The sequence below is a fragment of the Pseudomonas putida genome, from assembly GCF_050989985.1.
Lineage (GTDB): Bacteria > Pseudomonadota > Gammaproteobacteria > Pseudomonadales > Pseudomonadaceae > Aquipseudomonas > Aquipseudomonas putida_AI.
Window position 1 is genome coordinate 2,447,258 of record NZ_CP158815.1, and the last position, 226,270, is coordinate 2,673,527.

Genomic DNA, 226,270 nt, shown 5'->3' on the forward strand with positions numbered 1-226,270 from the left:
ATAATCGAAGCGCTTGGGATTGGCCGGGTCGTTGATCGAACCAAGTTCCACCGTGCCCGCCACGCGCAGGCGACCCGCCATTGGCGTCATGTAGAACGCGCGTTCCACCGGGCAGCACGGGCGGTTGAGCGGGGTGTCCGGCATGTCGAATTCGATGTGATAACCGCGCTCGGTATCCAGCGGGATCCGGTCACCGACCTGATTCGCCAGCGCCGCCGACCACGCGCCGCCACACAGCACCACGCGGTCGGCGCGCCAGCTTTTGCCTTCGGCACTGCTGAGATAAAGGCCGTCACTTTTGCGCTGCACACCGGTGATGGTCGCCTGATGCAAGGCGCCCTCGGCGATCAGTGGTGCCGCCAGTGCTTCGATGAAGGCGCGCGGGTCGTCCATGTGCGACGACTCGGGAAACAGGATGCCCGCCACCGCTTTGCCTGCCAGCGCCGGCTCCAGCTGTTCGATCTCCGAGGCTTTCAATACTTGCTGGGCAATACCCAGCGAACGACGCAATTCAATGGCCGCCTGGGCGCCAGCGAAACCCTGCTCGGTGCCGTAGGCGTAGAGGCAGCCGTTGTGGCGCAGGTGTCGGTCGGCCTGCGGACAATCGGCCAGCAGCGGTGCATAACCGCTGTAGGTGTGCTGGAGGATCTGGCTCAGGGCCTGGGTGTTGACGGCACAGCGCGCAGCACGACATTCATTGAGAAACCGCACCAGCCACGGCATCAACTTCGGCAAACGCGCCCAGTTGATGACGAAGGGCGATTCCCTGGAAAACAGCAGGGACGGAATCGCCTTCAGCAACGATGGCTGTGCAATCGGCATCACGCCATAGGGCGCAAGGGTCCCGGCGTTGCCATAGGACGCGCCACTGGCAATCGCCTCGCGCTCCAGCAGCGCCACCTGATAACCCTGGCGGCGTAGCCAGAGCGCGGTGGCAACCCCGACCACGCCGGCACCGATAACGGCGATTTCACAATGAACTGGCTGTGTCATGTCTCTCTCAGATCCGGTTGTGCATGTAGAGATGGCCCTGGCGCGCCAGCTGGCTGATGACCTTCAGGGCCTTGATCAGTTGCTCGCGGGACAAGGCCGCCGAAATATTGATGCGCACCGCTTGCGGCGAGAGTTCCGGACGCAGGGTGAAGGCGCCGCCGGCGAGCAGCACCACACCGCGGTCGTGGCACAGGCGGGCGAAACGCGAGCCGGTCCAGGGTTCCGGCAGGATGAGCCAGGCGTGGGTGCCGGTGGTGCTGTGCTCGAATTCCAGGCCTTCGAGGTGGCTGGCGAGCAGCGTTTGCCGGGCGCGCAGTTCTTCGCGCTGCTCGGCCACCAGTTGCTCGGCATGGCCGTCCTCGATCAGCCGGGTGGCGATCAGCGCGGTCAGCGGCGAGGTGCTCCAGCAGTCGATGCGCTGCATGGCGGCGATGTCCTGGGCCAAGGCCGGCGGAGCCATGACAAAGCCCATGCGCAGGCCCGGCGCGATGCATTTCGACAGGGCCGAAATGTAGATCGTGCGTTCGGGCAGCAACGCGGCGAAGGCGGGCGGCGACTGGTCCAGCAGCGGTCGATAGACATCGTCTTCGATCACCAGCAAATCGGTTTCGCGAATGACCGCCGCCAGGGCTTCACGACGCTCGGCGTCGAGGGTGATGGCGGTGGGGTTGTGGATCGACGGCACCAGGAACAGCAGCCGTGGCTGATGTTCGGCGCACGCCTGGCGCAGCGCTTCGGGGGACATCCCGCGCTCGTCGGCATCGACCCCCACCAGAATCAGCCCCAGCGAGCGACACAGGGCATTGATGCCTTGATAGGTGACGCTGTCGGCCAGCACGGTATCGCCGCTGCTGGTCAGGCTGCGCAAGGTGCTGGCGATGCCATGCTGGGCACCCTCGGCGATCAGCATCTGCGAGGCATGGGCCTCGACGCCGGTATGGCGCAGCCATTGCGCGGCGGCTTCGCGGGCCCACAGCGGACCTTCGGAGGGGTGATAGTCCTTCATGTCGCCAAAACGCGGGTCACTGGCCAGGCGCGGCAGCAGTTGCGCCAGCACCCGATTGAAACCGTCGGTGGCCGGGCGATTGACGCTCAGGTCGACGGTGCCGGGGTCATTGCTCGGTGCCGACTGGAATTGCGTCGCCGGATGCCGCGGTTGCGCCACCTGAGTGCCGCGACCGGGACGGCTTTCCACCAGGCCTTTTTGCTGCAGCACCGCCATGGCCTTGGTCACGGTGGTGATGTTCACCCCCAGTGCGCTGGCGAAGTCACGGTGGGGCGGCAACCGCTCGCCCGGCTTGAGCTTGCCGGTGCCGATGGCTTCGGCCAGCGAGTCGGCCAATTGCGCGTAAAGGGTTTCCGCCTTGTCACGCTGCAATGCCGCACTGGCCTTGAGTTCTTCCAGCAGTTGTTCGAATTGACTCATGGTGCCTTATCCCTGCTTGTCATGCTCGTAGCAAGACAATAAGCAAATTTGTATTGCTTTTTATCCGATACAACGCCCATTGACAAGCTAAAAAACCGTGATTAGTGTGTGAGTTGTAATGCTTGTCATGCAACACAATAAGAAAATGGCTGCCATGCGCAGTTCAACGGGTACGCACATGACTTACAAATCGTTCCATCCGGGTTCGGCCCGGCCTTGCGGACACCACCGACACTTCAGCCTGCCAGCGGGCGGCACAGAGTATCCGGTGAGTTGTCCCCCTCGCGCAAAGTCTTCGATGAATTTATCCGGTCGATCGACCCCATCCCACGTCGCGGAGGACATCCGATGAGCAAGGCTCAGCCAACCCAGGCACAAAACCCGCCAAAAAACGGCCAGCAACGCCTCAGCGGTGCATTGCGCCAGCGTCACATCACCATGATTTCCCTGGGCGGGATCATCGGTGCCGGCCTCTTTGTCGGCAGCAGCGCAACCATCCAGGCGATCGGGCCTGCGGCCTTCCTCAGTTATCTCGCTGCCGGCATCGTGGTGATGCTGGTCATGCGCATGTTGGGCGAGATGGCAGTGGCGTTGCCCGGTGTCGGTTCCTTTACCGAATACGCGCGCATTGGCCTGGGCAATTGGGTCGGTTTCACCAGCGGCTGGTTGTACTGGTACTTCTGGGTGATCGTTGTTGCGGTGGAAGCGGTGGTCGGCGCCAACATTCTCGAGCAGTGGATACCGCTGCCGGCATGGGTGATCGGGCTGAGCCTGCTGGCAATCATGACCGCCATCAACTGCCTGTCGGTGAAGTCCTATGGCGAGTTCGAGTACTGGTTCGCGTCGCTGAAGGTCTTCGCGATCATCGTCTTCATCTTTGTCACCGGCGCCTACCTGTTCGGTTTCGCCCCGAGCACCAGCGACCTGCTGGGCAACCTGGTCAATGACCGTGGCTTCATGCCATACGGCGTCAGCGCCATCCTCGCCGGGGTGCCGACAGTGATTTTTGCCGTGGGCGGTGCCGAGATCGCGACCATTGCCGCCGCCGAATCCGACGACCCGTCGAAGAACGTGGCGAACATGACCCGCTCGGTGATCTTCCGGGTCATCACCTTCTATGTCGGCTCGATCTTCCTGATCGTCTGTGTGGTGCCCTGGGGCCAGATCGTCGCCGGGCATTCGCCCTTCGTGGCGGCGCTGGATGTCATGCGCATTCCCGGCGCGGCCATGATTATGCAGGCGGTTGTACTGGTGGCAGTGCTGTCGGCGCTGAACTCCGGGTTGTACGTGTCTTCGCGGATCCTGTTCGGCCTGGGCCAGCGCGGCGATGCCCCGGCGCAACTGGCGCAACTGACCGAACGCAAAGTGCCACGGGCGGCGGTGCTGCTCAGCAGTGTGATCGGCTACATCGCGATCATGGCGGCGATCATTTCTCCGCAAGGCGTGTTCCTGTTTTTGGTCAATGCCTCAGGTGCCGTGATGCTGTTCGTGTACCTGGCGGTGGCGCTGGCGCAGATCAGGGTGCGCCGCCAGGTCGAGGCCACGGCGCCGGCCCGGCTGACCCTGAAAATGTGGCTGTTTCCCTGGCTGTCCTATGCTGTGGTGGCAGTGATTGCGGGTGTTTTGGTCGCCATGGCGTTCCAGGAATCCTTGCGTACTCAGTTCCTCGCCAGCCTGGTCAGTCTCTTGGTGGTGTCCGCCGCTTACCTGATCCTCAGGCGCCAGCGGCAGCCCATCGCCAAACCCCACATCAGTGCCATCGACATCCTCGCGGGCCTGTCGGCACGGTCATGAATCCCGGGAAACATCAGTAAGCAGAGGAAAGCACCACGCCAGGGACGGCGCTGGAGCAACAAGGCTTGTACCGGTCAAAAACAATAAATTTGCCAATAGGTGATCTATGTCCGACTTCAAGTTCGATACCCGTGGTTTCTCCCGTCGCGGCCTGCTCAAGGCTGCCGGCTACGGCTCATTGGCCGCAATGGCCGCCAGTGCAGCCGGGCCGATGTCCTTTGCGTTCGCGGCCGACAAGCCGATCAAGACCATACGTCCCGGCTACCTGACCGCCGCGTGCCTGGGCGACATGCCCCTGGGCGCCCTGCGCGAAGGCGTGCCCATCGGCACCGACCTTGAGCTGCTCAAGCTCATCGCCGACCGCCTGGAACTCAAGCTCGATGTGCTGACCATGGGCTTCCCGGCGGTGGTCGAAGCCGTGCGGTCCGGGCGTGCCGACTGGTTCGGCGGCAACTTCGCCTGGAACCCGATGCGCTCCAAGATCCTGCTGCTGACCGATCCGGTGTTCTACACCGGCGCCTACGTGATCATGCGTGACAGCGAACCGTTCGACTCCTCGATCACGGTCAACGATGTGAAGGGCCGCACCATCGGCGCCATCACCGGCTACTTCACGATTCCGGACATGAAGAAAATCGAAGGGGTGAAGGAGGTCAAACTCTACGACAACACCGATTCGTGCCTGCGGGACGTGCGCGCCGGGCGCCTGGATTTTGCCGTACTGGATGCTCCGACCATCGACTACATGATCCTCCAGGACCCCAGCCTCAAGCTCAAACAGATCCCCATGGCCTACGACGAAAAATTCCCCAGCCTGACCGCCAAGTTCGAAGCGATCTGGGGTGTGCATCCGCAGAACCAGGACCTGTTCGACGGCGTCAACCAGGGCCTGCGCTGGCTGAAGGCGACCGACCAGATCAAGCCGGTCCTGGCCAAGTACGGCATCAAGAACCCTGACTACCTGGTGCCGCCGGCGAAGAACCCGCGCATCGGCGTCGACCGTGACGACAAGGGCAATGTGATCGGTCCGTTCGAACACCCTGCCCGTGATTTCAGCCAGGCCTTTGCCTGAATAGAGGAGCGGGCGCATGGCTGATTCAACTCCACTGGTGCGCATCGAAGGGCTGCACAAGTCCTTCGGCAGCCTGGATGTGCTCAAGGGCATCGACCTCAACGTGCAGCAGGGCCAGAAGATCTCGCTGATCGGCCCCAGCGGCTCGGGCAAGACCACCTTGCTGCGTTGCGTGAATTACCTGGAGGAACCGACCCGGGGCGATATCTACATCGATAACGAACTGATCGGGCAACGGCTGGTGGGCACCCGCAAAGTGCCCATGAGCGATAAGGAACTGGCGCGCATGCGCGCCGAAATCGGCATGGTGTTCCAGCGCTTCAACCTGTTCCCCCACCTTTCGGTACTGGAAAACATCATCCTCGGCCCGCTCAAGGTGCAGGGTCGCGAGCGGGCCGAAGCGGTGGCGCAGGCCGAGGATCTGCTGAACAAGGTCGGCATGTTTGCCAAGCGCGACGCCTTTCCGGAACAGCTGTCGGGCGGGCAGCAGCAGCGCATCGCCATTGCCCGGGCACTGGCGATGCGACCCAAGCTGATGCTGTTCGATGAGGCCACCTCGGCGCTTGACCCGGAGCTGGTGGGAGAGGTGCTGGGGGTCATGCGCAAGCTGGCGGAGGAGGGCATGACGATGATCATCGTGACCCACGAAATGAGCTTCGCCGAAAGCGTGTCCGACCAGGTGATCTTCATGGCCGACGGCAACATCGTCGAACAGGGGCCGCCCCGGCAGATCTTCCGCGAGAGTCAGGTGGAACGTACCCGTTCCTTTATCCGTGCCGTGCAGGAGCATTGATTGATGTTCGATACCACTGCACTGCACAAGGCCATCGAGCTGCTGCCGTACTTCCTCAACGTGCTGGGCATGGGCGCATTGACCACGGTGGGCCTGACCCTTGCTGCGTTCGTCGTGGCGGCGCTGCTGGGGTTTGGCCTGGCGCTGATGCGCCTGTCGCGCAGTCGCCTGCTGAGCCTGATTGCCAGTGTGTACCTGGAGATCTTTCGCAACGTACCGATCCTGACCCAGCTGTTCATCCTGTACTTCGGGCTGACCTACATCGGCATCACCTTGCCGGCGGTCGGTGCGGCGATCATCGGTTTCGGCCTCAACGGTGCGGCGATTCTGTCGGAGGTGTTCCGTGCGAGCATCCGCACCATCGACCGGGGGCAAAGCGAGGCGGCATTTTCCATCGGCATGACCCGTGCCATGGCGCTGCGCATGATCGTGTTGCCCCAGGCCTTCAAGGTGGCGATTCCGGGGATGGCCAACTTCGCCATCGGCCTGCTCAAGGACACTTCGCTGGCCTCGGCCGCGGCGGTGCCGGAGCTGACGTTCAAGGCGAAGATGCTGGTCAGCGAGACCTACCAGACCAATCTCATCTACTTTTTGCTGGCGATGATTTACCTGGTGTTGAGCCTGGTGCTTTCCCATTGGGCAGCGCGCACCGAGCGGCGCCTCAAAGTGGTCAAGGAGAACTGAAATGGGCTATGGCGAACTGTGGGAAGCCACCCATGTCGAGTTCCTGACGGCGGCGTGGGCGACATTGCAATTGGCATTCGGGGCGTTGGTCATCGGCCTGATCGTCGGCCTGCTGGTGGCGCTGGCGCGACTGTCCGGCAGCCGGCCCCTGCGTCGGGTGGCGCTGGGGTACATCGAACTGTTCCGGGGCACGCCGGCGCTGGTGCAGTTGTTCATCGTCTATTTCAGCCTGACTGAAATCGGCGTGCAGTTCAGCTCGTTCCAGGCGGCGATGATCGGCCTGGGGCTAAACGCGGCGGCGTACCTGGCGGAGATTTATCGCGCGGGGCTCGAAGCGGTGCCCAAGGGCCAAGTGGAGGCGGCGAAGGCCATCGGCATGCCCAAGCTCAAGGTGTTGCGTTGGGTGGTGCTGCCCCAGGCCATCCGCATCGTCCTGGCGCCGATCGGCAACGTCGCCATTTCACTGCTCAAGGACACCTCCGTGGCGTCGCTGATCGCCGCGCCGGACCTGATGCTGCGGGCGCAGGATTTGAGCTCGGTGTACTTCATGCCGCTGGAGATCTACATCCTGGTGGGCGCGATCTACTTCGCACTGTGCTACCCGCTGTCGCTGGGGGTGCGATTGCTGGAGCGCAAGACAAGGCGGTCGTGAAGCACACCCAAACCCCCTGTAGGAGCGAGCCTGCTCGCGATGACGGTACGACAGGCGAAGAAGATGTCGACTGAACCATCGCCATCGCGAGCAGGCTCGCTCCTACAGGATTGATGTGTTGAATCCGGAATCCAGGTCCACCGCAAACCCCTGTGGGAGCGGGCTTGCCCGCGATGACGGTACAACAGGCGAAGCAGATGTTGACTGAACCACCGCCATCGCGAGCAAGCTCGCTCCCACAGGATTGATGTGTTGAATCCGGAACCCAGGTCCACCACAAACCTCTGTAGGAGTGAGCCTGCTCGCGATGACGGTATGACAGGCAAAGAAGATGTCGACTGAACCACCGCGATCGCGAGCAGGCTCGCTCCTACAGTTGGATTTCCCACAGTTGGATCGAGGTGTAATTGAGGTGTCTGGATCTTCAGCTCACCGCGAAAACCGGCTGCGATAGTCCCGTGGCGACACGCCCAGGTTGCGCTGGAAGGTCAGGCGCATGCGTTCTTCATCGCCAAAGCCGCACAGCCGGGAGATCTGGTCGATGTTGCGCTCGGAGTCTTCCAGCAAGCGCCGGGCGGCCTCCACGCGCAGTACTTCCACGGCCTTGGCCGGGGTGCGGCCGGTCTTGAGTTTGTAGACCCGGGCAAAGTTGCGCGGGCTCATTTGTACCTGCTGGGCGAGGGCCTCGACAGTGAGGTTTTCGGTGGCCAGGTTGTGCGAGATCCACAGGTGCAGGTCATCGAAGGCGGCCCCTTCGCTGGTTTGCGATTGCAGCAATTGACTGTACTGGGCCTGGCCGCCGGGACGCTTGAGAAACACCACCATTTCCCGCGCCACCTGCAACGCCACTTCTCGCCCGCAATCTTCCTCGACCAGCGCCAGGGCCAGGTCGATACCGGCACTGACACCGGCGGACGTCCAGACCGGACCCTGCTTGACGAAGATCGCATCGCTGTCGACTTCAATCGAGGGGTAGTGCTCCTTGAGCATGTCGCACATCTTCCAGTGGGTGGCGGCGCGTCGGCTTTCCAACAAGCCGGCCTCGGCCAGCAGGAAGGTCCCGCTGCACACCGATGCGGTGCGCTTGACCTTGCTCGATGCCTCGGCCAGCCAGGCCACCAGATCCATGGAAAAGTGCATCGCCTCGAGAATCTTCGGTGCGCCGGGGACGATCAGCGTGTCGATTGAATGAACGTCGAAGTCGCTCAAGGGCACCGAATGAACGGCCAGGCCTTCAGCGGTGTGCATCAAGCCGCCGGCCAGGCTGGCGGTGTGCAGCGTATACCCCGGCAGGTTGAGGGCGTTTCTGTATCGGGAGGCTGCCCAGAACACGGTTTGCGCGCCGGTCAGGTCCAAAAGGCCCATTTCGGGGTAGGCGAGGAACACGATCAAGCGCGGTTGGTCAGGCTCAAGCTCGGGCTGCGGAGTGGGGGAGACGGCGAGGCTGGCGATTTCGTTCATGGGCTTCTGTTTTAACGAGTTGGAATAATGATAATTCGCAATCGGTATAAACGTGATGGCTGTTGATCGGCTGTCAGGAATCAAGGGTTTTATGTCAGTCGCCCGTCGAAGTTTAGTCCCGTCACGGGGCGTGGTTGTAGGATAATTTCCCGCTGTCTTCTTCGATTACTTGAACGAAGGTAGAGATCATGTCCAGGAACATTGTGATTGTGGGCGCCGGGTTCGCCGGCGTCTGGGGCGCACTGGGTGCGGCCCGTGTGCTCGATACTCAGGGCAGGGCCGCCGATGTCGAGGTGACGCTGGTTTCCCCGCGACCGGAATTGGTCATTCGACCGCGCCTGTATGAACCCTCCCCCCAGGAAATGGCAGCGCCCCTGATGCCGCTGCTGGATGCCATTGGCGTCAAATTCGTCGGTGCCGAAGTCCAGCGGATCGACACCTCGGGCCGTCAGTTATACGCCCGCACTGCCGACGGGCGCGATATCAACCAGGCCTATGACCGCCTGCTGTTGACCAGCGGCAGCAAACTCAATCGACCGCCCGTACCCGGGCTTGCCGAATACGCCTTCGCCTCGGACCAGATCGCCGATGCAGTCGAGTTGGAAGAGCATCTGATCGGACTGAACCAGCTGCCAGACTCACCGGAACGCAACACGGTGGTGGTCGTTGGCGGTGGTTTCACCGGCCTGGAAGTGGCCACCGAGTTGCCGGGGAAACTGCGCAAGATCCTCGGACCGGACGTCCCGTTCCGGGTCGTGGTGGTCGAGCGCGCCGATGACATTGGCCCGGACCTCGGGGCGAACCCGCGGCCGTTGATCATCGAGGCGTTGAAGCAGATGGGCATCGAGTTTCAGGTCGGCTCCGGGGTGGTCGCCATCGATGCCGACGGCGTGCAGACCGCCAATGGCCAGCGCATCGATGCCTTGACCGTGATCTGGACCGGCGGGCTGGTGGCCAGCGGACTGACGTCCCAGGTGTCGTCGCAACTCGACCGCCTGGGCCGCGCCGAAGTGACTGAAGACTTGCGCGTGCTCGGCAACGATCAGGTGTTTGCCGCCGGTGACGTGGCCAGGGCGTTGACCGACGATCAAGGTCATTACGCGCTGATGTCCTGCCAGCACGCGATCATCATGGGGCGCTTCGGCGGGCACAACGTGGCCGCCGATCTGCTGGGCGTGCCGACCCTGCCATACCGTCAACCCTTCTATGCCACCTGCCTGGACCTGGGCGAGTGGGGCGCGGTGTACACCGAAGGCTGGGATCGCCAGATCGTGCTGACCCACGACGAGGGCAAGGAGCGCAAGCGCATGATCAACACCCAGTGGATCTACCCGCCAGCGGCGATCCGTGCCGACGCGCTGGCGGCGGGTGATCCTTTAGCATCGTTCTGATGCAATCCACTGTAGGAGCGAGCTTGCTCGCGATGGTCTAAAGGTCCGGCGCGTTTATTCAGACAGCACGCGTTATCGTTGACGACCATCGCGAGCAAGCTCGCTCCTACAGTGGGGGAGTACTCGTGAAAATCCGGAACAATTGTATTGCCGACCCCTGTCTGTTTCCGCACAAAAGGCCTGCGTACCTTGGGCCCATCGAAACCAGACAAGGACCTCCCCATGCTCAACCGAGTGCTTTTGCCCCTTACACTAATGCTTAGCCTCAACGCCGCCCACGCCGCCGATGTCGAAAAATGGTACCCGTCGAAGTACGGCGCCAATGATGAAATCGGTGCGGCGAACCTGCTCAGCGCCGACACGGTGCTCAACGCCGCCAAACTGATCAAGACCGGCAAGACCTACCCGCTGGCGGTGCCCATCGACAAGAACCTGCCGGCCTTCCGTCATCGCAGCTTTCACCTGACCAACGTTCAGCCGGGCGAAGCGGGCGGCACCAGCATGGGGCCGAACAAATTCACCTTCAACGATGAACTGGTGGTCGGCTGGACCGGCGTCGGTACCCAGCTCAACGGCATCGGCCACATCGGCATCGACAACGTCTACTACAACGGCAATCGCGCGGCCGACTTCGTCAGTGTCGAAGGGGTGCGCAAACTGGGCATCGAAAAGGTCCCGCCGATCGTCACCCGTGGCGTGGTCCTGGACATGACGGCGGTGTACGGCAGCGCCATCGTGCCGGAGAAAACCGAGTTCACCGTCGCTGACATCCAGAAGGCGTTGGACCTGCAAGGCATCAGCATCGAGAAAGGCGACGTGGTGCTGTTCAACACCGGCTGGCTTGAGCTGTTGGGCAAGGACAACGAGAAGTTCCTCGCCGTGGAGCCGGGCATCGGCATGGCGGCGGCCAAGTGGCTGGCGGACAAACAGATCGTCGCGTTCGGCGGCGACACCTGGGCATCGGAAATCTACCCCGGCACCGACGGCCAGGAGTTCCCGGTCAACCAGTTCATGCTCGCCAAAAACGGCATCTACAACCTGGAGCTGATCGATAGCCGGGCGCTGGTGCGGGACAAGGCCTGGACCTTCATGTTCGTGCTCGGGCAGCCGCTGTACAAAGGTTCGACCCAGGTCAACATCAACCCGGTGGCGATTCGCTGACAGACTTCACTACCCATTAACTGTGGGAGCGAGCCTGCTCGCGATGGAGTGTCAGTCGACATCGATGTGGCTGATACACCATCGCGAGCAGGCTCGCTCCCACAGGGGACTAGTGACAGGCCGGGGGATGACGAACACTCATCCCCCGGCCCGTTGTTGTCATTTGTTTGCCAGTTATCCCGCCCCCTAGAGTGATGCGTGCGCCTTGGGCGTATTCCTTTCATTCATGTCATCGCCTGCCGAGCGCAGGCGAGGGAGTTTTTGATGTCCGATATTCTGGGCCAGCAGTTCATCGACGGGCAGCGCAGTGCCCTGGGCGGCGAGATCTTGCACAGCCTTGACGCCAGCACCGGGCAGGCGCTGCCTTATGCGTTCCATCAGGCCACCGAGAAAGAAGTCGAGCTCGCGGTCGCCGCGGCTACCCGTGCCTTTGCGCCTTTCCGTCAATTGTCACCGCAGCGTCGTGCCGAGTTTCTTGAGGCCATCGCCGAGGAAATGGATGACCTTGGCGACGATTTCATCCGCCTGGGTTGCCAGGAAACCGCATTGCCCGAAGGGCGGATTCGCGGTGAGCGTGGCCGCACCACCGGGCAGTTGCGCCTGTTTGCCCAAGTGCTGCGCCGGGGTGATTTTCTCGGTGCACGGATCGACCGCGCATTGCCTGAGCGCATGCCGCTGCCACGCCCGGACCTGCGCCAATACCGCATCGGTGTCGGCCCGGTCGCGGTGTTCGGCGCGAGCAATTTCCCCCTCGCGTTTTCCACCGCCGGCGGCGACACCGCCTCGGCGCTGGCGGCCGGTTGTCCGGTGGTGTTCAAGGCCCACAGCGGGCACATGGCGACCGCCGACCGGGTGGCCAGCGCCATTGTGCGCGCGGCGCAACGCACGGGCATGCCGAGCGGCGTGTTCAACATGATCTACGGCGCCGGTGTCGGTCAGGCACTGGTCAAGGCCGAGGGGATCAAGGCGGTGGGTTTCACCGGTTCGCTCAAGGGCGGTCGTGCGCTGTCCGACCTGGCTGCCGCACGAGCGCAGCCGATTCCGGTGTTCGCCGAGATGTCGAGCATCAACCCGGTGATCCTGTTGCCCGAAGCCTTGCGCAGTCGCGGTGGCAAAATCGCCGAGGAACTGACCGCCTCGGTCAACCTCGGTTGCGGCCAGTTCTGCACCAGCCCCGGCCTGATCATCGGCCTGCGTTCGCCTGAGTTCACGCAGTTCCTCCAAGCCTTCGCGCACAACATGGGCAGCCAGCCGCCGCAGACCATGCTCAATGCCGGCGCGCTGAGCAGCTATCGCAAGGGCCTGCAGCACATCGCAACGCACGAGCGTGTCGATCACCTGGCCGGACGCCCTCAAGGCGAGGCCCAGGCGCAACCGCAGTTGTTCAAGGCCGATGTGCAGTTGTTGCTCGATGGCGATCCGCTGTTGCAGGAAGAGATCTTCGGCCCGGCCACCGTGGTCGTGGAAGTGGCCGATCAGGCGCAACTGCGCGAGGCCCTGGGCAGCTTGCACGGTCAACTGACGGCCACGCTGATTGCCGAGCCCGCGGACCTGGATCACTTCGGTGAACTGCTGCCGCTTTTGGAAGACAAGGTCGGGCGACTGCTGCTCAACGGCTATCCCACAGGCGTGGAAGTCAGTGATGCGATGGTCCACGGCGGGCCATACCCGGCGACTTCCGATGCCCGTGGCACCTCGGTCGGTACCCTGGCCATCGATCGCTTTCTGCGACCGGTCTGCTACCAGAACTATCCTGATGAATGCCTGCCGCCCGCGCTGCAAAACAGCAACCCGCTGGGCCTCGACCGACTGGTCGACGGCCAGTGGAGCCAGTTGCCGCTGAGCTGATACGCCGGCCCGCGCCGCTGCCATGTGCACACCGCACCAGGCCGGCGTGGGCCTTGATGGATTTGCAACTTGAATAGAGCACCCGACGATATGGTTCCTTCACTTGGCAGCATTGCTTCGCGTCTGCGCCTCAAACAACTCAGGCTGCTGATCGCCCTCGACGATCGTGGTTCGCTGCACAAGGCCGCCGAGCAGATTTCGATTTCCCAGTCCGGCGCCACCAAGGCGCTGCACGAGGTCGAGTCGCTGCTCGGCATGCCGCTGTTCGAGCGTCAGCCCAAAGGCCTGGTGGCCAATGAAATGGGGCGTTGCATGATCCGCTATGCGCGCTTGATCTACAGCGACGTGGAGCATCTGCGCGAGGAAATGCTCAGCATCATGCGTGGCCAGGGCGGGCGATTGTCGGTGGGGGTGATCATGGGTGCGGTGCCTTTGCTGACCCGGGCCTTGACTGCACTGCGCCTCAAGCAGCCGGAGCTGTCGGTGGAGCTGGTGGAAAACACCAGTGCCAACTTGCTGGCCCTGCTGGATCAGGGACGCCTGGACCTGGCGATCTGTCGCACCAGCGTCGGCCAGCGCTCGGACGCCTACGACTGCATCGAACTGAGTGAAGAACCCCTGGCCGTGGTCGCGAGCAAGGACCATCCGCTGGCCTGCGCCGAGTCCTTGCAGCTGGCGCAATTGAGCGATTACCGCTGGGTGGTCTATCCCAAGGACATGCCGATGCGCCAGGCGCTGGAGCGGGAACTGAATGAGGCCGGGCTGGAGATTCCGCGCTATCCGCTGGAAACCTCCTCGACCTTCGCCACCATGATGCTGGTGCAGCAGGACCCGACCCTGCTGGCGGTGATCCCGGTGGAAGTGGCCGAGTTCTGCGAGCAGCACGATTTGCTGGTGAAGCTGCCGGTGTCGCTGCGCGCCCTGATCGAACCCTACGGCGTGATCAGCCGGGTCGGCGCCGATCTGTCTCCGGCGGCGACCCTGCTGATCAACGAGCTGCAGCGCGACCTGACTACTTGATCACGATCGGGTTTACCGGCGCGCCGGTGCCGCCGACGATCTTCAGGGGCGCTGCGGTATAGAGAAACTGCCACTGGCCGTCTTCGGCGCAGTCGCTGGCCAGCTCATCGAGCATCGCCACTTCGGTGAAGGTCACGCCGAGGTTGCGCATCAGGGCGTTGTGCAAGGGGATCAGCACGCCTGACACCGGGTCGACCGCGACTTCGTTGGCCATGGTGTCGGTGACCAGGTTGGGGATTTCCATCTGGTGGAACCACTCCACCAGTTCGCGGCTGAAGGTCAGGCCCGGCTCGGCGAAATCCTTGTAGAACTCCTCGGGTTCGCGCTCATAGAACGAACCGATCCAGCCGGTGCGGATGATCAGGATGTCGCGCTTGTGGATCTCGATGCCCTGGGCCTTGGCGGCGGCCAGCAGGTCGTGGTGATTGAAGGTCTCGCCCTTGTCCAGCACCGCCTTGCCGCGATGACGGGCCATGTCGATCAGTACCGCGCGACCGACGATGCCGCGCTCGGCTATCGGCAGGATGCTGGCCTTGTCCATGCCGCCGATGGTGCTCATGGCGTCGTAGCCGTTCCACAGTTTGTTGTCGTGCCAGACATGCCCCAGTGCGTCGTACTGGGTCGAGCCTTGCAGGTGCATGAAGATCACGTCGTCGGCGTATTCGACGTGCCCGTCGAAGTGGGTCTTGCCCGCCAGGAAGTGCCCTTTGTCCAGCACGTTGACCCGCATCGACGGGCGCCGGCCGGGCCACAGCGGCTCGCCCTTGGGATGGCCGATCTGCACTTGCAGGGTGAACGTCTTGCCCTGGCGCACGGCGCTGATACCGCGCAGCACTTCGGCGTTTTGCAGGTAGTTCAGGGCACCGACTTCATCGTCCGGGCCCCACTTGCCCCAGTTGGTCGGCAGGCCTTCGAGCAGGGCCTTGGCATCGGGAGAACGGTTGGCGGCGGTATTGTTGTTGTGGTCGCACATGGGGTTTTCCTTGTTTGAGCAAAGTCATCAGACCTGCACGGTCCCCTGTGGGAGCGGGCTTGCCCGCGATAGCGGTGTGTCAGAAACAACAGTTATGACTGACACACCCTCATCGCGGGCAAGCCCGCTCCCACAGGTTTTTTCGCTGTCTGTTGGTCCTGAGAAGGGCTTACTTGATCGGCGAAAACGCCGCCGGCATCAGCAGCTTCGATTCCATTTTCTCCAGCATCGGGAAGGCGATCGGCACGAAGCCTTCGAGCCAGTCCGGGTCCTGGTACAGGGCGGCGCGCTTCTTGATGCGCTCGTCCAGGCTCTCGTAGGCCCAGATGTGGACCACCTGGTTCAGCTCGCCGATTTCGGTGTACCACCAGCCAACCAGCGTGGTGTAGCGGGAGATCACGTGCAGGCCGTTCTCTTCGAAGTGCTTGAGGTAGGTCTGCATTTTTCCGATCTGGATCGTGTAGGTGCGCATTTCGTAGAACATGGTTTTGCTCGCTTCAGGAATGAATGCCGTGGAAGGCGTTGGTGATGATCCGCTCGACGTCGGCGGCAGTGGTCAGGCGCGGGTTGACCAGCACGTTGCCGCTGCGCATCGAGTCGCTGACCATCTGCGGCATGTATTCCAGGTCCACGCCCAGGTCCTTGATGTTGTCGGGAATGCCGATGGCCTTGTTCAGCGCCTGCACGTGTTCCACCACTTTGTGCCCGGCCAGCGCCGGGCTCAGGCCGTCGATGTTCTCGCCCATGGCGATGGCGATTTCGCGGAACAGTTCAGGGCAGGCCGGCAGGTTGAATTCGATGACGTAGGGCAGCAGCGTCGCGTTGGCGATGCCATGGGGAATATTGAACACGCCGCCGAAGGTGTGGGAGATCGCATGCACGTTGCCCAGTTTCGATTGGGCAAAGGCGACCCCGGCCAGGAACGAACCGAGCAGCATCTGTTCCCGGGCATGCAGGTCGGAGCCTGTGAAAAAGGCTTTCGGCAGGTGCGTGCAGATCATCTTGATCGCTTGCAGCGCCAGGGCCTGGCTGACCGGGTTGGCCTGTTTGGACACGTAGGATTCGATGGCGTGGGTCAGGGCGTCCATGCCGGTGGCGGCGGTGATCGACGGCGGCAGCTTGAGGGTCAGTTCGGCGTCGAGAATCGCCAGTTTCGGAAACAGCGCCGGGCTGATGATCACTGTCTTGAACAGGGTTTTGGTGTTGGTGAACACCGTGGACGCGGTGCATTCGCTGCCGGTGCCCGAGGTGGTCGGGATGGCGAAGATCGGCAGCGGCGGTTGCTTGAGTTTGTCGTAACCCTCGTAGTCGAGGATGTTGCCGGGGTTGGTGGCCATGGCCGCCACACCCTTGGCGGTGTCGATGCTGCTGCCGCCGCCGACGCCGATCACCGAATCGCACCCGTGGTTTTTCAGGAACGCCACGGCGCGTTCCAGCACATCGGTGGTGGGGTTGGGCTCGACCCCGGCAAACACTTCATAGGCAATCTCGCTCTCGGTCAGCGAGGCGAAAAAGGCTTGCATCACACCCGACGCCATCAAGCCTTCGTCGGTGACCACCAGCAGTTTTTTCTGCACATGGGGCTTGAGCAAGGCACCGGCCTGGCGCACCAGGCCATTGCCGCTTTTCAAGGTGGTGGGGAAGTAAAACTGGAACGGGTTCATGTGTGCCTCCGGCGTCGTTTCTTGTTCGTCGGCAAACAGTAATCAGCGTCACAGAGCACCGATAATGAAAAGGTCTGATCCGCCGATCACCCTTTGTCATCCCCGGGTACAGGGGTGTGCGGTGTTAACGTGGGCGCTTTCTAACTTCGGGCAACCTTCGGGAGCATGGTCATGGATTTGGGTATTTCGGGACGCTGGGCGATTGTCTGCGCAGCCAGCAAGGGCTTGGGCCTGGCCTGTGCGCGGGCCCTGGCGAAGGAGGGCGTGAACCTGGTGATCAATGCCCGTGGCGACGAGGCGTTGCAGGCTGCCGCCGTGGAATTGCGCAACCTGGGCGTAGAAGTGCGCACGGTAGCCGGGGACATCAGCGAGGCGGCTGTTCGCGCACAGGTTCTGGCGGCGTGCCCGCAGGTCGACATTCTGGTCAACAACGCCGGCGGACCACCGCCCGGCGACTTCCGCGACTGGCAGCGCGAAGACTGGCTCAAGGCGCTGGACGCCAACATGCTCACGCCGATCGAGCTGATCAAGGCCTGCGTCGATGGCATGGCCGAGCGCGGCTTCGGGCGCATCGTCAACATCACCTCCGGCGCGGTGAAGGCGCCGATCGATGTGCTCGGCCTGTCCAACGGTGCCCGCAGCGGCCTGACCGGGTTCATCGCGGGGCTGGCGCGCCAGGCGCGATTGGCGGGCAACAATGTCACGGTCAACAACCTGTTGCCGGGGCCATTCGAGACCGAGCGCCTGCATAAAACCTTGAGCGCCGCCGCCCAGGCCAATGGCACCAGCATCGAGAGCATTGCCGAGCAACGGCGCAAGCATGTCCCGGCACAGCGCTTTGGCCAGCCGGATGAGTTTGGTGCGTATTGCGCGTTTATCTGTGGTGCCCGGTCCGGGTTTCTTACCGGGCAGAATCTGTTGCTCGATGGTGGCAGCTATCCGGGGACTTTCTGATCCTGGCGGGGGATGACATTCGGTGATCCCCCAATCAGATCCCATCATTATTCAGCGTCGGGGGGCGTGATTAGAGTGGGGCCGCATGCCTCATACCTGTCGGTCAAAACACTGAACCTGTAGGAGCGAGCCTGCTCGCGATAGCGGACTGTCAGCCAATGCCCATGTTGAATGACCCACCGCTATCGCGAGCAGGCTCGCTCCCACAAGGGATCGCAGTCTTCGCAACCTTGACCGACAGGTATTTGGCCGCTTGTTTCCACAACAATAAGAGCGCCCCCCACATGAACAATCCGAGTGCCGAAAGCCTGGCCATGCCAGCCGCGACCGCAACCGAACGTGCCACCAGCGTGCGCTGGCGGATCTTCCTCATCATGCTGATGCTGACCGCGATCAACTACATCGACCGGGCTTCGCTGTCGGTGGCCTTGCCAATGATCTCCAGCGAATTCCAGATTCCGCCGGCCCTTGAAGGGCTGATGCTCAGCGCGTTTTTCTGGTCCTACGCGCTGATGCAAATCCCCGGCGGCATGTTGCTGGACCGCTTCCACACCCGCCGCGTGATTGTCGTCGCAACGGTCGCCTGGGGCGCGTTCCAGGCCCTGGCCGCCGGCGCGCACAACTGGATCACCCTGTTGATCACCCGCATGGGCCTGGGCGTTGCCGAGTCGCCGATCATGCCGGCCGGGGCCAAGCTCAACGGCGCCTGGCTGACCCCCAACGAACGCGGTCGCGGCGCGGTGCTGGTTGACGGCGGCGCACCGCTGGGCAGTGCCTTCGGCGCGATCATCATTGCCGGGCTGATCGCCTGGTTCGATTCCTGGCGCATCGCCTTCGTGATCGCCGGCGTCGGCACCATGCTCGCCGGTGTGCTGGCCTGGAAGTACATCCGCAACCATCCCAGCGAGCACCCGGGCGTCAACGCTGCCGAGCTGGCACACATCACCGCCGGCAACGCCACGGTCAGCAAGGCCGGTGCGGTCACCAGCATCCCGTTCAGGGAGCTGCTCAAGGACCGTTCGGTACTGGCGATGTTCGCCGGGTACTGCTGCATCCTCAGTGTGTTCTACGGTTTGCTGACCTGGATGCCGAGCTACCTGCACCAGGCCCACGGCCTGAACATTTCCGGCATGGGCGGCGCGACCTTCCTGATCTTCATGTGCGGCTTCGTCGGTGAGCTGGTTGGCGGCTACCTGGGCGATAAATGGAAATCCAGCGGTGCCTCGCCGAACCTGGTGATGCGCAGCATGTTCAGCGGCTCGGCGCTGGTGGCGGCATTGTGCATGCTCGGCACCGCCTATACCGCGCAGGCGAGCCAGGCGATCGGCCTGCTGTGCGTGGCGATGTTCTTCATTCGCTGGTGCGGCATGTACTGGTGCATCCCGTCGATCCTCGGCGGCACCTCGAAAACCGGCGTGCTGGCCGGCACCATGAACTTCTGCGGCAACATGGCCGGGGTGATCGTGCCGATCCTCATCGGCTTGATCGTGCAGTTCACCGGCTCGTATTTCCTGGTGCTGATCTTCTTCGTGGTCATGGCCCTGCTGCTGGCGATATTCTCCAGCCTGATCGATTACCGGGAGCGAGGACTGGTTTGATGCAAGCAAGGCAGGCAGGCGTTGACATCGACAGCGTGGTGGTCGGCGCCGGAGTGGTTGGGCTGGCGGTGGCCAGGGCGTTGGCCATGAGCGGACGCGAAGTGATCCTGGTCGAGGCCGGCGAAGGCATCGGCGTCGGGATCAGTTCGCGCAACTCCGAGGTGATCCACGCCGGCATCTACTACCCCGGCGGCAGCCTCAAGGCGCAGTTGTGCGTGGAGGGCAGGCAACGCCTCTACGCCTACTGCGACGAGCGCGGCGTGAGTTATCAGCGCCTGGGCAAGCTGATCGTCGCCAGCGATGAAACGCAGCAGGTTGCCCTGCAAGGTTTGCTGGAGCAGGGCCGGCGCAATGGGGTTGATGACCTGCAATGGCTGGATGCCGATCAGGCGCGGGCGCTTGAGCCGGCGTTGTCCTGCGTCGCCGCGCTGTGGTCGCCGTCCACCGGCATCGTCGATTCCCATGGGTTGATGCTGGCGCTGCAAGGCGATGCCGAAGCCCATGGTGCGTCGCTGGTGCTCCATACGCCATTGCTGGCGGCGCGGCGTATCGAACAGGGGTTCGAGTTGCAGATGGGCGGCGCCGAGCCCATGACCTTGAGTTGTCGCGAGCTGATCAACTGTGCCGGGTTGTTCGCACCCGAGGTGGCCGGCCGCATCCAAGGCCTGCCCGCGCAGCACGTTCCTGTCCCGCGCTTGTGCAAAGGCAGCTATTTCAGCTTCAGTGGCCGCGCGCCGTTTCGCCACCTGGTGTACCCGGCGCCGGAAAGCGCCGGGCTCGGCGTGCACATGACCCTCGACCTCGGCGGCCAGGCACGGTTCGGGCCGGACGTGGAATGGGTGGATCAGATCGATTACCGGGTGGACCCGGCACGGGCCGACGGTTTTTATGCAGCGATCCGCCGTTACTGGCCGGGCCTGCCGGATAACAGCTTGCAACCGGCCTACAGTGGCATTCGCCCGAAAATCAGCGGCCCGGGCGAGCCGGCCGCGGATTTTCGCATCAATGGCCCGGCCGAGCATGGCGTGCCGGGGCTGGTGAATCTGTTCGGCATCGAGTCGCCAGGCCTGACCAGCTGCCTGGCGTTGGCCGAGCGTGTAGTTCAGCAGCTTGCATAACCCCCCTGTGGGAGCGAGCCTGCTCGCGATGAACCAGAGAACGGCGCGGGGTGTCAGGTACCCAGCGTCATCGTTGACGACCATCGCGAGCAGGCTCGCTCCCACAGGTATGAGTACAGGGGGGGGACGACCGGTAATCAGTGCCGGCGCCGTCCGTCGCGGTTAGCGCTATCCTTGGTAGATGCGCTCTTCGCCATCGGAGACATCTGATGATCAATGTACGCACTGCCCGCATGCTCGCCGATTACCGACAATGGGCCAATCGGCGCCTCTTCGACAATCTGTCGCAACTGCCACCCGGCGAAATCGAAAAAGAACGTGCCGGGATTTTCAAGAACATGATCGGCACGCTCAATCATATCTATGTGGTGGACTGTCTCTGGCAGGCTCACCTGGAAGGTCGCGGGCACTGTTTCACCACGTCCCATGATCTGGTCCATCCCGCATTGCACGAGCTGCGCCTGGCGCAGCAGGACGTCGATCACTGGTACTGCGACTGGGCGGCCCGGCAAAGCGATGCCTCGCTGGACCGGCCCGTGCGCTTCACTTTCCTTTCCGGGGAAAGCGGCACCATGAGCGCCGGTGCGATGCTGATGCACGTGGTCAACCACGCCAGCTATCACCGTGGCTGGATCATCCAGATGTACTTCGAAATTCCGGCCATGCCGCCCATGACCGACCTGCCGATCTACATGCGCGAGACCGACCCGCATTTCAACTCGCTCAATGCCCCGGCAGTGGAGCCGACATGTGCTCCGCAATTCGCGAGCGCAACCAACGTTCTGCCGGATCGTTATCGTTGACGCCGTTCCAGACCATGGACAGCTCGGACAGGTTGATCTCGAACGGTGCGTCATCAGCACGCAGCTGAGGGCTGCCCCTGACCAGCGCACAGGCCGCGTAATCCGGCACCGTGGCGAGCATGTCGGTGCCGGCGAGCAAGTCGCGCAGGCCGGCAAATTGCGGCACCGCCAGCACCACCCGACGCGAACGGCCGATGCGTGCCAGATCGGTGTCGATCGCCCCGGTCAAATCCCCGGAAAACGACACCAGCGCATGGGGACGCTCGCAATACTCGTCCAGGGTCAACGTGCCTGGCCGGTTATCGCCGCGCAGTATCTTCACGCTCAAGTCCCGCAGCTTCTTGCGCTTGGCATTGGCCGGCAGTTCCGTGGTGTAGCTGATCCCCACGGAAATCTCCCCGGAGGCGAGCATCGGCGACATCAGCAGAAAATTCACCCGCCGCACCACGATCACCACATTCTGGGCCTCTTCGCGCAGCTGCTTGAGCAAGGGTGGAAACAGGCCGAATTCGGCGTCATCGGACAGGCCGATGCGAAACACATCGCGGCTGGTGGACGGGTCGAAATCCTTGGCCCGGCTGACCGCACCTGAAATGGTGTCCATGGCCGGCTGCAACTCCTTGAGAATCGCCAGCGCCCGCTGGGTCGGCTCCAGCACCCGGCCGTTGCGCACCAGCAGCGGGTCATCGAACAAATCCCGCAACCGAGCCAGCGCCGCACTCACGGCCGGCTGGCCAAGGAACAACTTCTCCCCGGCCCGGGTCAGGTTCTTCTCGAACATCAGGGTTTCGAAAATCACCAACAGGTTCATGTCCACGCGGCGCAGGTCGTTGCGGTTCATGTGGGGGGGCTCGCTGGGGGAGGGTGGATATTTTCAGTAAAGCAGCAAACTGTGGGGGGCGGGCGGGTTGGGACTTTGATAGGTTTGTGTCGATTTGGTGGTTTTGATTAGTTATCAATGGAAGGATTTAAATTGACGGAGTTCGAATTTACATCTGAATAGCAACAATGCTCGGTAAGGTCTGTTCACTATTTAAAGTGTTGTCTTTTAGTTATTTTTGTTGTCCGATTTATGGGAAGCGCGAATTTATATTATCAATCCATGATATCCCCTTGATTGAGGCGCCTAGACGATTAAGTTCAATAATGCGGAGGGTGAGTGTGTATACGTTTTTGTTGGACCTTACATTCTTTTCGTAAGGGCTCATTAGAAACTCCCAGTCACCACGTTTGAAATTTATTATCTTTCCTGATTCATCTCTAATGGCAACTCTTTCGAGCATTTGTATGTCTTTCGGTTCTACGCTGAGAGGAGGGGGTGCGCCTTTGTATTGATGGGGTACAGCGATGTTTGATTTTTCCATTTCTCTTAACTGTGGTAAGGATTTTTTTAGCGCTAGTGTTTCAAGTGTGGGGTAGTTATGGGCGAAGGCGACAGTCTTTTTGAAAACATCGACTTGAAGTTTTTCTCTGCGTGCCAGGAGGCGGGTATTGAGTTTTTTTATTATGATTAAATCTTTTACTTTTTGTATAGCTCCGGCCCAAGAAATTCTGGGTGCCATCCCCGTCGGATCATCCAGATTTACCGGATCTCCCACACAGTACGCATACGCATTCCATATCTTCGCCCCAAATGGACTAAGCCTGTCCGGACTGTTGAATCGCATCAACACCGGATTAAACGCTCGATGCCCGTTCCCCAATAGATAGTGTCCGGTAACGGGATCCGGCCGTTCACCGGTAAAACCCAGCAGGCTGAACAACCCATTGACGGGGTGGCGATGCCCATAGGGCGAATAGGCGAAGGGTTGTGGCTGTTGATCGGCCTTGACGGCGTTATTCACCGAACGTTGTTTGTCACTGGCCAGTAGCGTGGTATCGATTACATCTCCCTCGCTCCGTTGTTGCGCCAACAATTGGTCGCCGTACTGGACGACTGAATACCGAATGGCTCCCTTGGTCTCGGTGGCCAGGCGGTTTTTGTTGTAAAAACACTGTAGCTCGGACTCACCTGGCAACGCGCGGGCGACCAGTTGGTCGAGGGCGTTGTAGTGGTAACGACAGAGCAGGGTTTCGCGGGGGAATGGCATGGGCGAGTGCTCCGACAGCCCGTTGTTTTGTCACTCAGTGTTATCCATCACGCGAGGGATGGGAACTATCAGAACTGCTAGGTTTGCGGTGTGTAGGTCTTGTGTCCGGGATCTGATTCCGGCGCAAAACCTGTGGGAGCGAGCCTGCTCGCGATAGCGGTGGATCAGTCGACATCTGCGTTGCCTGTTACTCCGCCATCGCGAGCAGGCTCGCTCCCACAAGGGGGACATTCGTCAGATAAATGCGACCTCCGGACAACGCATGGCGTTGGAGGCCAGCAGGGCTTCGATTTCTTCTTCGGAAAAAGCGAAATCCCGTAATACCTCCCGTGAATGCTCACCCTTGTCCGGCGCCGGTGCGTAAGGGGTTTGCGCCGCTTCCAGGCTGTTGATCGGAAACCCCGGCACCCGTACCACGCCATGTTGCGGGTGATGCAGGTCCACCAGCATGCCGTTGCTGGCGATCTGCGGGTGGGCCAGCACATCGCTGTAATCGCTGACCCTGGAGCAGAGGATGTCGGCCTCGCGAAGCACCTGCAGCCAATGGGCAACACGGCGGGTGCGGAACACGTCGGTCAGCGCTTCGACCATCGCCTGACGGTGCTCCACACGCTGCGCGGAGCTGGCGAAGCGCGGATCGTCGATCCACTCCGGATGCCCGAGTACACCGCACAACGCCGGCCAGCGATTACCGTTGTACGCGGCGACCATCAGCCAGCCGTCCGCGGCTTCGAAGGCTTCGTTGGGCGCGGAGTAGGGCGCGGCGCTGCCGATGCGGGTCGGCAGTTTGCCGTCGCAGAGGAAGCTGGCCAGCGACGCCTGTTGCAGCGCCAGTGCGGAGTTCATCAGGCTGACGTCGAGGTGGCCGCCGAGGCCATCCCGGTTGCGGGCCTGCAACTTGGCCAGCACCGCCATGCAGGCCATGTAGCCGGTGACCACATCCACCACTGGCGCCTGCACCTTGGAGGGAGCCGAGCCCGGCGTGCCGATCAGGCTCATCAGCCCGGAATCGGCTTGCAAAATGCCGTCGACCCCGGCCCGATCCGCGTAGGGACCTTGCTGGCCGTAGGCGGAAATCGAGCAGTAGATCAGGTTCGGTTTCAGCTCGGCCAACGCCTCGTAGCCCAGGCCGAGTCGGGCCATGACTCCGGGGCGCATGCTTTCGATCAGCACGTCGGCCTGCAACACCAGGCGCTTGATCACCGCCACGCTGTCCGGGTGCTTGAGGTCCAGGCTCAGGCCCAGTTTGCCGCGATTGAATCCGTGGTACAGCGCGCTGTCCTCACCGACCCAGGCAGGCCCCAGCGTGCGGCCCAGCTCGCCTTCGTGGGGTTCGACCTTGATCACTTTGGCGCCCATGTCGGCCATCAGCATGGTGGCCGTGGGGCCGGCGGCGATCTGGGTGAAGTCGAGGACGGTCAGGCCGTCCAGTGCGTTGCGTAACATCTTCGCCTCCTCGGGCCGCTCAGCGGCCCTTGTACTGTGGAGCGCGTTTTTCGGCGAAAGCCTGGCGGCCTTCGATGCGGTCTTCGGTGTCGCGCAGCACGCCCCAGTAGAGTTCGGTCAGGCGCTGGGCCTCGCGGTCGCTCAGGTGCGCGGTGCCGCGCGCCAGGGTTTGCAGGGCCTGGATCGCCAGCGGCGCTTGCCGGGCAATCAATTGCGCCAGTTCCAGCGCGCGTTGCAGCAGGGCTTCACGACTGTCCAGGCGCTCGGAAATCAGTCCTATGGACTCGGCGCGCGTGGCGTCGATGCGCACCCCGGTCAGGGCCATTTGCAGGGCGTGGGCCGGGGGGACGGCGCGCATCAGGCGATGCAGGCCGCTGACGGCCGGAATCGAGCCGACCACCGCTTCCGGCAGGCCGAAGGTGGCGCTGGAGCTTGCGATGCGCAGGTCGCATTGCAGCGCCAGTTCCAGCCCGCCGCCGAGGCAGTGGCCGTTGATCGCCGCGATCAGGGGCTTGTGCAGGTCCAGATCGGTGAGGTCCATCAGGCGGATATAGAGCCCCGCGTCCGCCGCCGATTCGTTGGCGAGAAACAGCGCCTCGGCGTAGGAGGCCTTCGAGTCGCGGGTGCTCTTCAGATCGGCACCGACGCAGAACGCCCGCTCGCCGCTGCCGGTGATCACCGCCGCGCGCAGGTCACGACGGTCGCGCACCTCCAGCAAATGGCCGCGCAGGGCGTGGAGCGAGTCCAGATCCAGGGCGTTGAGCGCCTGCGGCCGGTCGAGGGTGATCAGCGCGACGGCACCGAAGGTTTCGAAAGTGACGGTCATGGCATGGCCCTCACACACTGGCCGAGGACAGGCTGCGCCCGCCGCACACGTAGAGGGTTTGCCCGGTGACGTAGCTGCTGGCCGGGGCTAGGAAAAATTCCACGGCGTTGGCGATGTCGTCCGGCGTGCTGATACGTTTGACCGGCACGGTGTCCTTGAGCCTGGCCTGCACTTCAGGGGCGAAACTCTGGAACAGCGGCGTGTCGACGATACCCGGCGCGATGGCGTTGACGGTGATGCCCTTGGCGGCGAACTCGATGGCCAGGCTGCGGGTCAGGCTGACCACGCCGCCCTTGGCCGCCGAATAGTTGGCCTGGCCGAAACCGCCGAGCCAGGCCCGGGACGACATGTTGACGATGCGCCCGAAGGCGTTGTCGAGCATCAATGGCAAGGCGGCCTTGCAGCACAGGAATTGCGCCCGCAGGTTGGTGTCCACCACCAGGTCCCAGTCCTGCTCGGTCATGGTGAGGAAGCGTTTGTCGCGCACCACGCCGGCGTTGTTCACCAGAAAATCCAGGCGATTGTGCGCCTCGCGAATTTGCGTGAAGGCTGTATTCACCGCTTCACCTTCGGCGAGGTCGAGGGCGATGCCGGCGACTTTCAGGTCCGCCGATTGCAGCGCGTCGATGCTGTTGTTCAGTGCCTGTTCGTCGCGGTCCAGCAGGTAAACGAACACGCCTTGATGCGCCAGGCGTTGCGCGATGGCCAGGCCAATACCACGGGCTGCGCCGGTGACGACGGCGACCTGGCCGATAGAAAAGTTGTTCATGGCTTCAGACTCCGAGGATGTGCACGGCGGACGCCGCATGGTCGACCCCGGCAATGCCGCCGCCGGTGCATTGCGCCAGGCCCAGGCGCGGGGTGCCCGCTTGGCGGTCGCCGGCGCGGCCTTGCAGTTGCCAGAACAGCTCGACCATCTGCGCAACGCCCGTGGCGCCCAGTGGATGACCCTTGGCCAGCAGGCCACCGCTCGGGTTGACCGGCACCCGGCCGCCGATGGCAGTGGCGCCGGAATGCAGCAAGGCCACGGCTTCGCCGGGTGCTGCCAGACCCAGGGCTTCGTAATACAACAGCTCGGCAATGGTGAAGGCGTCGTGCAGCTCGACCACACCGATATCGCTCGGTGCAACGCCGGCCTGCTCGTAGGCCTGGCGTGCGGCGCGGGCGGTGATTTCCGCGTCGAGGATGTCCTCGTCACCGCTTTCGCGCAGGCCGGAGACGATGATCGAGCCCAGCACTTTCACGTCCTTGCTGTGCGGGCCGGGCTTGTTGCCCAACACCAGCGCGGCGGCGCCGTCCACTTGCGAAGGGCAGCACTGCAACAGGGTCAGCGGGTCGGCGATCATCCGCGAGGCCAGCACTTCTTCCAGCGTCACTTCGCTGCGTTGCTGGGCGTAGGGGTTGAGCGAACCGTGACGACGGTTCTTCACCGCCACGGCGGCGAGGTCGGCGGGCTTGGCATCGCGCTCGTGGAGGAAGCGGGTGCCGCGCATGGCGTAGACCGCAGGCAAGACCATGCCGGCGGTGGCGTACAGATCGGTCATACGGTCGTTGCGCTGCATCGGAATCATGCCGCCACCGAGGGCGGTGAGTTGCTCGATGCCGAACACCAGCACCCGTTCGTACTGCCCGGCGAGCAAGGCGTGGCGGGCCAGGTGCACGGCGGTGGCGCCGCTGGCGCAGGCGTTTTCGATGTTGTAGACCGGGATGCCTTTGAGGCCCAGATCGCGCAGGATCACCTGGCCGAGAATCATCCCGCCCAGCACGTTGGCGCAGTACACCGCCTGGATGTCCGCCAGTTGCAGGCCGGCGTCGGCCACCGCATCGAGGATCGCCCGTTGCGCCAGCTCAGGCGCCATGACACCGGGGTGACGGCCGAAGACGGTCATCGCGCCGCCCATTACATGCATCTGGCTCATGGACGTGCCTCCAGGGACTGGAAAATGTAGCCGTAGGTCTCGTGGGCAATCACCCGGCATTGTTCGCCGATGGCGGCGCGGCCGGTGAGGCGCCCGAACAGGCGTACCGGGCCGGGCAGGTCGACATAGGCCAGCACGAACGGCGGCAGTCCGCTTTTCGGGCTGGGGTGCATGATGGTGAAGCTGTAGACCCGGCCTTCGGTGTCGAGCACGGTGTCGTCGAATTCAGCGCTCAAGGGCGACTCGGCAGTGACCGCAGGAAAGAAGATTTCGCCGCTGCGACGATGGCGCGAAGCGAGCAGCTTCGGCGGCGTGGTGGCAGCCCAGACGGGCGTGGAAGAACTCATGATGACCTCCTGTTGTTATGGGCTCGCGAGCGAGTTCTGGAGGTCATGGTCGGGCAGGGGCAGGGGGGCCGACAAACGAGATAAAAACCGGGGTGGGTTGAGAAAAAATCAAATGATGGGCGGCCAGACTATCGAAGAACTGCCAGCTGAAATGCATTCACTGTAGGAGCGAGCCTGCTCGCGATGGCGGCGTGTCAGTCGATACAGGTGTTGGATGTGCTGGCCTCATCGCGAGCAGGCTCGCTCCTACATTTGATTTGAAGTGCACACAAATCCAATGCACGACACAGACCCTTTGTGGGAGCGAGCCTGCTCGCGATGGCGGTGTGTCAGTCGATACAGGTGTTGGATGTGCTGGCCTCATCGCGAGCAGGCTCGCTCCTACATTTGATTTGAAGTGCACACAAATCCAATGCACGACACAGACCCTTTGTGGGAGCGAGCCTGCTCGCGATGGCGGTGTGTCAGTCGATACAGATGTTGGATGTGCTGGCCCCATCGCGGGCAAGCCCGCTCCCACAGGTTCTATGTGTTATCCAGTCAGCCTTGCAGCTTCACGCCTGCCAACCGCTCCAGCACCTCCACCACATGGGTCATGTCCCGCGCCGGGTCGCCCTCGCTCAGCGCCTGATCAAAAAACTGCTTCACCACCGAACCGGTAAACGCCGGCGCCCCGGCAGTTTCCGCTTCGGCCAAAAACAGCCGTACATCCTTGCGCATCAGATCCAGGCGAAAGCCGAAATCGAACTCGCGGCGCATCACCGTCCCGGCCAGGATCTGTTCGCTGGTGAAGCTGCGCGCCGTGCTGGCGTTGAGCATCTCGACCATCTGCCGAGCATCCAGCCCGGCCTTGACCCCGAACAGCATCGCTTCACTGGTAGCGACCAGCGTGGTGGCGACGATCATGTTGTTGACCAGCTTCAAGGTCTGGCCCAACCCCGGTTCAGTACCGATGTGCTCGACCTTTTTGCCGAACGCCCCGAACACCGGCACGCAACGCTCATAGGCGCTGCGATCACCAGCCACCATCACCGACAAGGTGCCGTTCTGCGCACCGGCCACACCACCGGCCAGCGGCGCATCGAGGGCGTTGATGCCGCGCTCGGCAAGCGTGGCGTGCAGCCGTCGGGCCAGGCTCGGGCCGGTGGTGGAGTGGTCGATGAGGATGTTGATCTGCTGGCCGTGGATCACCCCGTCAGCGCCCAGTACCACCCGCTCGACGATGTCCGGGGTGGGCACGCAAACCAGCACGATTTGCGCATGGTCGGCCACTTCCCGCGGTGTGGCGAAGCTGCGCGCGCCACGGGCCAGCAGCGGCGCAAGGGCCAGGGGATTGGGATCGGACAGGCACAGGTCGAAGCCGTTTTCGAGCAGGTGCCGGGCCATTTTCTGGCCCATGGCACCGAGGCCGATAAAGCCGATTGAAGTGGTCATGGCAGGTCTCCTTTTTGTTGTTGGAGAGCCATGCTAGGGACATCGGCCAAACGTCGACAAAGCAGTTTTATGCAGCCTGGCGTTGAGTAAATCTCAAGCCTGATCCCCGGTGATGCGCGCCTGCTCCAGAATCCATTCGCGGAAAATCCGCAGGTCATCGCTTTCCTCGCGATGCCTTGGCGTGAGCAGGTAGTAGGTGTACACGCCCATGTCCACCACCTGCTCGAACGGACGAATCAGGCTGCCGTCCTGCAACTCTTTGCTGACCAGAAACAGCTGCGCCATGGCGATACCCTGGCCGCCGACCGCAGCGGCATAGACCATCGACGAGCTCTGGTAGGACATGCCGGCCTGGGCATCGACTTCACGGCTCACCCCGGCGGCTTCCAGCCAATAACGCCAGTCTTCGGGGCGGGCGATGGAGTGCAGCATGGTGTAGCCGGCGATGTCGGCGGGAGTTTGCAGGCCGGGCCCGTGTTGCAGCAACGACGGGCTGCACACCGGGGCCAACACGTTGTTGCTGAGCACGTAGCAATTGCAGTTGGGCCACTCGCCGGAACCCAGGCGGATCGCGGCGTCGATGTCTTCCTTGTAGAAATCCACCGGCTCCAGCGAGGCCGTCAGCAGCACTTCGATCTTCGGGTTCTGCGCGTGGAAACTCGCCAGCCGCGGGATCAGCCACTGCATGGCGAAGGTGGTGTAGGCGCGCACCTTGAGCTGGCGACGGCGGGGCGGCGACATGAGTTTTTTCGTCGCCCCGCGCAAGTCTTCGACGATTTTCGCCACTGCGCGAAAGTACTGCTCGCCGGCAGCGGTGAGGGTGATCTGGCGGTGGCCACGAACGAACAGGTCGAGCTTGAGAAATTCTTCCAGCGTGCGGATCTGCCGACTGACCGCGCCGGGGGTGACGTTCAATTCATCGGCGGCCAGGGTGATGCTCAGATGCCGGGCAACGGACTCGAATGCGCGAATGGCATTCAGCGGTGGCAGACGATCCATGGTGGGCAGGCTCTTGTTCTTATGGGAGGTGCGGCGCGCAGTGTACGTAAAGCAGAGCCTAAACCCACTTGATTAAAACTCAAGGTAGAGGGGTGTTTTTTTCGGTTGTCCGGTGTTGGCATTTAGTGACGGACTTTCAGCAGCCTAACTGTATATTTCAACTGCTTCTGATCAAGTTTACTTTCTCGATTGCGGCGTCAATCTCCAATAACAGCTGTTTAGGGCGTCTTAGGTTTTCATGTTCAAAGATCGCTTTACGGTGATCTCTGCGAAGCCTCATAACTGAGTAATTCGTTACGGAACCGCTGGCGTCTCTATGGGCAGCTTTGTTTAGTGAATTCAAATTTTCTTGTAGCTGGGCGGTAGTTGGTTTGGGTTGTCCAGATTCGATTATTCTTGGCAGATTTTTATATTTCGGGGGAACGGGGGCGCTGATTCTATGCGATGACTTCTGGAATTGCTCTAACGCTAAAGCTTCCAGTTTCTGTGGGTGAAAGCGTTGTAAATATGATTTATTGGTATCGGAGTGAAGTTGAACAAAGTTTTTTGTTTTTCTGTCTGTAATCAGTTGCGAAATGCTGGATTGAATTTTACGGAGTCCATCTGCATCGGAAGCAGCAATGAGCTTGGATATTTTCGAACGGGCAATTATCGTCAGAGTAATGTCACGCCAGATTTTCAATGCCGAATGCCCCGTCTTGTCCAGCAGGTTTATCGGGTCTCCCAAACAGTATGCATACGAATTCAATCCCCCTTCCCCAAACGGACTCAAATTGTCCGGACTATTAAACCGCAGCGAAACAGGATTAAACGCCCGATATCCATTCCCTAACAAATAATGCCCAGTCAACGGATCCGCCAGTTCGCCGTTGAACCCCAGCAAGCTGAGTAACCAACAGGCAGCGGGACGGTAGCCGTAGGGCGAATAACCGATGGGCTGTGGCGAATGGTTCGTCTTGAGTGTAATAAGCACTGAACGCTGCTGATCGGTTGCCAATAGGGTAGTTGAGGACACGGCGGCGCTCCTGGCTTCAAGGGCTGGAAGCTTGAGTATCCGCGCAGCTGGCGAAACTGTGTACTAACAGAACTGATAGTTTCAGCCAAACCACTGTAGGAGCGAGCATGCTCGCGAAAAACCAGAGGGCGCCGCTGGTTGTCTGGTTCAACGCGTTATCGTTCACAACCATCGCGAGCGAACTCGCTCCTACAGGGGTGTGGTTTATGTGATCGCACTTGATTAAAACTCAAGGCAGCGGGGTGTTTTTCTCGATTGTCGGGCGTGGGCCCGGCTTTCAGGATCGAAGTCCGCGCGCCTGTCCGGGGCGTGTTCGAACCTGACAACAATAAGAGAAACACGTCCATGAACCATGCCTTCCCAGCGCTTTCACGTCTGGCTGTCTGCATTGCAGCGAGCACTGTTTTCAACCCGGCGTGCGCCGATATTTTCCAGGACAGCAAAGCCAACCTGGAGCTGCGCAACTACTACTTCAATCGCGATTTTCGCCAGTCTGGCGTGGCTCAGAGCAAGGCCGAGGAGTGGGCGCAGGGTCTGATCCTGCGGGTTGAGTCGGGCTACACCGAGGGCTTGGTCGGTGTTGGTTTCGATGCCATTGGCCTGGTGGGTTTCAAGCTCGATTCAGCGCCGGATCGCACCGGCACCGGCCTGCTCAACACCGCGCGCGGACCGGGCGGGCGCGCCGAGGACGAGTACGGCGCACTCGGTGTCACCGGCAAGCTGCGCATGGCCAAGAGCACCCTGAAAGCCGGGACCCTGCTGCCGAAAATCCCGGTGGTGATGGCCAACGATTCGCGCCTGCTGCCGCAAACCTTTCGCGGTGCCTGGCTCAACAGCGCCGACATCGACAACCTGTCCCTGGACCTCGGCCGCCTCGACCAGACCAAATTGCGCAATTCTTCCGACAACGAAGACATGACCGTCTACAACGGCGTGGCGCGCAACATCCGCCTCGGCCGCCACAGCACCAGCGACCGCTTCGACTTCGCCGGGGCGACCTGGCGCTGGACGCCGTCGCTGACCACGGCCTACCACTACGGCGAACTCGACGGCATCTACCGCCAGCACTACCTGACCCTCAACCACAAATGGACGATCAGCGAAGGCCACACCCTCAATTCCGACCTGCGCTGGGCCCGCAGCCTCGCTGACGGTGGCAGCAACGTCGACAACTCGGCGTTGGGCGCGATGTTCACCTACAGCGCCAGCGGTCACTCGCTGGGGCTGGGTTATCAGCGCATGAGTGGCGACACCGGTTTTGCCAACATCAATGGCACCGATGGTTACCTGGTGAACCTGGTTCAGATCAATGATTTCGGTAATCAGGATGAGCGTTCGTGGCAGGCGCGCTATGACTACAACTTTGCCGCGCGGGGCATTCCGGGGCTGACCTTTATGACGCGATATCTGTCGGGCGACGATGTGACCGTGCGCACTCGCACCTCTCAGGGCAAGGAGTGGGAACGGGATTCGGAGTTGGGCTACGTGATCCAGAGCGGGCCGTTGAAGAACCTCGGGGTGAAGTGGAAGAACGCCAGTGCGCGGAGCAATTTTTCCAGTGATATTGATGAGAATCGGTTGATCGTGACCTATTCGCTGGCGCTGTGGTAATCCGTTTAACCCCTGTGGGAGCGAGCTTGCTCGCGATGGGGGCGTGTCAGTCGACATTGGCGTTGTCTGGCACACCGCCATCGCGAGCAGGCTCGCTCCTACAGTGGATGGCGGTGTTTTGGGGATGTAAAAAAGGCGCAGCCACGGCTGCGCCTGTGGGTGAATCGGAGCGCTTCAGAGCCGAATGATCACCGACTTCAACTGCGTGTAATGCGACAGCGCATCCACCCCTTGCTCGCGCCCGTACCCACTCTGCTTGAACCCGCCGCACGGCGTTTGCACGAAGCCGCCGCTGTATTCGTTGACCACGATCCGACCCGCCTCAAGCTGCGCGGCGACGCGGTGGACGCGGCCGATGTCGCGGCTCCAGATTCCGGCGCCCAGGCCGAATTCGCTGTCGTTGGCGATGCGCAGGGCGTCGGCTTCGTTCTTGAACGGGATCACGCAGAGGATGGGGCCGAAGATTTCTTCCCGGGCCAGGGTCATGTCGTTGGTCACGCCGGTGTAGACCGTCGGTTCGATGTACCAGCCGTTTTCGAAGCCGGGCAGGCTTGCGACCTTGCCGCCGATGGCCGGGGTCAGGCCTTCGCGTTCGGCGATGGCGAAGTAGCTCTGGATTTTCTCGAACTGCGCCTGGGTGGTTATGGGGCCGGAGGTGGCGTCATCCTGCGGGCCGACGCGCAGTTGGCCAACCTCGGCCACCAGCTTGTCGACGAAGCGCTCGTAGATCGATTCCTGCACCAGCAAGCGCGTGCCCGCCGCGCACCACTGGCCGCTGTTCCAGGTGAAGGCCAGGGTCGCGCCCTTGGCGGCGGCGTCGAGGTCGGCGTCGTCGAAGACGATGTTGGCCGACTTGCCGCCCAGTTCCAGGGTCAGCGGCAGGATGCGATCCGCCGCGATGTGCCCCAGTTCCTGGCCTGCACGAATGCCGCCGGTGAAGGAGATTTTGCGGATGTGCGGGTTATGCGCCATGGCCGGGCCGATCACGCTGCCCTTGCCGACGATCACGTTGAACACCCCCGGTGGAATGCCGGCCTCGATGGCCAGGCGTGCCAGTTCCACCAGCGAGGCTGAGGTGTGCTCGGAGGGTTTGGCGACCACGGTGTTGCCGGTGGCCAGGGCCGGGGCGATGGCGCGGGCGGCCTGATGCAGCGGGGCGTTCCACGGCAGGATCACGCCGATCACACCGAATGGATCGCGACGGGTGTACACGTGGTAATTGGGGCCCTGGTTGATCACTTCACCGTCCATGACATTGACGATGCCACCGTAGAACTCGAAGTACTGCGCGGTCAGGTCCATCAGGGTTGCCATCTCGCGGCCGGGCTTGCCGGTTTCGGCGCGCTCCAGGGCGCCGAGGGTGGCCTCGCTTGCGCGAATCAGCCGGCCGAAATCGTTGAGGATGCGCCCGCGCAAGGCCGGGCGCATGTCGCGCCAGGCCGGCAATGCGCTGGCGGCGCTGTCGATGGCGATGGCGACGTCGGCCGGGCCGCTGTTGGCCACTTCGTTGAGTTTTTCGCCGGTGCGCGGGTCGAGCTTGTCGACGTATTGGCCGTCCAGGGGCGGCGTGATGCGGCCGTCGATGAAGCTGTTGGTTCTGTCAAACATTGCCGGTTCTCCTCGTGAAGCTCTTTTTGTTTATGCGTTAGGCGCGGCATGGGGGAGGTGGTGGGCAGCCCCATGATTGCCTGCCATTACCGCTGCTCGCGCACAACCCTTCAACCGAGTTTTAAAGGGCCGTGCCTTGAGAAAATCTCAAGGCAGTGGCTTGAGGTTTAGTCAATCGAACCGTCCTGAAAACTCGCTACACGAAACCCTGGCAACGCCGGATATTGCTCCCGTAGCAACGCTGAGGCCGCGTCCAAAGGTCAACAATAATAGCGCCCACGGGAGTCTTGAAAATGAGCAACTACAACACGGTGGACGGTCAATTGCCGTCGTCATCCACTGCCACTGCACCTGTGCAAACCGAAAGTCGAACACTCACCGGCGCCGAGAAAAAAGCCATAGTCGCCGCCACCCTCGGCACCATCGTCGAGTACACCGACTGGGTGATCTACGCGACGTTTTCCTCGATTCTGGCCAAGCAGTTTTTCCCCGCCGGCGACGGCGTCACCGCGCTGCTGTCGGTGCTGGCGGTGTTCGCTGTCGGCTTCATCATGCGCCCCATCGGCGGCGCGGTGCTGGGGCAACTGGCGGACCGTTATGGCCGCAAGAAAGGCCTGACCCTGTCTATCCTGCTGATGTCGGTGGCCTCGCTGGTGATCGGCATCTGCCCCAACTACGAAAGCATCGGCATTGCCGCGCCGATCATCCTGGTGATTGCCCGGCTGGTTCAGGGCTTCTCGGCGGGCGGCGAGTTCGGCTCGGCGTCGGCGTTCCTCATTGAATCGGCACCACCGCATCGCCGGGCGTTCGCCGGGTCGTGGCAGTGGTTTGCGATCAATGCCGGCACGCTGGTGTCGTTCCTGCTCGGCTTTGCCCTGGCGTCGATGGGCAGCGACACCGCGCTGTACGACTGGGGCTGGCGCGTGGCGTTCGTGATCGCGGCGCTGATGGGCGTGATCACCCTGTGGATTCGCCTGTCGGTGCGCGAGACCGAAATCTTCAAGGCGAAGATTGCCAGCCACGGCAAGAAGCGTCCGATTCGCGAACTGCTGTTCAGCCATCGTCGCGATGCCATGCGGGTGATCGGCATCGCCATGGCCGGCAACCTGCTCAACTACGTGTGGATGGTCAGCTACCCCAATCAGGTGCACCTGATCACCGGTATGTCGATCCGCGACACCTTGCTGGCCGGGGTGGTTTCAGTCGGTGTCTCGCTGGTGCTGCTGCCGTTCGCCGGCAAACTGGCGGACCGGGTGGGGCGGCGTCCGGTGCTGATCGGCTTTGCGATTGCCTCGATCCTGTGGGCCTGGCCGAGCTTCGGCTTGTTGCACACCGGCATCAGCCTGCTGGAGGTGACGCTGATCCAGACCGTGTCGATGGTGATCATGACCGGCTTCGGCGCCGCCTCGGCGGTGACCATGGCCGAGCAGTTCCCGGCCGAGGTGCGCGTCACCGGGATTGCCTTGCCCTATGCCTTGTCGGTGACCCTGTTCGGCGGCACCGCGCCGTACCTGATGGCGGCGATGGCGGGCTGGGGGTATGGCGGGTTGTTCTGGGTTTACCTGGTGGTGATCAGTGCGATCAGCCTGGTGGTTTATCTGCGGATGCCGGAGACGCGGGGGCAGGTGTTGCGCTGAACCTGTAGGAGCGAGCCTGCTCGCGATGGCAGCGTGTCAGGCGGCATCATTTTCGCCTGTCAGACCGTCATCGCGAGCAGGCTCGCTCCCACAGGGGACGGTGGTGATGTTATGAGCTGCGCACCGGCTCAACTTTGCCGTGGGCTGAAGCCCGGCCCGCCCGCGACACACTCAACCCCAGCAAACCACCGAGCACCAGCGCCCCCGCCATGAAGTACATGGCCACCTGGGTACTGCCGGTCATTTGCGTCAGCCAGCCCACCACGATGGTGCTGAAGAACCCCGCGACGTTGCCCAGCGAGTTGATCAGCGCGATCCCCGCCGCAGCGGCCGCGCCGCCGACCACGGCGGTGGGCATGCCCCAGAACACCGGCAGGCTGCTGATCATCGCGGCGGTGCCAATGGTCAGGCCGAGCATGGCCAACACTCGTAGTGCTGAATTCAGATGCAGGCATCTCTTTGCGAGATGGGTGTGAAAAGCAAAAGATCGCAGCCCGCGGCAGCTCCTACACTGGATTGGCGCGTTCCTCTTGTGTAGGAGCTGTCGAGCGCAGCGAGGCTGCGATCTTTTGATCCTAAACACCAACATCAAAAGATCGCAGCCTTCGGTAGCTCCTACATTTGCGGCGATAAGACCTCAAGGGGCTCAAGTCCTGCTTATTATGTCTTGGACGGTCGGATCGTCACGCCCTAGGATTCGCTCAACGGTCACTCCTGACCCCCTTCAAATGTATCGCGGCAGTTCACGGTGTAGATCTGGGCACCTCTGTCGAACATGGGAGCTTGAATATGAAGATCGATCTGACTGGAAAACTGGCCATTGTCACCGGCAGTACGGACGGCATTGGACTGGGCATCAGCAAGGCGCTGGCCGAATCCGGCGCCACGGTGGTGGTGATCGGCCGTGACACGGCCAAGGTCGAGCAGGCGCTGGCGAGCATTCGCCAGAGCGTGCCGGGTGGGCAATTGCGCGGTTTGACGGCTGATCTGGGCACTGCTGAAGGTGCGGAAAAACTGTTCGCCGCCGAGCCACGGGCCGACATCCTGGTGAACAACCTGGGGATCTACGCCGCGGTTGATTTCTTTGATACCCCCGACAGCGAGTGGACGCGGTTCTATGAGATCAACGTGATCTCCGGTGTGCGCCTGTCCCGGCATTACGTGCCGGACATGGTCAAGCAAGGCTGGGGCCGGGTGATTTTCCTGTCTTCGGAATCCGGGATCGCGATCCCGGTCGACATGCTCAACTATGGCGTGACCAAAAGCGCCAACCTGGCGGTGTCCCATGGCCTGGCCAAGCGCCTGGCGGGTACCGGGGTGACGGTCAATGCGATCCTGCCCGGTCCGACCCTCACCGGCGGTGTGGAGGAAATGCTCAAGGATGCCGTCGCTGCCTCTGGCCGCAGCGTTCGCGAAGAAGCCGATGCCTTTGTACGCAACGCCCGGCCGAGCTCGATCATCCAGCGGGTGGCAGAGGTCGAGGAAGTAGCGAACCTGGTCGCCTATATCGCTTCACCGCTGTCCTCGGCCACCACCGGCGCCGCCCTGCGGGTCGACGGCGGTGTCGTCGACAGCCTGGCCATCTGAATTTCATTGATCCGGAGAGTATTTTTTCATGGCAACTACCTCAGCATTCATCGACATCCCGGCTTCGGCCGATCAGGTCTGGCAATTGATCGGCGGCTTCGACTCGCTGCCTGACTGGCTGCCCTTCATTCCCAAAAGCGAGCTGAGCGAAGGCGGACGTGTGCGCAGCCTGCAAACGGCGGACGGTGGAGTTGTGATCGAGCGCCTGCAAAAGTTTGATCACGATGCAAAGACCTACAGCTACTCGATCCTGCAGGCGCCGTTCCCGGCCACTGCTTACCTGGCGACGATCAAGGTCGAAGCCCAGGGGCAGGGTGCCCGGGTCACCTGGTCCGGTCAGTTCGAGCCTGTGGGTGTGAGCGACGCGGAAGTGGTGGCGTTGTTTACCGGGATTTATCAGGGTGGGCTGGAGGCGCTTCGGGCTAATTACCCGGCGTGACACAGCACCACCAACCCTTGTAGGAGCGAGCCTGCTCGCGATGGCGGTTTGACTGGCGAACAGAATGTCGCCTGACACGCCGCCATCGCGAGCAGGCTCGCTCCTACAAGGGGTTAGTCGTTGTAGTTGAAGTAGTGTCAGGTCTGCGGGATCAGGCTCTCTTCACAATCGAGTACCAGCCGCGCGCCTCCCAGTTCGCTGCTGCCCACCTCCAGCTTGAATCCGTGCAGGCTGACGATCGCCGCGACGATCGACAGCCCGAGGCCGAAACCGCTTTTGAGGTTGCCCGCTTCGGCGCGATAGAAACGCTGGAACACCGCCACCCGTTCCGCCTCGGGAATGCCCGGGCCGGAGTCGAGGACTTCGATGCGGGTATGACCGTTGTCATTGCGCCCGCGCAAGATCACCTGGCCGCCGGGCGGGGTGAATTTGATCGAGTTGCTCAGCAGGTTCGCCACCGCTTCGAACAACAGTGCCCGGTCGCCATTGAGCGATGGCAAGGTCTGCGGCAATTGCAGCTCAAACGTCAGGCCGTCGTCCTCCGCCAGCGGCAGGTAGAACTCATGCAACTCCTGCAGCAGCGACACCGGGTCGAGTTGCACAAAGCCGGAACGGCGCTGGCGGTCCTCCAGCTCGGAAATGCGCAGCAGCCCGCGAAACCGCGCCATCAGCGTGTCGGCTTCGGCCAGTACCAGGTCCAGCTGCGCCGCCTCCGTCGAGCCTTCGCCGGCCTGTTGCTGCATGCGATACAACTGCGCGCGCAAGCGGGTCAGCGGAGTGCGCAAGTCATGGGCGATGTTGTCGCACACCCCCTTGACCTCGTGCATCAGGCGCTCGATGCGTTCGAGCATGGCGTTGACGATGGCGGCGAGCATGTCCAGTTCATCGCGACGGTTGGACAGCGGCAGCCGCCGGGTGAGGTCGCCGGCGACAATGGCTTCGGCGCTGGCCTGGATCCCGCGGATGCGGCGCAACGGCCGGCGGCGCAACAGGTGCCAGCCGATAATGCCCGGGAGGATGGTCAGGGTCATGCCCCAGAACAACGCGTGGAGGATGATCCGGGTCACGGCGAACAGCGAACCGTTGTCCCGCACCAGCACCAGCCAGCGCCCGTCCCGGGTCTGGGTGGCCACGGCATCACAGCTGTCGGAAGGCAGGGTCGGGTCGTCGTAGCCGGCGCAGTCGCTGAGCATGTGGATCTTGCCGTCCAGCGGCAGGCCTTCGGGAATGTGACGCAGGTCGCCGTTGAGGTAACGGTGGTGGGCATCGAACAGGCCATAGGCGTCGATGCCGCGGATGTCGAAAGTCATGCTGACGGCGAGGGCGTCCACCAGTTGTTCGCCGGAAAAGCGCGAGAACAGATGCTGACGTTGCATCAGCGAATGTTTGGCCAGGTTGTCCAGGTAGGAGGACACCTCGTAATACATGACCCCCATGAGAATGCCGCTCCAGGCCACGAAGAGCGCACTGTACAGCGCCAGCAGTCGACTGCTGGAAGAGCGCCAGCCTTTAGACGGGTTCGGCAATGACATAACCCGAGCCTCGCACGGTTCGAATCAATGGGACATTGCCAGGTGGGTCGATTTTCTTGCGCAGGCGGCCGATGTGTACGTCGATGAGATTAGTGCCCGGATCGAAGTGATAGCCCCAGACTTCTTCGAAAATCATCATCCGCGAGAGGATCTGCCCGGTGTTGCGCATCAAAAATTCCAGCAGTTTGTATTCGGTGGGCAGCAGCGTGAGCATCTGGCCGTCGCGGCTGGCTTCATGGCTGATCAGGTTCAGCTCCAGATCGGCGACCCGCAGGGTGGTGGCCTGGGCGGTCCCGGTGTTCTGCCGGCGCAGCAGCACTTCCACCCGGGCGGCCATTTCATCGGTAGCGAAAGGTTTGGTCAGGTAATCGTCGCCGCCGGCACGCAAGCCACGCACGCGCTCATCGACGTCGGAGAGGGCGCTGATCATCAGGATGGGCGTCGCCACCCCCATGCTGCGCAGCGTGGTGACGATCGCCAGGCCATCGAGTTCAGGCAGCATGCGGTCGAGAGTGATCAAGTCGTAGTTGCCGCTGACCGCACGCTCCAGTCCCTCGCGCCCGTTGTCGACCCAGTCGACGTCGAGGCCGTGGTTGCTCAATTCGGCGACAATTTCCCGGGCGGTCACGGCGTCGTCTTCGATGGTCAAGATACGGGTCATGGGGCTGGCCTGATAATCGGTTCAAAACGGAGTGAGGGGTATTTTGCCAAGAATTGTTCGCCGCTTAATAAATTAACTTTCATGTTGTTTCAGCACTGGCCGGGAACATTGATATCATTGAGCCATTAATTCAACCGGAAGCTGCATTGTGCGCACTTTAACCCGCCGTGGCTGGATGCCGATTGTTCTGCTGTTGTTGTGTGTTGTGAGCTCTTCGAGTTGGGCTGCCAACACACCCTGTTCAGGTAAAAAGGGTGGGATCGATCGCTGTGACGGTGACCTGTTCTTATGTAACGACGGCTCGATCAGTGGTTCGAAGAAAAGTTGCTCGGCGATGTTCGGCAACAAAAGCCAGGCCCGTCCTCAATCCTTCGTACAGGATAGCGACGGTTGCAGCTGCGGGACCGGTTCGTTTTGCACGGGGCCGCGAGGCGGGGTGTATTGCCTGACGCCCAGTGGCAATAAAAGCTACAAGCGTAAATAGCTTTTTCTGTAGTGCATAAAACCCGTCGAGCTTGCCCCATCGTTGCATATTGCATGGACACGGGAAGTTCAAACTTTCTAACTGGCTGACATACAAGGATTTATTCAAAAGACGCGACTGGCACGGTGGCTGCAACGGCTGATTCGAGAGTTGTAACACCATATTTACTGCCTGGAGCGACATAACAATGAATACATCCAATGCGGGTTTCTATGCCGCCACCGTGGAGGAATCGACCACGGTCTCTGGCGTATCGTGGGGGGCGATTTTTGCCGGGGCTGCGGCTGCGGCGGCTTTGTCGCTGATACTGGTGCTGCTGGGGTTCGGCCTCGGATTTTCCGCGGTATCGCCCTGGGCCAATGAAGGTGTGAGCGCCAAGGGACTGGGGATTACGACGATTGTCTGGCTGGCCTTCACGCAAATTGTCGCGTCCGGGCTCGGTGGCTACATCGCCGGCCGGTTGCGGGTGAAATGGACCTACATGCATGGCGACGAAGTCTACTTTCGTGACACCGCCCACGGCTTTCTCGCCTGGTGCGTCGCCACGCTGGTGACGGCCACGCTGGTGGCCGGTTCGGTCAGCACTGTGGTCAGCGGTGGCATCCAGGCCGGGGCGCAGGTCGCCGGCGGTGCCGCCAGTGCCATGACCCAGGTTGCGGGTACCGCGGCTGCCAAAACCGACAGCGATCAGTACGGTTACTACATCGATAGCCTGTTTCGCGATGATCGCCCGGTCGCCGCCAGTGACGATGCGGCCCGGGCCACCGTGACGCGCATCTTTGCCCGCTCCATCGCCGATGGCCAGTTGGCTGCCGAGGACCGTACCTGGCTTGCACAACTGGTGGCGCAGCGGACCAACCTGACCCAGGCCGATGCCGAGCGTCGCGTGGATGAAGTCTATGCCCGCACGCAAAAAGCCGTGGCCGACGCCAAACAGGCTGCACAGGAAACCGCCGACGCTGCCGCCAAAATCGCTGCCTGGACCACCTTGTGGATGTTCGTCGCACTGCTGGCCGGCGCGTTCTTCGCCAGCTTCGCCGCGACTTTCGGCGGTCGCCGCCGGGATGCCGTGGTGTATCTGGAAACCGACAGCTACGTCACTACCACACCCGTTCGCTAACCCAGGAGAAGCATCATGCGCTCATTACTGCTGTTCTTTCTCGGCGTACCGATCCCGATCATTATCCTGATCGCCTTGTTCATGCATTGATTGGCTAAAGGCAAAAAGATCGCAGCCTGCCGCAGGCTGCGATCTTCTGTTTTTGATTTTTCTGATCAATCAACCGGCGTACTGATGAACACCTCAAGCCCCTCGGCATATTCGGTGAACGCCGCGATGTTCGGAAACTTCGCGCTCGAAACCTGATCCGGCACCACCAGATTGGTGAAGCTCCAGGCCACGGCCAGGGTGATGCCGGCCTGGTCGATGGGGCCGTCGGTGTTCAGCGGCTGCGTTTCCAGTTCCCTTTCCAGCGCGTTGTAAGCAGCGGCCAATTGTCCCTCGACCCTTTCGACCCACGGCGCAAACTGGATCTCCGTCGGGCGCAGGTTGCGCTCGTAATAAAGCTGCACCGATTTTTCGCAGGCCGCCAGGGCCAGGCCAATCAGGCGCAAGGTGCGCAGGCGTTGTTCGGTTGCCGTAGGCATCAGGCTGCGATCGGGACCGGCCAGCGTTTCCAGGTAGTCGATGATCAGGGTGGAATCCATCAACACTTCGCCGTCGTCCAGCACCAGGGTGGGGGCCTTGACCACGGGGTTGATCTGCTGGAACTGCTCGAATGTCCTGAATACCGACACCGAATGCTGCTCCAGTTCGATGCCCAGGCGTTTTGCGGAAATGGCGACGCGTCGTACAAAAGGCGAGTCCAGCATGCCGATCAGCTTCATTTATTCGTTCCTTGAGTTAGCCATGACGGGAGCGACAACCTTAGCCGAGGCTGCGCGGCCTGCAAACGGCTCTCTGCTGCCCAGCCGTTTGTCTTCTATATAGCTCCGCTGAATTGAATTTCTTGCTATAAACGCACTCCGATATCCGCCTGGATGCCTGTCATAGCGCATTTTCGAGGCCTTGTCGGACAAATTCGCTGTCTTTTCAGTTGCTGAGGCCTCAAGTCGGCCTTAGACTGCCGGCCCTCGTAAATTGAGTGCCGGGTGGCGCTTGGAACAAACGGCGCCTTCGCGATGGCCTGACCAGGTCCGTCGGAACGCTCCCTAATTCGCCTTAATGCACGTTTTTTTATAGAGATATCAATGACAAAGGACAAGTTGCTGGCCATGCCGGCGGATGACTACATGAATGCCGAGCAACATGCTTTTTTCTCCGAGCTGTTGCAGAGCATGAAAGTCGAAACCCATGAGCGCATCGAGCAGAACCGCATCGCCATCGAGAGCCTGGACACTCCGGCCGACCCGGCAGACGCGGCTTCCGTCGAAGAAGAGCGCACCTGGCTGGTAAACGCAATCGACCGCGACCAGCGCATGTTGCCTCAGCTGGAACAAGCTCTGGAACGTATCAAAGAAGACAGCTTTGGCTGGTGCGACGACAGCGGTGAGCCTATTGGCCTCAAGCGCCTGCTGATCAGCCCGACCACCAAATACTGCATCGAAGCTCAAGAACGTCACGAGCAAATCGACAAGCACCAGCGTCAGGCCTGATTCTGCGAGGCAGCCCATTGAATGGGCTGCCTTGAAAAGATCGCAGCCTTCGGCAGCTACTACAGGTATATGCGTACCCGTGTAGGAGCTGCCGAAGGCTGCGATCTTTGCTTTTTGACGTCTGTACGAACCCAAGGTGTCTGATTGATCTGCCGCAATACCCGCGACTAAAGGCTCATGGATAATGGCTTTTTAGTGGCGTCTAATGCGAACACAACAATTAGAAGATTCTTGGGGTGAGGACGATGACGAGAGAAGGTTCTCTGTTGGCGCAAGTGCCTGCACGCGCACTTTTGCCAAGCAATCGCTGGCTGACACCGACACTGCAAAGCATTGCCCTGATGCTGTTGCTGTGTGGCATGAGCCTTGGAAGCTGGTCGTTGTATGTCGGCCTGCCGCTGGCCGTGCTGATTGTCTGGTTGCCGCGCCTGCGCTCGCGCGCTACCCCCCAACCCGTTGCTGTCGATACCGGCGACGCCATCGCCGCGTTGACTCGCGAGCTTTCCCACACCACCAGTCATAACGCGCTGTCCGCCGCGGGCGTGGCCTTTTCGGTCAGGCAACTGGCTGACAGGTTGCAATCGCAGCTCGGCGCCGCGGCACAAATCGTCAGCAACGCCGAAGTGATGATCGCCACCGAACAGGCCACCTCGACCCTCAGTCGCCAGGCGTTGGGCGCGGCGAGCGAGGCGCATCAGAGCGGCGCGGCGGGACGTACCGAGCTGGTCGAATCAATCGCACGCATGCATCAACTCAGCGAGCGGGCCAATGGCAGTCGCGAGCTGATCGAAGCCTTGAGCCTGCGCAGCGACGATATCCAGCGCGTGACCCTGGTGATCCAGTCCATCGCCAGCCAGACCAACCTGTTGGCCTTGAACGCGGCGATTGAAGCGGCGCGGGCCGGGGAGCACGGTCGGGGCTTTGCCGTGGTGGCCGATGAGGTTCGCGGGCTGGCCGCGCGCACCGCGACCGCGACCGGCGAAGTCGGGGAGATGGTGGCGGATATCCGGCAGCGCACCGCGCAAGTGGTGGAGCAGATCCGCCAGCTGTCCAGCGACCTCGACACCGGTGTCGAGCAGGTGGAACACACCGGTCAGCATTTGGAAAACATCGCTCGCCTGGCGGCCAGTGTCGAAGGTCAGGTCGGGGAAATCGCCCAGGGTGCCGAGACCAATCGCGAGCAGCTGGACAGCCTGTTCCACGCCATCGAGCAGATGCGCAGCGACCTGTCCGTCAGCGATCAGCAGACCCGGCGCCTGGCCGATGCGGCGGCGCAGATGGAAGGCCAGGCCGAAACCATTAGCGAGCGCCTGGCACAAGTCGGGTTGGATGACTATCACCAGCGGATCTACGACCTGGCCCGAGAGGGCGCAGGCCAGATTGCCGCTCGTTTCGAAGCGGACATCGACGCCGGGCGCATCAGCATGGATGACCTGTTCGACCGCAATTACCAGGCGATCGCCGGCACTCAGCCGATCAAGTACCAGACGCGTTTCGACGGCTACACCGACCAGGTCCTGCCGGCAATCCAGGAACCGTTGCTGCCGCGCCATGAAGGCTTGGTCTTCGCCATTGCCTGCACCCAGCAAGGTTATGTGCCGACCCACAACAAGGTATTCAGCCAGCCGCTGACCGGAGACGTGCAGAGTGATACCGTCCACAACCGCACCAAACGCAAGTTCGCCGACCGTACCGGGATTCGCTGCGGCAGCCATCAGCAACCGGTACTGCTGCAAACCTACACCCGCGATACCGGTGAGCTGATGCATGACCTTTCCGTGCCGATCATGCTCAAGGGGCGGCATTGGGGGGGATTGCGGTTGGGCTACAAGCCGCAAAGCTCCCTGTAGGAGCGAGCCTGCTCGCGATGGTCGTCAATGATGACGCGGGGTGCCTGAAACTCCGCGGTGTTCCCGGTTTCATCGCGAGCAGGCTCGCTCCCACAGAAAGCGAACGATTGTTACGATTTTGGAAAGAAAGCTCTACAAACTCGATATTGTTTCCGCACCATCAGACTCCTTACCATGCCTATATAGTTAGGCTGCTAACGGAGTTCGAAGAGCAACATGCAAAGCAAAGTCGATGTCGCAGTGATGATTGGCAGCGGTGTGCCCGCCAGTTTGCGGGCCCGGGGCCAGAGTGTGTGCTGGGTGGTGCTGCTGAACGGCGAACGCCGGGGCACGGCATTTTCGACCCGTGATGAAGCGGAGGAGTGCAAGGCTGCCTGGGTTGCGCAATTGAGTGTCGAAACGCCAGACAGCCTGCATTGAGACGAGATCAGTGCAGCTGATGCATGCGCAGGTTCAGGTCGTCGACCACCCGCGCCCAGTCTGCGTCCTCACGCAGCTGTTCCTTGAGGAAACCAGCCTGCTGCGGGCTCCAGAATTGCGCATCGATGAGTTTTTTGTCACTGGGCAGTGGTGAGTGGCTGGCAATGAAATCGTCGATAGCTTTCTGGGTGGACTCCAGGCCGAGCTGGTCGAACAAACCTTTCAAGTCGTGGGTCGGTGATTCCATTTTCATCTCCTGGCAGGGGTGAACTGATTCGAAGTCTGAAATACAGCTTCTCTACTTCTGAGGAGGCCGCGCTTCCGGAGTTCGAAAATGCTATGCCATCCAATGTTCAAACGCAGCAATGAGCATAGACCGCAAACCTGATCCTCAGGCTTTCAATGCGTCGCCCTCGAGAAAGTTGCCCCGCAAATGAGCAACGCGGGTTCTGTTACCCATGCAACTCAAGCGCGCGGGCGAGGGCGCAGGCTTCGTTATGATCGACGCGGAAACCTCTTACATGCCCAGTGGAAGTTTCTCTGATATGAAAGAACGCATTGCCGGCCAATATCACCTGGAACCGGGGCGTTTTGGGGGAACAGGGGGGAAGTTCAGGGGACTGCAGCATCGGCGAAGCTGAAATTGACGAAGGTGCCAAGGATTGAGCAAAGTGTGTCAGTGTGCACATATGAAGTCCTTTTCGTTGTTTTTACCGACGTATGTACGTCTGTATGGGTAGTCTCGGCGAGCATGGCTGCTCTAGAATCACCCTCGCTGGTGGGGTGAAACCTGTTTATCTAAAGCAATTTTTGGCTTGCGATATGTCAGAAAAGTGCTTTTTTTTAAGTGTTTTTTCCCTGAAGTGAATAGTCCGTATTATCTGGCCGTAGGAAAGGCGTTTTCCTTCAACCTTTGACGACAGCCAGGCAAGCCGAGGCGAGCATCGTTCAGTAGTCTGCTCAAGCCTCGGGATGGATGAGTACTCTGCTCATTCAGGACCACGATTGGGGTTTATCCGGTTTCACTTTCGGCATTGCCGCCTTTTTCGGCTGTGCGCCTTTTATGCGTACGGCGTTATTTTTCAGATGTGGGGATGGTTCCTTGGCAGTAAGTAATCTCGATATGCATGCCTTGTTCGTGCTGGGTGATTTGCGCGCAAAGCTGGTCAAACTGTTTCAGTCACGTTTCGTCTACATCACCGAGCAGAACGCCGAAGGCATTTACGTCGCCGAACTCGATACGGAATCGGCGCTGGTGGTAGACGACAAACCAGGACTCAAGCTCAAGGTGGGCGACCATTTCAGCGCATCGGTCCTGCCCAGTCGCGAAGGCGGCAAGCTGGAAATCAAATTCCGTGAAATCAAACTGACGGTCTACGGCCTGGGCGACTACGCCTTCGTGACCACCGCCGACGGCGAAGCCATCGTCTTCAAGGAAGGCCACAGCGCAGTAACGGTGTTCGCTGCCCACCAGCAGTTGCAGGAAGGCCTGACCAAGACCCTCAAGGCCGTGACCGCCAAGGCCGCCAAGTGGCGCAAGGGCGAACTGGTGACGTTCAAGGCCAGCGAGTAATGAGCCTGCCCCGCGCCGATTTCCACCAACAGAACCAGGCCCACGCCGAGGCCGAGGCTCAGCGGTTGTTCGCGCAGAAAGCCGTTCTGCAGGGCGCCTGGCTGAATTGGGTGGCTTCGCAGCTCTATACCTTGCGTCCGGCGGAATACGCCAGCATGGTCAGGCGAGAGCTGATGCGTTTGCAGGAAAGCTGCGAAAACTGATCCGAATCCCTCGAAAGCAGGAACCTCTACTACAGTCAGTTGACTGAAGTTTCAGAGGCTTTGCGGTCTTCTGCCTGGCCATCCTGCTATTGCTGCGAACAGCACGAGGTGCAAAAGCATGAAAGGTTTTCGATGCTTGCTGGCTGCGATCCTGACCACTTTCGCTGTGTCGGCGTCACCCACTGCGGCGATGGCCGCTGAGACACCGGTCCATTTCGCAGACCTGAACTGGGAAAGCGGCAGCCTGATCACCGACATCCTGCGGACCATTGTCGAAAAGGGCTATGGCCTGCCGACCGACACCTTGCCGGGCACCACCATTACCCTGGAAACCGCCCTGGCCAACAATGACATCCAGGTCATTGGCGAAGAGTGGGCCGGTCGCAGCCCGGTGTGGGTCAAGGCTGAGGCCGAAGGCAAGGTCGTGAGCCTGGGCGATACGGTCAAGGGCGCGACGGAAGGCTGGTGGGTGCCGGAATACGTGATCAAGGGCGACCCGGCCAAGGGCATCAAGGCGATGGCGCCAGACCTGCGCAGTGTCAGTGACCTGCCCAAATACAAGGACGTGTTCAAGGACCCGGAAGCGCCGAACAAGGGGCGTTTCCTCAACAGTCCGATTGGCTGGACCTCGGAAGTGGTCAACAAGCAGAAGCTCAAGGCCTACGGACTGGACGACAGCTACGTGAACTTTCGCAGCGGTTCCGGGGCGGCGCTGGATGCCGAGATCAGCTCGTCGATTCGTCGCGGCAAACCGGTGCTGTTCTACTACTGGTCGCCCACGCCATTGCTTGGTCGCTTCAAACTGATCCAGCTTGAAGAGCCGCCGTTCAATGCCGAAGCCTGGAAGACCCTGACCGACGCCGATAACCCGAATCCACAACCCACCCGTTCGCTGCCCTCCAAGCTCTCCATTGGCGTGTCCACGCCGTTCCAGAAGCAGTATCCGCAGATCGCCGAGTTCTTCACCAAGGTCGATTTCCCCATCGATGATTTGAACAAGGCCCTGGCTGACATGAGCGAAAAACACACCCCGCCGCGCGAGGCTGCGCAAGCGTTCATGAAGAAACACCCGGATGTGTGGAAGGCCTGGGTGCCCAAGGATGTGGCGGATAAAGTATCTGCCGAGTTGAAGTGATGTAGTGAGGCTGATGCCGCCATCGCGAGCAGGTTCGCTCCCACAGGGGATCCATGAACACCACAGATCCAATGTGGGAGCGAGCCTGCTCGCGAAGCTCTTAGAATCTTGTCTGCACCGCCAACTCGAAAGTCCGCGGCGTACCCAGATAGTACGCCGGCGATACATGGGCGAACTCGGCATACACCTCGTTGGTCAGGTTGCGCACCCGACCGGTGAGGGTGGTATGTCGATCCACCTTGTAGCTGAGGAACGAGCCGAACAGCGTGTACGACGGCACGGTCATGGTGTTGGCGCTGTCGGCGTACACCGACGCCACGTAACGCGCGTCCACCCCTGCTTGCCATTGCGGCGTGAAGTCATAGGTCAGCCACAGGTTCCCGACCCGGTCCGGCACGTTGGTCGGCGTGTTGCCCTTGCGGGAAACCACTACACCTGCGGCATTTTTCTCGGTGAACTCATCGTATTGGGCATCGACCCAGGCGAAATTGCCTTCGACCAGCAGCCGCTCGGTGACCCGCAGTGAGCTGGCCACTTCGATGCCGTTGGACGTCTGCTGGCCCACCGGAATGCTCAGGGTCGGGTCCTGCGGGTCGGTCACCGCAAAGTCCTTGCGCTCGATGGTATACGCCGCCACCGTCGCCGAACCGCGACCGTCCAGATAATCGAACTTGCTGCCGATTTCCCACTGCTTGCCCGTGGACACATCGAAGTCCTGGGTGCCATTGGGTTGCTCGGCGGCGGTGCTGTACTGCGCGTAGACATTGGCCGAAGGCAGGACTTGCCAGGTCAGGCCGACCCGTCCGGTTACCGGTTCCCAACTGCGCTTGAGATGCCGCGGATTGCTGGCGGTCACGACGCGATGGTTGGTCACGTCCAGGTCGATGTCGTCATAACGCAGGCCGGTGAGTAGCGAAAGTGTGTCGGTCAGCGCCAGGCGGTTTTCGACAAACAAGGCCTTGGTGGTGACTTCGTTGGTCTTGTCGCTGATGAAACCTTGCCGCGTTCCCGGAATGTCGTAGAAGTGCCCTGGCTGATAATGGTTCGGATCGACAGTGCTGGCGCCCTTGACGTTCAACGGTGAGTTGGTGGTCTGGTTGACCTTGTACTCGAAACCGCCGGACCAGGTGGTCGCCAGCCCCAGCAGGGTGTTGTCGTGGCGCAGTTCGAACTGGTTGCCGTCCTGCTCGCCCTGATGCCGCACCTGATACGCCGTGGAGCGGTTCACCGCCGTGTTGTCGGCGTTGTACTGATAGGTTTCCAGGTTGCGGTAATCGCGCTGGCTGTCGAGGTGGTAAAGCATGTTGTGCAGAGTGGTGCTGTCGTTGATCCGGTAGTCGATGATCGAACGCACCCAGATCGTCCGCTGCTCGTAGCGGCCGTCCTCGACGTTGTAGTTGTTGAAGCGGTTGTGTTTGTCGATTTTAAGTTCGCCGGCCTTGGGGTTCAGGACCGGCGTGCCCCAGTAGGGACTGTCCTCGTGTTCGTCCTGATATTCCAGGGCCAGGGTGTGAGACAGATCCGGCGTCAGGTCACTGAGCAAAGAGAAAGCCATGCTCCACGCATCGCGCTCCTGGCGATCGATGTAGCCGTTGCCGGTGTTGTGGCTGACGTCGAGGCGGGCGTAGTGCTGCACGTCGGCGCTGGCGTCGCTCAAGGCGTGATTGACGCCGAAAGCGGTTTCGCCGGTGTCGTAGGTGCCGTAGCTGACCCGGCCTTCCAGCGCCTGTTCGTCACGGCTCGCCAGTTTGGTCACGTAGTTCAGGGAACCGCCCACGGAGCCGGCGCCATTGATCAGCGATGAGGGGCCGCCGACCAGCTCCACCCGGTCATAAATCCACGCATCCACCGGGCGCGCGAGGCCGCCGGAGACATTGACGCCGTTGAACATCTGGGTGATCTGGCTGCTGGTGAAACCGCGATACGAGACGAAGCCACCAAATCCCGGCGGTGCGCTGGCGTTGACCCCGGGCAGGGTATTGGCGGCGTCCTGGAAGTTCTGGGCACCGTGGCGCTCGATGTCGTTGCGGTTGGCGATGGCCACCGAGGCCGGGGTTTCCCGCACACTCAGGCCCAGTCGCGAGGCCATGTGGCTTGATTGATCAAGGTTGAGGCCGGGCTCGGCGTCTTGCTCGCCATCGATGGTGATGGGCGCGAGGTCGACGGTCGATTGCGCCCAGGCGTTAACGGACAGGCAGCCGAACAGGCTGGCCAATAAAGGGACGTGTTTCATCAATGAATCCTGAATTCCTGGTTAACAAGCAGCGCACAGGCAAACGCCTCGCGTGAACGAAGTGAGCTGATCGGTAAAGGCGAAGAGATTCAGGCGAGCGGCGGCGCGCGCGGATTGGCCGAAGGCCAGGTGAAGCGGGCAGGGAGGTCGGCATTGGCAATCGGTGCCAAGGGCGGGCTGTGTTGTTCGGGGAGGATCGCCAGGGTCAGGCTGGAGTTGAACGCCGGGCCCATGCCACCACTGGAGCACAACGGACAGCCGAATGCCTTGGAGAGTGTCGGCAGCTGGTCTTCGGAGGAGGGCTTCGACACCGGGGCCTGGGTCGCCGGGTCGATGGTACAGAACTGGCCACCGAGACCGTTGAGCTGCATTCCGACCATTTGCCCGTGACCGATGCTGCAGGCGAACACATTGAACAGAACGCAGCAGTAGAGCGTCCAGGCCAGCAGTGAGCGATCGGTACGGGTGAATTTCATGGGGCGGCACTTTACTCCTCCGCCGACCGGTCGTGCACGTCAAAAAATGCCGACTAGGATGATTTTGTCCAAATCTCTTTCAAGGATCTTCGACCATGACCTTTGCGTTGGCTCAATGGCTGGTGACGATGTTTGCAGTGATCAGTTTGGTACACGTGTATTGGGGGCTGGGTGGCGAATGGGCGACCGTGGCGGCCGTACCCCAGGTGCCGGTGGAGGGCAGCATACGGCTGGAACCGGCCTTCAAACCGCGAGGCTGGATCACCCTGGTGGTGGCCGCCGCCTTGCTGATGATCGCCCTGTTGGTGTGTTTGCGAGTCGGCTGGTGGGTGCCAGTGATCGGGCACTGGTCGCTGCAATGGCTGATCAGCGCAATCGCGATTCTGCTGTTCGCCCGGGCCATTGGCGATTCAGAGCTGGTGGGGTTTTTCAAGGAGATTAAAGAGTCCAGGTTTGCCCGGTGGGATACCTGGGTTTATTCGCCGTTGTGTGTGGTGCTGGGAGCTGGTTTGTTGGCGGTGGCCTGGGTTTGAGGCTGGCTGGCTTTCCGTTTTGGCTGGTCTATTGCCATCGCGGGCAAGCCCGCTCCCACAGGTATTGCGCAAACCCTGTGGGAGCGGGCTTGCCCGCGATGGGGCCAGTCCGATCAACACAAATTCGAATTCAAATGTCGCTTTCGGTCCGGCGGCTGCTGACCTCCGCCGGCACATCATCCCCGGCCATGCGTTTGCGGAACAGCGCAGCCCGCGCCAGCAGCAGGGTGGTCACCGGCACGGTGATCGCCAGCAAAATCGGAATCAGCCACGCATGCAGCACCGGCGCCGACTTGAGGGCCGAGAAGTAAATGATCGACGCCAACGCCACGCACCAGGCGCCCAACGTCGAGGCCAGCGCCGGTGGGTGCATGCGCTGGAAATAGTCCTTCATGCGCACCAGGCCAATGGCGCCGACCAGCGCAAACAGGCTGCCGAGCACCAGCAGGATCGCCACCGCGATTTCCACCCACATTGGCAATTCAACGGTCATTCGATCACCTCGCCACGCAGGAGGAATTTCGCCAGGGCAAACGAGCCGACGAAGCCGAACAGTGCGATCAGCAGCGCCGCCTCGAAGTAGGTATCACTGGCGTAGCGAATCCCCAGGGTCAGCATCATCAGCATGGCGACGATGTACAGGTAGTCCAGCGCCAGAACCCGGTCTTGGGCCGACGGGCCCTTGAACAGGCGGGTCAGGGTCAGGACCATCGCCACGGAAAACAGGAACAGACTCAATAAGATCGCATTCGACAGCAGGGCGCTCATTCGAATATCTCCATCAATGGGCGCTCGTACGTCGCCTTGAAGTGCTCGATGAACGGCGCTTCGTCATCATCCAGATCGAACACGTGCAGCAGCAGAATGCTGCGGTCCAGCGCCAGCTCCGACCAGACCGTACCGGGGACCACGGTGCAGATCATCGCCAGTGTTGCCAGGCCGTTGGCATCGCGCAGGTCCAGCGGCACCTTGATGAATCGCGAGCGCGGCGGGCGGCGGCCGGCATTGAGCACGCTCCAGGCCACGGCGAGGTTGGACGCCAGCACATCCCGACCCACCACCAGGAACAGGCGCACAATCACCCATGGGCGGCGAATGCGGATCGGCAGCGGGCGCAGCTTGCGCATCATCAGCGGCGCGCAGAAGCCCAGTATCGCGCCCAGCAGCAGGTTGCCGGGGCTGATCGAAAGGTTCAGCACCAGCCACAGCAACCACAGCGCCAGGGATAACCAGGGCGCGGGAAACAGGCGCTTCATGGTTGCACCTCCAGCAGCGCAGCATGGGCTTCGGGGTTCGGCACCGCCCGGGTACCGAGCACGGCCATCACGTATTGCTGCGGATTGTTCAGGGCGTCGGCGGCGGCCTGGGTATAGCGCAGCAGCGGTTCGGCCTTGAAGGTCAGGGCGATGCTCAGGCCCAGCAGGGCAAAGATCGGCACGCACTCAAGGCGGCGCAACAGCGGCGATGGCCTGTCGACAGGGGTCCAGAAGCGCTGGATGCCCAGGCGCGAAAAGGCCACCAGCGAGGTCAGGCCGGAGAGGATCAGCAACGCCAGCAAGGCCCAGGCGTTATTCGAGATCGGCGCGTCACCGTTGTTGCCAAGGCCCAGCGGATTGAGCAGGGCGCTGAGCAAGCCGAGCTTGCCGATGAATCCCGAGAGTGGCGGCATGCCGACGATCAGCAGCGTGCAGGCAATGAAGCTCAAGCCAAGGAACGCCATCGTCCAGGGAATCACCTGGCCCACCACCGCCTTCTGATCGTCGTCGAGGTTGACGCCCTTGACCAGCGGCAAGGATTCCTGTGGTCGCGGCAGTAGCTCGTTTTCATCCTCCAGCGGGATTTCATTGGCCGTGCGCGAACGTTCGATCAACTCGGCCAGCAGGAACAGCGCGCTCAGGGCCAGGGTCGAGCTGACCAGATAAAACAGCGCCGCGCCGATCAGGTTCGGCTGGGCGAAACCGATGGCCGACAGCAGAATCCCCGCCGATACCAGAATGCTCAGGCTGGCCATGCGTTCCAGGCGTTGCGCGGCGAGGATGGCCACGGCGGCGCAGATGATGGTTGCCATGCCGCCGTAGATCAGCCAGTCGCCACCGAAGTAAGCCGAGGCCCCGGCCTGGCCGGAGAACAGCAGGGTCCACAGGCGCAGGAAGGTATAGACGCCGACCTTGGTCATGATCGCGAACATCGCCGCCACCGGCGCGCTCGCCGAGGAGTACGCCGGCACCAGCCAGAAGTTCAGCGGCCACATCCCGGCCTTGGCCAGGAACGCCACCGCGAGAATGCCTGCGCCGGCGTGCAGCAGTCCGCGATCGGCCTCCGGCACCAGCGGGATTTTCAGCGCCAGGTCGGCCATGTTCAGGGTGCCGGTGACGCCGTAGATCAGCGCCGCGCCAATCAGGAACAGGGTCGAGGCCAACAGGTTGATCGAAATGTAATGCAGCCCCGACGACACCCGCGCCCGACCCGAGCCGTGCAGCATCAGGCCATAGGACGCGGCCAGCAGCACTTCGAAGAACACGAACAGGTTGAACAGGTCGGCGGTGAGGAACGCGCCATACAGGCCCATCAACTGAATCTGGAACAGCGCGTGGAAACTCGAACCGGCGCTATCCCAACGGGCCATGGCGAACAGCAGCGCGCTGACGCCGATGATCCCGGTCAGCACCAGCATCAGCGCCGAGAGACGATCGACCACCAGCACCAGTCCGAATGGCACCTGCCAGTTGCCCGGCAGGTACACGCCAATCGAACCGGGTACACCGGTGGTTTGCGTCCATTGCAGCAGCAACACCGAAATGCCCAGCCCCAGCAGGCTGGAGAACAGATTGATTTTGGCTTTGAGCGGCCGGTGTTTCTCACCCAGCATCAGCATGATGGCGGCGGTCAGCAGCGGCAGCAGGATCGGTGCCGCGATCAGGTGCGTCATCACATTCATTCCTTCGGCTCCCGGCCATCCACATGGTCGGTGCCGGTCAGTCCCCGGGACGCCAGCAGAACCACCAGGAACAGCGCGGTCATGGCGAAGCTGATGACGATCGCGGTCAACACCAGGGCTTGCGGCAGCGGGTCGGTGTAGTGCAGCAGATCCTGCGGCACGCCGTCCTTGATGATCGGCTCCTTGCCGATGAACAGGCTGCCCATGCTGAAGATGAACAGGTTGACCCCATAGGACAGCAGACACAGGCCCATGACCACCTGGAACGTCCGTGGCCGCAGGATCAACCAGACGCCGGACGCGGCCAGCACGCCGATGGCGATTGCGATGACTTCTTCCATCAGACGGTCTCCTTGATGGCGACGGGTTTGGGCTGGGCCGCCGTCTTGTGGCCCCGGACCGATTGGTGGGCGAGGGCGGTGAGGATCAGCAGCGTCGAACCGACCACCACCGCGTACACGCCGATGTCGAAGAACAGTGCGCTGGCCAGGTGAATGTCGCCCAGCAGCGGCAGGTCCAGATGCCAGGTGTGGGTGGTCAGGAATGGATAGCCGACCGCCATCGCGCCGAGCCCGGTGAAGGTGGCGAACAGCAGGCCGGTGCTCATCCAGCGCAGCGGTCGCAGGCTCATCTGCGCCTCGACCCATTGGGTGCCGGCGACCATGTATTGCAGGATGAACGCCACCGACATCACCAGCCCCGCGACGAAACCGCCACCCGGTTGGTTATGCCCGCGCATGAACAGGTAGAACGACACCACGAAGGCAATCGGCAACAGCAGGCGCACCAGCACCGCCGGGACCATCATGAAGCCCAGTGCGGTGTCGCTGGCGTGACGTGGGTTGACCAGATCGGTCACCACGTCGGGCGCGAGCAGGCGCTGCTGGGCGGGCAATTGCAGGCTTTCCTTCGGCGGGCGGAAACGTCGCAGCAGGGCGAACACGGTCAGGGCCACCGCCACCAGCACGGTGATTTCGCCGAGGGTGTCGAAGCCACGGAAGTCCACCAGCATCACGTTGACCACGTTGCTGCCACCGCCCTCGGGCAGGGCGCGGCTGAGGTAGAACGAGGAAATGTCGTTGGGCGTCTGCCGGGTCAGCATCGCGTAGGCCAGCAACGCCATGCCGACACCGACCACGGTCGACAGGAGCAGGTCGCGGATCCGCCGGATGCGTGCCTTGCGCAGGCTGCTGGGCAAGGGCGAAACCTCTTCGATCCGACGCGGCAGCCAGCGCAGGCCGAGCAGGATCAGCACCGTGGTCACCACTTCGACCACCAGCTGAGTCAGCGCCAGGTCCGGCGCCGAGAACCAGACGAAGGTGATGCAGGTCATCAGGCCGCAGACGCTGACCATGGTCAGGGCGGCGAGACGGTGGTACTTGGCTTGATACGCGGCGCCCAGGGCACAGGCGATCGCCAGCAGCCACAGGGTCACGAACACGATCGATCCCGGAATCTTCGGCCGATCGCCCCAGTGCAGGCTGCTGTGCAGCATCGGGATCAGGCCGGCCAGTACAGCAGCGAGCACCATCAGGAACAGCTGCGATTGCAGGCGCCGGGTGCTGATCCGCCGCTCCAGGCGCCGGGCCATACGCATCTTGATCACCAGTACACGCTCGAAAAAGCGCTTGCCGCTCAACCGGCCAATGAGCGGCGGATAACGGAAGCGCCCGCGCTTGAGCTGGTTGCGCAGCAACAGGTACAGCACGATGCCGCCGGACATGGCGATCAGGCTCATGATCATCGGCGCGTTCAGGCCGTGCCAGATGGCCAGGCTGTATTCCGGCAGCGTTCCGCCCACCACCGGCAGGGCAGCGGCGGCGAGCAGCGAGCCGACGACCTGCGCCGGGAAGATCCCCACCACCAGACAGGTGAACACCAGCAACTCGACCGGCGCCCGCATCCAGCGCGGCGGCTCGTGCGGGGTGTGAGGCAGGTCGGTGGCGGGCGGGCCGAAGAACACGTCGACGGTAAAGCGCAGGGAGTAGGCGACGCTGAAGGTGCCGGCGATGGTCGCCACGATCGGCAGGGTAGTCTCGATCCAGGCCGAGGCGTTGATGAACACGGTTTCGGCGAAGAACATTTCCTTCGACAGGAAGCCGTTGAGCAGCGGCACGCCGGCCATGGAGGCACTGGCGACCATGGCCAGGGTCGCGGTGAAGGGAATCAGTTTGACCAGGCCGCTGAGCTTGCGGATGTCCCGGGTGCCGCTTTCGTGGTCGATGATCCCGGCGGCCATGAACAGCGAGGCCTTGAAGGTGGCGTGGTTGAGGATGTGGAACACCGCCGCCACCGCCGCCAGCGGACTGTTGAGGCCCAGCAGCAGGGTGATCAGGCCCAGGTGGCTGATGGTCGAGTAGGCCAGCAGGCCCTTGAGGTCGTTCTGGAACATCGCGAAATAGGCACCGAGCAACAGGGTGCACGCCCCGGCGCCGCTGACGATGTAGAACCACTCTTCGCTGCCGGACAGCGAGGGCCATAGCCGGGCCAGCAGGAACACCCCGGCCTTGACCATGGTCGCCGAGTGCAGATACGCCGAGACCGGTGTCGGCGCGGCCATGGCGTGGGGCAGCCAGAAATGAAAGGGGAATTGCGCGCTTTTGCTCAGGGCGCCAATGAGAATCAGGGGTAGCAGGATGGGGTATAGGGCATGTGCGCGAATCAGATCGCCGGCGGCCAGGACCTTGTCCAGGTCATAGCTGCCGACCACATGGCCAAGCAGCATGACCCCCGCCAGCAGGCACAAACCGCCGGCCCCGGTGACCATCAGCGCCATGTAGGCGCCGCGGCGGGCATCGGCGCGGTGGTGCCAGTAGCCGATCAGCAGGAACGAGAAAAGGCTGGTCAGCTCCCAGAAAAACACGATCTGGATCAGGTTGCCGGAGATCACCAGCCCGAGCATGGCGCCCATGAACGCCAGGAAGAATGCGAAGAAACGCGGCACCGGATCGTCGGGCGACATGTAGTAGCGGGCGTACAGCGACACCAGCGTGCCGATGCCCATCACCAGCAGCGAGAACAGCCAGGCGAAGCCGTCCATGCGCAGGACGAAGTTCAAGCCCAGGCTCGGCAGCCAGAAGAATTCTTCGCGGATCACGCCGCCATGGGCGATTTGCGGGTACAGAAGGGCGACCTGGACAGTGCCGATCAGGGCAACCAGGCCAGCCAGGAGGGATTCGGCGTTACGTGCATTGTGTGGCAGCACCGCTGCCAGACAGCTGCCCAGGAAAGGCAGAAGCAGTAGAACTATCAAGGACATAGGCTTCTAATCTGCGGAAGTTTGTGAAGCATCATACGTGCCAGCTCCCGGATCACCAAACGCCAAGCTGTCGCAGAATCCTACAAAGTAGACGGAAAATCCTTGTTTAACATTGTTTCAAAGGTTTGAGTTAAGCAGGTCTGGCCCTTCGCGAGCAGGCTCGCTCCCACAGGGGAATGCATTTCAACTGTGGGAGCGAGCCTGCTCGCGAAAGCTAACTGTCTGACACAGCAGATATTGCGGCTTAACCTTGAGTCTCTTGCTCCAGCTCTTCCTCTGCCGCAACGCTCTTACCCTTGGTCTTCAACTCACTGACAATCACCGCCGCCACAATCATCCCGGCGCCCAGCAAGGCAATGGCTGGCAGGCGTTCCCCGGCGATCCGCCCGACAATCCCGGCCCACACCGGCTCGCCGGCATAGATCAGGGTTGCCCGGGTCGGCGAAACACTCTTCTGCGCCCAGTTCATCGCGACCTGAATCGCCGCACTCGCCGCGCCCAACCCCAGGGCGCTGCACAGCAGCAGCCAGGAAAAGTCCGGAATCCGCTCCTGGGTCGGCACCACCATCAGGAACGACAGCAGCGAGGTGACGGCCAACTGCACCACCGTCACCCGCTTCACATCGACCTGACCGGCAAAGGTGCTGATCAGGATGATCTCGGCGGCAATCGCGATGGCGCTGATCAGCGTGGCGATTTCACCGGGGCTGAAATGGAAGGACGCGCCGGCCGGTCCCGACAGCAGCATCAGGCCGGTAAACGCCAGCATGATCCCGATGCTCGGCATCAGCCCCGGGCGACGGCCCAGTACCAGCCATTGCAGCAACGGCACAAAGGGCACGTACAGCGCGGTGATAAACGCCGACTGGCTGCTGGGAATGCTCTGCAGGCCAACGGTCTGCAAGCCGTAGCCGAGCATGATCGCCACACCGATAAAGGACCCGGCCTTGAGTTCGAACAGGGTCAGTTCGCGCAGGCTGCGCCAGGAAAACACGGCGACGATGCTCGCGGCAGCGGCAAAGCGCAGGCCAACGAAGAGCATCGGCCCGCTGACGGTCATGGCATGCTGGACCAGCAAAAAGGTCCCGCCCCAGACCATGGTGATCAATACCAGTACGCACTCAGCCTTGCTGAGCCGCAGGAAACGGGAGGAAGCCTGAGGGGAGTTCACCGACGTCATGATCTTGCACACTATTTTAGGGGGACGCACAATGCGCCCGAAGTTGGGCAGTATACTGCCCAAGACCCTCAAGTGAGCAATATAGTGCACAAAGATTCCACGCAACGGGCTTCGGTCCTGCAGCACGTCAGCCAGAACGTTCGCCGCCTGCGCCATGCCGCGGACATGAGCCAGACTGCATTGGCGGAGAAATCCGGTGTCAGCCGCCGCATGCTGGTGGCCATCGAGGCCGGCGAAAAGAACGTCAGCCTGACCACCCTCGATCGCGTGGCCGAGGCACTGGACGTCGCCTTCAGTGATCTGATCCAGGCCCCCGACGTGCGCGACCATAGCCGCATCAACGAACTGGCGTGGGCCGGGACGATTCCCGGCAGCAAGGCAGTGTTGCTGGCCAAGGCCAACGCCAGTCGTGAGGTCGAGCTGTGGGAATGGCGCCTGGAACCGGGCGAGCATTACCCGTCGGAGCCGGATGCCGATGGCTGGAGCGAACAGTTCTACGTGTTCGAAGGTTGCCTGACCCTGATGGTCGGCGACGTACCCCATCACATCAACGCCGGCGAGTTCTTCATGTTCGCCAGCAACCAGCCGCATTCCTATCGCAACGAGGGGGCGGTGGCGGTGCGGTTTGTACGCAATGTGGTGATTTGAACTGTTGCCTGTTCAACAGCGGATCAACACATTGCTGCTTTAAAGCTGTAGGTGTTTCGTCAAATATTCGTTAACTACCTGAAAATTAACGAATTCATCTTCAGGCATGACTCCTGCAAAAGCTTCGAGAATTTTTCTGCAAGCTTTTGGAGTACCGCTTGATGGCCCGTGAAATTCGTCTCAACGCTTTTGACATGAACTGCGTCGGCCACCAGTCGCCCGGGCTGTGGGCGCACCCGCGGGATCGCTCCTGGCAATACAAGGACCTGGAGTACTGGACCGATCTGGCGAAAATCCTCGAGCGTGGCAAGTTCGACGGCCTGTTCATAGCCGATGTGCTGGGCATCTACGACGTTTACAACGGCAACGGGGAGGCCGCGATTCGCCAGGCGGCGCAGGTGCCGGTCAACGATCCACTGCAATTGATCCCGCCGATGGCGCTGGTCACCGAGCATCTGGGGTTTGGCCTGACCGCCTCGCTGTCATTCGAGCATCCCTATCCGTTCGCCCGGCGCCTGTCGACCCTGGATCACCTGACCAAGGGCCGCGCCGGCTGGAACATCGTCACCTCGTATCTGGAGAGCGGCGCGAAGAACCTCGGCCAGAAAACCCAGACCGAGCACGACGCCCGCTACGACTTCGCCGAGGAGTACCTGGAGGTTTGCTACAAGCTCTGGGAAGGCAGCTGGGAAGAGGGGGCCATCCTGCGCGATCGCGAGCGCCGGGTGTTCAGCGATCCGAGCAAGATTCACGAGATCCGGCATGCGGGCAAACACTTCCAGGTGCCCGGCATTCACCTGTGCGAGCCGTCACCGCAGCGAACCCCTGTGTTGTATCAGGCCGGGGCTTCGAGCCGTGGCAAGCAGTTTGCCGCCGAACATGCCGAGTGCGTGTTCGTCGCCGCGCCTTCGAAAGTGTTGCTGAAGAAAACGGTCGCCGACATCCGCCGCCGAGCCGCCGAAGCCGGGCGCGACCCGAGGAAGGTCCTGATCTTCAACCTGCAAACGGTGATCCTCGGCGAGACCGACGCCAAGGCCAAGGCCAAGTTCGAGGAATACAAAACCTGGGTCAGCTATGAAGGCGCCATGGCGTTGATTTCCGGCTGGACCGGCATCGATTTCAGCCAGTTCAAACCGGATGAGCCGCTCAAGCATGTGCACACCAATGCCATCCAGTCGGCGGTAGAGGCGTTTTCCACGGCGGACCCGAACAAGGTCTGGACCCCGAACGAACTGGCGGACTGGGTGGGGATCGGCGGGTTTGGCCCGTTGTTCGTCGGCAGCCCGGAAACCGTCGCCGATCTGCTGCAGGAGTGGGTGGAGGAGACCGATGTGGACGGCTTCAACCTGGCCTATGCGCTGACCCACGAAACCTTCATTGATGCCGTTGAGTTGCTGGTGCCGGAGTTGCAGAAGCGCGGGGTGTACAAGACCGAATATGCACCGGGCACCTTGCGTGAGAAGTTGTTCGGCGAAGGGGCGCGGCTGCCGCTGGTGCATCCGGGCAGTGGTTATCGTGATCTTGGGGCGTTGCGGCAGCAGCAGGAGAAGAAGGTGGTATTGGCCTAACCGTCGGAGTACACCACTAATCCCTGTGGGAGCGAGCCTGCTCGCGAAGAGGCCGGCACATCCGGCATTGATGTTGCCTGACACCCCGCCTTCGCGAGCAGGCTCGCTCCCACAGAAATGTTGTCAACCCGCAGATGATCTTCCTTGGCTGCCGTCTGTGTCACATCCTACTTTGGTACTGCCGGCTGACCATTCCACGGCTTTGGCGCCTATTATCGTCCTGGCAGCAACGAGGCGTTGTTGGCCCGGGACGAATTGCATGACTTCTATTTGGAACCAGTGAGAACGGCATGAGTGAAATTCAACACGGACAGGCGACGGACGCCGTCCGTCACGCGGACATCCTGATCGTCGGCGGCGGCCTCAGCGGCACGATGCTGGCTGCGCAACTGCTGCGCCTGCCGGGCAGCCGCCGGGTGCTGGTGATCGAACCCCGCGCGGAACTGGGCCGGGGTGAAGCCTACAGCGCCGTGGAACTGGGTCATACGCTCAACGGCAATGCGGCGCGCATGAGCGTCGATCCGGACAATGCCGACGACCTGACCCAATGGCTGACCGACTACATCGCCGGCGGAGGCTGGCCGGAATCGGATGAGCAGCATGTGCCGGTCAGCGAACTGTTTCCGCCCCGGGGGATTTTTGGCCTGTACGTTCAGCAGCGTCTGGCCGAGGCGCAGGCGGTGGGCGCGTTGCACGGATCGACCGTGGAACATGTGCAGGCCGAAGTGGTGGACCTGCAAAGCGATGCCGATGCGGTGCGGCTGACCTTGAGCGATGGTCAGCGCTTGCAGGGCGCTTTCGCGGTGTTGGCAACCGGGATGTTTCCCGCCGCGCGCACGCCGCAAACCCAATCCAGTGGCCTCAACGCGGCGGCGCTCGACCCTTGGGATGTGGCCGCCATGCGCCAGCTCGATCCGCAGTCGACGGTGCTGATCATCGGATCAGGCCTGACCATGGTCGATGCCGTGGTGTCGCTGGAGCAGGCCGGGCATCGCGGGCCGATCGAAGTGTTTTCCCGCCACGGCCTGCTGCCTCACGTGCGGCGGCAACCTCCGGCCTGGCCGGACTTCCTCGCCGAAGACCAGAACATCCGCACACCGCGACAATTGGTTCGCGAACTGCGCCGGCATTGTCGTGAGGCCATCGCCCAAAACATTGACTGGCAGGCACCACTGGACACGGTACGGGCGCATATCGGGCGCTTGTGGAGCCAGGCCACCGATGTGCAACGCCGGCAGTTCGTGCGGCATGTGCGGCCATGGTGGGAGAGCCATCACCACCGCTCGCCACCCTTGAGCGCCGAACTGGTGGCGCGTTTGCACGGGGAAGGGCGGCTGCGCATTCAGGCGGCATCGTTCAAGGGGCTTGAGCCTTCGACGGACGGTGGGGTCAGTATCCGCATCCGCCGCCGTGGTGAGGCGCAAACCTGCGTTGTCAGCGGCGCGGCGCTGATCAACTCCAGCGGTATCGAATACGACTGGCGCCGGGTGGCGCGTCCTTTGCCGCAACAGTTGCTGGCGCGCGGGCTGATCAAGCCGGGGCCGCTGGCGCTGGGGATTTCCGCGCAGGTGGATGGCGCGGTGCTGGACGCCGAAGGCCAGGCCGCCTCGCGGTTGTTCGCCATGGGGCCGCCGTTGCGTGGCATGTGGTGGGAGAGTACCGCGGTGACCGATGTGGCCAGTCAGGCCAAGGCCCTCGCGGCCCGTTTGGCCAGCGCACACAACCTGTAGGAGCGAGCTTGCTCGCGATGGAATCAAGAGCGCACGCGGGGTGCCAGACAGTCAACGTTATCGTTAACGTCCATCGCGAGCTTGCTCGCTCCTACACAGGGATTGCAGTGTCCGCACATACAGAAAACCCCGGGGAGACCTGATCCACCCGGGGTTTTCTGTTTCAAGCAGCCCAAGGCCGTTGATCAGTAGCGTTGATACTTGGAGCCAAACTCCGGACGGTTTTCCGCGACGTAGAGTTTTGCTTTCTGGGCATCCTGATGCTCGATGCCGACCGTGTTCACATTGACCGTGGCGGGTTGGCCGACGGTGGTGGCTGCAACGACTGCCTGGGTAGCGTGCGGGGCTGCGATGGCCGACGTGGCGCCAAGGACCGAAAGGGCGAAGCCGATACCGATGATGCTTTTCATGATGTTGCTCCAGAGCGTGGTGAGAAGATGGGCTCACTTTAGGGCCGCAGCGCCTGGATGAAAAAACACCCTTGGGAATAGTTGTTATCGAGGACAGTGATCGCTTGCGGATCCAATTCGATCACCTGTGGCTGTGCAGGAGCGGTGTAGGAGCTGTGTAGGAGCTGTGTAGGAGCTGTGTAGGAGCTGTCGAGTGCAACGAGGCTGCGATCTTTTGATCTTAAAAAAAGCAAGATCAAAAGATCGCAGCCTGCGGCAGCTCCTACAGGAAGCAGCCGAAATCAGTACCGCTGATATTTCGAACCGAACTCGGCACGGTTTTCCGCCACGGTCACACCGCCGCGCTCATGCTGCTCTTGCAGGCGATCGGAGCCACCTTCGGCCACTCGATTCTGGATCAAGCGATCGGAACCACCTTCGGCTACACGATTCTGGATCAAGCGGTCAGAGCCACCTTCCGCCACGCGTTCACGCAGTTCCTGCAAACGATCGGCACCGCCTTCAGCGACGCGATTCTGTTGCAGGCGATCCGAGCCGCCTTCGGCCAGCAAGGCCTGGATCGAGCCGGGGGTCGCAACGACCTGGGTGTTGGCCGAGGCCAGGTTCGACAGGCCAAGACCGCCCACCAGTGCCAGACCGAGGGCCAGGGACGAAACTTTCGAGAAGTTGAACATGGTTGAATCTCCGTGCGCTTAAGTGTGAGTGGTCAGTAGCTCGTGCTAGCTGGTGGTCACAGTTAAACGCCCGGGTGTATCGCGGGTGTGTGCCTGAATGGCGTGAAATCGGCTGTTGCGTATCTGTCGCGGCTTTTAATACACAGAGATACAAATCCCTTCACGCCTGTTCGTCGAGCATCTCCACCGGGTAGGAGAAAACGTAGCCTTCGCTGCGAACCGTCTTGATGTAGCTCGCTTCCCGGGAGTCATCCTTCAGGCGTTGGCGCAGGCGGCTCACCAGCAGGTCGATGGAGCGGTCGTACAGGTCGGCGTCGCGGCCCTGGGTCAGGTTGAGCAACTGATCGCGGCTGAGCACCCGTTGCGGATGATCGAGAAATACCCGCAGCAGCCGGTATTCGGCGCCGCTGAGCGCTACCAGGGTTCCGTCCTCGTCCACCAGGTGGCGGGCCGTGGTGTCCAGGCGCCAGCGGCCGAAGGCCAGCAGGCGACCGCTTTCGGTGACCAGTAAATTGGGTGGCAGCATACGTGTGCGTCGCAGTACAGCATTGATCCGCGCCAGCAGTTCCCGGGCGGCGAAGGGTTTGGTCAGGTAGTCGTCGGCACCCATTTCCAGGCCCAGGATGCGGTCGGTTTCGTCATCGCGCGCGGTGAGCATCAGGATCGGCGTGGCTTTGTGCTTGCCTGAACGCAATTCGCGGCACAGCACCAGGCCATCGTCGCCGGGCAACATGATGTCCAGCACGATCAGGTCGACCTGGTTGGCTTCCAGAAAGCTGCGCATTTGCCGGCCATCGGCAACCACGGTGGTGCGCAGGCCGTTCTTTTTCAGGTAATTGCCGACGAGTTCGCGAATTTCGCGGTCATCGTCGACGATCAGGATGTGATTGACGTGGTCCATGGGTCGATCCCTTGTAATTGTTGTAGCGCCTCTCTGTAGGAGCGAGCAAGCTCGCTCCTACAGAAGCAGCAAACTGTCAGGCAACTACTCGATAACACGGCACATACGCCGCGCCACCCGGCAGTTTCATCCGGTGCTGGGCGACGAAGGCTTTGAGCAGTTGATCCAGCGGTTGCATGATCGCCGCGTCGCCACGGATCTGGTAAGGCCCGTGTTGTTCGATCAGGCGGATGCCCTTGTCCTTGACGTTGCCGGCGACGATGCCGGAGAACGCGCGGCGCAGGTTGGCGGCCAGTTCGTGAGGTGGCAGGTCGCGGCTCAGTTTCAGGTTGGCCATGTTTTCGTGGGTCGGGTCGAACGGGCGCTGGAAGCCCTCGTCGATTTTCAGCAGCCAGTTGAAATGGAACGCGTCGTTGCGCTCACGGCGGAACTGTTTGACCGCCTTGAGGCCGGCGGTCATGTGCCGGGCGACTTCCGCCGGGTCGTCGATGATGATCTGGTAATGCTGCTTGGCGGCGTCACCCAGGGTTGCACCGACGAACGCGTCGAGTTGCTCCAGGTACGGTGCGGCGTGTTTCGGCCCGGTGAGCACGACCGGGAAGGGCAGGCCCTGGTTGTCCGGGTGCATCAGGATGCCCAGCAGATAGAGGAATTCTTCCGCGGTACCGGCGCCGCCCGGGAAGATGATGATGCCGTGGCCGACGCGGACGAAGGCTTCCAGGCGTTTTTCGATGTCCGGCAGGATCACCAGTTCGTTGACGATCGGGTTCGGTGCCTCGGCAGCGATGATCCCGGGCTCGGTCAGGCCCAGGTAGCGGCCGCCGTGGATGCGCTGCTTGGCGTGGGCGATGGTGGCGCCTTTCATCGGGCCTTTCATCACGCCGGGACCGCAACCGGTGCACACGTCGAGGCTGCGCAGGCCCAGTTCGTGGCCGACTTTCTTGGTGTATTTGTATTCTTCGGTGTTGATCGAGTGGCCACCCCAGCACACGACGATTTTCGGTTCGACGCCGGGACGCAGGGTGCGGGCGTTGCGCAGCAGGTGGAAGACGTAGTCGCTGATGCCCTGGGAGGTGCTCAGGTCGATGCGTTGGCTGTCGAGTTCGTTTTCGGTGTAGACGATGTCGCGCAGGGCGCTGAAGAGCATTTCACGGGTGCTGGCGATCATTTCGCCGTCGACGAAAGCGTCGGCCGGGGCGTTCAGCAGTTCCAGGCGTACGCCGCGGTCTTGTTGGTGAATGCGGATTTCGAAGTCCTTGTAGGCTTCGAGGATGGTCTTGGCGTTATCGACGTGGGCGCCGGTGTTGAGGATGGCCAGGGCGCATTGGCGGAAGATGTCGTAGGTACTGCCGGATCCGGCTTCGCTCAGTTGCTGGACTTCCCGTTGCGAGAGTGTTTCCAGGCTGCCTTTCGGGCTGACCGAAGCGTTGATTACTTGTCGTTGGGTCATTCAAAGATCCTTAAAACGATGCCACTGCCAAAGAAACGAACGGCATCCGAATAGTGTGTATCCACAAAAGAAGATGGCACTGATTACGTGGTCTCGCCATGTCCCCATTTGACGATGAAAAGATGAAAAGGAGCCCCAGCATAGCCAAATCCTTTGCAAAGGCGATAATGCCCGCAAATTTTTTACCTGCCATTGAAGGAAGCCCCCAGGCCATGTTCGAAATCCAGCCGATGAACGCCGAGATTTATCGGCAAAAGACACGGCGCAGCACGCTGATCATCGCCCTGGTGTTCCTGGCGCTGGCCATGGTGCTGTCGACGGCGGCGGTGGCAGTGTTCGGTGAGCCTGGCGGCGATAATTTGCGCTTCAACATTGGCGGCGTGTTCGCTGCGGTGCTGGTGATGGTGGCGCTGATGCGCAAGGTGTTCTGGAACCAGGAATGGATGGCGCCTGCCGTCTACAGCTGGCAGCTCAAGCGCAGCCTGATGAGCGTTACCAATGTCATGCACCACGTCACGGCGGCGGTGCAGGCGCAAGACCCGAGCGCCATGAAGCTGTTGCGCTTCTATCATCTGGGCTTGAGCCAAATGCACCAATTGGACGGCAACTCCAGCGACCATGGGCAATTGCGTCGGGAAATGGAACAGCACGAAGCTCGAATGCAGGCGCTGGGCATCGACACGCAACAGACGCGGCTGGATCCGGACTGGCTGCAGGCGGTGAAGCGGACATCGGTCTAATCTGGTTGCTTTAAAGCTTTAACGGTAGGAGCTCCTACACGTGCACTGGGCTGGACGCCTTGTTTTTCACATAGATCATGGAGTGAGCCTCATGGGGCATCCGGCGATTTACGACCATATAGAAAAAAACCGGCCCGGCATCGCCAGGCTCAAGGCGCGTTCGGTGATTACGCTGCTGGTCGCCGTGTGCCTGTCGATGGCGGTGATCGTCATCTGGCAATCCTGGAATTCGCGCCAGTACCATTTGCATGACAAGCAAGTGGCGATGTCCAACCTCGCGCAGACCCTGGCCTCACAGGCGCAGGCTTCGATCAAGCAGGCCGATACCTTGCTGTTTGCCCTGGTCGATCGCCTGGAGCACGACGGCATCGAAGGCGACCGGCTCAATCGCCTGCAACGCCTGCTCAGTGCCCAGCGCGGCGAATTGAGCCAGCTCCACGGCCTGTTCGTGTATGACGAAACCGGGAAATGGATCGCCAATTCCAATGGTGCCGACGTGGGCACGGCCAACAATTCCGACCGCGAATATTTCATCTATCACCGCGATCACCCCGATCGCGGGCCCCACATAGGTCCGTCGATCAAAAGCCGTTCCAGCGGCGAATGGATCATGACCGTGTCACGGCGGGTCAATCATCCCGACGGCAGTTTTGCCGGCGTGGCCCTGGCGACGATCTATCTCACGCATTTCCTGCAGCTCTACGACAGCATCGACATGGGCGATAACGGCGTGATCAACCTGATCGCCGACGATGCCAGCATTATCGTCCGCCGCCCCTTCAATGAAGCCGACGTCGGCACCAGCCTGGCCAAAAGCCCACTGTTCACCCAGTTGCTGCCCCAGGCCAGCGCGGGCACGGCCACCATCAGGTCGATCATCGATGGCGTCGAGCGGGTGGTGGGGTATCGCCGGGTCGATGGTTACCCGCTGATTGTCTTCGCGGCGTTGAACAGGGACGAAGTCTTGGCCAGCTGGCGCAAGGAATCGATCCTCAGTGCGCTGATCGTGTCGGTGCTGCTGGCTTTCATCGGCGTGCTCGGGTTTCGCCTGATCAAGTTGATGAAGCAGCAGAACCGGATTCAGGTCGAGCTGCTCGGGTCCCAGGAAAAACTCCTCGAACTCAATCGCAACCTGGAACTGCTGGCGCTGGAGGACGCGCTGACCGGGCTGGCTAACCGTCGCCAGTTCGATCTGTTCATCCATGCGGAAACCGGCCGCGCCCGACGCAACCAGACCGGGCTCGCGCTGCTGATGATCGACGTCGATCATTTCAAGGCGTTCAACGATCACTACGGCCATTTGGCAGGCGATGCGTGCCTGCGCCAGATCGCGGCAATCATCACCGATCACATCAAGCGCCCCGGCGATCTGGCGGCGCGCTTTGGTGGCGAGGAGTTCGCCGTGGTGCTGCCCGGCACCGACTACGTGGGAGCATTCCTGGTGGCGGAAAAGATCCGCCGCGCGGTGCTGGCCGCCGACTTGCAGCACAGTGAAAGCCCGGAGGGGATGTTGACGGTCAGCGTCGGCGTGTGTGGTTACGATCCGACGTCAGAAACCAGTATCGAAGAACTGATCGGTGCCGCCGACAAGGCGCTTTACGTGGCCAAGGCCAGTGGGCGCAACATGAGCGTCATTGCCAACTGAGACTCAGGCGAACAGATCTATACCCTGCACCAGCCGGTTGGCGAGGTGCGGTTGCTTGAGTTTTTCCAGCCACCAGTTCAGGGCGCGACCGTCCTGGTCGCCGCGCCAACCGGCGTACAAGAGGTTCGGCTCGCGTGGGTCGGCCATCTTCTTTTCGATCAACGTACCGTTTTCCAGCAGCGAATTGACTCGCTGCCGGGGCAGCCAGCCCACGCCCAGCCCTGCGCATTGCGCGAGGATCTTCGCGCGCATGGACGGCACTGCCATGACCGGTTGCCCGCCGGAGACGCCATAGGTCCGGCCTTCGGTGGTGCGTGACGAATCGGCCACGACGATCGCCCGGTGCTGAGTCACCGTTGCCCGGGAAATCGGCTCTTTCGCCTTGGCCAGCGGGTGCTTGGGCGAGACGGCGAATACCCATTCCATCTCCCCCAGTTGTATCCAGCGCAGGGACGGAATCGCCGGCGGCTCGTTGGTGGCGCCGATGACCAGGTCCGCGCGGCCTTCGCGCAGGGCTTCCCAGACACCTTTGAGCACTTCCTGGGTGATGCGCAGCGGTACGCCGGAACCCAGGGTGTCGAATTCATCAATCAGCGGGACGAGATTTTCGAATTCCATCAGTTCGTCAGTGACGATCCACAAGCGGCTTTCCCAGCCATTGGCCACTTGCTGCACCCGCTGGGTCAGGCGCGAGACGTCTTCCATCAGTCGCGACGCTTCATTGACCAGTAGCTCGCCGGCTGCGGTCAGTTGCAATCGATAGCGACGGCGGTCGAACAGCAGGGCGTCGAAGCGGTCCTCCAGTTGCCGCGCGGCGTAGGACACCGTCGACGGCGCCTTGCCCAGCCGGGCCGCGGCCCGCGACAGGCTGCCAGTTTCGCGGATGGCTTCGAGCAGGGCCAGGTCTTCGGTGGAGAGCATGTATTGAGTCCTTTGCAAGGGTGGAAGATCAAAAGATCGCAGCCTGCGGCAGCTCCTACAGGAGTGCGCATTCCAAGGTAGGAGCTGCCGAAGGCTGCGATCTTTTAATACGTCCTGAATACCCGAAGATAGACCACGGCATTGACGATCAACACCACACCGGCCAGCCAGAGTTGAATCGCCGGTGTCAGCCCGGCCGGGTAAATCACCGGCCATACATAGTGTTCGATGAAACCCGCGCCGTAGCCTTGCTGCCCGGCTGCATGGCGCATCAGGTTTTCCCAGCGAGTCAGCGGGCAGGGCAGGTGCAGCAGTTCCACCGCCACGCCCCATGCGGCGGCGGGCAGGTGCCACCACAGCAAGCGGCGCCATTTGAGCACCAGCAGCCCGCCGAACAATACGAACACAATGAACGCCAGATGAAGCAGCACCAACCCATCGGCGGCAATCCGGTAGAGCATCTCGACTCCCGCAGGCGTCAGGGCAATGGCTTCATGTTACCCGGGCGGGCGATCGGTGCTCTGCGATTCGTCACGCTTTCAGGCTCAGTCGCGAAAATCCATGAGCTGCGCGCGCATCCGTCCATTGCGTTTGGCCTTGTAGAGCAACTGGTCGACCTGCTCGATGAATTCAAGCGCCGTGGCGTGCTGCGTGGCGTGGGTGGTGCCGACGCCCAGGCTCAGGCTCAACAGCGGCGAGACCGCGGAAAATTCGTGGGCAATGCGTTGTTGGCGAATCAGGTGCAGACACTTGTTGGCCACCAGCCTGGCCGATTCCGCGTCGGTTTCCGGCAGCAGCCAGACAAACTCTTCGCCGCCGATCCGGGCGATGAAATCCCGTGGCCGATTGGCCGCTCGGGACAGGGTGCTGGCCACCTGGCGCAGGCATTCATCGCCCTTGATATGGCCGTAATGGTCGTTGTACTGCTTGAAGTAGTCGATATCCAGAATGATCGCCGACAGCGGCGCGCCGGTGCGCTGGGCGGTGCTCCATTCACGCTCCAGCACGGTGTCGAACATGCGCCGGTTGGCGATGCCGGTCAGGCCGTCCTGGAAGGAATATTCCTCGAGCTGTTTTTGCAGGCGAACCAGGTGCTCTTCGGTCTTCTTGCGTTCGCTGATGTCGAACATGAACCCCACCAGCGCCTCGACCTCGCCGTCCTTGCGCACCACGTGCACCACATCGCGAATCCAGACGTATTCGCCGGTGTGGGTCAGCGCCCGGTAATCGGCTTCATGATCCACCCCGGCCCGGGATTGCGAGACGCAGAACTCCACCACATAGTCTCGATCCTCCGGGTGCATGCGCTCTACCCAGTCGTTGACCCCGACCCAACTGTCCTGCTTCCAGCCCAGCAGGCTTTCGATCTGCGGTCCGATGTAGCTGAAGGTCATGGTTTTCCAGTCGATTCGCCAAGGGATTGCCTTGGTCGACTCAAGCAGGGTCTTGTAAACGCTGTCGGTATCATCTGGCTGCATGAAGGGGAGACACCTTGGAGGGGAAAAAGCGCCATCATGTTGCTACTACCTGGTTGAAGCAAGCCGGCAGCCGATGAACGGAAACGATTGGTAACAGTGCGCAAGATTGTTCAAGCCAATGGCCATGATTGCTGGCACAGTTTCAGGTCTTTCTCCTGGTTGCAGAGCGTTATGTCCAACTCACATTTGCCCCGCGCTGCGTTCCTTCGCGGCGCCGTGGCGATCACGCCGCTGTCCCTGGCGACGGCGCCCTGGGGTTTGCTGGCCGGTTCCATGGCCATCGAAGCCAATCTCACCCCCCTGCAAGGCCAGGGCCTGTCGAGCATCGTGTTCGCCGGCGCCGCGCAACTGGTCGCCATCGGCATGCTCAGGGGCGGGGCGGGGATCTTTTCCATCCTGCTGACCACGTTGCTGCTGACGTCCCAGCATTTGCTCTACGGGATGAGCATGCGTTCGGTGATTTCGCCATTGCCGGGGCGCTGGCGCGCCGGGCTGGGCTTTTGGCTCACCGATGAGTTGTTCGCCCTGACCAGCCAGCACGACAAACAACAGTTCGACCGTTGGTACGCCCTGGGCGTGGGCCTGACGTTCTACATCGCCTGGAACCTGTTCACCCTGGCCGGCATCGTGCTCGGCAGCAGCATTCCGGGCCTTGAGCACTTGGGGCTGGATTTCTCCATCGCCGCTACCTTCATTGCCTTGATCACGCCGGTGGTGCGCAATGTGCCGACGGTGGTCTGCGTCGCGGTTTCGCTGTTCTGCTCGGTGCTATTCAGCTACTGGCAATGGGGCTCGGCGCTGGTGTTGTCGGGGTTGGCGGGGATGACTGCGGGTTTTGTCTGCAACAAATTCCAGGGAGCGCGCACATGATGGTCTGGGCAGTGATTTTTGGCATGGGCGTGCTGGTATTTCTTAACCGTTACGTCTTTCTGGAGCCGCGGCTGCCGGTGCGCCTTAGCAGCAACGCAAGGCAGTTTCTCGGTTTCGCCGTGCCGGGCATGTTGACCGCGATTTGCGGGCCGATCGTGTTCATGCCCGACAAGCAACTGAACCTGCATTGGGACAACCCGTACCTGATCAGCTCACTGGTGGCCGTCGGCCTGGTGCTCTACACCCGCAACACCTTGCTCAGCATGCTGTTGAGCATGGGCTTCTTCTTTGTGCTGCGCGCGTGGCTGTAAGCCGGGCAGGGGAAACTGTTCTACGCTTGAAATTGATGGGTGATCCTTCAGGAAGCGAGGTGCACATGGCCAACGAACCCAAGCGTCCGGACCCGGATGAAGAAGTGGATGAGCCGACGGAAGAAGAGATTGAGCAGCAGAAACGCTCGGTGCCGGACTGGAAACATCCTGACGATGGTACGGAACTGTCGGAACCTGATCGCAAGTTCTGAATATCTTTGAAATTTCGAGCAAACACATCCCCTCTGTAGGCGCTGCCGCAAGCTGCGATCTTTTGATTTTGTTTTTAAAGTCAAAAGATCGCAGCCTGCGACAGCTCCTGCACAGGGAATGCAGGTCAGTGCTCAGATATCTTCCAGCGACAGAATCTCGGGATGTGAAGCGCGATAGCCCAGGGTCTTGTCGATCCAGGCATTCAACTCGTTGACCATCACCGGCGGTTTGCCCGGATAGTTTTGGAGCGTCGAACTCAGCAGGTTGTCGATATCGGGAAGTGATTGCAGGTTTCGGGTTCTTATGTATTGCCCGATAAAAGAGTCGAGTTGGTAGTGTTCTGTCGGCGAAAGATAAACGCACGCCAGACTCACGACTGGATTCATTGCAAAATCGTCGCGCAATTTAGTTCTCTGCAAGGGCTTGTTGTTAGAAAATTTCTATCGTCGCTGACTCTGCGGTCAGTACGGGAGTACCAATAGAAATGCGGCGCGAATGCTAACGGTACTCATTGGAAATGTAATCAACACTGACGGATTGTCGGACAAGCGGTAATGCACAATAAGTGTGCACTTTTATAAGTGTTAATTAGTTGAAACAGTAGTTGTAACGTTTACAACGGTCGTGCTGTTACATATGACTCATTTGCTGTCGATATTGACAGCTCAAGTTATGGCTTCAATTAACTCCGGCCCCTGGTTTCTGGCATTGCCAACCGCTTTGTCGACCTTGTACCACTCGAATACATCGCTGTCTTCACCCTGCAAAAGTACCATTTGCTCGGCTCGTTCCTTGGGGGTTGCCGGGTCCAGCCATTCCCGCGCCAGTTCAGCCGAAAACACCACCGGCCGCCGGTCATGGATGTCCACCATGCCTCCCGCGGCGTCGGCAGTGATGATGACGAAACCGTCGTCGTCGCGCGGCATGGCGCTGCCGATGGGAAATTGTCCGATCGCCGCACAGAAAACCGGTTTGCGGTCGCGTCGCCGGATCAGCCAGGGTTGCCGCGTGCCATCGCCGGCATCGACCCATTCGAACCAGTTGTCGACCGGGCAGATTGCGCGGTGCGGCCAGATCGCCCGGAAGAACGGGCCATGGGCGACTTTCTCTACCCGTGCATTGATTGGCGCAGCCCGATCCGTGGCCCAGTGCGGTCGCCAACTCCAGCGCTGCAGGTCGGCATGCAGCCCATCGTCCTCCCGATGCAGCAGCGCCAGTTGCGTGGTGGGCGCGGCGTTGTAGTGCGCTAACGGCTGATCGCCGACATGATTGATCAACGCGTCGGGGATGCTCAGCACCTTCACGAAATCGTGAATGCCCCGGTATTGCGACAGGCGTCCGCACATATGCGAATCCTCCACATGTCCCACTGTAGGAGCGAGCTTGCTCGCGATGGGCTTCAGAACACTGTGGGGTGTCAGGTACCCAGCGTCATCGTTGACGATCATCGCGAGCAAGCTCGCTCCTACAGAATAGCGAACACCTTCAAATCACATGCGCCCGTTGCAGCTCGGTCAATGATCGGGCCTTGAGCTGTGCCAGCAATGGATCGCGGCGATCGCGCGGGTGGGGCACTGGCACCGCCAGTTCTTCGCGAATGCTGCTGGGGCGGTTGTCCATGACCAGCACCCGGTCGCTCAGGTACAGCGCTTCGTCGACGTCGTGGGTCACCAGCAGCAGCGCGATGGCATGGCGCTCAGCCAGTTGCAGCAGCAAATCCTGCAGTTTCATGCGAGTGAACGCGTCCACCGCACTGAAGGGTTCATCGAGTAGCAGCACTTGCGGGCGAGAGTAGAGCCCGCGCGCGATCGCTACTCGCTGCGCCATGCCACCGGACAGGGCCTTGGGCAAGGCCTGGGCGAAACCGCCAAGGCCGACTTCCTCGATCAACTGTGCGACCCAGGCCCTGTCGTAGTGATTGTCGGCGCTGAAACCGATGTTCTGTTCGACCGTCAACCATGGCATCAGGCGCGGTTCCTGAAATACGAATGCGATTTTACCGGCGCGGCTGCGCAGGGTGCCCTGGAAGTCTCTTTCCAGGCCGGCGACGATTCGCAGCAAGGTGCTTTTGCCGCAGCCGCTGGGGCCCAGCAGGCTCACGGTTTCCCTGGGCTTCAACTGCAAGTGGATGTTGTTGAGGACCGTGGTCGCGGCGAAGGTCTTGCGTTCGACGTGGATGTCCAGTAGGTGTTCGGTCATGGCTCAATCCCCCGTGCCTTGGCCGTTGAAGGTGTCACGCCAGGCCAGGAAACGTTTCTCCAGGCCGGCGAGCAGGCCGTCGCTGAGTTTGCCCAGCAGCGCCAATACGATGATTGCAGCCAGCACGATGTCCGGGCGTGAGGTTTCGCGACCGTCGCTGAGCAGATAGCCAAGGCCCTTGGTGGCGGCGATCAGCTCGGCGGCCACCAGAAACATCCAGGCCAGGCTCATGCCGCTGCGCAATCCGGTGAACAGGCCGGGCAGGGCGGCGGGCAACAGAATCCGTCGTATCAGGCGAGGGCGGCTGAAACCGTACATCTGCCCGACCTCCACCAGTTTGCGGTCGATGTTGCGGATGGCGGCGACGCCGTTGAGGTACACCGGGAAAAACGCGCCGATGGCGATCAGCACGACTTTCGACGTTTCGTCGATGCCCAGCCACAGCAGCAACAATGGCACCCAGGCCAGGCTGGGGATCGAGCGCAGTCCGGCGAAGGTCGGTTCCAGCCAGGCTTCGGCTTCACGGCTCAGCCCGACCCAGGCGGCGAACAGCAGGGCCAGGGTGGCGCCGATGGCGAAGCCCAGCAGCACCCGCAACAGGCTGGCGCCGATGTGTTTCCACAGCGCACCTTCGGCAAGGTCGCGCAGGGTCAGGGCGATTTCGCTGGGGGCGGGCATCTGGTAGGACGGCAGCCAACCGATGCGCACGACGAATTCCAGTACCAGGATGATCAGCACCGGCAGTGCCAGGGCCTTCAGGCGCAGGCGCCAGTGGGTGTTCAGGCCATGGGCGACAGGCAGTGCGAGGTGGGGCGGGAGGGTTTTGCTTTTGCTGGTCATGGGGTTCTCCAGTCACGACGCAAGCGAAGATCAAAAGATCGCAGCCTGGGGCAGCTCCTACAGGTAAACCGGTGCAGGAGCTGCCGCAGGCTGCGATCTTTTGCTTTTTTACTGACGGGCGACGGTTTCCTTGAATCCGGTATCGATCAGTTGGTCGATCACCTGATCGACATTGACCCCACGGCGTACCAGTTCTTCGGACAGCAGGATCGGTGCGGCGGCCTTGGAGGCGATCACATCTTTGGCGGTCAACTGCGGAGTGCTCAGGTCAGTGCGCGACAGTTGCAACTTGGCCACTTCCAGCGGCAGCCCGGATTCGCTGGCCAGCAGCTTCGCCAGTTCCTCAGGATTTTTCACCGCCCATTCCCGGGCCTGTTCGTAGGCCTTGAGCACGGTGTCGATGGTCTGTGGGTGTTCCTTGGCAAAGGTGTCGGTGACGCTGACCACGCCATAGCTGTTGAAGTCGGCGTTGCGGTACAGCAGGCGCGAACCGGCCTGGACCTGGCTGGCGGCCATGTGCGGATCGAGGCCGGCCCAGGCGTCGACGTCACCTTTTTCCAGGGCGGTGCGGCCGTCCGGATGTTGCAGGTGCACCAGTTCCACATCGTCTTTGTTCAGGCCGGCCTGTTGCAGGCTGCGCAGGGTGAACAGGTACGGGTCGGTGCCCTTGGTGGCGGCGATTTTCTTGCCCTTGAGGTCGGCCACGGTTTTCAGCGGCGAATCCTTGCGCACCACCAGCGCGGTCCATTCGGCGCGGCTGTACACGTACACCGATTTGATCGGGCTGCCATTGGCACGGCTGAGCACGGCCGCAAGGCTGGCGGAGGAGGCGAAGTCGACGCCGCCGCTGTTGAGGTATTCCAGCGAACGGTTACTACCCTGGCTCAATACCCAGCCGACCTTGGTCTGTGGCAGGGCTTTTTCCAGGAAACCGAAATGCTTGAGCACCAGGCTGACCGGCGAGTAGTAGGCGTAATCCAGATGCACTTCCGCCGGCGGCGCTTCAGCGGCCTGGGTCACGGGTTGCAGGCTCAATGCCAGGGCGCAGGCGCCGAGCAGGGACCTGATGAAAGGAAAACGCGAGGTGGGTTTCATGGGACGGCTCCGGGCAAGGCGGCGAGATTCTTATATCCAGAAAATTAATTTGATCGAATGCTTCCTGCATGAATGGAATATTGCAGGCTCTGTGCCATGTTCCTGATGCTGGCCAATTTCAGAGGGTTAACGCGTATTGCGGGGTGGCGAGATGTATCGTGCAGAACAATCTGTTGCGGCGCTGTTGCTGGGCCAACACTGCCCGTGACAGGTCATTAGCTTATGCAAAATTAGAATTTAAACAGCTTCTTGTAAGAGCGTTATGGTCTATCGCAATCACTTCCAAGGAGCCCCCGATGAACCTGTCCCGATTCGTGCGCGGTCTGTTGACCAGCGCCCTGTTTGCCGCGCCAATGGTGCATGCCGCCGAGCCGGTCGTGCTGCATGTCGGCGACCAGAATTACTACAACATCCGCGCTTCGGTGGAGGCCTCGGGGGTACTCAAGGACGCGCCGTACACCGTCGACTGGAAGCACTTCCAGGCCGCCGCGCCGCTGGCCGAAGCACTGAACACCGGTTCGCTGGACCTGGGCTTTCTCGGTGATTCAGGCTTTCTGTTCCTGGCCGCCAAGCAGGCGCCGGTCAAGCTGATCGGCGTTTCGCGGCAGAACCCGGACACCATCGCCTTGCTGGTGCCCAAGGACTCGCCGGTGAAAACCATCGCCGACCTCAAGGGCAAGAAAGTCGCCTACTGGCCCGGCGCCTGGAGCCAGCAACTGACCTTGCGCGCCCTGGAGAACGCCAACCTGCCGGAAAACTATGTCGACTTCATCAAGCTGATGCCGATCGATGCCGCTGCCGCGCTACCCCAGGGCAGCATCGATGCCTTCCCGGTCTGGGAACCCTACATTTCCCAACAGATCTTGTTCTCCGGCGCACGGCCGATCCTGACGGCGAAAAACCTGATGCCCGGCCTGAGCGCCATCGCCGCCTCGACGCCGTCAATCGACAGCAAGCGTGAAGCCATCGCCGACTTTCTCGGGCGCCTGAAAAAAGCCCGGGCCTGGGTCGACAACAACACCGACCAGTACGCTGACCTGTGGGCGCAGAAAGCCAACCTCGATCAGAACGTCTCGCGCCACTGGTTGCGCCAGGCGCACATGACCGTCGGCCCGGTGGACGCGCAGGCAGCCAAGGACCTGCAAAGCACTGCGGACTTCCTGTTCAAGGTCAAGGCGCTGCCAACGCAATTGGCCACCGCACCGATCATCGACAGCTCCTTCCAGCAGGCGCTGGCGAACTGAACACGCCCCACTGTAGGAGCGAGCTTGCTCGCGATGGACGACAAAGCACCGCGGGGTGTCAGGCTGACAGCGTTATCGTTGACGACCATCGCGAGCAAGCTCGCTCCTACAGGTAAGATGTCCGCTTCGCAGACGTCTGGCCCAAAGCAAAAAATGAAACAGTTGTTCAAGATTCTTTCGGCGTGCGCCATGGCAGCCAGTCTGCTGGGCTGTATCGCAGCTCCTATCGAATTGACGCCGCAGACCGAACAACGGCTGCAAGCTCAACCACCGATCCGCTTCCTGCTGACCTTCGACGACGGTCCCAGCGCATCGAGTTTCTGGAACCCCACCGAAACCGTGCTCGACAGTCTCTCGCGCAACCCGTTGCAGACCGACATCAAAGCCGTGTTCTTCGTGCAGACCCAGGCCACGCGCGCCGGCAACAGTGATATCGGGCGTGCGCTCATGCACCGCGAGCGGGACGCCGGGCACATCCTGGCGTTCCACACGGCCACGCCGTCCCACACCAATCACCGCTCCCTGAGCCCCCAGGAGCTTGAAGAGGCACTCACCAGGGGCTGCGCCGATATCACCGCCATCACCGGTGTACCTGTGACGCTGCTGCGCCCGCCGTTCTGGAATTACGACAAACGCACCTTCGCCGCGTATCAGCAGCATGGCCTGCATGTGCTGCTGACCGACCTGAGTGCCAATGACGGCAAGATCTGGGGCTTCAACGCCAGCCCGCGGCGGCGGGCGCATTTCCTGCGCTCGATGTCCGAAGTGCGCGAGCGCATCGCGTTGGGTCAGTTGCCGGTGGTCGATGGGGTGATTCCGGTGGTGGTGACCTTCCATGATCTGAACCGCTACACCGCCCGGCATACCCGCGAGTACCTGCAAATCCTCCTCGACAGCGCCCGGGCGACCGGGGTGAAGACCGCCGAGCAGCCGTTCTACGACGACACCGCCGCGCTGCAACGGGCGGCGATGGCCCGTACCGTGCGCGACAGTTCGCAACCGGTGCAGTTGCCGGGGTTCTGGAATTGGATCTGGAAGAGAAATTCCGAGTGAGAAACGCCTGAATATGAGAGGTGGGTAGCATTTTTGACTGGCGCAAAGATGGCAAAGTGCATCTATCCTGATTGGATCCGATCAGTCGAGGCAGCTGCCATGCTTCCCATTTCAGTGCTGTGCAACATTGTGGAGTCCGGATTCGCGCCACTGGCCTGCGAGTGCACGGAGTATGGCGGCTTGCTGCGCATCGAAGTCTACGAACCTGTCACCGGGCGGGTTGAGCTGCTGATCAGCGGCGTTTCCACCGAACAGCTGACCAGCGTGCGGGCCATTTCCGATCTGGTGGCTGAATTGCGTACCGAGATGAGCGCGGGGCGCCGGGCGTTTGCCGGCTGAATATTGAATGTCGCTTCTGGGAATCAACCTTTGTGGGAGCGAGCCTGCTCGCGAAAAACGCCCCGGCAACACGTTCATTCAGGCAGCACGCGTTATCGTTGACGTCCATCGCGAGCAGGCTCGCTCCCACAAAGGATCTTGCGAAGCGTTGTCAGTCCCTGGGCAGCAGCTCATCAATCATCTTCAAACAATGATTCAACCCCGGTGAAACATCGCCCACGCGCCGGCTGAGGATGATCGGCGAGGTGGCGTTGTCTTCCAGCAGCGGGGTGAAGCCGATGTCGTCGCGGTGCAGCAGTTGCACCGAGGCCGGCACTAGGGTGATGCCGATTCCGGCGCCCACCAGGCCGATGGCCGTTTGCAGTTCGTTGGTCCATTGCGCCACGTGGATGCTCACGCCATAGGATTCGAACAGCGCGATCACGTGGTCGGCGTAGCTGGGGCGCGGGTTGCCGGGGTAGAGCACGAAAGGCTCCCGGGCCAGGTCGCGCAGGCTGATGGGGCCGGCCAGCAAGGGGTGGCCGGCGGGCAGGGCGGCCACCAGGCGGTCCTCGGTCAATACGGTCTGGATAATCGCCGGGTCATCGATGCGAATACGGCCGAAGCCGATATCGATCCGCCCGGCCTTGAGCGCCTGCACCTGTTGCAGGGTAGTCATCTCCGACAGCCCCAACTCCAGCTCCAGCGGCTCGCCGCTGCGCAGGCGACGGATCAATTCCGGCAGCACCCCGTACAGCGTCGACGGCGCAAAACCGATACCCAGCCAGGTCTTTTCCCCCAAACCGATGCGCCGCGTATTGTCGCGGACCTTGTTCAGCTGTTCGAGCAGGGCGGTGGAGTGTTCATAGAAAAAACGCCCGGCGTCGGTCAGCTTCAGCGGTCGCCCGCGCTCGAGCAGGACCACCCCCAGTTCGTCCTCCAGTTGCTGGATCTGCCGGCTCAGGGGCGGTTGAGCGATGTGCAGAAGCTCGGCGGCGCGGGTGAAATTGAGGGTTTGAGCCAATACCTGGAAATAACGCAGGTGACGCAGTTCCATGGAGCCTCCGGGCATTCTTCGGTTGCATACCTTTAAGGTATCAAGTCAGACCAATTCTATATTGGCATCGCGAAAAAAGCCGTACCAGAATCGGCTCCAGAACTCCAAGAACCTGATGGGTATCGAAATGCTTGCAACTGCCATTGAGTCGATCGAGACGATCATCGTCGATCTGCCAACCATCCGCCCGCACAAGCTGGCGATGCACACCATGCAGAACCAGACCCTGGTGATCATTCGCGTGCGTTGCGCCGATGGCATCGAAGGTATCGGCGAATCCACCACCATCGGTGGCCTGGCTTACGGCAATGAAAGCCCGGACAGCATCAAGACCAACATCGACACGCACTTCGCACCCTTGTTGATCGGCCAGGACAGCGGCAACGTCAATGCCGCCATGTTGCGTCTGGAACGCAGCATCCGTGGCAACACCTTCGCCAAGTCCGGTATCGAAACCGCCTTGCTCGACGCCCAGGGCAAGCGCCTGGGCCTGCCGGTCAGCGAGTTGCTCGGCGGCCGTGTTCGCGATGCGCTGCCAGTGGCCTGGACCCTGGCCAGTGGCGACACCGAAAAGGACATCGCCGAAGCTGAAAAAATGCTCGACCTGCGTCGCCACCGCATCTTCAAGCTGAAAATCGGTGCCGGCGAAGTCAACCGCGACCTGGCCCACGTGATTGCGATCAAGAAAGCCCTGGGCGACCGCGCCAGCGTGCGGGTCGACGTCAACCAAGCGTGGGACGAGGCCGTCGCCTTGCGCGCCTGCCGCATCCTCGGCACCAACGGCATCGACCTGATTGAACAGCCGATCTCGCGCAACAATCGCGCCGGCATGGCGCGCCTGAATGCCATGAGCCCGGCACCGATCATGGCCGACGAGTCCATCGAGTGCGTGGAAGATGCGTTCAACCTGGCCCGCGAAGGTGCCGCATCGGTATTCGCCCTGAAGATCGCCAAGAACGGTGGCCCGCGTGCCGTGTTGCGCACCGCTTCCATCGCGGAAGCCGCTGGCATCGCCCTATATGGCGGCACCATGCTCGAAGGCGGCCTGGGCACCATGGCCTCGGCCCATGCCTTTGTCACCCTGAACAAACTGGCGTGGGACACCGAGCTGTTCGGCCCGTTGCTGCTGACCGAAGACATTCTCAGCGAACCGCTGGTTTACAAGGATTTCGAGCTGCATGTGCCGAAAACCCCGGGTCTGGGCCTGAGCCTGGACGAGGAACGCCTGGCGTTCTTCCGCCGCGACAAGACTTCTACTGCCATTCATCAAGCCTGAGGAGAGCATTATGCTGTTCCACGTAAAGATGACCGTGAATTTGCCGGTCGACATGAACCCCGAGCGCGCCGCGCAGCTCAAGGCTGACGAAAAAGCCCTGGCGCAACGCCTGCAGGATCAGGGCAAGTGGCGTCACCTGTGGCGCATCGCCGGCCAGTACGCCAACTACAGCGTGTTCGATGTCGACAGCGTCCAGGAACTGCATGATCTGCTGATGCAACTGCCACTGTTCCCGTACATGGCGATCGAAGTGACCGCGATGTGCCGTCACCCTTCTTCGATTCGCGAGGATGACCGCTGAACCCAGCCTGTTCAGCGAGCTTTGCCAATAATTACAAGATGAGGAAACCCTGAAATGAACGTCAAAATTTCCCACACTGCCGAAGTACAGAAATTTCTCGAAGAAGCCGCCGGCCTGCACAACGATGCTGGCGACGCGCGGACCAAGGCGCTGATCTACCGCATCCTGCGTGACTCGGTGAACATCATCGAAGACCTGGCGGTGACCCCGGAAGAGTTCTGGAAAGCGGTCAACTACCTGAACGTGCTGGGCGCCCGCCAGGAAGCCGGTCTGGTGGTGGCTGGCCTGGGTCTTGAGCATTACCTGGACCTGCTGATGGATGCCGAAGACGAGCAGGCCGGCAAAACCGGCGGCACCCCGCGCACCATCGAAGGCCCGCTGTACGTGGCCGGCGCACCGCTGTCCGAAGGCGAAGCGCGTCTGGACGATGGCCTCGATCCGGGTGTGACCCTGTTCATGCAAGGCCGCGTGTTCAACACCGCTGGCGAACCCCTGGCGGGCGCCGTGGTGGACGTGTGGCACGCCAACACTGGCGGCACCTACTCGTACTTCGATACCACGCAATCGGAATTCAACCTGCGTCGCCGTATCGTCACCGATGCCGAAGGCCGCTACCGTTTCCGCAGCATCGTGCCGTCGGGCTACGGCTGCCCACCGGACGGTCCGACCCAGCAACTGCTCGATCAACTGGGCCGTCACGGCCAGCGCCCGGCGCACGTGCACTTCTTCATCTCCGCGCCGGATCACCGTCACCTGACCACCCAGATCAACCTGGATGGTGAAAAGTACCTGCACGACGACTTCGCCTACGCCACCCGCGACGAGCTGATCGCCAAGATCACCTTCAGCGAAGACCAGGCCCGTGCAGCGGCCTATGGTGTCAGCGGTCGCTTTGCCGAGATCGAGTTCGACTTCACCCTGCAGTCGTCGGCCCAGCCTGAAGAGCAGCAGCGTCACGAGCGGGTTCGTGCGCTGGAGGATTGATCGCCTCTGACCTGTGGGGGTGATTGCCCCCATACCTGTAGGAGCGAGCCTGCTCGCGATGGACGTTAACGATGACGCGTATTTCCTGATTCAACGCGTCGTTTGTGAGTCCATCGCGAGCAGGCTCGCTCCCACATAGGCCAAAAGCCCCGCAGGTCAGTCTGCTGACACACCGCCATCAGTCCTGCCTTAGAATGACCCGATGTAACTCATAACAACAACGAGAGTGAGCCGATGATGCAAGCGCAACTGCTGAGTCAGCGCAGTACGATTTTCGACCATGCCGACCCGTACGCGGTGTCGGGCTACGTCAATCAGCATGTCGGTAACCATTGCATTCTCATGCCTCGCGCCGGGCATCCCCTGGCCAGTCTCAACCATCGCAAGTTCGCCAGCCTCGACCTGTGCCGCATCAGCTACGGCGGCAGCGTTCGAGTCACTTCCGGCGCGCTGGAGACCATCTATCACCTGCAAGTGCTGTTGCGCGGCAATTGCCTGTGGCGCGGTCACGGTCAGGAGCATTACTTCGCCCCCGGCGAGTTGCTGCTGATCAACCCCGACGATCCGGTGGACCTGACGTACTCCGACGATTGCGAAAAATTCATCCTCAAGGTCCCGACTGCCCTGTTCGAATCGGTCTGCGACGAGCAGCGCTGGCGGTATCCGGGGCAGGGCGTGCGGTTTTTGGAGAACCGTTATCAGCTCAATGAGCTGGAAGGCTTCGTCAACCTGCTGGGGATGATTTGCCAGGAGGCCGAGTCAACCGAACAGATCCCCAGGGTGCAGGAGCATTACGCGCAGATCATCGTCAGCAAGATGCTCAGCCTGATGAAGACCAATGTCAGCCGCCTGGAAATCGGTTCGCAGACCGCGACCTTCGAAGCGATTGCCGACTACATCGGCAAGAACCTCAAGCAAAGCCTGGACAGCGAAGAACTGGCGCGACAGGCGCACATGAGCCTGCGCTCGTTCTATGCGCTGTTTGAACGCAATGCAGAGACCACCCCGAAAAACTACATCCGCCAGAAACGCCTGGAGCGTATCCACGCCTGCCTCAGCGACCCGACCTGCAACGTGCGCAACGTCACCGAAGTGGCCATGGATTACGGCTTCCTGCACCTGGGCCGCTTCTCCGACAGCTATCGCAAGCAATTCGGCGAGTTGCCTTCCGATACCCTCAAGCGCCGGCATTGATTCCAAAGCACTGAGAAAGCTGTGGCGAGGGAGCTTGCTCCCGTTCGGCTGCGCAGCAGTCGTAAATCTGTCCATGCAGTGTGCCTGAAGGATTACACAGTCAGGTTTTGGGGCCGCTTCGCAGCCCAGCGGGAGCAAGCTCCCTCGCCACAGGATTAGCGCCGCATCACCTATTGCACAAAACGGATAAAGGTCTGCACCCCGCGGATAGTCCGCCCCATTGCCCCGTCCTAGCATGAGCCTTGCCTGAACAATAACAATGGAGGCGGCGGCCATGACCCTGCGACCCGAATACCTTCACTCCCTGCTTGAAGACGACCCTGCCCAAGGCATCTATCGCTGCAAGCGCGAGATGTTCACCGATCCACGCCTGTTTGACCTGGAGATGAAACACATCTTCGAAGGCAACTGGCTGTATCTGGCTCACGAAAGCCAGATCCCCAACATCAACGATTTCTACACCACCACCATGGGGCGCCAGTCGATCTTCATCGCGCGCAACAAGGACGGTGTGCTCAACGCCTTCATCAACGCCTGCAGTCACCGCGGCGCGACCCTGTGCCGGCACAAGTCCGGCAACAAGAGCTCCTACACTTGCCCGTTCCACGGCTGGACCTTCAACAACTCCGGCAAGCTGCTCAAGGTCAAGGACCCGGCCAACGCCGGCTATCCGTCGAGCTTCAACTGCGAAGGCTCCCACGACCTGACCAAGGTCGCACGGTTCGAGTCCTATCGCGGCTTCCTGTTCGGCAGCCTGAACGCCGATGTGCTGCCACTGGTGGAGCATCTGGGCGAGTCGGCGAAGATCATCGACATGATCGTCGACCAGTCCCCCGATGGCCTGGAAGTGCTGCGCGGTTCGTCCAGCTACATCTACGAAGGCAATTGGAAACTCACCGCCGAAAACGGTGCCGACGGCTATCACGTCAGCTCCGTGCACTGGAACTACGCCGCTACCCAGAACCAGCGCAAGCAGCGCGAGGCCGGTGACGAAAACCCGACCATGAGCGCCGGCAGCTGGGCCAAGCAGGGCGGCGGTTTCTATTCCTTCGACAAGGGCCACATGCTGCTCTGGACCCGTTGGGCCAACCCCGAGGACCGTCCGCTGTACGAGCGTCGCGACGAGCTGGCGCAGGACTTCGGCAAGGCGCGCGCCGACTGGATGATCGATAACTCGCGCAACCTGTGCCTGTACCCGAACGTGTACCTGATGGACCAGTTCAGCTCGCAGATCCGCATTGCCCGGCCGATCTCGGTCGACCGTACGGAAATCACCATTTACTGCATCGCCCCCAAGGGTGAAAGCGACCACGCGCGCTCCAGCCGTATCCGCCAGTACGAAGACTTCTTCAACGTCAGCGGCATGGCCACCCCGGATGACCTGGAAGAGTTCCGCTCCTGCCAGACCAGCTACCAGGGCAGCGTGACCACCTGGAACGACATGTCCCGTGGCGCCGAGCACTGGATCGAAGGCGCCGATGAAGCGGCGAAGGAAATCGACCTGCACCCGCTGCTCAGCGGCGTACGCACCGAAGACGAAGGCCTGTTCGTGCTGCAACACAAGTATTGGCAGCAGACCATGCTCAAGGCCTTGGACGCCGAGCAGTCGAAGTTGATCGCCGTGGAGGACGTGCAATGACCATTACCTATGACGCCGTGCGCGACTTCCTCTTTTGCGAAGCCCGTTACCTGGATGACCGGCAGTGGGACGAGTGGCTGGAACTGTACGCTCCGGACGCGACGTTCTGGATGCCGTCCTGGGATGACAACGACGAATTGACCGAAGACCCGCAGCGGGAAATCTCGCTGATCTGGTACGGCAACCGCACGGGCCTCGAAGACCGCATCTTCCGCATCAAGACCGAGCGTTCCAGCGCGAGCGTCCCGGACACTCGCACCTCCCACAACATCAGCAACATCGAACTGCTGGAACAGGCCGATGGACTGTGCAAGGTGCGCTTCAACTGGCACACCCTGAGCTTTCGCTACAAGACCGTCGACAGCTACTTCGGCAGCAGCTTCTACACCCTCGACGTGCGCGGTGAAAACCCGCTGATCAAGGCCAAGAAAGTGATCCTGAAGAACGACTACGTTCGCCAGGTCATCGATGTTTACCACTTGTGAGGCAGCCGTCATGACCCATTCCATCGCGTTCAACTTCGAAGACGGCGTCACCCGGTTCATCGACGCCAATGCCGGCGAGACCGTGGCCGATGCCGCGTACCGCCAGGGCATCAACATTCCGCTGGACTGCCGCGACGGCGCTTGCGGCACCTGCAAGTGCTTTGCCGAGGCCGGCCAGTACGATCTGGGCGAGGAGTACATCGAAGATGCCCTCAGCCCCGAGGAAGCCAAACAGGGTTACGTGCTGACCTGCCAGATGCGCGCCCAGAGCGATTGCGTGGTGCGGGTCCCGACGTCCTCGGAAGTCTGCCGCACCCGCCAGGCCAGCTACGACGCCACTATCAGCGCGGTGCGCCAGTTGTCCGACAGCACCATCGCGCTGTCGATCAAGGGCGAGTCCTTGAGCAAGCTGGCGTTCCTGCCGGGGCAATACGTGAACCTCGGCATTCCCGGCAGCGAGCAGACCCGCGCCTATTCGTTCAGCTCGTTGCAGCGCGACGGCGAAGTGAGCTTCCTGATTCGCAACGTGCCTGGCGGCCTGATGAGCAGCTTCCTCACCGGCATGGCCAAGGCTGGCGACAGCATGAGCCTGGCGGGGCCTTTGGGCAGTTTTTACCTGCGCGATATCCGCCGTCCGCTGTTGCTGCTGGCCGGTGGCACGGGGCTGGCGCCGTTCACTGCGATGCTGGAGAAGATCGCCGAGCAGGGCAGCGAGCATCCGCTGCACTTGATCTACGGCGTGACCCACGATTTCGACCTGGTGGAAATGGATCGCCTGGAGGCCTTCGCCGCGCGCATCCCCAACTTCACCTACAGCGCCTGTGTGGCCAGCCCCGACAGCCAGCACCCGCTCAAGGGCTACGTGACCCAGCACATCGAGCCCAAGCACCTGAACGATGGCGACGTGGATGTCTACCTGTGCGGCCCACCGCCGATGGTGGAAGCGGTCAGCAAGTACATCGGCGAGCAGGGCATCAAGCCTGCGAATTTCTACTACGAGAAGTTTGCTGCCAGCGCGGCGTGAAGTCGCGCACCAATGCCCGCTTTGGTAAAGACCCATTGTGGGAGCGAGCCTGCTCGCGATAGGCCGGAACATTCACCATCGATGTTGCCTGTGAAGCCGCTATCGCGAGCAGGCTCGCTCCCACAGGGGTGTGCCTGGTTCCGGAATTTTTGAGGTACTCATGAACAGATTTCACGAAAAAGTCGCGTTGATCACCGGCGCCGCCCAAGGCATCGGCCGGCGGGTTGCCGAGCGCATGGCGGCAGAAGGGGCGAAGCTGATTCTGGTGGATCGCTCCGAGCTGGTGTTCGAAGTGCAGCAGGCGCTGGGACAGGACAGCCAGGTCCTGGCGCTGACCGCCGATCTGGAGCAATACGAGGAATGCAACCGGGTGATGCAAACCGCGGTCGAGCGCTTCGGTCGGCTGGACGTGCTGGTCAACAACGTTGGCGGCACGATCTGGGCCAAGCCGTTCGAGCACTATGAGGCGTCGCAGATCGAGGCGGAGGTGCGCCGTTCACTGTTCCCGACTTTGTGGTGCTGTCACGCCGCGCTGCCGTTCATGCTGGAGCAGGGCAGCGGGGCGATCGTCAACGTCTCGTCCATCGCCACCCGCAGCATCAACCGCGTGCCGTACGGCGCGGCGAAGGGTGGGGTGAATGCGCTGACCGCGTGCCTGGCGTTCGAAACCGCTGGTCGCGGGGTGCGAGTCAATGCCACCGCGCCCGGTGGTACTGAAGCACCGCCCCGGGTGATTCCGCGCAACAGCGCCGAACAGAGTGCCCAGGAAAAAGTCTGGTACCAGCAGATCGTCGACCAGACTCTCGACAGCAGTCTGATGAAGCGCTACGGCACGCTGGATGAACAGGCCGGCGCCATTCTGTTTTTGGCCAGCGATGAAGCCTCCTACATCACCGGCATGGTCATGCCGGTGGGCGGTGGCGATCAGGGATAAACGGCGCAGTTACAGGCGACGCTGGAACGCTCGGATAATCTTGAGAGTGGCGTCGCTGGTGTCCAGGTTGTGGATCGCGTTCAGCGGAAACCAGATGCAGTCGAAGATTTCGTTCAGGGGCCGGGCCTGGTCTGCCTCCAGCGCGGACGCTTCGTAGACATGGTGCCGGGTGTTGCCCGATTGCAGCTCCATCAGGTAGAGCATTTCTTCCACGCCCAGCCCGGTTTCTTCCGCCAGTTCACGGGCGGCGGCACTGGCGTGGGTCTCGCCACTTTCCACCTTTCCGCCGGGCAGCATCCAGCGACTCTTCGGTTTTCGTACCAGAAGAATGTGGCGGTCCTGCTCGCAAATGACGGTGGCGCGTACTTTCATGGCTTGCTCGTTTGTCGCTGTCATAAAAGTGTAACAAAAAAGAAATAACCCGGCAGTATCCCTTGCCTCCGGCCTTAGCCATGTTGAGGTGCTTTATCGCGTAAAAGTGCGATTCACGGGCTGTTTGATGCGACGTTCGGTCGTTTTCGTGGCGGACGGCGGGTGTAAGGTAAGTGCGTGAGCTTTGGAATCTTGCCCAAAGGAGGTGACCATGAGTGTTCCGATGCTGAACAGAATGCATATGAACGGTTATGACGTACTCAGCGTGAACAACGGCCCATGGCGGGTCTGCACCAAGGGTGATCGACTCGGGTCGTTTGGCAGCAGGGAGGAAGCCCTGGCGTTTGCAGCCTCATTGCCTGGCTACAGAACGCGTTCGAACAGGCAGGCGCGCAGCGAATAACCCAGACCTCGATACATCAAAGCCCCGGCATGCCGGGGCTTTTTATCGGGTTGTATTTCATCGAGTCAGTAGCCGCCGCCCCCGCTGGAACGCGCAGGTTCACGAGCCTTTTGCTGGGCGTTGCTCCATTCGGCGCAGGTCATGAACCCCTTGTGATCGACCTTGCCGCGGCTGTCAAAGCTGATGTTGTACGGTTGTCGATGGTCGGGCTGGACCAGTTTGTAATCGAAGCAGGTGCCTGCCTCGACCGTGCGATTGCTGATCGATAACGGCGCGCCGCCGATTTGCTGGACTTGTTCCTGGCTCATGCCGATCTCGACCTTGGCCACCAGGGGTTGATCACTGAAGATTTGCGCGTCGGTATTGCAGCCTGCCAACGTCATCATCGCGATGACGAGCGCAGGCAGAGTTTTGTCCATGGTCTGGCACCTCTACTGATCGGCTTGGTTTCACTCGGGCTTGTTGCGGCTGATGACCTTTGCCTTGACTTCCTCGGCGTAGCCCAGCAAGCGTTCTTCATCCCCCTGAAACAGATCGCACAACCGCTGGACAGCCTGTGCATCAACTTCATTGCCAGCCTGGCGCAGCTGTTGCGCTATTCGTAAAAGTTCTACCGCCGACCATCGCAGGTCCGACGCGAGCCCTTGCAGATCGCGCCGCAGCACTTGTTCCGACTCGTTAAGCCACATAATGACCTCCTGTATCTCTGCGCTACAAAAGGTTAGACCCATTTGCGCAACCGGGCGTTAAGTTCATCTGTGGCGGTGCCGTTTCCTTTGGTCGGGAAATTTGCGCGAAACGCAAAATCCGCTGTCGTAGGGAGGTAGCGATTTTTCGCCAGGGCAGGGGGACGTTCAACATGACGGCAACCGATGACTTTCGAGCGCATGCCCACCAACTGATCGCCGACCTGGATGCGGCCACCAGCGAAATGATGAAACTCATCAGCGAACACCAGCTCAGCGGGCCGGAGTGGGATCGGGTCAGCCAATGGCAGCACGATGCTTACCAGCGTTGGATGAGTTATTTGAACGAGCAGTCATACCCCGGATCCGGGGATCTGAACGCCAGTCGCTGAAAACCCATGCATTCCTTGGATGTCGGGGCAGCGGCAGGCTACATTGTGTTTTTTCAGGAGCTAAGGGCGTTTCATGCAGAGTCGGATGTTGATGGGGGCAGTGGTCGTGGCATTGCTGGCGGGTTGTTCGTTGCCGGCGTCACTGGTGCCGGGCGAGCCGAATTTGGGCAAGAACAGTGACAAACCACCGAAGGAGCTCGCGGCCTGTGTATTGCCCGCTTGGCAACAAGAGGTATCGCACACGACACAAACGTCGATTTCCAACGGCTACCGAATCACCGCGCCGAGCATCATCACGGCCGATGAGATTCTGGACATCGTGAAATACAAGGATGGCAGCCGCGTGTCGCTCTATCAGGGGCCGCCCTGGGCGAAGTCGGCAGCCCTGCGCAAGGCAGTGCGGGACTGCCTGTAACCCTCAGCTGGAAATCTCGGTGACCTGGATGAGTTGATCGTCACTCGTCTGGGCACCGCCGCTACCTTTCCTGTCCCGACGATCGTTCATCCAGCTTTCCAGCTTTTCTCCAAACTCTGCCGGGGCCTTGCGCCCAACCTTGCGGGCGATGTCCAGGATCGTTTGCTGGGCCAGAGCCTCTTCCATGCGCTTTTGCGCCGTCATCATGGCGGCATGGATCGAACAGCGTCCTTCCACCGCCCATTCCGGCGTCTGGCCTTCGAACAACGCACAACGACCGCGAATCTCCCGGCATTCGAAAATCGCCTTGCGCCCATCGATGGCGTTGACGATATCCAGCAGGGTGATTTCGTCGGCAGGCCGCGCCAGCTTGAAACCGCCGCGCACACCTTCGGTGGCGGCTACCAGTTTGGCCTTGGCCAGTTTGGTGAAGATTTTCGCCAAATAGTCCAGCGGCACGCCTTGCAGCTCGGCAAGGTCGCGCACGCTCGCTTCGCGGGTATCGCCGTAATTACCTACCAGGAAAGCCAGGCAGTGAATGCCGTACTCGACACCTGCACTGTAAAGAGCCATTAGAGATCTCCGACTAATATTGTCGCAAATGCTACCAGCTGGCGGCCCGCTGGACAACGAGCGCTTTTTTCCAGTTTCCTGAGCGGTTCGGCGAAGCGCGCTGTGTGCGGGTTGTCAGAGCTGTATCAATCCCATCGATGGAAACCATTGAAAGAAAACCGTTGCGGGGATTAACTCGGATCAATATAGTCGTAGTTGTCAGAGCGGCAGTGAGAGACGCTTCTCAAGTGAGAGGCGGCATCAACCTCCTGGCCCAAACAACTTTCAATGCCTGGTTTCTTCCCCGGAGTTAAAAATGAAACAACACATCTTGGTAATCGGCGCAGGTTTCGGTGGCATGTGGACAGCGATCAGCGCTACCCGTCTGTTCAACATCCATGATCACAACAACACCGAAGTCACGATCCTGGCGCCCCAGGCCGAGCTGCGGATTCGTCCACGTTTCTACGAGCCGAACGCACACACGCTGGCAGCTCCCATCGGTGATTTGCTCGATGCGGTGGGCGCCAAATTCATCAAAGGCTCCGCCGATTCCATCGACGTGGCGAACAAAAGCGTTGGCTACACCGATGCTTCGGGTAACAAACAAGTCGTTATCTACGACAAACTCGTTCTGGCCACCGGTAGCGGCCTGGCACTGCCCAACACCCCGGGCGTGTCTGAACATGCCTTCGACGTCGATCAGATCGAACAGGCCGTACGCCTGGAGAACCACCTCAAATCCCTGGCCGACCAGCCGGAAAGCAAGGCACGGAACACCGTGGTGGTCGCCGGTGGCGGCTTCACCGGGATCGAAACGGCGACTGAAATGCCGACCCGCCTGCGCGCCATTTTGGGCGAGCGTGCCGACATCAACGTGATCATCGTCGACCGCGGCGACAAGGTCGGCGGTTCGATGGGCCCTGAAATCGCGGAAAAAATTGCCGAAGCCAGTATTGAAACCGGTGTGAAATGGCACCTGAACGCTTCGGTGGTCGCGGTCGATGCCAACGGTGTGACCCTGTCCGACGGTCAGCACATCGAGGCCAAGACTGTTGTCTGGACCACCGGTGTACGCGCCCATTCCCTGACCGAGCAGATCCCCGGCGAGCGCGACCACCTCGGCCGCCTGCACGTCGACGACCACCTGAAAGTCATTGGCCAGGACGATGTCTACGCCACCGGCGACGTCGCTTACGCGGCAACCGATGACATCGGCAACCACGCGCTGATGACCTGCCAGCACGCCATCGTGCTGGGCCGTCATGCCGGCAACAACGTCGCGGCCCAGATCCTCGGCGTGGACCCGACGGCGTACCGCCAGCCCAAATACGTCACCTGCCTGGACCTTGGCGCCTGGGGCGCGGTGTACACCGAAGGCTGGGATCGCCAGGTCAAGCTGACCAAACAGGAAGGCAAAGAGCTCAAGACCCAGATCAACACCGTGTGGATCTACCCGCCGGTGGCCGATCGTGACATCGCTTGGGCGGCTGCGGATCCACTGATTCCGATTGCCTGATCATGACTCCCATAACGCTTGATGTTTGAAGCGAATCCCGCCCGGGTTTTCCGGGCGGGATTTTTTTTGCTTCTACTGTGGGGCACCGTTCCATTGTGGGAGCGAGCCTGCTCGCGAAAGCGGTGTGTCAGTCAACATCATCATTGAGTGTACAACCGTATTCGCGAGCAGGCTCGCTCCCACAAGGAGTCAGGGGCAAGACAAAAAAAGGCCGCCGCAACCCGACGTTGCGGCGACCCGAGGGTGACTCTTCAAGCGCGGTCCACTGGCATGGACCGCCCTCCATCAATGGGCGCCAGCAGCCTTGTTCAAATCGCTTTCCGCCCATTCGGTGTAGACGCAGGCATCGGCCGTGGCCCAGCGCACTTTCACCGGGTCGCCCGCCTTGAGCGGCATGCCGGCGGCGGAGAGGGCCTTGACGGTCATCGAGGTGCCGCCCGAGGTCACCACGCTGCAGGTCTGGCTTTCGCCGAGGAACAACACTTCCACGACCTTGGCCGAGACCTCGTTCCAGCCGGCGGCCAGCAGTTCGTCGCTGGCTTGTTGCGCGCTCAGTGCCAAGGCCTTTTCCGGGCGCACCATCAGCAAGACATCCTGATCGGTTTGCAGGCCGGCGGTCAGGCGGATCGACAGCGGCTGCCCTTCGAAGGTCGCCACCGCATTGCCCTGGGCCTTGAGCTTGAGAAAGTTCGAGTTGCCCAGGAACGAAGCGACAAAGGCATTCGGCGGGTTCTGGTACAGGTCGTAGCCGCTGCCCAGGCCGACAATCTTGCCGTGGCTGAAGATCGCGATGCGCTGGGACAGGCGCATGGCTTCTTCCTGGTCGTGGGTCACGTAGACGATGGTGATGCCCAGGCGGCGATGCAGTTGGCGCAATTCATCCTGCAGGTCTTCACGCAGCTTTTTGTCCAGCGCGCCGAGGGGTTCGTCCATCAGCAGAATGCGTGGTTCATAGACCAGCGCCCGGGCGATGGCGACGCGCTGCTGCTGGCCACCGGAGAGTTGCGAAGGGCGGCGGTGGGCGAACTGTTCCAGCTGCACCAGCTTGAGCATTGCATCGACCCGGCGCTCGCGCTCGGCGGTGGCCAGTTTGCGAATCTGCAACGGGAAGGCGATGTTGTCGCGCACCGAAAGATGCGGGAACAGCGAGTAGCGCTGGAACACCATGCCGATGTCGCGCTTGTGCGGCGGCACGTTGACCAGCGACTGCTCGTTGACCAGGATCTCGCCGCTGCTCGGGGTTTCGAAACCGGCGAGCATCGACAGGGTGGTGCTCTTGCCGGAACCGCTGGAACCGAGGAACGTCAGGAACTCGCCGTCCTTGATGTCCAGGGAGATGTTGTCCACGGCGGCAAAGTCGCCGTAGAACTTGTTCAGGTTGCGCAGGCTTACCAGGGGCTTGTTGTTTGGCTGCGCGGCATCTTTGATCACTGCACTCATGTCGTACTCCTGGCGCTCAGGCGCTGATTTCGTTGCGCCGGCGCAAGGCGGCGGCGATGACCATGACCAATACCGAGAGGCCGATCAGCAGCGTCGAGGCGACGGCGATCACGGGCGTCAGGTCCTGGCGCAGAGTGGTCCACATTTTCACGGGAAGGGTTTGCAGGGTGGGACTGGCCATCATCACGCTCAGCACCACTTCATCCCACGAGACGAGGAAGGCGAAGAGGGCGCCGGCCACCATGCCCGGACGGATCGCCGGAAAGGTCACCTTGTAAACCGCCTGCAAGCGCGAGGCGCCGCAGATCACCGCCGCATCCTCGATCGACTGGTCGAACAGTTTCAGCGAGTTGATGATCGAGATGATGGTGAACGGCAGCGCCACGATCACGTGGCTGACCACGAAGGCAAACATGGTCCCGGTGTAACCCAGTTTCAGGAACAGGGCGTACACCGCCACCGCAATGATCACCAGCGGCACGATCATCGGCAGGGTGAACAGGCCGTAGAGCATTTCCCGGCCGGGGAAGCGGCCGCGCACCAGGGCGAACGCAGTGGGCAGGCCCAGTGCGACGGCGAAGAAGGTGGTCAGCACCGCGACCTTGAGGCTGGCCATGGCCGCGTTCATCCAGTCGGCGTTGGAGAAGAACTGGCCGTACCATTTCAGCGTCCAGCCCGGAGGCGGGAACACCAGCCACTGCGACGATCCGAACGACAGCAGGACGATGAACACGATCGGCAGCAGCAGGAACAGCCCGATCAGCCCGGTGGTTGCATACAGGCCGAAACGCATCCGGCGGCTCATGGCATTGGGGGTCAGGAGCATGACGGCTTACCTCGCGTTGCTGGCGCCAACCGGGGATTCCGGCTGGAGCTTCAGGTAGAAGTAGAACAACACCAGCGTAATGACGATCAGCAACGCGGCGCCGGCGCTGGCCAAGCCCCAGTTGAGGAACGACTGCACCTGCTGAATGATGAACTCGGGCAGCATCATGTTCTGCGCGCCGCCCAGCAGCGCCGGGGTCACGTAGTAACCGAGCGACATCACGAACACCATCAGCCCGCCGGAAAACAGCCCCGGCCGGCACAGCGGCAGGAACACCCGGAAGAAGTTGGTCCAGGGACTGGCGCCGCAGATGGAACCGGCCTGCAGGATCATCGGGTCGATGGCCTGCATGGTCGCCTGCAGCGGCAGTACGATGAACGGGATCATGATGTAGCTCATGCCGATCACCACGCCGGTCAGGTTATGCACCATCTCCAGCGGCTGGTCGATGATGCCCATGGCCATCAGCGCCTTGTTGATCACCCCCGAGGCTTGCAGCAGCACCAGCCACGAGTAGGTACGGGCAAGCAGGCTGGTCCACATCGACAGCAGCACGATGTTGAGGATCCAGCGACCCCAGCCGCGTGGCACCAGGGTGATCGCCCAGGCCAGCGGAAAGCCCAGCAGCAGACTGAACAAGGTCACCAGGCCTGCCACCGAGAAGGTGTTGAGCAAGACCCGCGCATAAGCCGAGTTGGCGAACAGTTGCTCGTAGTTGCCCAGGCCCGGCGTCGGTTCCAGCACGCCGCGCAGCAGCAGGCCGATCAGCGGTGCCAGGAAAAACAGGCCGAGGAACAGCAGGGCGGGGATGAGGTTGCTCGAACCACGCCAGCGCTGTGCCAGGGTTGGGGATTGGGTCATCGCAGCGGCCTTGCCGGCAGCGCCGGAGGCGCTCCCGACTGGCGTGGATGGACGGGTTGCGGTCGCCGTCATTTTCATTTGACCAGCCATTCGTTCCACCGTGTCGCGATGGTCGGACCGTTCTTGGCCCAGTACGCGAAATCAAGAGTGATTTGGTCCTTTGCGTAAGCCGTCGGCAGGTTGGGCGCCAGCACCGAATCCAGGCGCGCCACGCTATCGACGTTGACCGGGGCGTAGGCGGTCAGGTTGGAGAAGTCGGCCTGTCCCTTGGCGCTGCTGGCATTGGCCAGGAACTTCATCGCCGCGTCCTTGTTCTTCGAGCCTTTTGGAATGACCAGGATGTCGGCCATGACCAGGTTCTGTTTCCAGCTCACGCCGACGGGGGCGCCGTCTTCCTGCAGGGCGTGAATGCGTCCGTTCCAGAACTGGCCCAGGCTCGCTTCGCCGGAAGCCAGCAGCTGTTGCGACTGCGCGCCGCCGCCCCACCAGACGATGTCTTTCTTGATGGTGTCGAGTTTCTTGAAGGCGCGATCCAGGTCCAGCGGGTAAAGCTTGTCAGCTGCTACGCCATCGGCCAGCAGGGCCAGTTCGAGTACGCCGGGGCTCGGCCATTTGTAGAGGGCGCGTTTGCCGGGATAGGTCTTGGTGTCGAACAGCGCGGTCCAGTCCTGAGGCTTGGCGGCACCGAGCTTGCCCTCGTTGTAGCCGAGGACGAAGGAGAAGAAGAACGAGCCGACGCCGTGGTCGGAGACAAAGCGCGGGTCGATCTTGTCGCGCTCGATCACTTTGAAATCCAGGGGTTCGAGCAGGCCTTCGGAGGCGGCGCGCAAGGCGAAGTCGGCTTCGACGTCGACCACGTCCCACTGCACGTTGCCGCTTTCGACCATGGCCTTGAGTTTGCCGTAGTCGGTGGGGCCGTCCTGAACCACGGTGATGCCGCTGGCCTTGCTGAACGGATCGGCCCAGGCCTGTTTCTGCGCGTCCTGGGTCGTACCGCCCCAGCTGACGAAGTTGACGCTTTCAGCCGCCATCAACGCCTGGCTGGTCACGCTGAGCAGACCCGCGAACAGCACTGCGGTGACACCTTTGTTCAACACCATTTTTACGCCCTCATTGTTGTGTTTATGAGCGGGGCTTTGAGTGCCCGCCTATCGGGAGCATCAGGTCCGTGCAGTCGCTGAAACTGTCCGGTCTATGGAATATCATATTATGGTATTCCAAACTTTGTGCAAGCATTTTGCCGTACCGGCTATCTGGCAAATCTGGTTTTTTCAGCCTTCTACATTCCCCTGTGGGAGCGAGCCTGCTCGCGATGGCGGCATGACAGTCGACACTGATATTGACTGACAGGTCCTCATCGCGAGCAGGCTCGCTCCCACAGGAGGCAATCTTCATCTACCCGGTAAACGGAATGCTCTCCACCACCTCCAGGTCATACCCGGTCAAGCCCGCATATTTCAGCGGCGGGCCGAGGTGTCGCAGCTTGCCCACGCCCAGGTTCTGCAGGATCTGTGCGCCGGTGCCCACTTCCGAATAGATCCGCGATTGCGAGCGGCTGAACTGGCGGGGTGCCTGGGTCAATTGCGGCACGCGTTCGAGCAGCGCCTGGGACGATTCATGGTTGGCCAGCACCACCACCACGCCGCGTCCTTCCTCGGCCACCCGTTGCAGCGCGGCCCACAGCGTCCAGTTGGAAGGGCCGCTGTATTCGGCGCCGACCAGATCGCGTAACGGGTCGATCACATGCACCCGCACCAGGGTCGCTTCATCGCGGCGCAACTCGCCCATGACCATTGCCATATGGACACCGCCTTCGATGCGATCCTCAAAGGTGATCAGACGAAAGGTGCCGTGGACGGTGGGCAGTTCACGCTCGCCGATTCGCTCGACCGTGTGTTCGTTACTCAGGCGGTAGTGGATCAGGTCGGCAATGGTGCCGATCTTGATCCCGTGCTTGTGCGCGAACACTTCCAGGTCCGGGCGGCGGGCCATGGTGCCGTCATCGTTCATCACTTCGACGATCACCGAAGCCGGTGTGAAGCCGGCCAGGCGCGCCAGGTCGCAACCGGCTTCGGTATGGCCGGCGCGGGTCAGCACGCCACCTTCGCGGGCGCGCAAGGGGAAGATGTGACCGGGCTGGACGATATCGGCGGCGCTGGCGCCTGGGGCGACGGCAGCCGCCACGGTCCGTGCGCGGTCAGCCGCGGAAATGCCGGTGGTCACGCCGATGGCGGCTTCGATGGAAACGGTGAAAGCGGTGCTGAACACGCTACCGTTGCTGGGCACCATCTGTTCCAGACCCAGGCGCTGGCAATGTTCGTCGGTCAGGGTCAGGCAGATCAGGCCGCGGGCTTCACGGGCCATGAAGCTGATGGCTTCGGCGCTGCAGCGATCGGCCGCCAGCAGCAGATCGCCCTCGTTTTCGCGGTCCTCGTCATCCACCAGCAGCACCATTTTGCCGAGGCGATAATCTTCGATGATTTCTTCGATCGTGTTGAAGGCCATGATGGGGTCTCATTCTTTGCCGGGTTTGGCTTGGTAGATTCATATTATGGTATACCATGATACAAAACAAACCGAGAGGTCACTATGAAGGCGTACTGGATAGCTCACGTGGATGTCACCGACCCTGATCAATATAGCCAATACACCCAGCGGGCCCCCCAGGCCTTCGCCCTGTACGGCGGCCGCATGCTGGCCCGTGGCGGGCGCTGCGAAGTGCTGGAGGGGCGGGGGGCGCAGCGTAACGTGGTGATCGAGTTCGACTCGTATGAACAGGCGCTGGCTTGTTATCGGTCGCCGGAATATCAGGAAGCGAAGCGGCACCGTGAAGGTGCGGGGCGGGCGGAGATTGTTATCGTGGAAGGCGTGATTTGAGGGAACCGATACCTGTAGGAGCGAGCCTGCTCGCGATGGAGGCAGGCACGCCGCGGGGTGTCAGGCTGCCCGCGTTATCGTTGACGACCATCGCGAGCAGGCTCGCTCCTACAGGGGATCTGCGGTTCAGCGAATGAAGTGAACCTTCCCGCTATCGTCATTGCCGATGTAGATGCCATAGACCCCGGCCTGCCGCTCCTCGATATAGCGCTCGAGGATCTGCCGGATCGCCGGGTAGTAGATGCTGTCCCAGGGAATGTCCTCGGGCGCGAAGAATTTGTAGTCGAGGGTTTCCGGCCCGTGCTGGCCGGTGATCTCCAGGGCGATGGCGCGGAAGATGATGTACACCTCGCTGATCTGCGGCACGCTGAAGATCGAATAGGGCGAGAGGATTTCCCCGCGCACGCCGCTTTCTTCCCAGACTTCGCGCAGGGCCGCCTGCTCGGTGGTCTCGCCGGCTTCCATGAAGCCCGCCGGCAAGGTCCAGGTGCCGGGGCGTGGCGGAATCGCCCGTTGGCACAACAGGTATTTGCCGTCCTGTTCGATGATGCAGCCGGCGATGATTTTCGGGTTGACGTAATGGATGTAGCCGCAACCGCCGCACATCAGGCGCTCGTGCGTATCGCCCGGCGGCACCTGTGACTTGAGGCCACCTGCGCCGCACTTCGGACAATAGCTCGGGCTGAACATGATTAGCGACCTATGCGAGGTTCTTTGAGGGCGATCGGCTGGGTGATCTCGGGAATCGGCCCGGTCTCTTCCTGTTTGCGCTTGAGGTATTCGAGGGCGACGGCGGCAGCGGCGCGGACATGGTCGACGCACGCCTGGTGGGCGGCCAGCGGATCGCCGCTCTTGATCGCCTCGACCATGCGTTCCATTTCCTGGTTGCTGGCGCCACGGCGGTTTTCCTGGGACACCGAGGTCGCACGCAGATAGCTGATGCGCGCCTGCAACTGACGCAACTGAGTGGCCGCGACATGGTTGCCGGAGCCTTCGAGCAGAACGTCGTAGAAGCCTTGCACCGAATCGATGACCTGCTGCAGTTCACCTTCCTTGAGGGCCTGGCGGTTATCTTCCAAGGCTTTTTCCAGGGCCTTGATGTCCTTGGCCTTGGCCCGCAGGGTGAACAGCTGGACGATCAGGCCTTCGAGTACGCAGCGCAGTTCGTAGATATCGACGGCATCGGCCAGGGTGATGATGGCCACGCGCGGCCCCTTGGCGTCGGCGAACTCCACCAGGCCTTCGGACTCCAGGTGACGCAAGGCCTCGCGTACCGATGTGCGGCTCACCCCAAGGCGATCGCACAGATCGCGTTCGACCAGACGGTCTCCCGGCAGAAGCTGGAAGTTCATGATGGCGCTTCGCAGTTTATCCAGCACGATTTCGCGCAGGGTAACGGGGTTGCGATTGACCTTGAAGCTGTCGTCGAGTGGCAGGCGTTTCATGGGGTACGCTCTAAAGTCGGCTGTCGATGCCTGGTCGGCATCAGCATGGCCGGGGGTTAACTGGAGGCCTCTGCGTCGGCTTCGGCGAAGGCTTCACGGGCCAGCCGGAAACTGTCCACGGCGGCTGGGACACCGCAATAAATGCCGACCTGAAGCAGAATTTCGCGTATTTGCTCACGACTCAAGCCGTTACGCAAGGCGCCGCGCACATGCAGCTTGAGTTCGTGCGGGCGATTGAGGGCCGAGATCATCGCCAGGTTGATCATGCTGCGTTCCTTGAGCGACAAACCCTCGCGACCCCAGACATGACCCCAGCAATACTCGGTGACCATCTCCTGCAGGGGGCGGGTGAAGTCGTCGGCGTTCTGGATCGAACGATTAACGTAGTCCTGGCCGAGTACCTGGGTGCGGATCCGCAGGCCTTTTTCGTACTTTTCGTTGTTCACAATTCCTCCTCTCACCACAATTACCCCTGTAGGAGCGAGCCTGCTCGCGATAGCGGTGTATCAGTCAACATCATCAATGGATGTGCGACCGCAATCGCGAGCAGGCTCGCTCCCACAGTGGGTGGGGGTGTATCAATCTGTCAGGCCAGGGTCGGCAACGGCCCCAGCTTGCCCTTGTGGTAGATCATCGGCGTCACCGGCTGCTCGGGCAGGATCAGGTTCTTCACCGCGCCGACGATGATCGCGTGGTCGCCGCCATCGTATTCGCGCCACAGTTCGCACTCGATGATTGCCGTGGCCTTGCTCAGGATCGGGTTGCCCAGATCGCTCAAGTGCCAGTCGATGCCATTGGCCTTGTCTTTGCCCTTGCCGGCGAAGGCGTAGGCCTCGGCCGTCTGGTCGGCGGACAGCAGGTGGATCGCGAACTGCTTGCTGTCGCGCAACACCGGGTAGGTGTCGGAGGCGTAGTTGGGGCAGAACAGCACCAGTGCCGGGTCGATCGACAGCGCACTGAAGGCGCTGGCGGTGATGCCGACGATGCCGCCGAGCGGGTCGAGGGTGGTGACCACCGTGACGCCGGACGGGAAGGAGCCCATGACGTCTTTGTAAATGCCGGGTTCGATCATTTCGCGGGTCTCCTAACGCATCACAAACGGGTCAGGCATGGGGGCCTGGGACAGGTTGATCCACACCGTTTTCAGCTCGGTGTAGGCCAGCACCGAATCGATGCCGCTTTCGCGTCCATAGCCACTGTTCTTGAAGCCGCCGATCGGCGCCATGGCCGAGACCGCGCGATAGGTGTTGACCCAGATGATCCCCGAACGCACGTCCCGGGCCAGGCGATGGGCGCGGCCCAAATCGCGGGTCCAGATGCCGGCGGCGAGGCCGAACTGCGAGTCGTTGGCGATCGCCAGCGCTTCGGCTTCGTCCTTGAAACGGATGACCGAAGCCACCGGGCCGAACACTTCTTCCTGCATGATCTTCATCGAGTTGCGGTCGCACTCGAACAGGGTCGGCTCATAGAACCAGCCGTCGCCCACGCCAGCCGGGCGCTTGCCGCCAATGCGCAGGCGCGCACCTTCGGCGATGGCATCGGCCACCAGGCCTTCCACCACGGCCAACTGCTGCGCGGTGGCCATCGGGCCCATTTCGCTGCTGTCGTCCTGAGGGTTGCCGATGCGGATGCGCTGGGCGCGTTCCACCAGGCGGGCGACGAATTCGTCGTAGATCTCGTCCTGCACCAACAGGCGCGAACCGGACACGCAGCTCTGCCCGGAAGCCGCATAAATGCCGGCGATGGCGCCGTTGATCGCGCTGTCGAGGTCGGCGTCGGCGAAGATGATGTTCGGCGACTTGCCGCCCAGTTCCAGCGACAGCTTGGCGAAGTTCTCGGCGCTGCTGCGCACCACATGGCGCGCCGTGGCCGCACCGCCGGTGAAGGCGATCTTGCGCACCAGCGGATGACGGGTCAGGGCCGCTCCGGTGCTTGGGCCGTAGCCGGTGACGACGTTGACCACACCTGGCGGAATCCCGGCTTCCAGGGCCAGGCGTGCCAGTTCCAGAATGGTCGCCGAGGCGTGTTCGGACGGCTTGATCACGATGGTGTTGCCCGCCGCCAGCGCGGGAGCCAGTTTGATCGCGGTCAGGTACAGCGGGCTGTTCCACGGAATGATCGCTGCGACCACCCCCATGGCTTCATGCACGGTGTAGGCAAACAGGTCCGGCTTGTCCAGGGGCAGGGTGCCGCCTTCGAGCTTGTCCGCAAGGCCTGCGGTGTAGTGGAAGAACTCCGGCAGATAGCCGACCTGGCCGCGGGTTTCGCGAATCAGCTTGCCGTTGTCGCGGCTTTCCAGCTGGGCCAGTTGTTCCTTGTTTTCGGCGATCAGATCACCCAGGCGACGCAGCAGCTTGCCGCGCGCCGTGGCGGTCAGGCCGCGCCAGGCCGGGCTGTCGAAGGCGCTCTGCGCAGCCTGTACGGCGCGCTCGACATCGGCTTCATCGGCATCGGGCAGCTCGGCCCAGGCTTCGGCCAGGGCAGGGTTCAGGCTTTGGAAAGTCTTGCCGGAGAGGGCATCGACCCATTCGCCGCCGATGCACATCTGGAAACGTGCGAGTGTCATGCAACGATCCCCTTCAAATGGTTGGGTCGGGAGTGCGCCTTGTCGAGGAACTCCAGCAACAGCTGGTTGACCAGGCGCGGCGATTCTACGGGCATCATATGCCGCTGTTCGGGAAGTACGGCAGCCGTTGCGCCGGGAATGCGCGCGGCCAGTTGCTCGGCCATCTCCGGAGTCGAGCCGGGGTCCAGCTCGCCGGTGGCGACCAGGGTCGGCACCTGAATGCTGGCCAGGTCGTCGGCGCGGTACATGTCCTGGGTGGCGAACAATTCATAAGTGGTCAGGTAACCCTGCGGATCATTCTGCGCGAGGGTCTGGCGCAATGCGGCGATCTGCGCCGGGTTGGCCGCCTGGTATTCGCGGCTGAACCAGCGCGACAGCGCGGCTTCGGCGTTGGCGTCCGGGCCGTGTTCGGCAGCCTGGGCGGTGCGGGCGATGACGCCGGCGCGTTGTTCCTCGGTGCGATTGAACACGCTATTGAGCACCACCAGGCTTTGCAGGCGTTGCGGGTAGTGCAGGGCAAAGGCCCGCGCCACCAGGCCACCCATGGAAAAGCCGATCACCGCCGCCTTGGGCAATTGCAAGTGATCGAGCAGCTCCAGCAGCTGGTCGGCATAGCCGAGCAGGGGCGTGCCGCATTCCGGGCGCGGGCTGGCGCCATGGCCCAGCATGTCGTAGGCGATGACGCGATATTGCGTGGCCAGGCCAACGATCTGGCCGCCCCACATTTCTTTGTTCAGGCCCACGCCGTGGATCAAGACCACGGGCTGGCCTTGGCCGGTCGCCAGGTAACTGGTGCCAGCCGGGGTGCGTTCAGCGGTGAGCCGAATCATGGAGCGCTCCTGCATACCTTTTTGTTGTAGTGACCGACCGTCTTACCGGGCCTTTTCGGCTGCCAGTTCTTCCAGGTCGATGTAACGGTTGCCGATGCGTGGGTGAATGCGGCCGCCATCGGCGCAACCCAGGACCACGACGATTTCGTCGGCGCGCGGGGCGTCTTCGATCTGCATTTCCAGGGTGATGTAGTGCGAACGCAGGCCTTCGTCGTCCTTGTGCATCATCGGAATCTGGATCGAGGTGCCCGGGCCGCCGCGTTTGTTGGTGAAGCTCAGGTAGCTCTTGGCCTTGACCGCTTCGCGATAGTGGTTGCCGAAGCGCAGGGTGTGGATCACGGCGGAGGCGTGCTCGATCTCGCCATCGGCGCCGACCACCGCCGCCTTGCCGTAAGCCTCGATTTTTTCGGCACCGCCGATGATGCCCACCAGGCGCTCGACCATCATGGCGCCCAGGTCAGAGCAGTTGGCGCGGATCTGTGGCTTGAGGTCTTCGACAAAACCATTGCCCACCCACGGGTTTTTCATCACGACGGCCAGCCCGACCATGGTCACGGGTTTATCGGTGGCTTTGCCGCCTTCGATGAAGGTTTCTTCGACATAGCTGACGATCTTGCGGATTTCGAAACTCATGAGCTGCTCCGTATCGGGGGAAGAAGGTGTCTGTGCGTATGATGGTATACCATAATATCGGTTGTGCAAGAGGCGTGAATGAGTTTCTCGTCACCGGGCGATGAAACGCGCGGTCGACACCGATTCTCTGTAGGAGCGAGCTTGCTCGCGATGGACGCATGGATGACACGGGCTATCTGGTTCCCCGCGTTATCGTTGACGTCCATCGCGAGCAAGCTCGCTCCTACAGGGGAATGATGGATTTGTCCGTTACGCGACATGTACTGGCTTACTAGCGTTAGCCGGCACCCCTGCGGCGGAGTAGAGTCGAGCCCACGTTCCTGGCAAACCCGGATGATCCCCATGACTCGCCCTCGCTTCCTGCCCGACAACTTCACCCTGACCCTGGTCGGCGTGGTCCTCCTCGCTAGCTTCCTGCCTGCCAGCGGGCAGGTGGCGGTGGGCTTCGGCTGGTTGACCAATATCGCCATTGCACTGCTGTTTTTCCTGCACGGCGCCAAGCTGTCGCGCGAATCGATCATTGCCGGCGCCGGCCACTGGCGCCTGCATCTGCTGGTGTTCGGCCTGACCTTCGTGCTGTTTCCGCTGCTGGGCCTGGCGCTCAAACCCGTGCTGTCACCGCTGGTCGGCGACGACCTGTACATGGGCATGCTTTATCTCTGCGCGCTGCCCGCCACGGTGCAATCGGCGATTGCCTTCACTTCCCTGGCACGCGGCAACATTCCCGCGGCGATTTGCAGTGCGGCGGCGTCCAGCCTGTTCGGGATCTTCCTCACGCCACTGCTGGTGACGCTGCTGCTGAATGTGCATGGCGACGGCGGTTCGACCATGGATGCGATTCTCAAGATCAGCGTGCAACTGCTGCTGCCGTTCATTGCCGGGCAGATCGCCCGGCGCTGGATCGGCGCCTGGGTGGGGCGCAACAAGAACTGGCTGAAGTTCGTCGACCAAGGCTCGATACTGCTGGTGGTCTACGGTGCGTTCAGCGAAGCGGTGAATGAAGGCATCTGGCATCAGATTCCGCTGCGGGATCTGGCGGGGCTGGTGGTGGCCTGCTGCGTGGTGCTGGGGCTGGTGCTGGTTGCGTCCACCGTGCTGGGCAAGGTTTTTGGCTTCAACCAGGAAGATCGCATCACCATCCTGTTCTGTGGTTCAAAGAAAAGCCTCGCCACCGGCGTACCCATGGCCCAGGTACTGTTCGCCGGCAGCACCATCGGCGTGCTGATCCTGCCGTTGATGCTGTTCCACCAGATTCAATTGATGGTCTGCGCAGTGTTGGCGCAGCGCTATGCCAAGCGCGAGGAGTCGGTGGCTGAACTGATGGGGCAGGTCGATCCCTGAGGCAGAAACCCTGTAGGAGCGAGCCTGCTCGCGATGGACGTCAACGATAACGCGGGCTTTCTGACGCCCCGCGGTGTTTGAGCCTCCATCGCGAGCAAGCTCGCTCCTACAGGGGACGGGCAAAAAAAAAGCCGTCCATAAGGACGGCGGGAAAAAAGCACGCGGTGTATGGCGTCAGTATTGCGGCAGCAAGGTTACAGATTCGTGACGCGCTGATGCCGGTTCGTCAGTAAACCTGCGGCACGATGATTTCCGGTGGCGTCGGGTTGCGCGAGTAGTCTTCCTGGCGCACACGCTGCGGCAGTTCGATCACCGGCAACTCGACTTCCTCGTAAGGCATTTGGCTCAGCAGATGATGGATGCAGTTGAGCCGCGCCTTTTTCTTGTCGTCGGCCTGTACCACCCACCATGGCGCTTCGGCGATGTGGGTGCGTTCGAGCATGACTTCCTTGGCCTTGGTGTAGGCCTCCCAGCGCCGGCGCGATTCCAGGTCCATGGGGCTGAGCTTCCATTGCTTGAGCGGGTCATGGATGCGGCTGAGAAAACGCAGGTGCTGCTCCTGGTCCGAGATCGAGAACCAGTATTTGATCAACTGGATGCCGGAACGCGCGAGCATCCGTTCGAACTCCGGCACGGTACGGAAGAACTCTTCGTACTGGTCTTCATTACAGAAACCCATGACTTGCTCGACACCGGCGCGGTTGTACCAGCTGCGGTCGAACAGGACGATTTCACCAGCCGCCGGCAGGTGCGAGACGTAACGCTGGAAATACCACTGGGTGCGTTCGCGGTCGTTGGGCGCGGGCAGGGCGGCGACCCGGCAGACCCGAGGGTTGAGCCGCTGGGTGATGCGTTTGATCACGCCGCCTTTACCCGCGGCGTCGCGACCTTCGAACAGGATCACCACCTTGTGTCCGGTCTTCACCACCCAGCTCTGCAACTTCACCAGCTCACCCTGCAGGCGGAACAGCTCGCTGAAGTAGCGCCTGCGTTCCTGTTTCAGAGGGCTTTCGTCGGGGTGATCGCCGAACAGTGATCCGAGGTCGTGATCGTCCTCCAGCAGCTCTAGCTCAAGCTCTTCGTCACTGTGATCGAGCAGCTCGCGGTGGATGCGTTGCATCAGGGTGTCGTTGGTCAACAGCATGGTCAGAGCTCCCGACGAAGTTGGAACCCGCATGCTATGCCGGGGCATGTGACGGCGTGGTGACGAACAGGTGATGGCAGATTTAATCCGGCTGTCATCGGGATGTCACTGAACCCATGGCAGGATCGGCGCAAACCGCTTCAGCGTGCGGTGCAATGCCGCTCGCGGACCGATAAAAAACTGCCAGGAACCTCAACCATGAAAGGTGACGCCTCCCTTTTTGCAGCCATTGACCTGGGCTCCAACGCGTTTCGCCTGATGATCGGACAGCCGGTCAAACGCAATCAGGCGTTCATGATTCAGGAAGTCAAAACCTTGCGCGAGCCGGTGCGGCTGGCCGAAGGGTTTCAGGGCGGGGCACTGGACGAGATGGCGCTGGATCGCGGCTGGCAGGCCCTGGCGCGTTTCGGCAAGAAGCTGCGCGGTTTCGAGGCCGGGCGCGTGCGGGCGGTAGCGACCAGCGCCGTGCGCGAAGCGGATAATGCCGAATTGTTCCTGGCAAGTGCCGAGCGCCACCTGGGGTTTCGAATTGACGTCATCTCCGGGCAGGAAGAAGCCCGCCTGGTTTACGCTGGCGTGGCTCACACAATCCCCTGTGCCGAGAGCATGCGGCTGGTGGTGGATATCGGCGGTGGATCGACCGAACTGATTCTGGGGCGCGGCACCGAGCCGCTGGTCACCCAGAGCATCGCCATCGGCAGTGGCACTTTTGGTGCGCGCTACTTTGCCGGCGGCCGCATCACCGCCGAAGCGCTGCTCGAGGCCGAGCGCGTGGCCACGCTGGCGTTCGACAAGGTGGCCCGGCGTTATCGGGCCCAGGGATGGCAACAGACCATCGGCTCATCCGGCACGGCCCGCATGCTCGCCAGGATCCTGAATGCCAACGGCTTGAACGATTTCGGCCAAAGCGGCATCACCTACAGCGGTCTGCTGCGGTTGTCCGTGCGCCTGCTGGAAGTCGGGCACGTGAAAAAACTCCGGCTGGCGGGCCTGCAGGCCCATCGCCTGAGTATCCTGCCGGGCGGCCTGGTGCTGATGCTGGCGGCCTTCAAGGTCTTTGGTATCGCGCACATGACACCGTCCGAGCCCGGTTTGCGCTTCGGTGTCTTGCACGGCCTGATGTCCCGCCACTGACGGGCACGCCCTTTGTAGGAGCGAGCCTGCTCGCGATGGCGGCCTTCGGGCCGACCTGGCTTTTGTTGACTGAGTACATATCCATTGCTTCGGTAACGGCGACTTATGGTTTCGCCCTTACGGCGACTCACTTTTTTTTCAAACGCCAAAAAAAAGTAAGCAAAAAAAGGCTCGCCCCAAGCGTCCGGCCCCTCGCTGAGGCTCGGGGTTCCTTCGCTCCGGCATTCATCCGGGGGCATCGCCTCCGGTTTGCTTCGCTGCACCTCCTCTCGATGTGTGCGGCTTCGCCGCACGGCGCTGCGCGCCTTACCCCCGGATGAACGCCTCCACTCAGCCTGCCGAAGGGGCGGGTGGATCTAAATCAAAAGCCGCCGAGGCGAGCTACCGCTCGGCCTGATTGTTTGCGCGGTCTCCTGTAGGAGCTGCCGAAGGCTGCGATCTTTTGATCTTGCTTTTGAAAATCAAAAGATAGCAGCCTCGTTGCACTCGACAGCTCCTACAGGTCCGCAGGTGGGCACATACCTGTGGGAGCTGGCTTGCCAGCGATGGCGGCCTGACAGCCAACCTGATTTCACGGATGTCCCCAATCCCCTGTAGGAGCGAGCCTGCTCGCGATGGTCGTCAACGATAACGTTGGCTGCCTGACACCCCGCGGCGTCCTCTCGTCCATCGCGAGCAAGCTCGCTCCTACACGGGACCCGCGCAATCAGGCCGGCCGGTCGGCCGCCTCGCTTTGGCTTTTGATTTTGATCTGCCCCGTCGGAAGGCCGAGTGGAGGTGTTCATCCGGGGGTAAGGCGCGCAGCGCCGTGCGGCGAAGCCGCACACATCGAGAGGAGGTGCAGCGAAGCAAACCGGAGGCGATGCCCTCGGATGAATACCGGAGCGAGGGTATGCCGAGCCTAGGCGAGGCACCGTACGTCAGGGGATAAAAGCGCTTGGTTACTTGGCGCTTTTCCAAGTAACCCGCCGTAAGGGCGGAACCATAAGTAGCCGTTACCGCAGAAACGGATATGTACCCGATCAAAAATCCCGGCCAGCGCAGACCTACTCAGCCGCCAGGTTCTCGACCAACCACTCACTGAAAGCCAGCGCACTATTCTCACTGTCACGATGGGTCAGCAGCGCCCAGTTCGGGCCGCGAATGGTTTGTTCCACCAGCGGCTGCAACAGGCCGGTGGCGCGGGCCTGCCGACTCAGCAGCTGGCTGACCAGGGCAATGCCGAGCCCCGCGCACGCAGCATCCAGCAGCAGGCCGGGGTCGGAGAAGTTCAGGCCCTGGTCCTGCTGGCCGACATCGACCCCGGCCTCCACCGCCCAGTGGCTCCAGTCCATTTCCCGTTCGCCGTGCAGCGTGGTGCGCGCCTCCACCGGTTGCGCCAGGAGGCTGGGGTGGCACGCCGGATAGAGGCGGTCGGCGTACAGCACCTTGAAACTGCACTCGGCCTGGGAGCTGATGTCATCGCGCACGGCAATGTCGATGGTCTGGGTGGTCATGTCCGGCACTTCATCGGTGCTGAAAATCCACAGGTCGACCTGCGGATGCAGGCGGCGAAAATCCCCCAGGCGCGGCAGCAGCCAGTGGCGGGCGAACGCCGGGGTGGTGTTGAGCACCAGTTGATTGGGTTTCTGATACTGCCCCAGCCGACGGATACCCACGGCCAGCTGCTGCAGCATCGCCTGGGTGGTGCTGAGCAGGTCATGGCCGGCATCGGTCAGGCTGACGCTGCGCCCACTGCGAAAAAACAGCGGCTGCTCAAGGTACGCCTCGAGGCTGCGGATCTGTTGGCTGATGGCCGACTGGGTCAGGTGCAACTCTTCGGCGGCTTTGTGAAAACTGCCCAGGCGGGCGGCAGCTTCAAAGCCGCGAAGGGTGCTGAGCGGCGGCCAATGCTTGAGCATACTGATAAGTTCCTCTAATCACTTTTCTGCAAAATCCATCGTTTGTTTGCCCTTTTTACGCGCCGTAGCATGCATGCCAAGACCGCCAAGGCAGTTTTCATTGAACACAATGGCTTAACTAAAGGGCTTTTTATCATGCAGCGGAACGAGATGGGAAACAGCGGTTGGATGATGCCGGCGGAGTGGGTTCGTCACGCCGCGACCTGGATGGTCTGGCCGCATAACCAGGCGCTCTGGGAGTCGGGTTGGCGCGTGACCCTGGCGCAGGTGCAGGAGGATTTCGCCGGAGTGGCCAACGCCATTGCCCGTTTCGAACCGGTGAAAATGGTCGTCGACCCCTCGGCCGTGGCCAGTGCCAGGGCACTGTGCGGCGCCAACATCGAGCTGATCGAACTGGCCGTGAACGACAGTTGGTGCCGCGACTCCGGCCCGAGCTTCGTCTGCCATCCGCAACAGGGCCTGGCGGGCGTGAGCTGGCGCTTCAACGCCTGGGGCGGCAAGTCGGCCCATGACCTGGACGAGAGCCTGGCGCGCCGTGCGCTCAATCACCTCGGCCTGCCGTGCTTCGGCACGCCGCTGAGCAACGAAGGCGGGGCCATTCATGTCGACGGCGAAGGCACGCTGATCACCACCGAGTCGGTGCTGCTCAACCCCAACCGCAACCCGGGCATGAGCAAGGCCGAGATGGAAGAAATCTTCGCTCGCCTGTTGGGTGTGAAGAAAACCATCTGGCTGCCGGGCGACCCTGACTACGTCACCGGCGACATGACCGATGGCCATGTCGATGGTGTGTGTGCATTCGCCCGTCCCGGTGTGTTGCTGGTCGACGCGACCCACGACCGGCAATCGGTGTATGCCGAAGTGGCGCGGGAGAACCGCCGCGCCCTGGAGCTGGCCACCGATGCACGGGGCCGCAAGTTCGAACTGATCGAACTGTATGAAGCCAGCGAAGCGGTGGACACCGAGGCCGAAGTGTTCTGCGCCTCCTACACCAACTTCTACATCGCCAATGACGCGATCATCATGCCGGCCTATGGCATTGCCGCCGACGACGTGGCGGCGAAAACCCTCGCCCAAGCCTTCCCCGGGCGCGAAGTGGTGCCGGTGCGGATCAACAATCTGGCCCATGGCGGCGGAGGGGTGCACTGCATCACTCAGCAACAGCCAGCCTGGCCGGTGGAGGGTTAATGCCATGACACTGCTGACCATCGCCACCACCCAAATGCCCTGCACCTGGGACCTGAACCACAACCTTGATCAAGCCGAACAGCTGGTGCGTGAAGCGGCGGCCAAGGGCGCCCAGATCATCCTGTTGCAGGAGCTGTTCGCCACCCCGTATTTCTGCATCGAGCAAAGCCACCAGCACCTGGCCCTGGCCGAGACCTTCGGCGACAGCCCGGTCCTCAAGCGTTTTGCCGCGCTGGCCAGGGAATTGGGGGTGGTGTTGCCCCTGAGCTGGTTCGAGAAGGCCGGTAATGCCTACTTCAACTCCTTGACGGTGGCCGATGCCGACGGGCGTTTACTGGGGGTGTATCGCAAGACGCATATTCCCAACGCCATCGGTTATCAGGAGAAGGAATACTTCAGCCCCGGCGACACCGGTTTCCGCGTCTGGGACACGGCCTTCGGGCGCATCGGCGTGGGCATCTGCTGGGATCAGTGGTTCCCCGAAACCGCCCGCTGCCTGGCCTTGATGGGCGCCGAAGTGCTGCTGTTTCCCACCGCCATCGGCTCCGAGCCCGGCTGCGCAACGCTGGACTCGCGCGATCACTGGCAGATGACCATGCGCGGTCATGCGGCCGCCAACATCCTGCCGGTGGTGGCGTCCAACCGCGTCGGCCGGGAGGCGGCGACCCTTGATCCGAGCTTGCAGATGAGCTTCTACGGCTCGTCCTTCATCAGTAACCACAAGGGCAAATTGCTTGCCGAAGCCGATCGGGACAGTACCGGCGTGCTGGTGCACAGCCTCGACCTGGCGGCCATGCGCGAGGAGCGCCTGAGCTGGGGCATTTACCGCGACCGTCGCCCGGAAATGTACGGGGCCATGCTGAGCCTGGACGGGCGTCACCTTCATACACGCTGGAATGGCCAGGGGGTCTGAGATGCGTACCTTCAATCGACTGTTGCCCGCCGTCCTCGGGCTGGCCATCAGCGCTGCGGTGCCGGCGCTGCATGCCGAAGAGAAAACCCTGCGGCTGTACAACTGGGCCGACTATTTTGCCGAAGACACATTGAGCCGCTTCACCGCCGAAACCGGGATCAAGGTGATCTACGACGTCATGGATGGCAGCGAAACCCTGGAAGCCAAGATGCTCGCCGGTGGCAGCGGTTACGACCTGATCTTCCCCGGCGACACGGTGGCCGAACGCTTGATGCGCGCCGGCAGCCTGTTGCCGCTGGACCGCTCGAAACTCAAGGAGCTTGCAGACATAGAACCCGGGCTGCAAAAACTGCGCGGGCAGTATGAGCATTCCGCCGGGGCCACCGTGCCTTACACCTGGGGCACCATCGGCCTGACGTATAACCAGGAGCAGATCAGGCAGCGCATGCCCAATGCGCCGGTCAACAGCCTGGACATGCTGTTCAAGCCGGAACTGGCGGCGCAGTTTGCCGATTGCGGCATCTCGATGATCGACTCGCCGGACGAAGTGCTGGCGGTGGTGCTCAACTACCTGGGTCGCGAACCGCGCAGCGCCAAGCCCGAAGACCTGAAGGCGGCGAGTGAACTGTTGGCCAAAATGCGGCCGTACATTCGCAAGTTCCAGTCGCAACCGGTGACCGACCTGGTGAACGGCAACCTGTGCCTGTCCCTGGGCTACAGCGGCGACATGACCCAGGCGCAGCGTACCTCGGACTCCGCCGGCAAGCAGACCCGTTTCCAGTACCGCATTCCCCGGGAAGGCACGACGGTGTGGATGGACACCATGGCGATTCCGGTGGATGCCAGGCATCCGGAGTACGCCTATGCGTTCATCAACTTCGTCATGCGCCCCGAGAACATGGCCGCCATCAGCAACTTCACCGGCTACCCGACTTCCAATGCCAAGGCCCGGCCGAACGTCGATGCGACCATGCGCGATAACCCGGACATCTACATTGATGAAGCCACCTACGCGCGGTTGATCCCCGGCAAGGACATCCCCCAGGCGGACATGCGCGCCCGCATGCGCACTTGGACCAAGTTCAAGACGGCTACCGGCCAATGAAACCAGCGCTGTCCCTGTAGGAGCCGCCGCACGCTGCGATTTTGATCGTTCCCACGCTCTGCGTGGGAATGCCTCAAGGGACGCTCCGCGTCCAGTGACGCAGAGCGTCACGGGCTGCATTCCCACGCAGAGCGTGGGAACGATCAGATCAAAAGATCGCAGCCTGCGGCAGCTCCTACGGGGCCGGGATTTACCCTTTTTTTCAGGAACATCTACATGTCAACGCGTCGCGAATTCATCAAACAGGTATCGGTTACCGCCGGCGTGGCTGTCGCCTGCATGGGGCTTGGCCTGAAGCCGTCGTCCGTGCTGGCGGCCAGTGCAGAGCGTTGGTACATGCCCGACGAAGGTGACCGGCATGAACAGGCCTTCATCGCCTTTGGCGCCCAGGACGCCATCTGGGAAGACTTCACCCCGGATGTGCAAGCGGCGCTCGGCCGGATTGCGCGGACCATCGCCAAATATGAACCGCTGACCGTGTTCTGCCGCAAGAGCGAGCGGGACCTGGCCGAAGAGCATTGCGGCTCGACCAATGTCACCTACGTCATCACCGAACTGGATGACATCTGGATGCGTGATATCGGCGCCAATTTCGTCGTCGATGGCAAGGGCGGGCTGGGCGCCGTGGATTTCAACTTCAACGGCTGGGGCAACAAGCAGCGGCACAGCAAGGACGCGAAAGTGGCGGCGCTGGTTTCCCGCCGCGAAGAAGCTGATTACCTGCGCAGCGAGCTGGTGGGCGAGGGCGGCGGCATCGAAGTGGACGGTCATGGTACCGGGATCATGACCGAAAGCAGCTGGATCAATGCCAACCGCAATCCGCAGTGGAACAAGGCCGAGGTCGAGGAAGAGCTCAAGTTCCGTCTGGGCCTGCGCAAGATCATCTGGCTGCCGGGCATCAAGGGCAAGGACATCACCGACGCTCATGTCGACTTCTATGCGCGCTTCGTCAAGCCGGGCGTGGTGATTGCCAACCTCGACACGGACCCCGAGTCCTACGACAACAAGGTCACCCGTGCGCACCTGGAGATCCTGAAGAACGCCACCGATGCCGATGGCCGCAAGCTGCAGGTGCACACGGTGTCGCCGCCACTGAAGCCGCGTAAAAGCAAGTTCAACCGCGACAACCCGGACTTTGCCGCCGGCTACATCAACTACTTCGTGATCAACGGGGCGATCATTGCGCCGCAATTCGGTGACAAGGCCGCCGATCGCAAGGCCTTTGACCTGCTGTCCAGGCTCTATCCGGAGCGTGAGGTGGTACAGCTCGACATCGACGCCATTGCGGCCGGTGGCGGCGGTATCCACTGCGTAACCAGTCATCAGCCGCGGGTGTAGCGATGGTCCCGGGGGCGTCTGGTAAACTGCGCCCCTTTACCCCTCATACAAGAGCGCCCCATGGCCAACCAAGACATCGTCTTCACCCCCGATCCCGACCAGGACTCCATCTCCTCCGACGTCGCTGCGTTCAACGGCATCCTGATGTCCACCCAGATCCCGACCCGAGCCGACGGCACCCTGGAGCTGGGCGACATCACCGTGCAGAGCGAATGCACCCTGCAAGCGCTCAAGGTCGCGCTCGAGCGCGCCGGCAGCTCCATGGATCGCGTCATGCACCTGACCATCTACCTCACCGACATGGCCGATCGTGCCGCGTTCAACGAAGTCTACAAACGCTTCTTCGCCAAACCATGGCCGGTCCGTGCCGCCGTGGGTGTCGCCGCGTTGGCAGTGGAAGGCATGAAAGTGGAAGTCGTCGCCATGGCGGCCAAGGCCTGACCCCGACAACACCTGCACCTGCACAACCCTGTGGGAGCGAGCTTGCTCGCGATAGCAGAGTGTCAGTCAACGCTGATATCGACTGACACACCGCCATCGCGAGCAGGCTCGCTCCCACAGTTGTTCTTCGTCGAACATGAAGCCCGAGTACCCCAATCCAGTGTGGGAGCGAGCCTGCTCGCGATGACGGCAGCACATTCGGCATCAATGTCGACGGATCTGCCGCTATCGCGAGCAGGCTCGCTCCTACAGGGATTTCTGTCGTCGCGCTGCCACCCGGCAGCACACGGGTGCCCCTCAGGCGTTTCGCCGGTACAATGCGCCCCTCGACCGTGACAGCCTGACTAAAAAAACATATGTCCTTGCCCAAGCATCACCTGGAATTGCTCAGCCCCGCCCGCGACGTAGCCATCGCCCGCGAGGCCATCCTGCATGGCGCCGACGCTGTGTACCTCGGCGGCCCGAGCTTCGGCGCCCGCCACAACGCGTGCAATGAGGTGAGCGATATCGCCGGCCTGGTGGAATTCGCCCATCGCTACCACGCCCGGGTCTTCACCACCATCAACACCATCCTGCACGACAACGAACTGGAGCCGGCGCGCAAGCTGATCCACGAGCTGTACGATGCCGGCGTCGATGCGCTGATCGTCCAGGACCTGGGCGTGATGGAACTGGATATCCCGCCGATCGAGCTGCACGCCAGCACCCAGACCGACATCCGCACCCTGGCCCGGGCGAAATTCCTCGATCAGGCCGGTTTCTCGCAACTGGTCCTGGCTCGCGAGCTGAACCTTCAGGAAATCCGCGCCATCGCCGACGAGACCGACGCGGCGATCGAGTTTTTCATCCATGGCGCGCTGTGCGTGGCGTTCTCCGGCCAGTGCAACATTTCCCACGCGCAGACCGGTCGCAGTGCCAACCGTGGCGACTGCTCCCAGGCCTGCCGCCTGCCGTACACCCTCAAGGATGAAAAAGGCGGCGTGATCGCCTACGAAAAACACCTGCTGTCGATGAAGGACAACAACCAGAGCGCGAACATCCGCGCCCTGGTGGAAGCCGGCGTGCGCTCGTTCAAGATCGAAGGGCGCTACAAGGACATGGGCTATGTGAAGAACATCACCGCCTACTACCGCCAGCGCCTGGACGACGTGCTCGAAGACCGTCCGGACCTGGCCCGCGCCTCCAGCGGCCGCACCGCGCACTTCTTCGTGCCCGATCCGGACAAGACCTTCCACCGTGGCAGCACCGACTACTTTGTCAGCGAGCGCAAGATCGACATCGGCGCCTTCGACTCGCCGACCTTCACCGGCCTGCCGGTGGGCGTGGTGGAAAAAGTCGGCAAGCGCGACCTGATCGTGGTCACCGAGGAACCGCTGTCCAACGGCGACGGCCTCAATGTGCTGGTCAAGCGCGAAGTCGTCGGCTGGCGCACCAACATAGCCGAGCCCAAGGGTGAGTTCGAGGAAGACGGCGAGAAGCGCTACCGCTACCGCGTCGAGCCCAACGAGATGCCGGAAGGCCTGTACAAGCTGCGGCCCAACCATCCACTGAACCGCAACCTGGACCACAACTGGCAGCAGGCCCTGCAGAAGACCTCCGCCGAGCGTCGCATTGGCGTGGCCTGGGTCGCGCGCCTGGACGAACAGCGTCTGCAATTGACCGCCACCAGCGAGGAGGGCGTCAGCGCCAGCGTGTCCCTGGACGGTCCGTTCGGCCTGGCCAACAAGCCGGAGCAGGCGCTTGAGCAATTGCGCGATCTGCTCGGCCAGCTGGGTACCACCGAGTACCACGCAACCGATATCAAGCTCGAGGCACCGCAAGCGTTCTTCATTCCCAACTCCCAGCTCAAGGCGCTGCGCCGGGAAGCGATCGAGGCGCTGACCGTGGCGCGGGTCAAGGCTCATCCGCGCGGGGGCCGCAAGGCCGAGACCAATCCGCCACCGGTGTACCCGGAATCGCACCTGTCGTTCCTGGCCAACGTCTACAACCAGAAGGCCCGGGATTTCTATCACCGTCACGGGGTCAAGCTGATCGACGCGGCTTACGAGGCCCATGAAGAGTCGGGTGAAGTGCCGGTGATGATCACCAAGCACTGCCTGCGCTTCTCGTTCAACCTCTGCCCGAAACAGGCCAAGGGCGTGACCGGCGTGCGCACCAAGGTCGCGCCGATGCAGCTGATCCACGGCGATGAAGTGCTGACCCTGAAGTTCGACTGCAAGCCTTGCGAAATGCATGTGATCGGCAAGATGAAGGGCCACATCCTCGGCCTGCCGCAACCGGGCAGCGTACAGCCCGTGGTCGGCTACATCAGCCCGGAAGACCTGCTCAAAACCATCCCCCGCGCCCCGCACTAAGGGCGCCAAACCTGTGGGGGCAGCCATCGCGAGCAGCTCGCTCCCACAGGTTTTCCATGTCGAACCAGCGATTCGAGTACACCAATTCCCCATGTGGGAGCGGGCTTGCTCGCGAAAGCGTCGTGTCAGTCGACATCAATAGTGACTGACCTGTCGCCTTCGCGAGCAAGCCCGCTCCCACACTGGTTATTGGTCGAGCCTGGCATCCTGTGGGAGCGAGCCTGCTCGCGATGACGTCAGCCCATTCGACACAAAACTGAAACCCTCACCCCCGAACTGGCGACCCGCCAAGGCTGTGCTAGCGTCTTGAGGTCAATCCTCATTTGCGAGCTTCTGCCATGGACGAGACAATCGTTAACGTAACCACCGAGAAGTTCAACGCACTGATTGCAGTCGTGCAGGCCTATGGTGTCGCTTTTGCGGTCAAGGTGCTGGCCGCCATTGCCTTCTGGATCGTCGGCCGCTGGCTGATCGGTTTTGCCGTCGGCATGGTGCAAAAAGCCCTCGGCAAGCAGAAGGTCGACCCGACCGTGCTGCGTTATGTCGGCTCGGCCATCACCGTAACGCTGAACATCATCCTGGTCATTGCCATCCTCGGTTACCTGGGTATGCAGACCACCACCTTCGCGGCACTGCTCGCCGCGGTCGGCCTGGCGATCGGCATGGCCTGGTCGGGGCTGCTGGCCAACCTGGCGGCCGGTGCGTTCATTATTGTGCTGCGCCCGTTCAAGGTCGGCGATTTCATTAGCGCCGGCGGGGTGACCGGGACCGTGGTGGAAATCGGCCTGTTCGCCACCGGGATCAATACCCCGGACAACGTGCTGACCCTGGTCGGCAACAACAAGATCTTCAGCGACAACATCCAGAACTTCACCCACAACCCGTTCCGTCGGGTCGAACTCAAGGCCCAGCTGTCCGGTGCCGCCGACTGGAAAGCGGCGGCGGCCTTGCTCAAGGAGAAAATCGCCGCCATTCCCAACGTGCTGGAAACCCCGGCGATCGACGTGGAAATTCTCGAGTTCAACCTGGTCGGCCCGGTGCTGGCGGTGCGTCCGTACTGCCACAACGAGCACTACTGGCAGGTCTACTTCGACACCAACCGCGTGATCAAGGACGCCCTCGGCGAAGCCGGCTTCCCGGCGCCAATGCCGGCGCAGACCGTGATCTTCCAGCAAGGCACCGCGCTGCCCGCACCGCTCGCCAGGGAATGACCGGGCATCACGGACCGCCTGCCGTGCGTGATCCATTGAAAAGCCCGCGTTCCAGAGCGCGGGCTTTTGTTTTTTCCAAGCGCTGCATTTCACCGATCAACTGCCGGTGCCCTTGCCATCACCTCCGCCTTTAGAGCCGCCTGCCGGTGCAGGTCCGTTGTCGGTGGTGCCCGCATCGGCACCGTTGGATGCCGAACCGGTTTTGCCATCGATGCCTTTGGTCGAGGTGCCGCCATCGGTGCCGGTGCCAATGCTGTTCGATTCATCGCCTTGCGGCTGAGCGGTACCGGGTGGAAGGGCCGAGCCCTCGGTGGTTTTCTCGGCGGCCAGGGCGCTCAGCGAGCTGGCGGACAACAGGCCGGCGAGGGTCAGTGCGATTAATTTGTGATTGATCATTTGAGTCTTCCTTGCGAGTGGATATACGCATTGGAAGAAACGACCGCAGGGAAAGTGCGGCGCAGCGGACGAGCGGCAATGAAGTCACCGCAGCACCTGTAGGAGCGAGCCTGCTCGCGATGGTCGCTAACGATAACGCATGCTTACGGGTTGAACGCGGCGCCTTTGAGTTCATCGCGAGCAGGCTCGCTCCCACAGGTTCAGCGGCGGTCACGCAATCCCCAGACCGCACGCAATGCCAGGCAGATCAGCGCACCGAGAAAGGCCAGGGCCATGTCCTTCTGTGCATCCCAGATATCCTCTTGGGTGGCGATGAAGGCTTCGGCCTGATCGTCGCCCAGATACTCGCCGCCGATCCATTCGACCAATTCATACAACGCCGACGTCGCCAGCACCAGGCTCAGCACCAGCAGGGTCAACCAGCCGCCGCGCAGGGGCGTGTGCCGGCAGAGCATTTCCCGCAGCGCAATGGTGACCAGCAGGCCATAGCTGAAATGCACCAGGCGATCGTACTGATTGCGCTTCCAGTCGAAGACCGCGTTCAGCGAATGACCGGTGAGGGTGCGCGCCCATTCTTCGTAGGGCACCTTGGCATAGGTGAAATGCGCGCCCAGTTCGTGGATTCCCAACAGCAGCACAATGGCCAGGTAGGCTTGCCACGACAGGCGCCGGCGCCGCAGGCCCGCAGTCAGCGCCAGCAGTATCGTGACGGGCACCACATTCTCCAGTCGCCAGTCCACCGAATCATGGGGGGTGATGCCGGAGGCCAGCACGATGACCACCGCCGCCGCCAGCAGGATCGCTGCCTGGGCAGGGGTGGCCGATTGCAGCGTGGCCGGTTTGCTGTGGTGCACGATGCTCAAAGCGCGTCGTAGCCGAAATAGATGAACGTCACGGCCGCGGCGATGGCAAAAGAGACCAGGGCCTTGGAGGCCGAGCGATGCGCACGGGAGGATCCGGTCGATCGCTGCAGGTGTGTTCCGGAATAAACCGTGCGGACAAAGTAGCCGTCCATGGTGGCCTTGTAGGTGTAGCGCAGGCCAATGATCAGAAACAGGAGGATCAGGCTGATGGCGATTGCGCGGGTGATTGCAGGATCAACCGTGGGCTTGGGCAGTTCTTCCACGCAAGCGGGGCTTACGTCTTCGGCGATGCTGATTCGCCCATCCCCCAGTGAGGCGAGCATCGGGCCTTGGCCGCCGGGTTGATTCAGGTCCAGCGCCTGGTATTTCCAGAGTGTCGCCGAGCCTTCCCGGCAATAGGTGAAACCGCTTGGGTTGGAGGCGACGATGATGCAGGCGTCGTTGATACCGTATTTTTTCAAGGTCTCGGTAGCCGACCTTGTGAAGTCCAACTCTAGGACGGGAATGCTCCCGTTGGCGAACGCGCCGGCGGACACCAACAGACTCCCCAGCAAGCAAAGCATTGTGGTTTTCAAGGTTATATCCTTGTTTTTATTTATTTTTTTACTGGTCTGGTGAGTGCTGCGCGTCGTCCATTGATTAAGTCTAGTTTGCAATTGTTGCCTTGATGAGCAATTTGTGTGAGACGAATCACGGATTTTTCAGGGGTATTGCCGGGCGACCGGCGACATGGCAAACCGCGCTTTGCTGTGCCTTACTCGTGGATTACATCCCTTCACCGACTCATGAATCCGACCCCCCGAAGAAGACGACAGCCATCATGCACAAGGACAACACGGGTTCAGAACCCGCGCAGGGCTGTTCAATGCCAGTCTAGAAGGCAACACCCGGCGAGCCATCGACTTGCATGAAGGCGACGCCATTGATGAAGCCGCGCTCAAGGCACTGATTCAAGCGGCCGTGGCGCTGAACACTGCAAAACGCAAATGACCGGGCATCCATAGCCACTGTAGGAGCGAGCTTGCTCGCGATGGTCGTCAACGATAACGCTGGATGCCTGGCACCCCGCGGCGTAATCAGGTTCATCGCGAGCAAGCTCGCTCCTACAGGTCGGTGGTGTTCACCCGCGCTTGGGCAACGTCCAGTTCGGCCGGATGAAGTGGCAGGTGTAGCCGTTCGGATAGTGTTCCAGATAATCCTGATGCTCGGGCTCCGCTTCCCAGAACGGTCCGGCCGGTTCGATCTCGGTGACCACCTTGCCGGGCCAGAGGCCGGAGGCGTCGACGTCTGCGACCGTCTCCTGGGCGACGTGCTTCTGTTCTTCGCTCAGGTAGTAGATCGCCGAGCGATAGCTCATTCCCAGGTCATTGCCCTGACGGTTTTTGGTGCTCGGGTCGTGGATCTGGAAGAAGAACTCGAGGATCCGGCGATAGCTGATCTGCGCGGGATCAAACACGATCTCGATCGCTTCGGCATGGGTGCCATGGTTGCGGTAGGTCGCATTGGGTACATCGCCGCCGGAGTAACCGACCCGCGTGGCAAGCACGCCGGGGTAGCGCCGCAACAGATCCTGCATGCCCCAGAAGCACCCGCCGGCCAGAATGGCGGTTTCGGTGTTCGTCGTCATCTACGCACCTCCCATCAGTGAACGGCCTCGTTGATCGAGGCCGTCAGACCATCATTGCATCTTGCTGTGATCCATCATGCTGTGGTCCATCTTGCTGTGATCCATAGTGTTCAGAGCACGGGCATCGGCTTCGACCTTGATCGTCTCTTTCTCGCCCTTGGCGTTTTCCACGGTCAGGGTCAGCGGCACCTTGCTGCCATCGGCCACCTGTCCGGTCAGGTCCATCAGCATGATGTGGTAACCATTGGGATCGAGGCTCACCGGTTTGCCGGCCGGCAACGCGACCGACTCGACCTGGCCCATGCGCATCACATCGTCTTTCATGCTCATCTGGTGGATTTGCACCAGCTTGGCCACCGGCGATTCGACTTTGATCAACTTGCTGTCAGTGTCGGCCTGCAGGGTCATGAACGCGCCGGACGAATGCTGGCCGGCCACGGTGGCGCGGACCCAGGCGTCACTGACCTGAGTCTGCGCGGACGCTTGCCACGCCAGGCCGATCAGGGCAACGCCCAGGGCTAGTTGTTTGATGCGTGCTGCGCAAAACGAAGTCATCAGCAGACCTCCATGACAGTGAGCAGGTCTTCTGCGCACTCTTGAGCGGTAAGGGACGCGGACAGGCCAAGGCGCAGATTGCCCCGGGAGTCGAACACGTAACTGGTGGCGGTATGGGACAGGGTGTAGGTGTCGCCGCTGGGGACCTTCTCGAAGAATACGCCGAACTCCTTGGCAACGGCGGCGGTTTCTTCCAGTGAGCCGTACAGCGCCTCGAAGCTCGGGTCGAAGGCCTTGACGTACTTGTCCAGCAGCTCCGGGGTGTCGCGCTCGGGGTCCAGCGTGATGAAGACCACTTGCAGGCGCTCGCCGTCGCGGCCCATCAGTTTCTTCGCCTGGGCCGCGCGGGCCAGCGTCGTCGGGCAGACCGCCGGGCATTGGGTGAAACCGAAGAAGATCATCGGCATCAGGCCCCGGTAGCTGCCGAGCATCCGGGTTTCGCCCTGGGCGTCTGTGAGTTTGAAGGAACGGCCCATGATCTTGTCGCTCAGATCCTTGCCGTACTTGAACGACAGCTTGCTGCTGTCGTCGCAGCCGGCAAGCAGGCCGAGGCTCAGCAGGCTCATGCCCTGCAGCACCGAACGGCGGGAATACAACGTACTCATGGAAATAAAGCTTCCTGTGTAGCGACAGAAAAAACACAGTGCCTGACAGACCAGGCGAGAAAAAGCGCAGGGATGTTAACAAACTGTTGCCCGATCACGCTTAATCGATCGCCGGAAGGTCATGCGCCAAAAGGTCGCGGGGGAGTGGCCTACACGAACATACAAAAGGCTCTTGCGCGGACACATTGCAGATACATTCGTGCGCTTCCATGGGCGCATCCCAACCTGCATAGAGAGCACTGCCATGTTCCATAAACTGCAACAGGCCGCCAGGTTCCTGCGCCAGAGCGCACAGTTGATGGTGGGCGTTCCCGACTACGACAACTACGTCGCGCAAATGGCCCTCAAGTCGCCGGGCGAGCCGGTGATGAGCTACGAAGCCTTTTTTCGCGAGCGTCAGGAAGCGCGCTTCGGGCGGGGTAAATGCAACACACGGTGTTGCTGAGTCTTCCCTGGATCAATGCCTGATCTCACGGGGTTGAACCCGTGAGAACGCAGGCGTCCTCATCACCCCTGAGAACATACCCTTCATACAGATTGTCGAAATCCAGCTCGGCAAAACTGTCCGCCAGGAAATCAAGCAGGCTTCTGATCGACGGCATCAGGCCGCGCCGTGACGCAAACAGCGCATGAACGATGGCGCTCCTGGGTTTCCAGTCCTTCAGGACCGGCACGAGAATGCCGTTTCGAATGTCTTTGAACACCACCAGCTCCGGCAGCTGGACAATGCCGCCGCCTTCGAGCGCGACCCGCCGAAGGGTGATCATGTCGTCAGTGATCAGCCGCGGCGTATGGCGCACGGTGGCCTGTACACCGCCAGGCCCCTCCATGTTCCATTGGTACTGGCGCGTGCAGGGACCCATGTCGAGGCTCGGATAGCGCGCCAGATCGGCCAGTGAGGCGGGCGGCCCCAGACGCTCGATCAGGCCCGGGCTTGCAACCAGCTGATGAGGACTGCGCGTGAGCGTCTTCATGGTCAGGCCGCTGTCCTCGAAAGGCGCAAAGCCGACCCGCAGAACAATATCGAAACCTTCGCGCAGTGGATCAACCGTGCGGTTGGTGCTCTCCAGATGTATCTCCACCTCGGGGAAGCGACGCATATAGCGGGCAATCATCCCGGCGACCAGAAAGTTGAGCAGGGCAGTCGGGCAGGCGATCCGCACGATGCCTTTGGGCGATGAGCGGCTGTTATCGATCAGCGATTGCGCCGCGCTCGCGCTGTCGAGCATCACCAGACAATGCTGGTAGTACTCAAGGCCAAGCTCGGAAACCGAGAATTGCCTTGTCGAGCGATTGATCAGGCGAATGCCCAGGCGTTCTTCAAGGGCCGACAAATGACGACTGAGCCTGGATTTGGGTATGCCCAGTTCGCGACTGGCGGCGCCGATACCCTGGTGCTCGACGATTTGCGCAAAGAGGTACAGCTCATTGAGGTCATACATCGGACAGGTGTTCCATATATGCAATAGTCAATTGCGACTCGGTGCCTATCGAGGGGCCCGATGTGCGGATTAATGTGTGGTCTCGCCAAGTGGCGGGACCCACCTCCGATCGAGGTGTGGCTGCTGTTTTTTGTAGCGCATGAAAGTGAGGTGAAGCATGAGCAAGAAAATGCTGGTGGTACTGACCAGCTTTCCCAAATACCCAAATCTGGCACGTGCCACCGGTCTTTGGCTGGGTGAGGCGGTGCACTTCGTCAGAAAAGTCCAGGACGCGGGTTTTCAGGTCGACTATGTGAGTCCCAAGGGTGGCTACACGCCCATTGACCCTCACAGCCTGGCCATGGCCGATGAAGGTGATTGGCAGTGGTATCAGGACAAGTCGTTCATGGATCGGCTGGGCGCAACGCTCAGGCCGGATCAGGTCAATCCGGCGGATTACTCGGTGATCTATTACGCCGGAGGGCATGGCGTTGTCTGGGACTTCCCGGACAATGAGGAACTGCAGGCGCTGAGCCGCAGCATCTATGAGAGCGGTGGCATCGTGTCCTCCGTTTGCCACGGTGCAGTGGGGTTGCTGAACATCAAACTCACCGACGGCTCGTTGCTGATCGAAGGCAAGGAAGTCACCGGTTTTTCCAACAACGAGGAAAAGATTGCCGAGCTGGACAAGTACGTTCCCTACCTGACTGAGGATGAGATGGTTAAACGCGGCGCCATCTACAAAAAGGCAGCGGAGCCATGGGCACCGTTTGCAGTGGCTGACCGACGTGTCATTACCGGCCAGAACCCGGCCTCCGGCGGGCCTGTCGCGGATCTCGTACTCAAAGAACTGACTCGCTAAGGGCCGTGCTGCCGGCTGTTTCGTCGCTTCCACGCAAGGCGCGAAATGGCCGGTGTTCATTTGGAGCATTGACTGGACATGAGCACTCGTCTGTATGTGATGGCAAGCTTTGTGGTGAAACCCCATGGGCTTGAAGCCATGCGCGGCGTGCTGGCCGAACTCAGCCGGCAGACATGCCAGGAGACTGGCTGCCTGGAATACGCCTACTACCAATCCCTGACCAACCCCCTGGAATTTACCTCCTTCGAGGTGTGGGACAGTGCTGACGCCGAAGCGCAGCATTGGCAAACCCCTCACCTGCAAGCAGCACTTGCCCAGGCCGCCGACCTGCTGCAGGGCGACGCCCGGATCGTCAAATACGAGCGGGTAACCTGACAGCAGCCTGCGGCCTCTTGTTGTTTTCATGGAGCAGACAAGGCTTGCCGGCACATAAAAAAGGCGCGGTCCAAAGGGGGAAGACCGCACCCTGAAAATCAATCAGAACTGGTCGTCAGTCAATCCGAAAAGCGTATCGCTGCCAGCCCGAATGCCGGCTTCAAGGCTAAGTGTGCGTGGCAGCAGGCGCTGGAAGTAGAACGCGGCGGTGGCCAGTTTGGCGCCGTAGAAAGCCGGGTCCTCGCTGAGTCGAGCCTCTGCCACGGCAGCCATGCGCGCCCACATCCAGGCGTAGGCGACATAGCCGAACAGGTGCAGATACTCCACCGATGCGGCACCTGTTTCATTGTGGTTGGTCGTGGCGTTGTCCATCAGCCAGTCGCTGACGTCACGCAAGCGCGTAACGGCCGCCATCAGTGCTTTGCCATAGGGCGCGGTATGACCCTGTGCGAAATCCAGTGCTTGCGTGCAGAACAGACGCAATGCAGCACCGCCGTCGGCAATCACCTTGCGTCCCAGCAGGTCGAGGGCCTGGATGCCATTGGTGCCTTCATAGATTTGCGCGATGCGCACGTCACGCACGTACTGCTCCTGTCCCCATTCGCGGATGTAACCATGACCGCCGAATACCTGTTGGCCATTGACGCAGCTTTCCAGTCCCGTATCGGTGAAAAACGCCTTGGCCACCGGGGTGAGCAAGGCGGCAAGGACCTGGGCGTTTTTGCGCTCTTCGGGGTCTTGCGCGTATTTGGCAAGGTCGAGTTGCTGGCCCACGTAACAGGCGAAGGCGCGGCCGCCTTCGGTGAGTGCCTTCATGCCGAGCAACATCCGCCGAACATCGGGATGGCGGATGATCGGATCGGCGCCCTTGTCAGGGGCCGTCGGGCCGGTGGGGGCCCGACTTTGCAGGCGTTCGCGGGCGTAGCCAATGGCTGCCTGAGTGGAAGCCTCGGCGCAGCCAATGCCCTGGATGCCGATGGACAGGCGCTCGTAATTCATCATGGTGAACATCGCGGCCATGCCCTTGTGGGCCTCGCCAATCAGGTAGCCGGTGGCGCCATCGAAATTCATCACACAGGTAGCCGAGGCCTTGATGCCCATCTTGTGTTCGATGGAACCGCAGCTCAGCGCATTGCGCGCCCCGAGGCTGCCATCGGCGTTGACCAGCACCTTGGGCACCAGAAACAACGAAATGCCTTTCGCCCCGGCAGGCGCGTCCGGCAGTTTCGCCAGCACCAGGTGGATGATGTTTTCCGTCAGGTCCTGCTCGCCACCGGTGATGAATATCTTGGTGCCACTGATGCGATAACGGCCGTCTGCCTGCGGCTCGGCGCGGGTGCGCAGCAAGCCAAGATCGGTCCCGGCGTGCGGCTCGGTCAGGCACATGGAGCCGGCCCAGCGACCTTCGTACATTGGCGGCAGATAGGTGGCTCGCAGGTCCGCGTTGGCATGGGCATCGATGGCCAGGCATGCGCCGGAGGACAGCGTCGAGTAAAGGGCGAAACTGCTGTTGGCGGCGTAGAGCATTTCCTCGAATTGCACCGCCAGCATCTTGGGCATGCCCATGCCATCGAATTCGGGGTTGCCACTCAGACCCACCCAGCCACCCCGGATGTAGGTGGCGTAGGCCTCCTTGAAACCGGACGGCGTGGTGACAATGCCGTCGTTCCACTGCGCGCCTTGCTCGTCTCCGCTTCGGTTGAGCGGGGCGATGAGCTGGCCGGTGACCTTGGCTGCTTCTTCGAGGATGGCATTGGCGGTGTCGGCGTCGACCCGTTCTGCCAGGGCGGGCAATCGTGACCAGAGCGAGGGGGCGTCGAAGACTTCGTGCAGGACAAAACGCATGTCTCGCAGGGGGGCGTTGTATGGGGTCATTTGATCGTCTCGAAAGGGAGCAGGGGCCACGGCAGCCCCTGCCGGTCAGTGGGTGGCGGCTGTGGCGATGCCCAGGCCGGTTTCGGCGCGGACCTTCTGATCGTCGAAACCGGCCCGATCCTTTTGCGCCTGGGCGCTGCGATCGAGCCTGGAAACGATGACGATCACCAGGAAGGCCAGCGGCATCGAGAACAGCGCCGGATGGTCATAGGGGAAAATCGCCTGGGCATGGCCGAGCACGGTGACCCACACCGTGGGCGAGAGCGTCACCAGGGCCAGGGCGCAAACCAGTCCCGTCAGGCCGCCGTATATGGCTCCGCGGGTTGTCAGGCCTTTCCAGTACATGGCCATGATCAACACGGGGAAGTTGGCCGAGGCGGCGATGCCGAATGTCAGCCCGACCAGGAAGGCGATATTCACTTGCTCGAAGAGGATGCCAAGGCCGATGGCAATCACCCCGAGCCCGATGACCGCCATGCGGGTGACGCGCATTTCCTGCTTCTCGGTGGCGTTGCCATGCTTGAGAACCGTCAGGTAGAGGTCGTGGGAGATCGCCGAGGCACCGGCGAGGGTCAGGCCCGCGACCACGGCAAGAATCGTGGCGAAAGCCACGGCGGACAGAAAGCCGAGAAACAGATTCCCGCCGACGGCCCGGGCCAGGTGCATGGCCACCATGTTGCTGCCGCCCACCAGCGCGCCACCCGGTTTGCCATCCACGAAATACTGCGCATCGGTGCCGACGATGACGATAGCGGCGTAACCCAGCACACAAACGATCAGGAAGAAGAACCCGATGAAGCCCGATGCGTAGAACACCGACTTGCGTGCTTCCCTGGCATTGGCAACGGTGAAAAAGCGCATCAGGATGTGCGGCAATCCTGCCAGGCCGAACACCAGGCCGAGGGCCATGGAAGCGACATTGAGCGGATTGGACAGCATGGATCCTGGGCCCATGATGCTCCAGCCACTGGCGTGCACTTCTACGGCTCGCCGGGCCAGTGTTTCCAGGCTGAAATCGAAATGCGCCAGGGACAGCAGCATCAACGTCGTACCGCCCGCCAGCAGCAGAATCGCCTTGGTAATCTGCACCCAGGTGGTGGCCAGCATGCCGCCGAACACCACATAAACCAGCATCAGCACGCCGACCACGACCACGGCAACCGCGTAGTCGAGCCCGAACAGCAATTTGATCAGTTGCCCGGCGCCGACCATCTGCAACAGCAGGTAGCAACACACCACCGTCAACGAACCGCAGGCGGCCAGCACGCGGATCTTGCGCTGATCGAGCCGGAACGAAACGATATCGGCAAAGGTGTAGCGCCCAAGGTTGCGCAGGCGCTCGGCCATCAGAAAGGTCAGTACGGGCCAGCCGACAAAGAAGCCGATGACATAAATGAAGCCGTCATAGCCCTTGGTGAACACCAGGCTCGACAATCCCAAAAGGGTCGAGGCGGACATGTAGTCACCAGCGATCGCCAGGCCGTTTTGCCAGCCGCTGATGCCGCCGCCGGCCGTGTAAAAGTCGTGGGCCGAGCGAGTGCGCCGCGATGCCCACCAGGTAATCACCAGGGTTGCCAGCACAAACAGCAGGAAGATACCGATCGCCGGCAGATTCATCGGTTGCCTGGAGGCATTGAGCGTGTCCGCGCAAGCCAGGGCGGGCAGGACCGACAGGCAAGTCGCAACAGGTAACGCCAGGGAACGGTTCATGCGCGGCACTCCTTGACGATTTGTTCGCTCAGGTGATCGAAGTGGCTGTTGGCCCGATGCACGTACCAGCCTGTCAGCAGCCAGGAAATCAGAATGATCGAAGCCCCCAGCGGGATGCCCAGTGTCAGGTGGCTGCCGGGGTAGAGCGGTGCATGCAGCACTTGTGGTAAACAGGCGGCAAGCGCCATGAACAGAAAATAAGCGCTCAGCACCAGCGCGCTGAGCAGCCACGAGGTGCGCGAACGCGCCGTGCTCATGGCAATGAAGCGCGGATTGTTGCGGATGCGGCTGTAGTGATCCGATAACTGTTGAGCGGTATTGGACATGATGCCTCCGTTTATTTTTGTTGTAGGGCTGCCCGGCGGCCTGGCTGTTGCCAGGCCGTGGATCAATGAAAGAGGAGGGGGCGGTCAGGGCCAGACGAAGTCCGCGAAGTGCGCGCGCAGCGATTTCTTGCTGACCTTGCCGGTCGCCGTGTGTGGCAGTTCGCGCAGATACTCGCTGGCGTCCGGCAACCACCACTTGGGTACCTTGCCTTCGAGAAACGCCATGAGCTCCTGGTGACCGGGCGCGTGATCGGGGTCTGTGCAAACGATCACCAGCAAAGGTCGTTCACTCCAGATCGGGTGTGCAACGCCGATGACCGCGGCTTGCGCAACGCCGGGATGCGCCATGATCGCGTTTTCGATCTCCACCGAGCAGATCCATTCGCCACCGGACTTGATCATGTCCTTGATTCTGTCGGTGATCTGCATGTAGCCGTGACTGTCCAGGGTGGCGACATCGCCGGTGTCGAACCAGCCGTCACGGGTTTCCTGGCCGTAGTAACCGTTGCTGACCCACGGCCCGCGTACCTGCAAGGCCCCCGAGGCTATCCCGTCATGCTCCACGGGTTCGCCCGCTTCATCGATCAGGCGCATCTCGACCCCGAATAGCGCGCGACCGGATTTGAGCACTTGCTTGGCCCGGTCCTCATCTTCCAGCTGGTCGTACCAGGGTTGATAACGGTTGTAGCTGCCCATCGGGCTCATCTCGGTCATGCCCCAGCCGTTTTCCAGGGACACGCCGTGTTGGCGCATCGCCTGGATCAATGACAGCGGGCAGGCAGCGCCACCGGTAACCGCGCGTTTGAGGCTGGGGATCTGCTGATCGCTGGCATTGAGGTACTGGCTGATGTTTGCCCACAGGGTCGGCACGCCCAGTGAAAAAGTCACCGTTTCATCCCTGATCAGTTTCACCACCGCGCCGGCATCTCCCGCCCGAGGGCCCGGCAACACCAGTTTGGCGCCGACCATCGCTGCGTTGTAGGGCATCCCCCATGCGTTGACATGGAACATCGGCACCAGCGGCAGGACCACGTCAATTGCTCGCAATCCGACCTGGTCAGCCATGTTCTGGGCCATGCCATGCAGGACGGTGCTGCGATGGCTGGTCAACACGCCTTTGGGGTTGCCGGTGGTGCCGGAGGTGTAGCAGAGCCCGCATGCCCGCTGCTCATCGAGATCGGGCCAGGTGTAATTGTCCGCAGCCTTCTCCAGCAGTTCCTCATAGCAGTGCAGGTTGGGAAGCCTGCTGGGCGGCAGCTCGTTGCTGGCGCAAAGGGCAACGAAGTGGCGCACGCAGGCCAGCTCGGTCTGCAGGCTTTCTACCAGCGGCAGGAACTGCGGATCGATGAACAACACATCATCTTGAGCGTGGCGGATGATGTAGCTGACCTGCTCAGGGAACAGCTTGGGATTGACGGTGTGACAGACACGACCCGAAGCGGGCACCGCGTAGTGCAGTTCGAAGTGGCGATAGTCATTCCAGGCCAGGGTTCCGACTCGCGCATCGCCAGGGACATTCAGTTGTTCGAGGACATTGGCCAGCCGGCGAACGCGTGCGAAGGCCTGGCGGTAGGTGTATCGGTGGACGCGTTCGTCGGCGAGCAACGAAACGATCTCGGTATCGGCAGCAACCTGCTCGGTATGCCGCATAAGGGCGGCAATACCCAGGTTGTAGTTCATCATCATGCCCAGCACAGGCGACCTCCTGCCTTGTTCTTATTGGATATGGGATCGACGCAGGATCCCTCGGCAGTGTCAGAGCAATGGCTGTGCCAATGGCGCTCGCAAAGCTTTTTGTCAGGCTAAGCGTTTGTTAATAAAGGAAATTAAATCATGGTCCGCCTCGCTTGGGAGATAAACGCATTCAGCGTGATTTCAAACCTGGAACATTATCCAAGCTCGAATTTTCATATTTGAAGTTGACCAGATCGCGGCGATTTCACTTGTCGGCGCCTGCGCGCAATCGTCGCCACAAGGTGGTGCGGCTGATTCCCAGGCGTCGCGCAGCTTCATCCATGTCGCCGTTGCAGGCTTCTACCACCTGCCTGACGTGGGCCACTTCCGTGGCCTTGCCGAAGCTGCGCAGATCGACGCCGAAGGGTTGCGCGCCGGTCAGCTGGCTTTCGGCGTCCGCTCCCTCGAACAGCTCGGGGAACAGCGTGTGGAGCGTTCCGCTCGCTTGACGCTCACTCAGTTCCCGGCCGGAAAGCGCCGCGCGCTCAATGATGTTCTCCAGTTCACGGATGTTCCCCGGCCAGCGATGCTTGAGCAGCCAGGGCATCAGGTCTTGCAGCTGCTGTTGATCGAAGCCTTTGGCCTGTGGCTGTCGGGGCAGTTTTTGCAGGATCGCCCGGGCGAGGGTGGCAATGTCCTGGGGACGTTCGCGCAGGGGCGGAACAGCCAGGCGCAGGATGTTGAGCCGGTAGTAGAGGTCTTCCCTGAAGCGGCCATCCGCGATGCGCTCGCGCAAGTCGCAATGGGTTGCGGCGATGACCCTGATGTCGACCGGCGTCGGTTCGGACGCGCCAAGGCGCAACACTTCGCGTTCTTGCAGGACACGCAGCAGGCGGGTCTGGAGGGATACCGGCATGTCACCGATTTCGTCGAGAAACAGTGTGCCTGTGTGCGCGGTTTCGATCAGGCCGATCTTGCCGCCTTTGCGCGATCCGGTGAATGCGCCTTCCTCGTAGCCGAACAGTTCACTTTCCAGAAGGGACTCGGGAAATGCCGCGCAGTTGATCGCGACAAAAGGGCCGGGCTGACGGGGGCTGGCATTGTGCAGGCTTTGCGCGAGCAGCTCCTTGCCCGTGCCGCTTTCGCCGGTGATCAGCACTGTGGAATCGGTCTGCGCATAGCCTTGCGCCAGGCGCAGCATTTCGCGAAATCCGGGGGCGTCGCCGAGAATCTGATCGAAGCGATACCGCGCAGTGAACTGCCGTGGACGGGCCTGGGCACGGATGCGGCGATCGGCGCGCTGAATGACGTTGGTTTCCTGGCAGGTGATGATCGCGCCGTCGGTCTTGCCGTTGTCGATGATCGGGCTGATGTTGGCCACCAGGGTTTTTCCGCCCGCTTTGATCAGCCGGCTGTCTTCGGTCTCACCACTGCTCAGCACTTGCGAAATGCTCAGGTCGGGCAGTATCTCGCCGATGTGCCGCTCATGCGCCCATTCGCTGGAAACGCCCAGCAGGCTCGCCATTTTCGGGTTCAGCGACTGCACCACACCGCTGGCGTCGATAGCGACCACGCCATCGGTCAGGTTGCGCAGCACGGCGTTCAGCCGTTGTTGCTGGACCAGTGCCAGCGCACGGCTGCGACAAATGGCCAACGCATCGTCCAATGTCCGGCGCACGGCATCGGCGTTGAGTGCAAGCACGCCTTGGGCGCCGGCTTCCTCGGCCACTTCGACGGCAGTGGAAGAGCCGACGATCACCCCGTAGCCGTCGTCCATCAAGTGGCGGATCTGTTGCCGTGCTTCCTCGAAACTGGTGTAGGTCGCCTGGCGGATGTCGACCGTGAAGAGCGAGGCCATGGCTTGCAGTTCTGGATGGGTGTGCTGGAAGGTCAGGATGCCAACCTTGGTGGCTCTGGCCTTCGCCAGATCGATTGCGCGAATCAGATCGTACTCACCCATGCGAATAGAAAGGATCGTGGTCGAGAGGTGTCGACGCAGATATTCGGCTGTAGCACCGGAGCAGATGATCACGTCCACGTCACCTCGACTTTCCAGTTCCCGACCCTTTGCCAGCAACTGCGTGACGCTCGTTTCCACGATCTCCAGCTGCGTGCGATTGAGGTAATCCGGGACCACCTGCTGGACGATTCGAGCCATGCGACTGGGGCCCTGCGGTATGTGCAAATGGGTAATCAGAGCGATGACGCGTGGCAGGTAATGTTCGGTTGGCATGCTGTTTTCTGCTCTTCAGGGCAAGCGGGTGCACCGTGCTTGTCGGCCATGTTCGTTCTTTTCCATGTTGAAATAAAGATTTCAAATCTGCAATCGACAGTCTGTCGGAGGCGCTGCTTCATAGGTGCAATGTATTTATAAGTAACTGTTTTAAAAGGAATAAAAATAAAAAATCAAGCGTGATTCGCACATGGCGTGGCTCTTGCTCTCACCTCGATCAGGTCAACACCTACGAGAAGAATCAACCATGACGACCCTCCATCTTTCAGGAAACCCGTATCCACGGGTCGATGTCGGCGACGCGCACCAGGCGTTGGCGACCTTCCTGGCAAACCGGCTCGATTGCGAGCAGGTGCAAATCGAAAAAAGCTCGCGCCTCTCCGGTGGTGCGATTCAGGAGAACTGGCTGCTGCAGGCGCAGGTGACCGAAGGTGCTGTCAGCGTCACCCGCCAGTGGGTGCTGCGCACGGACTCACCCTCGTCGGTAGCGGTGAGCATGAGCCGCGCACAGGAATTTGCCGTACTGAGTGCCGTGCACCAGGCCGGTGTGAAAGTGCCTGAGCCGCTGTGGCTGTGCCAGGACGCCTCCGTCATCGGTCGCGACTTTTTCATCATGCAGGCCATTGGGGGGACGGCCAGCGGTCATCGCCTGACGCTGGATAAAAGTCTCGACAGCGCCCGAGGCGCCTTGTGCGAAGAGCTGGGGCGCAGCCTGGCCTTGCTGCATCGAATCACTCCGGATCATCCGGGCCTCGGGTTTCTGCCCGCCGCGGAAAACGACCCGATCCAGGCCACGATCAATCTGTACCGGCACTACCTCAATGAGTTACCGAGCAACCATCCAGTGATCGAATGGGGGCTGCGCTGGTGTGAACTGAATCGCCCGGAGCCGATGCCTGTCCGGCTGATTCACCGGGACTACCGCACGGGCAACTTCATGGTCGATCAGCAGCACCTGGCGGGTGTGCTTGATTGGGAGTTCGCCTGCTGGGGCGATCCTCGCGAAGACCTCGGCTGGTTTACCGCCAAATGTTGGCGTTTCGCCCGCCCGGACAGGGAGGCGGGTGGCATGGGCGAACTGAGTGACTTCATGCGGGGCTACCAGGACGTATCCGGTTACCGTCCCAGCCGTGAGGAGCTGAAATTCTGGCAGCTCATGGCGCATATCCGCTGGGCCGTGGTGGCGGTGCAACAGGCGCAACGTCACTTGTCGGGTCAACAACGCTCGCTCGAGCTGGCGCTCACCGGTCGAATGGTGCCGGAACTTGAATACGAAATCCTGACGCTCAGTGGGGGACGGTCATGAACCAGCCAAATGCCGTGGAGCTGATGCAGACAGCCCGTGACGTACTGCTCAAACAGCTGATGCCCGCCTTGCCGGAACATCTGCATTACGAATGCCGGATGATCGCCAGTGCCATGGCGATGACGTGCCGGGAGATCGATCTGGGACTGACGGCGGAGTGGCTGGAGGAACAGCGACTGGCGGATGTTCTGGGGATCCACAGCCTTGCCGGGCTGACACCGCAGGACGCCCGGGCGTTGCTCTGCCAGTTCATTCGTCAGGGGCTTTACGACCGCACCGGCGATGCCAACGATACGTTGCTGGGTGCCTTGATGGAGATCACCAGGGCGAACCTTGCAATCAGCAATCCCAAGGTGGTGGCAGATGAACAGCAGGTCTGAGATGCCTGTCCGCCGTCGCCGCTGTTATCTGGTACGCCACGGCCATGTCGATTATTTCCATGCCGATGGCCGGCCGCTGGACCCACGGCTGGTGCCGCTGTCGCGTACCGGCGAGCAACAGGTGCAGGCGCTCGGGCAGGTGCTGCAGCCGCTCAGCTTCGATCGGGTCCTGTGTTCGGATTATCCGAGGGCGCAGCAGACCCTGGAGCTGATACTGAGCGACAGGCAGGCTGCGTTCGAAGCAACGCCACAGCTGCGTGAAATTCGTGCGGGACGCTTGCGCGAGTTGCCGGCCGAGACGCTGTTCGAAGCGGTCACCGGCGCTTACCGATTTGCCGCGTTGCCTGATGCGACCTTTCTGGGTGGCGAGCGCTGGGACGCGTTCGAGCGCCGGGTGCTAAGGGTGTTTTTCGATCTGCTGGCCGATCCCGAATGGACCAGCGCGCTGATCGTCAGCCATGACGCGGTCAATCGGGTCTTGCTGGCATGGGCCAGTGGTTCGGGGCTTGCCGAAATCGCTGCCTTTGAACAGGACACCGCCTGCCTGAACGTCCTGGACATCGACATGCGGGGCAGTCAGGTCACGGACGCGATCATCCGGACACTCAATTACACCCCTTACGACCCGCACAAGTCCGCTATTCACAACACCGTCCTCGAAAACCTGTTCAGCGCGATCAAGCCCGATGGCTTGAAGGCCTGAAGAACCTCTTGTACCCAAGGAAAATCCCTATGAACTTCGCCCTTTCCGATGAGCTGCTGACCCTGCAGGCGAAAGTCAGACAATTCATTGCCAACGAAATCATCCCGATGGAGAACGACCCTCGCCAAGGGCCCCACGGACCCTCTGAAGAGCTGCGTCAGGCTCTGGTCGAGAAGGCACGCGCCCATGGCCTGCTGACGCCGCATGCCTCCCGGGACATGGGCGGCCTGGGGCTGTCCCATGTGGCCAAGGCGATCCTGTTCGAGGAGGCCGCTTACTCGCCGCTGGGGCCTACTGCACTGAACATTCACGCCCCGGATGAAGGCAACATTCACTTGATGGAGGTGGTCGCCAGCGAAGCCCAGAAACAACGCTGGCTGCTGCCGATGGTCCAGGGGCAAATCCGTTCCTGTTTCGCGATGACCGAGCCTGGACCCGGTGCCGGTTCCGATCCATCGATGCTGACCACGACTGCGGTGCGCGACGGCGACGACTACCTCATCAATGGCCGCAAGTGGCTGATCACCGGTGCCGAAGGCGCGAGTGTCGCCATCATCATGGCGCGGATGGAGGACGGCAGCGCGACCATGTTCCTGACCGATACCGATCGCCCGGGTTTCATCCTCGAACGCATGATGGACTCGCTCGACAGCTGTTTCACCGGCGGTCACGCGGTGTTGCGCTTCGAAAACCTGCGGATCCCCGCCAGCGATGTATTGGGTGAAATCGGCAAAGGGTTCCGCTATGCCCAGGTGCGTCTGGCGCCGGCCCGCCTGACGCATTGCATGCGCTGGTTGGGACAGGCGCGACGGGCACACGATGTGGCCTGCGCCTACGCCCGTCGTCGTGAATCGTTCGGCAAAGTACTGGGTGAGCATCAAGGGGTCGGCTTCATGCTGGCTGACAACGAAATGGACCTTTTGACGACTCGCCTGGCCATCTGGCATTGCGCCTGGGTGCTGGATCAGGGGGAGCGTGGCAACTTCGAATCGAGTATGACCAAAGTCATCAGCTCCGAAGGCATCTGGCGGGTGATCGATCGCTGCGTCCAGGTGCTGGGCGGGCAGGGCGTTACCAGTGAAGCCATCGTCGACCGGATCTTCCGCGACGCTCGCGGCTTCCGCATCTACGACGGTCCCAACGAGGTTCATCGCATGAGCCTGGCGAAAAAAATTCTGGCACGTACCGCCCAAGGAGCAACCGAATGAACCGCATTCCCTCACAACTGTTCGACCTCAAAGGGCAGGTCGTGCTCGTGACCGGCGCCTCCAGCGGGCTCGGCCGACACTTTGCCAAAACGCTGGCGGCCGCCGGCGCGAAGGTTGCCGTCGCGGCGCGTCGGGTCGATCGACTTGAAGAGTTGGTGCGCGATCTGCATTTCGAAGGCCACCAGGCACGCGCCTATGAGCTGGACGTGACCTCGCGGGAGTCGGTCATCCGTTGCCTGGATGCGATCGAGGCGGACTGGGAGGCACTGGATGTGGTGGTGAACAACGCCGGGATCAGCGACACCAAGCGGGTCCTGGAGTACACCGATGCCGACTGGCAGGCGATCATCGACACCAATCTGACGGGCGCCTGGATGGTCGCCCAGGAGGCCGCGCGTCGCATGGTTGCAGCGGGTAAAGAGGGCAGCCTGATCAACATCACGTCGATCCTCGCCAGCCGGGTCGGCGGCGGGGTGGGTCCCTACTGTGCCGCCAAGGCAGGCTTGAGCCATCTGACGCGATCCATGGCACTGGAGCTGGCGCGTCACGGCATCCGGGTCAACGCCATTGCGCCTGGCTACGTGGTGACGGAAATCAATCAAGGGTTTCTGAGCAGCGAGGCGGGCGAACGACTGCGCGCGCGGATTCCTTCGCGCGCTTTTTGTCAGTACGAAGATCTGGATGGCGCGTTGCTGTTGCTGGCTTCCCGGGCTGGCAAGGGGATGACCGGGACCGAGATCACCGTCGACGGTGGCCACGCCTGTTCGGGGCTGTGATTCGGGGCTATGAGTGGTTTGAGGCGGTATGACTAAAGCCTGACGGCCAGGAGAGAGCAGTGACTCTCCCCTGGCCGGGCACTTGTTGCGTCAGCTTATGTTCGCTTCAGATAGTCGTGAACGACCTTGCCGGGTTCCAGCAGATAGTTGCCCAGCGTGTGGCGCACGGAAACGATCTCGCGGACCGGAAGCGCCGCCACCGGCACCGCTTCGTGATTGAACAGATCCAGACTCGCGGCACCTGTCCAGGCTTCCTTGAGCTCAACGGTCGAGTATTCGAATCGGACCAGTTCGGCAATGCGCGGGGTTTTTCCGTCGACGTCCGGGATGATCTTGAGCACCACGCCTGGAACCTTCATCGCCTTCGTCGCGTCGGCCAGATCCACCTCCTTGAACTTGTAGGCCATGCTCGCACGGGCAACCAGCGCGCCATCGTATTCGAGCGTTCCGACATACGACTCGTTGTTCTGGCCGACCCGAGGGTGCCCGAATTTTTTCGGCAATCCCCAGACTTCCCGACCCAGCATGATGGCGGTGACGTTTTCCGCGACCATCAGTGGGCGAAAACTCACGGCTTCATCGCCCAGAAAGCAGGAGATGCTCTGGGCAAATTCGTAGTAGTCGCCGATTCCCGGGGCAACCATGGACAGGAAGGACAAACTGACAATCGGATCCTTGACCACCAGCGGCTGCGGCACGAGCGCTCGCGCCAGTTCCATGTCCGTCCGATAACTGATGGTGAGCGAGGGGCGGTCAAGGAACGCACTGGGAGGTCGGGCATAGGCGGGCGCGTGAATGGGCATGGCAAACGCTTGCTGACGCACGCCCTCCGCGGTCAACGCCGTGCCGGCGATCGACTCCGGCAGGAACAGGCCGCCAGTGGCGCTCGCATGTGCGTTTCCCGATTGTGCGAAAAGCGGGGTCGCGGCGGCCGCCAGGCCGACACCGGCGGTGACCAGCACCTCTCTGCGCGAAAGATTTATCGGAAGGTTCATTGTTCGGTCTCCGGGTTGTGGCAGGTGTCGTTGCATTGGCCGTCGGGCTGATGAACGACTTGGAAAACCGGAGGGAGCAATGCCTGTGCCAGGAGGTCGCGGCATGCTTTTTCTGGAAAAATAATCAAATAAATCAAATAGTTATATTTTTAGTTCGTTGCGCGCGACCAGTCATGGAAGAAGCTGTTCTTTCAGACTTGAAAGTGCAGTTTCAGAGTTGAAGGCCATGGGCAACAGGCTGGCCATGCACTTTTATAAAGCGCAGTGAATGAAAATGTGCACCAGTGGGTAGCGGCTCAAGCCGTTTTTTGCCTTCGTCCCTCAGCGGTTTAGACGTTGCCGCCCCCTTGGTCGGGTCCTCACGAGTCCCGGTCAGCCTTTGTCGCAACGCCTCTGGAGCGGGTGCGCGAAGGGAATCTGCCTATTTCGCAAGACTTCACTTTGCGCAAATCGTCACCTTCGACCAATGACTGGCACAAACCCTGCAAAGAACCTCACAAGCCCATCCACATAGATGGGCAGCCCTCTCGGTCAACGACGATCGATCAACCGCACAGGTCGTGGGCAATATCGGTGGATCAGGCATGGCCGTCTGGTTACGACACCGAAAAAGAACAGGCAAAGACGCCTGGAACCGCAAGGTTTCAGGCGTTTTTTTTTGCTTTTTGAACCGTGATTGGCAGGGTCGTTTATGAATTCCAATGTAGCCACGTTGAACAAGCTGCAAACGCTGGTCGTGATCGGCAATGGCATGGTCGGGCACCATTGTGTCGAGCAACTGATCGAGCGCGGTGCCCTTGACCGCTATAGCCTGCACGTTTTCAGCGAAGAGCCGATGCGCGCCTACGACCGTGTGCATCTGTCCGAGTACTTCACCGGTCGCGATGCCGAGTCGCTGGCGCTGAGCGATGCCTCGTTGTACGAGACGCCGGGTGTCACGTTGCACCTGGGTGTACCGGTGCTGGAAATCGACCGCGTGCAGCGCCAGGTGATCACTGCTGAAGGTCGCGTGACTTACGACAAGCTGGTGCTGGCCACCGGTTCCTATCCGTTCGTGCCGCCGATCGAGGGCGCCGAAGGCGAGTCGCGCCTGGTGTATCGCACCCTGGAAGACCTCGACGCGATCCGTGCGGCGGCGGCCAATGCCCGGCGCGGTGTGGTGGTGGGCGGCGGCCTGCTGGGCCTGGAAGCGGCCAACGCCCTGAAAAGCCTTGGCCTGGAAGCCCATGTGGTGGAGTTCGCGCCGCGCCTGATGCCGGTGCAACTGGATGACCTCGGTGGCCTGGCGCTCAAGGCGCAGATCGAGCGGCTGGGCGTTGGCGTGCACCTGTCCCGCGCGACGCAATCGATCAGCGCGGGCGAGCAGTACCGCTATCGCATGAATTTCGCCAACGACGAGTTCCTCGAAACCGACCTGGTGGTGTTCTCCGCCGGTATTCGCGCCCAGGACGCATTGGCTCGCCAATGTGCGCTGGAGATCGGCCCGCGCGGCGGCGTGGTGATCGATGACACCTGCTTGAGTTGCGACCCGAACATCTACGCCATCGGCGAATGCGCTTCCTGGAACGGCAGCCTGTTCGGTCTGGTCGCCCCGGGCTACCAGATGGCGCGCAGCGTGGCGGCACGCCTGTGCGACGATGCCGCCGAACCGTTCCGCGGCGCCGACATGTCGACCAAGCTCAAGCTGTTGGGGGTCGATGTCGGCTCCATCGGCGATGCCCACGCCAATACCCCGGGGGCGCGCAGTTATCAGTTCATCGACGAGACCACGGCCAGCTACCGACGCCTGGTGGTGGACGCCAGTGGCAAGCACGTGCTGGGCGCGGTGCTGATTGGCGACAACAGCTACTACGACACGCTGCTGCAATACATGCAGAACGCGATTGCCTTGCCAGCGGAACCGGCGGGCCTGATCCTGCCGTCGTCCGAAGGCGCACCGACCCTCGGCCCCGGCGCCTTGCCGGAATCGGCCACGGTCTGCTCGTGCCACAACGTTACCAAGGGCGCCATCTGCTCGGCCATCGACGGCGGCTGCACCGACCTGGGCCTGCTCAAGTCACAGACCAAGGCCTGCACCGGTTGCGGCGGTTGTGCCGGACTGCTCAAGCAAGTCTTCGAACATGAACTGGTCGCCCGGGGCGTCAGCGTCGACAAGAGCCTGTGCGAGCACTTCGCTTACACCCGTCAGGAGCTGTACGCGCTGGTACGGGTGGAAGGGGTGATTTCCTTCGAAGAACTGCTGGCCAAACATGGTCGCGGGCACACCGGTTGCGACATCTGCAAACCCGCCGTGGGCTCGATCCTGGCGTCGTGCTGGAACCAGCCGATCATGGACCCGTCGCTGGTGCCGTTGCAGGACACCAACGACACCTTCATGGCCAACATGCAGAAAAACGGCACCTATTCGGTGGTGCCACGCATCCCCGGCGGCGAGATCACCGCAGACAAGCTGATCGCCATTGGCGTGGTAGCAAAGAAATACGACCTCTACACCAAGATCACCGGCGGCCAGCGCATCGACCTGTTCGGCGCCCAGTTGCATCAATTGCCGGACATTTGGGGCGAGTTGATCGAAGCGGGTTTCGAAACCGGTCACGCCTACGGCAAGTCGACCCGCACGGTGAAATCCTGTGTCGGCAGTACCTGGTGCCGCTACGGCGTGCAGGACAGTGTGCAGATGGCCTTGACTCTGGAAGACCGCTACAAGGGCCTGCGCTCGCCGCACAAGCTCAAGTTCGCGGTGTCCGGATGCACCCGTGAGTGCGCCGAAGCACAGAGCAAGGATGTGGGGGTGATCGCCACCGAGAAGGGCTGGAACCTGTACATCGCCGGTAACGGCGGCATGCGTCCGCGTCACGCCGAGCTGTTCGCCACTGACCTGGATGACGCGACGCTGATCCGCTACATCGACCGCTTCCTGATGTTCTACATCCGCACCGCCGACAAGCTGCAGCGCACCTCGGTCTGGCGCGAGAGCCTGGAGGGCGGCCTGGACTATCTCAAGGACGTGATCATCCACGACAGCCTGGGCCTGGGCGAGGAGCTGGAGACGCAGATGCAGCTGGTGGTCAATCGTTATGAATGCGAGTGGGCCAACGCCCTCAAGGACCCGGAAAAACTCAAGCGCTTCCGCACCTTCGTCAACGACAAGCGGCCGGACCCGGACATCCATTTTGTCCAGGAGCGCGGCCAGCGGCGCCCGATCATGGCCGCCGAACTCAACCTCATTCCCGTCAAGGAGCGTGTCTGATGAATCAGTCCAATACCCAACGCATTGCCCGTGCAGAAAACGTCGGTGTCTGGCAATCGGTGTGCAGCCAGCAGGATCTGGTGAACGACTCAGGCGTGGTGGTGTGGCTGGACGGCGCGCAAGTGGCGCTGTTCTACCTGCCGGGCCTGGAGGGCAAGACCCTCTACGCCATCGACAACCACGACCCGCAATCGGGGGCCAATGTCATCGGCCGTGGCCTGGTCGGCAACATCAAGGGCGACTTGGTGGTGGCGTCACCGATCTACAAACAGCACTTTCGCCTGGAAGACGGCAGTTGCCTGGAGTATCCGGAGCAACGCCTGCGGGTCTGGCCGGCGCGGTTGAATGAGGGGAGGGTGGAGGTGGGCATCGCCTGATTGCAAACACATACCCTGTGGGAGCGGGCTTGCTCGCGAAAGCGGTGTGTCAGTCGAAGTAGATGTTGACTGATATGACGCCTTCGCGAGCAAGCCCGCTCCTACAGGTTCAATGCAGGCCCTGAATCATCAGAATTTATAGGCCTGTCGTCCTACCAGTAGCCATTTCCCGTGCTGCTTCTGCCAGATCTGGAAGTTCTCGATTTCCGTTGGCACCACGTCACCGCCCTTGATAGCCTGGCCCGAGAAGTGATGGCGAACCAGCGCTACGTCGCCGGAAACGGTGATGGTCTGGTTCTGCATTTCCAGGGTCTTGAACGCACTTTTGCCGGTTTCGATGTCGTCGATGAAGGCTTTCTTGTCCTGGATCTTGCCGCTGGAATGCCCGTAGGTCAGGGTGTCCGCGGTCAGCGCCTGCAGCTGCGCGATGTTCTTGTGCAGCATCGCGTCGGTCAGGTGGTCGACGGCTTGCGCCACGTCCTTGTCACTGGCGGAAGGGGCGGCCGCGACGTAGCCGCTGAACAGGCAGAGAAAACCAACCAGCACTTTGACTCTTTTCATGGGTAGTACCTTATTGTTGTAAGTCGTCGTACAACCTAGCAGATTTTGCCCGGAATGGAAGACGGTCGAAAGCAGATTGATGTGGGGCGATCACTACCGCACGTCGTAAAACCCGCTATAACCGGGGGCAGGCTTTCAATAACTGCCGGTGCTCGCCGATAACCTTTTCAGCAATGGGCTTGCATCATTCGAAAACGTGCGAAAAGAGGAACCACAGAGTGTCCATAAAACTACGTTTACTGTTGCTGATCGGGACAGGCGTGCTCACCGCGATGATCATGGGGCTGGTGAGTTACCTGGGAAATGGCCAGATGGCCCAAGCGGTGCAGGACAATGACGTCAGCATGTCCGCGCTGCGCAATCACCTCGAAGCCGACATGATGCACGACGCCCTGCGCGCCGACGTGCTGTCGGCAATGCTGGTGGGGCTGGATAAAAGCACCAGCAGCAAGGCCGAGGTGCGCAGTTCCCTGGACGAACACGCCGCGCATTTCCGGCAGATGCTTGGCGACAACCTCAAGCTGCCGGTCAACGACACCTTGAAAACCGCGCTGAACCAGATCAAGCCCAGCCTCGACACCTACATCAGCGCCGCCGAGCGTATTGTCGGCCTGGCCCTGGAAAACCCCGAGGCCGCGCAAAAGGAACTCGCTGGCTTCAACAACACCTTCAGCCAACTGGAAGACCAGATGGCGGCGCTCAGCGAGCTGATTGAAAGCAACACCCAGCACACCAGCCAGGGCACGGCGCAGGCCATCAGCAATGCCAACCTCACCGTCGGCGCGGTGCTCATCGCCAGCTTGCTGCTGCTGATGGTGCTGGGCCGCTCGGCCATCGTCAGCATCATGGGACCGTTGCGGACCGCCAGCCGCATCGCCGAGAGCATCGCCCACGGCAACCTCAGCGAGCCGATTGTCGAGAGCCGGCGCGACGACGAAGCCGGGCAACTGATCCGCAGCCTGGCCACCATGCAGCGGGATCTGCGCGGCATGATCGAAGTGGTGCGCAGCAACGCCCACGGCGTCAGTGGCATGAGCGAATTGCTGAGCAATGGCTGTCACGAAGTGGCCGGCAGCAGCCAGCAGCAGAGCGTGGCGGCCAGCACCATGGCCGCGGCCGCCAGCGAAATGACCGCGAGCATCGAAGAAATCACCCGGCATGCCGAGCGGGCGCTGGACATGGCCAATCAGGCCGAGACCCTGGCCAAGGATGGCGGGCGAGTGATCCACCAGGTGGTCAACGACATGGACGGCATCGCCCGTTCCGCGCAACAGTCGGCCCAGGTGATCCGCACGCTGGACAAGGAATCCGAAGGGATTTTCAGCATCATCCAGGTGATCAAGGGCATCGCCGATCAAACCAACCTGCTGGCCCTGAACGCCGCTATCGAAGCCGCCCGCGCCGGTGAGCAGGGGCGCGGGTTTGCGGTGGTGGCTGACGAAGTGCGCAGCCTGGCCGGGCGCACCAGTGCCTCCACCCAGGAGATCGCCGCCATGGTCTCGCGCATCCAGCAAAACACCCGTGAAGCGGTCACCAGCATGGAGGCGGGCGTGGCCCAGGTCGACAAAGGCATGGCCGTGACCGCCGAGGTCGAGCGCGCCATCCGCGAAATCCTCGAAGCCACCCTCAACACCACGCAACTGGTCAACGACATCAGCCGCACCATCGGCGAACAAAGCCTGGCCAGCAACGAAATCGCCCATCAGGTGGAGATGATCGCCGGCATGTCCGAAGGCAATAGCAAGGTGATCGGGCAGACGGCTTCGACCACCGATGAGTTGTCCTCGTTGGCGGGTAAGCTGTCGCAGTCGGTGGATCGGTTCAGGCTCTGACACTTGGTGCGGTCTTAAGGGCCTCATCGCGAGCAGGCTCGCTCCTACAGGGGATCTTCAGTGTTCACAAATACTGTGTTCACAACAGAACCCATGTGGGAGCGAGCCTGCTCGCGATGGCGCCAGACCAGACGCCGCAAAATGACCGGTCAAAGATACTTGTCGGTCACAGCCCCCTCTGAAGCACTGGACACCGTCTTCGCATATTTCGCCAGCACCCCGCGTTTGTACTTCAACGGCGGCCTTACCCAGCGGGCCTTGCGCCTGGCCAGTTCGGCATCGGACACATCCACAGTGATCTGCCGGGTTTCGGCGTCGATGGTGATTTTGTCGCCGTTTTCGATCAGCGCAATCGGCCCGCCCTCAAAGGCTTCCGGGGTGATATGCCCCACCACGAAACCGTGGGAGCCGCCGGAAAAACGCCCATCGGTGATCAGCGCCACATCCTTGCCCAGGCCCTTGCCCATCACCGCCGACGTGGGGGAGAGCATTTCGCGCATGCCCGGCCCACCCTTGGGCCCTTCGTAGCGAATCACGATCACTTCGCCGGCCTGCACTTCGCCGTTGAGAATGCCGGCCAGTGCGCCTTCTTCACCGTGGTAGACCCGCGCCTTGCCTTCAAAGCGCAAGCCCTCCTTGCCGGTGATCTTGGCCACCGCGCCGGTGGGCGAGAGGTTGCCGCGCAGGATCACCAGGTGCGAATCCTTTTTGATCGGTCGGTCGAAGGGCAGGATCACGTCCTGGCCATCCGGGTAATCGGCGACATCCTCGAGGTTTTCGGCGAGGGTCTTGCCGGTGACGGTCATGACATCGCCGTGCAGCATTCCGGCGGCGAGCATGCGCTTCATCAGCGGCTGGATGCCGCCGATGGCGACCAGCTCGCTCATCATGTATTTGCCGCTGGGGCGCAGGTCGGCCACCACCGGGGAGATTTTCCCCAGTTCGACGAAGTCATCCAGGCTCAGTTCGACATCCACCGCATGGGCCATGGCCAGCAGGTGCAACACCGCGTTGGTGGAGCCGGCGAGGGCGATCACCACGCGAATGGCGTTTTCGAACGCCTGGCGGGTCATGATGTCCCGGGGCTTGAGGTCGAGCTTGAGCAGTTCCATCACCTGTTGCCCGGCGCGGAAACTGTCCGAGGCCTTGTCGCTGCCCACGGCATCCTGGGAGCTGGAGCCTGGCAGGCTCATGCCCAGCGCTTCGATGGCCGAGGCCATGGTATTGGCGGTGTACATGCCGCCGCAGGAACCGGGGCCGGGGATCGCCACTTCCTCGATCTGCTTGACCTGGATGGCGTTGATGTCACCGCGGGCATGCTGGCCCACGGCTTCGAACACGGAAATGATGTCGGTGTGGCCGGCGCCCGGGCGGATGGTGCCGCCATAAACGAAGATCGACGGCCGATTGAGCCGCGCCATGCCGATCAGGCAGCCCGGCATGTTCTTGTCGCAGCCGCCCACGGTCACCAGCCCGTCAAAGCCCTCGCAACCGGTAACCGTCTCGATGGAATCGGCGATCACTTCGCGGGACACCAGGGAATATTTCATGCCTTCTGTGCCGTTGGCGATGCCGTCGGAAATGGTGATGGTGTTGAAAATCACCCCTTTGGCCCCGGCGGCGTTGGCGCCTTTTTCGGCTTCGAGCGCCAGCTTGTCGATGTGCATGTTGCACGGCGTGACCATCGCCCAGGTGGAGGCTATGCCGATCTGCGGCTTCTTGAAGTCCTCGTCGGTAAAGCCCACGGCGCGCAGCATGGATCGGGCAGGTGCGGCTTCGATGCCATCGACCACTTCGGAGGAATACTTGCGCAGATCGTCTTTGTCGCTCATGGCTTCACCTCACACGCTCTTCAAAAAGACCCGCTTGAGTATAGAAGGCCGGGCGCGGCTGGCCGGACCATCCAGTCATCAACAGACGCGCGGGTTTGCCGTGTCGTGATATTCTTCGCAACAACTTGGTTTGACCTATTCGGTTTTCCTGCCTTCGCGGCGGGCGAACAGAATCACTGTCGCTCAAGTAGCTGAAGCCAAAAAAGATAAAAAGTCAGTTCAGTAGGGACATATAACTGGGGTCGATGCAGTTCGTCGGCCTTGTGTGCCCACCCTGCGAAACTTATGACCAGGCACCCACGACATTTGCCTGAATGCCGTGAACCACGGGGCCTGTGGGGTAAGGATCAAAAGGGCGGATGACGTTTTATCAAAGGTGTTACAGATGTTTAAGAAAGTGAACACGGCCCTGCTGGGGCTGGCTCTGTCGTTGGGGATGACGACAGCCCAGGCCGCAGAAGCCAAGAAAGTCGATGTGTTGCTGGTTGGCGGCGGCATCATGAGCGCAACCCTGGGTGTGTGGCTCAACGAGCTGGAACCCGGCACCTCGATGGAAATGATCGAGCGTCTGGACGGCGTCGCCCTGGAAAGCTCCAACGGCTGGAACAACGCCGGTACCGGTCACTCTGCCCTGGCCGAACTGAACTACACGCCGGAAGACGAAAACGGCAAGGTCTCGATCCCCAAGGCCGTTGAAATCAACGAAGCCTTCCAGGTTTCCCGCCAATTCTGGGCCTGGCAGGTTCAGCAGGGCGTGCTGAAAAACCCGCGTTCGTTCATCAACACCACGCCGCACATGAGCTTCGTGTGGGGCGATGACAACATCAAGTTCCTGAAAAAGCGCTACGAAGCCCTGCAGGCGAGCCCGCTGTTCGCCGGCATGCAGTACTCCGAAGACCCGGCTGTGATCAAGAAGTGGGTCCCGCTGATGATGGAAGGGCGTGACCCGAACCAGAAAGTCGCGGCCACCTGGAGCCCCCTGGGTACCGACATGAACTTCGGCGAAATCACCCGCCAGTTCGTTGCACACCTGCAAACCACGCCGAAATTCGACCTGAAGCTGTCCACTGAAGTACAGGACATCACCAAGAACGAAGACGGCACCTGGCGCGTCAGCTACAAAAACCTCAAGGACGGCAGCAAGTCCGAAACCGACGCCAAGTTCGTGTTCATCGGCGCCGGCGGCGGTGCCCTGCACCTGCTGCAGAAGTCGGGTATCCCTGAAGCCCGCGAATACGCCGGCTTCCCGGTGGGCGGCTCGTTCCTGGTGACCGATAACCCGGCCATCGCCGAGCAACACCTGGCCAAGGCCTACGGCAAAGCCTCCGTCGGCGCACCGCCGATGTCGGTTCCACACCTGGACACCCGCGTGCTCGATGGCAAGCGCGTGATCCTGTTTGGCCCATTCGCGACCTTCAGCACCAAGTTCCTGAAAGAAGGTTCGTACCTGGACCTGCTGACCACCACCACTACGCACAACGTGTGGCCGATGACCCGCGTGGGCATCAAGGAATACCCGCTGGTGGAGTACCTGGCCGGCCAACTGATGCTGTCGGATGAAGACCGCCTCAACGCCCTGAAGGAATACTTCCCGAACGCCAAGGCCGAAGACTGGCGCCTGTGGCAAGCGGGCCAGCGCGTGCAGATCATCAAGCGTGACGAAGCCGCCGGTGGCGTGTTGAAACTGGGCACCGAAATCGTCGCTTCCGCCGACGGTTCGATTGCCGGTCTGCTGGGCGCATCGCCAGGTGCCTCGACCGCTGCGCCGATCATGCTGTCGGTGATCCAGAAGGTGTTCAAGGACAAGGTCGCGACCCCTGACTGGCAGGAAAAACTGCACAAGATCGTCCCGAGCTACGGCACCCAGCTGAACAACGACCCGGCCAAAGTGGCCGAGGAGTGGGCCTACACCGCCAAGGTGCTGGAACTGCCGACGCCTCCGGTGATCGGTCAGGCGGCTCCGGCTCCGGCTGCTGAAGCGGAAAAAGCCAAGCCTGTGAAAGAGAATGCAGCGACTGATATGGCGCTGTAATTCGGTTGTCCTGCCAATGCGGTGGGGCTGATTGAACCGCAGAAAAGAAAGCCCGCTGAACCGGTGACGGTTGGCGGGCTTTTTTGTTTTATATGGGTTTTCATGAGCTCGCCGGTACCTGTGGGAGCTGGCTTGCCAGCGAAGGCGGCCTGACAGCCGACCTGTCTGTCGCGGATGTACCCAATCCCTTGTAGGAGCGAGCCTGCTCGCGATGGACGTCAACGATAACGCGCACCCTCCGGACTTGCGCTTGCCAGGCCCTCTCGTTAACCTTCGCGGCGTCGCTGCCAATTCAGCGATCGGGTGTGGTAGCCCGGCTTTTTCACAGACCCAGAACGCCGCAGGGCGTTTTTTTGCTGGCTGCTTTGTGGCGGCTGTGCATGGGAGGCTTCGGCCTGCCGGGTTCCTCTGTGACCGGTCTACCACCCCGTGTACAGTCGTCTCCCTATTTAGCGTGGTAGCGGACGGGGAGATGCTCACTTCACAGAAGGAGCTTCACAATGTTCAAGGTCACCCCGAATCCCCCGGACGCGAACGACAGCACCGAAACCGATCCGCTAACCCCTCCGCCCAAGCCAGCCATGGCCGAGCGCCGCCCCAACCCCATCTTTGCCATCGCCCCCGACGTCAACAACGAAACCCTCCTGGTTCACGCTTGCGAAACCCTGGCCTCGGCCAGTGTCATGGCAAGTGAGCTGGCGTTTATCCTCGAAGGCCCCAAATGCAATCTGGCCCTGGGGATTCAGCAGATGATCGCGCTTGCGGAGTTGTCGGTGAACCGGGTGCTGGATCAGGTCGATCCGCAAGGGTAGGCGAGGGCGTTGATGCAACGTCATGGGTAACAGCAAGCCCGCTGAACGCTTGATCGTCAGCGGGCTTTTTCATACACGATTCCCATCTGATCCGTATTTTCCAGCGCTTTCTGCATCTGTAATGCACTCAGTTAGCGCCGCACAATAACGGCACGTTCCGCAGCCAGGGTTGCGGTGCACCGCAAAACTCAATGTGTAGGGGGCCTTATGGGCAAGATGGCGATTTTTCTGGGTGGCTTTCTGCTGGTGACTATTTTGATCGGCGTGCTGGCGACGATTTCACCGGTGTAACTTGTAGGAGCGAGCCTGCTCGCGATGAACCTGAGAACACCGCAGGGTGTCAGGTTTCCCGCGTCATCGTTGGCGACCATCGCGAGCATGCTCGCTCCTACAGGGGGGCAGCGTTTACGTATTTTGTAGGAGCGAGCCTGCTCGCGATGGACCCGAGAACGGCGCGGGGTGTCAGGCATCCCGCGTCATCGTTGGCGACCATCGAGCAGGCTCGCTCCCACAGTGGTTCACCCGTCAGCTCTGCGGCACCACCCGCGCTTCGCTGCCGGCGCCTTCGACATACACCGCCATGCCCTTGGTCAAGGCCGGATTGGTCGGCTGGGTCACCGATACCAGTACGCCGCTCTTGGTGCGCACGATGATTTGCTGGGCATCCTTGGGCTGGTCATAGGCCTTTTTCTCCGCGTAGTTGCCGCCCGCTGCGCCCGCCAGGGCACCGGCGAGCATGGCCACGTCGCGACCGGTGCCGCGACCGATCAGGCTGCCCAGACCGACACCCCCGAGACCGCCGAGGATGGCGCCGACACCGCTATCGTGGTTGGTCTGCATTTGCGTCTGGGTGATCTGCTCGATTTTCCCCGAACGAATCTCCATTTCACCGGCGCCGCCGCTCCCGGCATCGACCGCCATGCACCCGCCAAGCACCAGGGAAAACAACGAAATCGTCAGCCAGCCAGCAATGGTTTTCATGGTCGAGCTCCTGTTTTCAAGAGACTGCCTTCAAGGAAAAGTCTTCGGCTATTTCACCGGATTTGCCTGCTTGATATCCCCGCAAAACAGATCCTGGTTGCCGCTGTCCGCAGTACTGCGCACCACCACTGAATAGCCGCCGGACAGCAGCTCGGATCTGGCCACCGGAGCGATTCGCGAGAGCGTCCAGCCTTTGACGGGTTGGCGTTCGGTATTGACCTGATCATTCATGGCATAGGCGACGGCACCGGGTTGCTGGCAACTGCCTTTGTAGATGAAGGACTGCACCCGCAAAGGCAGGACGGCGCCATTTGGAACACCGCTGATGAAGAAGCTGAGGCCGGTTTTCTGGCCCAGGTCAGTCAGGGTGACATTGCCAATTTGACCGGCGTTATTGCGGGTGGCCGTCAGGGGAACGTTCACGCCATGGTCTGACGAAGAGGTGGCGCAACCGAACAGGCTTGTGCCGATGATTAGCGCCGAGAGCGCGATTCCAGGTTTCATTGCCAAACTCCTGCGTCGAAGAACTGCAATGGGGGGAATTAGCGGGTATAGCTCATTATTCGGGTTTGTGAGGGGAAAGCCGGGGGAAATTGTGCTGATCGGCGCCCATCGTCGCGTTCATGGCCGGTTTTGCGGAAAGATCTGCGGGTCGGAAAAACTCTTCACCAGATGGTCGTACACCAGGCGCACCCGAGGTGGCACCGGTCCGGTCTGCGGGCGATACATGATCAGCTCATAGGGCGCCGGGGCTTCGTGTTGCATGACTTCCACCAGTCGCCCTTCAGACAGGTAAGGCTCTGCCAGATAGCTCGGCATCTGCCCGAATGCGAGGCCCGCCAGCACGATCTCGCGCTCGGTTTCCGGGTCGTCGCAGGTGAAGGCGGGAGACGTCGGCAGGAACACCTGCCCCTCGGCCAGCAACCACGGCCAAGGGCGGCCATTGTTGCGGTCCATCAGCATTGAAAGCGGCAAGCGCTTCAATTCCTCGACAGTGCCGGGCCGCGCCACCGTGTCGAGCAAGGAGGGCGCCGCGACGATTTTCAGCACGACACCGGCAACCGTCCTGGCGATAAAGCGCCGATCCCGCACAGCGCCGACCCGCACGCCAATGTCGATCTTGCTGGCCACCGCGTCAGTGATCTGGTCATCCAGGCTCAGGTCAATGCTCAGCCCCGGATTTTCCTGCATCAGTGGCTTGAGGAATTGCGTCAGGTACAGCTTGCCGATGGCGTGGGGTGCCGTGATGCCGACGCGGCCGACGATGCCTGTGTCCTGCTGCTTGCTGTGGGTGACGAACAGATGATCCACCCGTTCGAGGGTTTCACGGGCCTGCAAGGCGAGCTCGGCACCAAAGGTGGTGACGTGGACCTGGCGGGTGCTGCGGTGGAACAGCAATTCGCCGAAGGTGCGTTCGAGTTCCTTGATGGCCCGTGTCACGGTTTGCGGCGAGGTGCCCAGGCGCGTGGCCGCTTCGCGAAAGGTGGTGCATTGCGCCGCCACCGAAAAGATCCGGATCAGCTCCATTCGATTGAGCATTGCCGTCGACTCCGTTCCAGAAAATGGAATTCTCAAATCCGAACTCTTCCATTTTCTGGCAAATAAAACCAGTACAGACTGAACCCATCAACCCAAGCAAGCCTCTCCAGGAGTACTGAACCATGAGCAACAACATTCAAGGCAAAGTGGTCGTCATTACCGGTGCAAGCAGCGGTCTGGGCGAAGAAACCGCACGTCATCTGGCCAAACTCGGCGCCCATGTGGTGCTCGGCGCCCGTCGCCAGGATCGTCTGGACGCAATCGTCCGGGAGATCACCGCAGAAGGCGGCAAGGCCATTGCCCATCCGATCGATGTCACCCGCCAGGCGGATTTGACCGCACTGGTCGCCAAGGCTGTCGAGGCTTTCGGACGGGTCGATGTGATGATCAACAACGCAGGCCTGATGGCGATTTCACCCATCTCCGAGCTGCGCGTCGATGAGTGGGATCGCATGATCGACATCAACGTCAAGGGCGTGCTGTACGGGATTGCCGCCGCGTTGCCACTGTTCGAGAAACAGGCCAGCGGGCACTTCATCAACATCTCGTCGGTGGCAGGCATCAAGGTGTTCAGCCCGGGCGGTTCGGTCTACAGCGGCACCAAATTCGCGGTGCGCGCCATCTCCGACGGCCTGCGTCACGAAGTCGGCGGCAACATCCGCACCACGACTATCGAACCGGGCGCGGTGGAATCGGAGCTTAAGTTCGGCAGCGGCCACCAGCCGAGCGCTGAGGTAGTAGGCGAGTTTTACAAGAAGGCCATTCCGGCCGCTTCGGTAGCACGGGCCATCGCGTTCGCGATCGAGCAACCGGCTGATGTGGACATCAACGAGATCGTCCTGCGCCCGACCGCGCAAGACTTCTGATTGATCGCTTGATTGCAAGCGCCCTCGCCGAAAGGCCAGGGCGCTTTTTCGTTGGTGCGCCTTATTTTTTGCATTGGGCCAACACCACCTGGCAAGTGTCCGGTGTGCCGCCGGAGCGGCCGGCATAGCGCATGCAATTGTCCATGGATTTCTTGCGCGCCACGCTCAAGGTGGCGCCCCACGCCAGGCCGCCTTCTCCGGATGTCGGCAGGGCCTTGGCATAGCAGGCATCGCCCACACTTGAGGCCGATGGGCGAGCCGTGGCGGTTTTGCCGGCGCATCCGGCGGTCAGCAGCAGGTTGATGGCGAGCAGAGAGGGCAGGACCCATGACGAGCAGGGGCGCACAGATTTTCCGGGCATCCTGTTTCCCCTTTGGCCAGAGGCCCGCGCCGTGATGGGGCGGGCTGTCTGATTAGCTTAGTCGTTGCCCTGCCAGCATTTGGGACCGTTCGGCGGGGACGGCTTGCCAGCGATGACGGCCAGACAGCCAACCTCACTTTGGCGGGTGCACCCATAACCAATGTGGGAGCGAGCCTGCTCGCGATGGCGGCCACACAGCCAACCTGATTTTTTGCGGGTGTACCCATTACCAATGTGGGAGCGAGCTTGCTCGCGATGGCGGTCTGTCAGTCAAATTGATATTGGATGTGCCACCGTCATCGCGAGCAAGCTCGCTCCCACAAGGATCGCGCGTCTGCGTGCCGATCAATCCACGCGCAGCGGCTCGGCCCCCGTCCGGGTGCCGTCGACCAGGCGGATGCTGTCGCGACCCCCGCGCTTGGATTGGTACAGCGCCACGTCGCCTGGCTCGATGATCGCGGTCAGGCTGGCAGGCGGCTGGTCGAACAGATGGGCACCGATGCTCAGGGTCACCGCCTCGGGCGTGACGAAAGCCTGTGAGGCCGCGCCATGAAACCGGTCGCGCAATGTGCTGCCCAATTCGACGATTCGCGCATTCGATGCATCAGTGAACACAATCACGAATTCGTCGCCTCCCAGGCGGGCCGCCAGCGCATTGTCCGGCAACAGCGAAACAATCATCTCGCTCAAGGTGACTAGCAGGCGATCGCCCGCCGCGTGGCCATAGAGGTCGTTGACCAGTTTGAAATTGTCGATATCGATCAGCAGCAGGGCGCCCGGCCGAGCGGCCGACACCTCGCCCAGCAGGCGCAGGGCCCGGACTTCGAGGGCGCGACGGTTGTACAGGGTGGTCAATGGATCGCGTTCCGCCAGGTGTGCGATCTTTTTCTCACGTCGGTAACGCTCGGTGCCGGTCATCGACAGGGCGATCAGCATGATCGCCATCACCCCCTCGACCAACGAAATCTGGATGATCTCGCCGCGCAGGGAAGCCAGATCGATCAGCGTGCCCGGAACCACCGCCGTCAGCGCCTTGGCGATGTAGAAAACACCGTGGGCCATCAGCACATAACGCAATTGCACCGCCCCCACGCTCAGCGACTTGCCGTGGGGGCGCAGGAGGAAACTGGCCCTGATCGACAACAGGGCGATCAGCAGCGAATTGGCCACCAGCATGATTTTCGACCAGGACGGGTCATCCGGCAGCAGCAACAGCGCCAGCCAGGCCACGAAAATCAGGTACCAGGCCCGGGCCAGGCGCACATGGGTAAAGCGCGCGACCCCCAGCAGGAAAAACCAGTGGGCCAGCACCAGCAGGCCGTTGGCGAACCAGATACCGATCAACAACAGACCGCTCATGCGCAACAGCGCGAGGGTCGAACCCACGGTGATCGTGGCAAACCCCGCGCTGAAACACAGCAGAGAAGGTTCCCGAATGCTGCGCCACTCGATCGCCAGATACAGCGCGGCAGCCGCCGCGAGGGCGACGGAAATTGTCAACATTGTGGGAGGGTCGAGCGCCATAGCCTTGTTGCCTGTCTGATTTTGCGATGAATGGGCGCGATTGTAAGGCTTGGGGCGGTTTTTCGCAGGACTCCCCCATTTTTGCACCAGAACCCTTGGAATTAAGAATTTGCCGCCATGCTATGATTTAAGCGCCACCAGAGGGTTGTCCGATGAAAAAACCAGCCGACGTCAGTGTTGCAAGCCAAATCCGCAGGCTTGCCAGAGACCACAAGGTCACTGCTGAAACTGACGGCATGAGTCGTTTGGCAGTTACCATCACCCGACTGGCCGGCGATGCTGTCGAGTTGGATGGCGTCGAACAGTTGCTCGTCAATCTCAAGAGAAAAGGTGTTCTGAGCAAGTCTGAGATCCTGGTGTTGCAAGGACGCTACCTTCAGGAGAAGCGACGTTCAGAGAAATGCAGCGCATGAGTTTTGATCCATTCGGCGATTTCGAAACTGCTGGATATCTTCAAAACTCACTTCAGTTGAAAGATCCCATCGAAGTGAAAGAGTCAGAGCATCTCTCGTTCGAATCGAGTATCGAAGATGCTTTGGCTTATTTGGCGAAGAGCAAGCCCATCGATTACAAAACCGTGCTCAGGATTCACGAGATCCTGTTTTGCGACTTCTATCCTTGGGCGGGGAAGGACAGAAACGAGCTTGTACCTCATCTTGCTGTCTTCAAAGGTTCACACGAAGATCCACACAGCACCGCTTTTGAGCGCCCCGAACTCATCAAGATGTCTGTCGACTATGCACTCAAGCTGGCAGCGGACAAGAAACGCTTTAGAAACCGGCCCGGCGAAGTAATGGGGCAACTGGCATTTTCACACCCGTTCCTCGACGGCAATGGGCGCACGATTCTCTTGGTTTTCATGGAGCTCTGCTACCGGGCCGGATTTGCCATCGACTGGTCAAAAACCCACAAGGACGATTACTTGCAGGCACTCGGCGAGGAGATCCGAGAGCCGAGCAAAGGGTATCTCGATAATTATCTGAAACCGTTCATGGTCGATATTTCCAGCCGTGATGAATGGCCACAGACTATTAGTGACATAAGAGGTCTGGATGGTCTGGACAAGGAAGGCATCACCTACGAAAGCCTCGATAACCCGGCAGTCCAGCAGATCTACAAGACCTACAGAGCCCAATCCCTCGACGACCGACAACTCACTGACTCGGACGATTGAAAAATCAGCCATTTTTCGGCATCAGCCGCTTGATACATGGCTGACCGCCGTCACTAGCGCAGGGCAGCGATCAATGCCGGGAAAGCCTGACCCCGCATCGATACACTGCCCCGAAGATGTTGTTTGACACTCCGCTCACGACACCCGCGATTCCCCCGCCACGCTCCCCAAACGCTCGGCCGTCACCCCGATACGCGCGAACACCAGCCACACGTACAACAGCACACTGCAACCAATCAGCAGCGAGGCGATGCCGATCACCGGCTCGACGGAGGGGAAGCCCTTGAGGCGCAGGGTCAGTGCGCCGAGCATCACCGGCACGCCGATGTTCCAGGTCCAGAATTGTGCAGCGGCGATGCGGCCTTCGGTGATTGACGGGCGCACTGTGCCCATCAGTCCGAACAGGGCCATCGACACCCATCCCAGCAAATTGACATGGGCATGTACCGCGAACAGTGAGTGGTCGCCGGACGCGCCCATCGTCACGCCCAGGCCCACGCCAATGGCAAAGTAGACGACAGCGAGCCGAAACCAGGTCTGCGAACGGGGGTTGTGATTCATGGCATTCACCTCATGCGCCCTGAGGCGCGCTCAATGGCTGGACGATTGAAATGAGGTCCTTCTGGCGCGCGGTTGGGCTCATGTGGGCGAGCACTTGTTGGCGCGTTTCCTTGTGCCTATTATGAGACACGAGTCTCACGATAAGACGGAGTATCATTTATTCCATGGCCAATACGAAGTCAAGCACCTCGACCCCGAACGGTCATCAGGGCCGCGCCAACCAGCGCAATCGAACCCGTCAGGCACTGATCGAGGCCGCTGCCGCGTTGCGCGAGGAGGGGCTGAACCCGACGATTGCCGAAGTGGCGGAGCGCGCGATGGTGTCGCGGGCCACGGCCTATCGCTACTTTCCCTCGCCGGAGGCGTTGATCAGCGAGACGGCGACTGACCGCGACATGCAGCCGCTGGAGAACTTCTGGCAACCGGGAGACGATCCGGTCAAGGGCATTGGGCTGGCGGCGGATGCGTTGAACAAGCTGTTGATCGGCGACGAAGTCGGCCTGCACATGATGGAGCGTTCGTTCCTGACGGTGTGGCTGGAAAACCAAACTGAGGAAGCGCCCCTGCGGCCGGGGCGGCGCATGAGCTACATCGAGCCGATTGTCGATTCGCTCAAGGACGTGCTCTCGCCCCGTGTCCGCAAGCGCCTGAAGCAGGCGCTGTCGATCGTCATGGGCACCGAGGCGTTGATTGCCGTGCGCGATGTGGGTGGCGCGAGTGTCGAAGAGTCACTCGGCGCGGCAGCCTGGGCGGCGCGGGCGCTGGTTCGCCAGGCGCTGGAGGAACAACAGCAGGCACGACGCAAACGAACGGGAGCTGCTTCCTGAAACTTATCGGTGGCGGGGCAGCTCGACCCGCGCCAGCAACCCGCCAGCGCTGCGATTGCTCAAGGTCAGCTCGCCGCCCTGTTCGCGGACGATCGCTCGCGCTGCCGACAGCCCCAGCCCAACCCCGCCGGTGTCACGGTTGCGCGAGGTCTCCAGGCGGAAGAACGGATCGAATACCCGTTGCAGCGCGTCTTCGGGGATTCCCGGCCCCTCGTCGCTGACTTCGATATAGACCCAGTCGTCATCACATCTGAGCGTGGCGCCGGGGCGCAGCCCGTACTTCACGGCGTTTTCCAGCAGGTTGACCACCACCCGCTTGATTCCCAGCGGGCGGCCGTCATACACCCAGTGTGCAGGGCCGCTGAAGTCGATGTTGAGGCCCTGATCGCGAAAGTCATCGATGATGGTTTGCAGCAATTCCGACAGGTCGAACGCCGTGGATTGCTCCAGGTGCGTGTCCTCGCGGAAGAACGCCAGGGCCGCATTGATCATCGATTGCATCTCTTCGATGTCGCGGATCATTTTGCGCTGGTGGTCCAGGTCTTCCATGAATTCGCTGCGCAAGCGCATCCGCGTCAAAGGCGCACGCAGGTCATGGGAGATGGACGCGAGCATGTGCGTGCGTTCGCCGATGAAATGCTGAATCTGCGCCTGCATGGTGTTGAAGGCGATGATGGCCTGGCGTATTTCGTGGGGGCCTTCGATGGCGATGGGCGGGGCGCTCAGGTCGCCGCCGAAGCGCCGCGCGGCACTGGCGAAACGCTGCAGGGGATTGGCCAGTTGGCGCGTGGCGATCCAGGCAACCAGCAGGGTGGCGATCAGCCCCAGGGCGATGATCACCGCAATCCGCGCTTTGGTGTCCAGGCCCCAGCTACGTTCGGGAGGCGTGAAGGTCAACCAGCTGCCATCGACCAGGCGCACCAGCGCGACGTAATGCGCCTGGGGGCTGCCACGGGGCCAGTCATCGGGGTTGAACACGTCGATCTCCCGATCATCACCCAGCAATTGATGCAGCACCGGCACCTTGCCGGTTTCCACCGGCGCGCCCCCGGCGGGCAGGTTGAGCCTGGCGCGATCGGCGCTCCACGCCACGTCGAGCATGGGGTTGCTGGCCGTGCTCGCCAGGTGCGTCCGCAGTTCGGCGGGTGCGGCCTCGATCACCCGCGTGGCCGCGGCAATCTGTTCCAGCAGGCCGGTGCGCTCGATGGGCGGGCGGGCCCAGGTGCCGGCGACTTGCACGAACAGGGCATTGAGGGTCAGCGAGGCCGCCATCGCGGCGACGATGGTCAGGGCAATCCGGCGCCTCAAGGTGTCGCGCCGGAACATCCGGGCGATCACGAGCGGGTGACCTTGGCGGTGAACATATAGCCTCCATTGCGCACGGTACGGATCAGGTCCGGGCGCTTGCTGTCCGGTTCGATTTTGCGCCGCAAGCGGCTGACCTGCACATCGATGCTGCGGTCAAAGGCGTCATGGCCCTGGCCGTGCGTCAGGTCGATCAGTTGCTCGCGGGTGAGGATGCGCTGGGGATGTTCGAGGAAGACCACCAGCAGGTCGAACTCGCCGCCGGACAACGGAATCATCACGTTATCGGGTGAGCGCAGCTCGCGACAGGTGATATCCAGGTGCCAACCGGCGAAGCTGATGACGGGCCGTGAGGGCTCGCCGACGGGGCTTTTCTGCTCCCCGGCGCGACGTTGCAGGGCGCGCACCCGGGCCAGCAATTCCTGGGGGGCGAAGGGTTTGGTCAGGTAGTCGTCCGCCCCCAGTTCCAGGCCGACAATCCGGTCGCTCAGCTCGGCCATGGCCGTGAGCATGATGATCGGGATCCCCGTCTGCGCTCGCACTTTCTGGCACAGGCTCAGGCCGCTTTCACCGGGCAGCATCACGTCGAGGATGATGGTGTCCGGTCGATTCTGGGCGATCGCCGCCCACATGGCCTCGCCATGGGGGGCCACCTCCACCTCATAGGCGTGCTGCACGAAGAACTTCTTCAGCAGGGACAGAATTTCCACATCGTCGTCGACAATCAGCAGTCTGCTCACGATTACCGCACCCAGGGTCCAAAAAAAGAGCGCATCTAAAACCATTTCGATGCCGGGGTCATTTATTTCAATCGAGCAACATTCCTTCCGCTCGGACATCAAGCGGACATCCTCAGGCAAAAACCTTGCGGCAACCTGCGGGCATTCCATTGCACGGAGGTATTCATGAAGGTTTCAAACGGCAGCCAAACCGCTGGGGAGCACAACACTGTCCGTCCCTTGATCCTGACCCAACGTACTGCATTGCCCGGGGGCGACAAGTCGATTTTGTTCCAGGAGACGTGCCTGGGACTGGCCGGCGATCAGAGCCAGATCGTGATGCGCCGCTATTTCGAGCGGTACAGCCCGCAAGATTCCCATTGGGTGGAGTACATCCACTCTATCCCGACCGCCGAATTCATCCACTGGATCATGACCCATGGCCAGATGCGCATCGAGTGTTCGGAAAATGCCCCGCACAGCCCATTCCAAGCCCACGCCTGACGGTGCAGGCCGTCCCGCCCTACAAGGAATCACCATGATCAGAAGTACTCGCTCGCTGTCGCTGCTGTTTGCAGCCACCCTGAGCCTGTCGGCCTGCAGCAGCAAGAAAGTCACCCCTGAAATGTATACCGGGTTTCTGTACGACTACAGCCTGCTGACGGAGCGCCAGGCACCCTCGGGCCAGACCGTGTTGAGCTGGGTCAGCCCCGCCGTGAAGCGCGGCCGCTACACCCGGGTCTACCTGGCGCCGAGCCAGTTCTATCCGGGCCCCGAGCCGACCGAACGGATTCCGCTGAGCACGCTCTCCGGCGTCACCGACTACTACGATGCGGCGCTGCGCGCGGAACTGGGCAAGATCCTGCCGCTGGCGCCGAAACCGGATTCCGACACCCTGATCGTCAGGCCCGCCATTACCCGGGTCGCGACCAGCACCCAGGGCCTGAAGTTTTATGAATGGCTACCGGTCACCCTGGTCGCGGCCGGCGTAAGCACCGCCACCGGCATCCGCGACCAGGACAGTGAAATCGCCACCGAAGTGTCCTTCGAGGACGGTGCGACCGGGGAAGTGGTGGCCGAAGTCGTGCGCAAAGGCACAGGGTTGTCACTGGAAAACGACAAACAGGTGCTGACCCCGGATGACGTCAAGGTCGTGCTCGATGGCTGGGCCAGCGATTTGCGCGAGTCCTATACCGCGATCCGCAAGTAACGGACCGGTCAGAGAATGACAGCCCTGCGCGGGTCGATCCCGCGCAGGCCGCTGCCGGGAGGAGGGCGCGTGTGGAACCGGCCGGCGGCGACCTGGGAAAAGCACAAGACTTGCCGCGGAAAAACCGGATAATGGCGGCCAATTTTGCTTAGCTCGCTATTCTGGTATTCCCCCATGGAAATCAAGGTCAACTTTCTCGACAACCTTCGACTTGAAGCCAAGTTCGATGACTTCACCGTGATCGCCGATCAGCCCATTCGCTACAAAGGCGATGGCTCGGCTCCGGGTCCATTCGATTACTTCCTGGCTTCATCGGCGTTGTGTGCCGCCTACTTCGTGAAGTTGTACTGCGAAACCCGCAACATCCCCACCGACAATATCCGCCTGTCGCAGAACAACATTGTCGATCCGGAAAACCGCTACAACCAGATCTTCAAGATCCAGGTCGAGCTGCCGGCCGATATCAGCGACAAGGACCGCCAGGGCATTTTGCGTTCCATCGATCGTTGCACGGTCAAGAAGGTGGTGCAGGCGGGTCCTGAGTTCGTGATCGAAGAAGTGGAAAACCTCGACGCCGATGCCCAAGCATTGTTGATGCCGAACTCGACGTCCGAGGGCGGCACCTACATTGTCGGCAAGGACCTGCCGCTGGAGCAGACCATCGCCAACATGTCGGGCATCCTGGCCGACCTGGGCATGAAGATCGAGATCGCCTCCTGGCGCAATATCGTGCCCAACGTGTGGTCGCTGCATATCCGCGATGCGCACTCGCCGATGTGCTTTACCAACGGCAAGGGCTCGACCAAGGAAAGCGCGCTGGCCTCGGCGCTGGGCGAGTTCATCGAGCGGCTCAACTGCAACTTCTTCTACAACGACCAGTTCTGGGGCGAAGAGATCGCCAACGCACCGTTCGTGCATTACCCGGACGAGCGCTGGTTCCAGCCCGGGCGCAAAGACGCGCTGCCGGCGGAGATCCTCGACGAGTACTGCCTGAAGATCTACAACCGCGATGGCGAGCTGCGTGGCTCGCACCTGTTCGATACCAACTCGGGCAATGAAGAGCGCGGAATTGTCTCGCTGCCGTTTGTGCGCCAGTCCGACGGCGAGGTGGTGTACTTCCCGTCCAACCTGATCGAAAACCTGTACTTGAGCAACGGCATGAGCGCCGGCAACACCCTGGCCGAAGCTCAGGTGCAGTGTCTGTCGGAGATTTTCGAGCGGGCGGTGAAACGCGAAATCATCGAAGGCGAGTTCGCGCTGCCGGACGTGCCGGCCGACGTGCTGGCGAAATACCCGGGGATTCTCGCCGGTATCCAGGGCCTGGAAGCCCAGGGCTTCCCGGTGCTGGTCAAGGATGCGTCGCTGGGCGGCGAATTCCCGGTCATGTGCGTGACCTTGATGAACCCGCGCACCGGCGGTGTATTCGCCTCGTTCGGCGCACACCCGAGCTTCGAGGTGGCGCTGGAGCGCAGCCTGACCGAGCTGCTGCAGGGCCGCAGCTTCGAAGGCTTGAACGACCTGCCGCAGCCGACCTTCGAGGGTCATGCGGTCACCGAGCCGAACAACTTCGTCGAGCACTTCATCGATTCCAGCGGTGTGGTGTCGTGGCGCTTCTTCAGTTCCAAATCCGACCACGAGTTCGTGGAGTGGGATTTCACCAGCCAGGGTGAAGACTCCAATGCCGAGGAAGCCGCGACGCTGTTCGGTATCCTCCAGGGCATGGGCAAGGAAGTGTACATGGCGGTGTACGAGCACATCGGTGCCACGGCCTGCCGCATCCTGGTACCGGACTATTCGGAGATCTATCCGGTCGATGACCTGATCTGGGACAACACCAACAAGGCACTGTTCTTCCGCGCCGATATCCTCAATCTGCATCGCCTGGACGAGGCCGAGCTGAAGGATCTGGTCGAGCGTCTGGTGGAAAGCGAACTGGACGACTACACCGACATCACCACCCTGATCGGCATCGAGTTCGATGACAACACCGCCTGGGGCCAGTTGACGATCCTCGAATTGAAGGCGCTGATCTACCTGGCCTTGCAGCAATTCGAAGAGGCGAAGGAGGCGGTGGAAACCTTCCTGCAATACAACGACAACACGGTCGAGCGCGGATTGTTCTACCAGGCGGTGAATGCGGTGCTGGAGATGGAACTGGACGAAGACCTGGAGCTGGCGGACTACGAGGTCAACTTCCGCCGGATGTTCGGCAACGAGCGGATGGACGCTGCGATCGGCTCGGTCAACAGCAGCGTACGCTTCTACGGCCTGACGCCGACCAGCATGAAACTCGAAGGCCTCGACCGCCACCTGCGCCTGATCGACAGCTACAAGAAACTGCACAGCGCACGGGCCAACCTGAAGCGCTGATCCACCCCCTCTGTGGGAGCGAGCCTGCTCGCGATGGTCGTGAACGATGACGCTGGGTACCTGATTCCGCGCGGCGTCTTCAAGTCCATCGCGAGCAGGCTCGCTCCTACAGGGTTCGTGCCGATCACAATGATTGTGTACGACACGACCCCTGTGGGAGCGTGGCTTGCCCGCGAAGGCGTCCTGCCTGCCGACCTGATTTTGCGGATGTACCCGAACTATTGTAGGAGCGAGCCTGCTCGCGATGGTCGTGAACGATGACGCCGGGTGCCTGATTCCCCGCGGCGCCTGCAAGTCCATCGCGAGCAGGCTCGCTCCTACAGAATTGTTGTCGTTCGTGAGTCATCCAGTCGGCACAAATAAAGCACCTCGGGTGCTTTTTTTGTTTTTGCCACTGGCCACTCGCCTTGCGTCATTGCCTGGCCTGTGAGTTGATAAGCCGCTTTTCAAATCAGGGAGATGCCGCAATGGAAGAAAAGGTTTTGAAGTGGAAGCTGGTCAATTTTCTGGTGGCCGATGCCGAACTGGATTACGGCTCTGAAGCCGAAGAGGGCAACCTGGATGTGCTGGCCGATGTGCTGGAGGCCTTCAAGGAGCAGTACGGCGGGCTCTGGGTTGGCGGGGGGCTGGTAATCACCCCACGTGTGATTCGACTGAGCGCCAATGGCTTGAACCGCGCCGTTCAGTCGGGAGCCCTGGATATCGAATTGCCGTTGTCGCTGATCCGCAAGGTCACCGTCGAAGGTGGCTTCATCACCAAAATCGTTCGCCTGGACACCCGCGCCGGCAGCGTTAAATTCCGCTGCTATGGTGCGAAGAGCGTCGCCGCGCTGATCGGGACGCTGATGACTTCCCGGCAGGCTGCCTGAGACTCAATAAATGTATTTGCAGGAGCGAGCTTTGCTCGCGATGGTCGTAAACGATGACGCTGTGTGCCTGATTCCCCGCGGCGTCCTCAAGTCCATCGCGAGCAGGCTCGCTCCCACAGTTTTGTTGGTGTCGGCGCCAAGGGAAATTCGCCACCAGGTATCGAGGCCGGCAAAGGGTAGAGGCCAGGCGTTGGTTTTCAGTGATGCATGGTCAGGGCGGCTTCGATGCAGTTGAGCAGTTTGTCGGCGTCGCAGGGTTTGGGCAGGCAGGCGATCAGCTCGGGATGGATGCCCAGGGGCGGGGCTGCCGCGGGATACGCGGTGATGAGTATCGTGGGGATGTGAATGCCGGTCGCAATGAGCTGTTCGAACATCTCCAGGCCGCTCATTCCCGGCATCTGGATATCGGAAACCAGGCAATCGGTCTGCATCGAAACGTTCGCGGCGAGAAACTCCAGCGCGCTGCAGTAGGTTCGGGTTTTATAACCGCTGGAGCGCAACAGGCTTTCCAGGGCTCCTCGAACGGAATCGTCATCATCCACAACTGCAATGTTCGGTGCAGTGCGCTGCTGAGTGTCTTGCGTCATTGAATTTGCTCGTTACTGCGCCGGTGTCCCCCCACGATACGCGGTCTCTGATGGGGGAAAATCATATCTAGGTATAGGTCGCTAAGATCTAAGTGTTGATGTATCCGACGCCATTCAATGCCATCTTTGGCGATTGATCAGGTGTCGGGGGTCGCTGTTCCCTGACCTGCTACAGTGTTGTGGCGCAACTGACTGGCTTGATTCCAATTCAGATGGATAACAGCATGCAGATACTTTGGGACGACGGTGAGCGCATCTTCTGTCGGGAACTGCGCTCCGGTGCCGGTGGCGAGAATACGGTCCTGCTGACCCGGCCTGCCGCCGAACAGCCGCTTCCGGCCTGCCTTGGCCGTCTCACTCACGAGTTTGCCCTCAAGGACGAACTGGAGGGCAACTGGGCGGTTCGACCGCTTGAGATCGTGCGCGAGCATGGCTACGTCCAGCTGGTGCTCGAAGACCCGGGTGGCGAGCCACTGGTGCAGCTGCTGACGGCGCCGATGCCAACCACGGTTTTCCTGCGTCACGCCATCAGCATCGCGGTGGCGATTGGCAAACTGCACCAGCGCGGCCTCGTCCACAAAGACATCAAGCCCAGCCATATCCTGGTCAACTGCGCCGACGGCCAGGCCAGGCTCACCGGGTTCGGCCTCGCTTCCCAGCTGCCCCGGGAGCGCCAGGCGCCCGAGACCATCGCCGGCACACTGGCCTACATGGCACCCGAGCAGACCGGGCGGATGAATCGCTCGATCGATTCGCGCAGCGACCTCTATTCCTTCGGCGTCACGCTGTACCAGATGTTGACCGCCACCTTGCCGTTTACCGCCGTCGACCCTATCGAATGGGTCCATTGCCATATTGCGAAAAAGCCGGAGCCAGCAAGTTCAAGGGTCGAAGGCATTCCCCAGGTGCTCTGCGACATTGTCAGGAAACTGCTCGCCAAGACGGCCGAGGAGCGCTATCAGACCGCCGCCGGGGTCGAACATGATCTGCGCAGGTGCCAGGCCGAGTGGGAACAGACAGGGCAGATCAAGGCCTTTACCCTCAGCGAGCACGGCGCCTCCGACCGCCTGCTGATTCCCGAGAAACTCTACGGACGCGAGCGTGAAGTCGACACGCTGGTTACCGCGTTCGGCCGGATCATCGCCAGCAGCGCCCCGCAGCTCGTGCTGGTCACCGGGTATTCCGGTATCGGCAAATCCTCGGTGGTCAATGAGCTGCATAAGGTACTGGTACCGCCGCGCGGACTCTTCGCTTCCGGCAAGTTCGATCAATACAGCCGCGATATTCCCTATTCGACCCTGGTGCAGGCGTTTCAAAGCCTGGTGCGCACGCTGCTGGGCAAGAACGACACGGAACTGGCGGATTGGCGTGACGCCCTGCAGCAAGCGCTGGAACCCAATGCGCGGCTGATGACCGACCTCATTCCCGAACTGAAGCTGATCATCGGCGAACCGCCACCGGTTCCGGCGCTTGATCCGCAACAGGCGCAGCGCCGCTTCCTGCTGGTGCTACGGCACTTTATCGGTGTCTTCGCCCAGGCCGAACATCCCCTCGCGCTGTTTCTTGACGATCTGCAATGGCTCGACGCGGCGACCCTGGACTTGCTTGAAGATCTATTGACCAGCTCCGATACGCGGCACCTGATGCTCGTCGGCGCCTATCGCAGTAACGAGGTGGATGCCGGGCACCCGCTGTCGGTGAAGATTGAGGCCATTCGCAAGGCCGGCGGCAGGGTCGATGAAATTACCCTGGCGCCGCTGGCCAAGGCGCACATCGAGCAGTTGATCGCCGAGGCGCTCGATGACGAGATTGCGCGGGTGGAGCCCCTGGCGCAGTTGGTACTGGACAAGACCGCGGGCAATCCATTCTTCGTGATCCAGTTCCTGCAAGCCCTCGCTGATGAGCAACTGCTGACGTTTGATCACCACCTGAGTCGCTGGTTCTGGGACCCCGATCGCATCCATGCCAAGGGCTACACCGACAACATCGTGGACCTGATGGTCGACAAGCTCACCCGCTTGCCGGCCGATACCCAACATGCATTGCAGCAGCTTGCGTGCCTGGGAAACGTCGCCGCAATCGGCGCGCTGGCAACCGCCATGGAGGTGCCGAAGGCGCAGCTGCGCACGGTGTTGTGGGAGGCCATTCGCCAGGAGCTGGTCGAGCGGCTGGACGGTGCCTATGCGTTTGTTCACGACCGTATCCATGAGGCCGCCTATTCGCTGATTCCCAGGGAGTCGCGGGCCCAGGCCCATTTGCGGATCGGCCGGCTGCTGGCGGCGCAGACGCCTGCGCAAGGGCTGGAAGAGGCAATCTTTGAAATCGTCGGCCAGCTCAATCGCGGCGCCGCTTTGCTCACCGAGCTGAGCGAGCGGGAACAGCTGGCCGAGTACAATTTGATCGCCGGCCAGCGTGCCAAGGCTTCGTCGGCCTACGCATCGGCGCTCGCTTACCTCACCACCGGTGCCCAGCTGTTGGGCGAGGACTGCTGGGCGCGGCGCAATGGGCTGAGTTTCGCGCTGGAGTTGAACAGGGCCGAATGCGAGTTCCTGACCGGCCAGCTCGCTCTCGCCGACGAGCGTCTGATCGCACTGTCCCGGCGCGTCATGACCGTGATCGAGCGGGCCAGCGTTGCCTGCCTGCAAATGGACGTCTATCTGCTGCTGGATCGTAGCGATGCCGCGTGCGCTGTCTGTCTCGACTACCTGCGGCACGTGGGGATCGAGTGGGCGGCGCACCCGAGCGACGAAGACGTGCGGCGCGAATATGACCGCATCGGCGCGTTGCTGGGCGACCGGGCCATCGAAGACCTCATCGACCTGCCGTTGATGGAGGACGCCACCTCCCTGGTGACCGTCAACGTGCTGGGCAAACTCTTCGCCCCCGCCTTGCAGTCCGACACGAACCTGTCGTGCATGTCGATCTGCAAGGCCATCAGCATGAGCCTGGAATGGGGTAACTGCGATGCCTCCTGCGTGCTCTATGCCAATGCCTTTCGGGTGGCCGGCCGACGCTTCGGCGATCATGAGGTGGGGTTCCGGTTCGGACAACTGGGCTGCGACCTGGTCGAGCAACGCGGGCTGACAAGGTTCGAGGCAAGCACCTATCTGTGCTTCTCGTGTTTTGCCGTGCGCTGGATGCGCCCCGTGGCGCAATGCCGGGACTTGCTGCGCCGTTCGTTCGTGGCGGCTAACCGGATCGGCGACCTGCCGTATGGTGCCTACTCGGGAAACAACCTCACCGCCGACCTGCTGTTCGCCGGCGAACCCTTGCCCGAGGTGCAGGGCGAGGCCGAGCAGGGCCTGGATTATGCGAAGAGGGTACGCTTCGGCCTGGTGACGGATTTCATCTCCACGCAATTGGTGCAGATCCGCATGCTGCGGGGTCTGACGCCGACCTTCGGGCGCCTGGAAGAGGGCGAGTTCAACGAAGCCGACACTGAAGCGCATTTGGCCAGCACTCCCGATCTGGTGCTGGCCGAGTGTTTGTACTGGGTGCGCAAACTGCAGGCTCGCTACATGGCCGGCGAGCCTGAAGCCGCCATGCAAGCCGCCGCGAGGGCACAGCAGTTGCTGTGGGTTTGCCAGTCGTTCTTCGAGGAGGCGGAATACTACTTCTATGACGCGCTGGCCCGGGCGGCGTGGTGTGATGGCGCCGGGCAAGGCGAACATGCCCGGCATCTGGCCGCCATGGCGGTCGATCACCAGCAGTTGCAGGGCTGGGCGCAACAATGCCCGGAGAATTTCGCCAGCAGGGCGGCCCTGGTCGCGGCGGAAATCGCCCGTGTCGAAGGGCGCGTGGTGGATGCCGAGCGGGAGTACGAGCAGGCCATCAGCCTGGCGCAGCAAAGTGGCTTCGTCCATATCGAGGCGCTGGCCAACGAACTGGCTTCGCGTTTCTACGCCGCACGAGGCCTTGGCAAGATCGCCCGTGTCTACCTGCAGGATGCCCGCTACGGTTATCTGCGTTGGGGCGCCGATGGCAAGGTACGCCAGCTCGATGCGAAGTATCCCTCGCTGCGTACCGAGGAACACACCCTTGGCCCGACCACCACCATGGCCACGACGGTCGAGCACCTGGATCTTGCCACCGTACTCAAGGTTTCCCAGGCTGTGTCGGGCGAGATCGTGCTGGAAAAACTGATCGATATGGTCATGTTCACGGCGATCGAGCAGGCCGGTGCCGAACGGGGCCTGTTGATTCTGTCCGAGGGTGGCGAGTACCGGATAGCGGCGCAGGTGACCACCGGCGACGACGCGACGCAGTTGCGGCATGCGCCGGTCAGCACGCAGCTGTTGCCGGAATCGGTTCTCTATCATGTCCTGCGCACCCGCGAGAGCGTGGTCCTGGACGATGCCATGGCCGAAGTACCGTTTGCCGCCGACCCTTATGTGCGCCAGCAGCGCGCCCGCTCGATTCTCTGCCTGCCGTTGATGAACCAGGCCAAGCTGGTGGGGGCGCTGTACCTCGAGAACAACCTGACTGCCCGGGTGTTCAGCCCGAACCGGATCGCCGTGCTCAAGCTGGTGGCGTCGCAGGCGGCCATCTCGCTGGAAAACGCCCGGTTGTACCGTGAGTATCGCGAGGTGCAGACCGAGTTGGCCCACGCCAACCGTGTCGCCACCATGGGGCAATTGGTGGCGTCTATTGCCCACGAGGTCAACCAGCCGATCGCCGCGGCCATCCTCAACGCCAATGCCGCGCAGCGCTGGCTGAACATCCAGCCGCCGGAACTCGATGAGGTGCGTCAGGTGCTCGCTCGCCTGATTCAGGATGCCAACCGCGCGGCGGATGTGTTGGGGCGGATCCGTGGGCATATCCGCAAGGCGCCGCCACAGAAAGGACCGTTGGACATCAACGTCGCCATTGGCGAAATGATCGAGTTCACCCGTGGCCAGATCATGAAGAACGGCGTTGTGTTGCAGACGCAGCTCACCGATGGCTTGCAGCTCATCGTCGGTGATCGTGTGGAGCTGCAACAGGTGTTGCTCAACCTGATCATGAACGCGCTTGAGGCCATGAGCGTGACGCCCGAAGGCGAGCGCCAGTTGCACATCAGCGCGGTGCCGGGGGAGGCGGGCTACCTGCTGGTCAGCGTCAGCGATTCGGGGCCGGGGTTTGCCACGGAGAACGCCGACCAGGTGTTCCGGTCCTTCTACACCACCAAGCCCACGGGCCTGGGCATGGGCTTGTCGATCTGTCGCTCGATCGTCGAGGCCCACGGCGGCCGCTTATGGGCAAGCCCCAACCAGCCCCGTGGCGCCACTGTGCAATTCACGCTTCCCGTGGTGCAGGAATGAACGCTACGGGCTCATCAAGGCCGCCGGCAGGAGCCGGCGGCCACCCATCGGCACCCGGCTTAATACTTTGGTTTAACGGGTGCATATCAATGGGTCGAACGAAGTAATCGCTTGTACAAATGTAGCTCCGCAACCCCGGCGATATAGTCACATCAAGGGTTTCGGAGAACTTTATCGTGAAAAGCTTGATGGCCAGTGTCATGGAAGGGTTGTCATCCCTGCGTTGCAAAACGCAGGCGGTCATGGCCCGGAAATCGACCAGCGTTTGCGCAGGTTCGATGAAGCGCTCACTGGACCTGCACAATATCGAACAGGCACTGCTTCATACCCCGGTCGGTTCGCACCTGATCACTGCGCGAAAATTCTATATCCACCATGGCATCTACCTGGGCTCGGGCCGCGTTGCCCACTACGCCGGGTACAGCGGTTCATTCACTCCGGGCCCCATCGAGGTGACCGATCTCGAACAGTTCGCCAATGGCCGGCCGGTCTGGATGATTGAGGAGCAGAGCGAGTACTCCAGCGATGAAATCGTCCGTCGCGCGTACTCGAGGATCGGTGAACGCCATTACCGGATTTTCTCCAACAACTGCGAGCATTTTTGCAGTTGGTGCACACATGGAAAGAGTCAAAGCGCCCAGGTGGAGCTGCTCCTGCATTCGCCCCGTGGTTTTTTCTCGATGATTTCGGCGCTGGAATCCCGCCTGACTGCATAAGACCTGCACATTTTCCTAAACTGATGAAGCCGCCTGGAGGGTCGTCCGGGTAGTGGGTGGCGCTGTGCTACACTTTTTTTCCACCATTTCTCCCGGGGATTGCCGTGCATGAATGCTCCGTTCAGTGAGTCGCAAAACACTGCTTCCATTGTGTTCGTGGTGGACGACGATGCCTCCATTCGCGATGCGCTAAGCAACCTGTTGCGCTCTACCGGCATGCGGGTCGAGACCTTCGCTTCAACCTCGGAATTTCTCCTGCATTCAAAGACCGATGGCGCCAGTTGCCTGGTCCTGGACGTGAGGCTTCAGGGCAGCAGCGGCCTGGACTTCCAGCGTCAGCTGGTTGATGCGCACATCAATATTCCGATCATTTTCATCACCGGCCATGGCGACATCGAGATGTCCGTCAAGGCGATGAAAGCCGGTGCCGTGGATTTCCTGGCCAAGCCCTTTCGCGAGCAGGATCTGCTGGACGCGGTGTCTGCCGCACTCCAGACCGACACGAAGCGCCGCGAACTCGAACGCAAATCCTCGAGCCTGCATGCCGACTACCAATCGCTGACCCCCCGTGAAAAGGAAGTGATGGCGCTTGCCGTGAAAGGCCTGATGAACAAGCAGATTGCCGGGCAGATGAACCTGAGCGAAATCACCATCAAAATCCACCGTTCCCATGCCATGAAAAAAATGCACGCCAAATCCTTCGCGGACCTGGTGCGCATGGCTGAGGCGCTGGAGCGGGTAGAACCACATTCCCTGTAGGAGTTGTCGAGCGAAGCGAGGCTGCGATCTCTTGATTTTGCCTTTCAAGATCAAAAGATCGCAGCCTCGCTTCGCTCGACAGCTCCTACAGAGGGCTTGCGCAGGTTAGAAGTCCCAGAACGCCGCGACCCAACGGAAGGCTTCACCGTCGACCGCGACCCGGCCAACCGAAGGGAAGGGCAAGTGCGTGGCGACAAAGAGTTCGCCACTGGCCGCCGCCTCTTGCATCAGCCGGACCCGAACGCGAACCGATTCCTCGGGATCATGTTCAAAACCGTTGTGCCAGTCGGGGTGTTCGAAGGCGACCGGGAACAGGGCGTCACCGGCAAAGGTCAGCTTTTCGTCCCCCGATTGCACGTAGACCACGCTGTGGCCCGGGGTATGGCCGCCGGTCATTTTCGCCACCACGCCCGGTGCCACTTCGTATTCGTCTTCGAAAGTGCGCAGCTTGCTGTGGAACGCTTTCATGAATTCATTGGCGGTGGCCCGCAGCACGTCGGGTACGGGTGCCGGCATCTCGGTCAGGGTGAAATCGGGTTCTGCCCAGAAGTCGACCTCGGTGGCGGCCACGTGGATGCGCACATCCGGACTCAGCCTGTTTTTCACCTCGTCGACCAGCAGCCCGCCGATATGGTCCATGTGCATGTGGGTGATCACGATGTCGGTGACGGACGCCAGATCGATGCCAGCCGCCGCCAGCCGCTGGGGAAACTGCCCGGCCCGTGGAAAATCGGGGAACTGACCGCCCAGGCCGGCATCGACGAGAATGATCTGTTCGCCGCTGCGCACCACCAGCACGTTCAACGCCCAGTCGAACGCATCCGGCCCCAGGAACATGTTCTTGAACCACGCCTTGCGCTCGGCCGGGTCGGCGTTGGTGGACATGGTCTCGGTCGGCAGCGGCAGCACCCCATCGCTGATCACCATCACATCGATATCACCGACCCGCACCGCGTAGCGCGAAGGGATCTGATACTCGACGGCCTGGGTGTGCGGGACCAGGTCTGGCGCTTGCCGAGCTTCATTCTTTTGGGCGAAATGGTTCAGGTACGTTGTCATGGTCACTCTCCTGATGGGGGCAAAAAGCCTCGGGCAACTGCCGCGCGTTCGGCGTGAAGGCGACGGTTTTGCCCATGGAGAGAGTGTGCGGGGAGACGAAGGGCCGCCGGAATTATCCCCGGGTATAGCGGGGCTGTACCTTAGCGTGATGGCACTAAGCACATCGGTTGAAAATCCGCGGCATTTCCCCCTGTAGGAGCGAGCCTGCTCGCGATGAGGCCGGCACATTCAACATCGATATCGCCCGCCAGTCCGCCATCGCGAGCAGGCTCGCTCCCACAGTCGATCTTTGGTGAACACAAGATCCAGCAACACCCCAATTCCTTTGTGGGAGCGAGCCTGCTCGCGATGAGGCCGGCACATTCAACATCGATGTCGCCCGCCAGTCCGCCATCGCGAGCAGGCTTGCTCCTACAGTTGATCTTTGGTGAACACAAGATCCAGCAACACCCCAAGTCCCTTGTAGGAGCGAGCCTGCTCGCGATGAGGCCGGCACATTCAACATCGATGTCGCCCGCCAGTCCGCCATCGCGAGCAGGCTCGCTCCTACAGTTGATCTGCGGTGAACACAAGATCCAGCAACACCCCAAGTCCCTTGTGGGAGCGAGCCTGCTCGCGATGAGGCTGGCACATTCAACGTCGATGTCGCCCGCCAGTCCGCCATCGCGAGCAGGCTCGCTCCTACAGTTGATCTGCGGTGAGCACAAGATCCAGCAACACCTCAAAACCCTTGTGGGAGCGAGCCTGCTCGCGATGAGGCTGGCACATTCAACATCGATGTCGCCTGCCAGTCCGCCATCGCGAGCAGGCTCGCTCCAACAGGTTTTGTGCAGGGCGGTTATGCGGTTTTCAGGTTTTCCAGCCAGTCCAGAAACTCGGAAAACCCGCTCGAATGCTTTACCCGCCGCGGATAAACCAGCGTGTAGCGCCCACCGGTCACGATGCGCCCGGCATGCACGCGAACCAGTTGCCCGTTGAGCAATTCATCCTGTGTGAGCACCGCGTCGACCAGGGCGATTCCCTGGCCGCATTTCACCGCGACTATGGCCGACTCCAGGGTGTCGAAGGTCAGGTGAGCGTTATCCGGTCCGATGGAACCGGGGTAGAGGTCTTCCCAGCGGCGCCAGTCCAGGCGATCCATGCTCGAGTCCACCAGCCGTGCGGTCTTGAGCAGTTCCTGCGGCGTCGTGCCTTCCAGCAGTTGCGGCGAGCAGACGGGTATCAGCTCTTCCTCCCACAAGTCGAGTGCTTCGAAATCGGGCCAGGTGGCGGTGCCGTAGGCGATCATGGCGTCGATCGACTCGAACGCGAAATCGGGAAAGCGGTGGTAGACCGTGTCGACACTGACCGTGACTTGCGGGTGCTCGCGATAAAACGCCGTCAACCGAGGAATCAGCCAGCGCGCGGCCATGGTCGGATGCGCCCGCAGGCTGACGCTGCGGCCCACGGTGGCGAGCATGTGCGAGGCGTCGGACAGCAGGCCGATGACCTGTTCCGCCACCGGTACCAGCGACCGGCCTTCGGCGGTGAGCACGATTCTGCGCGTGTGCCGCTCGAACAGGCGGGTGTCCAGGCGTGCTTCCAGTTGCGCCACCTGGCGGCTCACCGCGCTCTGGCTGAGGTTGAGCTGCTCGCCCGCCTTGCCGAAGTTGCCGGTCTTGGCAACCGTCAGGAATGCCTGCAATAGCTCGATCGATGGCAGTTGGCGGCTCATGTTTCTATGCGTTCCTCACATGGAATTAATGCGCAGACATCACTGTAATTTCAGCCTGCCGGGGCACATTCTTAGCCGAAACCACGACGCTGCGCCATGCGTCATTTCCAACTCGGCGATTTCCCTTATGAACACTCCAGTAGCAGCTTTGGCCGGCGTATCGGTGCCCCAGGACAATCCACTGCCCCGTGAAGTCGACGTGGTGATCATCGGCGGCGGCCTGATGGGCTGTGCCTGCGCCTATTACCTTGGCAAGGCCGGGGTGAAGGTACTGCTGCTGGAAAAAAGCGTGCTCGCCGGGCAGCAGTCGTCCCGGGCCTGGGGCTTTGTGCGCCAGCAATCGCGAGACGAGGCCGAAGTGCCGCTGATGCAAGCCAGCATCGGTATCTGGCGCTCGCTGGAGCGTGAGTTGCAAACCGACCTGGGCTGGCGCAACGACGGCTGCCTGTTTGTCGCGGGCAATGAAGAAGAGCGTGAGGGATACGCCTCCTGGCTCAGCGTTGCACGCAGCTTTTCGGTCGACACCGTCATGCTGTCGCCCCGTGAAGTGGCGAACAAACTGCCGGGTTATGCCGTCCCGCAACTGGGTGGCCTGTTCACCGCCAGCGACGGTCAGGCCGAGCCCACGCTGGTGGCGCGGGCCTTCGCCATGCGCGCCCGGGAGCTGGGTGTGCAACTGGTCGAACACTGTGGTGCACGGGGCATCGACGTTGCCGCCGGCCAGGTGGTGGGAGTGGAAACCGAGCGCGGCTATGTGAAGGCGAAAACCGTGGTCTGCGCCGCAGGTGTCACCACCTTCCGCCTGCTGCGCATGCTCGGTATCGAACTGCCGCAGCAACTGGTCCGTGGCACGGTGGCGCGAACCACTTCGGGGCCGACCCTCAGCGGCATTTCAACCATCGCCAATGGCGTGGGCTTCCGGCAACGCCTGGACGGCAGCTTCAACATCGCCGACGACGCCCATGTCGACGTCGACATGACCCTCGGTCACCTGCGCGCGCTGCATTGGTATGCGCCTTCGTTGTGGGCGCACCGCAAGTCGTTTCGCTTCAACCTCAACGGTGCCTGCCTGACGGATCTGCACCAGCGCATGCCGTGGTCGCAGGCCTCGCGATTGGGCGAGGGAATCCACGAACGCAATCCGCTGATCAAGCCCAATGAAAAGGGCCTGGGCACTGCCATGCGCGCGCTCAAGGCCGCGTTCCCCGGACAGGTCGATACGCAGATCGCCGACCGCTGGGCGGGCGCCATCGACGTCTTGCCCGACGGCATTCCGGTGATCGATGCGCAAACCTCACCCCGGGGCCTGGCGATCGCCACCGGGTTCTGCGGCCACGGCTTTGCCATGGGGCCGATCGTGGGCAAGACCCTGGCGGACTGGATCGACTCGGGCGATCCGGGCCTGGATATGCGTCAGCTGCGCCTGTCGCGATTTGCCGAAGGCGACGTCAAGCCGCCTTCTTCGTTGTTCTAGTCGCTAGCCCACGTCAACGCACACGCGCCTCACTCGGGGGAAACTCGATGGCCACACATAACAAGAACGACCACTACTACGATCCGGCCTCAGTGGCGGGCAAGGCACCGCCGATCAGCGACGAGACCGACATTCTGATCGTCGGTGCGGGGCCGGCGGGGCTTGCGGCGGCATTGAGCGCCATCGGCCATGGCCTGCGGGTCACGCTGGTGGACGAAAATCCTGTGCCGCTGGAAACCATGGGCGAGGAAGTGCCGCTGCATTTCGGTGGGCGCATGGGCGCGGCGGTGGCCAACCGCAACAGCGTCCTGCAGACCCTGCTCGATGCCCGCCCGGAGATCTCCGAGGCGCTTGAAGCCGGTGTCGACGTACGGCTCGGCACGGCGGTCTGGGGCCTGTTTCCCCAGCAGCCCACCGCCGCGTGGATCGAAGGCGCCGTGGCCGGTCTGGCTGATGAGGACAACGCCTGGCTGCTGCGCTTCAAACAGGTGATCGTCGCCGCCGGCCGGCGTGACATGGGCTTGGCGTTCGACGGCTGGCATCGCCCCGGTGTGATGGGCGTCAGCGCGGCGCATCGGTTGGCCACGGTTTACCAGGCGCTGGACAGCAAGCGCGCGGTGCTGGTCGGTAGCGATACCCAGGCGCTGGCCACGGCCCGGGCGCTGATCGCCAGCGGCGTACAGATTGCGGCGATCATTGAGCAGGCAACCCAGGTCAGTGGCGATCCCGCGCTGCTGGGTCAACTGGTGGAGCAGGGCGCCCGGCTGTTGACCGGGCATGTCGTGCGCGAAGCGCTCGGCGACGGCTTCGGGGTCAAGGGCATTACTGCCGTGGCGGTCGACAGCACCGGCCGCCCCGTTGACGGGACGCTGATCGAGATCGAATGCGACACGGTGCTGCTGGGCGTGGCAGCCATTCCCGCCATCGAGCTGGTGGAATCGGCGGGATGCCGCATCTCATTCCAGGCCGACCGCGGCGGCCACGTGCCTGACGCGGATCCGGTGCAGCGCACTTCGTTGCCCTTCGTGTTGGTGGCCGGTGACTGCGCTGGCGTCTGGGCATCGAAAAGCCTCGACGAGAACATTGCCCGGCGCGAAGGGCACATCGCCGCACATACCGCGCTGGTCGCGTTGGGTGTCGATATTGCGCCAAGCGAGCAGGCGCCGATCCCTGACGCGCCCGTCTGCGACCCTGCCGCCAATCGCGCAGCCTGGGTACGGGCGTCCACGCTCCACGCGCAGAACCAGCCCTTTGTGTGCCAGTGCGAGGAAGTCACCGCCAACGAGATTCTCGGCCAGCAGCCACCGCGCTATCTGCAATGGACGCCTGCCGAGGCGTCGCTGGAGATCGCCATGCAAAACGATTCGCCCAACCCGGACGTGACCAAGCGCCTGACGCGGGCCTGCATGGGCCCGTGCCAGGGCCGTCGTTGCCGTGAACAGGTGGCGGCGTTGCTCGGCCTCGGCGCCGGCCTGAGTGTCGAGGCCATTGCGCTGGCCTCGTTTCGCCCGCCGGTGCGTCCGCTGTCCATGCGCCAGGCCGCGCAGGTCGAGGAAGCGCCGCAGATGAAAAGCCGCTGGGATGCCTGGTTCGACATGCCGTCGCAGTGGACGCCGTTCTGGCTGTGCGCGGGCGAGCAGACCGTCGCCCGGCGCAGGACAGACGCCGCGTCTCAATCCGCTGCGCTGAGCACTCCATTCACTGCAGAGGGCTGACACCATGCAGACAGTCAAGAAATCCTCCTCAAGTGCATCCGTCGTCATCGTCGGTGGCGGCGTGACCGGCTTGAGCGCCGCCTGGTGGCTGGCGCGCGATGGCGTCGACGTGCTGGTGCTCGAAGCCGGCCTGATCGGCTGGGGCGCCTCGGGGCGCAACGGCGGTGGCTGTTCCCATCACCACAGCCCGCTGTTTGTCGAAGAGCAGCGACTGTGGCCGATGATGGACGAACTGCTCGGCTATCCCACCGAGTATCGCCCGGACCGCATCAGCATCGATCTGACCGAACACCAGGTTGCCCTCGATCAGAAGGTCGTGAACGAAGCCGCCTGGTATGGCCTGCGCGTCGACCTGCTGGACCCGCAGCAGGTGCGCGAACTGGTGCCCTTTGCCGGCGACAACGTACTGGCCGGCTTCTACTACCATTTCGGCGGCCACGCCAACCCGCACCGCACCTTGCAGGCCTACGCCTGGGCGCTGCAAAACCTCGGCGGTCGGGTGCTTGAACACACCCCCGTGGTCGACATCGTCCGCGATGGCGACCGGGTGACCGGCGTGCGCACCGCCCAGGGCCTGATCTCCTGCGACCATCTGGTGATTGCCGCAGGTCCCCATACCGGGGAACTGGCGGCGCAGTTGGGAGTGGACATTCCGCTGGTGACCGCCCGTGCGGAGATGATCGTCACCGAGCCGCTGCCGTTGCTCGACGTCGGCGGTGTGGATGGCAACGGCCTGTACGGCCGGCAAACCCTGCGCGGCAACCTGGCCTATGGTGGCGGCCCCCACGAGTGGGTCGACCTGGCGGATCTGCGCGGTACCCGGGCGCAATCGACACCGCTGCAATGCAACATCGCCAAACGCCTGGCCGAGCTGTTCCCCAAGGTCGCCCACAAGCGGGTGATTCGCAGCTGGGCAGGGTTCATCGAAAACACCCCGGACGGGCGTCCGGTGATCGATCGGCCCGCTGCACTGGACAACGTCACCGTCGCCACCATGTCCGGTGTCGGCTTCGGACTTTCTCCGGCCAGCGGTCATGCCATTCGCGACCTGGTCGTGGACGGTGCCTGCAGTTTCGCCGATCTTTCTACCTTCTCGCTCTCACGTTTCAGCGCCCTCGAATCTGACTGGCAAGCCATTCAGGGCTGGTTGCCGCTGCCGGTACCGGCCGCCTGAAAATGCTCTTTCAAATGCATGCGTTTATCACTGTCCTCCAATAAAAAAGGATCGACCATGAAACGAATACTTCGCAACCTGACCCTGGCGGCCTCGCTCGGCCTGACCCTGTGTGCCTTTGCCGCGCCCGCCAGCGCGGCTCAGGAAAAGCTGCGCTTTGGCGTCGCTGCCGAGCCGTACCCGCCGTTTCTGGTGAAGACACCTACCGGGCAATTCACCGGCTTTGAGCCCGACCTGATCCGCGCGCTGTGCGAGCAGATGAAGGCCGAGTGCGAGATCAAGGAAGTGGCGTGGGACGGCATCATTCCCGCGTTGATCGCCAACAAGTTCGACGTGCTGTTCAACTCCATGGGCATCAGTCCGGAGCGGCAGAAAGTGATCGCGTTTTCCCGTCCCTACTATGAAACCACCGGCATTTTCGTTGCGCCGAAAAACGTCGACGTGACACTGACCCCGGAAGGACTCGCCGGCAAGGCCATCGGCGTGCAGGGCTCGACCACGAATGCCGAATTCATCCGCAGCGCCTATGGCAACACCTCGGATATCCGCATCTACAACACCCAGGACGACTGCAACGCCGACCTGATTGCCGGACGTATCGACGTCATGTTCCTCGACAAGGTCGGCGACATCGATTTCCTCAAGTCCCAGGACGGCACGGCGTTCGAAGAAAAGGGCACGGGCAGCATCAAGATGGACCCGTTGAAATATGGTCTGGGTGTCGGCGCGGGTATGCGCAAGAGTGATGTCGAACTCAAGACCCAGATCGACAAGGCGCTGACCCAGTTGTACGAATCGGGCAAGTACACGCAGATTTCGCAGAAGTACTTTCCGACGGATCTCTGGCCGCACTGACATCCGCACCACCGTATTCATCCACCCTGGTTCCACCCACGAGAGCATAAAAATGAGCGTTTTCACTCACGTCACTGTCGGTACCAATGATCTGCAAAAAGCCCGGGCCTTTTACGACAAGGTGCTCGGCGCCCTTGGCCAGCAACGCATTGCCGACCTGGATGACAACGGCTCGATATGGGGCGAAAGCGCGCCATCGTTCTTCGTCCTCAAGCCTGCCAACGGCGCCCCGGCCACGGTCGGAAATGGCGTGACCGTCAGCTTCGAGGCACCTGATCGCGCGGCCATCGACGCCTTCCACGCCGCTGCCCTGGCCAGTGGCGGCACCTGCGAAGGCGAACCCGGACCCCGCGGCTGGGCACCGAATGCCTATGCGGCCTACGCCCGGGACCTGGATGGCAACAAGCTGGCGGCGTACTGCTTCAAGCCTGCATAAGCCCTGAAACCTGATTCCACTGGGATTGTGGTTTTACACAAATGCCAGGGCTGGCAGAAAAACCTGTAGGAGCGAGCCTGCTCGCGATGGACGTCAACGATGACGCGGATAACCTGACACCCCGCGTTGTTCTCAGGCCCATCGCGAGCAGGCTCGCTCCTACAGGGATCACTGTTTTCCAGCGCAACTTGTCACGCTCAACAACACATCTGGCACCCAGCCTCAAAGGTCGCGCAGCCATCCTGGCGATAATCCGAAGATGAAGTGAATATCCCGGCGCGCTATCGAGCAGGAGGCTGAGCGTGGTCGCATTACTGCTTCGCCTGACCCTGTTGATCACGCTGCCATTCGTGCTGCTGTTGTTCGCAAGCCCCATGCCGGGCATCTATCTCGCCTGGGACCTGGCCAATGGCGTGGGGTTTCTCTGCGGCGTGCTGCTGGCCATGCTGTTCATCTACAGCGGCCGTCCGCTCAGCGAGCCCCACTACGACGGCAAGTTCTTCATGAACCTGCATCGCGACCTCGGCTACGCCGCCACGCTGCTGCTGGCGGTGCACATCGGCGTGTTGCTGTTCAGCGAGCCGCTGGTGATCGACTATCTCAAACCCTCGGCCACCTGGCCGATGCTCAGCGGCACTCTCGCCAGCCTGATTCTGCTGGTGCTGGTTCCGACCGGTCTTACGGCCGTGCGCAAGAAACTGTGGCGCAACCATCGGCATTTCAAACACTGGCATTACGGGCTGGGGGCGCTGTTGCTGGGGCTGATGTCGGTGCATGTAATCAGTGCCGGCTTCTACAGCGCAGAGCCGTGGAAGGCGTTTTTGTGGGTGGGAATGATCTGTGCGGCGATCCTCAGGCCACTAATGCCGCGACCGGCATTGGTGCGTGGCATCGGATCGAGACGCCGTCACACAGCCCGTTATGCCAGTTGGTTGAGCGTGGGCGTGGTGCTGTTCGCCCTGACCCTGGCGCTCGGCTACTCGCTGTTGGCCAATAGCGATCTGCCGCTGTGAGGCGCGCGTATTCATGTGGATTGCTGATGGTGGCAGCCGGCCTGGGCTATCTGCTTTACAGCGCTCACGGGCAACTGCTTCGGGAGCGCCCGTTATTGCCGATCAACTTCAACCATCAACTGCATGGCCGGGTGAACTGCCTGACCTGTCACCACGACTATGCCGACCACGCGCCGTCGCCACCCACGGGGGAGCGCAGTTGTGTGTTGTGCCACAAAAAGACCCCCGCGCTGGCGTTGCGCATGGAGCAGGATTTCCATGGCTTGTGCCGTGATTGCCACCTCAAACAGGTGCAGGTGATTCACGCAGCGGGGCCGGTTCGCGAGTGCCAGCGGTGTCACGCTGCGCCTGCGTTCGGCGTGCCGCAATAAACCGGGGATAGATAAACCTGTGGGAGCGAGCCTGCTCGCGAAGGCGGTGTGTCAGGCAACATCTGCTTCGACTGACAGTCTGCTATCGCGAGCAGGCTCGCTCCCACAGGGTTTGGCGCTGTACACAAATGACAAGGCTGGCCGATAAACCTGTAGGAGCGAGCCTGCTCGCGATGGCGGTGTGTCAGGCAACATCTTTCTCGACTGACAGTCTGCTATCGCGAGCAGGCTCGCTCCCACAGGGTTTGGCGCTGTACACAAATGACAAGGCTGGCAGATAAACCTGTAGGAGCGAGCTTGCTCGCGATAGCGGTGTGTCAGGCAACATCTTTCTCGACTGACAGTCTGCTATCGCGAGCAAGCTCGCTCCTACAGGGGGATTTGATTGACCGCGATGTTCTCAGTCCAGATCGCTGGCCTGATGCCGTTCAGGCACCTGGAGTTGCTCGTCGCCCCAGGTCCGGTTAACCCGCTGGCCACGCAGGACCGCCGGGCGTTTGGCGATTTCCTCGGCCCAGCGCTGTACATGGGTGTATTCGTGGGCGGAGAGGAATTCGGCGGCCGAGTACACGTTGTCCCGCACCAGTTGGCCGTACCACGGCCAGACCGCGATATCGGCGATGCTGTAGTGGTCGCCGGCCAGATACGTGCTTTCACCAAGGCGGCGGTCGAGGACGTCCAGTTGACGCTTGGTCTCCATGGTGAAGCGGTTGATCGGGTATTCGTATTTCTCCGGCGCGTAGGCATAGAAGTGTCCGAAACCGCCACCCAGGTAGGGCGCCGCGCCCATCTGCCAGAACAGCCAGTTCAGGGTTTCGGTGCGCCCGGCGGGATCCTTGGGCAGGAAGGCGCCGAATTTTTCCGCCAGGTACAACAGGATCGAACCGGACTCGAACACGCGAATCGGCGGCTCTGCGCTGCGGTCCAGCAGGGCCGGGATCTTCGAATTCGGGTTGATCTCGACAAAGCCGCTGGAGAACTGCTCGCCTTCGCCGATGCGGATCAGCCAGGCGTCGTATTCGGCGCCGGTGTGCCCCAGCGCCAGTAGTTCCTCGAGCAGGATGGTCACCTTCACGCCGTTGGGCGTGGCCAGCGAATACAGCTGCAACGGATGCTTGCCGACCGGCAGGGTCTTGTCATGGGTCGGGCCGGCAACCGGGCGGTTGATGTTGGCAAACTGGCCGCCTGACGGCGCTTCGTGTTTCCAGACCTTGGGCGGAGCGTAGGGCTTTTTGCTCACGAAATGGACCTCCTGGTGATGTGCCTTGACCTTGGAGCGCTAGGCCGGCGCGACGTCGCTGCCTTCGACGAGCAGCATCCGGTACTGCGCCCCCTTGAAACGATGTTCCCGCGCTTGCTGATAAGCCGGGCTGTTGTACCACGCCCGGGCGGCGTCCATGTCGGGAAAACGCAGGATCGCCACACCCTCGGCCGATGGGCCTTCCAACACGTCGAGCTGGCCGTAGAAGGCGATTCGGGTGATGTCGTGGCCGGTTCGGGCGGCGGGAGCCTTCTGCGCGTATTGCTGCATTTGCGCTTCGTCGAGGGTGTTTTCGCGGATGAAAATAACATAGGCGGACATGAGGGGAACTCCTTGAAGGGTGAGGTCCCTGTAGGAGCGAGCCTGCTCGCGATGGTCGTCAACGATGACGCTGGAGACCTGACACCCCGCGGTGTTCTCAGGTCCATCGCGAGCAGGCTCGCTCCCACAGGTTAAGAAGGGGATTAAGGTTTCAGCGCAGCGCCTCAACCATCGCCTTGGCCAGCGGCCCGCCGGATGCCGGGTTCTGGCCGGTCATCAGGCGACCGTCGACCACCACTTTTTCCTGCCACACCGCGGCCGACGAATACTCGGCACCTTCGGCGCGCAGCGCATCCTCCAGGAGGAACGGTACATCGGCCTGGGCGTAACCCGCTTCCTCATCGTTTGAGAACGAGGTCAGCTTGCGGCCCTGGACCAGCGGGGTGCCGTCTGCCAGCTTGACCCCAAGGAAAGCCGCTGGACCGTGGCACACCGCCGCGACGATCTTGCCGCCATTCCACGCACGTTCGATCGCACGCTTCACGTCAGGGTCGTTGGCGATATCGACCATCGGGCCAAGGCCGCCCGGGAAGAAGATCGCGTCGTAGTCCAGCACATCCACTTCCGACAACCGACGGCTGTTGGCCATGCGGCGGATCGCGGCGCTGTTGCGAAATGCCAGTTGCGCAGGGTCGGTTTCGTCGTAGCCGTCTTCCGGCGGGTTGCCGCCCAGAGGCGAGGCGTATTCGACCGCCACGCCCGCTTCGGCGAACACCTCGTAAGGGTGGGCGACTTCCGGGAAGAAGTACCCGGTCTGGCGGTTGTTCGGGCCGATTTCAGCGGTGTTGGTCAGGATGAACAGAACGTGTTTGATGCTCATGGGTAACACTCCTACAGGATTGAAAACGCGGGTTTTAAGTTGCAAATTCAGGCGGCGCTGGCCGCATGGACGAGGGGAGCAGGGCGGCGGATCAGCGTGAGGCCGAACAGCACCAGGCCAGTCAGGGTCATGGCAAAGCCGGCCCAGCCTGCGGACATCAGGCCGTAACCTGCATCGATCGAGGCGCCACTGCCCCAGGCACCGATGGCATTACCGAGGTTGCACGCGGCCAGGGTCATGGCGCCCATCAGCGAAGTTGCTTGCGGGGCCAGTCGGGTCAGGCGTACTTGCAAGGTCGGGAGCGAAGCCATCAGGCCGGCACCGAGCACGAACAGGGCAGGGAACAGCACCCAGGGCGATTGGCCGGCGGTGGCGATGATCGCCAGCACCACCAGTGCCACGCCGAAGCCCAGGACGATGCCGCGCATCGGGTAACGGTCGGCCATGGAACCGCCGACGCTGTTGCCGGCCGTCATGCCCAGGCCGAAGATCGCCAGGGCCACCGGGATCATGCTCGGCGCCAGGTGTGCCGCGTCGGTCACGATCGGGCCGACGAAGGTGTACACCGCAAACAGGCTGGCGATACCGGCAGTCGCCACCGCCATCACACCCCAGACGCTGCCTTTGCGCAGGGCCGACAGTTCCTGAATGATCGGCGTGCCGTTCAGCGCCTCGCTGCGTGGCAGCCATTGGCGAATGGCGAGCAGCGCCAGGCCCGAGAGCACAGCCACCGCCAGGTAGGTTTCACGCCAGCCCAGGTGTTGACCGAGAAAGGTGGCGAGCGGCGAGCCGATGATGGTGGCGATGGTCAGCCCGGTCATGACAATGGCGAACGCCTTGCCTTCCTGCCCGGGGCCCATGATCCAGGACGCAACCATCGCACCCGCGCCGAAATAGGCGCCCTGTGGCAGGCCACTGAGGAAGCGCGCGGCCATCAGCAGGTTCAGGTCGGTGGCGATCGCCGACAGCACGTTGCCGACGACAAACAGCCCCATCAACGCCAGCAACAGCGTGCGTCGGTTGAGCCGGGCCGCCGCCAGGGTCACCGCCGGTGCGCCGATGACCACGCCCAGGGCGTAGGCGGTGACCGCGTTGGTGGCCTGCGGCACATCGATGCCCAGGCTGGCGGAGAACAGCTGGATGATGCCCATGCTGGCGAATTCGGACGTGCCGATGCAGAAGCTGCCCAGGGCCAGGGCAAACAGCGCCAGGGCGCGGGCCAGCTTGTTCGAGGGTGGGGTGCCTGTCATCTGAATCACCTTGAATTTGAGTTGAGCACTTGAAGTGGCGGCCGGTTCCGGCAGCACCTTCTGGATGGGCCCAACTATGATTCAGGGTGAGATATTCAAGAAATTTACTTACTTGATGTTAGATATTCATCAGGCATTATGTCTTCTGAATCCTGCGATCCAGACGGTGGCAAACCATGCGCTACGATCTCAATCTCTTGCCGGTGTTCATTGCGCTGATGGAAGAGCGCAGCGTCACCCGCGCCGCGTTGCGCCTGGGGATCACCCAGCCGGCGCTGTCGAATGCCCTCAATCGGCTGCGCGACACCTTGCAAGACCCGCTGTTCATCCGCGAGCGCTACGGCATCAAGCCGACCCAGTTTGCCGAAGAGATCGCCCCGGTGATCGTCGAGAGCCTGGGCAGGCTCGACGAGGTACTGGTCGGGCGGCAGCATTTCGATCCCGCCACCGCGACCCGCCAGCTCAACATCGCGGTGAACACTTACGTTGAAGTGGTGCTGGTGCCGGGCATTGTCGCCAGGCTGCGAGCGCTGGCGCCGGGGATCAAAATGTCGCTGGCGCCCTACGGCAATGACCTGGCGGAAACCGGGGTGATTTCCGGGACCACGGACATGGTGCTCGGGCGCATCGTCGAACCGCCCGACAACCTGATCATCCAGCACTTGATGGACGACAGCCTGGCGTGCGTGGTGCGTGCCGACCATCCGGACATCGGCGACAGCCTGTCGCGCGAGCAATACGAGGCGCTGCGCCACGTCAATATCCAGCCACCGGGGCGCCTGCGGGCCGGGCTGTTCCAGGCGCTGGACCGGCAAGGCCTGCGGCGCGAGCTGGCGATTTCGGTGACGCATTTTCTGGCGGTGCCGGAGATCATCGCGGTCACCGATTACTGCGCGACCCTGCCTCGGCTGATCTGCAAGCAAATCGCCAAGGACCCGCGCCTGAAAGTGGTAGAAGCCCCCGTCGACCTGGGGACCTTCCCGGTGCAGATCGCCTGGCACGTGCGTTATCGCAACGATCCGGCGCACAAGTGGTTCCGCCAGTTATTGGTGGAGACCGCAGCGCAATTGTCCGCTGCGGATTGAGGTTCAGTTGCTGGAGTCGAACATCGCCAGGCGTTGCAGCATCCAGTTGAGCAACTCCTGGGCCGGGGCGGTCAAGGCGCGACCCGACTTGACCAGCAGTTTGGCCTCGACGCCGAGAAACAACGGGTGATCCACTGAAATCGCCGCCAGGCTACCCTGGGCGATCTCGCGGTAGGCGGCGAATTCACCGAGCAACGAGGCGAAGTCCCCGGAGGCCACCAGGCGCTTGAGGGCCGCCAGCGAGTTGCTCACCAGCGCCGGGCGGATCTCGATCTTCTCGGCGTATTCGAGCATTTTGATCGCGTGACCGATGCCGAAGGTGGTCGGTGTCAGCACCAGTTGGCAGGCGAGTACATCCTCCACCGAGGCCGAGCCGCCTCTGACCGCCAATGGGTGATCCGGCCGCACCAGCAGCTTCACCGGTTGTGAAGAAGTGGCACAGAAATCGATGTGCGCGTGGGGCGGTGGATTGTAGGCCAGGCCGATGTGCGCGCGGTTTTGCGCCACTTCGTCCAGCACATCGTCGACGGGCAGGATGTCCAGCGTGACGTCGAGCCTGGGGTACTGCTTGCAGAACGGCGCCAGCACGTTGTCGACCAGGGCGTCGACATAACCTTCGCTGATCACCACGCGTACATGCCCCTGTTGCAGGCCCTTGATCGCTTGCAACTGGTCTTCGAGCCGCTCCTGGTGCGATCGATAGCCGCGCCAGAACTCCAGCAGATGCGCCGCCGCCTCGGTGGGCTGCACGCCCCGTGCCTGGCGTTCGAACAGCTTCGCGCCCAGTTCCTCTTCCAGCAGCTTGATTTGCCGGGTGATCACCGAAGGCGAGGTGTTGATGCTGTCCGCCGCGCCACGAATGGAACCGTGGACCAGCACCTCGTGAAAGTAGCGCAGCCGTTGTTGATTGATCTCGCGCATGCCGTTTATCCCTCCAGACTTGAGTGTTGCTCACAGGGCAACGATACGCGAACTTAGTTGCTCTTGCTGGTCTGAAGGGGGCGGGGCAACATTCATCGCACGACCTCTTTGAACAACAATAATGGGAGACGCGCATGGCAACCTTCACACCCGCAGCAAGAACCGAGGCGCTGGCGGTCCTCTATCGCAAGCTCAACTGGCGCCTGCTGCCGCTGTTGTTCATCTGCTATGTCTTCGCCTATCTGGACCGGATCAATGTCGGCTTCGCCAAGCTGCAGATGCAAAGTGACCTGGGCCTGTCCGATGCCGCCTATGGCGCCGGCGCCGGGATCTTCTTTCTCGGTTATGTGCTGTTCGAGTTGCCCAGCAACCTGATGCTGCCCAAGGTCGGCGCGCGCAAGACCTTCAGCCGCATCCTGGTGCTATGGGGCATCACCTCGGCCTGCATGCTGTTTGTGCGCGACGTGCCGACCTTCTATGTGATGCGTTTTCTGCTGGGGGTGTTCGAGGCCGGTTTTGCGCCGGGCATGATCTATTACCTGTCTTGCTGGTACGGCCCGACGCGCATGGCCCGGGCCATCGCCATCGTGTTCATTGCCGGGCCCGTTGGCGGTATCGTCGGCGCGCCGCTGTCGGCCTGGCTGATGACCGCGCTGGCCGGTGCCGGCGGCATGGCCGGCTGGCAGTGGATGTTCCTGATCGAAGGTTTGCCTTGCGTTTTGCTCGGCGTCCTCACGTACTTCGTGCTGGCCAACCGGCCCGCCGAGGCCCGCTGGCTGAGTGCCGAAGAGAAGCAACTGCTGGCCTCGGAACTTGGCCCATCGGCAGGGCAGGCGCATTCCTTCAAGGCTGTGCTGCGCGACCCGAAAACCTATGTGCTGGCCTCGGCCTACTTCTGCATCATCTTCTCGATCTACGCCATGAGCTTCTGGCTCCCGGCGATCCTCAAGGACCAGGGCGTCAGCGACACTCAGCAACTGGGCTGGTTTGCCGCGATCCCCTATGTCGGCGCTGCCATCGGCATGTACTTCATCGGGCGTCGCTCCGACCGGCTGGGCGAACGGCGCTACCACTGTGCGGTGCCGGCGGGCATCGGCGCCTTGCTGTTGCTGATGTTCCCCTTCGCCGCCGGGCATGTGCTGCCGTCGCTGATGCTGTTGTCGTTGGCCACCGCGGCGATGTTCATGGCCTATACCGTGTTCTGGACCATGCCGTCGGAACATATCAAGGGCGAAGCGGCCGCCGGCGGCATCGCCTTCATCAACACCATCGGCCTGTCCGGTGGGTTCTGGGGGCCGGCGGTGATCGGCTGGGCCAAGACGGCCACCGGCACCATGAACCTGGGCGTCGTCGCTGTCGGCTGTGCCGCGCTGTGTGCGACGCTGATCGTGCTTTTCAACAAGTCGTCAGCGAGTCAAACAGCTGTTCCTGAATTGAGTGCTGGCTGATCCGCCTGCGCTTGGGTCAACATCCTGTTCCGCAAGGAACCCTTGAAAGAGAGAACTCACATGCTGCTATACATGTCCACCTGGGCCGAAATCGAACAGTTTCTTCAGCGCAGCCGCACCATCGTGATTCCCATCGGCTCGAATGAACAACACGGCCCGACCGGGCTTCTGGGGACCGACTGGATGTGCCCGGAAATCATCGCCCGCCAGGCACAGAAAGACGCCGATATCCTGATTGCGCCCACCTTCAACATCGGCATGGCGCAACACCATCTGGGGTTCCCCGGGACCATTTCCCTGCGTCCTTCGACCTTCATGGCGGCGATTGGCGACTGGGTGCGTTCGCTGGCGGCCCACGGCTTCGAAAAGATCCTGTTCCTCAATGGTCACGGCGGTAACGTGGCTTCGATTGAGGCGGCTTTCTCGGAAATCTACGCCGAAGCCAGCTTCGCCCGTCGCCCGGCCGGCTTCGCCTTGAAGCTGTGCAACTGGTGGGATCTGGAGGGCGTGAACGAGCTGGCCAAACAGCAGTTCCCCACCGGCCACGGCGTTCATGCAACGCCGTCGGAAATTGCCGTCACCCAATGGGCCTACCCGGATTCGATCAAGACCGCCGACTACTCGCCGCAGATCGCCAACTGGGGCCCGATTCGCGAAGCAGCGGATTTCCGCGCCCGCCACCCCGACGGCCGCATGGGCTCCGACCCGGCCCTGGCCACCCCGGAAAAAGGCCGCCAACTGGTGATGCTCGCAGCGCAAGGGCTGGTGCAGGAAGTGGCGGCGTTCAGCCGGGAATCGAAGGCGGGCCAGCAGTAATCTTCACTGTGCAGTCTGCGCTCAAGTCACGGTCATGTACGGTAACCTGTGGGAGCGAGCCTGCTCGCGAAGGGGCCATCAGCTTCAGCACCATTGTTGACTGACACACCGCCTTCGCGAGCAGGCTCGCTCCCACAGGGATCTCGTTTGCAGAGGAGACGCACCATGGACCGATTCACCGGCGGTTGCCTGTGTGGCGATGTGCGGATCGTGGCAACGGGGCGGCCCTATCGGGTCGGCCTGTGCCACTGCCTGGACTGCCGCAAGTACCATGGGGCGCTGTTTCATGCGTCGGCGATATTCCCCCGGGACGCGGTGACCATCGAGGGCGAAACGCGGGACTACGGCGGGCGGTGCTTCTGCCCCCGCTGTGGTTCCTCAGTGTTCAACCGCACCGACGATGAGATCGAAGTGAACCTGGGGGCGCTTGATGCCCCCGACCAATTCAAACCCACCTATGAACTCTGGACGGTGCGCCGTGAAGCGTGGTTGCCGGCGTTTCCGGTCGGCCGGCGTTATGAGCGGGATCGTGAGGGCGAAGGCCGATTCGAGGAGTGACCACACCTTCGGCAATGTGGGCACGACGATGCTCCTCCTGTGGGAGCGAGCCTGCTCGCGATGGACGTTCATCCACCGCGTGCATCCAGACAGCCCGCGTCATCGTTGACGTCCATCGCGAGCAGGCTCGCTCCTACAGGTATTGCATCAGGTCACTGGCCAATCTTGGCCAGCGCCTGCGCCAGGTCCGCCCGCAGATCCTCCACATCCTCAACCCCCACGGACAGCCGGATCAGCGAATCGCCAATCCCCAGTTGCGCGCGGGTGTCTGCCGGGATGGTGGCGTGGGTCATGATGGCCGGGTGTTCGATCAGGCTTTCCACGCCGCCCAGGCTTTCGGCCAGGGCGAAAATTTCCACGCTTTCCAGGAAGCGCCTTGCGCCGGCGAGGTCGGTTTTCAGATCCAGGGAAATCATCCCGCCGAAGCCATGCATCTGTTGGCGTGCCAGCTCATGCTGCGGATGTGATGTCAGGCCCGGGTAGTAGACCCGCGCCACCTGCGGCTGGCGCTCCAGCCATTGCGCCAGCTCCAGGGCATTGCTGCAGTGGCGTTCCATGCGCAGCGCCAGCGTCTTCACGCCGCGCAGGGTGAGGAAGGCGTCGAAGGGACCTGCGATGGCGCCCACGGCGTTTTGCAGGAAGCCCAGGCGCTCGGCCAGTTCGGGGTTCTGGCCGACCACGGCGATGCCGCCGATCACATCGGAGTGGCCATTCAGGTACTTGGTGGTCGAATGCAGCACGATGTCGAAACCCAGCTCCAGCGGGCGCTGGATCCACGGGCTGGCGAAGGTGTTGTCGGCCACGCAGATGATGCCGCGGGCGCGGCAGATGCGGGCGATGGCGGCCAGGTCCGTGAGACGCAGCAGCGGATTGCTCGGCGTTTCGACCATCACCATGCGGGTGTCGTCCTGCAACGCCGCCTCGAACGCCGACAGGTCCGTCAGGTCGACGAAGCTGAAGCGGTGTCCGGCGCTGCGCTGGCGGACCTTGTCGAACAGGCGGAAGGTGCCGCCGTACAGGTCATTGCCGGACACCACGTGGGAGCCGGCGTCGAGCAGCTCCAGCACCGTGGAGATCGTTGCCAGCCCCGAGGCGAAGGCGAAGCCCCGGGTGCCGCCTTCCAGATCCGCCACGCAGCGTTCCAGGGCAAAGCGCGTCGGGTTGTGCGAGCGCCCGTAGTCGAAGCCCTTGTGTACGCCAGGACTGTCCTGCAAGTAAGTGGAGTTGGCATAGATCGGTGGCATCAGCGCCCCGGTGGTCGGATCGGGGGTCTGGCCTGCGTGGATCACCCGGGTCGCGATGCCCCGAGGTGCGGCGTTCTTGTCGTGCTGACTCATGCAAGGGTTCTCCGTAGATGATTGAGCATGTCGACCCGGGTAATCAGGCCGTGGAAACCTGAAGCATCAGCGATGATCGCCACCAGCCCGCGGTCGAGCACCGCTTCGAGCTGCGCCCGGCTGGCGTCCGGCGCCAGGGTTTGCAGCTTGTCGGTCATGGCGCAGGTGACGGTCATGCGAAAGTGCGCATCGCCACTCTGCACGTTCAGCAGAATGTCGGATTCGTCGATCACCCCGACCAGGCGCTTGCCGTCCTCCAGCACCGGCAGTTGCGACACATCCGCCAGGCGCATGCGCTGGAACGCGGTGAGCAGGGTGTCGTCGGGGCCGACGCTGATCACCCGGCCATCCTCGAAGCGCCGGGCGATGAGGTCGCGCAGGTCGCCATAGTGTTTGCTTTGCAGCAGGCCCTGATCGGACATCCATTGATCGTTGTAGACCTTGGACAGGTAACGGGTGCCGGTGTCGCAGACGAAACTCACCACCCGTTTGGGCTCGGTCTGTTCGCGACAATAGCGCAGCGCCGCTGCCAGTAGGGTACCGGTCGACGAACCGCCGAGAATGCCTTCTTTGCGCAGCAACTGGCGGGCGTGGTCGAAGCTTTCTTCGTCGCTGATCGAGTAGGCGTGACGCACGCTCGACAGGTCGGTGATTGACGGGATGAAGTCTTCGCCAATGCCTTCCACCGCCCAGGAACCGGGGGCACCGAGGGTGCCGCTGCGGCTGTATTCAGCCATCACCGAACCGACCGGGTCGGCCAGGACCATTTCCAGGTCCGGTTGCACCCGTTTGAAGAAGCGGGTCAAGCCGGTGAGGGTGCCGGCCGAACCGACACCGACGACAATCGCGTCGACATCGTGCTGGGTCTGCGCCCAGATCTCCGGCGCTGTGCTGCATTCGTGGGCCAGCGGGTTGTGCGGGTTGTTGAACTGGTCGGCGAAAAACGCATCGGGAATTTCCCTTGCCAGCCGCGCGGCCACGTCCTGGTAGTAATCGGCATGGCCCTTGCCGACATCGGAGCGGGTGATGTGCACCTCGGCGCCCATGGCCTTGAGGTGCAGGACTTTTTCCGTGGACATCTTGTCGGGCACCACCAGCACCACGCGGTAGCCCTTGGCCCGGCCAACCAGGGCCAGGCCCAGGCCGGTGTTGCCGGCAGTGGCCTCGACGATGGTGCCGCCGGGCTTGAGGCGGCCATCGCGTTCGGCGGCATCGATCATCGCCAGACCGATGCGGTCCTTGATCGAACCGCCGGGGTTCTGGGATTCGAGCTTGAGAAACAGGGTACAGGGGCCCGTATCGAAACGGCTGACACGCACCAGCGGCGTATTGCCAATCAGTTCGAGCACGGCAGGGCGGGAGTCGTTCGGCATGTCGTCACCTCACTGCAGGGATCCTTGGTGGATTGCCAGCGACTGCCTGCGAGTCTTCGCAGCGGTCGCGGCATTGCCTCGTCTGGACCATAGGCCCGGATCGCGACACTCGCAACCGCCTTGCTGAAAGTAGCCCCGACATTGGGGAAATTACCTGTGATGGGGTGGCTTTATGGGTAGAGGCGAGGGGCCATCAGACCCCGTAGGAGCGAGCATGCTCGCGATGGGCGTCAACGATGACGCGATCTTCCGGATGACCCCTTCGCCTATGAGTCCATCGCGAGCATGCTCGCTCCTACAAGGTAGCCGTGATCATGACCAGATTGATGTGTTGCATGAACTCGGTGATCGTCGTCAGGCCACAGGCTTGCATGCCGGCCATGAGCGTTGCCTGGTAGGGCGTGATGGCCAGGCCGGCCAGGGGCTGGATGTCCGGCAGCACTTTTTCCGCAAGACCTATGGCCGCAAGGCTTGCCGCGCTCACCAGCACCGCCGCGGCGGCGGTCAGGACCACGGCCATGACGACCATGATGGCCACCAGTGCAGCCAACAAGACTGCCAGCGTCGATTGCCCCGCCATGCACACCTCCCCAGACCATTGCGCCACAGGGAGGTCGGCTGACTGTCCCCGGCGCCATGTGCCAAAGCAAGGCGCGGGCCAAGCAACGGGAGGCTGCGAAAAAAATTTACAGGGGCTAGCGGAAGCGATTTTCAAGGGCCTCGGCAAACGGGTACCAGGCAAACCACGGCCGGGCTTCGTCGAGAACTTGTCGGGCCGAAGGTCGCTGGATCAAGCGCTCGAAGTACGCATTCACGCGCGGGTAGTCGTCGGGGATCGGTACCAGGGTACGCGCGTAGAACAGGGCCGGCACCGCGGAGCAGTCGGCCATGCTGAAGTCCGGGCTGGCTACCCAGCCGGCACCGTCCAGTTGGCGTTCGAGCATGCCGTAGGCGGTCAGCAGGGTGGCCCTTGGTTTACTCAGGTCTGCTGCGCTTGCATGGATGCGATCGGCAACGATCTGCTGCATTGGCTGCTGCACGTAGAGGTCGAAAAAGCGATCCCACAGCCGCACCTGCAACGCCGTGTCCCAATCCTCGGGGATCAGTCGGTGCTGGCTAGCGTGGAAGTGGTCCAGGTATTCGATGATGACGCTCGACTCGGCCACGGTGCGTTGCCGGGCGTGATCGCGGATTACCGGGAACTTGATCAGCGGCCACAGCGCTTCGAGTTCCGCGCGCTCGGTTTCGCTGGAGAGGTCGATGAGGCGCTTTTCGCAGTCGATCCGGTGTTCGTAGAGCGCGATCAGCGCCTTGTGGCAGAACGACGAGAGTGGGTGGTAGTACAGCGTCAGGGACATCGTGGGTCACCTCGGTACTTTTTCTCTTTTCAGGGGTGCAAGCAGTATTGACCATCGATGAAAACCTGCGGGGCGGATTTTCAAATACGACCGCGTTCCATGCCTCTGCACGACAAGCCTTATCCCTCTACGAAAACTACTTTCACCGCGTTTGAAAATCGCCTCTCGAAATGTTTTAAGAGTTTCACGAATTTGGCGTGACCCTCCATAGGAGCCCTGTGTAGGAGCTGTGTAGGAGCTGTCGAGTGCAACGAGGCTGCGATCTTTTAAAAGCAAGATCAAAAGATCGCAGCCTGCGGCAGCTCCTACAGGGGACCGAGTCCCGATCCAATTACCAGAAACCTTGAATTTTTGAAGCTCATGTTCACCCATCGGGCGCGGGATCCTGCGCGCCTGAAACAAGCAACAGAACACCCAAATAACGATAAGAAATTCCCCAGGAGCCCCGTATGTTCAAACGAGCAATTCCCGCCGCCATCCTTCTTGCCAGCAGCTCGGCTGGCGTCCAGGCCGCCGACAGCCACGGCTTTGTGGATGACAGCAAAGCCACGCTCTCGATGCGCACCCTGTACTTCAACAGCGACAACCGCGATGGCACGGCGGACCCTTCGAAAACCGAAGAAACCGCCCAGGGTTTCGTGCTGCGCTATGAGTCTGGCTTCACCCAGGGCACGGTCGGTTTCGGCCTGGATGCCCAGGCGCTGCTCGGCGTGACCCTCGACAGCGGTTCCGGGCGCCACGTCGGTAGCGGCATGATCCCCTCCGACGGTGATGGCGCCGCCGACAGCTGGAGCAGCTTCGGCCCGACCGCGAAGATGCGCCTTGGCAAAACCGAACTGCGCTACGGCACGCTGTTGCCCAAGCTGCCGATCCTGCTCGCCAACGATGCCCGCGTGCTGCCGCAGTCCTTCACCGGCACCCAGGTCACATCCAGGGACATCGACGGCCTGACCCTGACCGGTGGTTTGCTGGAGCAGGCCGTGGGCCGGGCCTCGACCGATCGCACCGGCCTGTCGGTGGCGGGCGCGACCCGTGACAGCAACAAGTTCTACTTCGCCGGCGGCGACTACGAAGTCACCCGCAGCCTCAAGGCCCAGTATTACTTCGCGCAACTGGAAGATTTCTATAACCAGAACTTCCTCGGCCTGGTGCACGTGCTGCCGCTTGAAGGCGGCAGTTCGATCACCACCGACCTGCGCTACTTCCGCACCACGTCCAGCGGGGCCAACAGCTCGGCGGCGGGCAGGGCGGCGGGGTATCGGGTATCCGGGTACACCGAGGACAACGACGGCGAAATCGACAACAGCACCTGGGCCGCGATGGTCACTTACGCCAACGGCGGTCATGCCGTGGCGCTGGGTTATCAGCAGGTAGGCGATGGCAGCAACTTCGTCCAGCCCAACCAGGGCAGCCTGCCGGACAAGGGCGCCGGTGGCGGCAGCGTCTACCTGCCCACCGACCGCATGATCCAGAGCTTCACCCGTGCCGGTGAACAAACCCGTTTCGGCCAGTACACCTACGACTTCGCGGCGCTGGGCGTACCGGGGCTGAGGGCGTCGATCGCCTACCTCAAGGGCACCGGGATCAAGGCGCAGAACAGCGGGGATCAATCGGAATGGGAGCGCGACATGACCCTGGACTACGTGATTCAGTCGGGCACCTTCAAGAACGTCGGCTTCTCGTTGCGCAATGGCCAGTCGAACACCGAGGCGGGGCGCGATGTGGATCAGAGCCGCTTCATCATCAACTACGCGATTCCGTTGTTGTAAGACCGGCCTGGGTCAGCACACACCTGTGGCGAGGGAGCTTGCTCCCGCTGGACTGCGTAGCAGTCCCTTTTTTAGGGCCGCTGCGCAGCCCGACGGGAGCAAGCTCCCTCGCAACAGGGTAATCATCGCTCGTTCGATTGCATTCAGGACTCCAGCGCCCGTACTCGCTGACGACGGCTTTCATCGCCAGCGCCATGGCTTGGATGCAGGGTGAAGTCGAAGGTGATTTCGGCGAATTGGCCCTCGACGCCTTTCTCCTTACAGGCGGCCGGGTCGGTGTTGAAACGGATATCGGCGATCAGTTCATCTCGCGTGGCATAGGCAAAATCGTCGTGCAGGTATTGGTCGCCCGCCAGGTTGATCTGCGTGGTCAGGTGGCGGTAGCCCGGGGCGCTGAGGAAGAAATGGATATGTGCCGGGCGCTGGCCGTGGCGGCCGATGCCGTCCAGCAGTTTCTGGGTCGGACCGTCCGGCGGGCAGCCGTAGCCGCTGGGGACGATGCTGCGAAAGCGGTAGTTGCCCTGGTCATCGGTGACGATCCGACGGCGCAGGTTGAACGCCGACTGGCTTGGGTCGAAGTACGAATAATTGCCCAGTGTGTTGGCGTGCCAGACATCTACCACCGCACCCGCCAGCGGCTTGCCTTCAAGGTCCAGCACGCGCCCCTGCATGAACAGCACCGTGCCCGGATCCTGGCCGTCGTCCAGTCGTGCCTCATGCTCGCAGAGCGGCGCACCCGCCACGTACAGCGGGCCTTCGATGGTGCGTGGCGTGCCGCCGTGAATGCCGTCCTGCTGGTCCCTGGCGTCGAGCAACAGGTCGAGGTAGTGCTCCAGCCCAAGCCCGGCCGCCAGCAAGCCGGCCTCACTGCGAGCGCCGAGTTCGTTGAGGTAATTGACCGCCGTCCAGAACTCCTCGGGGCTGATCTGGTGGATTTCGATGATCTGGACGGTGTGCTGCAGGATCGCGTTGATCACCACCTTCAGGCGCGGATTACCCGCGTGGTTGGTCAGGCCGCTGGCTTCATCGAGAAATTGCCGGGCAGCTTCGGTGTGCGAGAGTTTCACGGTCATGGGGCGGTCTCTTGTTGTGGTTGAAGGCAGTGCTTCAAGCCATAGCAAGCGGGGTGCCAATGCGCGGGGGAGCCCTGTCGCTCAACCCTGTGGGAGCGAGCCTGCTCGCGATAAACCCAATGGCGCCGCGGGGTGTCAGGCTGCCAGCGTTATCGTTGTCCTCCATCGCGAGCAGGCTCGCTCCCACAAAAAAAGCAGGCCGGCGTTGAGCAAATGATCAACGCCGGTCATGGGGGTTATCCAAATGATCAACCCGTGGGGGACTTCTTCAAGCGATAAGCCAACGCAGGACGGGTGATGCCCAGCAGGCGCGCCGCTTCCGAGACGTTCTGGTGGCTGCGCTCCATGGCCGCGTGAATCAGTGCATCCTCCACCGAGTCCAGGGCAATGCCGCTGTCGATGATGGTGTCGATCCAGCCATGACCGGCGGCCGGGGTGGATTTGACCAGCCGCCCGTCACTGGCCACGCCAATGCTGTCGGCCAGTTGCGGTGAGTGCGGGAACAGCGCGTCGACGGTGATGCTCTGGTTGTCGTCGGTGATGATCACCCCCCGTTCCATCAGGTTTTCCAGCTCGCGGATGTTGCCGGGCCAGTCGTAGTGCAGGCAAACCTCCATGGCGCGGTCGGACAGGCCGAGGGTCTTTTTCTTGTAGCTGGCGTGGAGCTTTTCCAGGAAGTGTTCGATCAGCAGCGGGATGTCTTCCCGGCGGTCGCGCAAGGCCGGAATCCGCACCGGGAACACGTTCAGGCGATAGAACAGGTCGGCGCGGAACCGCCCTTGCTTGACCGCGTTTTCCAGGTCTTCGTGGGTGGCGGTGATGACCCGCACATCGACCTTGCGCGTCTGCGAATCCCCGACCCGTTCCAGCTCCTGTTCCTGCAACACCCGCAGCAAGGTGGCTTGCGCCCGAGGGGTCAATTCGACGATTTCATCGAGGAACAGCGTACCGCCATTGGCCCGCTCAAAGCGGCCCATGCGCGACTGCTGGGCGCCGGTGTAGGCGCCTTTCTCCACGCCGAACAATTCGGCTTCGATCAGGTCCGACGGGATCGCCGCGCAGTTCAGCGCGATGAACGGGCCGCCGGCGCGCTCACTGCGCAAGTGCAGGCTGCGGGCGATGACTTCCTTGCCCACGCCGGTCTCGCCGAGCAGCAACACCGAGGCCTTGCCCAAAGCCACCTTGTCGATCAGCGCGCAGGTGCGGCGGTAGATCGGCGACTGGCCGATGCCGTAGAACTTGCCGGCCTCGATCTGCAGGCGCTGGCGCATGTTCGCCACCTGCACCTGTAAGGCTTGCAGCTCATCGATGATCGGGTCGCTCTGGAAGTAGCGCATGATCTCGTCGGCATCGTCCCATTGCTCGGCCGGTTTACCGATGATCCGGCATTGCGCATCACCGCAACCGCGACAGCTGACCTCTTTGTAGATGATCTGCCGGCCGAGAAAAAACGAGCTGTAGCTGATGGCATACCCCAGCAGCATCCAGCACACCGGCTGCTCGGAATGCAGGTTCTCGGTCTGGCAGTTTTCCACCTCGAAGGAGTCCTGCCATTCGATGTCGGCGTAGAACTGGCCGTTCTCAAGATCAATGTCGATGGCCTGCGGGCGGACATTGACCATGCCCTTGAGCGAGTGCAGCTGGGGACCGGTGAAGAACATTTCGACGTCGGTACCATGGGGCCGTAGCTTGCGCGCAAGCTCCGCATCCTTGAGCCCGGACTGATAGCCCAGGCGCAGGAAAAACCCCTTGGCGCGCTCCACGCCGAGCATCTCGATCAGTTCGCGTCTGAAGGACGCCATCATCGACACCTGGATCAGCAGCATGCGTTGCTCGTCCAGCCAGATCTTTCCCTCGCAGCCGAGAAAGCGCACCTGATCGCTCAGATCCTTGAGTGATGGCGGCTGCTGCGAAGCCTTGTACGTGGTGATCATTCACTGCGCCCCTGATTGTTGTTATGTCGAGAGCAAGATCAAAAGATCGCAGCCTTCGGCAGCTCCTACTGTAAATCGCGCTCCTCTGTAGGAGCTGCCGAAGGCTGCGATCTTTTGATCTTGCTTGTTGGGGTGATGCGTTCCGCTCAGGCAATGGCGGTTTTTTTACGCATCGATAGCGACCGGTGTTTGCAGGCAGGCAAGGTCGTTTTTCCTTTTTCTAAGCGGCCTGAAAGTGGGCCAAAAGTCAATCGCCGCGTGATTGGTTCATTTGATCGAAGGCGCCTCGGACGATTGAGCAAATGATCAATTTATCGGTTCGTGGAGCGGACTTTCTACCGGGGCTTGATCCCTCGCTTGTTGCAAATGATCTTCGTAACCGATTGGTTTTAAAGGAATAAAAAATCAATTCCGGGCGATTTTCCAGCGCTGGCACCCTTGTTGCTCCGTACCCCGTACAGAACAAGGGAGTACCCGAGCATGAGCCAACCTGCCAGCCACTTCGATCAGATGCCGCGCTACGTCCGTGTACGCAGCGGACCTGATGACACCTTCGTCGAATTCGATTTCGCCATCGGCTTTCCCGACCTGTTCGTTGAGCTGGTACTGCCGCGCAAGGCGTTCCTGCAGTTCTGCGAAGTCAACCAGGTGCAGCACATGGACACGCAGATGTGCGAGGCCCTCGATGCCGATGCGCGCAAGTGGCGCTACGGCGAAGGGCGCGATACCGACTAGCCACCCGCTCTTGCAACAGTAGCCCGACTGCATCCCAACAGAACAATAACCACAGGAGTCCACTCCATGAGTGTCGAGATCAAGACGGCCACCGTCGAGACGATCCGCAACACCTTCAGCCACACCCGTCGCCGGTTTGGCGACAAGGTCGCCAGCCGTTACCAGGAAGCCAGTTTTGACCTGGAATCGGCGACCAATTTTCATTACCGGCCGCTGTGGCAGCCCGACAAGTTGCTCAATGACGCCACCCGCACCGCAGTGGTCATGGCCGACTGGTACGCGGTCAGCGACCCGCGCCAGTACTACTACGGCGCCTACGTCCAGGCCCGGGCCAAGATGCAGGAAAACGCCGAGCACGACTACGCCTTCTGCGAGAAGCGCGACATGCTCGCCGGCCTGTCCGGGGCCAATGTCCAGTTGATCAGCAAGCTGCTGTTGCCCCTGCGCCACGCCGAGATGGGCGCCAACATGAACAACAGCAACATCGCCGCCGACGGCTTTGGCACCAGCGTCACGCAGATGCACATGTTCCAGGCCATGGACCGTCTGGGCATCGCCCAGTACCTGTCGCGGATCGGCCTGATGCTCGATGACGGCGACGTGTTGCTGCTGGCCCAGGCCAAGCAGCAGTGGCTCAACGATCCGGCGTGGCAGGGCATGCGCCGCTACGTCGAGGACACCCTGGTGGTGCGCGACTGGTTCGAACTGACCGTTGCGCAGAACCTGGTCAGCGACGGCCTGGTGTACCCGCTGCTGTTCCACAAACTCGACGAGCAACTGTCGGCCAACGGCGCCGGCCAGGTCGGCATGCTGACCGAGTTCATGCGCCTGTGGTTCGCCGAGAGCCAGCGCTGGGTCGACGGCCTGCTCAAGACCGTGGTCAACGAAAGCGCGGCCAACAAGGAGCTGGTTCAGGGCTGGATCGATCACTGGAGCCAGCGCTCGGTCGAGGCCCTGCGTCCCCTGGCCGGGCTGGGTCTCGATGAGTCGGCGCTGGATGCCGTGTGCACCGAGTTCGCCGCCCGCCTGAAGAAAATCGGACTTGGAGCACGGCCATGACTTCCCTCGTCTACATGAACCTGCAAGACACTGACTACGCCCGCGCGATCGTCGACGCCATCGTGCAGGACAACCCCCATGCCGAGATCCAGCACCAGCCTTCGATGATCCGCATCGAGGCCGAGGGCCGCCTGGACATCCGTCGCGACACGGTCGAGCAGCTCACCGGCAGCCCCTGGGACATCCAGGAAATGCTGATGTACGTGATCACCCTGGGCGGCAACGTCGTGGAAGAGGACGACAGTTTTTCCCTGTACTGGAACAGCTGATCGCGCCTGTCACCACTGATCCATAACAAGAATTCGGGAGCGCCATCATGGCCGTGAAAAAACGCCTCAATGCCAAAGAGAAATACCGCTGCATGACCCGTGACCTGGACTGGGAGCCGAGCTACCAGACCCATGAGGCCATCTATCCCCACGAACGCTTCGAAGGGATCAAGATCACCGACTGGGACAAGTGGGAAGATCCGTTCCGCCTGACCATGGACACCTACTGGAAATACCAGGCCGAGAAAGAGAAAAAGCTCTACGCGATCTTCGATGCCTTCTCGCAGAACAACGGCCACACCACGCTGTCAGACGCCCGTTATGTCAACGCGCTGAAGCTGTTCCTGTCTGGCGTGACGCCACTGGAATACCAGGCCTATCAAGGCTTCGCCCGGGTCGGTCGGCAGTTCAGCGGCGCCGGCGCGCGGGTGGCTTGCCAGATGCAGGCCATCGACGAGTTGCGCCACGTGCAGACTCAGATCCACGCCATGAGTCACTACAACAAGCACTTCAACGGCCTGCATGACTTCGCCCACATGCACGACCGCGTGTGGTTCCTCTCGGTGCCCAAGTCGTTCTTCGAGGATGCGCGCACCGCTGGCCCGTTCGAGTTCCTCACGGCGATCTCGTTCTCCTTCGAGTACGTGCTGACCAACCTGCTGTTCGTGCCGTTCATGTCCGGTGCCGCGTTCAACGGCGACATGGCCACGGTGACCTTCGGTTTCTCGGCGCAGTCCGACGAAGCCCGGCACATGACCCTGGGCCTTGAGGTGATCAAGTTCCTGCTGGAGCAGCACGAAGACAACGTGCCGATCATCCAGCGCTGGATCGACAAGTGGTTCTGGCGCGGCTATCGGCTGCTGACGCTGGTGGGGATGATGATGGACTACATGCTGCCGAACAAAGTCATGTCCTGGTCCGAAGCCTGGGGCGTGTATTTCGAAGAGGCGGGTGGGGCGCTGTTCAAGGACCTGGAACGCTACGGCATCCGTCCGCCCAAGCATGTCGAAGAGGCGAACATCGGCAAGGATCACATCAGCCACCAGGCCTGGTCGATCTTCTACCAATACAGCCAGGCCACCAACTTCCACACCTGGATGCCGACCGACGAGGAACTGGACTGGCTGTCGTCCAAGTACCCGGACACCTTCGACAAGATCTATCGCCCACGCTACGAACACTGGCGTGCGCTGCAAGAGAAGGGCGAGCGTTTCTACAACCCGACCCTGCCGATGCTCTGCCAGATCTGCCAGATCCCGCTGGCCTTCGGCGAGCCGGATGACCCGACCACGCTCAGCCATCGCAGCGCCGTGCACGAGGGTGAGCGCTATCACTTCTGCTCCCAGGGCTGCTGCGACATCTTCGAGTACGAGCCGACCAAGTACATCCAGGCCTGGCTGCCGGTGCACCAGATCCTGCAGGGCAACTGCGGTGGCGGCGACGTCGAGTCGGTGGTGCGCGACTACTACAACATCAACCCCGGCCAGGACAACTTCGAGTACTTGGGCTCCACCGAGCATCGACGCTGGCAGGACTGGCACCCGAACGTTCGCAAGGCCGGCTGACACAACCAAGAACCACTGTAGGAGCGAGCACGCTCGCGAAAAACGTCTGGACAACGCATGCATTCAAATGCCCCGCGTCATCGTTGTAGACCATCGCGAGCGTGCTCGCTCCTACAGTTCAACCGACAACAATAAGGAAAACGATCATGCCCGTGACTGCCATCGGCGCCTACAACGCCCAACCCCTGGACCACCAGGGGAATTTCCACGGCCTGCAACTGGTGTACCTGTGCTGGGAAAAACACCTGATGTTCTGCGCGCCGTTCACCTTTCCACTGCCACCAGCGATGCCGTTCAGTGACTTCATCGAACAGGTGGTCAAGCCCTCGATCGCCCGTCACCCGGACGCGGCACAGGTCGATTTCAGCCAGGCGCAGTGGTGCCTCAACGAACGGCCGTTCACCCCGGACAACGCAGCCAGCCTGATCGCCAACGGCATCGATCACAAGAGCCTGCTGCACCTCTACACCCCAGGCTTGAACGGCATTGCCGGCAGCTTCAACTGAGGACAGGGTCATGAGCTACCAAGTCACCATCGAACCCACTGGCGAGCAGATCGAAGTGGAAGAAGGGCAGACCATTCTCCAGGCCGCGTTGCGCCAGGGCGTGTGGCTGCCGTTTGCCTGCGGCCACGGTACCTGCGCGACCTGCAAGGTCCAGGTGCTGGAAGGGGAAGCGGACCTGGGCGCGGCGTCGTCCTTTGCGCTGATGGACATGGAGCGTGACGAAGGCAAGGTGTTGGCGTGCTGTGCGATCCCGCAGAGCGACATGGTGATCGAGGCCGACATCGATGCCGATCCGGATTTCCTCGGGCATCCGGTCGAAGACTACCGCGCGGTGGTCAGCGCACTGGTGGACCTGTCGCCGACGATAAAGGGCGTGCACCTCAAGCTGGATCGGCCGATGGCCTTCCAGGCGGGGCAGTACATCAACCTGCAACTGCCCGGCATCGAGGGCACGCGCGCCTTCTCGCTGGCCAATCCGCCGAGCCGTGCCGACGAAGTCGAACTGCATGTGCGGCGGGTCGATGGCGGGCTGGCCACCGGCATGATTCATGATGAGTTGAAGGTTGGCGATACGGTGGATCTCTCCGGGCCCTACGGACAGTTCTTCGTCCGTGGCTCGCAGAGCGGTGACCTGATTTTCATCGCCGGCGGCTCGGGTTTGTCGAGCCCGCAATCAATGATTCTCGACCTGCTGGAAGCGGGTGACAGCCGGCAGATCGTGCTGTTCCAGGGCGCGCGCAACCGCGCCGAACTGTACAACCGCGAGCTGTTCGAGGCCCTGGCCCGGGATCACACGAACTTCACCTACGTGCCGGCGCTCAGCCAGGCGGTCGAAGATACCGAATGGACCGGCTTCAAGGGCTATGTGCATGACGCGGCCAAGCAGCATTTCGACGGCCGTTTCAGCAGCCGCAAGGCCTACCTGTGCGGGCCGCCGGTGATGATCGACTCGGCCATTACCTGCCTGATGCAGGGGCGCTTGTTCGAACGCGACATCTTTATGGAACGCTTCTACAGCGCCGCCGACGGAGGCGAATCGACCCAGCGTTCGGCGTTGTTCAAACGCATCTGAGTACATACAACTCCCAGACCACCACAAACCCCCTGTAGGAGCGAGCCTGCTCGCGATGAGGGCATCACATTCAACACTTTCGTTGACTGTTGAACCGCGATCGCGAGCAGGCTCACTCCTACAGGTAGTGGAGGGCAGGGCGTGCCCGACCGATAACAACAAAAAAGGTTGAAATGCATGACTCGCACAACAAAAAAACTGATCGTGACCGCTGCGCTGACTGCCTTGCCTTTGGTGGCTCACGCCACCGAAGGCGGCGGTACTTCCTATCCTTTAGGCGCGGAAAACTACATGTCCGGCGCGATGCCGCCGCCGGGGTTCTACGGGCAACTGTTCGTCAACCACTATGAGGCCGACAACCTGCGCGGCAACGATGGCAAGAAGCTCCCGGTGGATTTTCGCGTGCGCGCCAACGCCATCACCCCACGGCTGATCTGGGTCAGCGACTACACCCTGTTCGGCGCCAGCGTGGCGCTGCATGCGATCGTGCCGCTGGTGGACTTGAAGGTTGAATTGAATGGCCAGTCGCAGAGCAAGCAAGGCCTGGGCGACATCATCTTCGGGCCGGCGCTGGGCTTTCATCACAGTGAAAAATTCCACAGCATCCTCGCCCTCGACATGATCGCCCCGACCGGTCGTTACGACCGTGGCGACCTGGCCAACATCGGGCGCAATTACTGGGTGATCGAGCCGGTCTACGCCATGTCCTATGTCGATCCGAACGGGCTCAACCTCGACGCCAAGATCATGTACGACTTCAACCGCGAAAACCCCGCCACCGACTACCGCTCGGGCCAGGAATTTCACGTCGACTATGCCGTCGGCTGGGGGCTGGGTAATGGCTGGGTGCTGGGCGTCGGCGGCTACTACTACCGCCAGACCACCGACGACCGGCAGGACGGCGAGACGATCAAGGACAACAAGGGGCGCTCCCTGGCCATCGGACCGTCGATCAAATACACCAGCAAGTCGGGGTGGTTCGTCACCGGGAAATGGGAACAGGAAACCGAGGTGCGCAACCGGGCGCAGGGGAATGCGTACTGGATGAAATTGACTGTGCCGTTTTGACACGGCTAATGCAGTGCACCCTTTTTGTGAACACTGCAAAACCCTGTGGGAGCGAGCCTGCTCGCGAAAGCGGTGTATCAGTCGCTATTTATGTTGCCTGACACTCTGCATTCGCGAGCAGGCTCGCTCCCACAGTTTTATTTACCTGCTGGCAGGGGCGGAGTGCGCGGCGGAATCTGCCGCTTGCTTCCAGTGGACTCGAACGCCGCCGCAAACCGCAACAACGCCGAATCGTCATAGGCACGACCGGCAAAGGTCAGGCCGACCGGCATGCCGATGTCCGGCATGATGCCCATGGGTACGGTGACGGTCGGAACACCCAGATGGCGAATGGCGAGGTTGCCGTTGGCCACCCAGATCCCGTTGCTCCAGGCGATATCGGCAGAGGCCGGGTTGACGTCCGCATCCGCCGGACCAACGTCGGCGACGGTCGGGAACAGCACCGCATCCAGGCCCAGCCGGTCCATCCAGTCTTCCAGGTCCAACTTGCGCGTCCGTTCAAGACCGCGCAGCCCGTCAGGCACCGTGCTGATCTGGTCCCACGGCGTGATGCCGCGCTCGGCCATCTTCACGTATTCGTCCATGCCCGCCGCCAGGTCGCCCTCGCGGTTCGGCAGGGTGCCGGGGTCGTGAGGGAAAATCTGCGGGCCATCGACGTCTACCAAGCGGTTCAGTTTTGGATCGCCGTTGGCTTGCAGGAAGTCATCGAACGCCCATGCCGTCAGGTCCCACAGCTCATGGTGCAGGAACTCCTTGGAGACGATCCCGCGATTGAACACGGTCGGTGCGCCCGGACGATCGCCTTCGCAGTTGGACACCAGCGGGAAATCGACTTCGAGCACTTCGGCGCCCGCGGCTTCGAGCGCCTTGCGCGCCTGCTGCCAAAGGCCGATCACCGAGTCACGGGTGTTGATGCGCTGCCCGGTCGGACCACCGATACCCGGCGCTTCGCTGGTGCCGGCTTCAGGGTCGGCATTGATGTACATCTTCGGAATGCCAAAGCGCTTGCCCGCCAGCGAGTCGGCCTTTGCCGCCAGCTCCAGGTAGGAAGCAGGGCGCACCGAGGCGACGCTCGGAATCGGCACCCAGGGTTGCAGGCGCCACAGGTCACCGCGCTTGTCAGGGTCGTCGGCCACCACCACGTCGAGCACTTCGAGCAGGTCGGCCATGGTCCGGGCGAAGGGTACGACCACATCCATGGTCGGTGTCAGCGGCCAGTTGCCGCGCACCGAAATCACCCCGCGCGAAGGGGTATAGGCGCACAGGCCGTTGTTCGACGCCGGGCCGCGACCGCTGGACCAGGTTTCCTCGGCCAGGCCGAAGGCGGCGAAGCTGGCGGCGGTGGCGGTGCCGGCACCGTTGGACGAGCCGGAGGCGAAAGGCGCGGTGAGGTAGGCCGCGTTGTAGGGGCTCTCGGCACGGCCGTAGACCCCGCGCTGCATGCCGCCATTGGCCATCGGCGGCATATTGGTCTTGCCCAGACAGATCGCCCCGGCGCCGCGCAGGCGTTCGATGGTGAAGGCATCGCGGTAGGCGACGAGGTCCTTGAAGGCCGGGCTGCCCGACGCTGCGGTCAGGCCCTTGACCAGGTAACTGTCCTTGGCGGTGTAGGGGATGCCATCGAGGGGGCCGAGGGTCTGGCCCTTGGCGCGACGCTCGTCGCTGGCTTGCGCTTCCTTGAGCGCATCCGGGTTGCGCACTACAACGGCATTGAGTGCGGTCGGCGTCTCGGGGCCGTCGTAGGCGTCGATGCGGGCAAGGTAGGCCTGCACCAGTTCGACCGAGGTGGTCTGGCCAGATTCGAGTGCAGCACGCAGTTGGGCAATGGAAACTTCAGTGACTTGGATCATGCGGTCAGTACCGGCAGTAGAGGGGGAATATGGTGAGTGTTTGCCTGGCGGGGGAATCTTGAGCACAGGAACTTCACTTCTCTTTAAAGGTTTTTCATAACGTTTCTGGTTGCACAGCCTTACGCGAGAGGGAGCGGATTTCAACCTTGGCGTTAATTTTTTTTACCACAACGGGGCAGCATTAATAACAAGTCGCTGTTTTAAAAGAAAAAATGTGGGTGAGGGGCTTCACAGATGAAACAAATGTTGGTAAATTTCCGCGCATTCCGAAACACACCATCAAACAGGTTGTGAATCAGGAGTCGAATGCCAGGCATTCGTTGCAACATTTGCAGGGGCGTCGCCAAGCGGTAAGGCAGCAGGTTTTGATCCTGCCATGCGTTGGTTCGAATCCAGCCGCCCCTGCCATATTCGTGGTATCAGAAACGCCAGTTCCTTTCGGGACTGGCGTTTTTTTATGCCCGCCGGTTATCCGCTCAAATGCAGCCCCCCAATTGCAGCCCCCGGTCCATCCGGACACGGATAATGGCCATTTCGATCCCCTTTTGGCCTGTCTCGCGCTGTGAACCGTCCAGGCTGTCAGCAAGAATCGAGGCCACAACCAGAAACCTCGATCTTCTTTGCCCTTGGCCGTCCTTCAGGCCACTGCCGACTACAAAAAAACCAACGAGCTGACATTGGGGAACTGATCCATGGACACCATGAAACGCATCCTGGGCGCCACGGTTTGCGGGCTGACTCTGCTGGCCAGCGCCGTGCACGCCGAACAGCGCGAGTTGAGGGTCTACAACTGGGCGGATTACATCCTGCCGTCCGTGCCCAAGGACTTTGCCGACATGACCGGCATCAAGGTGACCTGGGACACCTTCGACACCAATGAGTCCCTGGAAGCCAAGCTGCTGACCGGCAACTCCGGCTACGACCTGGTGGTGCCATCGAACCAGTTCATCGAAACCCAGATCAAGGCTGGCGTGTTCCAGAAACTCGACAAGTCCAAGCTGCCCAACTGGCAGCACCAGGACCCGGCACTGCTCAAGCTGCTCGACGCCAACGACCCCGGCAACCAGTACGGCGTGCCCTACATGTACGGCACCGTGCTGATCGGCTTCAACCCGGCCAAGGTCAAGGCAGCGCTGGGCGAGAATGCGCCGGTGGACAGTTGGGACCTGGTGTTCAACCCGAAAAACATGGAGAAGCTCAAGGCCTGCGGCGTGGCCATGCTCGACTCGCCGTCGGAAATCCTGCCGCTGGCCCTGCACTACCTGGGGCTGGACCCGAACAGCCAGAATCCGGATGACTACGAAAAAGCCAAGGCGCTGATGCTCAAGGTTCGCCCGTACGTCACCTACTTCAACTCGGCCAAGTACATGACCGACATCGCCAACGGCGACATTTGCGTGGCCATCGGCTACTCGGGCAGCTTCTACCAGTTCGGCAATCGCGCCAAGGAAGCGGGCAATGGCGTGGTGGTCGATTGGCGCCTGCCGAAGGAGGGCGCGCCGATCTGGTTCGACACCTTCGCCATCCCGAAAAGCGCGAAGAACGTCGAGGAAGCCCACGAGTTCCTCAACACCTTGCTCGACCCGAAAGTCATTGCACCGATCAGCGATTTCCTGGGTTACCCGAACGTGAACAAGGACTCGCTGCCGCTGATCAACAAGGAAATCACCGGCAACCCCAACCTAACGCCGACGCCACAAGCCCTGGCGACGCTCTACGTGGTTCAGCCGTTGCCGCAGAAGCTGGAGCGGGTGCGGACGCGGGTGTGGACGGCTATCAAGTCAGATAAATAAGTCGAGGATTGACCCAGTCCCTGTAGGAGCGAGCCTGCTCGCGATGCGGTGTATCAGGCAACATCGATGTTGACTGTACCGACGTCATCGCGAGCAGGCTCGCTCCTACAGGGGAAAGGCAACAGACCATCAACTGCCATTCAGACGCAACAACTCCCCCTGAACAAAATCCGCAAACAACTTGATCCGAATCGGCGTCAACGCGCCAAACGCATGCAGCGAATGAATCGCCCGCGCCGGCAGTTTTTCCTCGGGCAGCACCTGCAGCAGATCTCCGTTATCCAAATCCCGCTGCACCGTGCACTTCATCAAATAAGCGACGCCCATCCCTTCCAGTGCCGCAGCCCGCAGGCCGAACCCCGAATCAAGCCCGATGCGCCCGCGAGGCACCAGGGTTTCCCCGTTGGCGAAAACGATGGGCAGGGTGTGACCATTGAGTTGATAACGCACGAAGGGCAGGGCACGCAATTGGTCGATGGACGAGGGATTGCCCCATTGATCGATGAACGCCGGGGACGCCACCAGCGCCATGTCGAGCTGGGCCAGGGTGCGGCTTTTCAGGTCGCTGTCGGCCAGGCTGCCGACGCGAAAGATCACGTCGTAACCCTCGCGAATCAACTCGACACGATGATCGACCAGGGTCAGGTCCAGCTCCACCTGCGGGTGATCGGCGAGGAACACCGAATGAATCCGCGGCATCAGCAATCGCCCCAGTTCACTGGGCATGCTGACCCGCAAATGACCACGGGCACCGCCGGTGTGGCGCAGGGCATCGGCGCTGTCATCGATGGCCTGCAACAACGGCGCCACACGCTCGAAAAACGCCTGGCCCTCGGGCGTGAGGCTAAGCATCCGTGTGGAGCGGCGGAACAGCTTGGCATTCAGTTCTGCTTCCAGCCGCGCGATGCTTTTTGAAATGGCCGAGGGTGTGGTCCCGGCGTTGCGCGCCGCAGCGCTGAACGAGCCGGCTTCGACCGCGCGGACAAAGGCGATCAGGCTGGCCGACTGGTTCAACAGGCTCGACATGGTGTGACTCCAGGGCACAACTGATGTGCTGTTTGCAGGACTGTTTGGCTCAATCGGCGGACATGATACTGCGCGCCTTCAACAAGCGGAGTCAGCACATGCAACGTCTTAAAGGAAAGGTCGCGGTGATCACCGGCGGCAATAGTGGAATCGGCCTGGCCTCGGCCTGTCTGTTCGCCAGGCAAGGCGCGCAGGTGATCATCAGCGCCCGACGCCAGGAGATTCTGGACGAGGCCGTGCGCCAGATCGGCCATGGCGCCATCGGTATCAGGGGCGATGTCGCCAGCGTCGAGCATCATGCCGACGTGGCCGAACAGGTGCGCGAGCGATTCGGGGCACTGGATATCTACATGGCCAACGCCGGAGTCGTCACCTCGACGCCCACGTCGCAGGTCACGCCGGAGGAGTTCGATGCGCAATTCAACATCAACGCCCGCGGGGTATTTTTCGGGGTGCAGGCGATCACGCCAGTGTTGCGCGACGGTGCCAGCATCATTCTGACCAGCTCCCTGGCCGCCACAAAAGTGTTCGACGGGCACGCGGTGTACGCCGGTTCCAAAGCGGCTATCGCAGCGTTTGCGCGCAACTGGGCGCTGGAGCTGCGCGCGCGCAGGATCCGCGTCAACGTGCTGAGCCCTGGCCCGGTCGATACGGCGATCATTGGCAAACTGGGGGTCTCGGAAGAACAGCGTCCGGGGTTCATGCAGATGCTGGCGGACATGATCCCGGCAGGGCGCGTGGGCGAGGCCGATGAACTGGCGCAAGCGGCGCTTTACCTGGCGTCCAGCGACAGTTCGTTCGTCAACGGCATCGAGTTGCATGTGGACGGCGGCATGTCGCTGGTGTGAGCAAGTTCCTGCCGGAGCATCAGAAAGAGCAGACGGCATCGGAAAATGCCACCCGGCCGAACTGCGCATTGGCATCCAGCGGGGTGATGGCCAACAGTTGGTCCAGGCGGACCTCCTGTTGGCCATCAGCGGTTTCCAGCAAGAGGAATTCTTCCTTGCTGCTGGCGGTCCGCGTCGTCAGCGCCCTGGCGACCAGGCGTGCGCCATCCTTCAGTTCGACATCCAGCCGGTAACCGCGCAGGCAGGCGATTTCCAGATAATCATGCAGGTCACAGTTCAGGGGCTGATAGCTGTTCATGGGGTTACTCCCGGCAACCTTGCAGTTTGAGGATGAAGTAACCCTGCCTGGCAATGGCCGCGGCCACTTCGGGATTGGACGGTTCAACGTGACAGAACTGGCATCTGTCCTGGGCAATATCTTCGTCCTGGACACCCTGTTCATCAAGGAACCGGCGTGCATAGGATTTCGCCAGGTCCGGGTCGTTTTCCTCGATCAGCACATCGAAGTGCAGGTAACGGCCATCTTTCGTGCGCACGTGGGTATCGAAGACCTTGATGCTCATCATTTGTTCTCCTTCGGTTTCCGGTTGATGTGTTATGTTTCGAATCGATACCAATAGCCTAAGGCAAACTGAGCCTTTGTCGATATGGTTTTTATTCGATACCATTTATTGACTTCATCGATCAGGAATCGCCACCGTGTTGTTTGATCTGCTGGAAAGGTTGTCGAGCCTGACGCGCGTCTGGTTCCGCGAGCACCCGATGCTGGCGGACCTGCAGCCGATTCAGTTGAGTGCGCTGATCTACCTCGGTCGCTGCAATCGCTACTCCGACACGCCGTTGGCGGTCACCGAGTACCTGGGGCTGACCAAAGGCACGGTCTCGCAATCGCTCAAGGCCCTGGAAAGCAAAGGGCTGCTGATCAAACAGCCGGATGCCCGGGACAAACGCAGCGTGCACATGAAACTCACCGAACCGGCCCAGGCGCTGCTGGACGCGGTGACCCCCCCGGACTTCCTGCTCGCCGCCGCGCAACGTATGGGCGCCGATGCACAGGTGCTGGAAGCCTTGCTGTCGGACCTGCTGCGCAATATCCAGCGCGGTGAAGACGTACCGGGGTTTGGCCTGTGCCGCACCTGCCGGTTTCATCAGACGGTGAAGGGCGGGGCGTTTTGTGGATTGACCCAGGAGCCGCTGGAATCGAGGGAAATCGAGTTGATTTGTCGGGAGCATCAGCTGCCGCAACCGGCATGAGTCAGACGCACGCACTTTGTGGGAGCGAGACTGCTCGCGATGACTTCTCCATGAACCCTGAATACTCGATGGGCGTAAGCAGAATTGACCTCAGCCAGGCCATGTCCATTGATGCACCCTGAACAAGCGGGTGTTTAAAAACGATCCGTAATTGAGGACTCTCCCGTCCTCTTTTCAGGAGCTTTCCTACCATTGCGCAGGATCGGTCCGGTTTCAGCACATCCCCCCTCCCGTTAATGTTTTCAGACCCGTCTGGGCCATTGAAGCTGCCGATAACGTTGCCATTTCAGCCGTTTCTCAATTGACGCCAGAATAGTGGCTCTCTAACATCGCGCCACTATTTGGCCATCATCTGTTATTCGAGGGATCGACTCATGTACTCACCCGCCTTGGTGGCGAGGTTGTGCACGGCTTTGCTCTGCCTGTTTCCACTGAATACTGTCCTTGCCGCGCCCACCCCAGGTGATACCGACCTGATCCGCGAGCGCCAGGATCGTTTGCTCGAAGAGCAGCGTCGTCGCCTTGAAGAACTCAAGGAGTTGCCGGGCAAACAAGCCCTGCCGACACCATCGGCAGAGCCGGTCGATACCCGTTGCTTTCCTATAAAAGACATTGAACTCAAGGGGGCCGACAGCCTGTCTGTCGCCGAGCGCGATCAATTGCTCAAGCCCTACATCGGCCAGTGCCTGGGCGTTGCCCAGCTCAATGAGCTGCTGAAAGTCATCACCGACCACTACATCGAAAAAGGCCTGGTCACCAGTCGTGCCTACCTGCCGCAGCAGGACTTGTCAGGCGGGCATCTGCAAGTGCTGGTGGTCGAGGGGCGCCTCGAAGGTCTCAAGAGCGCGCCGGACAGCCAATTGTCCGAACGTGAACTGGCCATGGCGTTTCCCGGCAAGGCCGGCGATCTGGTCAACCTGCGCGAGATCGAGCAACTGGTCGATCAGCTCAATCGCTTGCCTTCGAACCAGGCAAAGATGGAATTGACCCCCGGCAAGAATGTCGGCGGCAGTGAAGTGCTGGTGACCAACAGCCCGCAAAAGCCCTGGCGCGTGGGGCTTTCACGCAACAACGACGGTCAGCGCAGCACAGGCGAACAACAGTGGGGCACGACCTTTGACTGGGACAGCCCGCTGGGCCTGGCCGATCAATTGATGCTGCGCGGCGGTCACGATGCGATGACCGATCACCAGCACACCTCCAACAACGCGCTGCTCAATTACAACCTGCCATGGGGCTGGTGGAACTTCAGTTACACCTACAACCAGAGCGAATACCGCTCGCAGATCGCCGCCAACGGTTTCAACTTCAAGCAAACCGGCGACAGCGAAAACCATCAACTACGCGCCGAACGGGTGATTCATCGGGATGCGGTCAGCAAGACCTCGCTCAATACCGGTTTCTCCTACCTGCGTACCAACAACTTCATCGAAGACAGCAAGCTCAAACTGAGCAGCAACCGTATCAGCGAGATGCAGTACGGATTCAATCATGGACGGCGAGTGGGCAGTGCGTTCGTCAACCTTGACCTGGGCATGCAGCAGGGCATAGGTGCACTCGACGCCCAGGGCAACGACCATCCGGGGCCGGGCGAGCCTAACGCTCGCTACCGCAAATACACCGCCACGGCGACGTACCTGCAGCCGTTCAAGCTGTGGGGTGAGTCCTTCAGCTTCACCAGCCTGATGACCGGCCAGCGCAGCGAAGATGTGCTGTTCAGCCCGCAGCGTACCAGCCTCGGCGGGCAGTCTTCGATTCGTGGTTACAAGGACCAATCCCTGTCGGGCGACAGTGGTGGTTACTGGCGCAATGACCTGCGCTGGACGCGACCGGTGACGCTGCAATGGCTGCGCCCGCTGTTCGCCGAATACGGCACCGGCGGGGGTTACGACCAGGGTGTGATTCGTGATGATCGCTACAACGGCGATCAGCACGGACGCATGTCGAGCAATTCGCTGGAGCTGTTTGCCCGTGGCCAGCACATGGCCGCCAGCGTGACATTCGCACACTCGCTGGAGCGCCCAGACGCTCTCCCGGAACGTGAAGCACCGATCTATTTTCGCGTGGATTTTTTCCTCTAATTACCGCCATTCGAGATCAATGACATGGACGCCCGTCACTACGCCTTGCTCGCACGCCAGCCTTCAGCGGTGGTGAAAACCCGAGAACATTTCTGGGGCATGCCCAAGCGTGGGTTGGCGTTCCTGTTGGCCAACGTCATGTTCTGGCAGCCGATCTGGGCTCAAGCCGATGGGATAGTGGTGGCCAATCCCGGCACCAGTCTCGGTCAGGCGGGTAATGGTGTGCCAATCGTCAACATCGCCACGCCCAATGGCAGCGGTCTGTCGCATAACCAGTTCGTCGACTACAACGTCGGGACCCCGGGCGTCATCCTCAACAACGTCGCCAACCAGACCGGCGCGACGCAATTGGGCGGCATCATCGTCGGCAACCCCAATATGACCAACGGGATCGCGGCGCAAACCATCCTCAACGAAGTGGCTGGCGGCAGTCCGAGCCAGTTGCGCGGCTACACCGAAGTGGCGGGGCAGTCGGCCCGCGTCATCGTCGCCAACCCTTACGGCATCAGCTGCAACGGTTGCGGGTTCATCAATACGCCACGGGTGACCCTGACCACGGGCAAACCGGTGCTTGATGGCAGTGGGCGTGTGGATCGGTTTCAGGTCGATCAAGGCAGCGTCTCCATCGACGGGGCCGGGTTGAACGCCAGCAACGTCGACAGCTTCGAAATCATCACCCGCAGCGCCAGGATCAACGCCGAGATTCAGGCGAAGAACCTGACCATCGTCGCCGGTCGCAACGACGTCAACGCACAAACCCTCAACGCCACCGCCCGCGCCGAGGACGGCAGCGCCAAGCCGCAACTGTCCATCGACAGCTCGGCACTGGGCGGCATGTACGCCGGGGCGATCAAGCTGGTGGGCACCGAGGCGGGGGTCGGGGTGAAGTTGGCCGGCAACGTCGTGGCCAGTGGCGGGGATATCCAGATCGATGCCAATGGGCACCTCAGCCTGGCGCAAACAGCCGCCACCGGCACCGTGAATGTCAAAGCCGCCAGTCTCGATGCGCAGGGCGCCGTTTACGGCAGCACCGTCAACGTCCAGACCCTGGGCAACCTCGCCGCGCGGCAAACGGTCGCGGCTCGGGACAGCATCAGCCTGAGCGCTGGTGGGCAATTGACCAACAACGGCATCATCGAAGCCGGGGTCAACGCGGATAACAGCCGCAATGGCAATGGCGATGTCAGCCTGAGCGCGCAGAATCTCAACAACGCCGGCAAAAGCGTGGTTGCCAGTCGCAACCTGACGGTGAACACCACGCAAAACCTGAACAACCAAAACGGCACGCTCAGTGCGCCAAACACCGCAATCACTGCCGGCACACTGGACAACCGCAACAACGGGCGCGTGCTGAGCAACGGCACCCTGAGCCTCAATGCCGGCCAGGTGTTGAACAACAACGGTGTCATCAACAGCACCGGCAATCTCACGGGCAGTATCGGGCAGCTGGTCAACAGCAATGGCGAGCTGACCAGCCAGGCCGACACCGTACTGACCGTCACGTCGCTGGATAACGTGGCGGGCCTGATGATGGCGGGCCGTTCGCTGGATATCACGGCAATGGGCACGATCAATAACAGTGCGGGCAAGATTGGCTCGAAGCAAACGCTGAGCGTGCGGGCGCAAAATCTCGATAACAGCCATCAAGGCCAGTTGACCAGTGAAGGCCGGCTGACCACCCACGTCAGTGCCCAGTTGAACAACCAGAAAGGCGTGATTCAGGCCAATGGCGCGACGGATGTGCAGGCCACTCGCCTGGACAACCGCGCCGGCAAGATTTCCAGCCTCGACACCCTCATCGTCAGCAGTGCCAACACCGACAATCGCAACGGTGTGATACGTGCCGACCAGGCGGTGCAGTTGCTGGTCGATGAGCTGGACAATCGTGACAAGGGACGGCTGGAAAGCAAGGCGGCGCTGACCTTCGACGGCGGCAAACTGGACAACAGCAACGGCGGCCTGGTCACCGCGACGGGGCTGATGACCCTCAAGGCCGCTGAGGTTGCCAACAATGCCGGGCGTATTTCCGGCAAAGGCGACATTGACGCGAACATCGACACCCTGAATCAACTGGGGGGCGAACTGGTTGCCGAAGGTAATCTGAAGCTGACCGGCAAGGCGCTGGACAATCGCCAGGATGGCCTGGTCGCGTCGCTCAAGACACTGACATTGAATGTCGACACGATCGATAACCGTGGCGGCTCGCTGTCCAGTCAGAAGGGCCTGCAAGTCGAAGGCGCACGCCTGGACAACAGTGATGGCGGCAAGGTGTTGTCGGACACCACGCTGGGCGTCAAGGTCGAGCAGATCATCAACGCCACCGCGGGCCTGATTTTCAGCAAAGGCGCGAGCACGCTCACCGGTATTGGCCTGAGTAACATCCGCGGGCGGATCGTCAGTCAGGGAACCCTGAACCTGACTTACGATGACACTCTAAATAACCGCCAAGGCCTGATCAGCAGCGAGGGCCAACTGACCCTGAGCGCTGGCAGCCTCGACAATCGCCTGGGCAAGCTGTCGAGCCTTGAGTCCATGGCGCTGACTTCGGTCGGTGCAGCCTTGAACCAGGGCGGTCTGATTGCCTCGCAAAAGGGGCTGACGCTCAACAGCGGCAGCCTCGACAACAGCAATAACGGGATCATCAGCGCCAAGGCCGACTCCAGTGTGACCACCGGCGAGTTCAACAACCGCCTCGGCGGCAGCCTGGCGACCGATGGCACCCTGTTGGTTACGGCCGGACACCTGGACAACTCCGCCGGGCAAATCGGCAGTCAGCAACAGCTTGATCTTTCGGTGACCTCGCTCGATCAGGACGGCGGCGAGCTGTTCAGCAACGCCGACCTGACCCTGGACCTGCACAACGGCCTGCTCAATAACCAGCGCGGCAATATTCACACGCCGGGTCAGTTGTTGTTGAAAAACCTCAATCAGGTCAACAACAGCGCAGGTGAAATCTCCGGGGCAAAGGCCTGGAGCCTCAATGCCCAAGGCGTGAACAACGACGGCGGCAAACTGCTCAGCAACGAAAAACTCACCCTCGTGATCGATCAGGCACTGAGCAACGTCAAGGGGCTGATCGCCGCTGCGGGCCTTGAAAGCCACAGCGCCAGTCTGAACAACAATGGTGGTGACATTCGTGGTCGGGGTGATGTGGATCTCACGGTCACCGACGACTTCGGCAACCAGGCCGGCGTGGTTATCGCCGACAACGACCTGACGGTCAAGGCGGCGCGCCTGGATAACAGCAGTGAAGGTCTGGTCGGTGCCACAAAAGCGCTGAAACTGACGGTCGATCACCTCGATAACCGTAATGGCGAAGTGTCGAGCCAGGCCGACGTGACCCTGATCGGCGCTTACCTTGACAACAGCGATAGCGGTTATGTCCTGGCCGGCGGCAATCTGGCGCTGACGGTGGATCAGGTGATCAATCGCAACAAGGGCTTGCTGTCCGGCGACAGCGGGCTGACCCTGACCGGCCAGGCATTGGAAAACAGCGGCCGCCTGCTGACCCAGAACGACCTGACCATCACGCTTTCATCGGATCTGAATAACGATCAGGGCAGCCTTGTCAGCGAAGGAGCCCTGGCTATCAACGCAGAAAGCCTCAGTAACAACGGAGGCACGGTCTCCAGCGCAAAAGCCTTGACAGTTGACACCCGGGGCGTTGTCAGCAACCAGGGTGGCAAGCTGCTGACCGATGCCACCCTCACGCTCGACAGCAGCGCGCTGGATAACCAGCAAAAAGGCATCCTCAGCAGCAAAGGCAAACTGAGCATCACCACCGGTGCGCTCAACAACAGCCAGGCCAATATCTATTCCGCCGGTCAGTTGAATGTGAAGGCGGGGCAAGTCACCAACACTGCCGGCAGCCTCGGTGCAGGCATTGCGCTGGTGGCCGATGTCAGTGGCCTTGATCAGCAGGGCGGCAAACTGTTCAGCCAGGGCAGCCTGAGTCTGGACCTGAACGGTGGGGCGTTGAACAACCAGGACGGCTTCATCAATGCGCCGGGTCAGTTACTGCTGAAAAACCTCGCCGATGTGAACAACCGCAACGGTGAAATTTCCAGCGAACAGGCTTTCTACCTGACGGCCACAGCGCTGGACAACAGCGGCGGTCAACTGCTCAGCAACCAGAAACTCACCCTGCAAATCGACAACGCGCTGACCTCGATCAAAGGCAAGATCGCCGCCGCGGCGTTGCAGATTCGTGCGGCGAGCCTGGATAACAGCGCCGGGGTCCTGCTCAGTGACAGTGATCTGGGTGTGACCGTCGACGGCCTGTTGAACAACCAGGACAACGGCATCATCAAGGCAGTGCAACAGCTGACACTCAACAGCAACGGCTTGAACAACCAGGGCGGCACGTTGCTCGGCGGGGCGGGCATCAGCCTCGACCTGGGCACGACCCCTGCGGATTTGAATAACCAGGATGGCCTGATCAATACCAAGGGCGTGCTCAGCATCGCCCACCTGCGTGATCTGAATAACCGCAAAGGCGAAATCTCCAGCGTCAACAGCTTCAGCCTGACCGGCAATACCCTGGACAACCGTGGCGGCAACCTGATCAGCAACGATCAATTGACCCTCAGTGCGGCCGAGGTGAAAAACCAGGGTGGCCTGGTGTCCGGCTGGAATGGCTTGAGCCTGACCGGCGACACCCTCGACAACAGTCAGGAAGGTACGCTCTCCAGCCTGCTCGGCAATCTGGACATCGACCTGAGCGGCGCGTTGATCAACCACACCCAGGGCGGGCTGGCCGGCAAGGGCAAGGTGAGCATCAAGGCCGCCAGCCTCGATAACAGCAACGGCATCGTTACCAGCGGGGCGAAGCAGACCCTGACGATCAGCGGTGGCACGATCACCAACACCTCCGGTGGCCTGATCGAAAGCAGCGACACCCTGGATATCGTTGCGGCAACGCTGAACAACTCGGCCGGCAGCATTACAGCCAGCAAAGCCTTGACCTTCACCGGTACGCAGCTGAACAACAGTAGTGGCAGCTTCATCGGTGAAGACGCCTTCACCCTCGATTTGCTCGGTGCCCTGATCAACACCAATGGTGTCCTCGGCAGCCAGGGGCCGCTGGTGGTCAAGCGTTCCGGCAGCATCGACAACCAGGGCGGCCAACTGATCAGCCAGTCCTTGATGAGCCTGATGACCTCTGGTGATCTGAACAACAGCCAGCGCGGCACCTTGTCGGCCAACGGGCAACTGGATCTCACGGTCACCGGCACTGTTCATAACGACACTGACGGTCTGATTTCCAGTCGCGATGCCGGTGTAACCATCACTGCTACAGCCCTGAACAATGCCAAGGGGGCCGTGCAGAGTTACAACGCGCTGACCGTGGAGGCAGGCAACGGTGCGATCGATAACCAGGGCGGCAAACTCATCGCCCAGAACGGCGATCTCAAGCTCACTGCCGCCAGCCTCGACAGCCGTGGCGGTGTGCTGTCGAGCCTCAAGGGGTTGCTGCAAACCCGACTCACTGGTGTGTTGAAAAACGGTCAGGGCGGCAAGCTCGAAGGCAGCCGCCTCGACTTGCAAGCGTTGGGCGGTATCTACAGCGACGGCGGCCGGATCGCGGCCAACACTGGCGACATTCTGCTCAACACCGGCAGTGGTGCGATCGACAACAGCAATGGCGGGATTTATGCCGCAGGGTTGGTAAAAGTCAGTGCGGGCTCGCTGAACAACAGCGGCGGGCAAGTCAGCGGCAACGGGATCGACCTCGGGCTCGACGGCAATCTCACTAACCGTGCAGGCCTGATCGAAAGTGCCGGTACCCTTATTGTGCGTGCCACCAACCTCGACAACCAGGGCGGCAAGCTGCGGGCGTTGGGCACCAGCGGAAAAACCGATTTCCAGATCGGCAGCCAGTTCGATAACCGCAATGGACTGCTGGAAACCGCCAACCTGCAGCTGACGCTCGCGACACCCGGTTTACTCAACGCCGGCGGCTCCGTGACCCATGTCGGCACCGGGCTGTTCGAAATCTCCACCGCCAACGTCATGAACGCAGGCGGCGCGCTGGTCACCCGTGGCGACCTGAACCTGAATGCCCTCAGCTGGACCAACAGCAGTGTGATTCAGGCCGGGCGATTGACGGTGAACGTCAACAACTTCAGCCAGACCGCGAGCGGTCAGTTGCTGGCCTCCAGTCAGCTCGTGGCTCGGGGTGGGAGCTGGAACAACGACGGGTTGATTGCCAGCGATGGCAGCCTGGATATGCAGTTGAGCGGTGGTTATGGCGGCAACGGCCGCCTGACCAGCCTCGGTGATATGCAGGTCGACGCATCCACCATCACCCTCAACAGCGCCGCCAGCATTGCCGGCGGTGGCAATACCACCGTGGGCGGTCGGGGCGGGTTGTCGGTATTGAGCAACTATGGGCGTCTTACCGCGAGCAACAACCTCAACGTCAATGCCGGCGCCGTAAACAACTACGGCACGCTGGCGGGTGGGACGGGGCTGAAACTCAGTGCGTCGTCATTGCTCAACGACCAGGGTGGCTTCCTGTTCAGTGGCGGCGATTTGAAGCTTCGGGTGGGCAGTTTCAGCAACAAGAAATCCGATGTTTACAGTTTGGGTGCCATCGACATTGCGCGCGACGATGCGGGTTATCGTGCGGCATTGGTGGAGAACCTTTCCGGGACGATGGAGAGTGTTGGCAATTTCTCGATCCGGGCCGACTCGATCGTCAATCGCCGGGACCAGTTCAAGACCGTGTCCGAGATGTATTCGGCGGATATTGGTGTTCGTTGTTATGAATGTACTGAGCTACCACGTTTCTGGACGGACGTTCGTGACGATGGACTACCCAGTCATCTGGTATGGGAGCAGAAATACAGAGTCACTATTCTCGAGGGGGAAAGCTCCAAGGCTGCCTCTATTACCTCCGGACGTAATCTTGATGTCTCCGGTGGTTCGTTCCTGAACTCGAACTCGACCGTCGCGGCTTCAGGGAACATCGGTATCAGCGTGAGCAACTTTGAGAACACCGGTACCGCTACGGGGGATTACGTTTCCCGTAAATACGTCACTGGCGGGCAATCTCTCGATCAATGGCGTGAGATCGCCATGTACAACATGTACAACGATGCGGACTACAACCAGGATCTGCGTTTCTGGAACGTCAATGAAGTTGAGTCGAGAACGACCCCTCGACAAGTGAAGCAAGGTGCGAAGAACGAATATGACTATTATCAGGATCTTGGTCCCGTCGTTCTTTATTTAGGGTCTTACACCGGCAACGTACTACCCGCGGTTAAATTTGATGCGTCTCAGTATTCAACAGGTATCAGAACCGACGCCCCCGACTTCATAAAAAACGCCGTCTTCAGCGAAAAGATCATCAGCGCAGATCCGTCGGGATTTGCCTCGGCGATCATCCAGGCCGCCGGCAACGTCACGATCAATGCCGTCAACAAAATCACCAACGGTGTTGAACGTGCCTACAGTTCGGGCATCTCCGGTACGTCTCGCAACACCGGCACCGGCGCTAGCGGCACCGGTAAAACCACCGTCATCACCCTCAACAGCCAGCTCCCACCTGACCTGGCCCAGCAACAGGTCAACCCGATTACACTGCCGGGCTTCAGCCTGCCGGTGGGCGACAACGGGATGTTCCGTCTGAGCGGTAAAAACGGCACAGACTCGACGATCGTCACAAACCCGCCACGGACCATCGGTTCCGCGACCGGCGCCACAACCCAGCGTTCGGACGGCATGCCCGTCAGGAGCGCCACCGAGTTGCAGTTCGACAACAACGACCTGGTATCGGTCAAGAACCGTGAGCTGGCGTTGGCCGGTAGCCCGTCGCTGAACCTCAACGACAAGACTGCGCAGGTCAACGTCAACGCCGCTGCCGGTGACGGCGCGGTCGGCGTCCAATTGCCCAACCGTGGCAATGCCCTGCTCAACACCCCGCGCGTACAGGGGCTGCCCGATACCAGCGTGCGCAGCAACCCCCACAAGTACCTGATCGAGACCAATCCGGTACTCACCGACCTCAAGCAGTTCATGAGCTCGGACTACCTGCTGACCAACCTCGGCTACGACCCGGACATCGCCGCCAAACGCCTGGGCGACGGCTTCTTCGAACAACGGCTGATTCAGCAAGCGGTGGTCGAGCGTACCGGGCAGCGCTTCATCGATGGCCAGACCTCCGACGAGACCATGTTCAAGTACCTGATGAACAATGCCATCGCCAGCAAGGACGAGCTGAACCTGTCGGTGGGCGTAACCCTGACGGCCCAGCAAGTCGCGGCCCTGACCCACGACATCGTCTGGCTCGAAGAGCATGAAGTGAACGGCGAAAAGGTCCTGGTGCCAGTGCTGTACCTGGCCCAGGCCGACAATCGCCTGGCGCCGAACGGGGCGTTGATCCAGGGCGGTGATGTGACCCTGATTGCCGGGCAGGATCTGAATAACGCGGGAACATTGCGTGCCACCAACAACCTGGCGGCATCCGCCGGGCAGGACCTGACCAACAGCGGTTTGATCGAAGCCGGCAACCGTCTCGACTTGCTGGCGGGTAACAACATCATCAACAAGTCCGGCGGCGTCATTGCCGGGCGCGATGTCACCCTGACGGCGGTGAAAGGCGATGTCATCAACGAGCGCACCGTCACCACGACCGACTTCAGCAACAGAGGCTACACCCAGCAGCGCGACCATCTGGACAGCGCCGCGCGGATCGAAGCGACGAACGACCTGAGCATCAGCGCGGGCCGGGACGTATTGAACACGGGGAGCGTACTTTCCAGCGGTCGGGACACCGACATCCAGGCCGGGCGCGACATCAACATCGTTTCCACCGAGCAGCAAAGCGCCGACACCGGTGGCCGGCAACAAAGCTCGGTCACCCAATTCGGCTCCAGCATGAACGCCGGACGCGACATCACCCTCAGCGCTGGCCGCGACATCAACATCGTCGCCAGCGAACTGGAAGCCAAACGCAATATCGGCCTGAGCGCGGAGGGGGACGTCACCGTTGCCTCCGGCGCCGACGAAAGCCACTCCTACTACAAGTCCAAAAAAGTCACTGCGCAGGAGGACCACGTCAAACAAGTCGCCAGTGCGATCACGGCTGGCGGTGACTTGGCGGTGAGCGCGGGCAATGACCTGACATTCATCTCCAGCCGTATCACCGCCGGCGATGAAGCCTATCTGGTGGCGGGCAACAACATTGAATTGCTGGCCGCGCAGGACACGGACTATTCGCTGTACGACAAGAAGAGCAAGGGCAGTTTTGGGCAGAAGGCAACCCGCCGGGATGAAGTGACCGATGTGGTGAATGTCGGTAGTCAGATCACAACGGGTGGTGATCTGACGCTGGACAGTGGGGGTAGCATTACCTTTGAGGCTGTGAAGGACCTGCATCAGGAGAGTCATGAGAAGAGCAGTAATAGCTTGGCGTGGACATCTATGTCGGGCAAAGGCTATACCGATGAAACCTTGCGCCAAAGCGTGCTGGTTGCTCAAGGCCAACTGACGATCAAAGCGGTTGAAGGCCTGCATATCGACGTTAAGCAGGTTGATCAACAGACTGTGAGTCAGGCAATCGACGCGATGGTAGCCGCCGACCCGCAAATGGTGTGGCTGAAAGATGCCGAGCAGCGGGGAGACGTGAATTGGCAGCTCGTCAAGGAAATCCACGACTCCTACGACTACAGCAGTTCAGGTCTGGGTGCAGGAGCACAATTAGCAATCGCGATCGTGATGGCTGCTTTTGTAGGTCCATATGCCCTCAACGCGTTAGGTTCAATGGGCAGTGTTTTTGCCGCCGGAGGCGCAGCTGTCGCTACAGGGGCGGCAACCAACGCAACAGTCAGCTTTATCAACAACGGAGGCAACCTTGGGGCTGTGTTCAAGGATGTGACTTCCAGTGATGCATTGAAGGGTTACGTCATTTCCGGGCTGACAGCGGGCTTTACCGCTGGCTATTTCAGTGAGTGGACCGGCACAACAACCGACCCTATCACGGGGAAGATCACTATCGATCTTGGTACGTGGAAAGGTATTGGCCAATTCGCCGCTAGCCAAGGCTTGCAAAATGGTACTTCGGCAGCGCTCGGCAAAATAATGGGACAGGGCGGTGACTTGGGCACCGCGCTGCAAAGCACCCTGTTCAATACATTGGCCGCAGCCAGTTTCAATGCCGTGGGGGATTACACCAAGAACGTATATGCAGATGGCAGCCTGCAAAAAGTCATGATTCACGCAGTAGTTGGCGGCTTGTTGTCTGAAGTCAGCGGGGGTGATTTCACGACGGGTGCATTGGCCGCAGGGGCAAACGAAGCGTTGGTCAGTCAACTCAATACCTGGGTTGGTGGCGACAAGAATCTGCTAAACATGACTTCTCAATTAGTGGGTATGTTGGCGGCAGCGACGCAAAGCGACGCGGATGGAAAAAGTCTGAGTACCGGCGCATGGGTGGCGCAGAATGCAACGCAGTACAACTACCTGAATCATGATCAGTTGGCTGAAGCAGCCAAGGAGTTGCGAGCCTGCTCAGACAAAGCGTGCCGAGACAACACGGTAGCCAAATATAAAGAGTTGAGCTTCGCGCAGGACCTGGAAGCGGCGGCAGCGTGTTCCGCCAACGTTAATAGCTGTGCTGCTTACTCCAGAGAGGTTGCCAATACCATGGCGAATCTGGACGATATTTATCCGCTACTTGGCGATGGTCCTAACAAGGAATGGGAGGTCCTGAGGCAATCCAATCTCGAGTTTCAAGAGATGCTCGCTACGTTCACAGGCGGGCACACCACAGGCGCCATCGCCAAGGCGATGCAGCAAAAGTGGGGATTGTCCGATGAGCAGGCCAAGGATATTGCTGATAACCTGATTTTAATCGCTGCGGGTGGTGTTGCGGCGGTTGCTGCAAAAAAGGCGTTGGCTGCGGCTTTCAGGGAAGGATCTGCAAACTCCCGTGCAAAAGGAGGGGGAGCAGAGAATAATCTGAATCCGACTAGTGCTATGACAGACGCTGAGGCTGGAACCAAGGAGTTATCAAAGATAGGCTCTTTGAATGGAGAGCCTGAGCTTCCACCAAAAAATGCAAGCCCGGACATGATTCGATCAATTGAGCGTCAAAATGAGGCTTCCAAGAAGCTTGCTCAAGCTGGGTATGATGTCGAGCAGTTGGCAAATACTGGAAAGAAAGGGGCCAACCCTGATTTGCGAATAAATGGTGAACTAGCTGATGTTTTCTCGCCAATCACTAATAGTCCAATTTCGGTGCTGAAGACAATAACCGGCAAGGTTGAGACGCAGGCGAGTAATGTCGTCGTGAATTTGGCTGACTCTACATTGACCTTCGAACAGATAGAAAGCGCCCTTCGCTCGAATCCGGTCCAAGGCTTGAGAAAGCTTTATTTGATGAAAGGTGGAGAGTTTAGAGTGATAGAGGCTTCGAAATGACGATCACAATGAATCTTGAGATTGAAGAAGGCATATCGTATGAAGAAATTTCTTCGGTGCTCTCAAAAATTGGGGCAGAGTACGGAGTTGAAAGTGGTTATCTAACGGGTAACTTCAAGAATTCAGGTGTTTATTTTGTTTTCCGCTGTTTTGCTACTCCTGAAGATGTGGTTGCTGAAGGGATTAATGCTGATTGGAAAGCAGGTATGAGTGGTGCATTTCATTGTCCTATAAGGTCTTTGTTGGAAAGTTCTATGGATATTAGATCTTTTGTTACAAGGCTATCGATGGAAACGCTTTTTAAGTTCGTTCTTTCATTTCAGTACGAAAGTTTGTATGTTGTTCGTAATGAGTCTGGTATTGAGTTTTTGAAAAATATGGTTGATTAGTTGTTCGCAGTTCGTGGGCAAATAGATGCATGGAGAAAGGTAAGAGAAAAGTTGACGAACTAAAAGTTGGGTGGCAAAAGAAGCGATCAAAGAGAAGATAGGTTTTTTTAAGCGAAAAAATAAGTCGACGCCTTTTTTTGATTAAAGATCATCGCCGCAGACCCTACAGAATTTGCGTCGGAGATCTTCCAAAGCGCCGGCAACGTCACCATCAATGCCGCCAACAAAATCACCAACGGTGTTGAACGAGCCTACAGTTCGGGCATCTCCGGTACGTCTCGCAACACCGGCACCGGCGCTACCGGCACCGGGAAAACCACCATCATCACCCTCAACAGCCAGCTTCCACCGGACCTGGCCCAGCAACAGGTCAACCCGATTACACTGCCGGGCTTCAGCCTGCCGGTTGGCGACACCGGCATGTTCCGCCTGAGCGGCAAAAACGGCACAGACTCGACGATCGTCACCAACCCGCCACGGACCATCGGTTCCGCTACCGGCGCCACAACCCAGCGTCCGGACGGCATGCCCGTCAGGAACGCCAGCGATCTGCAGTTCGACTACAACGACCTGGTGTCGGTCAAGAACCGCGAGCTGGCGTTGGCCGGTAGCCCATCGCTGAACCTCAACGACAAGACTGCACAGGTCAACGTCAACACCGCTGCCGGTGACGGCACGGTCGGCGTCCAATTGCCCAACCGGGGCAATGCCCTGATCAACACACCGCGCGTGCAGGGACTGCCCGATACCAGCGTGCGCAGCAAACCTCACAAGTAACCGAGCTTTGGAAGACTGATGATACTGGAATAACTGATCGCTTTTTGACCAGTAATATCAACGACATGACCCGCGCTGGTACTCTCGTTGCCGGACAGGTCGGCCTTGCGGCATGGGATGGTGAGTCGGACGCGCTGAGTCAAATTGGACGATACCTGGATCAACAAGGTTTCAATCCTTTTGGAATCAACCCCGCGGCACTAGCTGGTTTAGGAGGTAGTGGAAAGACAAGTTACGCAGACGGTGTCGTGGGGGCGTCGAAAAACGGTGGTGAGACACCAAAGAACTTCAACCCGTCGAGTCCGCTGATCGATGCGGAGGTGGGTCATAGTAACTTGCCTAAGGTTCCGATAGGGGAGGCAAAAGCAAATGTTGGATCAATAAGCCATGTTTCTGGAGTGGATCTTTCCAAAAGTCAGTCTAAGATGATCGCTGATTTTGAGGCGGCGGGGTATCCATCCAAGCCGGTGGTCTCTCCGACTAGCGGGAATGTGGTCGGAACTCAATATGCATTGCCTGATGGTTCACGAGTTCGAGTGATGCAAGCTGATGGACGGAGCCCCCAGCGCGCATCCTTT

At 61.4% G+C, this 226,270-nt stretch carries 212 protein-coding genes, 1 tRNA gene and 3 pseudogenes (2 of these 216 cut by a window edge); 113 read left to right on the forward strand and 103 right to left on the reverse strand.

From position 1 onward, the window contains the following. Positions 1-993, reverse strand: the 5' portion of a protein-coding gene (locus tag ABTV29_RS11340) for an NAD(P)/FAD-dependent oxidoreductase (RefSeq protein WP_433770220.1). Its footprint begins 252 nt before the window's first position; only the first 993 of its 1,245 coding nucleotides appear in the window; its start codon is at positions 991-993; its stop codon lies beyond the left edge, outside the window. Between the two features lie 7 nt (positions 994-1,000). Beyond that, the gene (locus tag ABTV29_RS11345) at positions 1,001-2,419 is read right to left on the reverse strand and encodes a PLP-dependent aminotransferase family protein (protein ID WP_433770222.1); all 1,419 of its coding nucleotides are present in this window, start codon (positions 2,417-2,419) and stop codon (positions 1,001-1,003) included. A gap of 348 nt (positions 2,420-2,767) precedes the next feature. On the opposite strand from ABTV29_RS11345, the gene ABTV29_RS11350 reads away from it, so the two are divergent. The 5 genes from ABTV29_RS11350 to ABTV29_RS11370 all read left to right on the forward strand — a co-directional run bounded on the left by ABTV29_RS11350 (position 2,768) and on the right by ABTV29_RS11370 (position 7,414). Beyond that, the gene (locus tag ABTV29_RS11350; RefSeq protein ID WP_433770224.1) at positions 2,768-4,213 is read left to right on the forward strand and encodes an amino acid permease; all 1,446 of its coding nucleotides are present in this window, start codon (positions 2,768-2,770) and stop codon (positions 4,211-4,213) included. 106 nt (positions 4,214-4,319) lie between these two features. Further along, positions 4,320-5,285 carry a transporter substrate-binding domain-containing protein gene (locus tag ABTV29_RS11355; RefSeq protein ID WP_433770225.1) on the forward strand — a complete coding sequence of 322 codons (966 nt, stop codon included), beginning with the start codon at positions 4,320-4,322 and terminating at the stop codon, positions 5,283-5,285. 16 nt (positions 5,286-5,301) lie between these two features. Then, the gene (locus ABTV29_RS11360; RefSeq protein ID WP_433770227.1) at positions 5,302-6,078 is read left to right on the forward strand and encodes an amino acid ABC transporter ATP-binding protein; all 777 of its coding nucleotides are present in this window, start codon (positions 5,302-5,304) and stop codon (positions 6,076-6,078) included. Between the two features lie 3 nt (positions 6,079-6,081). Further along, positions 6,082-6,762, forward strand: a complete 681-nt coding sequence (locus ABTV29_RS11365; RefSeq protein ID WP_433770229.1) for an amino acid ABC transporter permease — start codon at positions 6,082-6,084, stop codon at positions 6,760-6,762. 1 nt (position 6,763) lies between these two features. Further along, the gene (locus tag ABTV29_RS11370) at positions 6,764-7,414 is read left to right on the forward strand and encodes an amino acid ABC transporter permease (RefSeq protein WP_433770230.1); all 651 of its coding nucleotides are present in this window, start codon (positions 6,764-6,766) and stop codon (positions 7,412-7,414) included. 429 nt (positions 7,415-7,843) lie between these two features. On the opposite strand, the gene ABTV29_RS11375 is transcribed toward ABTV29_RS11370, so the two are convergent. Beyond that, complete coding sequence (locus ABTV29_RS11375) at positions 7,844-8,875, reverse strand: GlxA family transcriptional regulator (RefSeq protein ID WP_433770232.1); 1,032 nt, start codon at positions 8,873-8,875, stop codon at positions 7,844-7,846. Between the two features lie 188 nt (positions 8,876-9,063). Here ABTV29_RS11375 and ABTV29_RS11380 point away from each other — a divergent pair, with 188 nt between their 5' ends. The 4 genes from ABTV29_RS11380 to ABTV29_RS11395 all read left to right on the forward strand — a co-directional run bounded on the left by ABTV29_RS11380 (position 9,064) and on the right by ABTV29_RS11395 (position 14,295). Further along, positions 9,064-10,266 carry an NAD(P)/FAD-dependent oxidoreductase gene (locus tag ABTV29_RS11380; RefSeq protein ID WP_433770234.1) on the forward strand — a complete coding sequence of 401 codons (1,203 nt, stop codon included), beginning with the start codon at positions 9,064-9,066 and terminating at the stop codon, positions 10,264-10,266. Between the two features lie 222 nt (positions 10,267-10,488). Then, positions 10,489-11,427 (forward strand): cyclase family protein, encoded by a 939-nt coding sequence (locus tag ABTV29_RS11385; protein ID WP_433770236.1) that lies wholly within the window; start codon positions 10,489-10,491, stop codon positions 11,425-11,427. 264 nt (positions 11,428-11,691) lie between these two features. After that, the gene (locus ABTV29_RS11390; protein WP_433770238.1) at positions 11,692-13,275 is read left to right on the forward strand and encodes an aldehyde dehydrogenase (NADP(+)); all 1,584 of its coding nucleotides are present in this window, start codon (positions 11,692-11,694) and stop codon (positions 13,273-13,275) included. A 90-nt stretch (positions 13,276-13,365) separates the two neighbouring features. Next, positions 13,366-14,295, forward strand: a complete 930-nt coding sequence (locus ABTV29_RS11395; protein ID WP_433770240.1) for a LysR family transcriptional regulator — start codon at positions 13,366-13,368, stop codon at positions 14,293-14,295. Here ABTV29_RS11395 and ABTV29_RS11400 read toward each other — a convergent pair. The 3 genes from ABTV29_RS11400 to ABTV29_RS11410 all read right to left on the reverse strand — a co-directional run bounded on the left by ABTV29_RS11400 (position 14,288) and on the right by ABTV29_RS11410 (position 16,932). Next, entirely contained in the window at positions 14,288-15,268 is a 981-nt protein-coding gene (locus ABTV29_RS11400) for a cyclase family protein (RefSeq protein WP_433770242.1), read from the reverse strand. The genes ABTV29_RS11395 and ABTV29_RS11400 overlap by 8 nt on opposite strands. 169 nt (positions 15,269-15,437) lie before the next feature. Next, entirely contained in the window at positions 15,438-15,752 is a 315-nt protein-coding gene (locus ABTV29_RS11405) for an NIPSNAP family protein (RefSeq protein ID WP_433770244.1), read from the reverse strand. Positions 15,753-15,765: 13 nt separating this feature from the next. Further along, positions 15,766-16,932 (reverse strand): iron-containing alcohol dehydrogenase, encoded by a 1,167-nt coding sequence (locus tag ABTV29_RS11410; protein ID WP_433770245.1) that lies wholly within the window; start codon positions 16,930-16,932, stop codon positions 15,766-15,768. A 171-nt stretch (positions 16,933-17,103) separates the two neighbouring features. Here ABTV29_RS11410 and ABTV29_RS11415 point away from each other — a divergent pair, with 171 nt between their 5' ends. The 4 genes from ABTV29_RS11415 to ABTV29_RS11430 all read left to right on the forward strand — a co-directional run bounded on the left by ABTV29_RS11415 (position 17,104) and on the right by ABTV29_RS11430 (position 21,405). Beyond that, on the forward strand, positions 17,104-17,886 hold the full coding sequence (locus ABTV29_RS11415) for an SDR family oxidoreductase (RefSeq protein WP_433770247.1): 783 nt from the start codon (positions 17,104-17,106) through the stop codon (positions 17,884-17,886). A 284-nt stretch (positions 17,887-18,170) separates the two neighbouring features. After that, a complete protein-coding gene (locus tag ABTV29_RS11420; RefSeq protein ID WP_433770249.1) occupies positions 18,171-19,484 on the forward strand; it encodes an MFS transporter in 1,314 nt (437 codons plus the stop codon). Continuing rightward, on the forward strand, positions 19,484-20,602 hold the full coding sequence (locus tag ABTV29_RS11425; RefSeq protein ID WP_433770251.1) for an NAD(P)/FAD-dependent oxidoreductase: 1,119 nt from the start codon (positions 19,484-19,486) through the stop codon (positions 20,600-20,602). Before ABTV29_RS11420 ends, ABTV29_RS11425 begins: the two co-directional genes overlap by 1 nt. A 209-nt stretch (positions 20,603-20,811) precedes the next feature. Next, on the forward strand, positions 20,812-21,405 hold the full coding sequence (locus ABTV29_RS11430) for a DinB family protein (RefSeq protein ID WP_433770253.1): 594 nt from the start codon (positions 20,812-20,814) through the stop codon (positions 21,403-21,405). Here the strand turns inward: ABTV29_RS11430 and ABTV29_RS11435 are convergent. From ABTV29_RS11435 to ABTV29_RS11480, 10 genes are all read right to left on the reverse strand, one after another. Beyond that, positions 21,326-22,246 (reverse strand): LysR substrate-binding domain-containing protein, encoded by a 921-nt coding sequence (locus tag ABTV29_RS11435; protein WP_433770255.1) that lies wholly within the window; start codon positions 22,244-22,246, stop codon positions 21,326-21,328. The genes ABTV29_RS11430 and ABTV29_RS11435 overlap by 80 nt on opposite strands. A 229-nt stretch (positions 22,247-22,475) precedes the next feature. Then, a complete protein-coding gene (locus tag ABTV29_RS11440) occupies positions 22,476-23,495 on the reverse strand; it encodes an RHS repeat-associated core domain-containing protein (protein WP_433770256.1) in 1,020 nt (339 codons plus the stop codon). 234 nt (positions 23,496-23,729) lie between these two features. Further along, positions 23,730-24,941 (reverse strand): CaiB/BaiF CoA transferase family protein, encoded by a 1,212-nt coding sequence (locus ABTV29_RS11445; protein ID WP_433770258.1) that lies wholly within the window; start codon positions 24,939-24,941, stop codon positions 23,730-23,732. A 19-nt stretch (positions 24,942-24,960) separates the two neighbouring features. Next, positions 24,961-25,767 carry an enoyl-CoA hydratase/isomerase family protein gene (locus tag ABTV29_RS11450; protein ID WP_433770260.1) on the reverse strand — a complete coding sequence of 269 codons (807 nt, stop codon included), beginning with the start codon at positions 25,765-25,767 and terminating at the stop codon, positions 24,961-24,963. A gap of 10 nt (positions 25,768-25,777) precedes the next feature. Continuing rightward, positions 25,778-26,536: an SDR family NAD(P)-dependent oxidoreductase gene (locus ABTV29_RS11455; RefSeq protein WP_433770261.1), complete on the reverse strand. Its 759-nt coding sequence runs from the start codon at positions 26,534-26,536 to the stop codon at positions 25,778-25,780. Between the two features lie 4 nt (positions 26,537-26,540). Next, positions 26,541-27,686, reverse strand: a complete 1,146-nt coding sequence (locus ABTV29_RS11460; RefSeq protein WP_433770263.1) for a thiolase family protein — start codon at positions 27,684-27,686, stop codon at positions 26,541-26,543. Beyond that, positions 27,683-28,033 (reverse strand): Zn-ribbon domain-containing OB-fold protein, encoded by a 351-nt coding sequence (locus ABTV29_RS11465; RefSeq protein WP_433770265.1) that lies wholly within the window; start codon positions 28,031-28,033, stop codon positions 27,683-27,685. The genes ABTV29_RS11460 and ABTV29_RS11465 overlap by 4 nt, the downstream gene beginning before the upstream one ends. 540 nt (positions 28,034-28,573) lie before the next feature. After that, entirely contained in the window at positions 28,574-29,467 is an 894-nt protein-coding gene (locus ABTV29_RS11470) for an NAD(P)-dependent oxidoreductase (protein ID WP_433770267.1), read from the reverse strand. Between the two features lie 93 nt (positions 29,468-29,560). Next, positions 29,561-30,466: a transcriptional regulator GcvA gene (gcvA, locus tag ABTV29_RS11475; RefSeq protein WP_175390987.1), complete on the reverse strand. Its 906-nt coding sequence runs from the start codon at positions 30,464-30,466 to the stop codon at positions 29,561-29,563. 157 nt (positions 30,467-30,623) lie between these two features. Further along, positions 30,624-31,481, reverse strand: coding sequence for an RHS repeat-associated core domain-containing protein (locus tag ABTV29_RS11480; protein ID WP_433770269.1), 858 nt, complete (start codon positions 31,479-31,481; stop codon positions 30,624-30,626). A 345-nt stretch (positions 31,482-31,826) separates the two neighbouring features. On the opposite strand from ABTV29_RS11480, the gene ABTV29_RS11485 reads away from it, so the two are divergent. Further along, positions 31,827-33,092: an OprD family porin gene (locus ABTV29_RS11485; RefSeq protein WP_433770271.1), complete on the forward strand. Its 1,266-nt coding sequence runs from the start codon at positions 31,827-31,829 to the stop codon at positions 33,090-33,092. A 174-nt stretch (positions 33,093-33,266) separates the two neighbouring features. On the opposite strand, the gene ABTV29_RS11490 is transcribed toward ABTV29_RS11485, so the two are convergent. Next, positions 33,267-34,700: an aldehyde dehydrogenase family protein gene (locus tag ABTV29_RS11490; protein ID WP_433770273.1), complete on the reverse strand. Its 1,434-nt coding sequence runs from the start codon at positions 34,698-34,700 to the stop codon at positions 33,267-33,269. Positions 34,701-34,993: 293 nt separating this feature from the next. Between ABTV29_RS11490 and ABTV29_RS11495 the strand changes: the two genes are divergently transcribed. Then, entirely contained in the window at positions 34,994-36,337 is a 1,344-nt protein-coding gene (locus tag ABTV29_RS11495; protein WP_433770275.1) for an MFS transporter, read from the forward strand. A gap of 109 nt (positions 36,338-36,446) precedes the next feature. Here ABTV29_RS11495 and ABTV29_RS11500 read toward each other — a convergent pair whose 3' ends face one another. Next, complete coding sequence (locus tag ABTV29_RS11500) at positions 36,447-36,755, reverse strand: hypothetical protein (protein ID WP_433770277.1); 309 nt, start codon at positions 36,753-36,755, stop codon at positions 36,447-36,449. A gap of 371 nt (positions 36,756-37,126) precedes the next feature. Here ABTV29_RS11500 and ABTV29_RS11505 point away from each other — a divergent pair, with 371 nt between their 5' ends. Together ABTV29_RS11505 and ABTV29_RS11510 are read left to right on the forward strand one after the other, a co-directional pair. Next, on the forward strand, positions 37,127-37,924 hold the full coding sequence (locus ABTV29_RS11505; RefSeq protein ID WP_433770278.1) for an SDR family NAD(P)-dependent oxidoreductase: 798 nt from the start codon (positions 37,127-37,129) through the stop codon (positions 37,922-37,924). A gap of 28 nt (positions 37,925-37,952) precedes the next feature. Beyond that, positions 37,953-38,363 (forward strand): SRPBCC family protein, encoded by a 411-nt coding sequence (locus tag ABTV29_RS11510; RefSeq protein WP_433770280.1) that lies wholly within the window; start codon positions 37,953-37,955, stop codon positions 38,361-38,363. Positions 38,364-38,500: 137 nt separating this feature from the next. Here ABTV29_RS11510 and ABTV29_RS11515 read toward each other — a convergent pair whose 3' ends face one another. Continuing rightward, positions 38,501-39,895, reverse strand: a complete 1,395-nt coding sequence (locus ABTV29_RS11515) for a sensor histidine kinase (RefSeq protein ID WP_433770282.1) — start codon at positions 39,893-39,895, stop codon at positions 38,501-38,503. Next, positions 39,873-40,556, reverse strand: coding sequence for a response regulator transcription factor (locus ABTV29_RS11520; RefSeq protein ID WP_433770283.1), 684 nt, complete (start codon positions 40,554-40,556; stop codon positions 39,873-39,875). Before ABTV29_RS11520 ends, ABTV29_RS11515 begins: the two co-directional genes overlap by 23 nt. A 175-nt stretch (positions 40,557-40,731) precedes the next feature. Here ABTV29_RS11520 and ABTV29_RS11525 point away from each other — a divergent pair, with 175 nt between their 5' ends. Both ABTV29_RS11525 and ABTV29_RS11530 read left to right on the forward strand, forming a co-directional pair. Then, positions 40,732-41,040, forward strand: coding sequence for a hypothetical protein (locus ABTV29_RS11525; RefSeq protein WP_433771837.1), 309 nt, complete (start codon positions 40,732-40,734; stop codon positions 41,038-41,040). A 187-nt stretch (positions 41,041-41,227) separates the two neighbouring features. Further along, positions 41,228-42,160 (forward strand): hypothetical protein, encoded by a 933-nt coding sequence (locus ABTV29_RS11530; RefSeq protein WP_433770285.1) that lies wholly within the window; start codon positions 41,228-41,230, stop codon positions 42,158-42,160. A gap of 155 nt (positions 42,161-42,315) precedes the next feature. Here the strand turns inward: ABTV29_RS11530 and ABTV29_RS11535 are convergent, their stop codons facing one another. After that, on the reverse strand, positions 42,316-42,927 hold the full coding sequence (locus ABTV29_RS11535; RefSeq protein WP_433770286.1) for a glutathione S-transferase: 612 nt from the start codon (positions 42,925-42,927) through the stop codon (positions 42,316-42,318). Positions 42,928-43,290: 363 nt separating this feature from the next. On the opposite strand from ABTV29_RS11535, the gene ABTV29_RS11540 reads away from it, so the two are divergent. The 3 genes from ABTV29_RS11540 to ABTV29_RS11550 all read left to right on the forward strand — a co-directional run bounded on the left by ABTV29_RS11540 (position 43,291) and on the right by ABTV29_RS11550 (position 45,965). Then, positions 43,291-43,695 (forward strand): TraR/DksA family transcriptional regulator, encoded by a 405-nt coding sequence (locus ABTV29_RS11540; protein ID WP_433770288.1) that lies wholly within the window; start codon positions 43,291-43,293, stop codon positions 43,693-43,695. A 626-nt stretch (positions 43,696-44,321) separates the two neighbouring features. Next, positions 44,322-45,545, forward strand: coding sequence for a methyl-accepting chemotaxis protein (locus ABTV29_RS11545; protein ID WP_433771839.1), 1,224 nt, complete (start codon positions 44,322-44,324; stop codon positions 45,543-45,545). Between the two features lie 216 nt (positions 45,546-45,761). Then, positions 45,762-45,965, forward strand: coding sequence for a hypothetical protein (locus ABTV29_RS11550; protein WP_433770289.1), 204 nt, complete (start codon positions 45,762-45,764; stop codon positions 45,963-45,965). Positions 45,966-45,972: 7 nt separating this feature from the next. On the opposite strand, the gene ABTV29_RS11555 is transcribed toward ABTV29_RS11550, so the two are convergent. Next, complete coding sequence (locus ABTV29_RS11555; protein ID WP_433770291.1) at positions 45,973-46,212, reverse strand: DUF2789 domain-containing protein; 240 nt, start codon at positions 46,210-46,212, stop codon at positions 45,973-45,975. Between the two features lie 876 nt (positions 46,213-47,088). On the opposite strand from ABTV29_RS11555, the gene ABTV29_RS11560 reads away from it, so the two are divergent. From ABTV29_RS11560 to ABTV29_RS11570, 3 genes are all read left to right on the forward strand, one after another. Next, positions 47,089-47,538: a hypothetical protein gene (locus ABTV29_RS11560; RefSeq protein ID WP_433771841.1), complete on the forward strand. Its 450-nt coding sequence runs from the start codon at positions 47,089-47,091 to the stop codon at positions 47,536-47,538. Further along, positions 47,538-47,741, forward strand: a complete 204-nt coding sequence (locus ABTV29_RS11565; RefSeq protein ID WP_433770293.1) for a hypothetical protein — start codon at positions 47,538-47,540, stop codon at positions 47,739-47,741. Before ABTV29_RS11560 ends, ABTV29_RS11565 begins: the two co-directional genes overlap by 1 nt. A 118-nt stretch (positions 47,742-47,859) precedes the next feature. Next, complete coding sequence (locus ABTV29_RS11570) at positions 47,860-48,876, forward strand: ABC transporter substrate-binding protein (protein WP_433770296.1); 1,017 nt, start codon at positions 47,860-47,862, stop codon at positions 48,874-48,876. A 100-nt stretch (positions 48,877-48,976) separates the two neighbouring features. On the opposite strand, the gene ABTV29_RS11575 is transcribed toward ABTV29_RS11570, so the two are convergent. Continuing rightward, the gene (locus tag ABTV29_RS11575; RefSeq protein ID WP_433770298.1) at positions 48,977-51,109 is read right to left on the reverse strand and encodes a TonB-dependent receptor; all 2,133 of its coding nucleotides are present in this window, start codon (positions 51,107-51,109) and stop codon (positions 48,977-48,979) included. Between the two features lie 89 nt (positions 51,110-51,198). Further along, positions 51,199-51,585, reverse strand: a complete 387-nt coding sequence (locus tag ABTV29_RS11580; protein WP_433770300.1) for a DUF2946 domain-containing protein — start codon at positions 51,583-51,585, stop codon at positions 51,199-51,201. A gap of 95 nt (positions 51,586-51,680) precedes the next feature. Here ABTV29_RS11580 and ABTV29_RS11585 point away from each other — a divergent pair, with 95 nt between their 5' ends. Beyond that, a complete protein-coding gene (locus ABTV29_RS11585; protein WP_433770302.1) occupies positions 51,681-52,118 on the forward strand; it encodes a DUF3995 domain-containing protein in 438 nt (145 codons plus the stop codon). 130 nt (positions 52,119-52,248) lie between these two features. Here ABTV29_RS11585 and ABTV29_RS11590 read toward each other — a convergent pair whose 3' ends face one another. The 7 genes from ABTV29_RS11590 to ABTV29_RS11620 all read right to left on the reverse strand — a co-directional run bounded on the left by ABTV29_RS11590 (position 52,249) and on the right by ABTV29_RS11620 (position 59,585). Next, the gene (locus tag ABTV29_RS11590) at positions 52,249-52,611 is read right to left on the reverse strand and encodes a Na+/H+ antiporter subunit G (RefSeq protein WP_433770304.1); all 363 of its coding nucleotides are present in this window, start codon (positions 52,609-52,611) and stop codon (positions 52,249-52,251) included. Continuing rightward, a complete protein-coding gene (locus ABTV29_RS11595; RefSeq protein WP_433770306.1) occupies positions 52,608-52,886 on the reverse strand; it encodes a K+/H+ antiporter subunit F in 279 nt (92 codons plus the stop codon). The genes ABTV29_RS11590 and ABTV29_RS11595 overlap by 4 nt, the downstream gene beginning before the upstream one ends. Then, complete coding sequence (locus tag ABTV29_RS11600; protein WP_433770307.1) at positions 52,883-53,374, reverse strand: Na+/H+ antiporter subunit E; 492 nt, start codon at positions 53,372-53,374, stop codon at positions 52,883-52,885. The genes ABTV29_RS11595 and ABTV29_RS11600 overlap by 4 nt, the downstream gene beginning before the upstream one ends. Then, positions 53,371-55,056, reverse strand: coding sequence for a monovalent cation/H+ antiporter subunit D (locus ABTV29_RS11605; RefSeq protein ID WP_433770309.1), 1,686 nt, complete (start codon positions 55,054-55,056; stop codon positions 53,371-53,373). The genes ABTV29_RS11600 and ABTV29_RS11605 overlap by 4 nt, the downstream gene beginning before the upstream one ends. Continuing rightward, positions 55,053-55,397, reverse strand: a complete 345-nt coding sequence (locus ABTV29_RS11610; RefSeq protein ID WP_007986256.1) for a Na+/H+ antiporter subunit C — start codon at positions 55,395-55,397, stop codon at positions 55,053-55,055. Before ABTV29_RS11610 ends, ABTV29_RS11605 begins: the two co-directional genes overlap by 4 nt. Then, positions 55,397-58,315: a monovalent cation/H+ antiporter subunit A gene (locus tag ABTV29_RS11615; RefSeq protein WP_433770313.1), complete on the reverse strand. Its 2,919-nt coding sequence runs from the start codon at positions 58,313-58,315 to the stop codon at positions 55,397-55,399. The genes ABTV29_RS11610 and ABTV29_RS11615 overlap by 1 nt, the downstream gene beginning before the upstream one ends. A gap of 244 nt (positions 58,316-58,559) precedes the next feature. Continuing rightward, positions 58,560-59,585 carry a DMT family transporter gene (locus ABTV29_RS11620; protein WP_433770315.1) on the reverse strand — a complete coding sequence of 342 codons (1,026 nt, stop codon included), beginning with the start codon at positions 59,583-59,585 and terminating at the stop codon, positions 58,560-58,562. Between ABTV29_RS11620 and ABTV29_RS11625 the strand changes: the two genes are divergently transcribed. The 3 genes from ABTV29_RS11625 to ABTV29_RS11635 all read left to right on the forward strand — a co-directional run bounded on the left by ABTV29_RS11625 (position 59,580) and on the right by ABTV29_RS11635 (position 63,441). After that, positions 59,580-60,143 (forward strand): helix-turn-helix domain-containing protein, encoded by a 564-nt coding sequence (locus tag ABTV29_RS11625; RefSeq protein ID WP_433770317.1) that lies wholly within the window; start codon positions 59,580-59,582, stop codon positions 60,141-60,143. The genes ABTV29_RS11620 and ABTV29_RS11625 overlap by 6 nt on opposite strands. 161 nt (positions 60,144-60,304) lie before the next feature. Beyond that, positions 60,305-61,711: an LLM class flavin-dependent oxidoreductase gene (locus tag ABTV29_RS11630; protein WP_433770319.1), complete on the forward strand. Its 1,407-nt coding sequence runs from the start codon at positions 60,305-60,307 to the stop codon at positions 61,709-61,711. A 290-nt stretch (positions 61,712-62,001) separates the two neighbouring features. Then, positions 62,002-63,441 carry an FAD/NAD(P)-binding protein gene (locus ABTV29_RS11635; protein WP_433770321.1) on the forward strand — a complete coding sequence of 480 codons (1,440 nt, stop codon included), beginning with the start codon at positions 62,002-62,004 and terminating at the stop codon, positions 63,439-63,441. 185 nt (positions 63,442-63,626) lie between these two features. Here ABTV29_RS11635 and ABTV29_RS11640 read toward each other — a convergent pair whose 3' ends face one another. The 4 genes from ABTV29_RS11640 to ppnN form a co-directional block, all read right to left on the reverse strand. After that, a complete protein-coding gene (locus tag ABTV29_RS11640; protein WP_433770324.1) occupies positions 63,627-63,851 on the reverse strand; it encodes a hypothetical protein in 225 nt (74 codons plus the stop codon). Between the two features lie 281 nt (positions 63,852-64,132). Beyond that, complete coding sequence (locus ABTV29_RS11645) at positions 64,133-64,525, reverse strand: hypothetical protein (RefSeq protein ID WP_433770326.1); 393 nt, start codon at positions 64,523-64,525, stop codon at positions 64,133-64,135. 160 nt (positions 64,526-64,685) lie between these two features. Then, on the reverse strand, positions 64,686-65,426 hold the full coding sequence (locus ABTV29_RS11650) for a response regulator (RefSeq protein WP_433770329.1): 741 nt from the start codon (positions 65,424-65,426) through the stop codon (positions 64,686-64,688). 76 nt (positions 65,427-65,502) lie between these two features. After that, positions 65,503-66,876 (reverse strand): nucleotide 5'-monophosphate nucleosidase PpnN, encoded by a 1,374-nt coding sequence (gene ppnN / locus ABTV29_RS11655; protein WP_433770332.1) that lies wholly within the window; start codon positions 66,874-66,876, stop codon positions 65,503-65,505. A gap of 212 nt (positions 66,877-67,088) precedes the next feature. On the opposite strand from ppnN, the gene ABTV29_RS11660 reads away from it, so the two are divergent. Further along, entirely contained in the window at positions 67,089-67,616 is a 528-nt protein-coding gene (locus ABTV29_RS11660) for a DUF3087 family protein (RefSeq protein ID WP_433770334.1), read from the forward strand. Positions 67,617-67,707: 91 nt separating this feature from the next. Next, positions 67,708-69,261 carry a sensor domain-containing diguanylate cyclase gene (locus ABTV29_RS11665; RefSeq protein WP_433770336.1) on the forward strand — a complete coding sequence of 518 codons (1,554 nt, stop codon included), beginning with the start codon at positions 67,708-67,710 and terminating at the stop codon, positions 69,259-69,261. A gap of 3 nt (positions 69,262-69,264) precedes the next feature. Here ABTV29_RS11665 and ABTV29_RS11670 read toward each other — a convergent pair whose 3' ends face one another. The 3 genes from ABTV29_RS11670 to ABTV29_RS11680 form a co-directional block, all read right to left on the reverse strand. Then, the gene (locus tag ABTV29_RS11670) at positions 69,265-70,182 is read right to left on the reverse strand and encodes a LysR family transcriptional regulator (protein ID WP_433770338.1); all 918 of its coding nucleotides are present in this window, start codon (positions 70,180-70,182) and stop codon (positions 69,265-69,267) included. Between the two features lie 104 nt (positions 70,183-70,286). Beyond that, the gene (locus ABTV29_RS11675) at positions 70,287-70,643 is read right to left on the reverse strand and encodes a DUF2784 domain-containing protein (RefSeq protein ID WP_433770340.1); all 357 of its coding nucleotides are present in this window, start codon (positions 70,641-70,643) and stop codon (positions 70,287-70,289) included. A gap of 84 nt (positions 70,644-70,727) precedes the next feature. Further along, on the reverse strand, positions 70,728-71,660 hold the full coding sequence (locus tag ABTV29_RS11680) for a diguanylate cyclase domain-containing protein (RefSeq protein ID WP_433770343.1): 933 nt from the start codon (positions 71,658-71,660) through the stop codon (positions 70,728-70,730). A gap of 171 nt (positions 71,661-71,831) precedes the next feature. On the opposite strand from ABTV29_RS11680, the gene ABTV29_RS11685 reads away from it, so the two are divergent. The 3 genes from ABTV29_RS11685 to ABTV29_RS11695 all read left to right on the forward strand — a co-directional run bounded on the left by ABTV29_RS11685 (position 71,832) and on the right by ABTV29_RS11695 (position 73,053). Further along, entirely contained in the window at positions 71,832-72,530 is a 699-nt protein-coding gene (locus ABTV29_RS11685) for an AzlC family ABC transporter permease (protein ID WP_433770346.1), read from the forward strand. Then, positions 72,530-72,841 carry an AzlD domain-containing protein gene (locus ABTV29_RS11690; RefSeq protein WP_433771843.1) on the forward strand — a complete coding sequence of 104 codons (312 nt, stop codon included), beginning with the start codon at positions 72,530-72,532 and terminating at the stop codon, positions 72,839-72,841. The genes ABTV29_RS11685 and ABTV29_RS11690 overlap by 1 nt, the downstream gene beginning before the upstream one ends. A 65-nt stretch (positions 72,842-72,906) precedes the next feature. Then, the gene (locus tag ABTV29_RS11695; RefSeq protein ID WP_204354310.1) at positions 72,907-73,053 is read left to right on the forward strand and encodes a hypothetical protein; all 147 of its coding nucleotides are present in this window, start codon (positions 72,907-72,909) and stop codon (positions 73,051-73,053) included. Between the two features lie 132 nt (positions 73,054-73,185). Here ABTV29_RS11695 and ABTV29_RS11700 read toward each other — a convergent pair whose 3' ends face one another. The 5 genes from ABTV29_RS11700 to ABTV29_RS11720 form a co-directional block, all read right to left on the reverse strand. Then, entirely contained in the window at positions 73,186-73,458 is a 273-nt protein-coding gene (locus ABTV29_RS11700; RefSeq protein ID WP_433770348.1) for a hypothetical protein, read from the reverse strand. 261 nt (positions 73,459-73,719) lie between these two features. After that, a complete protein-coding gene (locus tag ABTV29_RS11705) occupies positions 73,720-74,400 on the reverse strand; it encodes an SOS response-associated peptidase family protein (RefSeq protein WP_433770349.1) in 681 nt (226 codons plus the stop codon). A gap of 139 nt (positions 74,401-74,539) precedes the next feature. After that, entirely contained in the window at positions 74,540-75,253 is a 714-nt protein-coding gene (locus ABTV29_RS11710) for an ABC transporter ATP-binding protein (RefSeq protein ID WP_433770351.1), read from the reverse strand. Between the two features lie 3 nt (positions 75,254-75,256). Continuing rightward, the gene (locus ABTV29_RS11715; protein ID WP_433770353.1) at positions 75,257-76,093 is read right to left on the reverse strand and encodes an ABC transporter permease; all 837 of its coding nucleotides are present in this window, start codon (positions 76,091-76,093) and stop codon (positions 75,257-75,259) included. A gap of 108 nt (positions 76,094-76,201) precedes the next feature. Next, entirely contained in the window at positions 76,202-77,188 is a 987-nt protein-coding gene (locus tag ABTV29_RS11720; RefSeq protein ID WP_433770355.1) for an aliphatic sulfonate ABC transporter substrate-binding protein, read from the reverse strand. A gap of 353 nt (positions 77,189-77,541) precedes the next feature. Here ABTV29_RS11720 and ABTV29_RS11725 point away from each other — a divergent pair, with 353 nt between their 5' ends. The 3 genes from ABTV29_RS11725 (at position 77,542) to ABTV29_RS11735 (ending at position 79,824) form a co-directional block, all read left to right on the forward strand. After that, positions 77,542-78,432, forward strand: a complete 891-nt coding sequence (locus ABTV29_RS11725) for an ABC transporter substrate-binding protein (RefSeq protein WP_433771845.1) — start codon at positions 77,542-77,544, stop codon at positions 78,430-78,432. Between the two features lie 153 nt (positions 78,433-78,585). Next, a complete protein-coding gene (locus ABTV29_RS11730) occupies positions 78,586-79,485 on the forward strand; it encodes a polysaccharide deacetylase family protein (RefSeq protein WP_433770357.1) in 900 nt (299 codons plus the stop codon). 99 nt (positions 79,486-79,584) lie between these two features. Continuing rightward, positions 79,585-79,824 (forward strand): DUF1652 domain-containing protein, encoded by a 240-nt coding sequence (locus tag ABTV29_RS11735; RefSeq protein WP_433770359.1) that lies wholly within the window; start codon positions 79,585-79,587, stop codon positions 79,822-79,824. Between the two features lie 151 nt (positions 79,825-79,975). On the opposite strand, the gene ABTV29_RS11740 is transcribed toward ABTV29_RS11735, so the two are convergent. Next, positions 79,976-80,860 (reverse strand): LysR family transcriptional regulator, encoded by an 885-nt coding sequence (locus ABTV29_RS11740; RefSeq protein ID WP_433770361.1) that lies wholly within the window; start codon positions 80,858-80,860, stop codon positions 79,976-79,978. Positions 80,861-80,987: 127 nt separating this feature from the next. On the opposite strand from ABTV29_RS11740, the gene ABTV29_RS11745 reads away from it, so the two are divergent. The 8 genes from ABTV29_RS11745 to ABTV29_RS11780 all read left to right on the forward strand — a co-directional run bounded on the left by ABTV29_RS11745 (position 80,988) and on the right by ABTV29_RS11780 (position 88,697). Next, positions 80,988-82,136 carry a muconate cycloisomerase family protein gene (locus ABTV29_RS11745; protein ID WP_175392069.1) on the forward strand — a complete coding sequence of 383 codons (1,149 nt, stop codon included), beginning with the start codon at positions 80,988-80,990 and terminating at the stop codon, positions 82,134-82,136. A gap of 10 nt (positions 82,137-82,146) precedes the next feature. Beyond that, positions 82,147-82,437, forward strand: a complete 291-nt coding sequence (gene catC / locus ABTV29_RS11750; protein ID WP_433770363.1) for a muconolactone Delta-isomerase — start codon at positions 82,147-82,149, stop codon at positions 82,435-82,437. 54 nt (positions 82,438-82,491) lie between these two features. Continuing rightward, a complete protein-coding gene (gene catA / locus ABTV29_RS11755) occupies positions 82,492-83,421 on the forward strand; it encodes a catechol 1,2-dioxygenase (RefSeq protein ID WP_433770365.1) in 930 nt (309 codons plus the stop codon). Positions 83,422-83,655: 234 nt separating this feature from the next. Beyond that, on the forward strand, positions 83,656-84,615 hold the full coding sequence (locus ABTV29_RS11760; RefSeq protein ID WP_433770367.1) for an AraC family transcriptional regulator: 960 nt from the start codon (positions 83,656-83,658) through the stop codon (positions 84,613-84,615). 274 nt (positions 84,616-84,889) lie between these two features. Further along, positions 84,890-86,254 carry a benzoate 1,2-dioxygenase large subunit gene (gene benA, locus ABTV29_RS11765; protein WP_433770369.1) on the forward strand — a complete coding sequence of 455 codons (1,365 nt, stop codon included), beginning with the start codon at positions 84,890-84,892 and terminating at the stop codon, positions 86,252-86,254. Beyond that, positions 86,251-86,739: a benzoate 1,2-dioxygenase small subunit gene (gene benB, locus ABTV29_RS11770; protein ID WP_433770370.1), complete on the forward strand. Its 489-nt coding sequence runs from the start codon at positions 86,251-86,253 to the stop codon at positions 86,737-86,739. The genes benA and benB overlap by 4 nt, the downstream gene beginning before the upstream one ends. Before the next feature lie 10 nt (positions 86,740-86,749). Then, positions 86,750-87,763, forward strand: coding sequence for a benzoate 1,2-dioxygenase electron transfer component BenC (benC, locus tag ABTV29_RS11775; RefSeq protein ID WP_433770372.1), 1,014 nt, complete (start codon positions 86,750-86,752; stop codon positions 87,761-87,763). A 160-nt stretch (positions 87,764-87,923) separates the two neighbouring features. After that, entirely contained in the window at positions 87,924-88,697 is a 774-nt protein-coding gene (locus tag ABTV29_RS11780) for a 1,6-dihydroxycyclohexa-2,4-diene-1-carboxylate dehydrogenase (RefSeq protein WP_433770374.1), read from the forward strand. A gap of 9 nt (positions 88,698-88,706) precedes the next feature. On the opposite strand, the gene ABTV29_RS11785 is transcribed toward ABTV29_RS11780, so the two are convergent. Further along, the gene (locus tag ABTV29_RS11785; RefSeq protein ID WP_433770376.1) at positions 88,707-89,069 is read right to left on the reverse strand and encodes an NUDIX hydrolase; all 363 of its coding nucleotides are present in this window, start codon (positions 89,067-89,069) and stop codon (positions 88,707-88,709) included. Positions 89,070-89,280: 211 nt separating this feature from the next. On the opposite strand from ABTV29_RS11785, the gene ABTV29_RS11790 reads away from it, so the two are divergent. Then, positions 89,281-89,472, forward strand: coding sequence for an SPOR domain-containing protein (locus ABTV29_RS11790; protein ID WP_433770378.1), 192 nt, complete (start codon positions 89,281-89,283; stop codon positions 89,470-89,472). Between the two features lie 65 nt (positions 89,473-89,537). On the opposite strand, the gene osmE is transcribed toward ABTV29_RS11790, so the two are convergent. Both osmE and ABTV29_RS11800 read right to left on the reverse strand, forming a co-directional pair. Continuing rightward, a complete protein-coding gene (osmE, locus tag ABTV29_RS11795) occupies positions 89,538-89,891 on the reverse strand; it encodes an osmotically-inducible lipoprotein OsmE (protein WP_433770379.1) in 354 nt (117 codons plus the stop codon). A 30-nt stretch (positions 89,892-89,921) separates the two neighbouring features. Continuing rightward, positions 89,922-90,161, reverse strand: a complete 240-nt coding sequence (locus ABTV29_RS11800; RefSeq protein WP_433770381.1) for a hypothetical protein — start codon at positions 90,159-90,161, stop codon at positions 89,922-89,924. 170 nt (positions 90,162-90,331) lie between these two features. Between ABTV29_RS11800 and ABTV29_RS11805 the strand changes: the two genes are divergently transcribed. Both ABTV29_RS11805 and ABTV29_RS11810 read left to right on the forward strand, forming a co-directional pair. Beyond that, positions 90,332-90,550: a hypothetical protein gene (locus ABTV29_RS11805; RefSeq protein WP_433770382.1), complete on the forward strand. Its 219-nt coding sequence runs from the start codon at positions 90,332-90,334 to the stop codon at positions 90,548-90,550. A gap of 73 nt (positions 90,551-90,623) precedes the next feature. Next, the gene (locus ABTV29_RS11810) at positions 90,624-90,965 is read left to right on the forward strand and encodes a hypothetical protein (RefSeq protein WP_433770384.1); all 342 of its coding nucleotides are present in this window, start codon (positions 90,624-90,626) and stop codon (positions 90,963-90,965) included. A gap of 3 nt (positions 90,966-90,968) precedes the next feature. Here the strand turns inward: ABTV29_RS11810 and ABTV29_RS11815 are convergent, their stop codons facing one another. Next, complete coding sequence (locus ABTV29_RS11815) at positions 90,969-91,538, reverse strand: RrF2 family transcriptional regulator (RefSeq protein ID WP_433770385.1); 570 nt, start codon at positions 91,536-91,538, stop codon at positions 90,969-90,971. 295 nt (positions 91,539-91,833) lie between these two features. Here ABTV29_RS11815 and ABTV29_RS11820 point away from each other — a divergent pair, with 295 nt between their 5' ends. After that, the gene (locus ABTV29_RS11820) at positions 91,834-93,036 is read left to right on the forward strand and encodes an NAD(P)/FAD-dependent oxidoreductase (RefSeq protein WP_433770387.1); all 1,203 of its coding nucleotides are present in this window, start codon (positions 91,834-91,836) and stop codon (positions 93,034-93,036) included. Positions 93,037-93,321: 285 nt separating this feature from the next. Here ABTV29_RS11820 and ABTV29_RS11825 read toward each other — a convergent pair whose 3' ends face one another. The 5 genes from ABTV29_RS11825 to ribBA form a co-directional block, all read right to left on the reverse strand. Continuing rightward, on the reverse strand, positions 93,322-94,476 hold the full coding sequence (locus ABTV29_RS11825) for an ABC transporter ATP-binding protein (protein WP_433770389.1): 1,155 nt from the start codon (positions 94,474-94,476) through the stop codon (positions 93,322-93,324). A gap of 16 nt (positions 94,477-94,492) precedes the next feature. Beyond that, a complete protein-coding gene (locus ABTV29_RS11830) occupies positions 94,493-95,302 on the reverse strand; it encodes an ABC transporter permease (protein ID WP_008003978.1) in 810 nt (269 codons plus the stop codon). 6 nt (positions 95,303-95,308) lie between these two features. Next, positions 95,309-96,241 carry an ABC transporter permease gene (locus ABTV29_RS11835; RefSeq protein WP_433771847.1) on the reverse strand — a complete coding sequence of 311 codons (933 nt, stop codon included), beginning with the start codon at positions 96,239-96,241 and terminating at the stop codon, positions 95,309-95,311. After that, complete coding sequence (locus tag ABTV29_RS11840; RefSeq protein WP_433770391.1) at positions 96,238-97,263, reverse strand: ABC transporter substrate-binding protein; 1,026 nt, start codon at positions 97,261-97,263, stop codon at positions 96,238-96,240. The genes ABTV29_RS11835 and ABTV29_RS11840 overlap by 4 nt, the downstream gene beginning before the upstream one ends. Positions 97,264-97,558: 295 nt before the next feature. Beyond that, positions 97,559-98,668, reverse strand: a complete 1,110-nt coding sequence (ribBA, locus tag ABTV29_RS11845) for a bifunctional 3,4-dihydroxy-2-butanone-4-phosphate synthase/GTP cyclohydrolase II (RefSeq protein WP_433770393.1) — start codon at positions 98,666-98,668, stop codon at positions 97,559-97,561. Between the two features lie 84 nt (positions 98,669-98,752). On the opposite strand from ribBA, the gene ABTV29_RS11850 reads away from it, so the two are divergent. Then, the gene (locus tag ABTV29_RS11850; RefSeq protein WP_433770395.1) at positions 98,753-99,040 is read left to right on the forward strand and encodes a DUF1330 domain-containing protein; all 288 of its coding nucleotides are present in this window, start codon (positions 98,753-98,755) and stop codon (positions 99,038-99,040) included. 126 nt (positions 99,041-99,166) lie between these two features. Here the strand turns inward: ABTV29_RS11850 and ABTV29_RS11855 are convergent, their stop codons facing one another. From ABTV29_RS11855 to ABTV29_RS11885, 7 genes are all read right to left on the reverse strand, one after another. Then, positions 99,167-99,730: an NUDIX hydrolase gene (locus tag ABTV29_RS11855; RefSeq protein ID WP_433770397.1), complete on the reverse strand. Its 564-nt coding sequence runs from the start codon at positions 99,728-99,730 to the stop codon at positions 99,167-99,169. Positions 99,731-99,732: 2 nt separating this feature from the next. Next, positions 99,733-100,485 carry a GntR family transcriptional regulator gene (locus tag ABTV29_RS11860; protein ID WP_433770398.1) on the reverse strand — a complete coding sequence of 251 codons (753 nt, stop codon included), beginning with the start codon at positions 100,483-100,485 and terminating at the stop codon, positions 99,733-99,735. 56 nt (positions 100,486-100,541) lie between these two features. Next, on the reverse strand, positions 100,542-100,931 hold the full coding sequence (locus ABTV29_RS11865; RefSeq protein ID WP_433770399.1) for a carboxymuconolactone decarboxylase family protein: 390 nt from the start codon (positions 100,929-100,931) through the stop codon (positions 100,542-100,544). Between the two features lie 140 nt (positions 100,932-101,071). Then, on the reverse strand, positions 101,072-101,557 hold the full coding sequence (locus tag ABTV29_RS11870; protein ID WP_433770401.1) for a flavin reductase family protein: 486 nt from the start codon (positions 101,555-101,557) through the stop codon (positions 101,072-101,074). Between the two features lie 12 nt (positions 101,558-101,569). Further along, positions 101,570-103,051 carry an aldehyde dehydrogenase gene (locus tag ABTV29_RS11875; RefSeq protein ID WP_433770403.1) on the reverse strand — a complete coding sequence of 494 codons (1,482 nt, stop codon included), beginning with the start codon at positions 103,049-103,051 and terminating at the stop codon, positions 101,570-101,572. After that, positions 103,048-103,881, reverse strand: coding sequence for an alpha/beta fold hydrolase (locus ABTV29_RS11880; protein WP_433770404.1), 834 nt, complete (start codon positions 103,879-103,881; stop codon positions 103,048-103,050). The genes ABTV29_RS11875 and ABTV29_RS11880 overlap by 4 nt, the downstream gene beginning before the upstream one ends. 42 nt (positions 103,882-103,923) lie before the next feature. Continuing rightward, complete coding sequence (locus tag ABTV29_RS11885; RefSeq protein WP_433770406.1) at positions 103,924-104,514, reverse strand: amino acid synthesis family protein; 591 nt, start codon at positions 104,512-104,514, stop codon at positions 103,924-103,926. Positions 104,515-104,856: 342 nt separating this feature from the next. Between ABTV29_RS11885 and ABTV29_RS11890 the strand changes: the two genes are divergently transcribed. Beyond that, positions 104,857-105,855, forward strand: a complete 999-nt coding sequence (locus tag ABTV29_RS11890) for a bile acid:sodium symporter family protein (protein ID WP_433770407.1) — start codon at positions 104,857-104,859, stop codon at positions 105,853-105,855. 226 nt (positions 105,856-106,081) lie between these two features. Here ABTV29_RS11890 and ppk2 read toward each other — a convergent pair whose 3' ends face one another. Continuing rightward, entirely contained in the window at positions 106,082-106,999 is a 918-nt protein-coding gene (gene ppk2 / locus ABTV29_RS11895; protein ID WP_433770409.1) for a polyphosphate kinase 2, read from the reverse strand. 198 nt (positions 107,000-107,197) lie between these two features. Between ppk2 and ABTV29_RS11900 the strand changes: the two genes are divergently transcribed. Then, on the forward strand, positions 107,198-108,133 hold the full coding sequence (locus tag ABTV29_RS11900) for a Ppx/GppA family phosphatase (protein WP_433770411.1): 936 nt from the start codon (positions 107,198-107,200) through the stop codon (positions 108,131-108,133). A 1,046-nt stretch (positions 108,134-109,179) separates the two neighbouring features. On the opposite strand, the gene ABTV29_RS11905 is transcribed toward ABTV29_RS11900, so the two are convergent. Further along, the gene (locus ABTV29_RS11905; protein WP_433770413.1) at positions 109,180-110,034 is read right to left on the reverse strand and encodes a LysR substrate-binding domain-containing protein; all 855 of its coding nucleotides are present in this window, start codon (positions 110,032-110,034) and stop codon (positions 109,180-109,182) included. A gap of 135 nt (positions 110,035-110,169) precedes the next feature. On the opposite strand from ABTV29_RS11905, the gene ABTV29_RS11910 reads away from it, so the two are divergent. From ABTV29_RS11910 to ABTV29_RS11940, 7 genes are all read left to right on the forward strand, one after another. Then, complete coding sequence (locus tag ABTV29_RS11910) at positions 110,170-111,222, forward strand: agmatine deiminase family protein (RefSeq protein ID WP_433770415.1); 1,053 nt, start codon at positions 110,170-110,172, stop codon at positions 111,220-111,222. A gap of 4 nt (positions 111,223-111,226) precedes the next feature. Then, a complete protein-coding gene (gene aguB, locus ABTV29_RS11915; protein WP_433770417.1) occupies positions 111,227-112,135 on the forward strand; it encodes an N-carbamoylputrescine amidase in 909 nt (302 codons plus the stop codon). Position 112,136: 1 nt separating this feature from the next. Continuing rightward, entirely contained in the window at positions 112,137-113,240 is a 1,104-nt protein-coding gene (locus ABTV29_RS11920) for an extracellular solute-binding protein (RefSeq protein WP_433770419.1), read from the forward strand. A 216-nt stretch (positions 113,241-113,456) separates the two neighbouring features. Beyond that, positions 113,457-114,578 (forward strand): agmatine deiminase family protein, encoded by a 1,122-nt coding sequence (locus ABTV29_RS11925; RefSeq protein WP_433770421.1) that lies wholly within the window; start codon positions 113,457-113,459, stop codon positions 114,576-114,578. Positions 114,579-114,638: 60 nt separating this feature from the next. Beyond that, positions 114,639-115,019: a RidA family protein gene (locus tag ABTV29_RS11930; protein ID WP_433770423.1), complete on the forward strand. Its 381-nt coding sequence runs from the start codon at positions 114,639-114,641 to the stop codon at positions 115,017-115,019. Between the two features lie 356 nt (positions 115,020-115,375). Next, the gene (locus tag ABTV29_RS11935; protein WP_433770425.1) at positions 115,376-117,373 is read left to right on the forward strand and encodes a peptidase U32 family protein; all 1,998 of its coding nucleotides are present in this window, start codon (positions 115,376-115,378) and stop codon (positions 117,371-117,373) included. A 338-nt stretch (positions 117,374-117,711) separates the two neighbouring features. Further along, positions 117,712-118,584 carry a mechanosensitive ion channel family protein gene (locus ABTV29_RS11940; protein WP_433770426.1) on the forward strand — a complete coding sequence of 291 codons (873 nt, stop codon included), beginning with the start codon at positions 117,712-117,714 and terminating at the stop codon, positions 118,582-118,584. 96 nt (positions 118,585-118,680) lie between these two features. On the opposite strand, the gene ABTV29_RS11945 is transcribed toward ABTV29_RS11940, so the two are convergent. The 3 genes from ABTV29_RS11945 to ABTV29_RS11955 form a co-directional block, all read right to left on the reverse strand. After that, positions 118,681-118,980, reverse strand: coding sequence for a hypothetical protein (locus ABTV29_RS11945; protein WP_433770428.1), 300 nt, complete (start codon positions 118,978-118,980; stop codon positions 118,681-118,683). A 200-nt stretch (positions 118,981-119,180) separates the two neighbouring features. Next, positions 119,181-119,834 carry a DUF2238 domain-containing protein gene (locus ABTV29_RS11950; RefSeq protein WP_433770430.1) on the reverse strand — a complete coding sequence of 218 codons (654 nt, stop codon included), beginning with the start codon at positions 119,832-119,834 and terminating at the stop codon, positions 119,181-119,183. 5 nt (positions 119,835-119,839) lie between these two features. Continuing rightward, entirely contained in the window at positions 119,840-120,418 is a 579-nt protein-coding gene (locus ABTV29_RS11955; RefSeq protein ID WP_433770432.1) for a hypothetical protein, read from the reverse strand. Between the two features lie 277 nt (positions 120,419-120,695). Between ABTV29_RS11955 and ABTV29_RS11960 the strand changes: the two are divergent. Beyond that, a pseudogene (locus tag ABTV29_RS11960) lies at positions 120,696-120,833 on the forward strand (DUF1801 domain-containing protein); the annotation flags it as partial. Between the two features lie 130 nt (positions 120,834-120,963). On the opposite strand, the gene msrA reads toward ABTV29_RS11960, so the two are convergent. From msrA to ABTV29_RS11975, 3 genes are read right to left on the reverse strand one after another with little or no spacing between them, the layout of a single operon-like run. After that, complete coding sequence (msrA, locus tag ABTV29_RS11965) at positions 120,964-121,470, reverse strand: peptide-methionine (S)-S-oxide reductase MsrA (protein ID WP_433770434.1); 507 nt, start codon at positions 121,468-121,470, stop codon at positions 120,964-120,966. Between the two features lie 51 nt (positions 121,471-121,521). Further along, positions 121,522-122,025, reverse strand: coding sequence for a copper chaperone PCu(A)C (locus ABTV29_RS11970; protein WP_433770436.1), 504 nt, complete (start codon positions 122,023-122,025; stop codon positions 121,522-121,524). After that, positions 122,025-122,630, reverse strand: coding sequence for an SCO family protein (locus tag ABTV29_RS11975; protein ID WP_433770438.1), 606 nt, complete (start codon positions 122,628-122,630; stop codon positions 122,025-122,027). Before ABTV29_RS11975 ends, ABTV29_RS11970 begins: the two co-directional genes overlap by 1 nt. A gap of 244 nt (positions 122,631-122,874) precedes the next feature. On the opposite strand from ABTV29_RS11975, the gene ABTV29_RS11980 reads away from it, so the two are divergent. Further along, positions 122,875-123,075, forward strand: coding sequence for a YbdD/YjiX family protein (locus tag ABTV29_RS11980; protein WP_150768701.1), 201 nt, complete (start codon positions 122,875-122,877; stop codon positions 123,073-123,075). A 25-nt stretch (positions 123,076-123,100) separates the two neighbouring features. On the opposite strand, the gene ABTV29_RS11985 is transcribed toward ABTV29_RS11980, so the two are convergent. Beyond that, entirely contained in the window at positions 123,101-124,072 is a 972-nt protein-coding gene (locus tag ABTV29_RS11985; protein ID WP_433770440.1) for a LysR substrate-binding domain-containing protein, read from the reverse strand. A gap of 157 nt (positions 124,073-124,229) precedes the next feature. On the opposite strand from ABTV29_RS11985, the gene ABTV29_RS11990 reads away from it, so the two are divergent. Both ABTV29_RS11990 and ABTV29_RS11995 read left to right on the forward strand, forming a co-directional pair. Beyond that, positions 124,230-124,913 (forward strand): type 1 glutamine amidotransferase domain-containing protein, encoded by a 684-nt coding sequence (locus tag ABTV29_RS11990; protein ID WP_433770442.1) that lies wholly within the window; start codon positions 124,230-124,232, stop codon positions 124,911-124,913. A gap of 78 nt (positions 124,914-124,991) precedes the next feature. Continuing rightward, a complete protein-coding gene (locus tag ABTV29_RS11995) occupies positions 124,992-125,288 on the forward strand; it encodes a putative quinol monooxygenase (protein WP_433770444.1) in 297 nt (98 codons plus the stop codon). 102 nt (positions 125,289-125,390) lie between these two features. On the opposite strand, the gene ABTV29_RS12000 is transcribed toward ABTV29_RS11995, so the two are convergent. The 5 genes from ABTV29_RS12000 to prpR all read right to left on the reverse strand — a co-directional run bounded on the left by ABTV29_RS12000 (position 125,391) and on the right by prpR (position 133,106). Continuing rightward, positions 125,391-127,163, reverse strand: a complete 1,773-nt coding sequence (locus tag ABTV29_RS12000; protein ID WP_433770445.1) for an acyl-CoA dehydrogenase C-terminal domain-containing protein — start codon at positions 127,161-127,163, stop codon at positions 125,391-125,393. A 45-nt stretch (positions 127,164-127,208) separates the two neighbouring features. Further along, positions 127,209-128,873: a cation acetate symporter gene (locus tag ABTV29_RS12005; protein WP_433770447.1), complete on the reverse strand. Its 1,665-nt coding sequence runs from the start codon at positions 128,871-128,873 to the stop codon at positions 127,209-127,211. Further along, on the reverse strand, positions 128,870-129,199 hold the full coding sequence (locus ABTV29_RS12010; RefSeq protein WP_433770449.1) for a DUF485 domain-containing protein: 330 nt from the start codon (positions 129,197-129,199) through the stop codon (positions 128,870-128,872). Before ABTV29_RS12010 ends, ABTV29_RS12005 begins: the two co-directional genes overlap by 4 nt. A gap of 84 nt (positions 129,200-129,283) precedes the next feature. Then, complete coding sequence (locus tag ABTV29_RS12015; RefSeq protein ID WP_433771849.1) at positions 129,284-130,885, reverse strand: long-chain fatty acid--CoA ligase; 1,602 nt, start codon at positions 130,883-130,885, stop codon at positions 129,284-129,286. A 253-nt stretch (positions 130,886-131,138) separates the two neighbouring features. Further along, positions 131,139-133,106, reverse strand: a complete 1,968-nt coding sequence (gene prpR, locus ABTV29_RS12020) for a propionate catabolism operon regulatory protein PrpR (RefSeq protein ID WP_433770451.1) — start codon at positions 133,104-133,106, stop codon at positions 131,139-131,141. Between the two features lie 247 nt (positions 133,107-133,353). Here prpR and ABTV29_RS12025 point away from each other — a divergent pair, with 247 nt between their 5' ends. Genes ABTV29_RS12025 through ABTV29_RS12045 form a run of 5 tightly spaced genes read left to right on the forward strand, consistent with a single transcriptional unit; the run spans position 133,354 to position 137,479 of the window. After that, positions 133,354-134,412, forward strand: coding sequence for a phosphotransferase family protein (locus ABTV29_RS12025; protein ID WP_433770453.1), 1,059 nt, complete (start codon positions 133,354-133,356; stop codon positions 134,410-134,412). Then, entirely contained in the window at positions 134,409-134,792 is a 384-nt protein-coding gene (locus tag ABTV29_RS12030) for a DUF6285 domain-containing protein (RefSeq protein WP_433770455.1), read from the forward strand. Before ABTV29_RS12025 ends, ABTV29_RS12030 begins: the two co-directional genes overlap by 4 nt. After that, the gene (locus tag ABTV29_RS12035; protein WP_433770457.1) at positions 134,776-135,495 is read left to right on the forward strand and encodes a histidine phosphatase family protein; all 720 of its coding nucleotides are present in this window, start codon (positions 134,776-134,778) and stop codon (positions 135,493-135,495) included. Before ABTV29_RS12030 ends, ABTV29_RS12035 begins: the two co-directional genes overlap by 17 nt. 29 nt (positions 135,496-135,524) lie before the next feature. Next, positions 135,525-136,703, forward strand: a complete 1,179-nt coding sequence (locus ABTV29_RS12040) for an acyl-CoA dehydrogenase family protein (RefSeq protein WP_433770459.1) — start codon at positions 135,525-135,527, stop codon at positions 136,701-136,703. Then, positions 136,700-137,479 carry an SDR family NAD(P)-dependent oxidoreductase gene (locus tag ABTV29_RS12045; RefSeq protein WP_433770461.1) on the forward strand — a complete coding sequence of 260 codons (780 nt, stop codon included), beginning with the start codon at positions 136,700-136,702 and terminating at the stop codon, positions 137,477-137,479. Before ABTV29_RS12040 ends, ABTV29_RS12045 begins: the two co-directional genes overlap by 4 nt. A 95-nt stretch (positions 137,480-137,574) precedes the next feature. Here the strand turns inward: ABTV29_RS12045 and ABTV29_RS12050 are convergent, their stop codons facing one another. Further along, positions 137,575-138,474 (reverse strand): acetoacetate decarboxylase, encoded by a 900-nt coding sequence (locus ABTV29_RS12050; protein ID WP_433770463.1) that lies wholly within the window; start codon positions 138,472-138,474, stop codon positions 137,575-137,577. Between the two features lie 691 nt (positions 138,475-139,165). Here ABTV29_RS12050 and nirB point away from each other — a divergent pair. Together nirB and nirD are read left to right on the forward strand one after the other, a co-directional pair. Next, on the forward strand, positions 139,166-141,724 hold the full coding sequence (gene nirB, locus ABTV29_RS12055) for a nitrite reductase large subunit NirB (protein WP_433770466.1): 2,559 nt from the start codon (positions 139,166-139,168) through the stop codon (positions 141,722-141,724). Then, a complete protein-coding gene (gene nirD / locus ABTV29_RS12060) occupies positions 141,724-142,101 on the forward strand; it encodes a nitrite reductase small subunit NirD (RefSeq protein ID WP_433770468.1) in 378 nt (125 codons plus the stop codon). The genes nirB and nirD overlap by 1 nt, the downstream gene beginning before the upstream one ends. Before the next feature lie 129 nt (positions 142,102-142,230). Here nirD and ABTV29_RS12065 read toward each other — a convergent pair whose 3' ends face one another. After that, positions 142,231-142,662 (reverse strand): nuclear transport factor 2 family protein, encoded by a 432-nt coding sequence (locus tag ABTV29_RS12065; protein WP_433770470.1) that lies wholly within the window; start codon positions 142,660-142,662, stop codon positions 142,231-142,233. 278 nt (positions 142,663-142,940) lie between these two features. Here ABTV29_RS12065 and ABTV29_RS12070 point away from each other — a divergent pair. Next, a pseudogene (locus ABTV29_RS12070) lies at positions 142,941-143,588 on the forward strand (methyl-accepting chemotaxis protein); the annotation flags it as partial. Between the two features lie 309 nt (positions 143,589-143,897). Continuing rightward, a pseudogene (locus ABTV29_RS12075) lies at positions 143,898-144,494 on the forward strand (methyl-accepting chemotaxis protein); the annotation flags it as partial. 149 nt (positions 144,495-144,643) lie between these two features. Here ABTV29_RS12075 and ilvD read toward each other — a convergent pair. After that, the gene (ilvD, locus tag ABTV29_RS12080; protein ID WP_433770472.1) at positions 144,644-146,326 is read right to left on the reverse strand and encodes a dihydroxy-acid dehydratase; all 1,683 of its coding nucleotides are present in this window, start codon (positions 146,324-146,326) and stop codon (positions 144,644-144,646) included. A gap of 385 nt (positions 146,327-146,711) precedes the next feature. On the opposite strand from ilvD, the gene mqo reads away from it, so the two are divergent. Beyond that, positions 146,712-148,358 carry a malate dehydrogenase (quinone) gene (mqo, locus tag ABTV29_RS12085; RefSeq protein ID WP_433770475.1) on the forward strand — a complete coding sequence of 549 codons (1,647 nt, stop codon included), beginning with the start codon at positions 146,712-146,714 and terminating at the stop codon, positions 148,356-148,358. A gap of 500 nt (positions 148,359-148,858) precedes the next feature. After that, the gene (locus ABTV29_RS12090) at positions 148,859-149,170 is read left to right on the forward strand and encodes a DUF6124 family protein (protein WP_433770477.1); all 312 of its coding nucleotides are present in this window, start codon (positions 148,859-148,861) and stop codon (positions 149,168-149,170) included. Between the two features lie 525 nt (positions 149,171-149,695). On the opposite strand, the gene ABTV29_RS12095 is transcribed toward ABTV29_RS12090, so the two are convergent. The 3 genes from ABTV29_RS12095 to ABTV29_RS12105 all read right to left on the reverse strand — a co-directional run bounded on the left by ABTV29_RS12095 (position 149,696) and on the right by ABTV29_RS12105 (position 151,690). Then, positions 149,696-150,151, reverse strand: coding sequence for a glycine zipper 2TM domain-containing protein (locus ABTV29_RS12095; RefSeq protein WP_433770479.1), 456 nt, complete (start codon positions 150,149-150,151; stop codon positions 149,696-149,698). A gap of 48 nt (positions 150,152-150,199) precedes the next feature. Beyond that, positions 150,200-150,655, reverse strand: a complete 456-nt coding sequence (locus tag ABTV29_RS12100; RefSeq protein WP_433770481.1) for a hypothetical protein — start codon at positions 150,653-150,655, stop codon at positions 150,200-150,202. A 117-nt stretch (positions 150,656-150,772) separates the two neighbouring features. After that, the gene (locus ABTV29_RS12105; RefSeq protein WP_433770482.1) at positions 150,773-151,690 is read right to left on the reverse strand and encodes a LysR family transcriptional regulator; all 918 of its coding nucleotides are present in this window, start codon (positions 151,688-151,690) and stop codon (positions 150,773-150,775) included. A gap of 122 nt (positions 151,691-151,812) precedes the next feature. On the opposite strand from ABTV29_RS12105, the gene ABTV29_RS12110 reads away from it, so the two are divergent. Further along, positions 151,813-152,556 carry an SDR family oxidoreductase gene (locus ABTV29_RS12110; protein WP_433770484.1) on the forward strand — a complete coding sequence of 248 codons (744 nt, stop codon included), beginning with the start codon at positions 151,813-151,815 and terminating at the stop codon, positions 152,554-152,556. A gap of 61 nt (positions 152,557-152,617) precedes the next feature. Here ABTV29_RS12110 and ABTV29_RS12115 read toward each other — a convergent pair whose 3' ends face one another. Then, positions 152,618-152,917 (reverse strand): hypothetical protein, encoded by a 300-nt coding sequence (locus ABTV29_RS12115; RefSeq protein ID WP_433770486.1) that lies wholly within the window; start codon positions 152,915-152,917, stop codon positions 152,618-152,620. A gap of 345 nt (positions 152,918-153,262) precedes the next feature. Beyond that, positions 153,263-154,441 carry a GGDEF domain-containing protein gene (locus ABTV29_RS12120; RefSeq protein WP_433770488.1) on the reverse strand — a complete coding sequence of 393 codons (1,179 nt, stop codon included), beginning with the start codon at positions 154,439-154,441 and terminating at the stop codon, positions 153,263-153,265. Between the two features lie 152 nt (positions 154,442-154,593). Here ABTV29_RS12120 and ABTV29_RS12125 point away from each other — a divergent pair, with 152 nt between their 5' ends. Further along, positions 154,594-154,854: a hypothetical protein gene (locus tag ABTV29_RS12125; protein ID WP_433770490.1), complete on the forward strand. Its 261-nt coding sequence runs from the start codon at positions 154,594-154,596 to the stop codon at positions 154,852-154,854. Further along, positions 154,851-155,615: a Fic/DOC family protein gene (locus ABTV29_RS12130; RefSeq protein WP_433770492.1), complete on the forward strand. Its 765-nt coding sequence runs from the start codon at positions 154,851-154,853 to the stop codon at positions 155,613-155,615. The genes ABTV29_RS12125 and ABTV29_RS12130 overlap by 4 nt, the downstream gene beginning before the upstream one ends. A 135-nt stretch (positions 155,616-155,750) precedes the next feature. Here the strand turns inward: ABTV29_RS12130 and ABTV29_RS12135 are convergent, their stop codons facing one another. Next, complete coding sequence (locus tag ABTV29_RS12135; RefSeq protein ID WP_433770494.1) at positions 155,751-156,176, reverse strand: hypothetical protein; 426 nt, start codon at positions 156,174-156,176, stop codon at positions 155,751-155,753. Positions 156,177-156,340: 164 nt separating this feature from the next. Between ABTV29_RS12135 and ABTV29_RS12140 the strand changes: the two genes are divergently transcribed. Beyond that, positions 156,341-157,003, forward strand: coding sequence for a TetR/AcrR family transcriptional regulator (locus ABTV29_RS12140; RefSeq protein ID WP_433770496.1), 663 nt, complete (start codon positions 156,341-156,343; stop codon positions 157,001-157,003). 3 nt (positions 157,004-157,006) lie between these two features. On the opposite strand, the gene ABTV29_RS12145 is transcribed toward ABTV29_RS12140, so the two are convergent. Together ABTV29_RS12145 and ABTV29_RS12150 are read right to left on the reverse strand one after the other, a co-directional pair. Then, on the reverse strand, positions 157,007-158,341 hold the full coding sequence (locus tag ABTV29_RS12145) for an ATP-binding protein (protein ID WP_433770498.1): 1,335 nt from the start codon (positions 158,339-158,341) through the stop codon (positions 157,007-157,009). Continuing rightward, on the reverse strand, positions 158,338-159,093 hold the full coding sequence (locus ABTV29_RS12150) for a response regulator (RefSeq protein WP_433770500.1): 756 nt from the start codon (positions 159,091-159,093) through the stop codon (positions 158,338-158,340). The genes ABTV29_RS12145 and ABTV29_RS12150 overlap by 4 nt, the downstream gene beginning before the upstream one ends. A 120-nt stretch (positions 159,094-159,213) precedes the next feature. Between ABTV29_RS12150 and ABTV29_RS12155 the strand changes: the two genes are divergently transcribed. The 4 genes from ABTV29_RS12155 (at position 159,214) to ABTV29_RS12170 (ending at position 163,476) form a co-directional block, all read left to right on the forward strand. After that, a complete protein-coding gene (locus tag ABTV29_RS12155; RefSeq protein WP_433770502.1) occupies positions 159,214-159,531 on the forward strand; it encodes a hypothetical protein in 318 nt (105 codons plus the stop codon). Between the two features lie 37 nt (positions 159,532-159,568). Continuing rightward, the gene (locus tag ABTV29_RS12160; RefSeq protein ID WP_433771851.1) at positions 159,569-160,237 is read left to right on the forward strand and encodes a DUF3313 domain-containing protein; all 669 of its coding nucleotides are present in this window, start codon (positions 159,569-159,571) and stop codon (positions 160,235-160,237) included. 174 nt (positions 160,238-160,411) lie between these two features. Beyond that, positions 160,412-162,607 (forward strand): OsmC domain/YcaO domain-containing protein, encoded by a 2,196-nt coding sequence (locus tag ABTV29_RS12165; RefSeq protein ID WP_433770504.1) that lies wholly within the window; start codon positions 160,412-160,414, stop codon positions 162,605-162,607. 467 nt (positions 162,608-163,074) lie between these two features. Beyond that, positions 163,075-163,476 (forward strand): hypothetical protein, encoded by a 402-nt coding sequence (locus ABTV29_RS12170; RefSeq protein WP_433770506.1) that lies wholly within the window; start codon positions 163,075-163,077, stop codon positions 163,474-163,476. A 197-nt stretch (positions 163,477-163,673) separates the two neighbouring features. Here ABTV29_RS12170 and ABTV29_RS12175 read toward each other — a convergent pair whose 3' ends face one another. Continuing rightward, positions 163,674-164,063, reverse strand: a complete 390-nt coding sequence (locus ABTV29_RS12175) for a response regulator transcription factor (protein WP_433770508.1) — start codon at positions 164,061-164,063, stop codon at positions 163,674-163,676. A gap of 224 nt (positions 164,064-164,287) precedes the next feature. On the opposite strand from ABTV29_RS12175, the gene ABTV29_RS12180 reads away from it, so the two are divergent. From ABTV29_RS12180 to ABTV29_RS12190, 3 genes are all read left to right on the forward strand, one after another. Beyond that, a complete protein-coding gene (locus ABTV29_RS12180) occupies positions 164,288-169,363 on the forward strand; it encodes a trifunctional serine/threonine-protein kinase/ATP-binding protein/sensor histidine kinase (RefSeq protein ID WP_433770510.1) in 5,076 nt (1,691 codons plus the stop codon). 176 nt (positions 169,364-169,539) lie between these two features. Continuing rightward, the gene (locus tag ABTV29_RS12185) at positions 169,540-170,079 is read left to right on the forward strand and encodes a lecithin retinol acyltransferase family protein (protein WP_433770512.1); all 540 of its coding nucleotides are present in this window, start codon (positions 169,540-169,542) and stop codon (positions 170,077-170,079) included. A 108-nt stretch (positions 170,080-170,187) separates the two neighbouring features. Further along, positions 170,188-170,838, forward strand: coding sequence for a response regulator transcription factor (locus ABTV29_RS12190; protein ID WP_433770513.1), 651 nt, complete (start codon positions 170,188-170,190; stop codon positions 170,836-170,838). Between the two features lie 105 nt (positions 170,839-170,943). Here the strand turns inward: ABTV29_RS12190 and ABTV29_RS12195 are convergent, their stop codons facing one another. Together ABTV29_RS12195 and ABTV29_RS12200 are read right to left on the reverse strand one after the other, a co-directional pair. Beyond that, positions 170,944-171,897, reverse strand: coding sequence for an MBL fold metallo-hydrolase (locus ABTV29_RS12195; RefSeq protein ID WP_433770515.1), 954 nt, complete (start codon positions 171,895-171,897; stop codon positions 170,944-170,946). An 838-nt stretch (positions 171,898-172,735) separates the two neighbouring features. Next, positions 172,736-173,611 carry a LysR substrate-binding domain-containing protein gene (locus ABTV29_RS12200; protein WP_433770517.1) on the reverse strand — a complete coding sequence of 292 codons (876 nt, stop codon included), beginning with the start codon at positions 173,609-173,611 and terminating at the stop codon, positions 172,736-172,738. A gap of 127 nt (positions 173,612-173,738) precedes the next feature. Between ABTV29_RS12200 and ABTV29_RS12205 the strand changes: the two genes are divergently transcribed. The 7 genes from ABTV29_RS12205 (at position 173,739) to ABTV29_RS12235 (ending at position 180,649) form a co-directional block, all read left to right on the forward strand. Beyond that, positions 173,739-175,085, forward strand: coding sequence for an NAD(P)/FAD-dependent oxidoreductase (locus tag ABTV29_RS12205; protein WP_433770519.1), 1,347 nt, complete (start codon positions 173,739-173,741; stop codon positions 175,083-175,085). Between the two features lie 47 nt (positions 175,086-175,132). After that, positions 175,133-176,800: an FAD-dependent oxidoreductase gene (locus ABTV29_RS12210; RefSeq protein WP_433770521.1), complete on the forward strand. Its 1,668-nt coding sequence runs from the start codon at positions 175,133-175,135 to the stop codon at positions 176,798-176,800. Between the two features lie 4 nt (positions 176,801-176,804). Beyond that, complete coding sequence (locus tag ABTV29_RS12215; RefSeq protein ID WP_433770523.1) at positions 176,805-177,974, forward strand: NAD(P)/FAD-dependent oxidoreductase; 1,170 nt, start codon at positions 176,805-176,807, stop codon at positions 177,972-177,974. A 57-nt stretch (positions 177,975-178,031) separates the two neighbouring features. Beyond that, complete coding sequence (locus ABTV29_RS12220) at positions 178,032-178,829, forward strand: transporter substrate-binding domain-containing protein (RefSeq protein WP_433770525.1); 798 nt, start codon at positions 178,032-178,034, stop codon at positions 178,827-178,829. Between the two features lie 52 nt (positions 178,830-178,881). Then, positions 178,882-179,265: a VOC family protein gene (locus ABTV29_RS12225; RefSeq protein ID WP_433770527.1), complete on the forward strand. Its 384-nt coding sequence runs from the start codon at positions 178,882-178,884 to the stop codon at positions 179,263-179,265. Between the two features lie 302 nt (positions 179,266-179,567). Beyond that, on the forward strand, positions 179,568-180,278 hold the full coding sequence (locus ABTV29_RS12230) for a ferric reductase-like transmembrane domain-containing protein (protein ID WP_433770529.1): 711 nt from the start codon (positions 179,568-179,570) through the stop codon (positions 180,276-180,278). Between the two features lie 26 nt (positions 180,279-180,304). Then, the gene (locus ABTV29_RS12235; RefSeq protein WP_433770531.1) at positions 180,305-180,649 is read left to right on the forward strand and encodes a cytochrome c3 family protein; all 345 of its coding nucleotides are present in this window, start codon (positions 180,305-180,307) and stop codon (positions 180,647-180,649) included. A 400-nt stretch (positions 180,650-181,049) separates the two neighbouring features. Here ABTV29_RS12235 and yghU read toward each other — a convergent pair whose 3' ends face one another. From yghU to ABTV29_RS12255, 4 genes are all read right to left on the reverse strand, one after another. After that, a complete protein-coding gene (yghU, locus tag ABTV29_RS12240; protein WP_433770533.1) occupies positions 181,050-181,889 on the reverse strand; it encodes a glutathione-dependent disulfide-bond oxidoreductase in 840 nt (279 codons plus the stop codon). 39 nt (positions 181,890-181,928) lie between these two features. Then, the gene (locus tag ABTV29_RS12245) at positions 181,929-182,231 is read right to left on the reverse strand and encodes a DUF1330 domain-containing protein (protein WP_433770535.1); all 303 of its coding nucleotides are present in this window, start codon (positions 182,229-182,231) and stop codon (positions 181,929-181,931) included. 151 nt (positions 182,232-182,382) lie between these two features. After that, positions 182,383-183,051, reverse strand: coding sequence for a type 1 glutamine amidotransferase domain-containing protein (locus tag ABTV29_RS12250; RefSeq protein WP_433770537.1), 669 nt, complete (start codon positions 183,049-183,051; stop codon positions 182,383-182,385). Between the two features lie 47 nt (positions 183,052-183,098). Beyond that, positions 183,099-184,301, reverse strand: coding sequence for an MFS transporter (locus ABTV29_RS12255; protein WP_433770539.1), 1,203 nt, complete (start codon positions 184,299-184,301; stop codon positions 183,099-183,101). A gap of 176 nt (positions 184,302-184,477) precedes the next feature. Between ABTV29_RS12255 and ABTV29_RS12260 the strand changes: the two genes are divergently transcribed. Continuing rightward, positions 184,478-185,386 (forward strand): LysR family transcriptional regulator, encoded by a 909-nt coding sequence (locus ABTV29_RS12260; RefSeq protein WP_433770540.1) that lies wholly within the window; start codon positions 184,478-184,480, stop codon positions 185,384-185,386. 3 nt (positions 185,387-185,389) lie between these two features. Here ABTV29_RS12260 and ABTV29_RS12265 read toward each other — a convergent pair whose 3' ends face one another. Continuing rightward, the gene (locus ABTV29_RS12265; protein WP_433770542.1) at positions 185,390-186,307 is read right to left on the reverse strand and encodes a LysR family transcriptional regulator; all 918 of its coding nucleotides are present in this window, start codon (positions 186,305-186,307) and stop codon (positions 185,390-185,392) included. 134 nt (positions 186,308-186,441) lie between these two features. On the opposite strand from ABTV29_RS12265, the gene ABTV29_RS12270 reads away from it, so the two are divergent. The 3 genes from ABTV29_RS12270 (at position 186,442) to ABTV29_RS12280 (ending at position 189,129) form a co-directional block, all read left to right on the forward strand. Then, positions 186,442-187,755 (forward strand): MFS transporter, encoded by a 1,314-nt coding sequence (locus ABTV29_RS12270; protein ID WP_433770544.1) that lies wholly within the window; start codon positions 186,442-186,444, stop codon positions 187,753-187,755. Between the two features lie 60 nt (positions 187,756-187,815). Continuing rightward, positions 187,816-188,571 (forward strand): creatininase family protein, encoded by a 756-nt coding sequence (locus ABTV29_RS12275; RefSeq protein WP_433770546.1) that lies wholly within the window; start codon positions 187,816-187,818, stop codon positions 188,569-188,571. A 165-nt stretch (positions 188,572-188,736) separates the two neighbouring features. Then, positions 188,737-189,129 carry a GFA family protein gene (locus ABTV29_RS12280; protein ID WP_433770547.1) on the forward strand — a complete coding sequence of 131 codons (393 nt, stop codon included), beginning with the start codon at positions 188,737-188,739 and terminating at the stop codon, positions 189,127-189,129. A 152-nt stretch (positions 189,130-189,281) separates the two neighbouring features. Here ABTV29_RS12280 and ABTV29_RS12285 read toward each other — a convergent pair whose 3' ends face one another. The 4 genes from ABTV29_RS12285 to ABTV29_RS12300 form a co-directional block, all read right to left on the reverse strand. Continuing rightward, positions 189,282-190,466 carry a trans-sulfuration enzyme family protein gene (locus tag ABTV29_RS12285; RefSeq protein WP_433770549.1) on the reverse strand — a complete coding sequence of 395 codons (1,185 nt, stop codon included), beginning with the start codon at positions 190,464-190,466 and terminating at the stop codon, positions 189,282-189,284. Further along, positions 190,463-191,839 carry a pyridoxal-phosphate dependent enzyme gene (locus ABTV29_RS12290; protein ID WP_433770551.1) on the reverse strand — a complete coding sequence of 459 codons (1,377 nt, stop codon included), beginning with the start codon at positions 191,837-191,839 and terminating at the stop codon, positions 190,463-190,465. Before ABTV29_RS12290 ends, ABTV29_RS12285 begins: the two co-directional genes overlap by 4 nt. A gap of 295 nt (positions 191,840-192,134) precedes the next feature. Next, the gene (locus ABTV29_RS12295) at positions 192,135-192,419 is read right to left on the reverse strand and encodes a hypothetical protein (protein WP_433770553.1); all 285 of its coding nucleotides are present in this window, start codon (positions 192,417-192,419) and stop codon (positions 192,135-192,137) included. 115 nt (positions 192,420-192,534) lie between these two features. After that, positions 192,535-193,197 carry a glutathione S-transferase family protein gene (locus tag ABTV29_RS12300; protein WP_433770555.1) on the reverse strand — a complete coding sequence of 221 codons (663 nt, stop codon included), beginning with the start codon at positions 193,195-193,197 and terminating at the stop codon, positions 192,535-192,537. Positions 193,198-193,646: 449 nt separating this feature from the next. Between ABTV29_RS12300 and ABTV29_RS12305 the strand changes: the two genes are divergently transcribed. Then, positions 193,647-194,966, forward strand: a complete 1,320-nt coding sequence (locus ABTV29_RS12305) for an OprD family porin (protein WP_433770557.1) — start codon at positions 193,647-193,649, stop codon at positions 194,964-194,966. A 143-nt stretch (positions 194,967-195,109) separates the two neighbouring features. Here ABTV29_RS12305 and catA (ABTV29_RS12310) read toward each other — a convergent pair whose 3' ends face one another. After that, positions 195,110-196,039, reverse strand: coding sequence for a catechol 1,2-dioxygenase (catA, locus tag ABTV29_RS12310; RefSeq protein WP_433770559.1), 930 nt, complete (start codon positions 196,037-196,039; stop codon positions 195,110-195,112). A gap of 248 nt (positions 196,040-196,287) precedes the next feature. Beyond that, complete coding sequence (locus tag ABTV29_RS12315; RefSeq protein ID WP_433770561.1) at positions 196,288-197,973, reverse strand: sigma 54-interacting transcriptional regulator; 1,686 nt, start codon at positions 197,971-197,973, stop codon at positions 196,288-196,290. A gap of 480 nt (positions 197,974-198,453) precedes the next feature. Between ABTV29_RS12315 and ABTV29_RS12320 the strand changes: the two genes are divergently transcribed. The 7 genes from ABTV29_RS12320 (at position 198,454) to ABTV29_RS12350 (ending at position 204,247) form a co-directional block, all read left to right on the forward strand. Further along, entirely contained in the window at positions 198,454-198,708 is a 255-nt protein-coding gene (locus ABTV29_RS12320; RefSeq protein WP_433770563.1) for a phenol hydroxylase subunit, read from the forward strand. Positions 198,709-198,774: 66 nt separating this feature from the next. Further along, positions 198,775-199,767 carry an aromatic/alkene monooxygenase hydroxylase subunit beta gene (locus ABTV29_RS12325; RefSeq protein WP_433770565.1) on the forward strand — a complete coding sequence of 331 codons (993 nt, stop codon included), beginning with the start codon at positions 198,775-198,777 and terminating at the stop codon, positions 199,765-199,767. Continuing rightward, positions 199,764-200,036 (forward strand): MmoB/DmpM family protein, encoded by a 273-nt coding sequence (locus tag ABTV29_RS12330; protein ID WP_433770567.1) that lies wholly within the window; start codon positions 199,764-199,766, stop codon positions 200,034-200,036. Before ABTV29_RS12325 ends, ABTV29_RS12330 begins: the two co-directional genes overlap by 4 nt. Before the next feature lie 47 nt (positions 200,037-200,083). Further along, complete coding sequence (locus ABTV29_RS12335) at positions 200,084-201,601, forward strand: aromatic/alkene/methane monooxygenase hydroxylase/oxygenase subunit alpha (RefSeq protein WP_433770569.1); 1,518 nt, start codon at positions 200,084-200,086, stop codon at positions 201,599-201,601. A gap of 146 nt (positions 201,602-201,747) precedes the next feature. Continuing rightward, a complete protein-coding gene (locus ABTV29_RS12340) occupies positions 201,748-202,107 on the forward strand; it encodes a phenol hydroxylase subunit P4 (RefSeq protein ID WP_433770570.1) in 360 nt (119 codons plus the stop codon). A gap of 10 nt (positions 202,108-202,117) precedes the next feature. Continuing rightward, complete coding sequence (locus ABTV29_RS12345) at positions 202,118-203,179, forward strand: NADH:ubiquinone reductase (Na(+)-transporting) subunit F (RefSeq protein ID WP_433770572.1); 1,062 nt, start codon at positions 202,118-202,120, stop codon at positions 203,177-203,179. 177 nt (positions 203,180-203,356) lie between these two features. Beyond that, complete coding sequence (locus ABTV29_RS12350) at positions 203,357-204,247, forward strand: SphA family protein (protein ID WP_433770573.1); 891 nt, start codon at positions 203,357-203,359, stop codon at positions 204,245-204,247. A 137-nt stretch (positions 204,248-204,384) separates the two neighbouring features. On the opposite strand, the gene ABTV29_RS12355 is transcribed toward ABTV29_RS12350, so the two are convergent. Beyond that, a complete protein-coding gene (locus ABTV29_RS12355; RefSeq protein ID WP_433770574.1) occupies positions 204,385-206,097 on the reverse strand; it encodes an amidase in 1,713 nt (570 codons plus the stop codon). Between the two features lie 333 nt (positions 206,098-206,430). On the opposite strand from ABTV29_RS12355, the gene ABTV29_RS12360 reads away from it, so the two are divergent. Together ABTV29_RS12360 and ABTV29_RS12365 are read left to right on the forward strand one after the other, a co-directional pair. Next, a tRNA-Gln gene (locus ABTV29_RS12360) sits at positions 206,431-206,505 on the forward strand. Between the two features lie 284 nt (positions 206,506-206,789). Next, complete coding sequence (locus ABTV29_RS12365; protein ID WP_433770576.1) at positions 206,790-207,890, forward strand: polyamine ABC transporter substrate-binding protein; 1,101 nt, start codon at positions 206,790-206,792, stop codon at positions 207,888-207,890. A 129-nt stretch (positions 207,891-208,019) separates the two neighbouring features. Here ABTV29_RS12365 and ABTV29_RS12370 read toward each other — a convergent pair whose 3' ends face one another. Beyond that, positions 208,020-208,916: a LysR family transcriptional regulator gene (locus ABTV29_RS12370; RefSeq protein WP_433770578.1), complete on the reverse strand. Its 897-nt coding sequence runs from the start codon at positions 208,914-208,916 to the stop codon at positions 208,020-208,022. 98 nt (positions 208,917-209,014) lie between these two features. On the opposite strand from ABTV29_RS12370, the gene ABTV29_RS12375 reads away from it, so the two are divergent. After that, positions 209,015-209,764 (forward strand): SDR family oxidoreductase, encoded by a 750-nt coding sequence (locus tag ABTV29_RS12375; RefSeq protein ID WP_433770580.1) that lies wholly within the window; start codon positions 209,015-209,017, stop codon positions 209,762-209,764. Between the two features lie 19 nt (positions 209,765-209,783). Here ABTV29_RS12375 and ABTV29_RS12380 read toward each other — a convergent pair whose 3' ends face one another. After that, positions 209,784-210,062 carry a Rho-binding antiterminator gene (locus tag ABTV29_RS12380; RefSeq protein ID WP_433770582.1) on the reverse strand — a complete coding sequence of 93 codons (279 nt, stop codon included), beginning with the start codon at positions 210,060-210,062 and terminating at the stop codon, positions 209,784-209,786. Between the two features lie 4 nt (positions 210,063-210,066). Next, complete coding sequence (locus ABTV29_RS12385; RefSeq protein WP_433771852.1) at positions 210,067-210,327, reverse strand: DUF2024 family protein; 261 nt, start codon at positions 210,325-210,327, stop codon at positions 210,067-210,069. A gap of 136 nt (positions 210,328-210,463) precedes the next feature. Here ABTV29_RS12385 and ABTV29_RS12390 point away from each other — a divergent pair, with 136 nt between their 5' ends. From ABTV29_RS12390 to ABTV29_RS12415, 6 genes are all read left to right on the forward strand, one after another. Continuing rightward, on the forward strand, positions 210,464-211,018 hold the full coding sequence (locus ABTV29_RS12390; protein WP_433770584.1) for a MarR family winged helix-turn-helix transcriptional regulator: 555 nt from the start codon (positions 210,464-210,466) through the stop codon (positions 211,016-211,018). Positions 211,019-211,392: 374 nt separating this feature from the next. Beyond that, entirely contained in the window at positions 211,393-213,099 is a 1,707-nt protein-coding gene (locus tag ABTV29_RS12395) for a ShlB/FhaC/HecB family hemolysin secretion/activation protein (protein ID WP_433770586.1), read from the forward strand. 24 nt (positions 213,100-213,123) lie between these two features. Then, positions 213,124-224,526, forward strand: a complete 11,403-nt coding sequence (locus tag ABTV29_RS12400; RefSeq protein ID WP_433770588.1) for a filamentous hemagglutinin N-terminal domain-containing protein — start codon at positions 213,124-213,126, stop codon at positions 224,524-224,526. Beyond that, complete coding sequence (locus ABTV29_RS12405) at positions 224,523-224,915, forward strand: hypothetical protein (RefSeq protein ID WP_433770590.1); 393 nt, start codon at positions 224,523-224,525, stop codon at positions 224,913-224,915. The genes ABTV29_RS12400 and ABTV29_RS12405 overlap by 4 nt, the downstream gene beginning before the upstream one ends. Before the next feature lie 420 nt (positions 224,916-225,335). Further along, positions 225,336-225,692 carry a hypothetical protein gene (locus tag ABTV29_RS12410; protein ID WP_433770592.1) on the forward strand — a complete coding sequence of 119 codons (357 nt, stop codon included), beginning with the start codon at positions 225,336-225,338 and terminating at the stop codon, positions 225,690-225,692. A gap of 44 nt (positions 225,693-225,736) precedes the next feature. Further along, a protein-coding gene (locus ABTV29_RS12415) for a hypothetical protein (protein ID WP_433770594.1) crosses the window boundary here: on the forward strand, positions 225,737-226,270 show its 5' portion. Its footprint extends 126 nt past the window's final position; the window shows 534 of its 660 coding nt (coding positions 1-534); it begins with the start codon at positions 225,737-225,739; its stop codon lies beyond the right edge, outside the window.

Bases quoted from the DNA above. Each gene is read 5' to 3' on its own strand.
- ABTV29_RS11490 (WP_433770273.1), bottom strand. From the start codon at position 34,700: ATGTTTGACAGAACCAACAGCTTCATCGACGGCCGCATCACGCCGCCC.
- msrA (WP_433770434.1), bottom strand. From the start codon at position 121,470: ATGACGACGAACACCGAAACCGCCATTCTGGCCGGCGGGTGCTTCTGG.
- ABTV29_RS11810 (WP_433770384.1), top strand. From the start codon at position 90,624: ATGCAGAGTCGGATGTTGATGGGGGCAGTGGTCGTGGCATTGCTGGCG.
- ABTV29_RS11400 (WP_433770242.1), bottom strand. From the start codon at position 15,268: ATGTGCGACCACAACAACAATACCGCCGCCAACCGTTCTCCCGATGCC.
- ABTV29_RS11535 (WP_433770286.1), bottom strand. From the start codon at position 42,927: ATGAAGCTGATCGGCATGCTGGACTCGCCTTTTGTACGACGCGTCGCC.
- ABTV29_RS12400 (WP_433770588.1), top strand. From the start codon at position 213,124: ATGGACGCCCGTCACTACGCCTTGCTCGCACGCCAGCCTTCAGCGGTG.
- ABTV29_RS12345 (WP_433770572.1), top strand. From the start codon at position 202,118: ATGAGCTACCAAGTCACCATCGAACCCACTGGCGAGCAGATCGAAGTG.
- ABTV29_RS11590 (WP_433770304.1), bottom strand. From the start codon at position 52,611: ATGACCGTTGAATTGCCAATGTGGGTGGAAATCGCGGTGGCGATCCTG.
- ABTV29_RS12305 (WP_433770557.1), top strand. From the start codon at position 193,647: ATGTTCAAACGAGCAATTCCCGCCGCCATCCTTCTTGCCAGCAGCTCG.
- ABTV29_RS11550 (WP_433770289.1), top strand. From the start codon at position 45,762: ATGCAAAGCAAAGTCGATGTCGCAGTGATGATTGGCAGCGGTGTGCCC.
- ABTV29_RS11600 (WP_433770307.1), bottom strand. From the start codon at position 53,374: ATGAAGCGCCTGTTTCCCGCGCCCTGGTTATCCCTGGCGCTGTGGTTG.
- ABTV29_RS11545 (WP_433771839.1), top strand. From the start codon at position 44,322: ATGATCGCCACCGAACAGGCCACCTCGACCCTCAGTCGCCAGGCGTTG.
- ABTV29_RS11925 (WP_433770421.1), top strand. From the start codon at position 113,457: ATGTCAACGCGTCGCGAATTCATCAAACAGGTATCGGTTACCGCCGGC.
- ribBA (WP_433770393.1), bottom strand. From the start codon at position 98,668: ATGGCCTTCAACACGATCGAAGAAATCATCGAAGATTATCGCCTCGGC.
- ABTV29_RS11720 (WP_433770355.1), bottom strand. From the start codon at position 77,188: ATGAAACCCACCTCGCGTTTTCCTTTCATCAGGTCCCTGCTCGGCGCC.
- ABTV29_RS12270 (WP_433770544.1), top strand. From the start codon at position 186,442: ATGGCAACCTTCACACCCGCAGCAAGAACCGAGGCGCTGGCGGTCCTC.
- ABTV29_RS11830 (WP_008003978.1), bottom strand. From the start codon at position 95,302: ATGCTCCTGACCCCCAATGCCATGAGCCGCCGGATGCGTTTCGGCCTG.
- ABTV29_RS11730 (WP_433770357.1), top strand. From the start codon at position 78,586: ATGAAACAGTTGTTCAAGATTCTTTCGGCGTGCGCCATGGCAGCCAGT.
- ABTV29_RS11875 (WP_433770403.1), bottom strand. From the start codon at position 103,051: ATGACACTCGCACGTTTCCAGATGTGCATCGGCGGCGAATGGGTCGAT.
- ABTV29_RS11375 (WP_433770232.1), bottom strand. From the start codon at position 8,875: ATGAACGAAATCGCCAGCCTCGCCGTCTCCCCCACTCCGCAGCCCGAG.
- ABTV29_RS11450 (WP_433770260.1), bottom strand. From the start codon at position 25,767: ATGACCGTCACTTTCGAAACCTTCGGTGCCGTCGCGCTGATCACCCTC.
- ABTV29_RS11395 (WP_433770240.1), top strand. From the start codon at position 13,366: ATGGTTCCTTCACTTGGCAGCATTGCTTCGCGTCTGCGCCTCAAACAA.
- ABTV29_RS11675 (WP_433770340.1), bottom strand. From the start codon at position 70,643: ATGCTCTACCGGATTGCCGCCGATGGGTTGGTGCTGCTTCATCTGGCG.
- ABTV29_RS12350 (WP_433770573.1), top strand. From the start codon at position 203,357: ATGACTCGCACAACAAAAAAACTGATCGTGACCGCTGCGCTGACTGCC.
- ABTV29_RS11800 (WP_433770381.1), bottom strand. From the start codon at position 90,161: ATGTGGCTTAACGAGTCGGAACAAGTGCTGCGGCGCGATCTGCAAGGG.
- ABTV29_RS11745 (WP_175392069.1), top strand. From the start codon at position 80,988: ATGCTTGCAACTGCCATTGAGTCGATCGAGACGATCATCGTCGATCTG.
- ABTV29_RS12100 (WP_433770481.1), bottom strand. From the start codon at position 150,655: ATGAAACCTGGAATCGCGCTCTCGGCGCTAATCATCGGCACAAGCCTG.
- ppk2 (WP_433770409.1), bottom strand. From the start codon at position 106,999: ATGCTGTTGACCAACGACACCCTGATGCAACGCATCCACCGCGAGCTG.
- ABTV29_RS11705 (WP_433770349.1), bottom strand. From the start codon at position 74,400: ATGTGCGGACGCCTGTCGCAATACCGGGGCATTCACGATTTCGTGAAG.
- ABTV29_RS11445 (WP_433770258.1), bottom strand. From the start codon at position 24,941: ATGTTACGCAACGCACTGGACGGCCTGACCGTCCTCGACTTCACCCAG.
- ABTV29_RS12180 (WP_433770510.1), top strand. From the start codon at position 164,288: ATGCAGATACTTTGGGACGACGGTGAGCGCATCTTCTGTCGGGAACTG.
- aguB (WP_433770417.1), top strand. From the start codon at position 111,227: ATGACACTGCTGACCATCGCCACCACCCAAATGCCCTGCACCTGGGAC.
- ABTV29_RS11650 (WP_433770329.1), bottom strand. From the start codon at position 65,426: ATGGACCACGTCAATCACATCCTGATCGTCGACGATGACCGCGAAATT.
- prpR (WP_433770451.1), bottom strand. From the start codon at position 133,106: ATGCCAACCGAACATTACCTGCCACGCGTCATCGCTCTGATTACCCAT.
- ABTV29_RS12405 (WP_433770590.1), top strand. From the start codon at position 224,523: ATGACGATCACAATGAATCTTGAGATTGAAGAAGGCATATCGTATGAA.
- ABTV29_RS12385 (WP_433771852.1), bottom strand. From the start codon at position 210,327: ATGAGCATCAAGGTCTTCGATACCCACGTGCGCACGAAAGATGGCCGT.
- ABTV29_RS11660 (WP_433770334.1), top strand. From the start codon at position 67,089: ATGTTCGAAATCCAGCCGATGAACGCCGAGATTTATCGGCAAAAGACA.
- ABTV29_RS11460 (WP_433770263.1), bottom strand. From the start codon at position 27,686: ATGAGCCAGATGCATGTAATGGGCGGCGCGATGACCGTCTTCGGCCGT.
- ABTV29_RS12410 (WP_433770592.1), top strand. From the start codon at position 225,336: ATGTTCCGCCTGAGCGGCAAAAACGGCACAGACTCGACGATCGTCACC.
- ABTV29_RS11455 (WP_433770261.1), bottom strand. From the start codon at position 26,536: ATGAACAACTTTTCTATCGGCCAGGTCGCCGTCGTCACCGGCGCAGCC.
- ABTV29_RS11715 (WP_433770353.1), bottom strand. From the start codon at position 76,093: ATGACCAGCAAAAGCAAAACCCTCCCGCCCCACCTCGCACTGCCTGTC.
- ABTV29_RS12395 (WP_433770586.1), top strand. From the start codon at position 211,393: ATGTACTCACCCGCCTTGGTGGCGAGGTTGTGCACGGCTTTGCTCTGC.
- ABTV29_RS11435 (WP_433770255.1), bottom strand. From the start codon at position 22,246: ATGAACCGCAACGACCTGCGCCGCGTGGACATGAACCTGTTGGTGATT.
- ABTV29_RS11890 (WP_433770407.1), top strand. From the start codon at position 104,857: ATGACTCGCCCTCGCTTCCTGCCCGACAACTTCACCCTGACCCTGGTC.
- ABTV29_RS12295 (WP_433770553.1), bottom strand. From the start codon at position 192,419: ATGGCGGGGCAATCGACGCTGGCAGTCTTGTTGGCTGCACTGGTGGCC.
- ABTV29_RS12150 (WP_433770500.1), bottom strand. From the start codon at position 159,093: ATGGTTTTAGATGCGCTCTTTTTTTGGACCCTGGGTGCGGTAATCGTG.
- ABTV29_RS11910 (WP_433770415.1), top strand. From the start codon at position 110,170: ATGCAGCGGAACGAGATGGGAAACAGCGGTTGGATGATGCCGGCGGAG.
- ABTV29_RS12260 (WP_433770540.1), top strand. From the start codon at position 184,478: ATGCGCTACGATCTCAATCTCTTGCCGGTGTTCATTGCGCTGATGGAA.
- ABTV29_RS12370 (WP_433770578.1), bottom strand. From the start codon at position 208,916: ATGTCGAGCCTGTTGAACCAGTCGGCCAGCCTGATCGCCTTTGTCCGC.
- ABTV29_RS12355 (WP_433770574.1), bottom strand. From the start codon at position 206,097: ATGATCCAAGTCACTGAAGTTTCCATTGCCCAACTGCGTGCTGCACTC.
- ABTV29_RS12165 (WP_433770504.1), top strand. From the start codon at position 160,412: ATGGAAATCAAGGTCAACTTTCTCGACAACCTTCGACTTGAAGCCAAG.
- catA (WP_433770365.1), top strand. From the start codon at position 82,492: ATGAACGTCAAAATTTCCCACACTGCCGAAGTACAGAAATTTCTCGAA.
- ABTV29_RS12255 (WP_433770539.1), bottom strand. From the start codon at position 184,301: ATGACAGGCACCCCACCCTCGAACAAGCTGGCCCGCGCCCTGGCGCTG.
- ABTV29_RS11410 (WP_433770245.1), bottom strand. From the start codon at position 16,932: ATGAACCCGTTCCAGTTTTACTTCCCCACCACCTTGAAAAGCGGCAAT.
- ABTV29_RS12275 (WP_433770546.1), top strand. From the start codon at position 187,816: ATGCTGCTATACATGTCCACCTGGGCCGAAATCGAACAGTTTCTTCAG.
- ABTV29_RS12120 (WP_433770488.1), bottom strand. From the start codon at position 154,441: ATGGCGCTCGACCCTCCCACAATGTTGACAATTTCCGTCGCCCTCGCG.
- ABTV29_RS12365 (WP_433770576.1), top strand. From the start codon at position 206,790: ATGGACACCATGAAACGCATCCTGGGCGCCACGGTTTGCGGGCTGACT.
- ABTV29_RS11665 (WP_433770336.1), top strand. From the start codon at position 67,708: ATGGGGCATCCGGCGATTTACGACCATATAGAAAAAAACCGGCCCGGC.
- ABTV29_RS11565 (WP_433770293.1), top strand. From the start codon at position 47,538: ATGAGCCTGCCCCGCGCCGATTTCCACCAACAGAACCAGGCCCACGCC.
- ABTV29_RS11985 (WP_433770440.1), bottom strand. From the start codon at position 124,072: ATGTATGACCTCAATGAGCTGTACCTCTTTGCGCAAATCGTCGAGCAC.
- ABTV29_RS11695 (WP_204354310.1), top strand. From the start codon at position 72,907: ATGGCCAACGAACCCAAGCGTCCGGACCCGGATGAAGAAGTGGATGAG.
- ABTV29_RS12285 (WP_433770549.1), bottom strand. From the start codon at position 190,466: ATGAGTCAGCACGACAAGAACGCCGCACCTCGGGGCATCGCGACCCGG.
- ABTV29_RS11945 (WP_433770428.1), bottom strand. From the start codon at position 118,980: ATGATCAATCACAAATTAATCGCACTGACCCTCGCCGGCCTGTTGTCC.
- ABTV29_RS11780 (WP_433770374.1), top strand. From the start codon at position 87,924: ATGAACAGATTTCACGAAAAAGTCGCGTTGATCACCGGCGCCGCCCAA.
- ABTV29_RS12340 (WP_433770570.1), top strand. From the start codon at position 201,748: ATGCCCGTGACTGCCATCGGCGCCTACAACGCCCAACCCCTGGACCAC.
- ABTV29_RS11935 (WP_433770425.1), top strand. From the start codon at position 115,376: ATGTCCTTGCCCAAGCATCACCTGGAATTGCTCAGCCCCGCCCGCGAC.
- ABTV29_RS12200 (WP_433770517.1), bottom strand. From the start codon at position 173,611: ATGAGCCGCCAACTGCCATCGATCGAGCTATTGCAGGCATTCCTGACG.
- ppnN (WP_433770332.1), bottom strand. From the start codon at position 66,876: ATGACCCAACGACAAGTAATCAACGCTTCGGTCAGCCCGAAAGGCAGC.
- gcvA (WP_175390987.1), bottom strand. From the start codon at position 30,466: ATGGATCGTCTGCCACCGCTGAATGCCATTCGCGCATTCGAGTCCGTT.
- ABTV29_RS12265 (WP_433770542.1), bottom strand. From the start codon at position 186,307: ATGCGCGAGATCAATCAACAACGGCTGCGCTACTTTCACGAGGTGCTG.
- ABTV29_RS12065 (WP_433770470.1), bottom strand. From the start codon at position 142,662: ATGAAAAGAGTCAAAGTGCTGGTTGGTTTTCTCTGCCTGTTCAGCGGC.
- ABTV29_RS11920 (WP_433770419.1), top strand. From the start codon at position 112,137: ATGCGTACCTTCAATCGACTGTTGCCCGCCGTCCTCGGGCTGGCCATC.
- ABTV29_RS12325 (WP_433770565.1), top strand. From the start codon at position 198,775: ATGAGTGTCGAGATCAAGACGGCCACCGTCGAGACGATCCGCAACACC.
- benC (WP_433770372.1), top strand. From the start codon at position 86,750: ATGACCCATTCCATCGCGTTCAACTTCGAAGACGGCGTCACCCGGTTC.
- catC (WP_433770363.1), top strand. From the start codon at position 82,147: ATGCTGTTCCACGTAAAGATGACCGTGAATTTGCCGGTCGACATGAAC.
- nirD (WP_433770468.1), top strand. From the start codon at position 141,724: ATGAATCAGTCCAATACCCAACGCATTGCCCGTGCAGAAAACGTCGGT.
- ABTV29_RS11465 (WP_433770265.1), bottom strand. From the start codon at position 28,033: ATGAGTTCTTCCACGCCCGTCTGGGCTGCCACCACGCCGCCGAAGCTG.
- ABTV29_RS11680 (WP_433770343.1), bottom strand. From the start codon at position 71,660: ATGCAGCCAGATGATACCGACAGCGTTTACAAGACCCTGCTTGAGTCG.
- benA (WP_433770369.1), top strand. From the start codon at position 84,890: ATGACCCTGCGACCCGAATACCTTCACTCCCTGCTTGAAGACGACCCT.
- ABTV29_RS11365 (WP_433770229.1), top strand. From the start codon at position 6,082: ATGTTCGATACCACTGCACTGCACAAGGCCATCGAGCTGCTGCCGTAC.
- ABTV29_RS12090 (WP_433770477.1), top strand. From the start codon at position 148,859: ATGTTCAAGGTCACCCCGAATCCCCCGGACGCGAACGACAGCACCGAA.
- ABTV29_RS12135 (WP_433770494.1), bottom strand. From the start codon at position 156,176: ATGAATCACAACCCCCGTTCGCAGACCTGGTTTCGGCTCGCTGTCGTC.
- ABTV29_RS11905 (WP_433770413.1), bottom strand. From the start codon at position 110,034: ATGCTCAAGCATTGGCCGCCGCTCAGCACCCTTCGCGGCTTTGAAGCT.
- ABTV29_RS12225 (WP_433770527.1), top strand. From the start codon at position 178,882: ATGAGCGTTTTCACTCACGTCACTGTCGGTACCAATGATCTGCAAAAA.
- ABTV29_RS12315 (WP_433770561.1), bottom strand. From the start codon at position 197,973: ATGATCACCACGTACAAGGCTTCGCAGCAGCCGCCATCACTCAAGGAT.
- ABTV29_RS11610 (WP_007986256.1), bottom strand. From the start codon at position 55,397: ATGGAAGAAGTCATCGCAATCGCCATCGGCGTGCTGGCCGCGTCCGGC.
- ABTV29_RS12015 (WP_433771849.1), bottom strand. From the start codon at position 130,885: ATGATGATGAACTACAACCTGGGTATTGCCGCCCTTATGCGGCATACC.
- ABTV29_RS12215 (WP_433770523.1), top strand. From the start codon at position 176,805: ATGCAGACAGTCAAGAAATCCTCCTCAAGTGCATCCGTCGTCATCGTC.
- ABTV29_RS11570 (WP_433770296.1), top strand. From the start codon at position 47,860: ATGAAAGGTTTTCGATGCTTGCTGGCTGCGATCCTGACCACTTTCGCT.
- ABTV29_RS12155 (WP_433770502.1), top strand. From the start codon at position 159,214: ATGAAGGTTTCAAACGGCAGCCAAACCGCTGGGGAGCACAACACTGTC.
- ABTV29_RS11605 (WP_433770309.1), bottom strand. From the start codon at position 55,056: ATGAATGTGATGACGCACCTGATCGCGGCACCGATCCTGCTGCCGCTG.
- ABTV29_RS11350 (WP_433770224.1), top strand. From the start codon at position 2,768: ATGAGCAAGGCTCAGCCAACCCAGGCACAAAACCCGCCAAAAAACGGC.
- ABTV29_RS11615 (WP_433770313.1), bottom strand. From the start codon at position 58,315: ATGTCCTTGATAGTTCTACTGCTTCTGCCTTTCCTGGGCAGCTGTCTG.
- ABTV29_RS11690 (WP_433771843.1), top strand. From the start codon at position 72,530: ATGGTCTGGGCAGTGATTTTTGGCATGGGCGTGCTGGTATTTCTTAAC.
- ABTV29_RS11515 (WP_433770282.1), bottom strand. From the start codon at position 39,895: ATGTCATTGCCGAACCCGTCTAAAGGCTGGCGCTCTTCCAGCAGTCGA.
- ABTV29_RS11725 (WP_433771845.1), top strand. From the start codon at position 77,542: ATGGTGCATGCCGCCGAGCCGGTCGTGCTGCATGTCGGCGACCAGAAT.
- ABTV29_RS11405 (WP_433770244.1), bottom strand. From the start codon at position 15,752: ATGTTCTACGAAATGCGCACCTACACGATCCAGATCGGAAAAATGCAG.
- ABTV29_RS11710 (WP_433770351.1), bottom strand. From the start codon at position 75,253: ATGACCGAACACCTACTGGACATCCACGTCGAACGCAAGACCTTCGCC.
- ABTV29_RS12375 (WP_433770580.1), top strand. From the start codon at position 209,015: ATGCAACGTCTTAAAGGAAAGGTCGCGGTGATCACCGGCGGCAATAGT.
- ABTV29_RS12030 (WP_433770455.1), top strand. From the start codon at position 134,409: ATGAACCAGCCAAATGCCGTGGAGCTGATGCAGACAGCCCGTGACGTA.
- ABTV29_RS12045 (WP_433770461.1), top strand. From the start codon at position 136,700: ATGAACCGCATTCCCTCACAACTGTTCGACCTCAAAGGGCAGGTCGTG.
- ABTV29_RS12140 (WP_433770496.1), top strand. From the start codon at position 156,341: ATGGCCAATACGAAGTCAAGCACCTCGACCCCGAACGGTCATCAGGGC.
- ABTV29_RS11420 (WP_433770249.1), top strand. From the start codon at position 18,171: ATGAACAATCCGAGTGCCGAAAGCCTGGCCATGCCAGCCGCGACCGCA.
- ABTV29_RS11585 (WP_433770302.1), top strand. From the start codon at position 51,681: ATGACCTTTGCGTTGGCTCAATGGCTGGTGACGATGTTTGCAGTGATC.
- ABTV29_RS11390 (WP_433770238.1), top strand. From the start codon at position 11,692: ATGTCCGATATTCTGGGCCAGCAGTTCATCGACGGGCAGCGCAGTGCC.
- ABTV29_RS11645 (WP_433770326.1), bottom strand. From the start codon at position 64,525: ATGTTCAACTTCTCGAAAGTTTCGTCCCTGGCCCTCGGTCTGGCACTG.
- ABTV29_RS11885 (WP_433770406.1), bottom strand. From the start codon at position 104,514: ATGAGTTTCGAAATCCGCAAGATCGTCAGCTATGTCGAAGAAACCTTC.
- ABTV29_RS11840 (WP_433770391.1), bottom strand. From the start codon at position 97,263: ATGGTGTTGAACAAAGGTGTCACCGCAGTGCTGTTCGCGGGTCTGCTC.
- ABTV29_RS12040 (WP_433770459.1), top strand. From the start codon at position 135,525: ATGAACTTCGCCCTTTCCGATGAGCTGCTGACCCTGCAGGCGAAAGTC.
- ABTV29_RS11555 (WP_433770291.1), bottom strand. From the start codon at position 46,212: ATGGAATCACCGACCCACGACTTGAAAGGTTTGTTCGACCAGCTCGGC.
- ABTV29_RS11880 (WP_433770404.1), bottom strand. From the start codon at position 103,881: ATGATTCGGCTCACCGCTGAACGCACCCCGGCTGGCACCAGTTACCTG.
- ABTV29_RS12300 (WP_433770555.1), bottom strand. From the start codon at position 193,197: ATGTCCCTGACGCTGTACTACCACCCACTCTCGTCGTTCTGCCACAAG.
- ABTV29_RS11685 (WP_433770346.1), top strand. From the start codon at position 71,832: ATGTCCAACTCACATTTGCCCCGCGCTGCGTTCCTTCGCGGCGCCGTG.
- ABTV29_RS11495 (WP_433770275.1), top strand. From the start codon at position 34,994: ATGAGCAACTACAACACGGTGGACGGTCAATTGCCGTCGTCATCCACT.
- ABTV29_RS12175 (WP_433770508.1), bottom strand. From the start codon at position 164,063: ATGACGCAAGACACTCAGCAGCGCACTGCACCGAACATTGCAGTTGTG.
- ABTV29_RS11360 (WP_433770227.1), top strand. From the start codon at position 5,302: ATGGCTGATTCAACTCCACTGGTGCGCATCGAAGGGCTGCACAAGTCC.
- ABTV29_RS11735 (WP_433770359.1), top strand. From the start codon at position 79,585: ATGCTTCCCATTTCAGTGCTGTGCAACATTGTGGAGTCCGGATTCGCG.
- ABTV29_RS12130 (WP_433770492.1), top strand. From the start codon at position 154,851: ATGAGTTTTGATCCATTCGGCGATTTCGAAACTGCTGGATATCTTCAA.
- ABTV29_RS12035 (WP_433770457.1), top strand. From the start codon at position 134,776: ATGAACAGCAGGTCTGAGATGCCTGTCCGCCGTCGCCGCTGTTATCTG.
- ABTV29_RS11820 (WP_433770387.1), top strand. From the start codon at position 91,834: ATGAAACAACACATCTTGGTAATCGGCGCAGGTTTCGGTGGCATGTGG.
- ABTV29_RS11815 (WP_433770385.1), bottom strand. From the start codon at position 91,538: ATGGCTCTTTACAGTGCAGGTGTCGAGTACGGCATTCACTGCCTGGCT.
- ABTV29_RS12000 (WP_433770445.1), bottom strand. From the start codon at position 127,163: ATGACCCCATACAACGCCCCCCTGCGAGACATGCGTTTTGTCCTGCAC.
- catA (WP_433770559.1), bottom strand. From the start codon at position 196,039: ATGACCGTGAAACTCTCGCACACCGAAGCTGCCCGGCAATTTCTCGAT.
- ABTV29_RS11640 (WP_433770324.1), bottom strand. From the start codon at position 63,851: ATGAAAAGCATCATCGGTATCGGCTTCGCCCTTTCGGTCCTTGGCGCC.
- ABTV29_RS11485 (WP_433770271.1), top strand. From the start codon at position 31,827: ATGAACCATGCCTTCCCAGCGCTTTCACGTCTGGCTGTCTGCATTGCA.
- ABTV29_RS12095 (WP_433770479.1), bottom strand. From the start codon at position 150,151: ATGAAAACCATTGCTGGCTGGCTGACGATTTCGTTGTTTTCCCTGGTG.
- mqo (WP_433770475.1), top strand. From the start codon at position 146,712: ATGTTTAAGAAAGTGAACACGGCCCTGCTGGGGCTGGCTCTGTCGTTG.
- ABTV29_RS11825 (WP_433770389.1), bottom strand. From the start codon at position 94,476: ATGAGTGCAGTGATCAAAGATGCCGCGCAGCCAAACAACAAGCCCCTG.
- ABTV29_RS11520 (WP_433770283.1), bottom strand. From the start codon at position 40,556: ATGACCCGTATCTTGACCATCGAAGACGACGCCGTGACCGCCCGGGAA.
- ABTV29_RS11370 (WP_433770230.1), top strand. From the start codon at position 6,764: ATGGGCTATGGCGAACTGTGGGAAGCCACCCATGTCGAGTTCCTGACG.
- ABTV29_RS11630 (WP_433770319.1), top strand. From the start codon at position 60,305: ATGGCCCGTGAAATTCGTCTCAACGCTTTTGACATGAACTGCGTCGGC.
- ABTV29_RS11850 (WP_433770395.1), top strand. From the start codon at position 98,753: ATGAAGGCGTACTGGATAGCTCACGTGGATGTCACCGACCCTGATCAA.
- ABTV29_RS12280 (WP_433770547.1), top strand. From the start codon at position 188,737: ATGGACCGATTCACCGGCGGTTGCCTGTGTGGCGATGTGCGGATCGTG.
- ABTV29_RS12110 (WP_433770484.1), top strand. From the start codon at position 151,813: ATGAGCAACAACATTCAAGGCAAAGTGGTCGTCATTACCGGTGCAAGC.
- ABTV29_RS12220 (WP_433770525.1), top strand. From the start codon at position 178,032: ATGAAACGAATACTTCGCAACCTGACCCTGGCGGCCTCGCTCGGCCTG.
- ABTV29_RS12025 (WP_433770453.1), top strand. From the start codon at position 133,354: ATGACGACCCTCCATCTTTCAGGAAACCCGTATCCACGGGTCGATGTC.
- ABTV29_RS11560 (WP_433771841.1), top strand. From the start codon at position 47,089: ATGCATGCCTTGTTCGTGCTGGGTGATTTGCGCGCAAAGCTGGTCAAA.
- ABTV29_RS11870 (WP_433770401.1), bottom strand. From the start codon at position 101,557: ATGATCGAACCCGGCATTTACAAAGACGTCATGGGCTCCTTCCCGTCC.
- ABTV29_RS11760 (WP_433770367.1), top strand. From the start codon at position 83,656: ATGATGCAAGCGCAACTGCTGAGTCAGCGCAGTACGATTTTCGACCAT.
- benB (WP_433770370.1), top strand. From the start codon at position 86,251: ATGACCATTACCTATGACGCCGTGCGCGACTTCCTCTTTTGCGAAGCC.
- ABTV29_RS11940 (WP_433770426.1), top strand. From the start codon at position 117,712: ATGGACGAGACAATCGTTAACGTAACCACCGAGAAGTTCAACGCACTG.
- ABTV29_RS11425 (WP_433770251.1), top strand. From the start codon at position 19,484: ATGCAAGCAAGGCAGGCAGGCGTTGACATCGACAGCGTGGTGGTCGGC.
- ABTV29_RS11790 (WP_433770378.1), top strand. From the start codon at position 89,281: ATGAGTGTTCCGATGCTGAACAGAATGCATATGAACGGTTATGACGTA.
- ilvD (WP_433770472.1), bottom strand. From the start codon at position 146,326: ATGAGCGACAAAGACGATCTGCGCAAGTATTCCTCCGAAGTGGTCGAT.
- ABTV29_RS11855 (WP_433770397.1), bottom strand. From the start codon at position 99,730: ATGTTCAGCCCGAGCTATTGTCCGAAGTGCGGCGCAGGTGGCCTCAAG.
- ABTV29_RS11440 (WP_433770256.1), bottom strand. From the start codon at position 23,495: ATGCCATTCCCCCGCGAAACCCTGCTCTGTCGTTACCACTACAACGCC.
- ABTV29_RS12245 (WP_433770535.1), bottom strand. From the start codon at position 182,231: ATGTCCGCCTATGTTATTTTCATCCGCGAAAACACCCTCGACGAAGCG.
- ABTV29_RS11990 (WP_433770442.1), top strand. From the start codon at position 124,230: ATGAGCAAGAAAATGCTGGTGGTACTGACCAGCTTTCCCAAATACCCA.
- ABTV29_RS11995 (WP_433770444.1), top strand. From the start codon at position 124,992: ATGAGCACTCGTCTGTATGTGATGGCAAGCTTTGTGGTGAAACCCCAT.
- ABTV29_RS12320 (WP_433770563.1), top strand. From the start codon at position 198,454: ATGAGCCAACCTGCCAGCCACTTCGATCAGATGCCGCGCTACGTCCGT.
- ABTV29_RS11470 (WP_433770267.1), bottom strand. From the start codon at position 29,467: ATGACCACTTCAATCGGCTTTATCGGCCTCGGTGCCATGGGCCAGAAA.
- ABTV29_RS11740 (WP_433770361.1), bottom strand. From the start codon at position 80,860: ATGGAACTGCGTCACCTGCGTTATTTCCAGGTATTGGCTCAAACCCTC.
- ABTV29_RS12290 (WP_433770551.1), bottom strand. From the start codon at position 191,839: ATGCCGAACGACTCCCGCCCTGCCGTGCTCGAACTGATTGGCAATACG.
- ABTV29_RS12235 (WP_433770531.1), top strand. From the start codon at position 180,305: ATGGTGGCAGCCGGCCTGGGCTATCTGCTTTACAGCGCTCACGGGCAA.
- ABTV29_RS11785 (WP_433770376.1), bottom strand. From the start codon at position 89,069: ATGAAAGTACGCGCCACCGTCATTTGCGAGCAGGACCGCCACATTCTT.
- ABTV29_RS11980 (WP_150768701.1), top strand. From the start codon at position 122,875: ATGTTCCATAAACTGCAACAGGCCGCCAGGTTCCTGCGCCAGAGCGCA.
- ABTV29_RS11595 (WP_433770306.1), bottom strand. From the start codon at position 52,886: ATGAGCGCCCTGCTGTCGAATGCGATCTTATTGAGTCTGTTCCTGTTT.
- ABTV29_RS11415 (WP_433770247.1), top strand. From the start codon at position 17,104: ATGGATTTGGGTATTTCGGGACGCTGGGCGATTGTCTGCGCAGCCAGC.
- ABTV29_RS11975 (WP_433770438.1), bottom strand. From the start codon at position 122,630: ATGAGTACGTTGTATTCCCGCCGTTCGGTGCTGCAGGGCATGAGCCTG.
- nirB (WP_433770466.1), top strand. From the start codon at position 139,166: ATGAATTCCAATGTAGCCACGTTGAACAAGCTGCAAACGCTGGTCGTG.
- ABTV29_RS11860 (WP_433770398.1), bottom strand. From the start codon at position 100,485: ATGAAACGCCTGCCACTCGACGACAGCTTCAAGGTCAATCGCAACCCC.
- ABTV29_RS12005 (WP_433770447.1), bottom strand. From the start codon at position 128,873: ATGAACCGTTCCCTGGCGTTACCTGTTGCGACTTGCCTGTCGGTCCTG.
- ABTV29_RS11385 (WP_433770236.1), top strand. From the start codon at position 10,489: ATGCTCAACCGAGTGCTTTTGCCCCTTACACTAATGCTTAGCCTCAAC.
- ABTV29_RS12205 (WP_433770519.1), top strand. From the start codon at position 173,739: ATGAACACTCCAGTAGCAGCTTTGGCCGGCGTATCGGTGCCCCAGGAC.
- ABTV29_RS12190 (WP_433770513.1), top strand. From the start codon at position 170,188: ATGAATGCTCCGTTCAGTGAGTCGCAAAACACTGCTTCCATTGTGTTC.
- ABTV29_RS11635 (WP_433770321.1), top strand. From the start codon at position 62,002: ATGAGTGAAATTCAACACGGACAGGCGACGGACGCCGTCCGTCACGCG.
- ABTV29_RS12335 (WP_433770569.1), top strand. From the start codon at position 200,084: ATGGCCGTGAAAAAACGCCTCAATGCCAAAGAGAAATACCGCTGCATG.
- ABTV29_RS11355 (WP_433770225.1), top strand. From the start codon at position 4,320: ATGTCCGACTTCAAGTTCGATACCCGTGGTTTCTCCCGTCGCGGCCTG.
- ABTV29_RS12330 (WP_433770567.1), top strand. From the start codon at position 199,764: ATGACTTCCCTCGTCTACATGAACCTGCAAGACACTGACTACGCCCGC.
- ABTV29_RS11345 (WP_433770222.1), bottom strand. From the start codon at position 2,419: ATGAGTCAATTCGAACAACTGCTGGAAGAACTCAAGGCCAGTGCGGCA.
- ABTV29_RS11930 (WP_433770423.1), top strand. From the start codon at position 114,639: ATGGCCAACCAAGACATCGTCTTCACCCCCGATCCCGACCAGGACTCC.
- ABTV29_RS12195 (WP_433770515.1), bottom strand. From the start codon at position 171,897: ATGACAACGTACCTGAACCATTTCGCCCAAAAGAATGAAGCTCGGCAA.
- ABTV29_RS12050 (WP_433770463.1), bottom strand. From the start codon at position 138,474: ATGAACCTTCCGATAAATCTTTCGCGCAGAGAGGTGCTGGTCACCGCC.
- osmE (WP_433770379.1), bottom strand. From the start codon at position 89,891: ATGGACAAAACTCTGCCTGCGCTCGTCATCGCGATGATGACGTTGGCA.
- ABTV29_RS11525 (WP_433771837.1), top strand. From the start codon at position 40,732: ATGCCGATTGTTCTGCTGTTGTTGTGTGTTGTGAGCTCTTCGAGTTGG.
- ABTV29_RS11670 (WP_433770338.1), bottom strand. From the start codon at position 70,182: ATGCTCTCCACCGAAGACCTGGCCCTGCTCGAAGCCATCCGCGAAACT.
- ABTV29_RS11380 (WP_433770234.1), top strand. From the start codon at position 9,064: ATGTCCAGGAACATTGTGATTGTGGGCGCCGGGTTCGCCGGCGTCTGG.
- ABTV29_RS11580 (WP_433770300.1), bottom strand. From the start codon at position 51,585: ATGAAATTCACCCGTACCGATCGCTCACTGCTGGCCTGGACGCTCTAC.
- ABTV29_RS11900 (WP_433770411.1), top strand. From the start codon at position 107,198: ATGAAAGGTGACGCCTCCCTTTTTGCAGCCATTGACCTGGGCTCCAAC.
- ABTV29_RS12210 (WP_433770521.1), top strand. From the start codon at position 175,133: ATGGCCACACATAACAAGAACGACCACTACTACGATCCGGCCTCAGTG.
- ABTV29_RS12250 (WP_433770537.1), bottom strand. From the start codon at position 183,051: ATGAGCATCAAACACGTTCTGTTCATCCTGACCAACACCGCTGAAATC.
- ABTV29_RS11530 (WP_433770285.1), top strand. From the start codon at position 41,228: ATGAATACATCCAATGCGGGTTTCTATGCCGCCACCGTGGAGGAATCG.
- ABTV29_RS12380 (WP_433770582.1), bottom strand. From the start codon at position 210,062: ATGAACAGCTATCAGCCCCTGAACTGTGACCTGCATGATTATCTGGAA.
- ABTV29_RS11510 (WP_433770280.1), top strand. From the start codon at position 37,953: ATGGCAACTACCTCAGCATTCATCGACATCCCGGCTTCGGCCGATCAG.
- ABTV29_RS12115 (WP_433770486.1), bottom strand. From the start codon at position 152,917: ATGCCCGGAAAATCTGTGCGCCCCTGCTCGTCATGGGTCCTGCCCTCT.
- ABTV29_RS11805 (WP_433770382.1), top strand. From the start codon at position 90,332: ATGACGGCAACCGATGACTTTCGAGCGCATGCCCACCAACTGATCGCC.
- ABTV29_RS11970 (WP_433770436.1), bottom strand. From the start codon at position 122,025: ATGACTTCGTTTTGCGCAGCACGCATCAAACAACTAGCCCTGGGCGTT.
- ABTV29_RS12170 (WP_433770506.1), top strand. From the start codon at position 163,075: ATGGAAGAAAAGGTTTTGAAGTGGAAGCTGGTCAATTTTCTGGTGGCC.
- ABTV29_RS12105 (WP_433770482.1), bottom strand. From the start codon at position 151,690: ATGCTCAATCGAATGGAGCTGATCCGGATCTTTTCGGTGGCGGCGCAA.
- ABTV29_RS11505 (WP_433770278.1), top strand. From the start codon at position 37,127: ATGAAGATCGATCTGACTGGAAAACTGGCCATTGTCACCGGCAGTACG.
- ABTV29_RS11575 (WP_433770298.1), bottom strand. From the start codon at position 51,109: ATGAAACACGTCCCTTTATTGGCCAGCCTGTTCGGCTGCCTGTCCGTT.
- ABTV29_RS11430 (WP_433770253.1), top strand. From the start codon at position 20,812: ATGATCAATGTACGCACTGCCCGCATGCTCGCCGATTACCGACAATGG.
- ABTV29_RS12125 (WP_433770490.1), top strand. From the start codon at position 154,594: ATGAAAAAACCAGCCGACGTCAGTGTTGCAAGCCAAATCCGCAGGCTT.
- ABTV29_RS12010 (WP_433770449.1), bottom strand. From the start codon at position 129,199: ATGTCCAATACCGCTCAACAGTTATCGGATCACTACAGCCGCATCCGC.
- ABTV29_RS11835 (WP_433771847.1), bottom strand. From the start codon at position 96,241: ATGAAAATGACGGCGACCGCAACCCGTCCATCCACGCCAGTCGGGAGC.
- ABTV29_RS11540 (WP_433770288.1), top strand. From the start codon at position 43,291: ATGACAAAGGACAAGTTGCTGGCCATGCCGGCGGATGACTACATGAAT.
- ABTV29_RS11500 (WP_433770277.1), bottom strand. From the start codon at position 36,755: ATGCTCGGCCTGACCATTGGCACCGCCGCGATGATCAGCAGCCTGCCG.